Below are 228,682 nucleotides of genomic sequence, written 5' to 3' on the forward strand. Positions count from 1 at the left end.
TAGTGGAAGGGCCCGGCGGCCGGGTCCGGGGAGGATGAGCGCGATGGTGTTCAAGAAACTGATGGCGAGCCTGGGCGCGGGCGGGGCCTCGGTCGAGACGGTGCTGTTCGAGGAGAACGTCGTGCCCGGCGGCGTGGTGCAGGGCGAGGTGCGCATCCAGGGCGGTTCGGTGCCGCAGCGGATCGAGGGGCTGTCCGTGGGGCTCCAGGCGCGGGTCGAGGTCGAGGGGAACGACGGCGAGTACAAGCAGGACGTGGAGTTCACCCGCGTCCAGCTGGGCGGGGCCTTCGAAGTACAGGCGGCCTCGGCGCACGTGGTGCCGTTCGGGCTGGAGATCCCCTGGGAGACGCCGGTCACCATGTTCCTGGGCCGGCACCTCACCGGGATGAACGTGGGGGTGACCACTCACCTCGCCATCGCCCGCGCCGTGGACTCGAGCGACCTCGATCCGGTGAACGTCCACCCGCTCCCCGCCCAGCAGGCGATCCTCGACGCCTTCGGCCGGCTCGGCTTCTCCTTCAAGTCCGCCGATCTCGAGCGCGGCCGCATCAGTGGCACGCGGCAGCGGCTGCCCTTCTACCAGGAGATCGAGTTCCACGCGCCCGCCGAGTACCGGGGGCTGAACGAGGTGGAGCTGTCGTTCGTCGCGGACGACCGCGAGATGGACGTCGTGCTGGAGATGGACAAGAAGCCGGGGCTGTTCAGCTCGGGCAGTGACACCTACCGCTCGTTCACGGTCGACCTGCACGCGTACGAGCGGACCGACTGGGCGGCCTACCTCCACCAGTGGCTCGCCGAGGTGGGCGGCAAGCGGAACTGGCTCTGAGCCGGGGCCGGGCCGGAACCGGATCCGGTTCCGGCCCGGCGCGACGGCCCTCGGTCAGCCCAGCAGGACGACCAGTGGCGAGTCCGTGCCCGCCCAGTGGCCGACGGCGTCGTCGAGCACCGTCTCCGCCGTCCGGGCGTCGCCCGGTGCCGCCTTGCGGAAGGTCTCCCAGTCCTCGGCGAGCAGCAGATAGCCGCGGAACTTGCCGGAGCCCCACCACGACAGGTCCGTGAGGCAGTCGGCGAGGGCGTCCCAGTTGCGGCCGAAGTAGTCGGGGAACTCCAGGTCCGTCGCGCACCGGTCGAGGAAGGCGGCCTTGTCGTGGACTCCGGAGAGCTGGAGTCTGGCGCCCCGCCAGTCGGCCTCGGCGGCGCGGGCCATGACGTCCGTGGGGGCTTCGGTGGGGGGCAGGTGGTAGATGCCCGGGGGGATCGTTCCGTTGAGGATGCCGGGGAGCCCTGGGGCGGGCAGCGGACGGGTCATGGGTGCACCACCGCTTCGAAGGTCTGGTAGTGGTCGCCGGTGTAGTAGCGCTCGGAGTGCTCGCCGGTGATGACGCGTCTGGCGCCGCGGTTGCGGGCGCCGGGGGTGGGGACGGTGTACTCGTGGTAGTAGCCGCGGGTCTGCTTGGGCAGCCGGTTCTCGTAGTTGCCGAAGACGGTGCCGTCCTTGTCGTACGGGAAGGGGCCGCCCTTGGCGATGAGTTCGAGGGTACGGCGTGCCTCGGGCGGCAGCTTGTCCTCGGTGACGGTCTTCATGCCCTTCGCCCAGGCGGGCGCGGAGCCCGGTGGTGGCGTCGTGGCGGCGGGGGTCCGGGGTTTCGCGGCCTTCTGGCTTCCCGACGAGGAGCAGGCGGGAAGCAACAGCAGTGGCAGGGCTGCCAGCAGGAGGGTCAGGGCGCGCATGAGGCGGCTCTGCCGTCGTCCGATGTGTCGAAGTACATGAAGCACACTCCATATGGTCGCAGTGCCGGTGGTGCGGGCGTCGCTAGGCTGGCGTTTTCAGCTGTCCGCGCGTACTGGAGGTGTCCTGGTGTCCGAGCTGAAGCGTCGGCCGCTCCCCCACGATTTTCATCCGCCGGTACCTTCGTTCCCCGTGGTGAGCGATGACGTGACGTCCGGGGCGGGGCTGAAGGACGATCAGGTCCTCGCCGGTGGCAATGTGTCGCCGCACCTGCGCTGGGAGGGCGCCCCCGAGGGAACGAAGAGCTTCGCGGTGACGTGCTACGACCCGGACGCGCCGACCGGCAGCGGTTTCTGGCACTGGGTCGTCTTCGACATCCCGGCCGACGTCACCGAGCTGCCGGCCGGTGCGGGCAGCGGCGGGATGAAGGGGCTGCCCGCGGGCGCCGTGCACGCGCGCAACGACTACGGCACCCGTGACTTCGGCGGCGCGGCGCCGCCGGCCGGGGACGGTCCGCACCGGTACGTCTTCACGGTGTACGCGGTGGACCGGGAGAAGCTGGGCCCGGACGAGGACGCCTCGCCGGCCGTGGTCGGCTTCCACCTGCGCTTCCACGCGCTGGGGCGGGCGCAGCTGATCGGTGAGTACGAGGTTCCGGCCGCCGGCTGACGTTCCCACGCCCCGTCACGCGGGGGCGGCGACCGGAAATTCCGTTGCGCCGGGCGGGCGGGGATCGCAGAGTAGTGGTGCTTGACTGACGGCTTCGCATGCGGCCGTCGGGCAGTGGGTACCGCAGTGGCGGGGGCGGTGGGGCGCTGGTGCGCCGGCCGCCTGCCGGAGTCCGGCTCGTCAGCCGGGCGGCCGCGCCTGCTGCTGTAACGCTCCGGGCCCGGTGTTGTTCACGGGGGAAGGGCCCGGAGCGTTCTCTTTTCTCCGGCTGCCTGGTCTCCGGCTGCCTGGCCGTCCTACCTGAGCAGCATCTGCGCGATCGCGACGGCGCCCACGACGACGATGACGCCTCGCAGGACCGTGGGTGAGAGCCTGCGGCCGACCTTCGCGCCTATCAGGCCGCCGATGGTGGAGCCTGCGGCGATCAGGAGGACGGCCGTCCAGTCGACGTCGGCGACGAAGACGAAGAAGAGCGCGGCGACGCCGTTGACGACGACACCGATGGTGTTCTTGAGGGCGTTGACGCGCTGGAGGTCGTCGTGGAGCAGCAGGCCCATGAGGGAGAGGTACATGACGCCCTGGGCCGCGCCGAAGTAGCCGCCGTAGGCGCTGGCCAGGAGGAGTCCGGCCAGGAGGGCGGGGCCGCCGTCGGTGGGGGCCTCGGTGCCGTTGCGCTCGCGGCGGCGGGCGAGGGCCCGGGCGAGCCGGGGCTGGAGGACGACGAGCACCAGGGCGAGGGCGATGAGCGCGGGGACGATCGCGTCGAAGGCCTTCGACGGGAGGGCGAGCAGCAGGACGGCTCCGGTGAGGCCGCCGATCAGCGCGGTGATGCCGAAGCGGATGACGCGGGCGCGCTGGCCGCGGAGCTCGCGGCGGTAGCCGACGGCGCCGCTGATGTTGCCGGTGACGAGGCCGATGGTGTTCGAGACGTTGGCGGTGACGGGTGGCAGGCCGGTGGCGAGGAGCACCGGAAAGGTGAAGAGGGTGCCGCTGCCGACGATCGCGTTGATGGTGCCCGCGCCGACGCCGGCGGCGAGGACCGCGAGTGCTTCCCAGATGGACAAGGCCATCTCCTTCGCTTCAGTGTGTCGCCTCCCCGCCCTGAGGGGGTCGGGGGGCCGCACTGATCATGCATGAATGGATCATGCATGGGGAGGGAGAGTCCCGGCCGATCGTCGCACTTGAACGATGTCGATCGTTCAGTCGAACCGGATCGTTCAGTCGATCGGGGGCTGCTCGCGGCGCGGGCTCTCCTTGGTGACCTTGGGGGCGCCGCCGCCTCCGCCGCCCGGGGCGCCGAAGCTGCCGACGGCGCCGCTGAGGCCCTTGAGCGCGTCGCCGATCTCGCTGGGGACGATCCAGAGCTTGTTGGCGTCGCCCTCGGCGATCTTCGGGAGCATCTGGAGGTACTGGTAGGCGAGCAGCTTCTCGTCGGCGTCACCGGCGTGGATGGACTCGAAGACCGTGCGGATCGCCTGGGCCTCGCCCTCGGCGCGGAGGGCGGCGGCCCGGGCCTCGCCCTCGGCGCGGAGGATCGCGGACTGCTTCTCGCCCTCCGCCGTGAGGATCTGCGACTGCCGGATGCCCTCGGCGGTGAGGATCGCGGCGCGCTTGTCCCGGTCGGCGCGCATCTGCTTCTCCATCGAGTCCTGGATGGAGGTGGGGGGCTCGATGGCCTTGAGCTCGACGCGGTTGACGCGGATGCCCCACTTGCCGGTGGCCTCGTCGAGGACGCCGCGCAGGGCCGCGTTGATCTCCTCGCGGGAGGTGAGGGTCCGCTCCAGGTCCATGCCGCCGATGATGTTGCGCAGGGTGGTGACGGTGAGCTGTTCGATGGCCTGGATGAAGCTGGAGACCTCGTAGGTCGCGGCGCGGGCGTCGGTCACCTGGTAGTAGATGACCGTGTCGATGTTGACGACCAGGTTGTCCTGGGTGATCACCGGCTGCGGCGGGAACGGGACGACCTGTTCGCGGAGGTCGATGCGGTTGCGGATGGAGTCGATGAACGGGACGACGATGTTCAGGCCCGCGTTGAGGGTCCGGGTGTAGCGGCCGAAGCGCTCCACGATGGCGGCGCTGGCCTGCGGGATGACCTGCACCGTCTTCATGAGGGCGATGAAGACGAGCACCACCAGGATGATCAGGACGATGATGATCGGTTCCATCGTGGCTCAGCTCCCCGTGCCGCTGTCGTGGGTCTCGTGGGTCGTGACCAGTGCGTGGCCGCAATGGTCTTGATCAGTCTTCCAGAACCGGGGGCCCGCGTGCAGGCGTTGGGCCCAGCTCGTCGGATGCGGCCGGTTCCGGCCTACGGTCAGATGACGACGGCCGTGGCGCCGTCGATCTCGACGACGTCGACCTGCTGGCCCACCTCGTAGGAGCGGTCGGCGTGGAGGGAGCGGGCGGACCAGATCTCGCCCGCGAGCTTGATGCGGCCGCCGGCGCCGTCGACCCGTTCGAGGACGACGGCCTGCCGGCCCCTGAGCGCGTCGATGCCCATCGCCGTCTCGCCGCGGCGGGCGCGCTGGCGGTTGGCGATCGGGCGGACGACGGCGATGAGAGCGACGGAGACGACGGCGAAGACCACGAATTGGGCCACCGCGCCCGCGTGGAAGGCGGCCGCGGTGATCGCGGCCGCGACGGCCCCGACCGCGAGCATGCCGAACTCCGGCATGGCGGTCACGACCAGCGGAATTCCCAGTCCGACGGCGGCCACGAGCCACCACACCCATGTGTCCACATGGTCATGGTAGGGGGGTGGCCGCCCGGCGGACAGGGCGTGTGGAAGGAGCTCGAGCTCCCTTAGGCCATCGGGAGGCCCTGGGCCGTCCAGCGGTCGCCGCGCTGCTCGACCACCAGCGGCAGGCCGAAGCAGTGGGAGAGGTTGCGAGAGGTCAGCTCCAGCTCGATGGGGCCGGCGGCCAGCACCTTGCCCTGGCGGATCATCAGGACGTGGGTGAAGCCGGGGGCGATCTCCTCGACGTGGTGGGTGACCATGACCATCGAGGGGGCGAGCGGGTCGCGGGCGAGCCGGCCCAGGCGGCGGACGAGGTCCTCGCGGCCGCCGAGGTCCAGGCCGGCGGCGGGCTCGTCGAGCATCAGCAGCTCGGGGTCGGTCATCATCGCGCGGGCGATGAGGGTGCGCTTGCGCTCGCCCTCGGAGAGGGTGCCGAACTTGCGGTCGAGGAACTCGGTCATGCCGAGGACGTCGAGGAAGGCGCGGGCGCGCTGCTCGTCGACCTCCTCGTAGTTCTCGTGCCAGCCGGCGGTCATGCCGTAGGCGGCGGTGAGGACCGTCTGGAGGACGGTCTGGCTGCGCGGCAGCTTGTCGGCCAGGGCGATGCCGGCCATGCCGATGCGCGGGCGGAGCTCGAAGACGTCGACCGAGCCGAGCTTCTCACCGAGGATCCGGGCGGTGCCCTTGGTGGGGAAGAGATAGCTGGAGGCGACATTGAGAAGGGTGGTCTTGCCGGCGCCGTTGGGGCCGAGGATCACCCAGCGCTCGCCTTCCTTGACCGACCAGGAGACCTGGTCCACCAGAGCCCGGCCCTCGCGGACCACGGATACGTCCACCAGTTCCAGCACATCGCTCATGAGCGCGTTGTCTCCCATTGCAGTCGCTTCGTCGCTTGCGCCTGTCGGCGCAGTCCCCTGGGAAAAACCTACGCCACCGGTTACCGATGGCAGTCCCTAGGCTGGGGGCCATGCTCGATGAGAATCGCTCAGGACGGCTCACGGCGTGGGGAAATGCCCTCCTTGCCGGATTTGCCGCCCCCGATGACGCCGCACACCACATCACCGGAAGTGACGCGGTCCACCGTGTCGTCGGTTTGCCCGGGGAGTCCGGGCCGGTGGGACTCACCCTCGCGCTGGGCCGGCTGAGGGCGCTGGGGGCGACGGGACTGCGGCTGGCGCTGCCGGTGCCGGGGCACCCGCTGGGGCTCAGCGGCCCGCCGGAGTTCAACGCCCGGGCCATGGAGGCCGAGGAGGCGGTCGTCGTCCCGGGGACGGCGCTGGGGCTGGTGCCGGAGGTGTACGAAGCGGGGCCCGAGGGCAATGTCCACGTCGAGGTGGTGTGGCACTGCCTGGCCGTGCGGGACGCGCCGCCCGCCGATGTGCCGTCGCTGTCGGAGGCCGAGCGGGAGCTGGCCGAGGCGCTGCGCGAGGCGACCGAGGTGCTGACCCGGCTGGACGTGGCCGGCTCCGGGCCGGTGGCCCGGGCGGCCCTGGAGGCGTACCGGGCGCGGGCCGAGAGCAGCCGGGAGGTGCTGGCGCCGGGGTATCCGCCGCGGGCGGCGCGGGTGCTGGAGCTGGCGCAGCGGATCGGGGCGCTGATCGGGATCGCCTACGAGCCGGGGGACGCCCAGGGGCGTGAGCACGGTGGCGCGGTGAGCGCGTCGGAGATCGCGGCGCGGGCGGCGGCGCTGCGGCCGGTGGAGCGTACGGCCCGGCGGGCGCGGGTGGCCGCGTACAACGCGATGGTGGAGGAGCGGGACCGCCGGCGGCACTGACCCCTCCCCCGCTGATTCGCCCGGACGACGGCGAGGCCCCGCGGACCGAGGGGTCCGCGGGGCCTCGCCGCACGCTGTGGGTCAGTCGCGGTCGTGGTGGCCGCCGCCGTGGTGGTGGCTGTTGTGCTCGCTGAAGTGGTGTTCTTCGGTCATGTGGTGCTCTTCGCCGACGGGACCGTTGATGCAGGTGTTGCCGAACGTCGGGTTCAGGAGGCCGACGATGTCGATGGTGTTGCCGCAGAGGTTGATCGGGATCTGGATCGGGATCTGGATGACGTTGCCCGAGATGACACCCGGTGACCCCTTGGCGACACCGGAAGCCAGCGCTCCGTCGAATCCGTCGTCGGTGGCGGCGGCGGGGACGACGGAGGCGCCGAGGGCGACGCCGGCCGCGGCAAGAGCGAGGGCGGCCTTCTTGGCACTGTTCATAGGTGCTCTTCCTTCTGATGACTGACCTGGTCGGCCCCTGCCATGGGGCCCTGCACACCTATGAACGCCAATGCACCGCCGACGGCACGGCCATCGACGGTGTTTGCCCTCTTTCGGACGATTGACCACCACCCGGATGTCGGCTCCGCCGGATGCGGAGCCGACCTGCCTACGAGGTGGCGAGGGTGGAGCGACGAGCTGATTACTCGTTGACGCAGAGGTTGCCCGCGGCCGGGTTCAGGACGCCGACGACGTCGATGGTGTTGCCGCAGAAGTTGACCGGGATCTCGACCGGGACCTGGACGACGTTGCCGGAGGCGACGCCGGGCGACTTCTCCGCCACACCGTGCGCGCCGTGGCCCCCGTGGGCGGAGGCGGCACCGGCGCCGGCGAGGGCGAGACCGCCGACGGCGAGCGTGACAGCAGCGGCCTTCTTGATGTTCTTCACTCTTCCTATGACCTTCCTGAGTGTTTTGCCAGAGCGTCGCCACGGCTCCCGCCGCGGTTACGTCATGGAAAACGGGCCAGGGCCATTCGGGTTGCTGGTGCGGATGGGTTATCACACGACCGCATGAATCTCTGATCAGAACGCGACGTTCCGCTACCGCCCGGGGCCGGCGCTCCTCAGGCTCCGATCCCACGTCGGACGGCCCACAGCGCCGCCTGCGTCCGGTCGGCGAGGTCCAGCTTCATCAGGATGTTCGACACGTGGGTCTTGACGGTCTTCTCGGACAGGACGAGCGCCCGGGCGATCTCCCGGTTGGACCGCCCGTCCGCGATCAGGGCCAGCACCTCGCGCTCCCGCTCGGTGAGCCCGTTGCCTCTCCCCTGGCCCCCGCCGCCGCCCTCGTCCTGCGACAGCAGGGCGTCCGCCACCTCCGGCTGGAGCAGGACGTGCCCAGCGTGCACGGACCGGATGGCGCCGGCGAGGGCGTCCGGGTCCACGTCCTTGTAGACGTAGCCGGCCGCGCCCGCCCGCAGGGCGGGGATGACGGTGCGCTGCTCGGTGAAGCTGGTGACGACCAGCACCCGGGCGGGGTTGTCGAGCTCCCGGAGCCTGCGCAGCGCTTCGATACCGTCCATGCCGGGCATCTTCACGTCCATGAGGACGACGTCCGGTCGCAGCTCCTCGGCCCGCTCGACGCCCTCGGCGCCGTCCGCGGCCTCCCCGACGACCTCGATGTCGTCCTGGACCTCCAGAAAGGTGCGCAGTCCCCTGCGGACCACCTGGTGGTCGTCCACCAGCAGCACCCGGATCGCGCGGCTCTCAGCCACCGGGCACCTCCATTTCGATCGTCGTGCCCTTTCCGGGCGCGGAATCCACGGTCAGGCCGCCGCCGACCCCGTTCGCGCGGTCCCGCATGGAGACCAGGCCCAGGTGCCGGCCGGCCCTGCGCACGGCGGAGGGGTCGAAGCCCTGCCCGTCGTCGGTCACGCGCAGGGCGGCGCCGTGGCCCCGGCGCGTGAGGCTGACGTCCACGGTCCGCGCCCCGGAGTGGCGCAGGGCGTTGTGGAGGGCCTCCTGGGCCACCCGCAGCAGCGCCTCCTCCTGGGCGGCCGGCAGGGCCCGTACGCCCTGGGCGGCGAAGGTGACCTTGGCGGCGGCCTGGGCGCGGTCGAGGACCTTGACCTGGGTGCGCAGGGTGGCGACGAGGCCGTCCTCGTCGAGCCCCGCCGGGCGCAGCTCCACGACGGCGGCGCGCAGCTCGTCGGCGGCCTCGGCGGCGAGCCGGGCGACCTGGTGGAGCTCGCCCTTGGCGCGGGCCGGGTCGCGGTCGACGAGGGCGGCCGCGGCCTGGGCGGTCAGCCGCAGGGAGAAGAGCTTCTGGGAGACGGCGTCGTGGAGCTCGTGGGCGAGGCGGGCCCGCTCCCCGGCGATGGTCAGCTCGCGGCTGCGCTCGTAGAGGCGGGCGTTGGTGAGGGCTATGGCGGCGTGCTGGGCGAGGACGCTCAGCAGTTCCTCGTCCTCGGCGGTGAAGCCGCAGCCGCCGGCGGGCTTGGGGCACCTCTTGTTGGCCAGGAAGAGGGCACCCAGGATCTCGTCGCCGTCGGCGACGGGCATCCCGATGAAGTCGCTCATGTCGGGGTGGGCGTCGGGCCAGCCCTCGAAGCGGTGGTCCAGGCGGACGTCGGCGAGGCGCTGGGGGGTGGCGTCCTTGAGCATGGCGGCGAGGATGCCGTGCTGGCGGGGCAGCGGGCCGATGGCCTTCCACTGGTCGTCGCTGACGCCGTCGACGACGAACTGGGCGAAGCCGCCGTGGTCGTCGGGGACGCCGAGGGCGGCGTACTCGGCGTCGAGGAGCTCCCGGGCGGAGACGACGATCGTCTTGAGGACGTCGCGCACCTCCAGATGGCGGCTCATGGCGAGCAGGGCAGTGCTTACGGCGGTGAGGCCGGAGCGGGGGCCATGGGTCATGGGGTCACCGTATACAGGGCGCCCGCCCGGGGGATCGGCCTCGGGGCGGCCGGGTCTCGGTCGTCCGGCTTAGGCCGGTCGGCCCGGGGGCACGCTCCCCTCATGTCTATACCAATACGACAGTGGACCCCCACCCACGGCGAGCCCTACCGGGCCGTGCCGTACCGGCCCGTGCGGATGGGGGCCGAGGAGTCGGTCGGGCGGGCGGCGGAGTTGCGGGAGCGGATGGCGGAGCGACGGACCGTGCGGCGGTTCTCGGCCGATCCCGTCCCGGATCAGGTGGTCAGGGACGCGATCGCGTGCGCGGCCACCGCGCCCTCGGGGGCGCATCAGCAGCCGTGGACGTTCGTCCTGGTGAAGGACCCGGAGGTGCGGCGGCGCATCCGGGAGGCGGCGGAGGAAGAGGAGCGCGTCTCCTACGCGGGGCGGCTGGGCGAGGAGTGGCTGGCGGCGCTGCGTCCGCTGGGGACGGACGAGGTCAAGCCGCATCTGACGGACGCGCCCGCGCTGATCGTGGTCTTCCAGCAGCGCTACTGGCTCGGCGAGGACGGCAGCCGGCGCAAGCACTACTACGTGGACGAGTCGGTCGGCATCGCGGTCGGGATGCTGCTGTCCGCGCTGCATCTGTCGGGGCTGGCGGCGCTGGTGCACACGCCGAGCCCGATGCGGTTCCTGTCGGAGGTGCTGGGGCGGCCGGTGAACGAGAAGGCGTTCGCGGTGATCCCCGTGGGCTACCCGGCGGCGGACTGCGAGGTGCCGGACCTGGTGCGCAAGAGCCTGGACCAGGTGCTCGTGGAGATCTGACCCCAGGCCGGGTCGAGGGCACCCCAAAGCAACGTTTCTGATCGCAAACACTCCGCAGGGAAGCGGCCACACCGGGTGAGGAACGAGCACTCCCGGTGTGAGCCCGCTCATGGGACGCACATCACGTACGAAGCGCCCTAGTGGACGGATAAGACGCCCATAAGGAACGGTTCGAGCAGGTGGCAGGGCCTTTGGCCCCGGCCCCGCGAAGGGCGCCGCAACGAAGCGGCTTAGTACGTCACACCTTTGCCAGGGCATTTTGCTGCCGCTAAGAATTTGCTCCGTCGCACGGCGCCGCGAACCGAGGAACGGCGCTCTCAGCGCGCCAGGACGGGCCGGTGCGACTCACGCGATCGGAAGAGGTTCAGCTCAGCATGCGTTCTCCCATCTCTGGCTATACCCGCCTGACCAAGGTCCACACGTTCTCCGCGGCCGGGATCGCCGCGGCCGGTGTCGCCGCTCTGGCGTTCGCGGTCGTGCCGAACGGTTCCGCCGACGCCGAGCAGTCCCAGGCGGTGAAGCCGGTGGCGTGGAACGCCTCCGCCTTCGGCGAGACCCAGCAGGCCGAGCTGAACAAGCAGGCGGACCGCGCGGCCGAGCAGGCCAAGAAGGACGCCGAGAGCAAGAAGAAGGCCGAGGCGGAGGCCCAGGCCAAGGCGAAGGCCGACAAGGAGCGCGCCGAGAAGGAGGCCGCCAGCCGGTCCGAGGAGCGCAAGCCGGTCGCGGCCGCCGCCGCTCCCGCCGCGCCCGCCCCCAAGGTCTACGCCAACAACCTGGACGGCTGGATCAAGGAATCCCTGGACATCATGAAGGCCAAGGGCATCCCGGGCAGCTACAACGGCATCTACCGCAACATCATGCGGGAGTCCACGGGCAACCCCAACGCCATCAACAACTGGGACTCCAACGCCGCCGCCGGCATCCCCTCCAAGGGCCTGCTCCAGGTGATCGACCCGACCTTCAAGGCGTACCACGTCGAGGGCACCTCCTGGAACATCTACGACCCGGTCGCCAACATCACCGCCGCCTGCAACTACGCGGCCAAGGTGTACGGCTCGATGGACAACGTGAACTCCGCCTACTGACGGCCGGAGGACACCGCTACGCCGAAGGGCGGCACCCCCGTGCGGGGTGCCGCCCTTCGGCGTGTTCACGGGCAGGCCGTCACTTGCGCATGACCTCCGGCTCGTGGCGGCGCAGCAGACGGGCGACCGCGATGCCGCAGACCACGCCGATGGCGATGAGCGCGATCATGTCCAGGCCCCAGATCCCCGCCGAGTGCTCCCACAGCGGGTCGAGGTTCTTGGGGTCGTTCTTGTCCATGGGCGCCATGATGTGCGACAGGTCCAGCGTGGCGCCGGCCGCGCCGATGGCCCAGCGGGAGGGCATCAGCCAGGCGACCTGCTCGATGCCGGGCGAGTCGTAGATCTTGAACATGATGCCCGTGAAGACGACCTGGACGATCGCGAACATCACCAGCAGCGGCATGGTCTTCTCGGAGGTCTTCACCAGCGAGGAGATCACGAGGCCGATCATCATCGAGGTGAAGCCCAGAGCGATGATCACCAGGCAGAGCTCGGCGGCGGGCAGGGCCTTGATGATGACGCCGTGCTCGGGCAGCTTGCGGACCGAGAAGCCGATCGCGCAGATGAGGACGCCCTGCACCGCGGTGATCGCACCGAGGACGACGACCTTGGACATCAGGTACGCCGAGCGGGACAGACCGACGGCCCGCTCCCGTTCGTAGATGACCCGTTCCTTGATCAGCTCGCGGACGGAGTTGGCCGCTCCGGAGAAGCACGCGCCGACCGCGAGGATCAGCATGATCGTGCCGGCGTCCTGGTTGAAGTGGCGCGGCGCGGGGGCGCCCAGTCCGTAGTCGGACGGGATGACGGTGCTCACGCCGCCGAGGACGGCGGGGAGGAGCAGCATCAGGGCCAGGAAACCGCGGTCGGAGGCGATGACCGAGCAGTAGCGGCGCATCAGCGTCCACAGCTGGGAGCCCCAGCTCTGCGGCACCGGCGGGCGGACCACCTGCGGCTGGACGTGGACGGACTGCGGGGCGACGGCGTCAATGTCGGCCGCGTACATCTGGTAGTGCTGCGAGCCCTTCCAGCGGCCCGCCCAGTCGTAGTCGCGGTAGTTCTCGAACGCCGAGAAGACGTCGGCCCAGGTCTCGTAGCCGAAGAAGTTGAGCGCCTCCTCCGGCGGGCCGAAGTAGGCCACCGAACCGCCCGGGGCCATCACCAGCAGCTTGTCGCAGAGCGCCAGCTCGGCCACGGAGTGGGTGACCACCAGGACCGTGCGGCCGTCGTCCGCGAGGCCGCGCAGCAGCTGCATGACGTCGCGGTCCATGCCCGGGTCGAGGCCCGACGTGGGCTCGTCGAGGAAGATCAGCGACGGCTTGGTCAGCAGCTCCAGGGCGACCGAGACACGCTTGCGCTGGCCGCCGGAGAGGGCGGTGACCTTCTTGTCCTTGTGGATGTCGAGCTTGAGCTCGCGCAGCACCTCGTCGATACGGGCCTCGCGCTCGGAGGCCGCGGTGTCGCCGGGGAACCGGAGCTTGGCCGCGTAGCGCAGGGCCTTACGGACCGTGAGCTCCTTGTGGAGGATGTCGTCCTGCGGGACCAGGCCGATGCGCTGCCGGAGCTCGGCGAACTGCTTGTACAGATTCCGGTTGTCGTAGAGGACGTCACCCTGGTTGGCGGGCCGGTAGCCGGTGAGCGCCTTGAGGAGGGTGGACTTTCCGGAGCCGGAGGGGCCGATGACGGCGATCAGCGACTTCTCGGGGACGCCGAAGGAGACGTCCTTGAGGATCTGCTTTCCGCCGTCGACCGTCACCGTCAGATGGCGGGCCGAGAAGGAGACGTCACCGGTGTCGACGAACTCCTCGAGACGGTCGCCGACCAGCCGGAAGGTCGAGTGACCGACACCGACGGTGTCCTGGGGGCCGATCAGCTGCTGCCGGACCGGCTGACCGTTGACGTACGTGCCGTTGTGGGAGCCGAGGTCGACGATCTCAAAGCCGCCGGGGGTGGCCCGGAACTCGGCGTGGTGACGGGAGACCTGGAGGTCGGAGACGACCAGGTCGTTGTCGAGGGCACGACCGATGCGCATCACCCGGCCGACGGCCACCTGGTGGAAGCGGGTCGGGCTCTCGCCGCCGCCGGCGCCGGGCGCCTGGCCCTGCGGCTGGGCGGCCTGCTGCGCGTATGGCTGCTGCCAGCCGCCCTGCTGCGGTACCTGCTGGTGCTGCTGGTACTGCTGCGGAGGCTGGTGCCCCCAGCCCTGGGCGCCCGGCTGCTGGTACTGCTGCGGGGGCTGGCCCGGCTGGACCGCCGGGGCCATCGCCGTCTGCGCGCTGTAGATGTCGGCGGCCGGCGCGGCGGGGGCGGCCGGGGCGGCGGCGGAGAGGTTCAGCCGCGGGCCGTCCGTCGCGTTGCCCAGGTGGACGGCCGCACCGGGGCCGATTTCCATCTGGTGGACGCGCTGGCCCTGCACATAGGTGCCGTTGGTGCTGCCGTGGTCCTCGATGAGCCAGCCGTGGCCGCCCCACCGGACGGTGGCGTGTCGCCAGGAGACGCGGGCGTCCTCCAGGACCATGTCACCCTGCGGGTCGCGCCCGAGGGTGTACGACCGGGACGGGTCCAGCGTCCAGGTCTGTCCGTTCAATTCCAGTACGAGTTCCGGCACTCCATGCCCCACTATTTGTCCCCCGATGAGCCCCCTGCACGGGGGAGTCTAGGGATGGCGAACATCGGGAGGAACTATTTCAGGCGCAGTCCCCCAACCAAAAGTCGGGAGCCTCACGACCGTGTACCGGCCCTGTAACAGGCGCCGTTGACCGATGCGAAACGCGCCCTGACAGTAGTAACCGCCCAGGGATGCGCGGGATCGTCGCGGATCGTCCGCTTCCGGGGCGACTGGTAGGGACCGGGGGGCCGTGATGACGTTGACCAGCGGCAGCCGCGCGGCGCGCGGCGCCGACCTCGTACTCACCGCGATAGCCGCGGTGAGCTGGGCCTTTCTCGCCATGGCGGGAGTCGCGGCGGCGGGGCTGCATCTGCTGGGCGCGGACGCGGCCGGGTCGCTGGGCTCGCTGACGGCGGCGGTGGTCGTCCTCGCGGTCGGCGGCTCCATCACTCCCTCGGGCTCGGTCGAAGCATTCGGGCTCACGGGCGCCGGGGCGCACACCACCATCGACATCGCGCCACTGGGCGTCAGTCTGGTGGGGGCGTTGTTGCTGGGGATGGTGTTCGCCCGGTCGCTGCGGCCGCTGGGGCCCGCGGTGCGGGGGGCCGAGCTCCTCGCGCGGGCGGCCGCGGTGGCCCTGCTGTTCCTCCTGGTCCTGGGCGGGCTCGTGTGGGCGGCCTCCTCCACCGTCACCTTCGACGGCGGCGGTCTGGGCCTCGGCTCCACGGGCGGCGGCACCACGCGGATCCCCGGGCTGGGCGACATCGGGGACATCGGGGGCGGCCTCCCCGGCCGGCTCGGGGATCTGGCGCAGGCCAAGGCGTCGGTGGGCTTCACGGTGCGGCCCGGGGCCTCGCTGCTCGGCGGCCTGGTGTGGGTGCTGGGCGTCCTGCTGGTGACGCTGCTGTCCGCCCGCCGGGCCCCGCTCCCCCGCCGCTGGCAGGCGGCCCACCGCGCGGTCCGCCCGGCGGCCTCGGCGCTGCGCTCGGTGCTGGTGCTGGCGGTCGTCGCGGGCCTGGCGGCCGCCGGGGTCGCGGCGGCGGGCGACGACCACCCCCGGCGGGTGCTGGGCGCGGCCGTGCTCGGGGCGCCGAACGGGGTGTGGCTGGGGGTGCCGCTGGGACTGTTCGTCCCCCTGCGGGGCACGGCGAAGGGGTCGCTGCTCCAGGTGCTGCCGCATCCGCTGGACGAACTGCTGCGCGCCGGCACGGACCAGTCGGTGACGGTGGGCCGGATCGCCGACCTGGAACCGCTGGTGTGGCTGCTGCCGGTGGGCTGTGTGCTGCTGATGCTGACGGCCGGGGTGCTGACCGGGGCCCGTACGCCCCGGGACGGGGCGGGGCCGGGGGCGTACGCGTGGCGGTGCGGGCTGGCGCTGGGGGTGGCCACGGCCGTGGCGCTGCCACTGCTGGTGCTGGCGACGCGGGTCAAGGCGGACGCCAGCCTGTCGGTGCTGGGCGTCGACGCCCTGGGGGCGGGGCTGGAGCTGTCCGGCAGCGTGCCCCTCGCCCTGGCCCTGGGGGCCGTGTGGGGACTGGGCGCGGGGGCGTTCGGCGGGCTCCTGACGTACGCGACGGGGGCGGCGGGACGGCGGGCCTCGGCCCACGCGCGCGCCCGGCGCCCCGAGGAAAGCCACCCGGGCGAGGGACGCAGCTACCCCGACCTGGCGTACGTTCCGGGGCCGTACGCTCCCTCGCCGGGATACCGGCCCTCGCGCCCGGACACCAACCCGTACCTGCGGCCGCCTGGGGATGCCTCCGCGGGCGGGGGCCTCCCGGCGGGGCGCCCGGTGCGCCCGGCCCCTCCGGGGACTCCGGCGGGCAGGACCCCTTCACCGCGCCGACGCAGACCAGCCGTCCACAGGTGCCGCCACCGCCCCGGCGGCGGCCGAGCTCGCCGTACCGGTACGGGTCGTCGCCCGTACCACCGCCGGACGAGCCGCCTCCCGCGCCGTGGCGACGCCCGTAGGAGCCCACCGGGGAGCCGCCGTGGGGGCGGCGGGGGCGGGCTGAGTTGTCAGCCGGGACAGGTGTGCGGATACCGTAGGACCACCATGAGCGCATCGCAGATCCCCGCTGCCGCCGTCGCCACCGGCGATGATGTCCCCACTCTCCTTGTGAAGATCTTCGGAAAGGACCGGCCGGGCATCACGGCCGGCCTCTTCGACACCCTCGCCGCCTTCGCCGTCGACGTCATAGACATCGAGCAGATCGTCACCCGGGGGCGGATCACGCTGTGCGCCCTGGTCACCGCACCCGTCGGCGGCGGAGCCACCGAGGGCGGGCTCCGGGCCACCGTGCACAGCTGGGCGGAGTCGATGCACCTCCAGACGGAGATCATCTCCGGTCTGGGCGACAACAGGCCGCGTGGTGTCGGCCGTTCCCACGTCACCGTGCTGGGGCACCCGCTGACCGCCGAGTCGACCGCCGCCATCGCGGCCCGCATCACCGACACCGGCGGCAACATCGACCGTATCTTCCGGCTCGCCAAGTACCCCGTGACGGCCGTGGAGTTCGCCGTCTCGGGCACGGACACCGAGAAGCTGCGCACCACGCTGGCCACCGAGTCGGCGGCGCTGGGCGTGGATGTGGCCGTGGTGGCCGCCGGGCTTCAGCGCCGGGCGCAGCGGCTGGTCGTGATGGACGTGGACTCCACGCTCATCCAGGACGAGGTCATCGAGCTGTTCGCGGCCCACGCGGGCTGTGAGGCCGAGGTGGCCGAGGTGACCACGCGGGCGATGCGGGGCGAGCTGGACTTCGAGGAGTCCCTCCACGAGCGGGTGGCCCTGCTGGCGGGGCTGGACGCGTCGGTGGTGGAGAAGGTGCGGGCGGAGGTCCGGCTGACGCCGGGCGCCCGCACGCTGATCAGGACGCTGAAGCGGCTGGGCTTCCAGGTGGGTGTGGTCTCGGGCGGGTTCACGCAGGTCACGGACGATCTGCGGGAGCGGCTGGGGCTGGACTTCGCCTCCGCCAACACGCTGGAGATCGTCGACGGCAAGCTGACCGGCCGGGTCACCGGGGAGATCGTGGACCGGGAGGGCAAGGCCCGGCTGCTGCGCCGGTTCGCGGCGGAGGCGGGAGTCCCGCTGGCGCAGACGGTCGCGATCGGCGACGGCGCCAACGACCTGGACATGCTCAACGCGGCCGGGCTCGGGGTGGCGTTCAACGCCAAGCCCCTGGTGCGGGAGGCGGCGCACACGGCCGTGAACGTGCCGTTCCTGGACACGGTGCTGTATCTGCTGGGCGTCACCCGCGAAGAGGTCGAGGCGGCCAACACCCACGAGTGATGGCCGCCGGGCCGGGCACCGGGGGGCCGGGCCGGGGGACGTCAGGCGTTTCGGCGGGCCGCCGTCAGGCGTGGGGCGCCCAGAAGGCGACGAGCCGTCCCACGCCGTGCTCCACGGACTTCCAGGACCCGCTGAAGGTCAGCACCGCGACCGCGGCGGTGGGGAAGCCCGAACGGTTCATCCGGGCGAGGAGATCGCCGTCGGCCTCACCCGCGAGGGCGTCGGCCAGGGCGTGCATCCCGGGGTTGTGCCCGATGAGCACCAGGTCGGCCACCTCGTCGGAGACCTCGTTGAGCAGGGCGATCAGCTCGCCGAGGGACGCCTCGTACAGCCGCTCCTCGTAGACCGTACGGGGGCGCTCGGGCAGCTCGGAGACGGCGAGCTTCCAGGTCTCGCGGGTGCGCGCGGCGGTCGAGCAGAGGGCCAGTTCGGGGGTGACACCGGAGCCGGCGAGCCAGCGGCCGGCGACCGGGGCGTCCTTGCGGCCGCGGTCCGCGAGGGGACGTTCGTGGTCGTCGCCGTCGGACCACTCGGCCTTGGCATGCCGGAGAATGACGATCCTGCGGGTCGGGTCGGAGCTCATGTCGTCCAGCTTCGCATGAAACGCGCGGCGAGGCGCGGGGTGTTGACGGGCTCGCCCCCTCCGGGCGGCGTCCTTCGACGCGCGGGCGCTCACGGCGCCAGATACTCCATGGCGAACCACGCGAAGCGCATCACTTGCGCGACCGCGCCGCCCCCTGACGCGCCGGCGTCGGAGGGGCCGTCCGCCGAGGCGGGCGAGGCGGTCAGCAGGAACGTCAGCAGGAGGAGGAAGACCGCGAACGCGGCGGTGGGCAGGGCCACGGCCCACCAGGTCAGCCTGGTCCGGTTCCGCCGGGACACGGCGGCGGGGAGCTGCGGGCCGGCGGGCATGGGGTCTCCTGGGAGGTCGGGTGCGCCGCGCCGTCGCGGCGTACTACGAACCTACGGAGACCTGCCACCTTCCCCCATCCGGCCTTCCACCCAATCGACCCTGACCTCCACCCCCTAGGGGATGGTGGGGCCAGCCCCACCCCGGCCGGGCGGACGGCGGCGTCGGGCCCATGACGTCAGGGGGAGGCGAGGGTGGCGATCACGCTGATGACGACGGTGATGCCGAGCATCACGCCGAGGATCGTCAGCAGGGCCTTCTGGCCGTTCTTGGGATTGGGGTTCTCTTCGAGGACCGGCATGAGGACAAGTGTCCCACCCGCGCCGAACCCCCGGTCACCCGGGTGCGTGGGTGACCCAGGCCCGGCGGATGCCCAGCCAGCAGCGCTGGGCGAGGACGACATGCCGGGCGGGCCCGACGGTGACGGGGGCCGTGTCCATCCCGGGATCCCACCAGTGGACGCACTCGACGTGCAGCTGGACGCGGTCGGGGGTGGCGTTGCCGTTGAAGCAGTGGGTGACAGCGTGGGAGCCGTGGAGGCGGGTGTGGCACTCGGCCTCGCGGGGCGTCGGCGGCGCGGGGGCGATCGCCGTGGTGCCCAGCAGGGCGAGGGTGGCGAACAGCAGCACCGCCGCACGCCGTATCGGGGGGCTCATGCCGGTCCACCTCCCTCCTCCCCCAGTGTGCGGGCGGGCGTCGCGCCGCACGACCCGGGAGACGCGCGATGCCCGCCCCGGCGGGTGGGCCGGAACGGGCATCGGTGAGGCGTATGGGCGTCAGGCACCCATCATGTGCACGCCACCGTCGACGTGGACGATCTCACCCGTCGTGCGCGGGAAGAAGTCCGACAGCATGCCGACGACGCCGCGGCCGGCCGGCTCCGGGTCGGCCAGGTCCCAGCCGATGGGGGCGCGGTGGTTCCACACGTCCGCGAGCTCCTCGAAGCCCGGGATGGACTTGGCGGCCATCGACTTGATCGGGCCGGCCGAGACCAGGTTGCAGCGGATGCCCTTGGGGCCGAGGTCGCGGGCCAGGTAGCGGTTGGTGCCCTCGAGGGCGGCCTTGGCCACGCCCATCCAGTCGTACTTCGGCCACGCGATCTGCGCGTCGAAGGTCAGGCCCACGACCGAGGAGCCCTCGCGCATCAGCGGCAGCAGGGCCATCGCCAGCGACTTGTAGGAGTACGCCGAGACCTGGACGGCCGTGGAGACGTCCTCCCAGCTCGCCTCCAGGAAGTTGAAGGCGCCCTGCGGGCCGAAGGCGATGGAGTGGACGATGCCGTCGATGCCGTCGACGTGCTCGCGCACCTTGTCGGCCAGGCCGTCGAGGTGCTCCTGGTTGGTGACGTCCAGCTCGATGACCGGCGCGGGCTTCGGCAGGCGCTTGGCGATGCGCTCGACGAGCGAGAGCCGGCCGAAGCCGGTGAGGATGACCTCGGCGCCCTCGTTCTGGGCGACCTTCGCGGCCTGGAAGGCGATCGACGACTCGGTGAGGACACCCGTGACGAGGATGCGCTTGCCTGCGAGGATTCCACTCATGGCGATCAGTGACCCATGCCCAATCCGCCGTCGACAGGAATGACGGCTCCGGTGATGTATGCGGCGTCCTCGGAGGCGAGGAAGCGGACCGAGGCGGCGATCTCCTCGGGCTGCGCGTAGCGGCCCAGCGGGACGTTGCCGACGATGCCCGCGCGCTGCTCGTCGGTGAGCACACGGGTCATGTCGGTGTCCACGAAGCCGGGCGCGACGACGTTGACGGTGATGTTGCGGGAGCCCAGCTCACGGGCGAGCGAGCGGGCGAAGCCGACGAGGCCGGCCTTGGAGGCGGCGTAGTTCGCCTGGCCCGGCGAGCCCATCAGGCCCACGACCGACGAGATCAGGACGACACGGCCCTTACGGGCGCGCAGCATGGCCTTCGAGGCGCGCTTGACGACGCGGAAGGTGCCGGTGAGGTTGGTCTCCACCACCGAGGTGAAGTCCTCCTCCGACATCCGCAGCAGCAGCTGGTCTCGGGTGACGCCGGCGTTGGCCACCAGCACCTCGACCGCGCCCTGCTTCTCCTCGATCTCCTTGTACGCCTGCTCGACCTGCTCGGGGTCGGTGATGTCGCACTTCACGGCCAGGCACCCCAGATTCACGAGGGCGGTGGGCGGCTCGCCCGAGCGGTAGGTGATGGCGACCTTGTCGCCCGCTTCGGCGAAGGCGCGCGCGATGGCGAGGCCGATGCCCCGGTTACCTCCGGTGACGAGAACCGAGCGGCTCAAAGGATCACCCTTCCGATGTCGTATCCATGGATCTGCCGGACTACACCGAACGTAGCGGTAGTGGTCATGGAAGTGAGAAGCGACCTGCGACAGCGGCGGCCGGTGGTCACTGTTGGATCTCTACAGTCCCCGGACGGGCTACACCGACCAGTGGCCCGGTCGGGCGAGCCCGGCGGGCAGCCTGGTGGCCGCGTCGCCGCGGGCGGCGTTGAGCTGCGGCTGGGTGAGGAAGAAGGCGCCGGTGAGGTCGGCGCCGGACAGATCCGCGTCGCGGAGGTCCGCGCCGATCATGTCGGCGTCCCGCAGGTCGGCGCCGGAGAGGTCGGCGGCGATCAGATAGGCCCCGCGCAGATTGGCGCAGCGCAGGTCCGCGCGGCGCAGCCGGCGGCCCATGAGGTCCGCGCCCCGGTGGTTCTTCGCCTTGCGGCCGCCCTTGGCCCGGACGAGTTCGCTGGTGCGCAGCAGCAGCACGTTCACCCTCTGGCGGTGCTCCCCCACGTCGAGGGCGGCCAGCGAGGCGGCGTCGCCCTCGGTGAGGCGCTCGGTCTCCGCCAGCAGGCGCCGCAGGTCGGCGTGGACGGGGCGGGCGTCCTTCAGGGTGAGGGCCTCGGTGAGGTACCACAGCAGCTCGTGGAGGTGCCGCATCGCCGGGAAGACCTCGAACATCGTCCGTGAGGTCTCGGGGGCGGCGCGCCAGTCGCGGCCGCCGAAGGTGACCTGGGAGACCTTCTGGCCCGCGCCGAAGCAGTCGTAGACGGTGCAGCCCTGGTAGCCCTTGTCGCGCAGCCGGGCGTGGATGCCGCAGCTGAAATCCCGCTGGAGGTTGCCGCAGGGCTTGCCGGCGTCCTTGTCGCGGGCGAAGTCCGCCGAGCGCGCGAAGGGCAGGGCCACGCAGCACAGCCCGAAGCAGTTCCCGCAGTCGCCCTTGAGCGCGGCGCGGTCCGCGTTCCGGTCCGCGTCGCGGTCCGTGCCGCCGTCCGCGTCGGGGGCGGCGTCTTCACGTATGGCGGACACTGCGCTTGGGGTTCCTCTCGCATGGCGGGTGCTGCCGGTGGGTAACGAGGTGGCAGGCCACGACACCTTAACGGCATGGTTCACTGCGAGACACACCGAGAAGGAGCGTGGACCGTGCCGCATGAGATCGATCCGTCATTCCTCGCGCTGCCGCTGCGCCCCCTCGCCGACGCGGCCCTCGCGCGGGCGCGGGCCCTGGGAGCCGAGCACGCGGACTTCCGCTTCGAGCGGGTGCGCAGCGCCTCGTGGCGGTTGCGGGACGCCCGGCCCGCGGGTTCTTCGGACGCCACGGATCTAGGGTACGCGGTACGGGTGGTCCACGGCGGGACGTGGGGTTTCGCCTCCGGTGTGGAGCTGACGATGGACGCCGCGGCGCGGGTGGCCTCGCAGGCGGTGGCGATGGCGAAGCTGTCCGCGAAGGTGATCGCGGCGGCGGGGTCGGACGAGAGGGTCGAGCTCGCCGACGAGCCGGTGCACGCGGAGCGGACGTGGGTGTCGTCCTATGAGATCGACCCCTTCGACGTGCCGGACGCCGAGAAGACCGGGCTGCTCGCCGAGTGGAGCGAGCGGCTGCTGGCGGCGGAGGGCGTGGCGCACGCGGACGCGTCGCTGGTGACCGTCCACGAGAACAAGTTCTACGCGGACACCGCCGGCACCACGACCACCCAGCAGCGGGTGCGGCTCCACCCCCAGCTGACGGCCGTGGCCGTGGACCCCGGGACCGGCGGCTTCGACTCCATGCGCACCCTGGCCCCGCCCGCCGGGCGCGGCTGGGAGTACCTGACGGGCGCCGGCGGCTGGGACTGGGACGCCGAGCTCGCCGGGATCCCCGCCCTGCTGGCCGAGAAGATGCGCGCGCCGAGCGTCACCGCGGGGACGTACGACCTGGTGGTCGACCCGAGCAATCTGTGGCTGACCATCCACGAGTCCATCGGCCACGCCACCGAGCTGGACCGCGCGCTGGGCTACGAGGCCGCGTACGCGGGCACGTCCTTCGCCACGCCCGATCTGCTGGGCACCCTGAAGTACGGTTCCGAGATCATGAACGTGACCGGGGACCGGACCGCCGAGCACGGCCTGGCCACCATCGGCTACGACGACGAGGGCGTGGCCGCCCAGTCCTGGGACCTGGTCAAGGACGGCGTCCTGACCGGCTACCAGACCGACCGCCGCATCGCCCGCCTCACCGGCCTCGCCCGCTCCAACGGCTGCGCGTACGCGGACTCGCCCTCGCACGTGCCCGTGCAGCGGATGGCGAACGTCTCCCTGCGCCCGGCGGCGGACGGGCCGTCGACGGAGGAGCTCATCTCCGGGGTGGAGCGCGGCATCTATGTGGTGGGCGACCGGTCGTGGTCCATTGATATGCAGAGGTACAACTTCCAGTTCACGGGTCAGCGCTTCTTCAGGATCGAGAACGGCCGGCTGGCCGGGCAGCTGAAGGACGTCGCCTACCAGGCGACCACCACCGACTTCTGGGGGTCCATGGAGGCGGTCGGCGGCCCGGACACGTATGTCCTGGGCGGGGCGTTCAACTGCGGCAAGGCGCAGCCGGGGCAGGTCGCCGCGGTCTCGCACGGCTGCCCGTCGGCCCTGTTCCGGGGCGTCAACATCCTTAATACGACGCAGGAGGCCGGTCGATGAGCGGTACGCACGGATCCGGCTGGGGGTCCGGGGGTTATCCCCCGGGGAAGAACAGCAATACGACGCAGGAGGCCAGTCGATGAGTCCTCGCCAGCACAAGCCCCACGAGATCGTCGAGCGCGCCCTGGAGCTGTCCCGGGCCGACGGTTGTGTCGTGATCGCGGGCGAGCGCTCCACCGCCAATCTGCGCTGGGCCGGGAACGCCCTGACGACCAACGGGGTCACCCGTGGCCGGGACGTCACGGTCGTCGCGACCATCGACGGCGCCCGGGGCACCGCGTCCGGGGTCGTCTCCCGGTCGGCGGTCACCGCCGCCGACCTGGAGCCGCTGGTGCGGGCGGCGGAGGCGGCGGCGCGGGAGGCCGGGCCCGCCGAGGACGCGCAGCCGCTGGTGGCGGGCGTGCAGGAGGCGCCGGAGTTCACGGGGGCGCCCGCGGAGACCTCGTCCGCCGTCTTCGACGGCTTCGCCCCCGCGCTCGGGGAGGCGTTCGCGCGGGCGCGCGCGGAGGGGCGGGAGCTGTACGGGTTCGCCCACCACGAGGTCGTCTCCAGCTATCTGGGCACCTCCACCGGGCTGCGGCTGCGCCACGACCAGCCCACCGGCACGCTGGAGCTCAACGCCAAGTCCCCGGACCGGACCCGGTCGGCGTGGGCGGGGCGGGCCACGCGTGACTTCACGGACGTCGATCCGCGCGCGCTGGACGCCGAGCTCGCCGAGCGGCTGGCGTGGGCGGGCCGCAGGGTCGAGCTGCCCGCCGGGCGGTACGAGACGCTGCTGCCGCCCTCCGCCGTGGCCGATCTGCTGGTCTACCAGCAGTGGTCGGCGGCGGCCCGGGACGCGGCCGAGGGCCGCACGGTCTTCTCCAAGGCGGGTGGCGGCACCCGGGTCGGCGAGAAGCTGTCGGGGCTGCCGCTGACGCTGCGCAGCGACCCGTACGCGCCGGGGCTGGAGTGCGCCCCGTTCGTGCTGACGGGCAGCTCCGGCGACGACGCGTCGGTCTTCGACAACGGCCTGCCGATCGCCGCGACCGACTGGATCCGCGACGGCGTGCTGGAGCACCTGCTGACCACGCGGCACAGCGCGGAGCTGACGGGCCTGCCCGTCACCCCGTACACCGACAACCTGATCCTGGACGCGGGCGGCACCCGGTCGCTGACGGAGATGGTCGCCGCGAGCGGCCATGACGGTCCCGCCCTGCTGCTGACGTGCCTGTGGTACATCCGCGAGGTGGACCCGGCGTCGCTGCTGCTCACGGGCCTGACCCGGGACGGGGTGTATCTGGTGGAGAAGGGCGAGGTCGTCGGGGAGGTCAACAACTTCCGGTTCAACGAGTCCCCGGTGGGGCTGCTGTCCCGGGCGACCGAGGCGGGGCGCACCGAGCCGACGCTGCCGCGCGAGTGGGGCGACTACTTCACCCGGGCGGCCATGCCGGCGCTGCGGATTCCGGACTTCAACATGAGTTCGGTCAGCCGGGGCGTCTGAGCGGCGGGGAATCGCGTTGGTGGTGATTCGCGCCGAGCAAATAGACTCGTCCTGTCCTTTGTCCGACAACCACTACAGGAACGCCACGATGACACGCCTCGGCGACTCCGTCGCGCGCGCCAGCGCTCTGCTGGCGCAGGACCTCTCCACCGACTCGGCCGTGGAGCAGCTGCTCACGGAGACGAAGGCGCGGCGCTATCTGGACCTGTCGGACCTCGCGCCGAAGGACCAGGCCGAGCTGATCGCCTCGCGTACGGTCGAGGTGCTGCCGGGCGTGGCCAAGCTGGCCGAGCGCATCGAGGCGCGGCAGGCCGAGGGCAAGGGCCTCCACATCAAGCTGGGCATCGACCCGACGGCCACGGACGTCCACCTGGGCCACGCGGTGCCGCTGATCATCCTCAGCCGGTTCCAGCGGCTGGGCCACGACGTCACGCTGATCATCGGTGACTTCACGGCCAAGATCGGCGACCCGACGGGCCGTACGGCCGAGCGCCCGCCGCTGACCGACGAGGACATCGCACACAACCTGGCGAGCTACCGGGAGCAGGTCCGCCCGTTCTTCGACTTCGACCGGGTCAGCTTCCGGCAGAACAGCGAGTGGCTGGCGCCGTACACCTTCCCTGAGCTGCTGGGTCTGCTGGCGCAGGTGCCGGTCTCGCAGCTGCTCCAGCGCGAGGACTTCCGCAACCGGCTCGCGGCGGGCTCCGGCCTGACCATGACGGAGATGCTGTACCCGATCGCGCAGGGCCTGGACTCGGTGGCGCTGAACTGCGACGTCGAGCTCGGCGGCGCCGACCAGCTGCTCAACCTCCAGATGGGCCGGAAGCTCATGGAGGCGCACGGCCAGAAGCCGCAGCTGGTCGTCACCATGCCGCTGATCGAGGGCACGGACGGCACCGGCGCGAAGATGTCCAAGTCCAAGGGCAACTACGTGGGGCTGTCGGCGTCCGCCGACGACGTCTTCGGCAAGATCATGTCGGTGCCGGACCGGCTGATGGAGCCGTACCTCAAGGCGTGGACGGAGTGGACGGACGCGGAGATCGCGCAGGTCCTCTCCCGCGTCGAGGAGAAGTCGCTGCACCCGATGGACCTGAAGAAGATCCTCGCGGGTGAGGTCGTGGCCGCGCTGTACGGCATGGAGGCGGCGATGGCGGCCCGTGCGGGCTTCGTCGCGCAGTTCTCCAAGAAGAACTTCACCGACGTGGAGACGCCGGTGGTGGAGCTGGCCGAGCACGGCGAGGAGCCGGCCACGGCCGTGCTCAGCAAGGTGCTGGGCTTCCAGCCGAGCGCCTCGGCCGCCCGCCGGGTGGCCAAGCAGAACGGTCTGCGGCTGGTCTTCGAGACCGCCGAGGGCCAGGAGGCCGTGGTGCTGCCGGAGGCCGAGGCCATCCGGCCGCTGGGCGAGGTGGCCCGTGAGCTGCTGGCCGGCCGGGAGGCGACCGTCTACCTGAAGGCCGGCCGGAAGATCGCCGAGCTGCGCGGTCTGTAAGCGGCCCTGTCGGTAGGCGGCCCTGAGCGAAACGGGTGGCCGGTGCGCGGTTCCGCGCACCGGCCATCCTCGTTCTGCCGGCCTTCGCGTCCGCTCAGCCGACCCTGCCGCGCCTGTCCCCCCGGACGCCGACCCACAGCCGGTCACCGATCGCTACCAGGATCACCGCTCCCAGCAGCTGGAGCAGGTGCCGGATCCAGTCGATGCCAGAGGTGTGGCGGACGCCCAGCACACTCGCCAGCCAGTTGCCGAGCAGGGCGCCGGCCAGGCCGAGGAGGATCGTGAGCCAGAGGGGGATCTGCTGCTTTCCGGGGATGATCGCCTTGGCGATCAGGCCCAGGACGAGTCCGACGACGATTGCCCACAGCCAGTTCATCTCGCCTCCTCGTGCGGAGCGACATGGGTGCTCCGCCATTCTGGGGCCGTCCCTCCTACGGCGCACGTCGGATCCGCCCGTACGCCGTATGCGCACTTCGGGCGCCCATCGGTGAGCCGCCCCGCGACCGACCCGGTCTCGTCCGCCGGGAGGCCGCGGCGTAACGTTGTGTACGTACGGGACCGAGCGAGTCGGTGCGGCAGTCGGGTGGTGGAACGTGATGCGGAAGCTGGGCAGCGCGGAGGTCTTCCGGATCACCGGGGCCCGCCAGGGCCTCGCGGAGGACGTGCGCGGGCGGCAGCGCCGGTACGTCGTCTCGATGGGCATCCGGACGCTCTCGGTGGTGCTCACCGTGATCCTGTGGAACATCGAGCGTTACGTGGCGATGGGCACGCTGGTCCTGGGCGCGCTGCTGCCCTATGTGGCCGTCGTCATCGCCAACGCGGGCCGGGAGAACGCCCCTTCGCTGCCCGGTACGTTCATACCGGCGCCGACGCGCCCGATGCTGGGCGGGGCTCCGGAGCGGCCCTCGGGCGCGCCCGCGGAACCCGTCGCGGAAGCGGGACGGCCGGGCCGGCCCGATCAGGGGCGCGACAACGGCTGACCCTCCGGTTCCGGGCGACGGCCGGCCGGGCGGTGCGACAAGCTCAAGAAAACCTCAGATCAATCATGTGGATCGGTGCCCCGTTCCGGGCCCCCCGTGACATACTTCGTAGGCGCTCCGCATCCCCCGTCGGAGCGACAGACCGACGCCGGGCGGCTCCCCCCGTGGCTGCCCGGCGTCGCCGTGTCCGGCCACGTAGAGTCGAGGGGTGAACTCCCCGAATTCCTCCCCGAACTCCCCCGAGAGCGCCGTGATCTGCTCCGCCAAGGGCTGTCGGGCCGACGCCGTCTGGGTGCTGGCGTGGAACAACCCCAAGCTCCACACCCCCGAGCGCCGCAAGACCTGGCTGGCCTGTGACGAACACCGTGAGCACCTGTCCAACTTCCTCTCCCTGCGCGGGTTCCTGAAGGACGTGGTGACGCTGGCGGAGTGGGAGGCGTCGGCAGCCGGTCGCTGACCCGGCCGCCGGTCGACGACGTCAGCCGCCGATCGCCGACATCGGGCGCACGGGCTGGAGGAACGACGGGTCGTCGATGCCCGAGCCCGCCTTCTTGCCCCACATGGCCGTCCGCCACAGCCCGGCGATCTCCTCGTCCGTGGCGCCCGAGCGCAGCGCCCCGCGCAGGTCCGACTCCTCGGTGGCGAACAGGCAGGTGCGCACCTGTCCGTCGGCGGTCAGCCGGGTGCGGTCGCAGGCGGCGCAGAAGGGCCGGGTCACCGAGGCGATGACGCCGACACGGGCGGGGCCGCCGTCGACGGTCCAGCGCTCGGCGGGTGCGGAGCCCCGGGCGTCCTCCCCCTCGGGGGTGAGGGTGAAGCGGGTGCGCAGGCTCGCCAGGATCTCCCCGGCCGTGATCATGCCGTCGCGCTTCCAGCCGTGCTGGGCGTCGAGCGGCATCTGCTCGATGAAGCGCAGTTCGTAGCCGTGCTCGATGGCCCAGGCCAGCAGGTCGGGGGCCTCGTCGTCGTTGTGGCCGGGCATCAGCACGGCGTTGACCTTGACGGGGGCGAGGCCGGCGGCGTGGGCGGCGGCCAGGCCGTCGAGGACGTCCTGGTGGCGCTTGCGGCGGGTCAGGGCGATGAAGACCTCGGGGCGCAGGGTGTCGAGGGAGACGTTGACCCGGTCCAGCCCGGCGGCCGCCAGGGCCCGCGCGGTACGGGCCAGGCCGATGCCGTTGGTGGTCAGCGAGAGCCGGGGGCGGGGCGCGAGGGCGGCGCAGCGTTCGACGATGGAGACGAGGCCGGGGCGCAGCAGGGGCTCTCCGCCGGTGAAGCGGACCTCGGTGACGCCGAGGGCGCTGACGGCCACGGAGACCAGGCGGACGATCTCGTCGTCGGTGAGCAGGTCGGGCTTGGCGAGCCACTGCAGGCCCTCTTCGGGCATGCAGTAGACGCAGCGGAGGTTGCACCGGTCGGTCAGGGAGACCCGCAGGTCAGTGGCGGTACGGCCGTATGTGTCAGTGAGCACGGTGCGGCCCCTCCCGCCGGACTTGAACGTTCGTTCGCTCGTCGCAGCGTACGCGATCGCGCGCGGGAGGGGCCGTGGCCTTTCGAAGCCGGGGCCTTTCGAAGGGGCCGGGGCCTTTCGAAGGGGGCGGGGTCAGTGCGCCCCGTAGCCCGTCAGGGAGCGGACCTCGAGTTCGGCGTACTTCTTCTCCTGGTCGGGGGCCGGCTTGGAGAGCAGGGAGCCCAGCCAGCCGAGGGCGAAGCCCAGGGGGATGGAGACCAGACCGGGGTTGCCGAGCGGGAAGTAGTCGAAGCTCATGCCCGGGAAGAGCGCCTTGGGGTTGCCGGAGACGACCGGGGAGAGGATCACCAGGGTGACGGAGGAGATCAGCCCGCCGTAGATCGACCACAGGGCGCCCTGGGTGGTGAAGCGCTTCCAGAACAGGCTGTAGAGGATCGTCGGCAGGTTCGCGGAGGCGGCGACGGCGAAGGCCAGGGCGACCAGGGCGGCCGCGTTGAGCCGGTGGGCGAAGATGCCCAGGGCGATGGCGACGGCGCCGATGACGACCGCGGCGAGCTTGGCGGTGAGGATCTCCTCCTTCTCGCTCGTGCGTCCCCTGCGGATGACGTTGGCCCACAGGTCGTGGGCGAAGGAGGCCGAGGAGGCCAGGGTCAGCCCGGCGACGACGGCGAGGATGGTCGCGAAGGCGACCGCGGAGATCACGGCCAGCAGGATCGCCCCGCCGGTGGAGCCCGCTCCCCCGCCGACCTGCTGGGCGAGCAGCGGCGCCGCGGTGTTGCCCGACTCGTTCGAGGCGATGATCGCCTTGGGGCCGACCAGGGCCGCGGCCCCGAAGCCCAGGGCGATGGTCATCAGGTAGAACGCGCCGATGATGCCGATGGCCCAGTTCACCGACTTACGGGCGGCCCGGGCGGTGGGCACGGTGTAGAAGCGGATGAGGATGTGCGGCAGTCCGGCGGTGCCGAGGACGAGCGCCAGGCCGAGCGAGACGAAGTTGAGCTTGGAGGTGCCGTCCTTGCCGTACTGGAGGCCGGGTTCGAGGAAGGCCCGGCCCTTGCCGCTGGCGTCGGCGGCGCGGCCGAGGAGGGTGGAGAGGTTCCAGTGGAACTTGTTGAGCACCAGGAAGGTGATCAGCAGGGTGCCCGCGATCAGCATGACCGCCTTGACGATCTGCACCCAGGTGGTGCCCTTCATCCCGCCGATGGTCACGTAGAGGACCATCACCAGGCCGACGAGGACGATGATCCAGCGCCGGGCCCCCTCGCCGGTGGCGCCCAGGAGCAGGGCCACCAGCGCGCCCGCGCCGACCATCTGGGCGAGCAGGTAGAAGATCGACACGACGATGGTGGAGGTGCCGGCGGCGGTGCGCACGGGCCGCTGCTTGAGCCGGTGGGCGAGGACGTCGGCCATGGTGAAGCGGCCGGAGTTGCGCAGCGGCTCGGCGACGAGCAGCAGGGCGACCAGCCAGGCGACGAGGAAGCCGATGGAGTAGAGGAACCCGTCGTAGCCGTAGAGGGAGATAGCCCCGGCGATGCCCAGGAAGGAGGCGGCGGACATGTAGTCGCCGGAGATGGCCAGGCCGTTCTGGAAGCCGGTGAAGGAGCGGCCGCCGGCGTAGAAGTCGGTGGCGTCCCTGGTCTGCCGGCCCGCCCAGACGGTGATGCCGAGGGTGGCGGCGACGAAGACCGAGAAGAGCGTGATGATCAGGGTGCGGTGCTCGCTCGCGCCGCCGGCAGCCAGCGGGTGGGCGGCGGCGGTCAGGACGGTGGTGCGTGGCGTCATTCGCCCGCCTCCAGACGGGCCTTGAGGGCCTCGACCTTGGGATCGATATTCGCTTCCGCGTGGCGGGCGTACCACCAGGCGATCAGGAAGGTGGTCAGGAACTGCGCCAGCCCGAACACGAGGGCGATGTTGATGTTGCCGACGACGATGGTGTCCATGAACCCGCCGGCGTAGTTGGACAGCAGGACGTAGAGCAGGTACCAGCTGACGAAGGCGACGGTGAGCGGGAAGGCGAACGAGCGGTGCGCGCTGCGCAGTTCGCCGAACTCGGCGCTCGACTGCACGTCGAGGAAGTTGTCCGGCTGGGCGGGGATGGTGGGGCGAGCCGGCTCGACCGGCCCGTCGGGTGCGGTCGGTGGGATACCCACGGCCTCTTCTGAGTCCACGGCCTCTCCTGAACGAGTGGGTGCGGGGGCGCGAGCCGAGCCTGTGACTGGGATCACGCATCGTAGAGCGACACCGCAGTATGCGACAGTCCTTGCCCTTCATACGGCCGACTGCCATGGAAAGGCGTCGCGTTGACACTCCCGGAGCCCTCGGCTCCACCGGCATTCTTGAGGAATTCATTGCCCGGGCCCGCTGATCGGCGCTAGCTTCACTCGTCACACCCCGCCCCCGCACACCCGTGCGCACGGGCGGATTTCCGGATGATGTGGAGAACTCCATGGCTCATCTGCGACTCAGACGACGCCGCGCCCTGCTGGCGGCCCCGCTCGGTCTGGCGCTCACCGCCTCCCTCGGCTTCCTGCCGGGCGCGGCATCGGCCGCCCCCTCGGCCGGCGTTCCCGCGAAGGCCGCCGTCACCACGGACGGCCCGCTGCTCTCGTACGTCGTCAACATCAAGCCGGGCGCGCCCACGACGGGGCTGGTGAAGCGGTCGATCGAACGAGCCGGGGGCACGATCCTGGTCTCGTACGACAAGATCGGCGTGATCGTCGCCCACTCGAAGAACCCGCACTTCGCGGAGACGCTGCGCTCGGTGCCGGGGGTGGCCTCGGCGGGCGCCACGCGCACCGCGCCGCTGCGGTCGGCCGCCACGACCGACTACGGCAAGCCGGAGAAGCTCAAGCTCACCAAGGAGGGCGCGCTGGCGGCGGCCCGCGACGCGGCGGCCGGCAAGGAGCCGCTGGAGGGCCTCCAGTGGGACCTCGGCGCGATCGGCGCGGACAAGGCCGCGAAGATCAACCCGGGCAGCCGGAAGGTGACCGTCGCGGTCATCGACACCGGCGTGGACGACACCCACCCCGACCTCGCCCCGAACTTCGCCGCCGACAAGTCGGCCAGCTGCGTCACCGGCAAGGCCGACACCAGCCCCGGCGCGTGGCGGCCCCACAACCCGGCCAAGGACTACCACGGCACGCACGTCGCCGGCACGATCGCCGCGGCCCGCAACGGCGTGGGCGTCGCGGGTGTCGCCCCCGGCGCGAAGGTCTCCGCCATCAAGGTGAGCACCCCGGACGACAACGCCTTCTTCTACGCCGAGAGCGTCGTCTGCGCCTTCGTCTTCGCCGCCGACCACGGCGCCGGGGTGACGAACAACAGCTACTACGTGGACCCATGGATGTTCAACTGCCCGGACCACGCGGACCAGAAGGCGATAGCCGACGCGGTCGGCCGGGCCGCGCAGTACGCCCAGGACAAGGGCGTGGTCAACGTCGCCGCGGCGGGCAACTCCAACTTCGACCTGGCGTCCAAGGAGATAGCCGACGCCTCCAGCCCGAACGACTCCAAGCCGCTGCCCCGGAAGATAGACCCCAAGGTCTGCCTCGACGTCCCCTCGCAGCTGCCGGGCGTCATCACCGTCTCCGCGACCGGTGTGCGCGGCGAGAAGTCGTTCTACTCCAGCTACGGGCTGAACTCCGTCGACGTCGCCGCCCCCGGCGGTGACATCCTCCAGGTGCCCGAGCTGCCGGCCAAGGACGGCCGCATCCTCTCCACGATGCCGGGCGGCGACTGGGCGTACCTCCAGGGCACCTCGATGGCCAGCCCCCACGTGGCCGGCGTGGCGGCGCTGCTGAAGAGCGCCCACCCCAAGTCCAGCCCGCAGGAGATCCAGTGGCTGATGAAGGCCCAGGCGAACAACCCGGGCTGCCCCACGGCCGCGTACGACCCCGACGGCACCGGCAAGTGGAAGGCCACCTGCGCCGGTACCGAGCACGTGAACGGCTTCTACGGCTTCGGCATCGTCGACGCCCTGGCAGCGGTCCGGGACTGACCTGACCCGCGCCGGGTGGAGGGGCCGGCCGGCGACCGGCCGGCCTCTTCTTCCGTACACACGTGGTGTCCGCCGTGGCACAGCAGCACCCCCTGGGTCAGCAGCCACTGCGCGGCGATATACGTGAGCATCACCCAGAACTGGGGCGCGGGCGCCTGCGGCCACTCCGCCAGCCCGCTCGCGAGGAGCGTGTCCGACAGCAGGAACAGCGCCCCGCCCGCCCCGGACAGCAGCCGGGCTCGGGTGGCGCCGAGCGCCATCGCCGTCAGCAGCAGGCTGTAGAACGCGACCGGGACCCGCAGCTCCCCGTCCAGACCGGGCCACAGCAGGACGACCACGGTGAGCCACGCGGCGGCGTAGAGGGCCGCCAGCCGGTACGTCCGGGCGCCGCCGGGGCTGCCGTGCCGGGCGAAGAGCAGCAGGTAGCAGACGTGCCCGGCGGCGAAGGACCCCATGCCCAGCAGGAAGACGGTGCCCCCGCCCACCTGCAGCAGGGTGTCGCCCCCGCAGCCGAGGAACAGCGCGCCCGCGAGCAGGGGCGGCCCGCCGCGCAGCAGGACGTGGGCGGCCAGCAGCGGCATCAGCGCGGGCTTGGTGACGTGGGCGAGGAGCGTGGCGCCCGCGAGCAGGGCGCTCAGGTGGACCACCGCGGTGGCGCCGAAGGCGGCCAGCGCCGCCGTGGCGGCGCGGTCCCGGTTCACGCGTTCCCAGTTCACGCGACCCGCTCGGGGACCGCCGCTGGTGTCGTCCGTCCCCCGGCCGGTCGGTCCGGCTGCCAGCCGGGCCCCCGGAAGACGCGCCCGAACCGCTCCCGCCAGCTCCGCGCCGCCTTCACGTCGCGCCCGATGGCCGCGTACTCGTGGGTGGCCACGCGCAGCGGGTTGTACGTGTGGATGTTCTTGGTCAGCCCGTAGACCGGACGCTCGCCCTCCGGCACGAAGGACCCGAACATCCGGTCCCAGACGATGAGGATGCCGCCGAAGTTGCGGTCCAGGTAGCCGCCTTGCGAGGCGTGGTGGACCCGGTGGTGCGAGGGCGTGTTCAGCACGTACTCGAAGGGCCGGGGCAGCCTGCCGACCCGCTCGGTGTGCACCCAGAACTGGTAGACGAGGTTGGCCGACGAGCAGAACGCAACCGCCGCCGGGTGCACCCCGGCGAGCACCATCGGCACGTAGAACGGCCACACCGTCAGGGAGGTCCACGGCTGGCGCAGCGCGGTGGTGAGGTTGAACTTGCGGCTGGAGTGGTGCACCACGTGACAGGCCCACAGGATCCGTACGACGTGGTGGCCCCGGTGGGACCAGTAGTAGAAGAAGTCCTGCGCGAGCAGCGTCAGCGGCAGCGTCCACCACAGCACGGGCACACGCAGGGGGGTGAGTTCGTAGAGGGCCGTGTAGATCGCGACGATCGGGATCTTCCACAGCGCGTCGAAGAGGAGGCTGCCCAGTCCCATGCCGATGCTGGTCGCCGCGTCCTTGGCCTCGTAGCCCTCGGAGCGGTCGTCGGGATGCAGCCGGTAGCTCACCAACTCCAGTGCGGTGAGCAGGACGAAGGCGGGTATGGACCACAGGACCACGTCGGGTAGGTGCGGCATGGCCGCACCATAAGCGCGCCGGAGGGCGTGCCGCTAGGGGTTGTTACCAACGGGTACCGCAGCTGGGAAAAGGGCTGGCTCCCTTGATCGGCCCCCGCCTAGAATCGACGTGCGGGGGCGGCTCCGCGGTGTGCTTCCTTCTCGCTCGTTCTGCAAACGAATTCCGAGCGCGCCCACTCTCCGCCCCCGCTCGCGCTTTTCTCAGGGGGATCCTCTTCGTGTCCACACTCCACGCCGTGCTGCTCCGCCGTGCCCGGACCGTCTACGTCGACCACGAGCCGTCGCCGCCCGCCGCGGTGAGCGACCCCGCCGTCGCGGCCGGGCTGACCGCGCTGGAGGGCGAGTTGCTGGACCGCGGGCACGCGCTGACCGAGCCGCTGCGCACGGCGCTGGCGGGGGCCGGGGCGCGGGCCCTCGCCGACACCGGGCGGAGCCTGCTCCACGCGATCGACGCGCAGCTCGGCGCCGACCGTACCCACATGCCGCTCTTCCGCGGCTTCCCCCGATCGGTACCCAAGGACACGGACGCCCTCTTCGTCGACCGCGTCTTCAGCCTGCTGCTGCAGCGGCCGGAGCAGCCGTGCGTGCTGTGCGGCACGGTCGGGGCCGTGCTGCCCGTCTCGCCGTGCGCGCACCTGGTGTGCCGCTCCTGCTGGGACGGCGCGGACTACACGGGCTGCCCGTTGTGCCACCGGCGCGTGGACCGTACGGATCCCTTCCTGCGGCTCGCCGAGTCCGCCGAAATCGGTGGCGGGCGGTCGTTCCCCGAAGGGCCGCTGCGGCTGCTCGTGCTGGGCACCTCGCGGACGGCGGACGCGGCCGCCGAGCTGGCCGGGCTGCTGGCCCGCGCCACGCCGCTCTCCCCGCGGGAGCGCGACGACGTCAAGGTCCTCCTGGCGCACGCCGAGCCCGGTGGCCTGGGCTGGCTGCCCGACGGCGTTCCCGTGCGCGAGACCAGGGCGCTGGTGTTCGGCACGCTGCTGCGCGACGGCGGCCCCGCGACGGTGACGGCCGTCCGGGAACGGCTTCCGGAGCTGCTGACGACCGCCACGGACGTGCTGCGCCTGCTGTGGGTGTGGTCCGGCGGCGAGGCGGATCTGCTGTCGGCGCCCCGGCTGCGGGGGATGCCGCGCGGGCTGCGGCGCGAACTGCTTGCCGTCCTCGACGGATTCGCGCCGCCCTCGCTCGTCGAGGACCTGCTCCGGCACCCGGAGGCGTGGAAACGCGCGGTGGAGCTCCTCCACCCGTTCGAGGGCCACGCGCGGCACCCGCGAGCGGCACTGGCCTTCGCGGCGCTGCGGGGCACGGACGTCTCGGGCACAGGGGCGCTGAGCGAGGCGCTGCTGCGGACGGCGGCGGAGCACCCGGAGGCGGTGGTGGTTCGGGGTGCCCGGATCGTCGCGCGCACCTGGGCCGGGCGGGTCGAGGAGGCCCTGCGTCACGGGGACGCCGCCGGGGCGGTGGCGCTGCTGGCGCGGCGGCCGGGTGAGCTGGTGCGGCGGCTCGATCAGTTGCTGCGGGTGTACGGGGGCGAGGAGCTCGCGCCGGAGCTGGGCGCGGCGCTGGAGCGCGGGCTGCCTTCGGTGGGTCCCGGTCCGCTGCTCGGGGCGCTGGGCGCGCTGCGGGGGCGGCATCTGCCGTCGTCGCGGCGGGTGTTCTTCCCCCGGGGCCGGGTGGGCCGCGCCCAGGGCGTGGACGACGTCCGGCCGCCGCTGCCCGCGCCGCTGGTGGCCCGGGTCGCCGGGCTGCTGGAGGCCGAGGTGGTGCGGCGGCTCGGTGCCGCGTCCCGCTACGGGCTCGCCGTGCTGGACCCGGGGCTGGCGGCGCTGGCGGCGCCGTTCGCCGAGCGGTCCTCGGCGGCGTCGCTCGTCGCGGTGCCGCGCGGCAGCGAGCTGCGGCTGCCCGGGGGCGGGGTGCTGCGGCTGTTCCTGCACTGGACGGAGCCCGAAGGCACGCGGGTGGACCTCGATCTGTCGGTGGCGTTCTTCGACGAGCAGTGGCGGGCGGTCGGGCTGTGCGACTACACGCGGCTGCGGTACGGGGGCGACGCCGCCGTGCACTCCGGCGACCTGACGTCGGCGCCGCCGCCGGACGGCGCGACCGAGTACGTCGACCTGGACCTGCCGGCGCTCGCCGAGGCCGGGGCGCGCTATGCCGTGCCGGTGGTCTTCAGCTACAACGACGTGCCCTTCGACGAGCTGCCGGACGCCTTCGCGGGATTCATGACCGTCTCCGGCGCCGGGGAGCGGGACGCGACGTACGACCCCCGGGCGGTGCGGCAGCGCTTCGACCTGGCGGGGGAGTCGCGGATCTGCGCGCCGATGATCGTGGACCTGGCGGACGGACGCGCGCTGTGGACCGATGTCCACCTTCCGGGTGACAGCGGTGTCCACGACCTCGGCCGCCACGGGAACGCGATGGGCGCTCTCGCGCGGGACCTGTGGAACCACTTCACGGGCGGGGCCCGGGTGACGTTGTGGGACGTGGGTTGCTGGCACGCGGCGGCACGATGCGACGAGACGATCGTCGTCCGCCGCGTGGACGCCTCCGGCGTGGACGAGCCGGGCGCTGACGGCCGGAACCCGGGACGCGCGAGCGCGGACGAGCCGGGCACGGACCGCCCGGGTGCGGACGGCTCGGGCGACGGCAGCATGGGCACGGACGTCACGTGCCCGCCCGGACCCGCCACCGATGGTGGCGCCCGCGTCGAGCTGTGGCACTACCGACGCCGGGACGGCGAGGACGTCGCCGCCTTCGCCGCGCGGCTGCGAGCGCTGGGCGCGCCGGAGTCGCGGGAGCCGGCCGGCGGGGCGGACGCGGACGGTCGGCGCGTCTTCCTCGCGTTCGTCGAGGGGGACGGGATGTCGCCGGTCGGCGCGACCGGCACGGTCTACCGGCTCTTCCCCGGTGCCGTCGACGCGTGCGCGGGGACGGAGCGGGTGACGGCCGCCGGGCTGCTGGCGGAGCTGGCCTGATCCCGGCGCCGGGACCGGCCGGATCCCGCGTTGTCAGCGGTGGCCCGTAAGCTCTTGGACCATGCTCGAAGACCGCACCGCCGCCGCATCGCCCACCCCGTGGCCTGCCGCGTATCCCGACGGGTACGCGGTCGTCGACGTGGAGACCACCGGGCTCGCCCGGGACGACCGGATAGTGTCGGCCGCGGTCTACCAGCTGGACGCCCGGGGACAGGTGGAGGACCAGTGGTACACGCTGGTCAACCCGCTGCGCGACCCCGGTCCGGTGTGGATCCACGGGCTGACGTCCGAAGTGCTCGCGGACGCGCCGCTGTTCCAGGACATCGCCGGCGAGTTCGCGAAGCGGCTCGACGGCCGGGTCCTCGTCGCGCACAACGCGGCCTTCGACTGGTCGATGATCGCCCGGGAGTACGCCCGGGCCGGCGCCACCGCCCCGGTGCGGCAGCGGCTGTGCACCATCGCGCTGTCGAAGGAGCTGAAGCTCCCCCTGCCGAACCACAAGCTGGAGTCGCTCGCCGCCCACTACGGCGTCGTACAGCAGCGCGCCCACCACGCGCTGGACGACGCCCGGGTGCTGGCCGAGGCGTTCCGGCCGAGCCTCCACCTGGCGGCGGGGGCGGGGCTGCGGCTGCCGCTGCTGGCCTGCCAGCCGCTGACCGAGTGGTCCGACGGCCCGGCGGCCGCGCCCGCGTACTCGGCGAGGGTCGGTTATCAGCCGTCCTACCGGAACGGCGCCGGCACCTGGCGGGCGAGCCGGAAGCGCCCGGCGTGCCCCTATCCCAACCCGGGCCGGTACACGCCGGGCGGGCAGCTCAAGCAGGGGATGCGGGTGGCGTTCTCCGGGGACACCTCCATCGACCGGGAGCTGCTGGAGGACCGGGCCGTCGAGGCGGGTCTCCACGTGGCCACGAGCATCTCGCGGCTCACGAGCGTGCTGGTGACCAACGACCCGGGCTCCCCCACCTCCAAGGTCGTCAAGGCCCGCTCGTTCGGCACGCCCGTGATCGACGAGGCCGCGTTCGTCCAGCTCCTGTCGCACGTCACCCCGGCGGAGGGCGGCGCCTGAGCCGGGGGCCGGGCCCCCGTCGCAAGGGGGGCGAACCCCACCAGGTACCGTCAAACGCGTGTACCGCTTCCTGCTGACCCGGCAGTGGGTGATCCTCACGCTCGTGGGGCTCGCCCTCATTCCGGCGATGATCAAACTGGGCTTCTGGCAGCTCCACCGCCATGAGCAGCGGGTCGCGCGCAACGACCTGGTCGCCCACAGCCTGGCGTACGCCCCCGTGCCCGTCGGCACGCTGAGCGCCCCCGGCCGCGAGGTCCCGCAGGAGAACGTCTGGCGCAGGGTCACCGCGACCGGCACCTTCGACACCAAGGGCGAGGTCGTCGTCCGCTATCGCACGGACGAGTCGGGCAAGTCCGGCTTCATGGTGATCACGCCGCTGGTGCTGGACAACGGCACGGCGCTCCTCGTCAACCGTGGCTGGATTCCCGCCGACAGCGGCCAGCTGGCGTTCCCGGCCGTCCCCGCCGCGCCCTCCGGCAAGGTCACGGTCATGGGCCGGCTGCGCGCCGACGAGACACCGGGCAGCGGCATCAAGGACACCAAGGGCCTGCCGCCCCGCATGATCATGCTCATCAACAGCGAGCGCCAGGCCAAGGAGCTGCACCGCCCGGTCATCGGCGGCTATGTCGAGCTCGTCTCCCCCGCCGGTGACAGCGGGCAGCCCCAGCCCGTGCCCGACCCGGACCACAGCAGCATCGGCAACCACATGGCGTATGCCGTCCAGTGGTGGCTGTTCAGCGCGTTCGTGCCGGTCGGCTGGTTCATCCTGGTCCGGCGCGAGCGCCGCGACCGCGCCGCCGACGCGGCGGCCGCCGCCGCAGCCGCCTCCGCTACCGCGGACGGCGGCGAGGTCGCCCGGACAGCCGCGTCTCCGGACTAGCCCGCGCGGGGCCGGGGAAGGACGCCCCGCGTGTCAGCACTCATCGAGGACTACGCGCTCATCGGCGATCTCCAGACCGCCGCCCTCGTCGGCCGGAACGGCTCCGTCGACTGGCTCTGCCTGCCCCGCTTCGACTCGGCCGCCTGCTTCGCCGCGCTGCTCGGCGGCGAGGACCACGGCCACTGGCGGCTGGCGCCCGTGGGCGCCGGCGAGTGCGCCCACCGCTCCTACGCCGGCGACTCCCTCGTCCTGGAGTCCGTCTGGGAGACCGACGCCGGCACCGTCAAGGTCACCGACTTCATGCCGCAGCGCGACCGCGCCCCCGACCTCGTCCGGATCGTCGAGGGCGTCAGCGGGTCCGTCGAGATGCTGGGCGTGCTGCGGCTGCGGTTCGGCCACGGCGCGGTCGTCCCCTGGATGCGCCGCGACGACGACCACCACGTCGCCGTCGCCGGACCGGACTCCGTCTGGCTGCGCAGCGAGCCCCCCGTGTCCACCTTCGGCCGGGACTTCAGCACCCGCTCCGAGTTCACGGTGGAGGCCGGGCAGAAGGTCGCGTTCGTCCTGACCTGGCACCCCTCCCACGAGCCGCGCCCCGCGCTCGTCGACCCCCACGACGCCCGGGACGCGTGCCTGGCCGACTGGCGCGCGTGGGCCGGCCGCTGCTCGCTGCGGGGCCCGTACCGCGAGGCCGTGCTGCGCTCCCTGCTCACCCTCAAGGCCCTCACCTACGAGCCCACCGGCGGGATCGTCGCCGCCCCCACCACCTCGCTGCCCGAGGAGATCGGCGGCGTGCGCAACTGGGACTACCGCTACTGCTGGCTGCGCGACTCCACCCTCACCCTGGAGACGCTGCTCGCGCTCGGCTACGAGGACGAGGCCGGGGCGTGGCGCGACTGGCTGCTGCGCGCGGTCGCCGGCGACCCCGCCGACCTGCAGACCATGTACGGCCTGGCGGGCGAGCGCCGGCTGCCCGAGTCGGAGCTGGACTGGCTGCCCGGCTACGAGCGGTCCCACCCGGTCCGGGTCGGCAACCTGGCGGCGGGCCAGCTGCAGCTCGACGTCTACGGCGAGGTCATCGACTCCTTCCACGCCGCGCGGCGCGGCGGCCTGGGCGACCGGCCGCACGCGTGGAACATCCAGCGCTGCTTCCTGGAGTTCCTCAGGGACCACTGGCGCGAGCCCGACTCGGGGCTGTGGGAGGTCCGCGGCCCGCGCCGGCACTTCACCCACTCCAAGGTGATGGCCTGGGTCGCCGCCGACCGCGCGGTGCGCACCCTGGAGGAGGACCCGTCGCTCCGCGGCGACCTCGACGGCTGGCGGGTCCTGCGCGAGGAGATCCACCGGGAGGTCTGCGAGCGGGGCTACGACGCCGAGCGCGGCACGTTCACGCAGTACTACGGTTCGCGGGAGCTCGACGCGGCCACGCTCCTCATCCCCCGCGTCGGCTTCCTGCCGCCGGACGACCCGCGCGTCGTCTCGACGGTCGACACGGTCCGGCGCGAGCTGCTGCACCACGGCCTCGTCCGCCGCTACAGCGTCGAGTGCGAGCCCGTGGACGGCCTGCCCGGCGGCGAGGGCGCCTTCCTGGCCTGCTCGTTCTGGCTGGCCGACGCGCTGTTCCTGACCGGCCGGACGAAGGAGGCCCGCGAGCTCTTCGAGCGGCTCCTCGCCGTGCGCAACGACGTCGGCCTGCTCGCCGAGGAGTACGACCCCGAGGCCGGCCGGCAGCTCGGCAACTTCCCCCAGGCCTTCAGTCACATCGGTCTGGTGGGCACGGCCCTTCTGCTGACGGGGCACGGCACGGCAGACTGACGCCATGGATCTTGGACTTGAGGACCGGGTGTACGTACTGACCGGCGCGAGCCGCGGCCTGGGCTTCGCCACCGCCCGCGCGCTGGTCGCCGACGGGGCCCGCGTGGTGATCTCCGGGCGGGACGCGAAGACGGCCGAGGCGGCGGCCGGGGAACTCGGCGCGGGCGCCGTCGGCGTGGCCGCCGACAACGCCGACCCCGCCTCGGCCGAGCGGCTCCTGGACACCGCCCGGGAGCGCTTCGGCCGCCTGGACGGCGTGCTCATCAGCGTCGGCGGCCCACCGCCCGGCTCGGCCGCCGACAACGACGACGCCCAGTGGCGGGCCGCCTTCGAATCCGTCTTCCTCGGCGCGGTCCGGCTGGCCCGCGCGTCGGCCGCCGCGCTCGGCGAGGGCGGCGTGATCGGCTTCGTCCTCTCGGCGTCGGTGCACGAGCCGATCCCCGGCCTGACGATCTCCAACGGCCTCCGCCCGGGCCTCGCGGGCTTCGCCAAGTCCCTCTCGGCCGAGGTCGCCCCGCGCGGCATCCGCGTCGTCGGCCTCCTGCCGGGCCGCATCGCCACGGACCGCATGCGCGAGCTCGACGCCCTGGCCGGCGACCCGGAAACCGCCCGCGCCCGCCGCTCGGCGACGATCCCGCTGGGCCGGTACGGCGAGCCGGACGAGTTCGGCCGCACGGCCGCGTTCCTGCTGTCGCCGGCGGCGTCGTATGTGACGGGCGTGATGCTCCCGGTGGACGGCGGCGCCCGGCACGGGTTCTGAGGAAACGGCGAAGCGCCGGTCCGGCGGTGCCGGACCGGCGCTTCGTGCGCTCGCGCGGTGGTAAGCGGTGCGCGGGGTCGCGTCAGGCGACGATCAGAAAGATCCCGTAGCCCACCGCCGCCGCGCACAGGGCGAAGCACGCGTACGCGCCCGTGCGGGTCAGGGCGGTGGTGCCGCCCTCGGTCGTGGCCGACGTGGTCGCCGGCTTGCGGGACGTGCCGAGGATGCCGAGCGTGAAGACGCCCACGAGGCCGACGGTGACCACGAGGCTGACGCCGAAGACCTGGCCGAGAGCTGCCCAGTCGATGTGCATGGTGGTTCTTCCTCCGTTGCCCGGCGTCAGCCGGTCGTCGCGGCGGCGGGGGTGGCCGGGGCGGCCGGGGTGGTGACCGGGGCCGAGGGGCCGGCCGGCGGCGGGGCGACGGCCTGCAGGGCGGCCGTGACCACGCCGACGGGCTCCTCGGGGAGACCCTGCGGCGTGTTGAGGTCGTTGACGTTGTCGTGGGTGACCGGCTTGCGGCGCGAGGCCGCCCAGATGGCGCCGGAGACCCCGAGGCCGAGGACGGCGACCGCGGCGATGCCCCAGTCGCCCTGGTCGGCCAGGAGCGCGGCGCCGGCGGCGACGAGGCCCGCGGCCGGGAGGGTCAGGCCCCACGCGGCGACCATGCGGCCGGCCGTCGACCAGCGCACCACGCCGCCCTTGCGGCCCAGGCCGGAGCCCATGATCGAGCCGGAGCAGACCTGGGTGGTGGAGAGCGCGAAGCCGATGTGCGAGGAGGCGAGGATGACGGTCGCCGCGCCGGTCTGGGCGGCGAAGCCCTGCGCCGGCTTGATGTCGGCGAGGCCCTTGCCGAGCGTCTGGATGATGCGCCAGCCGCCCAGGTACGTACCGAGCGCGATGGCCAGGCCCGCGGAGACGACGACCCACAGCGGCGGGTCGGAGTGCGGGGCGACGACGCCGCCGGTGACCAGGGCCAGGGTGATGACACCCATGGTCTTCTGGGCGTCGTTGGTGCCGTGGGCGAGGGAGACCAGGGCGGCCGAGGCGATCTGGCCCGCGCGGTAGCCCTTCGCGGTGTCCGCCTCGTCACGGCCCTTGGTCAGCCGGAACGTCAGGCGGGTGGCGGCCCAGGCGGCGATGCCCGCCACGATCGGGGCGGCGACCGCGGGGATGAGGACCTTCATGACGACCTTGTCGGCGTTGACCGCGTCGAAGCCGACGGACGCGACGGTGGCGCCGATCAGACCGCCGAACAGGGCGTGCGAGGAGCTGGAGGGCAGGCCCGCCAGCCACGTCAGAAGGTTCCAGACGATCGCGCCGACCAGTCCGGCGAAAATCACCTCTGGTCTGATGCCGGCGCTCTCGTCGATGATGCCACCGGAGATCGTCTTCGCGACCTCGACGGACAGGAACGCCCCGACCAGGTTGAGGACGGCCGACATGGCCACGGCGGTCTTGGGCTTGAGCGCTCCGGTCGAGATGGTGGTGGCCATGGCGTTGGCCGTGTCGTGGAAGCCGTTCGTAAAGTCGAACACCAAGGCCGTGACGATCACGATCCCGATGAGAAGCGTGATGTTTTCCATTCACCCAGGCAATCAGATTCGAAGGTCAGTACGCGGCGACCGTAGGGACTCCGGGTGAACGGAAGGTGAACTGGCTCGGGCATACCGATGAGACCACCCGGAGGCGAAGATCATGAAGACCGGTGAGCGGACCCCCGCCGCACCCGACGACATCAGCCGGACCTGGGCGGATGTCGTGGCCACGGCCCGCAGGAGCACGGCCGACGGCCTGGTCGTCGGCACCTCCGGCAACGTCTCCGCAAGGGTCGGCGACGTGGTCCTTGTCACGCCCAGCGGGGTCCCCTACGACCGGCTCGGACCCGGCGACGCAGTCGGCGTCGACCTGGACGGCCGCCAGGTGCTCGGCGAGCTCGCCCCCACCAGCGAACTGCCCATGCACCTCGCCGTCTACCGCGCCACCGACGCCGCCGCGATCGTCCACACCCACGCCACGCACGCCACCGCCGTCTCCACGCTCGTCGACGAGGTGCCGCCGATCCACTACATGGCCGCCGCCCTCGGCGGACCCGTCCGCGTCGCCCCCTACGCCCTCTACGGCACCGACGAGCTCGCCGCCCACACGCTCCGGGCCCTCGACGGCCGCACCGGCTGCCTGCTGCGCAACCACGGCACCCTCACCCACGGCGCCACCCTGGAGGCGGCCTACGACCGCACCGCCCAGCTGGAGTGGATGTGCCGCGTCTGGCTCACCGCCTCCGCCGTCCCCGGACGCGCCCCCACCCTCCTCGCGCCCGCGCAACTGGACGAAGTCACCGCCAAGTACCGGGGATACGGACAGCCCGGCTGAGCCGAGTCGCCCGGCGGCCCGCACGGGACCAGACTGGAGGGGATGGGTTTGAAGAGAGCGGCGGCCGTCGCCGCCACCACGCTGATCGGAGCCGGGGCCGCCGCCGTGGCGGCCGGGCGGTACGCCGGCGACGCCGCCCTGCGGACCGTGCCCGGGCACCCGCCGCCGGGCGAGCACCGGCTCACCGTCCACGACGTCACCCCCGGCACCGGCGCCGCCCCCGGCGCGATCACGCTCACCCGCGCCCCGGCCACGCTGCGCCCCGGCACCTACGGCCTGGCCGGCCGGGGGCTGCACGCCGTCGTCGGGGACGTCGTCGCCGACGTCTCGCACCCCCACGACTGCGTGGTCCGGCGCCTGGAACGCGTCACCCACGGCGCCCCCGCCCCCGGCGACCGGGTCTGGCTCACCCCGCAGACCCACCGCGGCAACCCGCGCGACGCCCTCGGCATTGACCACGCCGACGTGGACGTGCCCGGCGAGCTGGGCCCCCTGCCCGCCTGGTTCGTGCCCGGCGCCCGCGACACCTGGGTCCTCGCCGTCCACGGCCTGGGCACCACCCGGGAACACACCCTGACCGTGCTGCCCTTCCTCCACCGGCAGCGCCTCCCCGTCCTCGCCCTCGCCTACCGGGGCGACCCCGGCGCGCCCCGCCCATCGCACGGAATCAGCCACTTCGGCGCCCGGGAGTGGCGGGATCTGGATGCCGCCATCCGCTACGCCCTCCGCAACGGCGCCCGCCGCGTCGTCCTGTACGGCTGGTCCACGGGCGCGACGATGGCGCTGCTCACCGCCCTGCGGGACACGGGCTCCGCGCTGAGCGACCGGGTCGCGGGCGTCGTCCTGGACGCGCCGCTCCTCGACTGGCCCGCCGCGCTGGGCGCCCTGGCCGCCCACCGGCTCCCGGCCGCGCTCATTCCGCTTGCGGTCCGGGCGACCGAGGGACGCACCGGTCTGGCCCCCGAGGGCCTGCTCACCGCCGCCGACCCCACCCTGCTGGACGTCCCCGCCCTCGTCGTCCACGGCACCGACGACCCCGTCGCGCCCCTCCTCCATTCCCGTGAACTCGCCGCCCGGCGGCCGGAACTGATAACGCTGCGCACCGTTCGCGGGGCGGGTCACGCGGCCTCCTGGAACGTCGATCCCACGGGCTACGAGGAGGCCCTGCGGCGCTTCCTGATCCCCCTGATGTAGGGCGTGAACAGGGCGCTCGCCCTGTTCACGCACCCCCCGCATGACGTCCCACCACGGGTCGCCGACGGCTGGATAGTTGATTCCGATTGGGTTTTCGGAGCGTGAACGGCAAGACTGCTCCTGTGACGTCCCGTACTCCGCGCGACTCCCGGCTCAGACTCGTTCCCCGACAGCCGATCACCGCCGCCCGCCGGGCCGTGGCGAACCGGGGCGCCCGTCCGGCGCCCCGCCCGCCCGCCGGCACCCCGGCCCGGCCGGAACTCGCCCGTCAGGCGAGAGCCTGGCTGGCCGGCGCGGTCCGCCTGGCCCGCTGGGCGGCCGACGAGTGCTCCCGGGGCACGACCCTGCGGCCGGGCTCCGGCGGCTGCCTCGCCGACGGCGCGGCCGAGCGCGCCGCGGCCGCCCTGGACCTGCCCCCCGTCTCGGTGCGCACCGAATGGGACCGGGCCCGGCTCGCCGGGCTGCTGGAGCTCCACGGTGGCACCGCCCGTCCCGGCTGGCGGCTGACCGCCTGGGAGCGGGACGACAGCGCCGTGCTGCGCGGCTGGGTCGCGCTCTTCGACGCCTGGTCCCTCGCCCACCCCGAGCCCCCCGGCACCGACTCCACCGTCGCGGCCGAGGTCGTCGAGGCCGCCCCCCAGCTGCTGTCCGTCATGCACCTGTCGGCCGGGCCCGTCTCCGTGGCGATGCTCCTCGACCTCCTCCAGCAGCGGGTGGCCGAGATCCGCGCCGAGCGCTGCGAGATCCCCTACGACGCGCCGGTCCCGGCGGGCGCCTGCCCCGCCGTCCCGCCCGCCCCCACCGCCGGCGACCCCCTGCCGGGGCTGCTGGACTGGGCCCTCGAAGGGCTCGCCTCCGTCGGCGCGCTCGTCATGCGCGGCGACACCGGCCCCCGCGCCGAGGCCCTGCTCACGCCGCTCGGGAACTGGGCGGTGTGGGTCAAGCTCGAGCAGATCTGCGTGGCCGCCCAGAGCCCCGCCGGGAACATCGAGCTGTCCGCCGAGGCCATGCTGCGCGGCTGCGCCGACCTCACCCCCGGCCCCGCCCGCGCCGAGTACCGCGCCTGGCTCGCCGCCCGGCCCGTGCGCAGCGCCGTCACGGAGCTGCTGGACGCCGCCCGGGGCGACGACGCGATGGTGCGCGGCCAGGCCTTCGAGGCCCTGCGCGCGGTGGGCGCCCCCGCCGAGCCGGCGGTCCGCGCGGCGGCCGAGGAGCCGGTGCTGCGCCCGTACGCCCTGCTGTGGCTCGCCGAGCACGAGGGGCACGACCCGGAGGAGGCCGCCGAGGTGCTCAGCCGGGAGGAGGCGACCTGGCTGTGGGTGGACACGGCGGCCGCGGTCGCGGACCACGGGGAGGGGCGGCTGCTGGTGCGGCATCTGGACTCGGCGGTGCAGGGGACCGTGCCGGGGTTGCTGGAGGAGGTGCGGGCCGTGGGGCACCCACGGACGGTTCAGGTGCTCGTCGCGCTTGCGGCGGCGCATCCGGATCCGGCCTTGGCGAAGGCCGTGCGGCGGGCCGCGTTCCAGGTGCACACGGGGGGTGCGTAGGGAGGGCCCCGGTCCCTCCCCCAGCTACCGCTGGGAGGTGCCCCCATTTCACCGTTTCCCGGGGCTCCGCCCCGGACCCCGGTCCTCAAACGCCGGACGGGCTGAATTCAGCCCGTGAGCCCCGTCCCCTTCGGGGCGTACGTGCCGAAGCTCCAGACGTTGCCCTCGGCGTCCCGGGCCATGTAGTCCCGGGAGCCGTACTCCTGGTCCGTCGGGGGCATGACGATCTCCGCGCCGTGCTCGACGGCCCGCCGGTGGTGGGCGTCGGTGTCCTCGACGACGACGTAGACGCCGGAGGGGCCGCCGCCCGCCATGGCCTCGTCGAAGACACCGCCCCGGCCCTTGGAGCCGATCATCACGATGCCGTTGCCGTAGACGAGCTCGGCGTGGAGGACGGTGCCGTCCTCGCTCTCGTAGAGCGCGCTCTCGAGGAAGCCGAAGGCCTCCGTGAGCAGGCGGATCGCCGCCTTCGCGTCGTGGTAGAGCAGCGCCGGGCTGATGGCCGGCGCCGCGATGCGCGGTTGTGCCATGGCGTTCCCTCCTCCAGGGGGGATCAGCGGAAGGTGTCGCAGCGGGCCATGTCGCCCGTGGTGTAGCCGGTGGTGAACCACTGCCGGCGCTGGGCGGCCGAGCCGTGGGTCCAGCTCTCGGGGTGACGCGCCCCTGGAACTTCTCCTGGATGCGGTCGTCCCCCACCGCGGCCGCCGCGGAGAGCCCGTCGTCGATGTCGGCCGTGGTCAGCTGCTTGATCAGCGGGCGGCCGGTGGACTTCTCCGGGGTGCTCGTCGCGTGCTTGGCCCAGACCCCGGCGTAGCAGTCGGCCTGGAGCTCGACCTTGACCGAGTTGCTGCCCGCGCCGGTGAGCCGGTCCTGGGCGCGGGAGAGGGTGCCCTGGAGGTTCTGGATGTGGTGCCCGTACTCGTGGGCGACGACGTACGCCTGGGCGAAGGGGCCGCCGCTCGCGCCGAACTTCGTCTTCAGCTCGTCGAAGAAGCCCAGGTCCAGGTAGACCTTGCGGTCGCCGGGGCAGTAGAACGGGCCGACCGCCGAGGTGGCGGCCCCGCAGGCGGTGTTCACCCGGCCGGTGAAGAGCACCGTGGAGGCGGGCGTGTAGGTCAGGGAGTGGCGGGGGAGCTCCTGGCTCCAGAACGACTGGGCGCTGTTGACGATCGCGACGACGCGGCAGTCCTGGCGGGTGTTGGCGTCCTTGCCGGTGCGGCAGGTCCGGGAGACCTGCTGGTCGGTGCTGGGCGAGGGCGTGGTGCCCGGCCCCTGGGAGCTCAGCCCGAGCTCGTTCGGGCCGATGCCGAAGAAGAGGCCCAGGGCCAGCGCGATCAGCCCCACGATGCCACCGCCGATGGTCAGGCCACCGCCCGGGATTCCGCCGCCCCGCTGGTCCTGCACCTGCGAGGTGTCGAGGTCCGCGTCGTCGTCGAACTGCACGTGCCCACCGCCTCTCGGCTCCACCGCTCACCGGTAAGGGCTGTCCACCCCGAGTATCGGCGAATCGCCCCCACGCCGCGCTCTCCGGCTCGTCCGGCGTGGCGGGCGACCCCGCGAATCGGCTTGCGCGCCCCCGTTAGACTGGTCCGTATGGCATTCCTCCTCGCGCATTAGACGGCGTCATAGCGACCGAGTCCGTCCTTCCGCCGTCCATCACCGCACAGGAGTAGAACCCCCCGTGATCACCGCTTCCGGCATCGAGCTGCGCGCCGGCGCACGCGTCCTCATCGAGTCCGCCTCGTTCCGCATCGCCAAGGGCGACCGTGTCGGCCTGGTCGGCCGCAACGGCGCGGGCAAGACGACCCTCACCAAGTGCCTCGCCGGTGAGGGCATCCCCGCCGCGGGCACCATCGCCCGCTCCGGCGAGGTCGGCTACCTCCCGCAGGACCCCCGCACCGGCGATCTGGACGTGCTCGCCCGCGACCGCATCCTCTCGGCGCGCGGCCTCGACCTCGTCCTGCGCAAGATGCGGGAGAACGAGGACCGGATGGCGAACGGCAAGGGCGCCACCCGCGAGAAGGCCATGAAGAAGTACGAGCGCCTGGAGACGGAGTTCCTGACCAAGGGCGGTTACGCCGCCGAGGCGGAGGCCGCGACGATCGCCGCCAGCCTCGGTCTGCCGGACCGCATCCTCACCCAGCCGCTGCACACCCTCTCCGGTGGTCAGCGCCGCCGCGTGGAGCTGGCCCGGATCCTCTTCTCGGACGCCGACACCCTGCTCCTGGACGAGCCCACCAACCACCTTGACGCCGACTCGATCGCCTGGCTGCGGGACTACCTCAAGTCCTACCGCGGCGGCTTCATCGTGATCTCCCACGACGTCGACCTCGTCGAGACGGTCGTCAACAAGGTCTTCTACCTGGACGCCAACCGCTCGGTCATCGACGTCTACAACATGGGCTGGAAGCTCTACCAGCAGCAGCGCGAGGCCGACGAGAAGCGCCGCAAGCGCGAGCGGCAGAACGCCGAGAAGAAGGCCGCCGCGCTCAATTCGCAGGCCGACAAGATGCGCGCCAAGGCCACCAAGACCGTGGCCGCGCAGAACATGGCCAAGCGCGCCGAGAGGCTCCTGTCGGGCCTGGACGCGGTGCGCGTCTCCGACAAGGTCGCCAAGCTCCGCTTCCCCGAGCCGGCGCCCTGCGGCAAGACCCCGCTCACCGCCGAGGGCCTGTCCAAGTCCTACGGCTCGCTGGAGATCTTCACCGACGTCGACCTGGCCATCGACAAGGGCTCCCGCGTCGTCATCCTCGGCCTCAACGGCGCCGGCAAGACCACCCTGCTGCGGCTGCTCGCGGGCGCCGAGAAGCCCGACACCGGCCAGGTCACCCCCGGTCACGGGCTGAAGCTTGGCTACTACGCCCAGGAGCACGAGACGCTGGACCCGGACCGCTCGGTCCTGGAGAACATGCGCTCCTCCGCGCCCGACCTCGACCTGGTCGAGGTCCGCAAGGTGCTGGGCTCCTTCCTGTTCTCCGGCGACGACGTCGACAAGCCGGCGGGCGTGCTCTCCGGCGGTGAGAAGACGCGGCTGGCGCTGGCCACGCTCGTCGTCTCCTCCGCCAACGTCCTCCTCCTCGACGAGCCCACCAACAACCTCGACCCGGCCAGCCGCGAGGAGATCCTCGGCGCGCTGCGCACCTACAAGGGCGCCGTGGTGCTGGTGACGCACGACGAGGGCGCCGTGGACGCGCTGGAGCCGGAGCGGATCATCCTGCTCCCGGACGGTGTCGAGGACCTGTGGGGCCCGGACTACGCGGACCTGGTGGCGCTCGCCTGACCGGCCCGGGCCGCTCTTGATCAGTGCGGTCCAGATCATTCGGCCGAGGCGTGATCCACCATCTGTGTGAGGGCGGCTCGTACTTCGTCACCGTCCGTCGCACCGGCGCACGCGCTGTGCGGGATGCCGGGCGCCGTTCGCGCCGCGCGTGCCGGGGCCCTGTCTGACCTGCCGATTCGCCCCGCCACCCGTACGGCCGTACGAGCCGGATCATGTGGAATTGCCTGCTCCAGGGCCTGTCGCGGCCGGAAAACACGGACGTCCGTTCCCTTGGACTTCTTATGGACCTTGCCGAATGGGTGGCCAGGAGGCCGCCTAGGGGTGATCATGAGAGACAAGAGGCGCATCTCCCATGAGGAGGCACGGGTGGCCGAGACTCTGAAGAAGGGCAGCCGGGTGACCGGCGCCGCGCGCGAAAAGCTCGCGGCAGACCTGAAGAAGAAGTACGACTCCGGTGCGAGCATCAGGGCGCTGGCCGAAGAGACCGGTCGCTCCTATGGCTTCGTCCACCGGATGCTCAGCGAATCCGGCGTGGTCCTGCGGGGCCGCGGTGGAGCGACGCGCGGCAAGAAGGCCGCCTCGGTCTGACGCCGCGCACCTTGTGAGAACAGCGGTCAGGACAGTCCCACCCGGTCGGCCGACCGGCCGTCCGGGTGGTTACTGTGCAGTCAACCAATGTGACTGCGGGCAATTCGGAGGCCCCCATGACTGCCAGCGACACCTTGTTCGACCAGGACGGCGTACGGCTCAGCGTCGATGACGCGGTGGCCACCGTCACCCTCACCAACCCCGCCAAGCGCAACGCTCAGTCGCCCGCGCTCTGGCGGGCGCTGACCGAGGCGGGACGGCGGCTGCCGGGCACCGTGCGGATCGTGGTGCTCCAGGGCGAGGGCAAGTCCTTCTCCGCCGGCCTCGACCGGCAGGCGTTCACGCCCGAGGGCTTCGACGGCGAGCCGTCCTTCCTGGATCTGGCACGCGGCGGCGACGAGGCGCTGGACGCCGAGATCGCCGCGTACCAGGAGGCGTTCACCTGGTGGCGGCGCGCCGACGTCGTCTCCATAGCCGCCGTCCAGGGCCATGCCATCGGCGCGGGCTTCCAGTTGGCCCTCGCCTGCGACCTGCGCGTCTGTGCCGAGGACGCGCAGTTCGCCATGCGCGAGACCAGCCTGGGCCTGGTGCCCGACCTGACGGGCACTCATCCGCTGGTGTCGCTGGTGGGCTACGCCCGGGCGCTGGAGATCTGCGCCACGGGCCGCTTCGTCCACGCCGCCGAGGCCGAGCGCATCGGCCTGGCCAATGTGGTCGTCCCCCTCGCGGAGCTCCCCGCCGCCACCGCCGACCTCACGGCCGCCCTGCTGGCGGCCCCGCGCGACGCGGTCGTCGAGACCAAGGCCCTGCTGCGCGGCGCGCTCGGCCGTACGTACGAGGAGCAGCGCGTCGCGGAGCGCGCGGCGCAGGCGCGCCGGCTGCGCGACCTCGCGGGCCTCGGGGAGTGACGACGCGCGCCTCGCGCACCCCGTCCCGCTGACCGGCGGCGACCCGGACTCGCCCACCGTCACCCGAGCGGGACGCGGCGACCCCGCCTATGGTGGCTAGTGACGGGAAGAGAGGCGAGCGCCGATGACCGACACATCGAGTCAGCCCCACCAGACCGGTCAGAAGTCCGGACCCGCCCCGAGCCGGCACCTCGGCCCGGGCAGGGAGCTGCCCGCTCCCGCCGAGCGGGGCCGCACCACCATCGCCGACGGCGTCGTGGAGAAGATCGCCGGGCTCGCGGCCCGCGACGTGGTCGGCGTCCACGCCCTGGGCAGCGGACTGTCCCGCACCTTCGGGGCCGTCCGCGACCGGGTGCCCGGCGGACGGTCCGTCGCCCGGGGGGTGAAGGCGGAGGTCGGCGAGGTCCAGACGGCCCTCGATCTGGAGATCGTCGTGGTGTACGGCGTCGCCATCGCGGATGTCGCCCACGCGGTGCGGGAAAACGTCATCTCGGCGGTGGAACGGATGGCGGGCCTGGAGGTCGTCGAGGTCAACATCGCCGTGACCGACGTCAAGCTGCCGGACGAGGAAGAGGAAGAGCCGGAGCCCAGGCTCCAGTGAGGAGCGCGTGATGAGCATGGCCGTGGCCGGCATGATCGCCGGCATGGCTCTCGGATTCGCCGGCTACTTCGGGGGGTTCGGCGCCTTTCTGCTGGTCGCGGCGCTGGGCATCGTGGGCTTCGTGGGCGGGCGGCTCCTGGACGGCGATGTGGAGCCGGGCGAGTTCTCCCGGTTGCTGCGTCCGCGCGACCGCGACCGGCGCGGGAGGTAGGGCGTGGGGGAGGACGCGCGGTGGTGCCCGCCGAGCGCGGGGCCACCCGGATCGCCGACCGTGTCGTCGCGAAGATCGCCTCCAGGGCGGCCCTGGAGGCGCTGGGCGCCACGGCCCCCGCCGAGGACCACGCGCCCCCGCGCGCCAGCGTCGTCGTCCATGACGGCTCCGCCCGGGTGCGGGTCCTCGTGGAGCTGGACTACCCCGCCGACATCGGCGCCCGCTGCCGCGCCGTGCGCGAGCGGATCGCCCAGCGCGTCGGGGAACTGACGGGCATGGAGGTGCCCGAGGTGCTGATCACGGTAGAGCGGCTGCACTCCGCGCACACCGGCCGGCTGTCGGGGGTGCGGGTGCGATGAGCGGTCCCGTGTCACTGGAGAAGACGGCCGGGGCTCCCCCGGTCGTCGCGGGCGGTCGTGTCCCCCGCTTCCGGTCCCCGCGCAGGCTGCCCGCCGCGCTGGTCGCGGCGGTGACCCTGACCGTCGCCGGGTTCTTCCTCTACGACGTCGCCGCCGTCCGCGCCGGCCGCCCCGCCATGGCCTGGCGCCGGCGCCTCGCCCATGAGCTGGCGACCCGTCACCTCGGCGACGGGCTGGTGGTCGCCGGCGCGGTGGTGGTCGTTCTCGCCGGCTGCTGGCTGCTCGTCCTCGCCCTCACCCCGGGCCTGCGCGGAGTGCTGCCGATGCGCCGCGCGGACGGCACAGGCGACGACGGGGTCCGGGCCGGGCTGGAGCGCGGGGCGGCGGCCCTGATGCTGCGCGACCGGGTGATGGAGGTCTCCGGTGTCCAGGCCGTCCGCGTCGACGTGGGCCGGCGTGTGGTCCGCGCCCGGGCCCGCTCCCACTTCCGGGACCTGGACGAGGTGCGGACGGATGTGAACACCGTACTGGCGGAGGGCGTCCGGGAGTTGGGGCTCGCCCGGGAGCCGTCCCTGTCCGTGCACGTACGACGCCCGGCGAAGAGGTGACCGGGGTGGGGTGGTTCGAGCGGTGCCCGGGGCGGTCCTCACGGTGCCCGGGGTCGTTTTCACAGTGCTCGGGGCGGTTCTCGCGATGCTGAGGACCGTCAACCGGCTGCTGACCGGGCTCGCCGGGGCGCTGCTGGTGGCGCTCGGCGCCGCCGTGCTGATCGGCGCGCTGGACCTGCCGCGCCGCTGGGGCTTCGAGCTGCCGTCGGCCTGGCCGTTCGCCGGCCCGGACGACGTGCTGCTGCCCGGCACGGACCTGCGGAGGTGGCGCGCCAGGGGCTGGTGGTGGCCGGTGGTCATCGCCGCCCTGGCCGTCGTCGTCCTGCTGTCCGCGTGGTGGCTCGCGGCCCAGGCTCGCAGGGGCCGGCTGCGCGAGGTGGTGGTCCACAGCGGCGGCGGAGAGGTGGCGTCGGTGCGGGGGCGGGCGCTGGAGGAGGTGATGGAGGCGGAGGCCGAGGAGCTGCCGGGGGTGGAACGGGCGGCCGTCGCGCTGTCGGGACGACGGACGGCGCCCCGGGCACGGATCGTCCTGACACTGGGGGCGCGCGGGGCACCGGGGGTGGCGTTGGCGCGACTGTGCGAGGAAGTCCTGCGCCACGCGCGGATGTCGGCCGGGCTGACGCGCCTCCCGGCGGAGGTGCGGCTGCGGGCCGTGCGGCACCGGGCGGAACGGGTGGGGTGACGGGGCGCCGCCCCTCCCCCGTGGCGACGGCCGGGGCGCAGGTCAGGGCGAGTTGACGCCCCTTCCCGCCGCGTGGTGGACTTCCGGAGCCAAACGGCGACAGCAGAGGAAGCCGGTGCGAATCCGGCGCGGTCCCGCCACTGTCACCGGGGAGTGTCCCCCCATTCGATGGCCACGGCGCGAGCCGGAAGGCCGGGGGCGGCGCGGATCCGGGAGCCAGGAGACTCTGGTCGCCGTCACGTCGAGCCAGGGCGCGGACCCTGAGTGAGGACACCGCTTCGCCATGCCCGGCCGCGATCGCTTCTCCTTCGCGTACGGCGCCGCCCTCGGCTTCGCCTGCGATCTGCTCCTCGGCGACCCCCGCCGCGGCCATCCCGTCGCCGCGTTCGGACGGGCCGCGCAGTCCATCGAGCGCCGGCTGTGGCGCGACCACCGGGGCTACGGCACGCTCCACACCCTGGTCTGCGCCGGAGGCGCGGTCGCCGGGGCCGGGCTGCTGGCCCGCGCCGCGCGACGCCACCGCGCGGCCGAGATCGCGCTGACCGCCGCCGCCACGTGGTCCGTCCTGGGCGGCACGTCCCTGGGCCGGGAGGCCCGGGCCATCGGCGGCGCGCTGGCCGCCGGGGACGTGGAGGTCGCCCGGGAGCGGCTGCCGCACCTGTGCGGCCGCGACCCGCAGGCGCTGGACGCGCAAGCGATCGCCCGGGCCGTGGTGGAGTCCGTCGCCGAGAACACCTCCGACGCCGTCGTGGGCGCCCTCGTCTGGGGCGCCCTGGGGGGCGTGCCCGGACTCGTGGGCTTCCGGGCGGTCAACACCCTGGACGCCATGGTGGGTCACAAGTCGCCCCGGCTCCGGCGGTTCGGCTGGGCGTCGGCCCGGCTCGACGACGTCGTCGGCTGGCCGGGCGCCCGGCTGACCGCCGCGCTCACGGTCCTCGCCGGGCCCGACCCGCGCGGCGCGCTGCGCGTGGCCCGGCGCGACGCCTCCCGCCACCCCAGCCCCAACGCCGGGCCGGTCGAGGCCGCCTTCGCCGGGGCCCTGGGCGTGCGGCTGGGCGGCACCCTCGCCTACGCGGGACGCGTCGAGCACCGCCCGGTGCTGGGCGAGGAGAACCGTCCGGTGCGGACGGCGGACATCGAGCGCGCGGTCCGGCTCTCGCGCCGGGTGTCGCTGCTGGCCCTGGGGGCGGCGGTTTCGGCTCGTACGGTGGGCAGCCTGTTCAGGAACGCGGGGAGGAATCGGTGACAGTCTCGGTGACAGCCGACAGGAGCGGGCGCACGGGCCCGCCGGGCGGGGGCCTGCTGGTGGCCGGGACCACCTCGGACGCGGGCAAGAGCGTGGTCACGGCCGGCATCTGCCGCTGGCTGGTCCGCAAGGGGGTCAAGGTCGCGCCGTTCAAGGCGCAGAACATGTCCCTCAACTCGTTCGTGACGCGCGACGGCGCGGAGATAGGGCGCGCGCAGGCCATGCAGGCCGCCGCCGCCCGCGTCGAGCCGAGCGCGCTCATGAACCCGGTGCTGCTCAAGCCCGGCGGCGACCGCAGCAGCCAGGTCGTCCTCATGGGCAAGCCGGTGGGCGAGCTCAGCGCCCGGGGCTACCACGCGGGGCGCCAGGAGCAGTTGTTCGGCACGGTGACGGAGTGCCTGGCCGAGCTGCGGCGCACCCACGACGCCGTGATCTGCGAGGGCGCCGGCAGCCCCGCCGAGATCAACCTGCGCCGCTCCGACATCGTCAACATGGGCATCGCCCGCGCCGCGCGCCTGCCCGTGGTCGTCGTCGGCGACATCGACCGGGGCGGTGTCTTCGCCTCCTTCTTCGGTACGACAGCGCTGCTCTCCCCCGAGGACCAGGAGCTGATAGCGGGTTACGTGGTCAACAAGTTCCGGGGCGACGTGAGCCTGCTGGAGCCGGGCCTGGAGATGCTGCGCGACCTGACGGGCCGGCGGACGTTCGGCGTGCTGCCGTTCGCCCACGGCCTGGGCATCGACGAGGAGGACGGCCTGCGCGTGTCCCTGCGCGGCGCGGTCCGCGAGTCCGTGGTCGCCCCGCCGCACGGCGCGGACGTCCTGCGGGTCGCCGTGTGCGCGGTGCCGCTGATGTCGAACTTCACGGACGTCGACGCGCTGGCCGCCGAACCGGGCGTCGTCGTGCGGTTCGTGGACCGCCCCGAGGAGCTCGCCGACGCCGACCTGGTCGTCGTACCGGGCACGCGCGGCACGGTACGGGCGCTCGCGTGGCTGCGCGAACGCGGGCTCGCCGACGCGCTCGCGCGGCGGGCGGCGGAGGGCCGCCCGGTGCTGGGCATCTGCGGCGGCTACCAGCTGCTGGGCGAGCGCATCGACGACGACGTCGAGTCGAGGGCCGGCACGGTCGAGGGCCTGGGCCTGCTGCCGGTGCGCGTGCGGTTCGCGGTGGAGAAGACCCTGACCCGCCCGGTCGGCGAGGCCCTGGGCGAGCACGTGGAGGGCTACGAGATCCACCACGGGGTGGCCGAGGTGCTGGGCGGGGACGAGGCGTTCATCTCTGATGACCAAGGACACAGCCTCGACGGCTGCCGGGTGGGCGCGGTGTGGGGCACGCACTGGCACGGCTCGCTGGAGAGCGACGGCTTCCGCCGGGCGTTCCTGCGCCGGGTCGCGGCAGCGGCGGGACGGGCGTTCGTCCCCGCGCCCGACACGTCGTTCGGGGCGCTGCGGGAGGAACAACTCGACCGGCTGGGCGACCTCGTCGAGGAGCACGCGGACACGGACGCGCTGCTGCGCCTGATCGAGGACGGGGTGCCGGGCGGACTGCCGTTCATACCGCCCGGGGCGCCGCCACTGACCCGTTCCCTCCAGGGAGGCAACCGCTGATGTCCTCGTCCACCTATCCGTTCACCGCGATCGTCGGCATGGACGACATGCGGCTGGGCCTCCTGCTCAACGCGATCTCGCCGTCGATCGGCGGTGTCCTCGTGCGCGGCGAGAAGGGCACCGCGAAGACCACCACCGTCCGGGCCCTGGCGGTGCTGCTGCCCGAGGTCGTGACCGTCACGGGCTGCCGGTTCTCCTGCGACCCGGCGGCCCCGGACCCGCACTGCCCGGACGGTCCCCACACGGGCGGCGACTGTGCCGTGCGCCCCGCGCGGATGGTCGAGCTGCCCGTCGGCGCGTCCGAGGACCGCCTCGTCGGCTCGCTCGACATCGAGCGGGCGCTGGGCGAGGGCGTCAAGGCGTTCGAGCCCGGCCTGCTGGCCGCCGCGCACCGGGGCGTGCTCTACGTCGACGAGGTCAACCTGCTGGGCGACCACCTCGTGGACAGCCTGCTGGACGCGGCGGCGACCGGTGTCTCCTCCGTCGAGCGCGAGGGCGTCTCCGTGCGCCACGCCTCCCGCTTCCTCCTCGTGGGCACCATGAACCCCGAGGAGGGCGAGCTGCGGCCGCAGCTCCTCGACCGCTTCGGACTGACCGTCGAGGTCGCGGCCTCGCGCGAGACCGAGGAGCGCGTCGAGGTCGTGCGCCGACGTCTCGCCTTCGACGAGGATCCGGCGGCCTTCGCCGCCAAGTGGGCGCCTGAGGAGGACGCGCTGCGCGAGCGCATCGCGGCCGCGCGGGCGCTGCTGCCGGGCGTACGGCTCGGGGACGGCGCGCTGCGCCGGATCGCGGCGGTGTGCGCGGGGTTCGAGGTGGACGGGATGCGCGCGGACATCGTGACAGCGCGCACCTCCGCCGCACTGGCCGCGTGGGCGGGGCGAACGGATGTCACGACGGCGGACGTACGGCAGGCGGCACTGCTGTCGCTGCCGCACCGGCGCCGCCGGAACCCCTTCGACGCGCCCGGTCTGGACGAGGACAGGCTGGACGAGATCCTCGCCGGGTTCGAGGACGAGGACCCGGAGCCGGAGCCGGACGGTCCTGAGCCGGACGGTGACGGGCCCGAGGGCCCGGAAGGCCCGGATGACGGCCCGGGTGGCGGCCCGGGTGGCGGCCCGGACGGCGGTGGTCAGCCCCCGCAGGACGCGGGCGACGGACCGGCCGCCGCCACCACGGACGACGTACCGCCGCAGCGACAGGAGCCCGGGCACGAGCCCGCCCGGCAGGAGGCATCGGCCGCAGGCGGGCGCGAGGACGGCGGGGAGGCCCCGGCTGTGGCCGCCTCGGAGCCGTTCCGGACGCGACGGTTCACCGTCCCCGGCCTCGGCGAGGGCGCCGACGGGCGCCGCTCGCGCGCGCTCACGGCGCACGGCCGGACGACGGGGGCGCGCCGGCCGCGCGGGGGCACGCTGTCGAAGCTGCACCTCGCCGCGACCGTCCAGGCCGCCGCCCCGCACCAGCGGGCGCGGGGCCGGGGCGGTCCCGGGCTGGTCGTCCGGCGCGACGACCTGCGCGAGGCCGTGCGCGAGGGGCGCGAGGGAAACCTGGTGCTGTTCGTCGTGGACGCCTCCGGCTCCATGGCGGCCCGCAAGCGGATGAGCGCGGTCAAGGGCGCGGTGCTCTCCCTGCTGATGGACGCCTACCAGCGCCGCGACAAGATCGGGATGGTGACGTTCCGGGGCTCCGGCGCGGCGGTGGCGCTGCCGCCGACGTCGTCCGTGGAGGCGGGCGCGGCCCGGCTGGAGAAGCTGCCGACGGGTGGCCGGACGCCGCTGGCGGCGGGCCTGCTCCAGGCCCACGAGGTGCTGCGCGTGGAGCGGATGCGCGATCCGTCGCGCCGTCCGCTGCTGGTCGTCGTGACCGACGGGCGGGCGACGGGCGGCGTGGAGCCGCTGGCGCGCGCCGCGCGCGCGGCCGGGCTGCTCGCGGGCTCGGGCATCGCGTCGGTGGTCGTGGACTGCGAGGCCGGGCCGGTGCGGCTCGGCCTGGCGGGGGAGCTGGGCCGGGCGCTCGGCGGGCCGGTCGTGACCCTCGACGATCTGCGCGCGGAGAATGTCTCCGCGCTGGTACGCACCGTACGGAACACCGACTCACGGAGGGCCGCGTAATGCCCAAGGGACAGCCGACCGTCGTACCCGACGACGGGCTCACCACACGTCAGCGCCGCAACCGGCCGCTGGTCCTCGTCCACACCGGCATCGGCAAGGGCAAGTCGACGGCGGCCTTCGGGCTGGCGCTGCGCGCCTGGAACCAGGGCTGGCCGATCGGGGTGTTCCAGTTCGTGAAGTCCGCGAAGTGGAAGGTCGGCGAGGAGAACGCGCTGCGCGTGCTGGGCGCCTCCGGCGAGGGCGGCACGGTGGACTGGCACAAGATGGGCGAGGGCTGGTCCTGGATCCAGCGCGATTCCGAACTCAGTAATGAGGAGAAGGCGCGCGAGGGCTGGGAACAGGTCAAGCGCGACCTGGCGGCGGAGACGTACCGGCTCTACGTACTGGACGAGTTCGCGTACCCGATGCACTGGGGCTGGATCGACACGGACGAGGTGGTCGAGGTGCTGCGGGACCGCCCCGGCACCCAGCACGTCGTCATCACCGGCCGCAACGCCCCGGAGAAGCTGCTGGAGTTCGCGGATCTGGTGACGGACATGTCCAAGGTCAAGCACCCGATGGACGCCGGCCAGAAGGGCCAGCGGGGCATCGAGTGGTGAGTACGCACGTCCCCCGCCTGGTCATCGCCGCGCCGGCCTCCGGCAGTGGCAAGACCACGGTGGCCACCGGCCTGATGCGGGCCTTCGCGGACGCGGGGCTCGCGGTGTCCCCCCACAAGGTGGGCCCCGACTACATCGACCCGGGCTACCACGCCCTGGCGACCGGCCGCCCGGGCCGCAACCTCGACGCCTACATGTGCGGCCCGGAGCGCGTGGCCCCGCTGTTCCTCCACGGGTCGGCGGGCTGCGACGTGGCGGTCGTCGAGGGCGTCATGGGCCTGTACGACGGCGCGGCCGGGCAGGGAGAACTGGCCTCGACGGCCCATGTGGCGAAGCTCCTGCGGGCGCCGGTGGTACTCGTCGTCGACGCGTCGTCGCAGTCGCGGTCGGTGGCGGCGCTGGTGCACGGCTTCGCCTCCTGGGACCCGGAGGTCCGGGTCGCGGGCGTCATCCTCAACAAGGTCGGCTCGGACCGCCACGAGGCGCTGCTGCGGGAGGCGCTGGAGGAGTCGGGGGTGGCGGTGCTGGGCGCGGTACGACGCGCCGGGCAGGTGCACACGCCGTCCCGCCACCTGGGCCTGATCCCCGTGGCCGAGCGGCGCGCGGACGCGGTGGAGGCGGTGGCGGAATTCGCCGCGCGCGTCCGCGAAGGCTGCGACCTGAAGGCCCTCCTAGCCCTGGCCCACAGCGCCCCACCACTGCCGGAGGAGCCGTGGGACCCCGCAGCCGCGTTGTGGGCAGGCGTTCCGCAGGGCGGAACGGGTGGGCACAACGCGACCACCGGGCCGCACCCGAACGGTGCCCCCGTGATCGCCGTCGCCGGCGGTCCGGCGTTCACGTTCTCGTACGCCGAGCACACGGAGTTGCTCCGAGCCGCGGGCGCGAAGGTCGTCACCTTCGACCCGCTGCGGGACGAATCGCTTCCGGCCGACACGTCGGCCATCGTCATCGGCGGCGGCTTCCCCGAGATGTACGCCGCGGAGCTCTCCGCCAACGAACCCCTGCGCACGGCCGTAGCGGAGCTGGCCCGCTCGGGCGCCCCGATCGCCGCCGAGTGCGCGGGCCTGCTCTACCTGGCCCGCACCCTCGACGGCAAGCCGATGTGCGGCGTCCTCGACGCCGACGCCCGGATGTCGGAGCGGCTCACGCTCGGCTACCGCGACGCCGTCGCGATCGCCGACAACCCGCTGGCCGCCGCGGGCACCCGCGTCCGGGGCCACGAGTTCCACCGCACGGTGATCGAGCCGGCGGCGGGCGCCACCCCCGCGTGGGGGTTCACCCACCCCCGCCGTCAGGTGGAGGGCTTCGTCCAGGGCGGCGTGCACGCCTCCTACCTGCACACCCACTGGGCGGGCGCCCCCGGCACGGCGTCCCGCCTCGTCGCGCGCGCCCGGCGATGAGGGGCGCGCTCCACATCGGCGTCGGCGGCTGCCGGGGCGTGTCCCGCGACGAAGTGGTGTCACTCGTCGAACGGACCATCGAGGAGGCAGGCGCCGGCGGCGCCGCGATCGCCGCCCTCGCGACCATCGACGTCAAGGCGGACGAGCCCGGGCTGCGCGCGGCGGCCCGCCGCCTGGGGGTGCCCCTGACCGCGTACGGCCCCGGCGCCCTCGCCGCCCAGCCCGTGCCCCACCCCTCCGACGCCGCCCGCGCGGCGGTGGGCGTGGCGAGCGTCGCGGAGGCGGCGGCCCTCCTGTCGGCCGGGCCGGGGGCCGTCCTTCTCGTGGGGAAGCGGAAGTCCGCGCGAGCGACGTGCGCGATCGCCTGTACCGTCTGATTTCATGCACATATCGCAATCCGCGCGCGCCGCTCACGCGCCGACCGCCGAGCCCGACCTCCGGCACCACGGGGACGTGGAAGTACGCGGCATGGGCGCCGAGTTGACCGACCTCGCCGTCAATGTGCGGACCGGGACGCCCCCGGAGTGGCTGCGGGAGCGGATCGCGGAGTCCCTGGGCACGCTCGCGGCGTACCCGGACGGGCGGGCCGCCCGGCGGGCCGTCGCCGCGCGGCACGGGCTGCCGGAGGAGCGGGTGCTGCTGACGGCGGGGGCGGCGGAGGCGTTCGTCCTGCTGGCGCGGGCCCTGCCGGTGCGCCGGGCCGTGGTGGTGCACCCGCAGTTCACCGAGCCGGAGGCGGCCCTGCGGGACGCCGGGCACACGGTGGAGCGCGTCGTACTGACCCCGGAGGACGGGTTCCGGCTCGACCCGCGCGCGGTGCCCGGGGACGCGGACCTGGTGGTCGTCGGCAACCCCACCAACCCCACCTCCGTGCTCCACCCGGCCAGTACCCTGGCCCGGCTGGCGCGGCCGGGCCGGATCCTGGTGGTGGACGAGGCGTTCATGGACGCGGTGCCGGTCGAACGGGAGTCGCTGGCCTCCCGCACCGACCTGCCGGGGCTCGTCGTGCTGCGCAGCCTCACCAAGACCTGGGGCCTGGCGGGGCTGCGCGTCGGCTATGTGCTCGCCGCGCCCGACACCGTGGCCATGCTGGAACGGGCCCAGCCGCTGTGGCCGGTCTCGTCACCGGCGCTGGTGGCGGCGGAGGCGTGCAGCGCGCCGCGCGCGATGGCCGAGGCCGCGCTCGCGGCGCATGTGACCGCCGCCGACCGGGCCCATCTGCTGGCCCGGCTCGCGGAGTTCCCGGAGCTGACCGTGCAGGGCCCGGCGGCCGGGCCGTTCGTCCTGGTCCGGCTGCCGGGGGCGGCGGCGGTGCGGTCGCGGCTGCGCGGCCTCGGCTTCGCGGTGCGCCGGGGCGACACGTTCCCGGGGCTGGGCCCGGACTACCTCCGCCTCGCGGTCCGGGACCGCGCGACGTCGGACCGCTTCGTCACGGCCCTGCGGACCGCGCTGGACGACCTGAGCGGCCGGTCCGCCGCGACGGACGGGACGGACGGCCACGGCGCCGACCGCGCCGGATCCGGAGCCGGAACGGCCGGAACGGGCGGTGGCGGGACCGCCGGCAACGGCCTGGCCGAGGCACGGGCGACGCGCTGAGCGCCCCCGGGCGTGCGACCACCCGGCCGTCACCTGATGGTCCGGCTGCCGGTGGTCCGGGCCGCCCGCTCAGCCCTGGCCCTCCTCCCGCCGGCTCTCCTTGCGGCGGCGCGCGGCGATGAGCGCGCCCCCTCCCCCGACGACCAGCAGCCCGGCAGCGGCGGCGAGGTACGGGGTGGCGGAGCCGCCGCCGGTCTCGGCGAGGTCGTGGCCGGCCGGTTCGGTGGTCCGTTCGGCGGACGCCTGCTTCGCCTCCGTGCCGGTGCCGGTCTTCGCGGGCGCGCCCGGGCCGTCGTCCTTGGGCTTCACCGGGTCGGAGGGCCGGTCCGCCGGGGACTCGCAGGAGGCCCGTACCAGCGTCACCTTGCCCACCACCTTGGCCACGCCCAGCGCCAGCGGGTCGACGGACACGTCGAGGTCGAGCGCGGTGGCGGCGGCGGTGCGGGAGGTGGTGACGGTCTTCGACAGGTCCAGCCGCACGTCGCCCACCCCCGGCACGGTCACCTTGGTCGGGCCGTTCGGCGTGAGCGTGACCTTCTTGCCGAGCACGGAGACCGAGCCCAACAGGTTGGCGGTGGCCTTCGGCTTCGCGCCCGCCTCGCAGACGGCCTCGGAGGTGACCTGCTGGATCTCGATGAGCGAGCGCAGGGGCAGGCCGGGCAGATGCACCTTGGCGTGGACGAGATTGGCGTAGCCCTTGGCGGCCCGGCGGTCGGCCGTGGCGCGGGAGGTGGCGGCCTCGGCGCGCAGGATGTCGACGGCCTTGCCGCCCTCGATGCCGTCGAGGGTGACGGTGAGCGCGGTCTTCGAGGCGTCGGCGGGCGCGTGGACGTCGTTGAGGGCGGCCTCGACGGGGACGTGCGCGGCCTTGCCGAGCACGGAGACGTCGAGCCCGGTCCGCAGGACGGTCGCGTCGGCCCGGCCGGTCCCGGAGCCGGATCCGGCGTCGGTGGCGCTCGCGGGCACGGACGCGGCGCCCAGGGTGAGCGCGGTCGCGGTGACCGTCGCGGCCAGGGCGGCGAACCGGTGCGCGGGCATGCCGAAGGAAGAGCTGGTGGTGCTGAACACGTGTGTGGAACCCCCACGGGAGAAAGGAGCCGCCGGCGCGCCAATGGGGGACATCGCGCGCTGACGGCTTGACTCCGCAATGTTCGGGGCCGTGAGGGTGAACGGGCGGCGCTCTACCGCCAGTTCACTCCAAAGGGTGGGTTTCGCGCTCGTATTCGAGCCAACGGCCGCAGGGGTACCGCACGGCACACCAAGCCCAGGCTCGGCCCACCCGATCAGCCCACAGGTCGGCTCACCGGCTCAGGCCACCACGCGCCCCCGCAGCACCACCCTGCTCGGCGCGCCGAGCACCCGTACGTCCGCGCGCGGGTCGGCGTCGTAGACGACGAGGTCCGCCGGGGCGCCCTCCTCCAGGCCCGGCCGTCCCAGCCACGCCCGTGCCCCCCACGTGGCCGCCGACAGCGCGGCCGCCGCCGGGATGCCCGCCTTGACCAGTTCCTCGACCTCCTGCCCGACCAGGCCGTGCGGCAGCGAACCTCCCGCGTCGGTGCCGACGTAGACGGGGATTCCCGCGTCGTAAGCGGCGCCCACGGTCGCGTAGCGGCGCGCGTGCAGCCGGCGCATGTGGTCCGCCCAGCGCGGGAACTTGCCCTCGCCGCCGTCGGCGAGCCGGGGGAAGGTGGCGATGTTGACCAGCGTCGGGACGATGGCCACGCCCCGCTCGGCGAAGAGCGGGATCGTCTCCTCGGTGAGCCCCGTGGCGTGCTCGATACAGTCGATCCCCGCCTCCACGAGCGGGGCGAGGGTCTCCTCGGCGAAGCAGTGGGCCGTGACCCGGGCGCCCAGCCGGTGGGCCTCGGCGATGGCGGCCTCGACCGCGCCGCGCGGCCAGCAGGCGCCCAGGTCGCCCGTCTCCCGGTCGATCCAGTCGCCCACCAGCTTCACCCAGCCGTCCCCGCGCCGCGCCTCGCGCGCCACATAGGCCACCAGGTCCTCGGGCTCGATCTCATGCGCGTAGTTGCGGATGTAACGGCGGGTGCGGGCGATGTGCCGGCCCGCGCGGATGACGCGCGGCAGGTCCTCGCGCTCGTCGATCCAGCGGGTGTCCGACGGCGAGCCGGCGTCGCGCAGCAGCAGCGCGCCCGCGTGGCGCTCGGTCAGGGCCTGCTTCTCGGTCGTCGCCTCGTCGACCGCGCCGTGCGCGTCGAGCCCCACGTGGCAGTGGGCGTCCACCAGACCGGGGAGCACCCACCCCTCGACGGTGGTGACGTCCCGCGCCCCGGCCGGCCGGTCGAAGGTGATCCGCCCGCCCACCACCCACAGCTCGTCGCGCACCCCGTCCAGCGGGTCCGGTCCGACGAGTATCCGTCCCTTGATGTGCAGCACCGCGCCGTCGTCCATGCAGGCACTGTACGAGGTAGGGGCGCACCAAAGCCCCGTCCCCCAAGTGATCTACCCTGTGCGCGTGATGGTGACGGCCGCGCTCCGGCGCCCGATGAGCGCGGCACTGGGCCGACGTGCCCGGTTACGGTGGGTGCATCTGCTGCTCGGCGGCGCCCTGTCGATGCCGTTCTATCTGCTGACGAACACACTCGTGTCGCTGTTCCGGCCGGACGGCAACATCCTCTTCTCCTCCTCCCTCGTCCGGCAGTTCGGCGTGCTCTTCCTCGCGCTCGGCCCGGTGGCCGTCACGGCGCTGCATCCGCTCGTCCGGCCATTCGAGGGCGAGGCGGCCCGGGTTCTGTGCGGGGTGCCCCGGGAGGAGCTGGCCCTGGAGCCGGGCCGGTCGTGGGCCGCCCGGGGCCGGACGGCCGCGTGGTGCGCGCTGCACCTGGCGGCGGGAGCCGTCGTGAGCGGGATGTCGCTGGCCACGCCGCCGGCGGCGCTGTACCTGATCGTCCTGCCCTTCCTGGACGGGCCGGGCAAGCTCGCCGAGGTCGCCTGGCTGCGCGTCTTCACCGGGCCGGGCGTGCTGCTCGCGCCCGTGGCCGGGTGCGCGCTGCTGGCGCTGGTCGCCGGCACGTCCTGGGCGGCGGGCTCGCTGCTGGCGCGCTGGGCGCCCGTCCTGCTGGGCCCCACGCCGGCGGACCGGCTCGCGGCGGCCGAGGAGCACGCCCACCGGCTGGCCCTGCGCAACCGGCTGGCGCGCGAACTCCACGACTCGGTCGGGCACGCGCTGAGCGCGGTGAGCCTCCAGGCGAGCGCCGCGCGCCGGGTCCTGGACCACGACCCCGAGTTCGCCCGGCAGGCCCTGGCCGCGATCGAGGAGGCCGCGCGCGAGGCGGTCGGCGAACTCGACGCGGTGCTGGGACTGCTGCGCGAGGACGGCTCCTCCCCCACCGCCCCGGCGCCCACCCTGGCCGACGTCGGCGGCCTGCTGGAACGTACCCGCGCGGCGGGCGGCACGGTCGAGTGCGCCCTGCCGCCCGGCGGCCTGGAGAAGATCCCCCCGGTGCCCTCCCGCGAGGCCTACCGGATCGTGCAGGAAGGTCTCGGCAACGCCCTGCGGCACGCGGGCGGCGTGCCCGTGCGGCTGCGCGTCGCCGTGCACGACGACACCTTGGAGATCCTTGTGGAGAACCCCGTGAAACCCGGTGTCCGGGCCGGTGTCCCCCGTCCCGGCGGCGGCCGCGGCCTCACCGGCATCGCCGAGCGCGCCCGGCTGCTGCGCGGCACCAGCGAGGCCGGCGAACACGACGGCGTATGGCGCCTTTCGGCCCGGCTGCCGCTGCGGGGTGAGGCGCGATGACGACGACCGAGCCGATACGTGTCGTCCTCGCGGACGACGAACACCTCGTCCGCACCGCCCTGCGGGCCATCCTCGGCGCCGAGCCGGGCGTCGAGGTCGTCGGCGAGGCGACCACGGGCTCCGAAGCGGTGTCGGTGGTGCGCGCGCTGCGGCCCGACGTCGTACTGATGGACGTCCGGATGCCCGAGGTCGACGGCATCCGCGCCACCGAGCGGATCCTGGCCGGGACGGACGACCCGCCGCGCGTCATCGTCGTCACCACCTTCGAGAACGACGCCTACGTCTACGACGCGCTGCGCGCCGGGGCGTCCGGCTTCCTCCTCAAACGCGCGGGCGCCGACGAACTCGTCCAGGCCGTGAAGCTCGTGGCGCGCAGCGACTCGCTGCTCTTCCCCGCCGCCGTACGCGCCCTGGCCGCCGCCCACGCGGCGCCCCGGAGCGACGACAGGGCGGCGGCGCTGCGGGAGCAGCTGTCCGAGCGTGAGGCGGAGGTGCTGCGGCTGCTGGCCACCGGCCTGTCCAACGCGGAGATCGCCGCGCGGATGGTGCTGGGGCCCGCCACGGTCAAGACGCACGTGGCGGGCGTTCTCGCCAAGCTCGGCGTACGGGACCGTACGCAGGCGGTCATCGCCGCCTACGAATGCGGCTTCGTCAGCCCCGGCTGACGGTCCCGCGCCTTCGGCGCGGGATTCGCCCACCCGCCCGCCCGATTGCCCGGAAACGGATCGCTCGGCCAGGGGGCTGGGGTGACGTAAGGGCCCGTCCGCCCCACCCCGCCCCCGACCCACGACACAACGCGTCAGCCGCGGACGACGCAGTCGCGCACCACCTTCGCCAGCACCCCCGCCTCCGGCGCCGCACCCCCCGGGTACGCGAAGCGGCGGCGGTTGTAGCCGAAGGCCAGACCGACGCTCGGGTCGGCAAAGGCCTGCGACCCCGCCGCACCGCCGTGCCCGAAGGAACGCGCCCCCAGGAAGGGATAGTCCACGCTCGTCGCGGCGAAGCCCAGACCGAACGCGTGCGTCATGCCGCCCAGCGCCAGGTCGGGCCCGAAGGAGTGGACCTCCGCGAAACGGGCGGCCGTCTCCGGCGTGAGCAGCGGCGCCTTCCCGTCGACCTCACTGATCGCCGCCGCGTACATCCCGGCCAGCCCCCGCGCGGAGGCCACACCACCGGCGGAGGCCTGCCCCCCGGCCCGCACCTCGCGGAAGTTGGGCATGGACTGGATGCCGTTCGCGAACTGCGGGTCACCGGCGTTGAAGGCTATGCCCTGGAGGCTGTCGGGCCCGACGACGCCCTGCGCCAACTCCCGCTTCTGCTCGGGGGTCGGATCCATCGGCTGGGTGGAGAGCCAGCGGTGCTCCTGCTCCTCGGGCAGGCCGAGGTAGAAGTCCAGGCCGTACGGGGCGCGGATCCGGGCCTCGTACACCTCCTGGAGCGTCTGCCCCGTGGCCCGGCGGACGACCTCGCCGGTCAGGGCGCCGATCACCAGCGCGTGGTAGCCGAAGGCCGTGCCCGGGCGCCAGAACGGGCGCAGGCCCGCCAGCCGCTCGGCGATGAGCCGGTCGTCGGCCAGCTCCTTGAGAGGGAACCCGCCCTCGACGCCCACGACACCCGCGCGGTGGGCCAGCAGGTCGCGCAGGGTGACGTGCTCCTTGCCCGCCGAGCCGAACTCGGGCCAGTAGTGGCGGACTTCCTCGTCCAGGTCCAGCGTGCCGTCCTGGACGAGCAGGGCCACGACGAGGTGCGCCGCGCCCTTGCTGGACGAGAACACGCCGGTGAGCGACTCCCCCGTGATCTCCGGGCCGCCCCACAGGTCCACGACCCGCCGGCCGTCCACATACGCCGCCAGCTGCGCCGAGTGCCCGGCGCGCTCCTGCGCCAGCGTGGCCTCGAACGCCTCGCGCACGGGCTCGAAGCCCTCGGCGACGGTTCCCTGTGCAATGCCATTGCTCGACATGTGCTCCCCCATGATCAAAGTCGATTGACGGGTTGCACAGCCTCCGACCGCGTTCGAATATTCCCGGCCCGATTCGACCCCCGGGTCATGGAACCGCAAAGGGTCATGGCTCGTTACCTCGTACATGACCGCTATGACACCCGGCTCGAACATCCCGCTCTCCGTCACTCGTGTGACGGTGGACGTCACCGCCCCCGTGCGGCTCGACGTTTCGGGCCTGCTGCTCACCGCCGACGGCAAGGTGCGCTCCGACGACGACTTCGTCTTCTACAACCAGCCCAGCGCCCCCGGTGTGACGCACCGCGCCGCCTCCGGCGCCACGCCCGACGCGATCGTCGTCGACACGGCGGCCGTGCCCGCCGGCATCGACAAGATCGTGGTCACCGCGAGCCCGGACGCCCAGGGCGCCACCTTCGCGGGCACCGAGCCGACGGCGACCGTGCGCGGCGCCGACGACAGCGCGGTGATCGCCACGTTCACCCCGCCCCGGCTGAACACGGAGACGGCACTGGTGGTCGTGGAGCTCTACCGGCGCAACGGCGCGTGGAAGCTCCGCGCGGTGGGTCAGGGGTACGCCAACGGTCTGGCGGGCATCGCCACGGACTTCGGCGTGAGCGTGGACGAGCCGTCGGCGCCGGCGCCCGCGCCGACGCCCGTCGCGCCCGCCGTCGCACCCGCCGTGGCGGCCCCCGTCGTGCCGCCGGTCCCGGCCGCCCCGCCCGTCGTCCCCGGGAAGATCAACCTGGACAAGGGCCGGGTGAGCCTCCGGAAGAACGAGACCGTCTCCCTGGTCAAGGGCGGTCAGCCGCTGACCCGTTCGGTCAAGATGGGCCTCGGCTGGGAGCCCGCCTGGAACGGCCGGGCCATCGACCTCGACGCCTCGGTCATCGCCTACGGCCCCGACCGCAACATGATCGACGCCTGCTACTTCGGCCGGCTCCAGATCCTCAACGGCGTCATCCAGCACTCCGGCGACAACCTCACCGGCGAGGGCTCCGGCGACGACGAGACCATCACCGTGCACATGGGCGGCCTGCCGCCCGAGGTGACGGGCCTCGTCTTCACCGTCAGCTCCTTCAACGGCCAGAAGTTCACCGAGGTGGCCAAGGCCTACTGCCGCCTGCTGGACGCCCAGACCGGCGAGGAGCTGGTCCGGTTCGACCTGACCGGCGCCGAGGCCCAGACGGGCGTCCTGATGTGCAAGTTCATCCGCCAGTACTCGGGCGAGTGGGAGATGACGGCCCTGGGCGACTTCGTCAAGGCCAAGACGGTGCGGGATCTGGTGAAGCCGGCGGCGCAGGCGCTGTAGCCCTCGTCGCCGTGGCCAGCCGCCGGTAGGAGTCCAGCAGCGCATCCCGGTCGTACGAACTGGTCGTGACCAGGACCTCGTCGGCGCCGGTGCGGGCCACGAGGGAGTCGAGGGCGGCTGTCACATCGCCCTCGGTGCCGTGGATGTGGCCGCGCAGCGCGGCGTCGTAGAGGCCGCGCTCCCGCTGTGACATCGAGGGGATCAGTTTCCCCTCGATCTCCTCGGCCGGGCGCAGGGGCGGGAACGCCCCGTGCGTCCGTGAGTGGGCCAGGGCCCACGCCTCGGGGACGAGCAGCCGGCGGGCCGCGTCCCTCGTCTCCGCGACGGCCACGTTCCCCGCGACCATCACGTAGGGCTTCTCCCGCCATGCGGAGGGGACGAAGCCCGCCCGGTAGCGCTCGACGGCGGCCGCCATCGCCCCTTCGCCCTTGAGGCCGCCGATGACCAGTGCCGCGCCGGCTCTGGCCGCCACGTCGGCGCCCGCTTCGTTGGCGAGTACGAACAGCGGGGGCCGGAGGCCCTCGGCGGGCAGGGCGTGCACCCCGGGGTACGGGGTAGGTTCTCCCGCGCCCGTGAACCAGCGCGCCAGCTCCGCCAGCCGGTCCTCGAAGTCGCCCATCGCCTCCTTCTCCACACCCAGGGCCCTCCGGATGCCGTCCGTGAAGCCGACCGAGCGGCCGAGGCCCATGTCGATCCGGCCGGGGAAGAGGGAGGCGAGGACGCCGAACTGCTCGGCGACCACGAGGGGGCGGTGGTTGGGCAGCATCACACCGCCGGTGCCGACGCGGATGCGGGAGGTCGCGGCGGCGACGGCGGCTGCGAGGACGGTGGGGGCGGAGCCGGCGACGCCGGGGACGCTGTGGTGTTCCGACACCCAGAAGCGGTGGTAGCCGAGGTCCTCGACCTGCTGGGCGAACGCCACGGTGTCGCGCAGCGCCTTGCTCGGCTCCTCGTGCAGGCGGGTGCGGGAGCGGTCGAGTACGGAGAGCTTGTACGTCACGTACAGGTCAACGCTGGGGGGTGCGCGGGATTCCCGTGGGGCGGTGGTGGGTGGTGGGTGGTGGGTCGGGGGCGGGGTGGGGCGGACGGGCCCTTACGGGGCTGACCTCTTCGCGGCCCCTGCCACTTCGGTGCTGGGTGCCCCGAATTTTGCTCCAGCGGCGAAGAGCTCCTTACGCCCCTACCAGGGCCCGTCCGCCCCACCCCGCCCCCTCACGTCACCCCAGCCAGGCCGGCCCCCTACCCGGGCAATCCGTGCCGGGCAATCGGGCGGGCGGGTGGGCGAAACCCGCGCCGAAGGCGCGGGCACCCCCACGGCGGGCAGCCGGAAAGTCGGCGGACCCCCGCGCGGGAAGCGCCCGGCGCCCCCGGCATGGGAAGGGTCAGCCCCGGGAGCGGGCCTTGAAGGCCGCCTTGCGGGCGGCCTTCGCCGTCGCCTTGTCGGGGTGCAGGCGACCCATCGCCTCAAGAACGTCCGCCGTCGCCGGGTGCTCCACCCGCCAGAGCGCGTCGAAGAAGCCGCTGTGCCCGCTCACCAGGCTCTCGACGAGCTCACGGAGCTCCTCCGGGTCGTCGGCCTCCGTGTCGAGGCGGGCGGCGATCGTGTCGACGGTGAGCCAGAAGATCATGTCCTCGCCGGGCGGCGGGACGTCCGTCGCGCCGTGCTCGGCGAGCCAGACGCGGGCGAGGCCGCCGAGCTGGAGGTCGTCGAGGACCTCGCGGAGCGCGGGCTCGGCGTCGGCGCCGACGAGGGACAGCGTCTGCTGGCACATGAGGCGGCGCGCCGGCGCCTCGTCGTCCGCGCCGCGCGCGGCGGCGAGCAGCTCGCGGGCCGCGTCGAGCGGCGTGCGGCGGGCGAGCCACAGCTCGGCCTCGGCGCGGACGGCGAAGCCGGGGTGGCCGGGGAGCGCCGCGAGGAGATCGTCGGCGGGGGAGTCGGCGAGGTCGCCGACGGCCGGGGCGTCGATGCCGGCGTCGAGCATGCGGGACCGTACGGCGAAGAGGCCGAGGGGGGTGAGGGCCACCATGCCGTAGCGGCTGACGTCCTCCTCCTCGGGCAGGTCGGAGGTCACGCCGTCGACGGACTCCCGGATGTGGCCCTCGCCGTCGACGACCTCGATCAGGGCCTCGTCGACCGGCTGGTAGCGCACCAGGCCGGTCGGCGCGAGGATCCGGAACTGGTCGTCCAGGCGCATCATCGCGTCGGAGACCTCTTCGAGGACGTCGTCCGTGGGCTCGTCCATGTCATCCGGGACGATCATGGAGGCGGCGAGCGCGGGCAGCGGGACGGGGCGGTCGGGCGAGCCCTCGTCGAGCGCGGTCAGCAGGTAGAGGTTGCCGAGGACGCCGTCGAGGAAGTCGGCCTCCTCCTCGGGGTTCCAGTCGATCGCGTCGAGGTCGAGGTCGCCGTCGCCGCCCTCGGAGAGCTGCTCGACGAGGTCGCCCAGGTCGGGCGCGGCGGCGTCGGCCAGGACGGTCTCCAGGCCGCCGAGCCACAGGTCGAGGATGTCCTGGGGGCTGCCGGAGGTGAGCGTGGCCAGCTCCTCGCCGGCGACGGCCGTGCCCTGGGGCTCGTCCGGGGAGGCGTCGGCGGACTCGTCGGGGGACTCGGTGAATTCGACCAGGCCCACATCGAGCGCCAGCTGCCAGGCCTCGGCCGCGTAGGCGGGGCCGTCCTCGTCGTCGTCCAGGCCGAGGAGCCCGGTCGCCGTCTTCAGCTGCCCGGCGAGGAGCTCGCCGCCCGCGCCGACCGGGGTGCCCTCGCCGGCCCAGCGGGCGAGCTTCGCGGCGCGGGCGAACAGCGGCGCGGACAGCGCGTCGCGTGCGAGCTCCGCGTCGGAGGGGAGCCGCACCGGCGGCATGGTCGGGCGGTCTCCTGACATCAGGGGGGCATCTCCTCGTCGTGACGGCCGCGCCGCGGTCCCGGGCGCGCAGTGCCCCACCTTAGACGGGTTTTCCGCGCCGGCTCGCGCGTCGCGGGGGCCGTTACCGGCGGTTCGTCCACGGGTTGCCCCCGAACCCTTGACAACTGGCTGGAAATCAGCGGACATTGACGCGCGTAGATCACTCGTTGCTCGGATGACGGCATGTGATCTCATCCGATCGGCAACCCGGTCGCCCCCTCATCGTTCCCACCGGAGGACTTTGTGCTGTCCCACCGCCGCCGTGCCGCGACCGTCGGCTCCCTCATAGCCGGCGCGCTCGCGGCCGGGCTGATCGCCCCGGCCCAGTCCGCGAGCGCCGCCGACGCCGGTGTCCGCGTCCATGACATCCAGGGCACCACGCGTATCTCGCCGTTCGCCGGCAAGCAGGTCACGGACATGCCGGGTGTCGTCACGGCCGTGAAGAACTTCGGCTCCGCCCGCGGCTTCTGGGTCCAGGACCCGAACCCGGACCGCGACGAGGCCACCAGCGAGGCGATCTTCGTCTTCACCGGGGCGACCGCCCCGGCCGTCGCCGTCGGCGACTCCGTGCTCGTCTCGGGCACCGTCACCGAGTACTACCCCGGCGGCGAGGCGGCGGGCGGCCAGTCGGTCACCCAGCTGACCAAGCCCACCGTGACCGTGAAGTCCTCCGGCAACGCCCTGCCCGCCGCCGTCCGGCTGAACGCGGCCGCCATCCCCGCCCGCTACGCGCCCGACGCGCACGGCGGGTCCATCGAGTCGCTGCCGCTGAAGCCCCGCCGCTACGCGCTGGACCGCCTGGAGTCCCTGGAGGGCATGCGGGTCGAGGTCGTCGACGCCCCCGTCGTCGGCGCCACCAGCGAGTACAAGGACCTGTGGGTCACCGCGGCGCCCCGGCACGACCGCACCGCGCGCGGCGGCACCCTCTACGGCTCCTACGGCGACCCCAACGCCGGCCGGGTGAAGATCGCCTCCCTGCTCCCCTACGCCCAGCACCCCTTCCCGGTCGCGAACGTCGGTGACGAGCTCTCCGGGACCACGGCGGGCCCGCTCGACTACGACAACCACGGCGGCTACACCATCCAGGCCACCGAACTCGGCGCGCTCGCCGACCACAAGCTCCAGCGCGAGACCACGCGCAAGCAGCGGAACGACGAGCTGGCCGTCGCCACGTACAACGTGGAGAACCTCTCCCCCAAGACCCCGCAGGCGAAGTTCGACCGCCTCGCCGGCGCCCTGGTGACCAACCTCGCCTCGCCCGACATCGTCGCCCTGGAGGAGGTCCAGGACAACGACGGCACGACCAACGGCGGCGTCGTGGACGCCACACAGACGCTGACGAAGCTCACCGACGCCATCGCCGCCGCGGGCGGCCCCAAGTACCTGTGGCGGCAGATCGACCCCGTCGACGGCAAGGACGGCGGCCAGCCGGGCGGCAACATCCGCACCGCCTTCCTCTTCAACCCCGCCCGGGTCTCCTTCAAGGACGTCCCCGGCGGTGACTCCACCACGGCCGTGAAGGTCGTCCGCGAGGGCGGCAAGGCCGGCCTCTCCGCCTCCCCCGGCCGCGTCGCGCCGGACGACGCCGCCTGGACCAACAGCCGCAAGCCGCTGGCCGGCCAGTTCTCCTTCCGGGGCAAGGACGTCTTCGTCGTCGCCAACCACTTCAACTCCAAGGGCGGCGACCAGGGCCTCGACAGCCGCTTCCAGCCCCCGGCCCGTTCGTCGGAGGTCCAGCGGCTCCAGCAGGCGAAGCTCGTCAACGGCTTCGTCAAGCAGCTCCTCGCCGCCGACCGGAACGCCAACGTGATCGTCGCGGGCGACCTCAACGACTACCAGTTCTCCCCGGCCCTCAAGGCCCTCACCGCCGGCGGCGCCCTGACCGACCAGGTCACCAGGCTCCCCGCGAAGGAACGGTACGGCTATGTCTTCCAGGGCAACTCCCAGGTGCTGGACCACATCCTCACCAGCCGCCATGTGAGCCGCGTGGACTACGACATCGTCCACATCAACGCCGAGTTCGCCGACCAGGCGAGCGACCACGACCCGCAGGTGCTGCGCTGGAAGCCGTAGCATCGCTTGAGCGATTCGCTCAGAACATTTAAATAGACCTGTACGGTCGAAGGGCCCAGAATCCGGGGAGGCACCTGAAACCCGGAGCGTGACGCCATGTCAACCACCACCGAGCCCTTCGGCCGTACGGTCTGTGCGATGGTGACCCCGTTCACCGCCGACGGCGCACTCGACCTCGACGGCGCGCAGCGGCTCGCCGGCCACCTCGTCACGGAGGGCGGCTGCGACGGCCTCGTCCTCAGCGGCACCACCGGCGAGTCGCCGACCACCACCGACGCGGAGAAGACCGCTCTCGTCACGGCCGTCGCCGAGGCCGTGGGCGACCGCGCCCGGATCACGGCCGGGGTGGGGTCGGCCGACACCCGGCACACCGTCGAACTGGCCCGGGCCGCCGAACGGGCCGGCGCCCACGGCGTCCTGGTGGTCACCCCGTACTACAGCAGGCCGCCGCAGGAGGACATCGCGGAGCACTTCCGCACGGTGGCCGACGCGGTGGGCGTCCCGGTGATGCTCTACGACATCCCGGGCCGCACGGGCACCCGCATCGAGCCCGACACCATGCTGCGACTGGCCGAGCACCCGCGCATCGCCGGGGTCAAGGACTGCGCGTACGACCTGCTCGGCAGCTCGAAGGTGATCGCGGCGACGGGCCTCGCCTACTACTCCGGCTGCGAGGAGCTCAGCCTTCCGCTGCGGGCGGTGGGAGGAACGGGCTATGTCAGCACCGTGGCCAATGTCGCGGGCCCGGCGCTGGCCGCCGTGCTGGACGCGTTCGACCGCGGCGAGAACGCGGAGGCGACCCGGCTCCACCAGCGCGTCCTGCCCTTGGTGGAGCAGATGATGGGCGCGGGACTGCCCGGCACGGTCACGGCGAAGGCCCTGCTGGGAGCGCTGGGCCTCCCGGCCGGGCCGGTGCGGGCGCCGCTGCGCGCGGCGACGCAGGAACGCACCGAGGCGCTGCTGGAGGCGTACGAGGAGGCGACCGGCGCGGACGGGCGGTAACTACGCCCAGCAAGGGGCGGGGTGGTGAACCCCGCCCCCGCTCACGTCAGTCGTTGCTGTGCAGGATCTCGTTGAGCCCGCCCCACGTGCTCTTGTACGGGCGGGCCTCGACGGCGCCCGTGGTGGAGTTGCGGCGGAAGAGGATATTGTCGGCGCCCGACAGCGTCAGGGCCTTGACGATCTCGCCGTCCGGCATCGTGACCCGGGTGCCGGCGGTGACGTAGAGGCCCGCCTCGACGACGCACTCGTCGCCCAGCGCGATGCCGATGCCCGACTCGGCGCCGAGCAGGCAGCGCTCGCCGATGGAGATGATCTGCTTGCCGCCACCGGACAGGGTGCCCATGGTGGAGGCGCCGCCGCCGATGTCGGTGCCGTCGCCGACGACGACGCCCGCGCTGATCCGGCCCTCGACCATGGACGTGCCGAGCGTGCCGGCGTTGAAGTTGACGAAGCCCTCGTGCATGACGGTCGTGCCGGAGCCCAGGTGGGCGCCCAGGCGGACCCGGTCGGCGTCGGCGATGCGGACGCCGGAGGGGACCACGTAGTCGGTCATGCGCGGGAACTTGTCCACGCTCGTCACCTGGAGGTGGAGGCCCTCGGCGCGGGCGTTCAGGCGCGCGGCCTCGACCTGGTCGACGGGGACCGGGCCCAGCGAGGTCCAGGCGACGTTCGCGAGCAGGCCGAAGACGCCGTCGAGGTTCTGGCCGTGCGGCTTGACCAGACGGTGGGAGAGCAGGTGCAGCCGCAGGTAGGCGTCGTGCGCGTCGGCCGGCTTGTCGTCGAGCGAGGCGATGACCGTGCGGACGGCGACGACCTCGACCCCGCGGCGCGGGTCCGGGCCCACCGCCTTGAGGACGCCCTCGCCGAGCAGCTCCGCGGCCCGCTCGGCGGTCAGCCGCTCGGTGCCGGCCGGGCCGGGGGCGTCGGTCAGCTCGGGGGCCGGGAACCAGGTGTCGAGGACGGTACCGTCCGCGGCGACGGTGGCGAGGCCGGCGGCGACGGCGCCGGTGGTACGGGAAACAACAGCATCGGTCATGTCCGGAAACCTAACCGGACGGGCCCGCCCAAGGCGAACCGGCCGCACCGCCCGCACCCCTTACCGGCCCGCCACACACCGGTCACGCGGATGGCGCAGCCCCGCCAGCCGGTCGGCCGCGCTCGCGTCGCCCGCCCGGATGAACCGGCATATCCAGTGGAGTGGGCGATCCCGCCCGCTCCACTGTCCACCGTCCCGTCGTGAACGGATGCCGCATGAGACAGCTCCGGCGCTGCCTGACCACGGCCCTGGTCCTGGCCCTCCCGCTCACCGCCGCCACCCCGCTCGCGGCGGCCGACCACCGCCCCGGCCCCGGGCGCTCGGCGCACCCGGCGCCGCTGCGCAGGACGGCCGGCGAGCCGGTGCCCGGGCACTACATCGTCACCCTGCGCAAGGGCGCCAGCCCGCGCACGCTGACGAGCGTGCTGGGCGTCGTCCCGGACCGCATCTACACCCACACCCTGACCGGCTTCGCCGCCCGGCTCACCCCGCAGCAGCTGGAGGCCGTGCGCAGCTCCCCGGAGGTCGAGGCCGTCGAGGAGGACGCGGTCTACGCGCAGGCGGCCGAGGGCCCCCCGTCCATACGCCCCCGGGCGGCGACGGACTCCTGGGGCCTGGACCGCGTGGACCAGCGCACCCTGCCCCTGGATGGCCGGTTCACCGTCAACGGCACCGGTGAGGGCGTCACGGCCTACATCATGGACACCGGTATCGACTACTCCCACCCCGACTTCGGCGGCCGGGCCCGCAAGGGCGTCGACGAGGTGACCGCGGGCGGCGACGCCCGGGACTGCGCCACCGGCAGCGGCCACGGCACGCACGTGGCGGGGGTGGTGGGCAGCGCGACGTACGGCGTGGCGCGCCGGGCGTCGCTGGTCAGCGTGCGGGTGCTGGACTGCGCCGGGCGGGGCACGACCTCGGCCATCGTGTCCGGCTTCGAGTACGTGTCCACGAGCGCGCCGCCCGCCTCCGTCCTCAACGCCTCGCTCGTCGGCCCGACGTCGCAGGCCATGGACAACGCCGCCAACAGCGTGGCCGCCAAGGGGACGCCGCCGCTGGTCGCGGCCGGCAACTCCAACGACAACGCCTGCAACCACTCCCCTGCCGCCGCCCTCCAGGCCCTGGCCGTGGGCGCGACGAACCGCATGGACCAGATGACGGACTTCACCAGCTACGGGCCGTGCGCGCGGATCCTCGCCCCGGGCGACGAGATCCTCTCGCTGCGGGTGGGCGGCGGCACCACCACCAAGAGCGGCACCTCGCAGGCCACCCCGTTCGTCACGGGCGTCGCAGCGCTGTACAAGGCGCAGAACCCCGCCGCGAGCTCGGCGACGGTCGTCAACTGGCTCATCTCGCAGTCCACGAAGGACGTGGTGACGGACATCAAGCCGGGCACGCCCAACCGGCTGCTGTACACGGGCGGTCTCTGACGGAGAATCGTCAAGGATCCATGCCGCCGACGCCAGGGAAACCCGACGATGCCTCACTTGCCGTCCGAGACGCGGCCGCACGCGGCGACGTTCATGGGCTGGCCCCCGGCCGGCCCCGTCTGGGGCGAGTGGACGGCCGCCGTCCGCGAGGACATCGCCGCGATCGCCCGGACGATCGCCGACCACGAGCCGGTCGTGCTGCTCGCGTCGCCGAAGGACGCGGCGGGCGCCCGGCGGGCGTGCGGCGGCGCGGTGGAGGTCGTGGAGCTGCCCGTGGACGACCTCTGGCTGCGCGACTCCGGGCCGGTGTTCGTCACCGGCGGGGACGGGACGCTCCGGGGCGTCGACTTCGGCTTCAACGGCTGGGGCGGCAAGCAGAAGCACGCGCGGGACGGCCTGGTGGCCCGGCGTCTGCTGGAGCTGCTCGGCGTCCCACGGATCGAGGCCCCTCTCGTCGCCGAGGGCGGCTCCCTGGAGACCGACGGCGACGGCACGCTGCTCGTCACCGAGAGCTCGCTGGTCAACGACAACCGCAACCCGGGCCGGACCCGCGACGCCGTCGAGCGGGATCTCGCCGGACTGCTCGGCGTCCGGAAGGTGATCTGGCTTCCGGGCGTACGCGGCGAGGACATCACCGACTGCCACGTCGACGCCCTCGCCCGCTTCGCCGGGCCCGCCACCGTGCTCCTCAGCCGCCCGCCCGCCGGCGCGGCGCCCGACGTGTGGACGCGGGTGTACGACGAGGCCCGTGCGGCCCTGGAGTCGGCCACCGACGCCCGGGGGCGCGCCCTGGAGATCATCGAGCTCCCGGAGCCCGACCCGGCCGCCCTGGGCCAGCGGGGCGAGGACTTCCTGGGCTCCTACGTGAATTATTACGTGGCGAACGGCGCCGTGATCGTCCCGAGCTTCGGTGACCGCCGCGCCGACGAGGAGGCGGCCGCCATCATCGGCTCCCTCCACCCGGGGCGCGACGTACGCACCGTGGAGATCCCCACCCTCGCCGAGGGCGGGGGCGGCATCCACTGCGCCACACAGCAACAGCCCGCCTCCTGAAGGGTCAGGAAGGCGGGCTGTTGCTGTCTTGAAGCGCGTCGCGCTCTTGAAGCGTGTCGCTCAGACGTCGCTCGGACTCAGACGTTGAAGCCCAGCGCGCGGAGCTGCTCGCGGCCCTCGTCGGTGATCTTGTCCGGGCCCCACGGCGGCATCCAGACCCAGTTGATCCGGAGCTCGTTGACGATGCCGTCGGTCGCGGACTTCGCCTGGTCCTCGATGACGTCGGTCAGCGGGCAGGCCGCGGACGTCAGCGTCATGTCGAGGGTGGCGATGTTGGCGTCGTCGATGTGGATGCCGTAGATCAGGCCGAGGTTGACGACGTCGATGCCCAGCTCGGGGTCGACCACGTCGTAGAGGGCCTCGCGGACCTCCTCCTCGGTGGCCGGCTTGGTGGTCACCTCGCCGGTCGCTTCCTCGGTCGTCGCGTCTGCTTTGTCGCTCATGCGGTCTTCCTCGCCGTGTTCTCGGGTCCTTCGCCCACCGCCTGGGCGGTCGCGTCCTTCCACGCCATCCAGCTCAGCAGGGCGCACTTGACGCGTGCGGGGTACTTGGAGACGCCGGCGAACGCGACCGCGTCCTCCAGCACCTCCTCCATGGCGTCGTCGGGCTCCAGCCGGCCCTTGGACTGCATCAGCTCCAGGAAGGTCTCCTGGATCCGGCGGGCCTCGTCGAGGTCCTTGCCGACCAGCAGCTCGTTGAGCACCGAGGCGCTCGCCTGGCTGATGGAGCAGCCCTGGCCCTCGTAGGAGACGTCCTCGATCGTCTCACCGGACATCCGCACGCGCAGCGTGATCTCGTCGCCGCAGGTGGGGTTGGTGTGGTGGACCTCGGCGTCGCCGTCCCGCAGACCGCGCCCGTGGGGATTCTTGTAGTGGTCCAGGATCACGTCCTGGTACATCGAATCAAGCTTCACAGTCAGCCCTTGTCACCCGAAGAAGTTCCGTACGTGCTCCAGGCCCTCGATCAGCGCGTCGACCTCAGCGGGGGTGGAGTACAGGTAGAACGACGCTCGCGTGGTCGCCGGAATTCCGTAGCGCAGGCAGACGGGGCGGGCGCAGTGGTGGCCGACCCGGACCGCGATGCCCTGCTCGTCGAGGACCTGGCCCACGTCGTGCGGGTGGATGTCGCCGAGCGTGAAGGAGACGGCCGCGCCGCGGTCCTCGGCCGTGGTGGGGCCGATGATGCGGAGGTCGGGGACCTCCTGGAGCCGGCGGATCGCGTATTCCGTGATCACGTGCTCGTGGCGGGCGATGTTCTCCATGCCGATCGAGGTGAGGTAGTCCACCGCGGCGCCGAGGCCGACGGCCTGGGCGATCGGGGGCGTACCGGCCTCGAACTTGTGGGGCGCGGGGGCGTAGGTGGAGGAGTGCATCGAGACGGTCTCGATCATCTCGCCGCCGCCGAGGAACGGCGGGAGGTCCTCCAGCAGCTCCTGGCGGCCCCACAGGACGCCGATGCCGTCCGGGCCGCACATCTTGTGGCCGGTGAAGGCCACGAAGTCGGCCTGGAGCGCCTGGACGTCCAGCGGCATGTGCGGGGCGGCCTGGGAGGCGTCAATGACGACGAGCGCGCCGACCTCCTGGGCGCGGCGGACGATCGCCTCGACCGGGTTGACCGTGCCCAGGATGTTGGAGACCAGGACGAAGGAGACGACCTTGGTCTTCTCGGTGATGACCTGGTCGATGTTCGACAGGTCGAGGCGGCCGTCGTCGGTGAGGCCGAACCACTTCAGCTTCGCGCCCGTGCGCTGCGAGAGCAGCTGCCACGGCACGATGTTGGAGTGGTGCTCCATCTCCGTGATGACGATCTCGGTGTCGTGGTCGACGCGGTAGGGCTCGTCCGCCCAGCCGAGCATGTTCGCCACGAGGTTGAGCGACTCGGAGGCGTTCTTGGTGAAGATCACCTCGTCGCGGCTCGGGGCGTTGATGAAGGCCGCCACCTTGTCGCGGGCGCCTTCGTACAGCGCCGTGGCCTCCTCGGCGAGCACGTGCACGCCGCGGTGGACATTGGCGTTGTGCCGCTCGTAGTGGGCGTTGATCACGTCCAGGACCTGGCGCGGCTTCTGGGAGGTGGCCGCGTTGTCCAGGTAGACCAGCTTCTTCCCCTCGTGGACCACGCGGTCCAGGATCGGGAAGTCCTTGCGGATCGCGTCGGTGTCGAGGAGGCCCGGCAGCAGTATCGTCACGCCGTTACGCCACCCTTCACGTACGCCTCGTAGCCCTCGTTCTCCAGCTTGTCGGCGAGCTCGGCGCCGCCGGACTCGACGACGCGGCCGTTCGCGAAGACGTGGACGAAGTCGGGCTTGATGTAGCGCAGAATGCGCGTGTAGTGGGTGATCAGCAGGGTGCCGACCTCACCGGTCTCGCGGACGCGGTTGACGCCCTCGGAGACGATGCGCAGGGCGTCGACGTCCAGGCCGGAGTCGGTCTCGTCGAGGATCGCGATCTTCGGCTTGAGGAGCTCCAGCTGGAGGATCTCGTGGCGCTTCTTCTCACCGCCGGAGAAGCCCTCGTTGACGTTGCGCTCGGCGAAGGCGGGGTCCATCTGGAGACGCGCCATGGCCTCCTTGACCTCCTTCACCCAGGTGCGCAGCTTGGGGGCCTCGCCGCGGACGGCGGTGGCGGAGGTGCGCAGGAAGTTGGAGACCGAGACGCCGGGGACCTCGACCGGGTACTGCATGGCGAGGAAGACACCGGCGCGGGCGCGCTCGTCGACGGACATCTCCAGGACGTCCTCGCCGTCGAGGGTGACGGTGCCGCCGGTGATCGTGTACTTGGGGTGGCCGGCCAGCGAGTAGGCCAGGGTGGACTTGCCGGAGCCGTTGGGGCCCATGATGGCGTGGGTCTCGCCCTGCTTCACGGTCAGGTCGACGCCCTTGAGGATCTCCCGGGGGCCGTTCTCGGCTTCGACGGAGACGTGGAGGTCGTGGATCTCAAGCGTTGCCATGGGGAACTCAGGACTCCTGGGTGACGGAGACGAGCACGTCGTCCCCTTCGATCTTGACGGGGTAAACGGGGACGGGCTGCGTCGCGGGGAGGCAGTCGGGCTTGCCGGTGCGCAGGTCGAAGCTGGAGCCGTGGAGCCAGCACTCGATGTGGCAGTTCTCCACCTCGCCCTCGGAGAGGGAGACGTTCGCGTGGGAGCAGATGTCGTTGATCGCGAACACCTCGCCCTCGGTGCGGACGAGGGACACCGGGGTGCCGTCGACCTCGACGCGCTTGGGCGTGTCCTCCTCGAGCTCGCCGAGGGAGGCCACCTTCACGAACTCGCTCATGCGACCGCCGCCTCCAGCTCTGCCTCGATCTTGGCGATGAGGCGCTCCTCCAGCTCGGGGATGCCGATCTGCTGGACGAGCTCGGCGAAGAAGCCGCGCACGACCAGGCGGCGGGCCTCGTGCTCCGGGATGCCGCGGGCCATCAGGTAGAAGAGCTGCTCGTCGTCGAAGCGGCCGGTCGCCGAGGCGTGGCCGGCGCCGACGATCTCACCGGTCTCGATCTCCAGGTTGGGCACGGAGTCGACGCGGGCGCCGTCGGTGAGGACGAGGTTGCGGTTGAGCTCGTAGGTGTCGGTGCCCTCGGCCTCCGCGCGGATGAGGACGTCGCCGATCCAGACCGCGTGGGCGTCCTTGCCCTGCAGCGCGCCCTTGTAGACGACGTTGCTGCGGCAGTGCGGGGTGTCGTGGTCGACGAAGAGGCGGTGCTCCTGGTGCTGGCCGTTGTCGGTGAAGTACAGGCCGTAGAGCTCGGCCTCGCCGCCGGGGGCGCCGTAGACGACCCGGGGGTGGAGACGGACCAGGTCGCCGCCGAAGGTGACGATCACGGACTTGAAGGAGGCGTCGCGGCCGACCAGCGCGGTGTGCTGGGCGGCGTGGACGGCGGTGTCGTCCCAGTCCTGGACGGAGACGACGGTGAGCTTGGCGCCGTCGCCGACGAGGTACTCGACGTTGGCGGCGAGGGTGGCGTCACCGGTGTGGTCGATGACGACGACGGCCTCGGCGAAGGCGCCGATCTCGACGACCTGGTGGCCGAAGGCCACCCCGCCCTCGCCGCGCACGGAGATCCGCACGGGCTCGGCGAGCACGGTGTCCTTGGGGATCGAGACGACCGAGGCCTTCTCGAAGGAGCTGTACGCCTGGGCGGCGACCCGGTCGACCGGCTTGCCGGAGCGGCCCAGCCGGGCGTCGTCCCGGCCGACGGTCTCCACGGTCACGCCCTCGGGGGCCTCGACCTCGACCTTGACGCCGGCGCCGTCCGCCACCGCCGTGCCGTCGTGCAGACCGCGCAGGCGGGCCAGCGGGGTGAAGCGCCACTCCTCCTCACGGCCGTGGGGCACGGGGAAGTCCGCGACGTCGAAGGAGGCGGGCGCGCTCACCCGGGCGTCGATGGGCTGCCGGGGGCCGCCCACCTGGATGGCGCCGTCGGTCGTGCTGCCGGCGGGAGTGTTGTCAGCCATGGCTGTCGTCGTGCTCTCTTCCTGTCACAAAGGGTTCGCTGCGGGGGGCGGTGGCGGGGCTAGCCGACCGCGCCTTCCATCTGCAGCTCGATCAGCCGGTTGAGCTCCAGCGCGTACTCCATGGGCAGCTCGCGGGCGATCGGCTCGACGAAGCCGCGCACGATCATGGCCATGGCCTCGTCCTCGGACAGGCCGCGGCTCATCAGGTAGAAGAGCTGGTCGTCGCTGACCTTGGAGACGGTCGCCTCGTGGCCCATGGAGACGTCGTCCTCGCGGACGTCGACGTAGGGGTAGGTGTCCGACCGGGAGATGGTGTCCACCAGCAGGGCGTCGCAGAGCACGTTCGACTTGGAGCCGTGGGCGCCCTCGCCGATCTCGATGAGGCCGCGGTAGGAGGTGCGGCCGCCGCCTCGCGCCACCGACTTGGAGACGATGTTGGAGGAGGTGTTCGGCGCCATGTGGACCATCTTGGCGCCGGCGTCCTGGTGCTGGCCCTCGCCGGAGAAGGCGATGGACAGGGTCTCGCCCTTGGCGTGCTCGCCCATCAGGTAGACGGCCGGGTACTTCATCGTCACCTTGGAGCCGATGTTGCCGTCGACCCACTCCATGGTCGCGCCCTCGTAGGCCACGGCGCGCTTGGTGACCAGGTTGTAGACGTTGTTCGACCAGTTCTGGATGGTCGTGTAGCGGCAGCGGCCGCCCTTCTTGACGATGATCTCCACGACGGCGCTGTGCAGCGAGTCGGAGGAGTAGATCGGGGCGGTGCAGCCCTCGACGTAGTGGACGTAGGCGTCCTCGTCGACGATGATCAGCGTCCGCTCGAACTGGCCCATGTTCTCCGTGTTGATACGGAAGTAGGCCTGCAGCGGGATGTCGACGTGGACACCCTTCGGGACGTAGATGAACGAGCCGCCGGACCACACGGCGGTGTTCAGGGAGGCGAACTTGTTGTCGCCGACCGGGATCACCGTGCCGAAGTACTCCTGGAAGAGCTCGGGGTGCTCCTTCAGGGCGGTGTCGGTGTCCAGGAAGATGACGCCCTGCTCCTCCAGGTCCTCGCGGATCTGGTGGTAGACGACCTCGGACTCGTACTGGGCGGCGACACCGGCGACCAGGCGCTGCTTCTCGGCCTCGGGGATGCCCAGCTTGTCGTAGGTGTTCTTGATGTCCTCCGGCAGGTCCTCCCAGGAAGCGGCCTGCTTCTCGGTGGAGCGCACGAAGTACTTGATGTTGTCGAAGTCGATACCGGAGAGGTCGGAGCCCCAGGTCGGCATGGGCTTCTTGTCGAAGAGCCGCAGGCCCTTCAGGCGGAGCTTGAGCATCCACTCGGGCTCGGACTTCTTGGCCGAGATGTCGCGGACGACCTCCTCGGAGAGGCCGCGCTTGGCCGCGGCGCCGGCCTCGTCGGAGTCGGCCCAGCCGTATTCGTACGTGCCCAGGCCCTCGAGCTCAGGGTGGGCAGTCTCCGTGGGGAGAGTCATGCGGGGTTCCTCCCGGCCGTGCTGGTGGATGCGGTGGTGGTCTTTTTGGGGATGAACGTCGTGCACACCCCGTCGCCGTGGGCGATGGTGGCAAGACGCTGCACATGTGTCCCGAGCAGGCGGGAGAAGACCTCGGTCTCCGCCTCGCACAGCTGCGGGAACTGCTCGGCGACATGGGCGACCGGGCAGTGGTGCTGGCAAAGCTGTTCGCCGACCGGTGCGCTACGCGCCGTAGCAGCGTACCCGTCCGCGGTCAATGCCCGGGCGAGTACCTCCGCGCGGTCCTCGGGGGCGGCGGCCGCCAGGGCCTCGCGGTACCCCTCGGCCTGGGCGGCCATCCGGGCCCGGGCGAACGCGGCGACGGCGGCCTCGCCCATCTCGCCGCCTCCGGCGGACTGGGCGATCCAGCGCAGGGCGTCCTGCGCGAGCTTGTCGTAGGCCTGGTCGAAGGCGTCCCGGCCGCAGTCGGTGAGGGCGAAGACCTTGGCGGGCCGGCCGCGGGTGCGCGCCCCGTAGACGCGCTTCTCACGGGCCTCGACGACACCGTCGGTGACGAGGGTGTCGAGGTGGCGGCGGACGGCGGCGGAGGTCAGCTCCAGCCGCACGGCCAGCTCGGCGGCGGTGGAGGGCCCGTGATCGAGGATGGACCGGGCGACGCGATTGCGGGTGCCGTGCTGCTCGTCGTGAGCGCGCTGCTCGGGAGCCGGCGCCTCCCGCGACGGCGCGGGCAGGGCCGGGCGCGACCCGGCGGCCACCTCGGCCACGGGGCCCTGTGAAGCCTCGCCCGCGTATTTCACAACACCATTGTTGCGTAATTACCCGAAGACCGACAAGCTCCACCGGGTCACGGAACGGTGGCTTTGGTCACTTAGGGTCACCTAACCGCGCCCCCCGCCGGGGTCCGTTCCGCCCGGCCCTCCGTACACTTCCCCGCATGCATGAAGAGCCCGCGGTCGAGGTCCACGGCCTGGTCAAGCGGTACGGGACGAAGACCGCGGTGAACGGCCTCGACCTGACCGTCGCACGCGGCGGCGTGACCGCCGTCCTCGGCCCCAACGGCGCCGGCAAGACCACCACCATCGAGACCTGCGAGGGCTACCGGCGGCCCGACGCCGGCACCGTCCGCGTCCTCGGCCTGGACCCCCTCGCCGACGCCGCCGGCCTGCGCCCCCGCGTCGGCGTGATGCTCCAGAGCGGCGGCGTCTACGCGGGCGCCCGCGCCGAGGAGATGCTGCGCCACACCGCGTCCCTCCACGCCCATCCCCTGGACGTGGGCATGCTGATCGAGCGCCTCGGGCTGGGCGAGTGCGGCCGTACGGCGTACCGCAGGCTCTCCGGCGGCCAGCAGCAGCGCCTCTCGCTCGCCATGGCCGTCGTCGGCCGCCCCGAGCTGGTCTTCCTCGACGAGCCGACGGCCGGCCTGGACCCGCAGGCCCGCCGCGCCACCTGGGACCTGGTGCGCGAGCTGCGCGCCGACGGCGTCACGGTCGTCCTGACCACCCACTACATGGACGAGGCGGAACAGCTCGCCGACGACGTCGCCATCATCGACGGCGGCAAGGTCATCGCCCAGGGCAGCCCGGAGCGGCTCTGCAAGGGCGGCGCCGAGAACACCCTGCGCTTCAGCGGCCGGCCCGGCCTGGACCTCGCCTCGCTCCTCAAGGCGCTGCCCGCCGACTCCGCCGCCGCCGAGCCGGCCCCCGGCTCGTACCGCGTCAACGGCACGGTCGACCCGCAGCTCCTCGCGACGGTGACGACCTGGTGCGCCCAGCACGGGGTCATGCCGGACCGCATAACGGTCGAGCGGCACACGCTCGAGGACGTCTTCTTGGAACTGACTGGTAGGGAGCTGCGCGCATGACCGCCACCGGCACCTTCGCCCCGCGGCCCGGGGCCGCGCCGCTGTCGCGGATGATCCGCGCGCAGGCCGCGCTGGAGACCCGGATGCTGCTGCGCAACGGCGAGCAGCTGCTGCTGACCGTGGTCATCCCCACGCTCCTGCTGGTGCTCTTCAGCGCCGTCGACATCATTGACACGGGTGACGGCAAGGCCGTCGACTTCCTGACACCGGGCGTCCTGGCACTCGCCGTGATGTCCACGGCCTTCACCGGGCAGGCCATCGCGACGGGCTTCGAGCGCCGCTACGGCGTGCTCAAGCGGCTCGGCGCGTCTCCCCTGCCGCGCTGGGGGCTGATGGCCGCGAAGACGGCCGCCGTGCTGGTCACCGAGGTCCTGCAGATCGTGCTGCTGACGGCCGTCGCGTTCTCGCTCGGCTGGTCGCCGCACGGCAACCCGTTCGCCGTCGTCCTGCTGCTTGTCCTGGGGACGGCCGCGTTCTCGGGGCTCGGCCTGCTGATGGCCGGGACGCTCAAGGCCGAGGCGACGCTCGCGGCGGCCAACCTGGTCTTCCTGCTGCTGCTGGTCGGCGGCGGGGTGATCGTCCCGCTGGAGAAGTTCCCGGGCGCCGTCCGCTCGGCACTGGAGGCGCTGCCCATCTCGGCACTCTCCGGCGGCCTGCGCGACGTGCTGCGCGACGGCGCGGGCATGCCCTGGGCCGACCTCGGCATCCTCGGCGTGTGGGCCGTCCTGGGCCTGGGCGCGGCGGCGCGGTTCTTCCGCTGGGAGTAGGACGCGGCCGGGGCACGCGGGACCCTCGTGAATCCGTGCACAAGCACCCCCTTACGATGACTTCGTGCCGAAAACGCTGAACCCCCTCCAGCTCGTCGCCGACCGCTGGCAGCCCTCCGCCCGCTTCGTCGAGCGGGCCGCGCTCGCCTGCGTGGTCATGTCCGTGATCATCGTCGTCACGGGCGGCGCGGTGCGGCTCACCCAGTCCGGGCTGGGCTGCCCGACGTGGCCGACCTGTACCGAGGACAGCCTGACGCCCACGCCCGCGATGGGCATCAACGGCGTCATCGAGTTCACCAACCGCATGCTGACGTACGTGCTGTGCGCGGTGGTCGGTGTGGCGATCGTGGCGGCACGCGCGCGTGCCCCGCGCCGCCGCAGCCTGACGCGGCTGGGCTGGGCGCAGTTCTGGATCGTCGCGAGCAACGGCATCATCGGTGGCATCACCGTGCTGACGGGCCTCAACCCGTACATCGTCGCCGCGCACTTCCTGGCGGCCACCTCGCTGCTGACGGTGGCCACGATCATGTGGCTGCGGACCCGTGAGGGCGACGACGAGCCGCGCGACGTGGTGGCCCGTCCGGTGCGGCAGCTCGGCTGGGTGCTGGTCGTCGCGAGCGCGCTGCTGATCGTGGCGGGCACGGTGGTCACCGGCTCGGGCAGGCACGCGGGCGACGCCTCCAAGGACGTCCACCGCATCCCGCTGGACTGGCACGAGGTCACCCAGCTGCACGTCGACTTCGTCTACATCGTCGTCGGCCTCACCGTGGCGCTGTGGTTCGCGCTGCGGGCCGTGAAGTCCCCCGAGGGGCCGCGCCGCAAGGTCGTCGAGCTGTTCGTCGTGATCATGCTGCAGGGCGCGATCGGCTATGTGCAGTACTTCAACGACTCGCCCGAGGTCGTCGTCGGCGCCCACATGCTCGGCTCGTGCCTGATGTGGATCGCCGTGCTGCGGGTCTTCCTGTCGCTGCGCGAGCGCGGCGAGGCGCCGGTGCTGCCCGCTCCCGCCGGTGAGCACGAGGCGCTTCAGACGGCTGCCGCGTCCAGCCGGTAGACCCTGCGCGCGGTGCCGGCCGCGACGAGGGAGGCGATCCGTGCCGCCTCCGCCGCCCGGCACCAGCCGTCGGCCACCCAGTCGCGCATCAGCTTGTCCATGGCGCGCGTGAACAGCCGGGCGGCCACCACATAGAGCTCCGCCAGGGCCCGCGCCCCGGTCGAGAACAGCAGCTTGCCGAACGGCGCCTCGCGCAGCGTCTCCTCCGGCCGGGCCCCGACGTCCGCGTAGACGTGCGGGAAGGCGGCGGCCAGCTGGGCCGCCTGCCGCCGGTGCCAGGGGTCCGCGAGGAGCACCAGGTCCACGCCCCGGCTCGCGGTGGCCCGCAGGAAGCCGGCCAGCCGCTGGGGCCGTGCGCAGTGCAGTTGGACGGGCAGGCCCGTGGCGACCGCGCTCCACAGCAGATGGCGGATGAGCACGGGGTCGTCCGGCCGGTCGCCCGTGCGGCGGGTGCGCAGCCAGCGTCCGGCGGCCTCGCGCACCTCGGCGGCGTCCGGGGGGCTGTCGTCGCAGAAGGTGATGCCGGTGGCGAAGGCAGTGGCACTGCCGGAGGCCGCGTAGAGCGCTTCGGCCGTATACGCGAGGAAGGCGTCCAAACCAGCGTCCAGACCTCCGGTCGTGTCGGCGATCCGGGCGGCCAGCGGTTCGAGCCGGACGACCTCGTGGGCGCGGCCCTCGGCGGCGTGGGCCAGTTCGTCCGGCGAGGTGAGGGTGCCGGTGGCGCCCGCCTCCAGCAGGAACGTCCCGATGCCCGCGCCGCGCAGCAGGAGACGGCCGGCGCGGTAGGCGCCCAGTTCGCGGCGGCGGGCCAGATAGCTCACGGGCGCGCAGTGCGGCTCCAGCCCCAGCAGGGGCGGGCACCAGCGGCGCACGGCCAGGCCGGCGCGGCTGTCGAAGAAGGTGGTGCCGGGTGGTGCGGGCCCGGTGGACCCGGCGGCCTCGGCCAGGTGGGTCTCGAACTCCCCGAGCCCCAGGTCCGCGTGGACGGCGCCGTGGCTGTACTGGTCGACGAGCGGCGGTATACCGCCGTCCATCCTGCCGTCCATCGCGCCCCCTCCTCGCCGGTCCCCACCGCGCGGCGCCGGGGCGCCGCTCCCGGTGGGTCTAACGGACGAGGGGGCCGTCAGTTATCGCCGGGGTTCCTCGGCCCGCCGATCTGGATGCCGGCCATGCGGGACCACTCGTAGGGGCCCGTGCGGACCTTGGCGGCCAGCTCCCCGTCGAAGTCGTCGTGGAGGGTGATCCCGGCGAGCCTGGCCGCCTCCCGCGCGGTCTCCATGTCGCGGGCGACGAGGTTGCCCCACTCGCCGTTGGCGCCGACGAGGGCGATCCGGGTGCTGCCGCGCGCGATGTGCGCGAGCTGGCCTTCGGCGCCACCGCCGTGGCTCTTGGCGAAGGCCGTGATCTGCTTGGCCAGCTTGGCCGCCCGCTTGTTGTCGGCCCGCGGGGCGTCGGCCGCTGCCTGCTTGGTGTCGTCTGCCATGGCCAGGATGCTACCGACGGGTAGCACAAACGGCGATGGGCGGCGCGGGTGGCTTTGGCCACCACGCGCCGCCCATCGGACGGTCCGCGGTCCTACCGGAGGAACGGGTCGATCGCGACCGCCGTGAACAGCAGCGACACATACGTGATCGACCAGTGGAAGAGCCGCATCTCCTTGAGCTTCGCGCCCGTGATGCCGGCCTTGGCGCGTGCCTGAAGGGCGTGGGCCTCCTTCAGCCAGAAGGCGCCGCACAGCACGGCGACGGCCGTGTAGAACCAGCCGGTGTACCCCAGCGGCTGGAGCAGCAGCGACACGCCGACCATCACCCAGCTGTAGAGGACGATCTGCTTGGCCACGGCCTTGTTGCCCGCGATGACCGGCAGCATCGGCACGCCGACGCGCTCGTAGTCGTCCTTCACCTTCATCGACAGCGGCCAGTAGTGCGGCGGCGTCCAGAAGAAGATGACGAGGAAGAGGATCAGGGAGGCCCAGGAGACCTCGTTCTTCACCGCGGACCAGCCGATGATGACCGGCAGGCAGCCCGCGATGCCGCCCCAGACGATGTTCTGTGCCGTACGCCGCTTGAGGATCATCGTGTAGACGACGACGTAGAACGCGTTGGCACCGAGCGAGAGCATCGCCGACAGAGGGTTGACCAGGAACCAGAACCAGATCGTCGAGCCGACGGTCAGCGCACTGGCGAAGACCAGGCACTCGAGGGGCGACACCATGCCCGTGACCAGCGGACGCTGGGACGTACGGTCCATCAACGCGTCGATGTCGCGGTCGTAGTACATGTTGAACGCACCCGCGCCACCGGCGGACAGGTAGCCGCCGACGCAGGTGGCCAGCACCAGCCACAGGTCCGGGACGCCCTCGGCCGCGAGGAACATCACCGGCACCGTCGTCATCAGCAGCAGCTCGATGACGCGCGGCTTCGTCAGTGCCACGAAACCCTTGACCCGGGCCCCGAACGGCCGGTGACCAGGGCTCTCTGTGAGCACCCCCGCAGGACGGGATTCGACGGCCGTCACGCACACCCCTGAGAGAGATAAGGCCAGCAAGCTCGTCCGGGCGTGAATCCCGGGTAAAGGCTTGCGCGTACTACGCCACTCTAGACGCAGGGGACAGCGGGGCCTCCGCCGGGGTGGGGTCGTGTTGAGGCGCCGGGCCCACCAGGCCGAACGGGGCCGAACCCGGCAGAACGGTCCCCTCCGGGAGGCGGGCGGGCGCCGGGCCCGGCAGGCTGGAGTGGAGGCCCCCGCAGCGGGGCGGGAATGAATCCCGTCCGGGTGAGGTTGCCCGGGTCGGCGATCAGATGATCGAGGATCACTCGACCGGAACTCGACGATCAAATGAGAGCCGCGCAGCACGACTGTGAGTCGAAAAAACGCCCGTCCAGGCGGGGGTAGGCTCGTCAGCGCCGCGTCGTGGCGGAACATACCGCCCCCGGCAGACCGCATATGTGGAGAGGAGCCCTGATCCGAGGGTGAGCACCAAGCCGACCACCACAGACCTCGAATGGACCGAACTGGACCAGAGGGCAGTCGATACCGCCCGCGTCCTGGCCATGGACTCCGTGCAGAAGGTCGGCAACGGCCATCCGGGCACGGCCATGAGCCTGGCTCCCGCCGCCTACCTGCTCTTCCAGAAGCTGATGCGGCACGACCCGAGTGACGCCGGCTGGGTCGGCCGGGACCGGTTCGTCCTCTCCCCGGGCCACACCAGCCTGACCCTGTACACCCAGCTCTTCCTGTCGGGTTACGGGCTGGAGCTCGGGGACCTCAAGGCCTTCCGCACCTGGGACAGCAAGACCCCGGGCCACCCGGAGCACGGCCACACCGTCGGTGTGGAGACCACCACCGGCCCGCTGGGCCAGGGCATCGCCAACGCGGTGGGCATGGCCATGGCCGCCCGCTACGAGCGCGGCCTGTTCGACCCGGAGGCCCCGAAGGGCGAGTCCCCCTTCGACCACACCGTCTGGGCGATCGTCTCCGACGGCGACCTGGAGGAGGGCATCTCCGCCGAGGCGTCCTCGCTGGCCGGTCACCAGAAGCTGGGCAACCTCGTCGCCCTGTACGACGACAACCACATCTCGATCGAGGGCGACACCGAGACCGCCTTCTCCGAGGACGTCCTCAAGCGCTACGAGGCCTACGGCTGGCACGTCCAGCGCATCGAGCAGGGCGCCAACGGCGACTTCGACATCAAGGCGCTGTACGCGGCCTTCCAGGCCGCCAAGGCCGAGACCGAGCGCCCGTCGATCATCGCGGCCCGCACGATCATCGCCTGGCCGGCCCCGAACGCCCAGAACACCGAGGCGTCCCACGGCTCGGCGCTCGGCGAGGCCGAGGTCGCCGCGACCAAGAAGGTCATGGGCTTCGACCCCGAGCAGCACTTCCAGGTCGAGGACGAGGTCCTGGCGCACGCCCGCCAGGTCGTCGACCGCGGCCGCGCGGCCCGGGCCGCCTGGGACAAGCAGGTCCAGGTCTGGCGCGAGGCCAACCCGGAGCGCGCCGCCGACTTCGACCGCATCGTCGCGGGCGAGCTGCCCGACGGCTGGGAGAAGGCCCTGCCGGTCTTCCCGGCCGGCAAGGACGTCGCGACCCGCAAGGCGTCCGGCGAGGTCCTCAAGGCGCTGGGCGGCGTGATCCCCGAGCTGTGGGGCGGCTCCGCCGACCTCGCCGGCTCGAACAACACCACGATCGACGCGACGTCGTCCTTCCTCCCCGAGGGCAACCCCCTCCCGGAGGCGAACCCGTACGGCCGCACGATCCACTTCGGCATCCGCGAGCACGCCATGGGCTCGACCATGAACGGCATCGCGCTGCACGGCAACACCCGCGTGTACGGCGGCACCTTCCTGGTGTTCTCCGACTACATGCGCCCGGCCGTGCGCCTGGCCGCGCTGATGAAGCTGCCGGTCACCTACGTGTGGACGCACGACTCCATCGGTCTCGGCGAGGACGGCCCGACCCACCAGCCGGTCGAGCACATGGCCGCGCTGCGCGCCATCCCGGGCCTGAACATGGTCCGCCCGGCCGACGCCAACGAGACGGCCATCGCCTGGCGCGAGATCGTCAAGCGGCACACCACCAAGCCCGCGCCGCACGGTCTGGCCCTCACCCGCCAGAACGTCCCGACGTACGAGGCCAACGAGGGCACGGCCAAGGGCGGCTACGTCCTGTTCGACGCCGAGGGCGGCCGTCCGCAGGTGATCCTGATCGCCACCGGTTCCGAGGTCCAGCTGGCCGTCGAGGCCCGCGAGGCGCTCCAGGCCGACGGCGTCCCGACCCGCGTGGTCTCGATGCCGTCCGTCGAGTGGTTCGAGGAGCAGGACCAGGCGTACCGCGACGGCGTGCTGCTGCCGGACGTCAAGGCCCGGGTGGCCGTCGAGGCCGGCATCGGCCTGACCTGGTACCGCTACGTCGGCGAGGCCGGCCGGATCGTCTCGCTGGAGCACTTCGGCGCCTCCGCCGACTACAAGGTGCTCTACCGCGAGTTCGGCCTGACCTCGGACGCCGTGGTCGAGGCCGCCCGCGAGTCGATCGCCGACGCCGCCCGTCGCTGACGGCGCCCGTATACAACCTGTAGGAGATGCAGAACCCATGACAGACGCACTCAAGCGCCTCTCCGACGAAGGCGTCGCGATCTGGCTGGACGACCTGTCCCGCAAGCGCATCACGTCCGGCAACCTGGCCGAGCTCATCGACCAGAGCCACGTGGTGGGTGTCACGACCAACCCGTCGATCTTCCAGAAGGCGATCTCCAGCGGTGAGGGCTACGAGCAGCAGCTCGCCGACCTCGCCGCCCGCAAGGTCACCGTCGAAGAGGCCATCCGCATGATCACGACGGCGGACGTCCGTGACGCCGCCGACATCCTGCGCCCGGTCTTCGACGCCACCGGCGGTCAGGACGGCCGGGTCTCCATCGAGGTCGACCCGCGCCTGGCGCACAACACGACCGCCACGGTCGCCGAGGCCAAGCAGCTGGCCTGGCTGGTGGACCGCCCCAACACCCTGATCAAGATCCCGGCCACCAAGGCGGGCCTGCCGGCCATCGCCGAGGTGATCGGCAAGGGCATCAGCGTCAACGTCACGCTGATCTTCTCCCTCGAGCGCTACCGCGCGGTCATGGACGCCTACCTGACCGGTCTGGAGAAGGCCAAGGCCGCGGGCCAGGACCTCTCCCTGATCCACTCGGTCGCGTCCTTCTTCGTGTCCCGCGTGGACACCGAGATCGACAAGCGACTGGACGCGATGGGCACCGCCGAGGCCAAGGAACTGCGCGGCAAGGCCGCCCTGGCCAACGCCCGCCTGGCCTACCAGGCGTACGAGGAGGTCTTCTCCTCGGACCGCTGGCTGGCCCTGGAGAAGGCCGGCGCCAACAAGCAGCGCGCCCTGTGGGCCTCGACCGGCGTCAAGGACCCGGCCTACAAGGACACGCTGTACGTGGACGACCTGGTGGCGCCGAACACGGTGAACACCATGCCGGAGGCCACCCTGGAGGCCACCGCCGACCACGGTCGGATCACCGGTGACACGGTGCGCGGCACGTACGAGCAGGCCAAGGCCGAGCTCGACGCGCTCGCGAAGCTGGGCGTCTCGTACGACGAGGTCGTCCAGCTGCTGGAGGACGAGGGCGTCGAGAAGTTCGAGGCCTCGTGGAACGACCTGCTGAAGTCCACTGAGGCGGAGCTCAAGCGCCTCGCTCCGGAGGCATGAATTGAGCAGCAGCAATCCGCTGCGTGACGCTCTGGACCGACGGCTCCCGCGTATCGCGGGGCCGTCGGGCCTGGTCATCTTTGGCGTCACGGGCGATTTGTCCCGTAAAAAGCTGATGCCCGCGGTCTACGACCTGGCCAACCGCGGCCTCCTGCCGCCGGGCTTCTCCCTGATCGGTTTCGCCCGCCGGCAGTGGGCGGACGAGGACTTCGCCCAGGTGGTGCACGACGCCGTCAAGGAGCACGCGCGCACCCCCTTCCGCGAGGAGGTCTGGCAGCAGCTGGTCCAGGGCTGCCGGTTCGTCTCGGGCGACTTCGACGACGACGACGCCTTCGACACACTGCGCTCCACCATCGAGGAGCTCGACAAGGCGCAGGGCACGGGCGGCAACTTCGCCTTCTACCTGTCCGTCCCGCCGAAGTTCTTCCCCAAGGTCGTCCAGCAGCTGAAGAAGCACGGCCTGGCCGACCAGAAGGCCGGCTCCTGGCGGCGCGCCGTCATCGAGAAGCCCTTCGGTCACGACCTGAAGAGCGCCCAGGAGCTCAACCGGATCGTCCACGAGGTGTTCCCGGCCGAGGCGGTCTTCCGCATCGACCACTACCTCGGCAAGGAGACGGTCCAGAACATCCTGGCGCTGCGGTTCGCCAACACCCTCTTCGAGCCGATCTGGAACCGGTCCTTCGTCGACCACGTGCAGATCACCATGGCCGAGGACATCGGCATCGGCGGCCGCGCCGGCTACTACGACGGCATCGGCGCCGCCCGTGACGTCATCCAGAACCACCTCCTCCAGCTGCTGGCGCTGACCGCGATGGAGGAGCCCGCCTCCTTCGACGCCGACGCGGTGGCCGCGGAGAAGACCAAGGTGCTGGGCGCGGTCTCGCTGCCCAAGGACCTCGGCAAGGAGACGGTGCGCGGCCAGTACACCCACGGCTGGCAGGGTGGCGAGGAGGTCGTCGGCTACCTCGAGGAGGACGGCACCGACCCCAAGTCGAAGACCGACACCTACGCCGCGATCAAGCTGGAGATCGACAACCGCCGCTGGGCGGGCGTCCCCTTCTACCTGCGCACCGGCAAGCGGCTGGGCCGCCGCGTCACCGAGATCGCGGTCGTCTTCCAGCGCGCCCCCTACTCCCCCTTCGACCAGACCGCCACCGAGGAGCTGGGGCAGAACGCCCTGGTCATCCGGGTGCAGCCGGACGAGGGCGTGACCGTGCGCTTCGGCTCGAAGGTGCCGGGCACCTCGATGGAGGTCCGGGACGTCTCGATGGACTTCGCCTACGGCGAGTCCTTCACCGAGTCCAGCCCCGAGGCGTACGAGCGGCTCATCCTCGACGTCCTGCTCGGCGAGTCGAACCTCTTCCCGCGCCTGAAGGAGGTCGAGCTCTCCTGGGAGATCCTCGACCCGATCGAGGAGTACTGGGACAAGAACGGCAAGCCCGCGCAGTACCCGGCCGGCACCTGGGGGCCGGTCGAGGCGGACGAGATGCTCGCACGAGACGGACGGAGCTGGCGTCGGCCATGAAGATCGACCTTACGGACACCACGGCCAGCAAGATCAACAACGCGCTGGTCCAGGGCCGCCGGGCCATCGGCACCCCCGCCATCGGCATGGTGCTGACCCTGGTCATCGTCACCGACGAGGAGCACGCCTACGACGCGCTCAAGGCGGCCAACAACGCCTCCCGCGAGCACCCCTCGCGCAAGCTCGTCGTCATCAAGCGCGTCAGCCGCTCGCCGCGCGAGCGCGCCCAGGCCCGCCTCGACGCCGAGGTACGGGTGGGCGTGGACGCCGGCGCCGGCGAGACGGTGGTGCTGCGGCTGTACGGCGAGGTCATAGACCACGCCCAGTCGGTCGTGCTGCCGCTGCTGCTGCCGGACGCCCCCGTGGTGGTCTGGTGGCCGGTCGGCTCCCCGGCCAACCCGGCCAAGGACCCCCTCGGCGCGCTCGGCCAGCGCCGGGTCACCGACGCCTACACCGCCGAGGACCCCGTCGCCGAGCTGTCGGCCCGCGCCGCGCACTACGCGCCCGGCGACACCGACCTGGCCTGGACCCGGATCACGCCGTGGCGCTCCATGCTCGCGGCCGCCCTGGACCAGCAGCCCGGCATCGAGATCACCTCGGCCGACGTCGAGGGCGAGCCCTACAACCCCAGCGGCGAGCTGCTGGCCATGTGGCTGGCCGACCGCCTCGGGGCGCCGGTGACGCGCTCGGTCTCGAACGGCCCCGGCCTCACGGCCGTCCGTCTGGAGACCAAGACGGGCGTCGTCACCCTGGACCGTCCCGACGGCTCCCTGGCCACGCTCTCCATGCGCGGCCAGCCCGACCGGGCCGTGGCGCTCAAGCGCCGCGACACGGCCGAGCTCCTCGCGGAGGAGCTGCGCCGGCTGGACCCGGACGACATCTACGCGTCCTCGGTCAAGTACGGCGTGGACCGGCTGAACCAGGCGCCGGCGGCGCCGAAGCCGGACGGGCAGGACTCCGCCGCGCCCAAGCCCTCCGCGCCCTCCCAGGGCCAGGCCCAGAACCAGGGTCAGGCCCAGGGGCAGGGCAAGAAGGCGGCGAAGAAGTGAGCACGCCCCAGATCGTCGTGCACCGGGACAAGGAGCTGATGGCCCAGGCCGCGGCGGCCCGGCTGATCACGAAGATCGTGGACGCCCAGGCCGCCCGCGGCTCCGCGTCCGTCGTCCTCACCGGTGGGCGCAACGGCAACGGGCTGCTCGCGGCCCTCGCCGAGGCGCCCGCCCGGGACGCGGTCGACTGGTCCCGGCTGGACCTGTGGTGGGGCGACGAGCGCTTCCTCCCGGAGGGCGACCCCGAGCGCAACGCCACGCAGGCCCGTGAGGCCCTGCTGGACGCGGTGCCGCTGGACCCGAAGCGGGTGCACTTCATGCCCGCGGCGGACGGCACGTACGACGACGCGGACGCGGCGGCGGAGGCCTACGCGGCCGAGCTCGCCGCCGCGGCCCGCCCGGAGGACCATGGCCCCGTGCCGGCCTTCGACGTCCTGCTGCTGGGCGTCGGCCCCGACACCCACGTCGCCTCCCTCTTCCCGGAGCTTCCGGGCGTCCGGGAGACGGAGCGGGCGGTCATCGGCGTCCACGGCGCGCCGAAGCCCCCGCCGACGCGGGTCTCCCTGACCCTCCCGGCGATCCGGGCGGCCCGGGAGGTCTGGCTGCTGGCGGCGGGCGAGGACAAGGCCGGGGCGGTGGCCATGGCCCTGAGCGGTGCGGGCGAGGTGCAGGCGCCGGCCGCCGGCGCGTACGGTTCGCGCCGTACGCTCTGGCTCCTGGACCAGGCCGCGGCGGCCCGCCTCCCCCGCGACCTGTACCCCCCGGCGTCGCCCTGACGGGCACCCACTGGATACGGCGATGGCCCGCTCCCCGGAAGGGGGGCGGGCCATCGCCGTATGTGGTCGCGGCAGCGGTCGGCCGAGGGCGCGTCAGCGCCCGCGAAGCTCCCGGTACCGGGCGACGAGCCCCGCCGTCGACGCGTCGAGTCCGGGCACGTCCGCCCCCTCCGTCAGCGCCGGCTCCACCCGCTTCGCGAGGACCTTGCCGAGCTCGACGCCCCACTGGTCGAAGGAGTCGATGTTCCAGATCGCGCCCTGGACGAAGACCTTGTGCTCGTACAGCGCGATGAGCTGACCGAGCACCGACGGCGTCAGCTCGCTCGCGAGGATCGTCGTCGTCGGGTGGTTGCCCTTGAACGTCTTGTGGGGGACGAGCTCCGCCGGGACGCCCTCCGCCGCGACCTCCTCGGGGGTCTTGCCGAAGGCGAGGGCCTGGCCCTGGGCGAAGAGGTTGGCCATCAGCAGGTCGTGCTGGGCGACCAGACCGGGCTGGAGGTCCTCCACCGGCCGGGCGAAGCCGATCAGGTCCGCCGGGATGAGCTTCGTGCCCTGGTGGATCAACTGGTAATACGCGTGCTGGCCGTTGGTGCCCGGGGTGCCCCAGACGACCGGGCCCGTCTCCCAGCTGACGGGCTGCCCGTCACGGTCCACCGACTTGCCGTTGGACTCCATGTCCAGCTGCTGGAGGTAGGCCGCGAACTTCGACAGGTAGTGACTGTAGGGCAGCACCGCGTGCGACTGCGCGCCGTGGAAGTTGCCGTACCAGACGCCCAGCAGGCCCAGCAGCAGCGGCACGTTCTCCTCCGGTGGCGCGCACCGGAAGTGCTCGTCGACCAGGTGGAAACCGGCGAGCATCTCGCGGAAGCGGTCGCCGCCGATGGCGAGCATCAGGGAGAGGCCGATGGCGGAGTCGTACGAGTAACGACCGCCGACCCAGTCCCAGAACTCGAACATGTTGGCCGTGTCGATGCCGAAGTCGGCGACCTTCTCCGCGTTCGTGGACAGCGCGACGAAGTGCTTGGCGACCGCGTCCTCACCGGCGCGCAGCTCGGTGAGGAGCCAGTTCCGCGCGGAGGTGGCGTTGGTGATGGTCTCGATCGTGGTGAAGGTCTTGGAGGCCACGATGAAGAGCGTCTCGGCGGCGTCGAGGTCGCGGACCGCCTCGTGGAGGTCGGCGCCGTCCACGTTGGAGACGAAACGGAACGTCATGTCGCGGGCGGTGAAGGCGCGCAGCGCCTCGTACGCCATCGCCGGTCCGAGGTCGGATCCGCCGATGCCGATGTTGACGACGTTCTTGATGCGCTTTCCGGTGTGGCCCTTCCACTCACCCGAACGGACCCGGTCGGTGAAGATCTGCATCTTCCGCAGGACCGCGTGCACGGCGGGCACGACGTTCTCGCCGTCGACCTCGATGACGGCCGACTCCGGTGCGCGCAGGGCGGTGTGGAGCACCGCGCGGTCCTCGGTGGTGTTGATCCGCTCGCCGCGGAACATCGCGTCCCGCAGGCCGGCGACGTCGGCCGACGCCGCCAGTTCGCGCAGCAGCCGCAGGGTCTCGTCGGTGACCAGGTGCTTCGAGTAGTCGAGATGGAGGTCGCCGACGGAGACGGTGTACTTGTCGGCCCGGCCCGGGTCGTCGGCGAACAGCTCCCGCAGGTGCACCTCCCCCAGCTCGTCACGGTGCTTGGCGAGCGCGTTCCACTCGGGAGTGCGGTCCAGCCTGGTGCGGCTCTCTGCGTTCATCTCGGGCATCGGTCCACTTCTCCTCGTAATTTCCCCGCTGTCTCCAACCTAATTGATCAGCCGTCGATTCCCGGCGCAAACGACGAGCGGCCCGGCCGGACACCTTCTGGAGGTGTCCGGCCGGGCCGCTTCGTCGCGCTAGATCTCCCCACGGAGCTTGGCGAGCGCCTCGGCGAGGATGGCCTCGCCATCGGCGTCGCTACGCCGCTCGCGCACATAGGCGAGGTGGGTCTTGTACGGCTCCGTGCGCGGCGGGTCCGGTGGGTTGTCCCGGTCCTGGCCGGCCGGGAAGCCACAGCGGGGGCAGTCCCAGGTGTCGGGCACCTGGGCGTCGCTGGCGAAGCTCGGCTGCGTCTCGTGCCCGTTGGAGCACCAGAAGGAGATCCGCAGTCGGGGTGCCGATTCGCCCCGCTCCGCCTCTCCCATGGGCCCCGCCCCGACCCGGCTTCCTCGGATCGCGTTGCCACTTGCCACGGTCGTAACTCCCTGCGTGATGGTGCTGCACTGTGCCGAACAGCGGCTGCGCCGCGGGGTCGACAGTCCGCTCCGCTGCGGGCGCCTCAGTCTACGTAAGGCCCAACGCGCGTCCAGTGGCAGGAGTTACAGCCCGGCCGCGAGGACGCGCCCTCAATCATAGGCCGCGTCCGCGACGGAGCGTCAGCTGCCGACCTTCATCAGCACGCCCAGCGTGACGATGCACGCGAACCAGAGCAGACCGATCACGATAGTGATCCGGTCGAGGTTGCGCTCGGCGACCGAGGAACCGCCGACGGAGGACTGCATGCCACCGCCGAACATGTCGGACAGGCCGCCGCCCTTCCCCTTGTGCATGAGCACCAGCATCATCAGCAGCAAGCTGAAGACGATGAGGGCGATCGAGAACCCGATGACCACGGCTGGACCAACTCTCTCGGACTGACTGGATGGAAAAACGCTACGGGGCCGGGCAGCGGCGTATTCACGCCGGTCCCGGCCCCGACAGGGTACGACGGCGGGGGGCCGCCGTCATAGCCGCTACTGGTCGGCGAAGCGGACGATCTTGACGAACTCGTCCGCGTCCAGCGAGGCCCCGCCGATCAGGGCGCCGTCGACATCGGGCTGCGCCATGATCGCCGCGATGTTGCCGGACTTCACGGAGCCGCCGTACTGGATGCGGACCTTGTCGGCCAGCTCCTGGTCGTACAGCTCGGCCAGACGGCCGCGGATGGCCCCGCAGACCTCCTGGGCGTCCTCGGGCGTGGCGACCTCGCCGGTTCCGATGGCCCAGACGGGCTCGTAGGCGATCACGATCGTCGCGGCCTGCTCGGCCGGGATGTCCGCGAGGCCGCCCTCGACCTGCGCCAGGGTGTAGGCGACCTGGTTGCCCGCCTTGCGGACGTCCAGGCCCTCGCCGACGCAGAGGATCGGGGTGATGCCGTGCTTGAAGGCGGCCTTCACCTTGGCGTTGCAGAGCTCGTCCGACTCGCCGTGGTACTGGCGGCGCTCGGAGTGGCCCACCGCGACGAAGGAGCACTTGAGCTTGGCGAGCATGCCACCGGAGATCTCACCGGTGTACGCGCCGGAGTCGTACGCCGAGATGTCCTGAGCGCCGTACGTGATCTTCAGCTTGTCGCCGTCGACCAGGGTCTGCACCGAGCGGAGGTCGGTGAAGGGCGGCAGGACGGCCACGTCTACGGCGTCGTAGTCCTTGTCCGCGAGGGTGAAGGCGAGCTTCTGGACGTGGGCGATGGCCTCGAGGTGGTTGAGGTTCATCTTCCAGTTGCCCGCCATCAGCGGGGTGCGTGCACTCACGGTGGTTCAGTCCTCCAGTGCGGCGAGGCCGGGGAGCGTCTTGCCCTCGAGGTACTCGAGGCTGGCGCCGCCACCGGTCGAAATGTGGCCGAAAGCGTTCTCGTCGAAGCCCAGGATGCGCACGGCCGCGGCCGAGTCGCCACCACCGACGACGGTGAACCCGTCCGAGTCCAGCAGGGCCTGGGCGACGGCCTTGGTGCCGTTGGCGTAGTCGGGGTGCTCGAAGACGCCCATCGGACCGTTCCAGAAGACGGTGCCCGCGTCGGCCAGCTTGGCCGCGTAGAGCTCACGCGTCTTCGGGCCGATGTCCAGGCCCTCCTTGTCGGCGGGCATGGCGTCCGTGGCGACGACCTCGGGGTTGGCCGGGGCCTTCGTCTTCAGGTCGGGGAAGTCGGCCGAGACCAGCACGTCGACCGGCAGGACGAACTCGACGCCCCGCTTCTCGGCCTCCGCCAGGTACTCCAGGCACTTGCCCTTCTGGTCCTCCTGGAGCAGCGAGATGCCGACCTCGTGGCCCTTGGCGGCCAGGAAGGTGTACGACATGCCGCCGCCGATGAGGATGCGGTCGGCCTTCTTCAGCAGGTTGTCGATGACACCCAGCTTGTCGGAGACCTTGGCGCCGCCCAGCACGACCACGTAGGGGCGCTGGACCTCGGCGGTGAGCTTCTTCAGGACGCCGACCTCGGTGGCGATCAGGTCGCCGGCGGCGTGCGGGAGCCGCTTGGGGAGGTCGAAGACCGAGGCGTGCTTGCGGTGCACGGCACCGAAGCCGTCGCCGACGTAGAGGTCGGCGAGCGACGCGAGCTCGTCGGCGAAGGCGCCGCGCTCGGCGTCGTCCTTGCTGGTCTCGCCCGCGTTGAAACGGAGGTTCTCCAGCAGCGTGACCTCGCCGTTCGCCAGTGCGGCGACGGTGGCCTTCGCGCTGTCACCGACCGTGTCGGTGGCGAACGAGACGTTCTTGCCCAGGATCTCGCCGAGCCGCGTCGCGGCCGGGGCGAGGGAGAACTTGGGGTCCGGGGCGCCCTTGGGACGGCCCAGGTGGGAGGCGACGATCACCTTGGCGCCCGCGGCGGCGAGCTTGGCGATGGTCGGGGCGACGGCGCGGATGCGGCCGTCGTCGGTGATGGTGCTGCCCTCGAGCGGCACGTTCAGGTCGGCGCGGACGAAGACCCGCTTCCCCTCGATGCCGCCGTCGATCAGTTCATCGATCGTCTTCATGCAGTGACTCCGTGACTTCGTTAGTCATAAGACGGGGCCCGTACGACGCGCCGTCGCGTCGTGCGAGCCCCATCCCCACACTCGGTGCCTGGTGACAGTAGTGCGGACTGCCGGTCAGGCGAAGGTCAGAGCTGGCCGCCGACGAAGACCGTCAGGTCCACCAGGCGGTTGGAGTAGCCCCACTCGTTGTCGTACCAGCCGACGACCTTGACCTGCTTGCCCTGGACCATCGTCAGCTGCGAGTCGAAGGTGCAGGAGGCCGGCCAGTTGACGATGTCGGAGGAGACGATCGCGTCCTCGGTGTACTCGAGGATGCCCTTCAGCTCGCCCTCGGCGGCCTTCTGGAAGGCGGCGTTGATCTCGTCCTTGGTGACCTCGCGGTCGAGCTCCAGGACCAGGTCGGTGACCGAGCCGGTCGGGACCGGGACGCGCATGGCGATGCCGTCCAGCTTGCCCTTGAGCTGCGGGAGGACCAGGGCGGTGGCCTTGGCGGCACCCGTCGAGGTCGGGATGATGTTCTCCGCGGCGGCGCGGGCGCGACGCAGGTCGGAGTGCGGGAAGTCCAGGATGCGCTGGTCGTTGGTGTACGCGTGGACCGTCGTCATCATGCCCTTGACGATGCCGAAGGTCTCGTCGAGAACCTTGGCCATCGGCGCCACGCAGTTGGTGGTGCAGGAGGCGTTGGAGATGACGTGGTGGTTGGCCGCGTCGTACTTCTCCTGGTTGACGCCCATCACGATGGTGATGTCCTCGTTCTTGGCCGGAGCCGAGATGAGGACCTTCTTCGCGCCGGCGGCCAGGTGCTTGGCCGCGTCCTCGCGCTTGGTGAAGATGCCGGTGGACTCGATGACGATGTCGGCGCCGAGCTCGCCCCAGGGAAGGGCGGCCGGGTCGCGCTCGGCCATCGTCTTGAAGGTCATGTTGCCGACGGTGATCGTGTCGTCGGTGTGGCTGACCTCCTGCTTCAGACGACCCAGGATCGAGTCGTACTTCAGCAGGTGCACCAGGGTGGCGTTGTCGGTCAGGTCGTTGACACCGACGATCTCGATGTCCGCACCCTGCTCCAGGAGCGCACGGAAGTAGTTACGACCGATACGGCCAAAGCCGTTGATGCCTACGCGGATCGTCACGAACCGATCTCCTCGTTGGTGTGCCGGGACTGCCCGGCGGCTGTATTGGGATGTCCCCGACCATCACCGACCCTACCTCTAACAGGGGAGGTACGTGACATTGGCGGCGGGGGCCGTCGGGCGCGCTCAGGCGTGCTCAATCGCGCTCAGCTGCAGGTCAACCGCCGATGGCGCGCAGTGCGGCGCCGATCAGCCCGGCCCGCTCGCGGGGGTCGGACACGCGTTCAAGACCGAAGCCCAGCAGGACGGTGTCCCGGGTGGTGACGGCCGCGGCACCGCGGTCCGGCGCCCCCGATCCGTCACTCTGCGTCACCGGCGAGCCGTACTCACCGGCCCTGGCACTACGGAACTGCGGGAAGGTGTCGGGCGGCAGCTCGTCGGAGATCGGGCGGTAGGCCCCGGCGAGTGCCGACGGGTTCCCGCCGGTACCGAGGGTGGCCGTGGTGCCCGTGAGCTCACCGGCGCCGGTGAAGCGCGTGGCCTGGGCGAACGAGGTGCGAGCGCCCGCGCCCAGGTAGTACTGGGCGAAGTCGTCGGTGTCGGCGTCGCCGACCCGGGACTCGCCGCCCGCCTGGGTGCCCGCGGCGATCAGTTTGCCGCCCTCGTTGACGAAGTCGCGCACGGCGAGGAGGGTCGCGCCGTCGGGGCGGGCGTCCCCGGAGTTCCACAGGACGGTGTCGTAGTGGCTGAGCACGCCCAGCGCGGGCGGCGCGCCCTGGGTGGCGACGTCCCAGACGGTGGCCTTGCGGCCGTTGTCGGTGAGGGCCTTGACGTGGTCCGGGGCGTGCTTGGAGGCGCCGCCGGCGCCTTCGTCGGCGACGACGAGGGTGTCGGCGCGCGGGGTGTCGGCCACGGTGAAGGTGAACGGCTCGCTGGCGGTCCCGTGCCCGTCGCGCGTCTGTCCGCTGAACCGGACGCGGACGGTGGAGCCGGGGTGGGCGCCCTGGAGCGTGGCGCGGTACTGGTCGAAGCGGAGGTTGTCCTCGCCGCCGTAACGGTCGCCGCCGTCCCAGGCCTTGACGGGCACGGCGGTCTCGGGCTCGCCGTCGACGCTGTAGTGGGCGCGGATGCCGCTGAGGCTCTTGCGGGCGGTGACGGCGACGGTCTGCTCGCCGTCACGGGCGTGGGACGTGGTGAAGGCGTGCGGGGTGAGGTCGGGGGCGTCGAGGCCGACCGAGGAGGAGGGCCGGTCGGCGTGGCGCGCGGACTCGGCGACGGAGAGGGCGAAGGGGATGTTCTTGGTGAACTCCTGCTGGATCAGCTTCTCGTCGTCGGGGAAGTTGAAGGAGGAGCGGCAGTCGGCCGGGTCCCAGCGGTCGTTGGGGTCGATCCGCGAGACGGTCTCACAGGTCGACATCTCCGGGGTGAACATCATGGTGCCGTTGACGTTGGCCGCGTGGCCGTCCGCCTCGCCGTTGGTGGTGTAGAGCTCCGAGGAGACCTGGGGCCGGTAGCCGGGTATCGCGGACTTCTCGGGGGTGCCGGCGAGCGCCTTGTACAGGACGTCGTCGGGGGTGGGGGTGGCCACTTGCCAACCGACGCCGTAGAGCAGGAGTTCGGCGGCGGAGTGGTAGTTGACGGCGTAGGTGAAGCGGTGTTCCTTCTCGAAGGAGTCCAGCGCCTTGGTCTCCGGTTCGGAGGCGGCGGCGGGCCCTCGGTACGTCCCGGAGGAAGGGCGCGGGGAGGAACCCTCGTTGTCGTAGCCCCACTTGTAGGGGAAGTTGCGGTTGAGGTCGACGCCGTCGGCCGAGGTGATCTTTCCGTCGCCGTCGTTGTCCCGGAGGTTCTTGCGCCACAGACGGGTGGCCGGGCTCTGGAAGGTGTAGTCGTAGCCGTCGGGGTTGGCGGAGAGGACGAACCACAGTTCGGTGGAGTCCACGAGCTTCGTGATCCGGTCGTCCTTGCCGTAGCGGTCGAGGTAGTGGTGCATCAGCCGCCGGGTCATCTCCGGGGTGATCCACTCACGGGCGTGCTGGTTGGACATGTAGAGCACGGCGGGCCGGTCGCCGTCGTGGCGTGCGGTGGCGTCCTTGGCGACCTTGAGGGCGAGGATGTCCTGGCCCCGTACGGTCTTGCCGATGCTGACGACCTTGGTGAGGCCGGGGTGGGTGCGGGCGGTGTCGGTGATCTCCTGCTGGAGGCCGTTCTTCCCGCTGTACGGGCGGAAGACCCCGTCGCCCGTGGCGCCCAGCCCTTGACGGCCGCGCACGCGCTTCTCGGTGATGTCGACGCCCTGGCGGCGCAGTTCCTCGGCCTGTGCGGCGGTGAGGACGACCTCGACGGGCGCCTTCTCGCCGTCGGCGACGCGCCGGCCCAGTTCATGGCCGTCGACGCCGGCCCGGAGGAGGAGCGGGACCTGGGCGCCGGTGACCCGGGCGGTCCACGCGGTCAGGGTGTCGGAGCCGGTGGGCGGTGCTGCCGTGGTGGGTGACGCCGCTGTGGCGGGTGGTGCCGCCTGGGCGAAGGGTGCCGCCGCGAGGCCGCCGCCGCATAACAGCGTGGCCGCCGCGAGGGCAGTTCTCGTTCTACGTCTCATGAGCCCCCCTTGCCGTTGTCTGTCACGTCGATGCACGGACGCCAGGCTTGTGAGTCCACATGATCATGTCAACAACGCGTTTTCCGCCCGTCCGGACAGCGCGCCGCCCCCGCCATCCTTGCGGGTGAGCGGGGGCGGCGTCGGGGTGACGGCGGGCCGGTCAGCCGACCATGCCCTCGGCCATCTCCTCCGAGAGGTCCGACAGGTCGGAGAGGTTCGACTCGGTGCCGGGGATGCCCAGGTCCTGGGCGCGCTTGTCGGCCATGGCCAGCAGCCGGCGGATCCGGCCGGCGACGGCGTCCTTGGTCAGCGGCGGGTCGGCGAGCGCGCCGAGCTCCTCCAGGGAGGCCTGCTTGTGCTCCATCCGCAGCCGGCCGGCGGCCGCGAGGTGCTCGGGGACCTCCTCGCCGAGGATCTCCAGCGCCCGCTGCACCCGGGCGCCCGCGGCGACGGCCGCCCGCGCCGAGCGGCGCAGGTTGGCGTCGTCGAAATTGGCCAGCCGGTTGGCGGTGGCCCGCACCTCGCGGCGCATCCGCCGCTCCTCCCAGGCCAGCACGGACTCATGGGCGCCGAGCCGGGTCAGCAGCGCGCCGATCGCGTCGCCGTCGCGGACGACGACCCGGTCCACCCCGCGCACCTCGCGGGCCTTGGCCGCGATCTGGAGCCGGCGGGCCGCGCCGACCAGCGCCAGCGCCGCCTCCGGGCCGGGGCAGGTCACCTCCAGGGAGGAGGACCGGCCGGGCTCGGTGAGGGAGCCGTGGGCCAGGAAGGCGCCGCGCCAGGCGGCCTCGGCGTCACAGGTGGCCCCGGAGACGACCTGCGGGGGCAGCCCGCGGATCGGGCGGCCGCGGCCGTCGACCAGGCCGGTCTGGCGCGCCAGCTGGTCACCGCCCGCCACCACCCGCACCACGTACCGGCTGCCTCTGCGGAGCCCGCCCGGGGCCATGACCACCAGGTCGGAGGCGTGCCCGAAGATCTCCAGGATGTCCTTGCGGAGCCGCCTGGCCGCGATCCCGGTGTCCAGCTCCGCCTCGATCACGATGCGCCCGCTGACGAGGTGCAGCCCGCCGGCGAAGCGCAGGACCGCCGAGACCTCGGCTTTCCGGCAGCAGGTCCGGGTGACGGGGAGCCGGGAGATTTCGTCCTTCACCGCTGCCGTCATCGCCATGGGCCGATCCTTCCATGCATCCGAAAAATACGGTCGTACGCGGCGGCCAACAGCTCCGGGTCGTGTGTCGGGGAGCCGTCGGGCGAGGCGACCGGCGCCAGCTCGACCGTGGCCCCGAGCCGCTTGGCGGCGTCCTCGAGGCTGTCCCGGTCGGGCACGGCGGCCTCGTCGGCCAGCACCACGTCCAGGGCGAGTTTAGGGGCGTGTCGGGCCAAAACCTCCAAATGACGCTGCGGGGAGAAGCCATCGGTTTCCCCGGGTTGCGGGGCGAGGTTCAGTGAGAGCACCCGGCGGGCCTTGGTCTCCTGGAGCGCGTCCAGCAGCTCGGGCACCAGCAGGTGGGGGATGACGGAGGAGAACCAGGAGCCCGGGCCGAGCACCACCCAGTCCGCGTCCAGCACGGCCGCCACGGCCTCGGGCACCGCCGGCGGGTCCTCCGGGACGACGTGCACGGACTGCACCTCGCCCGGGGTGAGCGCCACGGTGGCCTGGCCGCACACGGTGGTGATGTCGTCGGGGGCGGCCGGGTCGTGGCCCCTGACCAGCGCCTGGAGCTCCAGGGGGACCGCCGACATCGGCAGCACCCGGCCTTGGGCGCCCAGCAGCTTGCCGACCAGGTCCAGCGCCTGGACGTGGTCGCCCAGCTGCTCCCACAGGGCGACGATCAGCAGATTGCCCACGGCGTGGCCGTGGAGCTCGCCCCGGCTCTCGAAGCGGTGCTTGACCACCCGGGCCCACGTGCGGCCCCATTCGTCGTCGCCGCAGAGCGCCGCGAGGGCCTTGCGGAGATCGCCGGGGGGCAGCACGCCCAGCTCGTCGCGGAGCCGGCCGCTGGAGCCGCCGTCGTCGGCGACGGTGACGACGGCGGTCAGATCGCCGGTGATCCGGCGCAGCGCGGCGAGGGAGGCCGACAGGCCGTGGCCGCCGCCGAGGGCGACGACCTTGGGCTGGGCGCCCCGGTAGGCACGGCGCTCGGCCCGGCCGCTCGCGCGGCCGGGCACCAGCTTGCGGACGCGACGCATCCGGAAGGTCCGGCCGGTCACTCGCGCCCCATGTCCCGGTGGACGACGACGGTCTCGACGCCCTCCGAGACGAGACGGTGGGCGAGCTTCTCGGACATGGCGACGGAGCGGTGCTTGCCGCCGGTGCAGCCGACCGCGATCGTCACATAGCGCTTGCCCTCGCGGCGGTAGCCGGCGGCGATGAGCTGGAGGAGCTCGGTGTAGCGGTCGAGGAACTCCTTGGCGCCGGGCTGGTTGAAGACGTAGCCGGACACCTCCTCGTTGAGGCCGGTGAAGGGGCGCAGCTCGGGCACCCAGTGGGGGTTGGGCAGGAAGCGGCAGTCGACGACGAGGTCGGCGTCGACGGGCAGGCCGTACTTGTAGCCGAAGGACATGACGGTGGCCCGCAGCTCCGGCTCCTCCTCGCCGGCGAACTGGGCGTCCAGCTTGGCGCGCAGCTCGTGGACGTTGAGGCTGGAGGTGTCGATGACGAGGTCGGCGTCGCCGCGCAGCTCGCGCAGCAGGTCGCGCTCGGCGGCGATGCCGTCGACGATGCGGCCCGAGCCCTGGAGGGGGTGGGGGCGGCGCACGGACTCGAAGCGGCGCACCAGGGCGTCGTCGGACGCCTCCAGGAAGATCACCCGGCGCTTGACCTTCTTGGCCTCCAGGTCGGCGAGCGACTCGCGGAGGTTGTCGAAGAAGCGCCGGCCGCGGACGTCCACGACGACGGCGATGCGGGCCACATTGCCCTGGGAGCGGGCGCCGAGGTCCACCATGGTGGGGATCAGGGCGGGCGGCAGGTTGTCCACGACGAACCAGCCGAGGTCCTCCAGACACTTGGCGGCGGTGCTGCGGCCCGCCCCCGACATGCCGGAAATGATGACCAGCTCGGGGATGCCCGCCGTCTCGCCGGTCGCGTCCACCGTCGTGCCCGTACTCACCTGTGCTCCGTCCCGGTCGGTCACGTTCATTCTGTCTTCCCCCGTTCTGCCGACGGCGCCACCGGCGTCGTCTTCCCTTCCATACTGAGGCCTTCCCGGGCGTGCGGCCCGGACGACGGACCACGCCGGTCCGGGCGCGGTCCGCCGGGTCCGTCCTGTGCGGTCAGGTCCATCATTCCTCCGCGTCGTCCATGATCTCGCCCGTGGCCGTGTTGACGGCCGGGGCGGGTGGTGCCGTCGCGGCCAGCGCCGCGGCGACGGTCTCGGCCGTCTTGCGGCCGATGCCGGGCGCCGCGCAGATCTCGTCGACCGTCGCGGCGCGCAGCCGCTTGACCGAGCCGAAGTGCTTGAGCAGCGCCTGTTTGCGGGTCTCGCCCAGGCCGGGGACCGCGTCGAGCGGTCCGGCCTTCATGCTTCGGGAGCGCTTGCCGCGCTGGTAGGCGATCGCGAAGCGGTGGGCCTCGTCGCGGACGCGCTGCAGGAGGTAGAGGCCCTCGCTGGTGCGGGGCAGGACGACCGGGTCGTCCTCGCCGGGCAGCCAGACCTCCTCCAGCCGCTTGGCGAGGCCGCACACGGCTACGTCGGTGACCCCGAGCTCGTCCAGGGCCCGCTGGGCGGCGGCCACCTGCGGCTGCCCGCCGTCGACCACGACGAGCTGCGGCGGGTAGGCGAAGCGCTTGGGCCGGTCGTCGTTCCCGGCGGGGACCTCGCCGCCGGGCCCGTCGCCCGGGGCCTCCTCGGCCCACTCCCCCGTCTTCAGGCTCTCCCGCAGATAGCGGCGGAAGCGGCGGCCCACGACCTCGTGCATCGATCGGACGTCGTCCTGGCCCTCGAAGCTCTTGATCTGGAAGCGGCGGTACTCGCTCTTGCGGGCCAGGCCGTCCTCGAAGACGACCATGGACGCCACGACGTCCTGTCCCTGGAGGTGGGAGATGTCGAAGCACTCGATGCGCAGCGGCGCCGAATCCAGGCCGAGGGCCTCGGTGATCTCCTCCAGGGCCCGGGAGCGGGTGGTGAGGTCGGAGGCGCGCTTGGTCTTGTGCAGCGCGAGCGCCTGCTGGGCGTTGCGCTGGACGGTGGCCATCAGGTCCTTCTTGTCGCCGCGCTGGGGGATGCGCAGGTCCACGCGGGAGCCGCGGCGGCCGGTGAGCCACTGGGCGACGGGCTCCACCGGATCCGGCAGGGCGGGGACGAGGACCTCCTTGGGGACGGCGTCGCCGCTCTCCTCGCCGTAGAGCTGCTGGAGGGCGTGCTCGACGAGGCCCGCCGTGTCGACGGCCTCGACCTTGTCGGTGACCCAGCCGCGCTGGCCGCGCACCCGGCCGCCGCGCACGTGGAAGATCTGCACGGCCGCTTCGAGCTCGTCCTCGGCGACCGCGATCAGGTCGGCGTCGGTGGCGTCGGCCAGGACGACGGCGTTCTTCTCCATGGCGCGGCGGAGCGCCTCTATGTCGTCCCGCAGCCGGGCCGCCTTCTCGTACTCCATCTCCTCGGCGGCATCATGCATCCGCTGTTCCAAACGGCGGATGTACGCGCCGGTACGCCCGGCCATGAAGTCGCAGAATTCCTCGGCCAGTTCGCGGTGCTCCTCGGGGGTGACGCGGCCGACGCAGGGGGCGGAGCACTTGCCGATGTAGCCGAGGAGGCAGGGGCGGCCGATCTGGTGGGAGCGCTTGAACACCCCGGCGGAGCACGTGCGCACGGGGAAGACGCGCAGCATCAGGTCCACGGTCTCCCGGATGGCCCAGGCGTGGGCGTACGGGCCGAAGTAGCGCACGCCCTTCTTCTTGGGGCCGCGCATGACCTGGACCCGGGGGAACTCCTCGTTGAGCGTGACCGCGAGGGAGGGGTAGCTCTTGTCGTCCCGGTACTTCACATTGAAGCGGGGGTCGTACTCCTTGATCCAGGAGTACTCCAGCTGGAGCGCCTCGACCTCGGTGGAGACCACGGTCCACTCCACGGACGCGGCCGTGGTGACCATGGTGCGGGTGCGCGGATGCAGCCCTGCGAGGTCCTGGAAGTACGACGAGAGCCGCTGGCGGAGGCTCTTCGCCTTCCCGACGTAGATCACCCGGCCGTGCTCGTCGCGGAACTTGTACACCCCCGGCGAGTCGGGGATCTGTCCCGGCTTGGGTCGGTAGCTGCTGGGGTCGGCCATGTCACACACCCTACTTGCGGGCACTGACAACTCCACCGTCCGGCCACCGGTCCGACCCTGCCGTCCGGGCGCCCCGTTCAGGGCCCCTGGCGGCCCTGGGGAGGGCACGACTCCGGCCCCGGCGGTGGTGGCCGCCGGGGCCGGAGCGTGAGCGGGGGACGGACCCCGTGGGGGTGCCGTCAGCGGCGCCGCAGCCTGTGCCTGCGCACCGCCACGACCCCCAGCCCGAGGGCCAGGGCCGCCGCCCCGCCGGCCGTCGCGGCGGGGGCCGCGATCGAGGAGCCGCCGTCACCTTCCGGTGCCGCGGTCACCGACCGGTCCGCATCGGTCCCCGCTGCGACGGACGCCGATTCGCCCTTCGCGTCGTAGCCGCCGGCCACGCCCTTCCTGTCGTAGGCCGAGCCCGGCAGCTTGGCGCCGTAGGCCTTGCGCACCCGGTCCCGGTAGGCGCCGACCGTGGTGCCCTGCTCGCCGACCGCCCGCACGGCGTCCTCGTCGAGGGGCAGGACGCGGTCGCCGCGCTGGACGTACCAGGCGTTGATCTGCGGCTCGCGGAAGACCGTGCCGCCGCTGAGCTTGCGGGCGCCGGCGGCCGCGTAGCGGGTCTCGTCGTCGCCGGTGGCGATGTTGACGACGCTCCAGGTGTTCCCGGTGCGCGCGGTCCACACCGACGCCTTCTGTCCGTCGGCCGAGACGGCGGTGCTGGCGAGGAAGTCCAGCCGGGCGATCGGGGCGCCTTCCTTGCCGGCCACGAACTCGGGGTCGAGCGTGTAGACGGGGACGGTCGCGCCGTCGATCCTCGGGCGCGCGTCGGTCTTCGCGAGCGCGCCGTCGCGGGCCGCGCCGTCCCGGTTCGCGCCGTCACGGGCGAAGAAGCGGGAGAGCGTGGCCAGGGTGCCGGGCGCGGCGGCCGCGTCGTGGGCCTCGGCGACCCCGGCGGCCGGCGGCGGCGCGGGGACGGCCGGGGGCGGCGCGGCGTGGGCGAGCGGGGCGAGCCCCAGCAGCGCGGCGGTCAGGGCGCCGGCGGCGGCCACGCGGGCGGCGTTCCTCGATGTGTACCGGTCGGTCATGGCCCTCACGCCCCGATCCCGTAGAGCGAATGGGTCCAGGAGAACTGGTTGTTGTTCACGTACCAGTCGTGCGACGCCCAGTTGTAGCGGTTGCTGGAGGGCCAGGGGTCGCCCCAGTAGACCATGCTGTTCGCGTCGTCGTACCCGTAGAGGACGTGCATATGGCCGCCGCCGGACTGCCACTGGATGCGGGTCTCGACCGGACGGCCCGCGTCGATCTCGGACTTGACGGTCGAGTAGCGCAGCCAGCCGTTGACATACCGGCCCTCGTTGATGCCGGCCCAGTCGAGGGCGTTCTGCACATTGCCCAGCGTGGCCTGGTTGTTGGGGCACGTGGAGCCCTGGGAGCGGTTGAAGGCGGCGTTGCAGAACTGGTTCTGGCTGTAGTTGCGGCCGAACCAGGTGGCGATGGTGTTGCCGGAGGCGGCCCAGCACCAGTTGGTCTTCTGCTGTGCCTGCATGCCGATGTTCAGTCTGTTCGTCGCCCGCAGCGCGTGCTGTTCGCTGCTCGCCGCGCTCGCCGTGGTGGGGACGGCGAACAGGACGGCGGCGATCAGGGCCGTCAGGGACAGCCGTCTGCCGCGTATGCGGGGCTTTTCTATGGTTGCCGATGCCGAAGCACGGGACATTTCGCGTTCCTCCCGTGGGGTGGGGGGTGCTGATGGAGGAGCGCGTCCGGACGCGTGTGAGGAGCATCGGGTGTTGTCGGGGGCTGGTCAACCGGCTTCAATACGGCCTGAGGCCCGGATGTGAACGAATCCCGCCGGATGTGAACGGCTCGTGGCCGTCCAGTAGGAAAGCCGCACGCCGAGGCATGGCCGAGGCACGTGCCGATCGTGAATATTCACAGGCGCACGGGGGCTTCACAGCGGGAGAGCGCGGACGGAGGAGCGAGCGGAATGACGCGCATCAGCACAGGCGTTGCCGGGTCCGGGCTCGAGGCCGAGCTGGCCCGGGCACTGCGGTCGGGCCCCTTCCACCTGGCGCTGCGCACGGCGCTGTCGGTGCGCGGGCTGGCACTGCACCGGGTGCAGCACCGGCTGGCGCAGCGCGGGGTGAAGGTGGGGGTGACGACCCTGAGCTACTGGCAGCAGGGCGTCCGCAGACCCCGGCGGCCGGAGTCCCTGCGGGCCGTGCGGCTGCTGGAGGACGTGCTCGACCTGCCGGAACGGGCCCTGACCGGGTTACTCGCCGACCCGGCGCCGGCGGGCACGACGCCGGACCGGCCGGCCGCGCGTTCGTACCGCTCGCTGGTGGAGGAGTCCCGGGCCCTGGAGCGGCTGCTGGCGGAGCTGGAGTCGCCGGAGGACGGCGGCCTCCACACCGTCTGCCATCTGGAGCGGGTGTCCATCGGCGCGGGGCGCGAGATGCGCGCCCGCGACTCGCACCACGTGGTGCGGGCGCACCGCGACGGCGTGGACCGCTATGTGGCCATCCACCACGGCGACGAGGGCTGCGACCCCGGCCGGATGACCGTACGGGCCGGTGAGAACTGCCGGCTGGGCCGGGTCCGGTGGCATGCGGCGGCGGGCGTCATCGTCGCCGAGCTGCTCTTCGACGCCCGGCTGCGCGCCGGGGACACCCATGTCTTCGGCTACGGCTTCGACGACGGCACGGGCGGCCCGAGCGGCGAGTACGTGCGGGGGTTCAGCTTCGCGGGCGGGCAGTACGTGCTGCGGGTCCGCTTCGACGAGGCCGCGCTGCCGGTGCGGTGCCGCCGCTTCAGCCAGAGCGCGGCGGGGGCGCCGCGCTCCGGCCAGCAGGAGCTGACCCTGGCGGGACGGCACCGGGAGGTGCACCTGGTGGAGCAGGGGATCCGGCCGGGGATAGTGGGGATCGCCTGGGACTGGTCGTAACAGCCAGGGGGCGGGCCTGGGCGGTCAGGCAGAAGGTCCGGCGATCAGCTTGCCGCCGTCGGCCTTGACGGGGACGGCGGGCAGGGGCGCGCCGGCCGGGCCCTGGAGGACCTTGCCGGTGGCGGCGTCGAACGTGCTGCCGTGGCAGGGGCAGCTGATCTTGCCGTTCTCGACCTTGGTGACGACGCAGCCCGCGTGGGTGCACACCGCGCTGAACGCCTTGTACTCCCCCTCGGCGGACCGCGAGACGACGAGCTTCTGCTCCCGGTAGAGCCGCGCGCCGCCGACGGGGATCTCCCCGGCCGCCCCCAGGTCGACGGGCGCGGTGGGAGTGGCAGGCCCCTTGGCACCCGTACCCCCGGCGCAGGCGGCGGCACCGACCCCGGCGGCCCCCACCAGAGCGGCTCCGCGCAGCACGGTACGACGGGACGCGGAGGAGGCGGAGGGGGATGTCATAGGGAGCTCCAGCGGTGGTACGGGGATGGCATAGCGACGATACCGGCGGCGGTCCGGGGGGCCGGGGGCGGAGCCCCTGGAGGAAACGGTGAAAGGGCGGGACCGGGGCACCCCTCCCCCGCCGCGACGGCGGTCAGCCATCGCGGCGGGGTCCGGCGGTGCCGAACCGCCTCAGGCCTTCTTCCGGGCCGCCGTCTTCTTCGCGGTAGCGGCCGTCGTCCTCGCCGAGACCGTCTTCTTCGCGGCAGCGGACTTCGCCGCCACGGTCTTCTTCGCCGCGGACGCCGCCTTCTTCGCGGGCGCCTTCTTCGCAGGCGCCCGCTTCGCGGGCTTCCGCGCCGGCACCGACGCGTCACTCACGCGATCCCCGAGCATGTCGCGCAGGAACTTGCCCGTGTGGCTGGCCGGTACCGCCGCCACCTCCTCGGGCGTGCCCTCCGCGACGACGAGGCCGCCGCCGGAGCCGCCCTCGGGGCCCATGTCGACGACCCAGTCGGCGGTCTTGATCACGTCGAGGTTGTGCTCGATGACGATGACCGTGTTGCCCTTGTCGACCAGCCCGGACAGCACGCTGATCAGCTTGCTGATGTCCTCGAAGTGCAGACCGGTCGTCGGCTCGTCCAGGACGTACACCGTCCGTCCGGTCGACCGCTTCTGCAGCTCGCTGGCGAGCTTGACGCGCTGGGCCTCGCCGCCGGAGAGGGTCGGCGCCGACTGCCCCAGGCGGACGTAGCCGAGCCCCACCTCGTGGAGCGTGCGCAGGTGGCGAGCGATCGTCGGCACGGCCTCGAAGAACTCGAGGGCCTCCTCGATGGGCATGTCCAGCACCTCGGCGATGGACTTGCCCTTGTAGTGGACCTCCAGGGTCTCCCGGTTGTAGCGCGCGCCGTGGCAGACCTCGCACGGCACGTACACGTCCGGCAGGAAGTTCATCTCGATCTTGATGGTGCCGTCGCCCGCGCAGTTCTCGCAGCGGCCGCCCTTGACGTTGAAGGAGAAGCGGCCCGGCAGGTAGCCGCGGACCTTGGCCTCCATCGTCTCCGCGAAGAGCTTGCGGACGTGGTCGAAGACGCCGGTGTACGTGGCGGGGTTCGAGCGCGGCGTCCGGCCGATGGGCGACTGGTCGACGTGGACGACCTTGTCGACGAGGTCGTCGCCCTCCACGCGCGTGTGCCGGCCCGGAACCGCCCGGGCGGCGTTCAGCTCGCGCGCCAGGTGGGTGTAGAGGATGTCGTTGACCAGCGTGGACTTGCCGGAGCCGGAGACACCGGTGACGGCCGTGAGCACGCCCAAGGGGAACGACACGTCGATGTCGCGCAGGTTGTTCTCCCGGGCGCCGCGCACAGTGAGCTTGCGGCCGGGGTCCACGGGGCGGCGGACGTCGGGAAGGGCGATGGACCTCTTGCCGGACAGGTACTGGCCGGTCATCGACGCCTCGGTGGCCAGCAGTTCCTTGAGGGGTCCGCTGTGGACGACCTTGCCGCCGTGCTCACCGGCGCCGGGGCCGATGTCGACGACCCAGTCGGCGACCTTGATGGTGTCCTCGTCGTGCTCGACGACGATCAGGGTGTTGCCCATGTCGCGCAGGCGGACGAGGGTCTCGATCAGCCGGTGGTTGTCGCGCTGGTGGAGGCCGATGGAGGGCTCGTCCAGGACGTAGAGCACGCCGACGAGGCCGGAGCCGATCTGCGTGGCCAGCCGGATGCGCTGGGCCTCGCCGCCGGAGAGGGTGCCCGCGGCGCGGTTGAGCGAGAGGTAGTCCAGGCCGACATCGACGAGGAACCTCAGGCGCTCGTTGACCTCCTTGAGCACCCGCTCGGCGATCTTCTTCTCACGGCCGGTGAGCTTCATGTCGCGCAGGAAGTCCGCGCACTCGCTGATCGACATCGCGGAGACCTCCGCGATGGACCGGCCCTGCACGGTGACCGCGAGGACGATGGGCTTGAGCCGCGTGCCCTCGCACGTGGGGCAGTGCACCTCGCGCATGTAGCCCTCGAAGCGCTCACGGCTGGTGTCGCTCTCCGCCTCGGAGTGGCGCCGCTTGACGAACGGCACCGCGCCCTCGAAGGCGGTGGTGTAGGCGCGCTCGCGGCCGTAACGGTTGCGGTAGCGCACCTCGATCTGGGTCTTGTGGCCGTGGAGCAGGGCCTTCTTGGCCCGCTGGGGCAGCCCGGCCCAGGGGATGTCGGTGCGGAAGCCCAGCGCGTCGGCGAGCGCGCCGACCAGACGGCCGAAGTATTCCTTGGTGTGGCCGTGCGACCAGGGGCTGATGGCGCCCTCGTCGAGGGACTTGTCCTCGTCGGGGACGATCAGCTCGGGGTCGACCTCCATGCGCGTGCCGATGCCCGTGCACTCGGGGCAGGCGCCGAAGGGCGAGTTGAAGGAGAAGGAGCGCGGCTCCAGCTCCTCGAAGGACAGATCGTCGTACGGGCAGTAGAGGTGCTCGGAGAACATCCGCTCACGCTCGGGGTCGTCCTCGGCGAGGTCGACGAAGTCGAGGACGACCATGCCGCCGGAGAGCCCCAGCGCGGTCTCGACGGAGTCGGTCAGCCGGCGCTTGGCGCTGTCCTTGACGGTGAGGCGGTCGACGACCACCTCGATGGTGTGCTTCTCCTGCTTCTTCAGCTTCGGCGGGTCGGTGAGCTGGATCGTCTGCCCGTCGACCCGGGCCCGGCTGTAGCCCTTGGTCTGCAGGTCGGAGAAGAGATCGACGAACTCGCCCTTGCGCTCGCGCACCAGCGGCGAGAGCACCTGGAAGCGGCTGCCCTCGGGCAGCTCCAGCACCCGGTCCACGATCGCCTGGGGCGACTGCCGGGAGATGGGGCGCGCGCACTCGGGGCAGTGGGGCTTGCCGATCCGGGCGAAGAGCAGCCGGAGGTAGTCGTAGACCTCGGTGATGGTGCCGACCGTCGAGCGCGGGTTGCGCGAGGTCGACTTCTGGTCGATGGAGACCGCCGGGGAGAGGCCCTCGATGAAGTCCACATCGGGCTTGTCCATCTGCCCGAGGAACTGCCGGGCGTAGGAGGAGAGCGACTCCACGTAGCGGCGCTGGCCCTCGGCGAAGATCGTGTCGAACGCGAGGGAGGACTTGCCCGACCCCGAGAGCCCGGTGAAGACGATCAGGGAGTCGCGCGGGAGGTCGAGCGAGACGTTCTTGAGGTTGTGCTCGCGAGCGCCACGGACGATGAGACGGTCTGCCACGCCAGTCGGCACCTTTCTTGAGAGTCGGCTCTGGAGAGCTGAAGGGGGCTGATCCTCGCCCCCGATCCAGAGTACGGGGGAGGTCTGACAACCAGGGGCCGCACGAAAGTCGTCAGCGATGCCACCCACGAGCCTATAGCACGCACATTCGATTTACGGGCCGGATCGACCTCCTTCACCCGAAGGAGTGGCGGGGCTATCGTCGGCGCCATGACTGATCATGTGCACGACCTGAACGCTGTACGTGAGGCGACCGACCGGCTGCTCACCGCCGCCGGCACCCTGGACAACGCCGCCGTGGCCCAGGCGTCACGGCTGCCCGGCTGGACCCGGGGCCACGTCCTGGCCCACCTCGCGCGCAACGCGGACGCCCTGGTGAACGTGCTGGAGGGCCGTCCCATGTACGCGAGCGCCGAGGCCCGCGACGCCGACATCGACAACGGCGCGCCCCGCGAGCTGACCGCCCAGCTCGACGACCTGCGATCGGCGGCCGCCCGCTTCCTGGACACGGCGCACACCCCCGCCGACTGGAACCGCACCGTCACCTTGCGCAACGGCGTGACCGATGCCGCCGCCAACATCCCCTTCCGCCGGCTGATCGAGGTCGAGCTCCACCACGTCGACCTCGGCATCGGCTACGAGCTGGAGGACCTGCCCGCCGGCTTCACCACCCGCGAGATCGCCTTCCTCGCGGACCGCTTCTCCGGCAACGCCGACGTCCCGGCGCTCCGGCTGGTCTCCACCGACGGCGGCACCTGGACCTCCGGCCGCGCGGAGGGCGAGCCCCTCACCGTGACCGGCACGGCCCCCGCGCTGCTGGGCTGGCTGGCGGGCCGCCGGGACGGCGCGCAGCTCGAAACAGGTGGCGCTCCGCTGCCCGTTCTGCCCGCGCTATAGGCTGTCGACCATGATGTACAGCGGAGCGGTAGAGGTCGGCGGACCTGCGGACGTACACGAGTTGGCCGATCTGATGATCTCCAAGGTCGCGGTCGGACCCATGAACAACAACGCTTATCTGCTGCGCTGCCGCGCGACGGACGAGCAGTTGCTGATCGACGCCGCCGCCGAGCCCCACACCCTGCTCACCCTGATCGGCGACAGCGGCATCGCCTCCGTGGTGACCACCCATCAGCACGCCGACCACTGGGGCGCGCTGCGCGAGGTCGTGGACGCCACGGGCGCCCGCACCTACGCCGGCCGCGAGGACGCCGAGGGCATCCCGGTACCGACCGACGTGCTCGTCGACGACGGGGACGTCATCCGCGTAGGACGGGTGGAGCTGACGGCCCGTCACCTGGTCGGCCACACCCCGGGCAGCATCGCGCTCGTCTACGACGACCCGCACGGCCACGCCCATGTGTTCACCGGCGACTGCCTCTTCCCCGGCGGCGTGGGCAACACCCACGACGACCCCAAGGCGTTCGCCAGCCTCATCGACGACGTCGAGACCAAGATCTTCGGCGAGCTCGCCGACGAGACCTGGGTCTACCCGGGCCACGGCAACGACACCACCCTGGGCACCGAGCGCCCGCACCTCGCGGAGTGGCGCGAGCGCGGCTGGTGACGCCCGGCGGCCGGACCCGCCGCCAATGACGGACCGACGGTAGCGCGCCGTCCGCACACCAGGCGGACGGCGCCCTTCCGGCGCGCCCCCGGCAACGCCCCCGCACGCCCCGTTTCCCCCGCCCCGAGGGGAAGTTGGGCAGTACATGAATCGCGACCGTCCTCCGGCCATGCTCCGCCTCGCGGTGGCGTCCATGGTCGGAACCACCATCGAGTTCTACGACTTCTTCGCCTACGGCACCGCGGCCGCCCTCGTCCTGGGCCCGTTGTTCTTCCCCACCGTCTCCCCCCTCGTCGGCACCCTCGCCGCCTTCGGCACCTTCGGCGTCGGCTTCATCGCCCGCCCCCTGGGCTCGGTGCTCTTCGGCCACATCGGCGACCGGCTGGGCCGCCGCCCCGTACTCGTCTTCTCCCTGCTGCTGACAGGCCTCGCGACCGTCGCCGTCGGCTTCGTCCCCACCTACCAGCGGATCGGCATGGCCGCCCCGCTGCTCCTGCTCGTCCTGCGCTTCCTCCAGGGCCTGGGAGTCGGTGGCGAATGGGGCGGCGCCGTACTGCTCACCGCCGAACACGCCCCCGCCCATCGCCGCGCGCTGTGGTCGAGCTTCCCGCAGACCGGCCCGTCCGTGGGATTCCTGCTGGCCAACGGCATCACCCTGACCCTTTCGGCCACCCTCCCCGACGACTCGTTCCTGTCCTGGGGCTGGCGCGTGCCGTTCTGGGCGGCGGGCGTCCTGGCCGCGGCCGGCCTGCTGCTGCGCACCCAACTGGCGGAGACCCCGGACTTCCAGGCGCTCGCCGAGAACGAGAGCCGCGCGTCCCTCCCCTTCGCCGAGGTCGTCCGCGGCCACTGGCGGCTCGTCCTGCTCACCGCCGGCGGCCTGTCCATCGGCTATTCCGTCTTCTACACGGTCACCACCTGGTCCCTGTCCTACGGCACCGAGCGCCTCGGCATCGACCGCACGCTCATGCTCGGCTGCGTCATGGCGTCGGTCGCCGTCTCCGGCGCGGCCACCCCCGTCGTCGCCCTCCTCGGCGACCGCTTCGGCCGCCGCACCCTGTGCCTGACCGGCTGCACCGCCGTGGCCCTGTGGATGTTCCCCCTCATGGCCCTGCTGCGCACCGGCCGCCCCGCGCTGATGCTGCTGGGCTTCGTCGTCGCGATGCTGGCCTTCATCACCGCCTTCGGCGTGGTCGGCGCGTATGTGCCCGAGCTCTACGACGCCAGGGTGCGCTGCACCGGCGCCTCCGTCGGCTACAACCTCGCCGGAGTGCTCGGCGGGGCCGTCACCCCGCTGGTGGCGACGGCGACGGCCGGCTCGGGCGGGCCGCCCTGGGGCGTCGCCGCCTATCTCACCGGCATCGCCCTGCTGAGCCTGGGCTGCTTCGTGCTGCTGCCCGAGACCCGCCCCGCCACGATCGCCTCCCGCCCGGCCACCGACCCCGCCCCGGCCTGAGCCGTCCCAGCCCGAGTCCGTCCCGGCCGTCAGGCGCGGGCGTTCTCCTTGTCCCGCTCCCCCTCCGGGGAGCGGGCCTCCGGTATCTCCGCCGACTCCTTGGCCGAGTTGGCCAAGTTGGCCGACGCACGCAGGCTGGTGATCGTGGTGACGACCAGCACCGCGCAGATGACGCCGAGGGAGACCGGGATGCTGATCTCGGGGACCGCGACGCCGCTCTCGTGCAGGGCGTGCAGCACCAGCTTGACGCCGATGAAGCCGAGGATCACGGACAGGCCGTAGGAGAGGTGGACCAGCTTCCTCAGCAGCCCGCCTATCAGGAAGTACAGCTGCCGCAGGCCCATGAGCGCGAAGGCGTTGGCGGTGAAGACGATGTACGGGTCCTGGGTGAGGCCGAAGATCGCCGGTATGGAGTCGAGGGCGAAGAGCACGTCCGTCGTACCGATCGCCAGCATGACGATCAGCATCGGGGTCATCAGCCGCTTGCCGTTCTCCACGATGAACAGCTTGGTGCCGTGGTAGCGGTCGGTGGAGGGGAAGCGGCGCTCGACCAGCTTCAGGAAGCGGTTCTCCTCGAACTCTTCCTCCTCCTCGCCGCCCCGCGCCTCCTGGATCAGCTTCCAGGCCGTCCAGATCAGGAAGGCGCCGAAGAGATAGAAGATCCAGGAGAAGTTGGCGATGATCGCGGCGCCGGCGCCGATGAAGACGGCCCGCAGCACCAGGGCGATGAGCACGCCGACCATGAGCACTCGCTGCTGATAGATCGACGGCACGGAGAACTTCGCCATGATCAGGACGAAGACGAAGAGATTGTCGACGCTCAGCGACTTCTCAGTGATGAAGCCCGCGAAGAACTCGCCGGCGGGCTGTCCGCCCCCGAAGAGCAGGAGCCCCAGCCCGAAGAGCCCGGCCAGGGCCATCCAGACCGCCGTCCAGACCCCGGCCTCCTTGAGGGAGACCTCATGGGGCTTGCGGCCCCCGATGAAGAAGTCGGCGGCGACGAGGGCGCACAGACCGAGGATGGTCAGCACCCAGAGGGTCAAGGAGACGTCCACTGTTCCTCCGGCACGTCGTACGGGCGTACGGCAGTCCTCAGAACAGTACAGGAAGAACCAAGGAATAGTAAAGAGACACCCAAGTCCGCAGGTCAGGGCCTATGTGGGAGGGGTCCCAGGGGGGAAGGGTTCCGGGCGGGAGGGGTCAGATACCGTACGCGCGCCGCGACCGGCCGACCTGACGAAGCACCTGACCCACGACATCGCTCCCCGCGGGCACCCGCGACGGCTCGTACGTCCAGGCGTGCCCGACCCACGGGTCGGCGAGGTGGTCGTCCGGCACCGGCGTGATCCTCAGCAGCGACCGCCACAGCGGGTCGAGGACGGGCCCGTAGGCCCGCGCGTCGTCCCGGTCGGCCACCATCAGCAGGTGGACGCCCACGGACGGCCCCTCGTCCGCCAGGTAGCGCAGCTGGGTGACGGCACGGTCGTCGAAGCCGTGCGGGAAGTCGTTGACGATCAGGAGCTGCTCGCCCGTGTCGAGGTCCGGGGGCAGCGAGTCCAGGGCGCGGTTGCGCACCGCCATCTGCACCAGGTCGACCCGGCGTGTCAGGCGCGCCAGCACGTCCGACACGCCGCGCGCCCCGGCGGGCGGCGGCTCCTTCAGCGCCCCGCTCTCCAACAGCGGCGCCAGAGCCGGGCCCGCCGCGCCGGCCGGGTCGATGACGTGGAGCGTGTAGTCCCCCACGGGGTGGACGGCCAGCAGCCGCACGGCGTGCGCGACCGCGCAGTCCACGGCGAGCCTGCGCAGTTCGGCCGAGTCGGGCACGCCCGCGGCCGGGCCGCCGGCCCGGCCGGCGTCGATCCACAGGCCGCGCTCCAGCGGCAGCCGCACCAGCATGGGGATGCGCAGGCCCGGGCGCTCCGGCAGGTGCAGATCGCCCAGCCGCAGCGCCATCGGGGCCGACAGCGGAACCTGGTAGCCCTGCCAGACGGGGCTGTCCCAGCGGGCGTAGGCGGGCGGCAGGGCGTGCTCGACGACCTCGGCCTCCGCGACGAGCTGGGCGAGGTCCCGGTCGAGCACGGCCCGCGCCTGGTCGACCAGCTCGGCGTGGCGTGCGCGGGCCTCCTCGCGGGCCGTGTCCGCCGCCGGGCCGACGCGGGTGGCGGGGTCGGAGAGGACCTGGTCCAGCTCCCGCTCCAGGCGGGACTCCGCGAAGTCGACCGCGCTGCGGTAGGCGGCGACCGTCCGGGTCAGGTCCTCGAACATGCCCCAGACCTGGTTGTAGAGCCGCTCGTCCATGGACCAGCCGGTGGCGTCGCCCGCGACGGGCCCGGCCGCCCCCGGCCCGTCGGCCGTGGCGACCCGGTCCGGACCGACCCCGTCCGGAGCGGGAGGTGTCGGCGCCGGTGCCGGTGCCGGGGCCTGTGGCGCCGAGGCCGGCTGTTCCGGGCCCGCCGCCGAGTCCTGCGGGCCACTCTGGCGGCGTGGATGCCGGTAGCTGATGGGCCCGGAGGAGGCCGGGGCCGCCTGCGCCCCCACCGCCGCCCGGTCCTGCGTGACGGCGGGCTCGGGCGCGCCGGCCACGCCGGGCGCGCCGTCGCCGGACGCGGGCTCGACCTGAGCGGGCTCGGCGTGCGCAGGCTCAACCCGAGCGTGCTCAGCGTGCGCGGGCTCCACGTGGGCCGCCTCGGCGCGAGCAGGCCCGCCACGGACGGCCTCCGCCTGAGCGGACTCCGCACGCGCGGACTCCACCCGTACAAGCGGTGCCTGGACCGCGCGGGCCATCCCCCGGGCGACCGCTTCCTCGATGCCGGCGGCCAGCTCCGCCGCCCCCGGCAGGCCCTGGTCGTGGAGCATCGCGGCCAGCCCTCCCGCGTACCCCTGGCCGACCGCGCGCACCTTCCACGCGCCCTGCCGGCGGTAGAGCTCGAGGGCGACGACCGCCGACTCGGCGTCCAGTCCGGTGACCGTGTAGCTGGCGATCTCCGTGCCGTCCGTGCCCGTCACGGCGAGGAAGGGGGCCGCGATCGCGCCGAAGCGCGCCGGGGCCGACGCCACGGACGGGAGAGCGAGCACTACGGCGAGCCGGTGGGCGGACTCCGGGACGGCGTCCAGGTCGACCGCCAGCCGGTGCTCGGCGGCGGCCTGCCCGGACACCTCCAGCCCGGGAAGTCGCGGCGAGGCGGGGTGCGCGACCCACTGGGCGTCGGTCACCCTGCCGTCCGCGTCACCGAGCGTCGCGCCCGCCACCACCGGGTGGCCCGCCGAGACCCGGATCTCCAGTCGCGTACCGGGCAGCGAGTGGTTCTGCCCCCGCACCAGCTCGGCCGTCATCGCCGTTTCCCCCTGTGTCGTGCTCGTCCTATGCCGTGCTCGTCCTGTCGTGCCGCCCGCGTCCGCCGGGGGCGGTCACAGGACGGCCTGGATCTCCGCCAGCAGGTCCTGGAACGTCCGGCCGTTGGCCGGGGTGCCGATGGCCGTCATCTGCCAGCCGTTGCCCACGCGGTGGACCTTGGCCATGATCTGCGCGGTGTACGGGCCGCCGCCGTCCAGGGTGTAGCGGGCGAGCTCCTGGCCGGTGGTCTCGTCGACCAGGCGGCAGAAGGCGTTGCGGACCTCGGCGAAGGTCTGGCCGGTGAACGAGTTCACCGTGAACACGATCTGGTTGACGTGCACCGGGACGCGCTGGAGGTCGACGAGGATCGACTCGTCGTCACCGCCCTGGCCCGCGCCGCCGACAAGGTTGTCGCCGGTGTGGCGCACCGAGCCGTCCTTGCTGACGAGCTGCTGGAAGAAGGCCACGTCGACCGGCTGCTTGTCGGCGAAGAGCACCGCCGAGGCGTCGAGGTCGATCTCCTTCGTCCGCGTCCCGAACAGCCCGCGGCGGGGGGCCGCCTGCCAGCCCAGCCCCATCCGTACCGCGGTCAGGGTGCCCCCGTCGGCCTTCTGAAGGCTGATGCCCTGGCCCTTGGACAAGTTGACCGTCACGCGCAGTCCCTCTCTCGTTGGCTGTGCCCCCGTGGCCGCACGTGTTCCGTACGGCCGTCTTCACATACGACCCTATGCACACGCGACGGCCGCGTACGCGTCCGGGAAGGGTTTGTGGCGGTCTTGCAACATGCTCCGTACCAGGTCGGACCGGCTGGGCTATGCTGTCGCGCCCCTGGTCGAGCCGGCCCGTTCGTCGGGCCGGCCCCCCCTCGTCGGACCGGACCCCTCGTCAGGCCAGCCCCGCCTCGCGCATCTGCCGCAGCTCCTTCTTCAGCTCGCCCACCTCGTCGCGCAGCCGCGCCGCGACCTCGAACTGGAGCTCCGCCGCGGCGGCGCGCATACGGTCGGTCATGTCCTCGATGAGCTGGGCCAGTTCCGTGGCAGGGCGGTCCGTGAGCACCGCCGCCTCGGCCTTGCCCGCCTTGCCCTTGGCCTTGCTCTTCCCCTTGCCAGCCGGGGCCGTCGGGACGGGGGCCTTCGCCTGGTCCTTGCCGGCCTTGCCTGCCTTGCGGTAGCCCGTGCCCAGCAGCTCCTCGGTGTCGAGCTCCTCGCGGGCGAGGGAGGCGACGATGTCACCGATCTTCTTGCGGAGCGGCTGTGGGTCGATGCCCCGCTCCTTGTTGTAGGCGATCTGCTTCTCGCGGCGGCGGTTGGTCTCGTCGATGGCTTTCTCCATCGCGGGAGTGACCTTGTCGGCGTACATATGGACCTGTCCGGAGACATTGCGCGCCGCGCGGCCGATGGTCTGGATCAGGGACGTCCCGGAGCGCAGGAAGCCCTCCTTGTCGGCGTCCAGGATGGCCACCAGCGACACCTCGGGCAGGTCGAGGCCCTCGCGCAGCAGGTTGATGCCGACCAGGACGTCGAACTCGCCGGCGCGCAGCTCGCGCAGCAGCTCGACGCGGCGCAGCGTGTCGACGTCGCTGTGGAGGTAGCGCACCTGGATGCCGAGCTCCAGGAAGTAGTCGGTGAGGTCCTCGGCCATCTTCTTGGTGAGGGTGGTCACGAGGACGCGCTCGTCGCGCTCGGTGCGGGTGCGGATCTCGTGGACCAGGTCGTCGATCTGGCCCTCGGTCGGCTTGACGACGACCTCGGGGTCGACGAGACCGGTGGGACGGATGATCTGCTCGACGAAGCCGTCGCCACGCGAGAGCTCGTACGGGCCGGGCGTCGCGGAGAGGTAGACGGTCTGGCCGATGCGCTCGGTGAACTCCTCCCACTTCAGCGGGCGGTTGTCCATGGCGGACGGCAGGCGGAAGCCGTGCTCGACGAGCGTGCGCTTGCGGGACGCGTCGCCCTCGTACATCGCGCCGATCTGCGGGACGGTGACGTGCGACTCGTCGATGACGAGGAGGAAGTCCTCGGGGAAGTAGTCGAGGAGGGTGTTGGGCGGGGAGCCGGCCTCGCGGTCGTCCATGTGCAGCGAGTAGTTCTCGATGCCCGAGCAGGAGCCGACCTGGCGCATCATCTCGATGTCGTAGGTGGTGCGCATACGCAGCCGCTGGGCCTCCAGGAGCTTGCCCTGCTTCTCCAGCTGGGCGAGGCGCTCCTCCAGCTCGCGCTCGATGCCCGCGATGGCCTTCTCCATCCGCTCCGCGCCGGCGATGTAGTGGCTGGCGGGGAAGACGTAGAGCTCCTCGTCGTCGGAGATGACCTCGCCGGTGAGCGGGTGAAGCGTGGAGAGCGCCTCGATCTCGTCGCCGAACATCTCGATGCGGACGGCCAGTTCCTCGTAGACCGGGAAGATCTCGATGGTGTCGCCGCGCACGCGGAAGGTGCCCCGGGTGAAGGCCAGGTCGTTGCGCGTGTACTGGATCTCGACGAAGCGGCGCAGCAGCGTGTCGCGGTCGATCTCCTGGCCGACCTTCAGCGGCACCATGCGGTCCACATACTCCTGCGGCGTGCCCAGGCCGTAGATGCAGGAGACCGATGCCACGACGATGACGTCACGCCGGGTGAGCAGCGAGTTCGTGGCGGAGTGGCGCAGCCGCTCGACCTCCTCGTTGATCGAGGAGTCCTTCTCGATGTAGGTGTCCGACTGCGGGACGTACGCCTCGGGCTGGTAGTAGTCGTAGTACGAGACGAAGTACTCGACGGCGTTGTTGGGCAGGAGCTCGCGGAACTCGTTGGCGAGCTGGGCCGCGAGGGTCTTGTTGGGCGCCATGACGAGCGTGGGCCGCTGCAGCTTCTCGATCATCCACGCGGTGGTGGCCGACTTGCCGGTGCCGGTCGCGCCGAGGAGGACGACGTCCTTCTCGCCCGCGCGGATGCGCCGCTCCAGCTCCGCGATGGCCGTCGGCTGATCACCGCTGGGCTGGAAGGGGCTGACGACCTCGAAGGGCGCCACCTTGCGTTCGATCTTGGATACGGGCCGCATGAGACCACCGTACGGCCCACCACTGACAACGGCCTCGCCCCCGGCCCGCCACCCCTGTTTTCCCGCCGGTCACGGGGCGAACGCCGGGCGAAATGTGGGCAAAGGCTCTCCGGCTCCGGCTGCCCCGGCGCTCGCGATCACGTACACGTTTGCTGTACCACTTTCCGTGCACCAGGTACGACGTTCCGTACGCGAGGGCCGGTGGCGCGACGGGCGTCCCGGCCCCGGACGCCGCGAGGAGCCCCCATGCGCATCCGCATCGCCTCCGCCGTGACCGGTGTGCTCGCCGGTCTGTCCCTCTCGACGCTCGCCTGCGTGCCCGCCCCCGGGGTCGCCGCGGCGCCCGCGCCCACCGCCGCCGAGGGCCCGGCCGCCCCCGTCGTCATCGGTCACCGCGGGGTGCCCGTCGAGGCGCCGGAGAACACCCTGGCCTCGATCGACAGAGCGGCCCGGCTGGGCACCGTCTGGGTGGAGAACGACGTCCAGCGCACCAAGGACGGCGCCCTGATCGTCATGCACGACACCACCCTGGACCGCACCACGGACGCCAAGCGGCGCTACCCCGGACGCGCCCCCTGGAAGGTCGGGGACTTCACGCTCGACGAGATCGAGAAGCTGGACGCCGGCAGCTGGTACGACAGCCGTTTCACCGGCGAACGGGTGCCCACGCTCGACCGCTATCTGCGCCGGGTCGACGACAACCACCAGAAGCTGCTGCTGGAGGTGAAGGCACCTGAGCTCTACCCGGGGATCGAGCGGCAAATAGTGGCCGAGCTGCGCCGCTCCGGCTGGCTGGACCGGCGGCACATCGACGAGGCGCTGGTCGTCCAGAGCTTCAGCGCGCCGTCCCTGAAGACGCTGCACAAGCTCCGCCCCGATCTCAAGAAGGGCTTCCTGGGCGCCCCGAAGGCCGCCGACCTCCCCTCGTACGCCGCGTTCGCCGACCAGATCAACCCGGACCACACCCGGATCACCGCCGACTGGATCGACGCGGCCCACGCCCTCAAGGGGCCGCACGGGCGGCGTCTCGAGGTCTGCGCGTGGACCGTCGACGACGAGGACAAGGCGGTCGGCCTGGCCCGGATGGGCGTGGACGGCATCATCACCAACGCCCCCCACGTCATCGCCGCCGCCCTGGACGACGACGCGGACGACCCGTCCTTCCTGAACGACGACCGGCCCGGCCCGGACCCGGCCGACGCCCCCGCCGGCGAGGACGCGCCCCTCGACGACGCCGTCTGAGACGACGCCTGCCGGGGTCCGGGGCCCCGGCAGGGGGCGCCCCGCCACGCTCTAGGCTGGAGGGCGTGACGGACTCCGAGCGCCCCCTGCCGCCCGGCCCCCGGGCCTGGGCCTGGTCGACGACCGACTCACCCGTCGGTCCCCTGGGCCTCGCCGCGACCCCGGACGGCCTGCTGACCGTCGTCTTCCACGCCGACGCCGGCACGGCCGAGCGGACCCTGTCCCAGCTGGAACGGCACCTGGGCACCGCCCCCGCGGCGGCGCCCTCCGCCTGCCACGACGTCCTCGCCGAGGCCGCGGACCAGCTCCGGGACTACTTCGCGGGCCGCCTCCGCGCCTTCTCCGTGCCCCTGGACTGGTCCCTCAGCTCCGGCTTCAACCGCCGCACCCTGCGCGAGCTCCTCGCCCACGTCCCCTACGGCACCGTCGTCGCCTACCAGGACCTCGCCACCCGCCTGGGCGACCCCGGCGCGGCCCGCGCGGTGGGCACGGCCATGGGAAGCAATCCGCTGCCCATCGTGGTCCCCTGCCACCGCGTCATCGGGAGCGACGGCGGCCTGGGCGGCTTCGGCCCCGGCCTGGAGGCCAAGCGGGTCCTGCTGTCGCTGGAGGGCGTCCTTCCGGAGCCGCTGTTCTGAGGCCCGCTCCCGAGGGATCCTGGAAGCGGGAGATGGTGCGCCATGCGTACGGGCAACGAACCCATGACGGCGCGCAGCCCGCTGCGGCTGCGGTTCGGGCTGGCGTCCTTCGGGCTGGTGTGGACGGCCGCCGGGACGGCGTTCTTCGCGCTGGCGGGGCGGCCGGGGTGGGCGATCGCGTGCGGGGTGGTGATGCTCGTGACCGTGATCGACCTCGTCGTGATCATCCGGCACATCCGGCAGGGGCCGCACTACCAGCCCGGCCGGGACGTCCCGCCGTATGAGGCCGTCAGGAACACAAACCACCCCGGAGAGGGAAAAGGGGAGCCCTAGCCCCCGGAAAGTCTCAAGAGCCCGGTGGCTCGGCGCGGGCCGCCAGGAAGCGGCGGGCCTCGGCCGTCCCCCGCTCCCGCTCCTCCGGTGAGAGGCGCTCCCAGGCCGCCTGGGCGGTCTCGACGCTCTCGGTGAGCGCTTCCGAGTACGCGCCGACCCGTACCGCCTCGTGGAGGCGCATCCGGCCGGAGAGGACCTCCTGGGCCATCTCCCGCAGGACCTCACCACCGCTGCCGCCGGCGAGGTGCCGGAGCGCCTCGTGAACGACGCGGGCCCGGGCCCGGTCGCGGCCCGGGGTCACGAATTCCTCGAATCCGACGTGCTGTTCCGGCATCGCCCGGCCCCTTCTTCCATTCCGGCTTTCTTCCGTTCCGGCTTTCTTCCGTTCGGCGTCAGACGGCCGGGTGGTCGTAACCCGTACGCGGCAGCGGAAAGGCACCGAGCGAGGCCGCGATCTCGCCACCGGTCCGCCCGATCGCCGCACAGCTGACGTTCATGGCCACCTGCGCCGCGTTGAGGAGATTGGTCATCGCGGCCCATTCCGTGAGGATGGTCTTCGCCTCGGCGGCGCCGAGCGCGTACCCCATCGCGGCGCCCCATCCGGTCCATCCGGAGGCGGCGGAGGCCGCGACGGCGATGGAGACGGTGATGAGCGCGTCCAGGATCGCGCTGATGCACGCGGCCACGGCCTCGCCGGTGTACGCCACCGAGCGGGCGATCTCCCGGTATTCGTCGTCGATCGCGTACAGGGCGTCCCGCGCGTCCTCCAGGTTCTTGCGCAGGGCGTCGAAGTAGCCGTGCGCGGCGTCGGCCGCGTTCCCCTGCCAGGTCGCGCGGACGGCGCCGGTGCCGGAGCCGAGGTTCCGGGCGAGGTCGTCGCAGGAACGGCCCAGATTCCGCCAGACGTCGGCGCAGCGCGCGTACGACTCCCAGTCCCCGGCGAGGGCGTGCTTCGCGTATTCCATCGGGTCGCCCGGCACCATCAGCTCGGCCAGTTTCAGGAACCATCCGGCCGGGCTGAGGAAATCCCCGACGTCGTTGACGGGTTTCAGCGGATGGACGAACTCCGCGGGCTCGCGGGGCGGGGTGAGGTGGCGGGTCGGCTCGGCCATGTCGGCGAAGCCCATGTCGGCGGAGTCCATGTCCGGGTCAGCGCCTCGCCCGGCCGTAGGCCGCGTCCGTCTCGGTGGCGACCGCGAGATCCGTGCGCCGGTAGTACGAGGCGGCGGCGTCCAGTTCCCGCGCCGATTCCCGGAGCACGGCGGTCAGCCGGTCGAGGGTGCGCAGGACGGTGTCCCGTACGTCGGCGTGATGCCCCGCGAGTAATCCCAGCAGCCCGTGTTCCATGAAGTCGAACGAGGTGAATCCTCTGGTGTAGGAGGTCATTTCCGAGGCGTCCTCCGCGCCCCGGCCCACCTGCCGGGAGAATTCCTCCAACCGTTCCGTCTCCACCCGAAGTCGCCCGGACACGGCAGCCCTTTCCCTTTCGAAACGAACTCGGAGGTCGAATTGAACGCGGAGGCCGAATTGAACGCGGAGGCCCGAACGGGCCTCACGGCGATACGCACGCCATCAGGAAGCAGGCCAGCATGCCCACGCCTCCCACCCGGCGCAGCCACCGGACGTGTTCGGCCACCATGGCCCGGCGCAGCATTTCCCGCACCGCCTTGAACTGGCCGGCGGTCCTGGGGTGGAATCCGGCGACGGTGATCAGAACCCCGTGGGCCATGACCGGAAGCGCCATGAAGAGCAGGATCAGCCACCCCCAGAACGCGCGCGGGCTGACCAGCGAGTAGGTGCCCCATTCCCGGTACACCTTCACCCGCTCGCCGGGAACGTACGAGCCGTCGATCTCCGCGTCCGTGCGCACCGCGCCGCCGTCCACGGGGCGGAACACGCCGTCGCAGCTGGTGCCCTCGTGGCCGCTGCCCTTCCGGGTGACCCGGCAGTGGCCGATGGTCATGGTCCCCTGGTGGTCCGCGTAGCCGACGGCCTTCACCGCGGACGTGGCGGTGAACTCCATGAGCAGCAGTCCGGCCGCGACGAGGCAGACCCCGCCGAGGCGGGTCTTGAAGCTCGGCCGGGGAGTGGGCGCGAAGGGGCTCGCGCCGAGCAGTTCTGGCATGGCCATGGTCGTCGTTCCCCCTCGGAGCAGCCGCACGGTGACGCCGTTCGGGGCGACACGCTAGCGACGCGGAGAGGGGTGCCGCCGCCGGTACGCGCGGCCATCGGCCACGGGGCACGAGCCCGGAAGGCCCATAACCAAGGGCTCACCGAGCGCCATCGCCCACCGGCGGGGCGCGCACGGCCTCACCCGATCTGGTGAACGGCTCAGTCGGACAGCGCCGCCGCCCGCTCGCGCAGTTGCTCCCAGACGGCCCTGACCTGGGGCTCCAGCGCCTCCAGCGGGCCGTCGTTGTCGATGACCAGGTCCGCGACGGCCAGTCGCTCCTCGCGGGTGGCCTGGGCCGCCATCCGGGCGCGGGCCTCGTCGGGGGTCATGCCGCGCAGCCGGACGAGCCGGTCCAGCCGGGTCGCGGTGCCGGCGTCGATGACGACCACCAGGTCGTAGAGGGGGGCGAGCCCGTTCTCGGCGAGGAGGGGCACGTCGTGGACGACGACGGCGTCCTGGCCGGCGGCGGATTCCAGCTCGGCCGAGCGGGCGCGCACGAGGGGGTGCACGATGGCGTTGAGGGCGGCGAGCCGGCCCTTGTCGGCGAAGACGATCGCGCCCAGCGCGGGCCGGTCGAGGGCGCCCTCCGCGGTGAGGACGCCGGGCCCGAACTCGGCGACGACCGCCGCCAGTCCGGGCGTGCCCGGCTCCACCACTTCCCGCGCGATGCGGTCCGAGTCGACGACGACCGCTCCGTACGACGCGAGGAGCCGCGACACCTCGCTCTTGCCCGCGCCGATCCCGCCCGTGAGGCCCACCTTCAGCATGGGCCCCACGCTATCGGGCGGGGTGTCAGCGGCCGCCGTCGCCCTCCCTGTCGGCGAGGAATCGCTCGAATTCGGCGCCCAGTTCATCGGCGGAGGGCAGTTCGACCGGCTCGGCGACGAGGTTGCCCCGGGTCTCGGCCCCGGCCACCGCGTCGTACTGGTGCTCAAGGCCCCGGACGAGCGTGATCAGCTCCTCGTCGCCCTCGCCGAGCTGACGCTCGATCTCCTCCTGGGTGCGGTGCGCCGCGGTGCGCAGGGCGTGCGCGGCGTCGGGCAGGACGAGCCCGGTGGCGGCGGTGACCGCCTCCAGGGCCGTCAGCGCCGCGTCGGGGTAGGACGAGCGGGCGACGTAGTGCGGGACGTGGGCGGCGACGCCCAGGACGTCGTGGCCGGCCTCCGCGAGGCGGTACTCGACGAACGACTCGGCGCTGCCGGGCACCTGGGCCTCGTCGAAGTAGCTGCGGTGACCGGGCATCAGGTCGGTGCGGTTGCCGTGGGGGGTGATGCCGACGGGCCGGGTGTGGGGGACACCCATGGGGATGCCGTGGAAGTTGACGGACAGCCGTACGCCGAGCCGCTCCACGAGCAGGCGTACGGCGGCGGCGAAGCGCTCCCACTCCACATCCGGCTCGGGGCCGGTGAGCAGGAGGAACGGGGCGCCCGTGGCGTCCTGCACCAGGTACAGCTCCAGCTTCGGCGTCTCGTAGGCGGTCCAGCGGTCGCGCTGGAACGTCAGCAGGGGGCGCCGCGCGCGGTAGTCGATGAGCCGGTCGTGGTCGAAGCGGGCCACGACCTGGTGCGGCAGGTCGCCCAGCAGCCGCTTGACGATCAGCTCGCCCGTCTCACCGGCGTCGATGTAGCCCTCGAAGTGGTAGAGCATGACCAGTCCGGCCGTGTCCTGGGCAAGAGCCAGGTCGGCGACGGCGAGCCCCTTGGGCTCCCATTCGTACAAACCCTGCGGATCCAACACGGTGACCGTTCCTCCTCATGTTCCTTGAGGGAGAACGTTCTTGGGGACCGCCACCATTCCCGTCCGGGCCGGAGCACGGGGGTGAAAAGGGCGCGGGGTGAAAAGGGGCGGCAGACGCGCGTAAGGCCCGCTCTCCAAGGAGAGCGGGCCTTACATCGGTCAGCTATTCAGCCGAGCGCGGTCGGTCAGAGCCTCAGCTCTGGCCGCCGGCGAGCTTCTCGCGCAGGGCGGCGAGAGCCTCGTCCGACGCCAGGGCGCCGGAGGTGTCGGCCGACTCCGAGGAGTACGAGCCACCGGCCGGAGCGGCCTGCGCGGCGTCCTGGTCGCCGGCGGCGGCAGCCTCGGCGTCCGCCTCGCGGGACTTGATGACCTGCGCCTGGTGCTGCTCGAAGCGCTGCTGCGCCTCGGCGTACTGGCGCTCCCACTCCTCGCGCTGCTTCTCGTAACCCGGCAGCCAGTCGTTGGCCTCGGGGTCGAAGCCCTCGGGGTAGATGTAGTTGCCCTGGTCGTCGTAGGACGCGGCCATGCCGTACAGGGTCGGGTCGAACTCGACCACGGACGGGTCGGCACCGAAGGACTCGTTGGCCTGCTTCAGCGAGAGGCTGATGCGACGACGCTCGAGGTCGATGTCGATGACCTTGACGAAGATCTCGTCGTTGACCTGGACGACCTGCTCCGGGATCTCCACGTGGCGCTCGGCCAGCTCGGAGATGTGGACCAGGCCCTCGATGCCCTCGTCGACGCGCACGAACGCACCGAACGGAACGAGCTTGGTGACCTTACCCGGGACGACCTGACCGATCTGGTGGGTCCGGGCGAACTGCTGCCACGGGTCTTCCTGGGTGGCCTTGAGCGACAGGGAGACGCGCTCGCGGTCCATGTCGACGTCCAGGACCTCGACCGTGACCTCCTGGCCGACCTCGACGACCTCGGACGGGTGGTCGATGTGCTTCCAGGACAGCTCGGAGACGTGGACGAGACCGTCGACGCCGCCCAGGTCCACGAAGGCACCGAAGTTGACGATGGAGGAGACGACGCCGGAGCGCACCTGACCCTTCTGGAGGGTGGTGAGGAAGGTCTGGCGGACCTCGCTCTGGGTCTGCTCCAGCCAGGCGCGGCGGGACAGGACCACGTTGTTGCGGTTCTTGTCCAGCTCGATGATCTTGGCCTCGAGCTCCTTGCCCACGTAGGGCTGGAGGTCGCGGACACGACGCATCTCGACCAGGGAGGCCGGCAGGAAGCCACGGAGGCCGATGTCGAGGATGAGACCACCCTTGACGACCTCGATGACGGTACCGGTGACGATGCCGTCCTCTTCCTTGATCTTCTCGATGGTGCCCCAGGCGCGCTCGTACTGGGCGCGCTTCTTCGAGAGGATCAGGCGGCCTTCCTTGTCCTCCTTCTGGAGAACCAGGGCCTCGATCTCGTCGCCGACCTTGACGACCTCGTTCGGGTCGACGTCGTGCTTGATCGAGAGCTCGCGGGAGGGGATGACACCCTCGGTCTTGTAACCGATGTCGAGCAGGACCTCGTCCCGGTCGACCTTCACGATGACGCCGTCGACGATGTCGCCGTCGTTGAAGTACTTGATCGTCTCGTCGATCGCGGCGAGGAAGGCTTCCTCGTTACCGATGTCGTTGACCGCAACCTGCGGGGTGGTGGCGGTGGTCTCGGTGCTGCTCGTCATGTGGGAAAGGGCTCCGGTACGGACATTGAAGTCGTAGGTACTGCTACGCCGAGAGCCCGTATCACACACTGCCGAAGCCGGACAGCCTTGGAGGCGCACTCTCCGTGAAGAGCTTTTTGCCCGGCGGACCGGGAGCGCCTCGACAACCGAGGGGACATACAACAAGTGCGAGCGCGGCCTGCTCGGTCTGAGGCGCGCAGGCTCGCAGCGCAACTTGTAGCATACGGGGGCAGCCGGACACGGTCAATGCGCGAAGGCGCACACCCGGGATGAATCGCAGCAAATCCGGCACAACTCGGGTTGTGCGAGGCCACGGGGGTCCCGGAGCACCCCGGCGCGCCACCCCCCGGACGGCCCTGCGGACCCCTTGGCGGCACGCTCCGGAGGGGAACCTGCGAAGATCGGGTCCCCGTGACGCGTCGACCCGCCTCCGAGCCCGCCGCGCACCACCGACCGACCACCCCACCGCCGGCCGGCACACGGCCCAGGCGCGACCGCCGGGATGATCAGATGACCCAAGAATACGAGCCCGAGGCCACCCGCCGTGAGACCGGCGAGGCCGAGAGCAGCCGGGCCAGTCGCGGCTGGTGGGACCGGAACGCCGACGAGTACCAGAACGAGCACGGCGGCTTCCTCGGCGACGACCGCTTCGTCTGGGGGCCCGAGGGCCTCGACGAGGCGGAGGCCGCCCTGCTGGGCCCGGCGGAGTCGCTCAAGGGCCGGGACGTCCTGGAGATCGGCGCCGGCGCCGCCCAGTGCTCGCGCTGGCTGGCCGCGCGGGGCGCCCGCCCGGTGGCCCTCGACCTCTCCCACCGGCAGCTCCAGCACGCCCTGCGGATCGGCGTGGACTTCCCCCTCGTGGAGGCCGACGCCTGCGCCCTGCCCTTCGCGGACGGCTCCTTCGACCTGGCCTGCTCCGCGTACGGCGCGGTGCCGTTCGTGGCCGAGCCGGTGCGGCTGATGCGCGAGGTGCGGCGGGTACTGCGACCGGGTGGCCGCTGGGTCTTCTCGGTGACCCACCCCATCCGCTGGGCGTTCCCCGACGAGCCCGGGCCCGAGGGGCTGTCCGTCGCCGCGTCGTACTTCGACCGCACGCCGTACGTGGAACAGGACGAGACCGGCCGGGCGGTGTACGTGGAGCACCACCGGACGGTCGGGGACCGGGTGCGGGATGTCGTGGCCGCGGGCTTCCGGCTGGTCGACCTGGTCGAGCCGGAGTGGCCCGCGTGGAACCAGCAGGAGTGGGGTGGCTGGTCCCCGCTGCGGGGGCATCTGATTCCGGGGACGGCGATCTTCGTCTGCGAGCGGGACTGACCCTGCGGGCGGCTTCCGGGAGACGGCGGTTTGTCGGCTGCCGGCCGTCGGTGGCTGGTCGCGCCCACGCGGCGGTAGCCGCACATCGACGCTGCCCCGCGCCCCTTACGGGGCGTCTCGGTAGGTGGGTGAGACTTGAGGCGTGATCCGTGATGACGCTCTTGCTCAGCTGCCTGTGCGGTCCGTGCTGCCTGCCCTGGGGGAGGCCCTGGACGGGCACGGTGCGGCCGTACTGTGCGCGCCGCCCGGGACCGGGAAGACGACGCTCGTGCCGCTGGCGCTGGCCGGGCTGACCGGCTCCGGGCCGGTGCGCCGCGTCCTGGTCGCCGAGCCCCGCCGGATCGCCGCGCGCGCCGCCGCGCGGCGGATGGCGTGGCTGCTGGGCGAGGAGGTCGGCGGGAAGGTCGGCTTCACCGTGCGCGGCGAGCGCCGGGCCGGGCCCTCGACCGTGGTGGAGGTCGTCACCACCGGTGTCCTGCTCCAGCGCCTCCAGCGCGACCCGGAGCTCGCCGGCGTCGACGTCGTCGTGCTCGACGAGTGCCACGAACGCCATCTGGACGCCGACACCGCCGCCGCCTTCCTCCTGGACGTCCGGGCCGCGCTGCGCCCGGAGCTGCGGCTGGTGGCCGCGTCGGCGACGACGGACGCCGAGGGCTGGGCGCGGCTGCTGGGCGGCGCGCCGGTGGTGGAGGCGGCGGGGGTGTCGCACCCCGTGGAGGTGGTGTGGGCACCGCCGGAGCGCGCGATACGGCCGCCGCACGGCATGCGTGTGGATCCGGCGCTGCTGGAGCACGTGGCCGCCGTGGTGCGGCGGGCGCTGCGCGAGCGGGAGGGCGACGTGCTCTGCTTCCTCCCCGGCGTGGGCGAGATCGGCCGGGTCGCGGGGCTGCTGGGCGGGGCACCCGGCGGGGCCGAGGTGCTCCAGGTGCACGGGCGGGCCCCGGCCGCCGTGCAGGACGCGGTGCTGGCCGGCGGCACCGGGACGCGGCGCGTGGTGCTGGCGACCTCGGTGGCCGAGTCGAGCCTGACCGTGCCGGGCGTACGGGTCGTGGTGGACGCCGGGCTGGCCCGGGAGCCGCGCATGGACCACGCCCGGGGGCTGAGCGCGCTGACGACCGTACGGGCGTCCCGCGCGTCCGGGCGGCAGCGGGCGGGCCGCGCGGGGCGCGAGGCCCCGGGGGCGGTGTACCGCTGCTGGACGGAGGCGGACGAGACGCGGCTGCCCGCGTTCCCGGCGGCGGAGATCACCGTGGCGGACCTGACGGCGTTCGCGCTGCAGGCCGCCTGCTGGGGCGATCCCGACGCGACCGGCCTCGCGCTGCTCGACGCCCCGCCGGCCGGCGCCCTGGCGGCCGCGCGGTCGGTGCTGACGGCCACGGGCGCCGTGGACGCCGACGGGCGGCCCACCGACCGGGGCCGGCGCATGGCGCGCCTGGGGGTGCACCCCCGGCTCGCGCGCGCCCTCCTGGACGGCGCGCGCGAGGTCGGCGCACGCCGGGCGGCGGAGGTCGTGGCGCTGCTGAGCGAGGAACCACCGAGGGAGTACGGGGACGATCTGGCGGCGGCGTGGCGCTCCGCCCGGCGCGGGAACGACGCCTACGGCGCCCGCTGGCGCGCGGAGGCGCGCAGGCTGGAGAGCGCGCTGCGGAGCGTCTCCGAGGAGCCCGCCGCGGCCGCGTCCCGCGCGGACACCAGCGGCACCGGCGACTCCGACGACGCCGTCGCCGGCCTGATTGCCGCGCTCGCGTTCCCCGAGCGCGTGGCGCGGCTGCGCGGCGGGGCCTCGTACCTGATGGTGTCGGGCACGGGCGCCGAGCTGGGTGACGGGTCGCGGCTGCGCACCGCGCCCTGGCTCGCGGTGGCCGTGGCGGACCGGCCCGTCGCCGCCGCGTCGGCGCGGGTGCGGCTGGGCGCGGTGATCGACGAGGAGACGGCACGGGCCGCCGCCGGGTCGCTGCTCGACGAGGGCGAGGAGGTGCGCTGGTCGGAGGAGCGGCGCGACGTCGTGGCCCGGCGCGTGGCCCGGCTGGGCGCGGTGGAGCTGACCGCGAGCGTGCTGAACGCGCCGGATCGGGGGCTGGTGCGGGCGGCGCTGCTGGAGGGGCTGCGCCGCGAGGGCCCGGGGCTGCTGCGGTGGGGCGCGGAGGGGGCGGCGCTGCGGCAGCGGCTGGCGTTCCTCCGCCGTGAGCTGGGCGAGCCGTGGCCGGACGTGTCCGACGAGGCGCTGCTGGCGCGGGCGGACGAATGGCTGGGCGTGGAGCTGGACCGGGCCCGCAGGCGCGCGGATCTGGAGCGGCTGGACGCGGGGGCGGCGCTGGAGCGGCTGCTGCCGTGGGCGAGCGGTGACGCCGTGCGGCTGGCCGAGCTGGCGCCGGAGCGCATCGAGGTGCCGAGCGGCTCACGGATCCGGGTGGACTACGGCGGTGAGCAGCCCGTGCTGGCGGTCAAGCTCCAGGAGCTCTTCGGGTTGCACGAGACGCCCCGGGTCGCGGGAGGGCGGGTGCCCGTCCTCGTCCATCTGCTGTCCCCGGCGGGGCGTCCGGCGGCGGTCACCGCGGATCTGGCGTCGTTCTGGCGGGACGGCTACCGGTCCGTACGGGCCGAGCTGCGCGGCCGGTATCCGCGGCACCCCTGGCCGGAGGACCCGGCCACGGCCACCGCGACGCGCCGCGCCAACGCCAGGCGCTAGGCGCTAGCGCGTCGCCTCGCGGACGACCGGGCGTGACGCGTCCCGTCCGCCGGCCTCGCCGTCAGGGGAGGTACCGCTCCAGCGCGGCGGCTCCCTTTTCCTCTATGTGGCGCCTGGCCGCCTCGACGCGTTCGGGGGTCACGTCGTGGCCGGAGGCCATGACGAGGTCCTCGGGGTCGAAGGGCCGCTCGCCGCCGGTGTAGAGCCGGCTGGGGCGGGACGGGGTGGACGCGTCCTCCGGGGAATCCTTCACGGCGGGCCTCCTCTGCTCAGGCGACCTCTTTCGGGGTCACCCGTTCGGGTTTCCCTCCATCGTGTGCCCGGTCCGCCGCGACCGCACGCCGATCTCGGGCCTCCAGGGCGAGGGAGAGCGCGAGCAGGACGCCGCCGAGGCCGAGGAGGCCCCAGGGGAGGTAGCTGGTGAGCAGGAGTACCAGCTGCCGTTGCGAGGCCACGAGGGCGACGGTCGAGTCGACGTGGTCGGGGCGCATCTTCACATGGCCGGAGAAGGCGGGGATCGGTTCCTTGCCGGGGGCGCCGGTCCAGCGCATCTCCTCGCGGTGGATCTCCTCGCCGTTGACGGGGGCGCCGGTGACGGGGTCGATCCAGAACATGCGCCGGGTGGTGTACCAGCGTTCCAGGCCGAGCTGCCGGACGGTGTCGGGACTGATGCCGAGCGGCAGCTTCCTGGGCAGGGCGACCTTGGTCCAGGGGATCGTCTGCTCGAAGTAGTAGACGTCCAGGCCGTGGAAGGTGCGGGTGCCCTTGTAGTGGATGGGCGCGGAGGTGCGGGTCATCAGGTCGAAGTAGCGGTAGTCGCGTTTCTCGACGAGGAACGGCCATTTGAACTCGATGCCGTCGCGGCGCACCGGGGTGCCGTCGACGTGTTCGCCGCCCGCGTGGACGGGCTCCTGGCTGTGGGCGTCGAAGACGTACCGCTCGGGGATCATGGAGACCATGGCGCCGTCCGGGCCGGCGGCGTAGGAGAGGGTGTCCCAGACGACGACGTCGCGGCCGGTCTCGGCGCCGACCTCCCGGGCCTTCTCGACGTTGCCCTTGAGGGTCTGGACCACGGTGAGGCGGGGGACGGTGCGGGGCTTGAGGGTGTCGTAGTCGATGAGGGTGGCGTTCTCGGCCTCCATGACGACGGTCCGGTACTGGCCGGCGGGGACCTTGGCCAGGCGGGGGAAGGCGTACCAGCGCAGCAGGGGTGACAGCGCGGCGCAGAAGACCGCGAAGGCCAGCAGTACGAGGCTCGCCCGTCGGCGCATGGCGGGGCCGCTCCGCTAGGGCCGGGCGGGGGCGGAGGTGAGCAGGGGCTCGGGGGAGGTCTCGCCCCGGGGCGGGCCGACGGCCGTGACGGCGAGGACGAGGGCGAAGGCGGCGGCCAGTCCGATGGCCGCGGCGGCCAGTGCGCGCATGCGGAGCCTCCCGGCGGATTCCCCTCACCTGACGAGGCGTCAGGTGAGGGGGAACGGTAGCAACGCCCGGCGCGGAAGAGAACAACGCCGTACGGCCCGCCCCGGCGAACGATCGCCGGGAACGGGCCGTAGGACATCGCACGCGCGGGCGTCAGTGCGCGGCGGACTCCCAGTCCCCGCCGACACCCACCGACACGTCCAGCGGGGCGCGCAGCTCGACGGCGCCGGCCATCTCGCGACGGACCAGCTCCTCCACCTTCTCCCGCTCCCCCGGCGCGATCTCCAGCACGATTTCGTCGTGCACCTGGAGCAGCATCCGGGAGGTGAGCTTCTCCGCCGCCAGGGACTCGGCCACCCGCAGCATCGCGATCTTGACGATGTCGGCGGCCGTGCCCTGGATCGGGGCGTTCAGCGCCATCCGCTCGGCCATCTCGCGCCGCTGCCGGTTGTCGCTGTTGAGATCCGGCAGGTAGCGGCGCCGGCCCAGCATCGTCTCGGTGTAGCCCGTGGCACGGGCCTCCTCGACGACGCGCTGCAGGTAATCGCGCACGCCGCCGAACCGCTCGAAGAACGTGTCCATCAGACGACGCGCCTCGTCCGGCATGATGTTCAGCTGCTGCGAGAGCCCGAACGCCGACAGCCCGTACGCCAGGCCGTACGACATCGCCTTGATCTTCCGGCGCATCTCGGGGTCGACCTCGCTCTTGGCGACGCCGAACACCTGGGAGGCGACCGTCGTGTGGAGGTCCTCACCGGAGGTGAACGCCTCGATCAGGCCCTCGTCCTCCGAGAGGTGGGCCATCACCCGCAGCTCGATCTGGCTGTAGTCGGCCGTCATCAGCGACTCGAAGCCCTCGCCGACCACGAAGCCCCGGCGGATGGCACGGCCCTCGTCCGTCCGCACCGGGATGTTCTGGAGGTTGGGGTCGGTGGAGGACAGCCGGCCCGTGGCCGCCACGGTCTGGTTGAACGTGGTGTGGATCCGGCCGTCGGCGGCGATCGCCTTGATCAGGCCCTCGACCGTGGAGCGCAGCTTGGACTGCTCACGGTGCCGCAGCATGATCACCGGCAGCTCGTTGTCCGTCTGCGCGGCGAGCCAGGCCAGCGCGTCCGCGTCCGTGGTGAAGCCCGTCTTGGTCTTCTTCGTCCTCGGCAGGCCCAGCTCGCCGAAGAGGACCTCCTGGAGCTGCTTGGGCGAGCCCAGGTTGAACTCGCGGCCCGCCGCCAGATGCGCCGACTCCACCGCCTGCTGCACGGCCGCGGCGAACTGCTGCTCCATGCGCTCCAGCCAGCCCCGGTCGGCGGCGATGCCCGCCCGCTCGCACGCGGACAGCACGGCACTCGTCGGCAGCTCCACATCGGCCAGCAGCCGCGCGGCGCCCACCTCCTCGACCCGCCCGGCGAACGCGCCGCCCAGATCCAGAACGGTACGGGCCCGGCCCATCAGCGCGTCCGCCTCGGCCTGCTCGTCGGCGCCGAAGGCCAGCTGGCCGTCACCGGCCGCGGCCGTGGCCAGCTCGCGCCCCAGGTACTCCACCGACAGCGCGTCCAGCGCGAACGACCGGCGCCCCGGCTTGACCAGGTACGCGGCCAGCGCCGTGTCCATCGTCACGCCCTCGACCGACCAGCCGTGATCGGCGAAGACCCGCATCGCGGCCTTCGCGTCGTGCATCACCTTCGGACGCGCCGGGTCCGCGCTCCACGCGGCGAACGCCCGCTCGTCGGCCTCGTCCAGCTCCGCCGGGTCGAACCACGCGGCCGGGCCCTCGCCCGTCGCCAGCGCGATCTCCGCGCCCCGGCCACTGCCCTTCGCCCACGAATCCGTGATCGCCACACCCAGCGGGCCCGCACCGTGCTCGGCCAGCCAGGGCGCCAGAGCGCCCGTGCCCAGCACCACGCCGTCGACCTCGGCGCCCGCCTCCGGGGCCGGCTCCTCGGCCGAGTCGGCGCCCGGGTCGGCCGCCAGCAGCCGGTCCCGCAGACCCTGGTTGCGGATCTCCAGGCCCTCCAGGAACGTCACCAGCGCGTTCCGGTCGTAGGCCCGGCGCTCCAGATCGTCCGGATGCGTGGACAGCGCCACGTCCCGCACCATCTCGGTCAGCCGGCGGTTGAGCTTGACCGCCTCCAGGTGGTCGCGCAGATTCTGCCCGGCCTTGCCCTTGACCTCGTCGACCCGCTCGACGAGCTCCGCGAACGAACCGAACTGGTTGATCCACTTCGTGGCCGTCTTCTCACCGACACCCGGGATGCCCGGCAGATTGTCCGACGGGTCGCCGCGCAGCGCCGCGAAGTCCGGATACTGCGACGGGGACAGCCCGTACTTCTCCTGGACCTTCTCCGGAGTGAAGCGCGTCAGCTCCGAGACGCCCTTCGTCGGGTACAGCACCGTGACCGCGTCGGTGATCAGCTGGAAGGAATCACGGTCGCCCGTGACGATCGAGACCTCGAAGCCCTCGGCCTCCGCCTCCGTCGCCAGCGTGGCGATGACGTCGTCGGCCTCGAAGCCGTCCACCGCGAAACGCCGCACGTTCATCGCGTCCAGCAGCTCGCCGATCAGCTTCACCTGACCCTTGAACTCGTCCGGCGTCGCCGAACGCGTCGCCTTGTACTCGGGGTACTCCTCCGAGCGCCACGTCTTCCGCGACACGTCGAACGCCACCGCGAAATGCGTGGGCCGCTCATCACGCAGCGTATTGGCCAGCATCGACGCGAAGCCGTACACCGCGTTCGTCGTCTGACCGGCCGACGTCGTGAAGTTCTCGGCGGGCAGCGCGAAGAACGCCCGGTACGCCATGGAGTGCCCGTCCATCAACAGCAGACGGGGACGGCCTCCCCCGGCGTCGCCGGTCGGGTCGTTCGCTTCGGTCGGGGTATTCGATGCCTTGGATGCCACGCCCCCGATCCTGCCACGGCCCACTGACAGTGGAGTGCCACCGGGCCGCGACCGACCCGTCAGGCTCGACCCAGTCCGGCAGCGCTCCGGGCGCCTCATGGCACGATCAGATCCATACGATGGATCAACCGCTCCCCAGCACAAGGGAGAGCGAGGTGACTCCGTCCACCGCCGACGCGACGGACTTCCAACCCATTGGGTTGCGGTCCAGCCCGAACCGGTCCCTTACGGAACAAGCGGAAGCTACCACAGGAGGAAACCGATGGCAGGCAATCCGCCCACGGATGACCCCATCCAGGACGCGCCCAGCGTCACCGCCCCGCAGCACGCCGCCGCCGGGCTTCCCGCCATCGCCCACTCACTGCGCATGGCCCACGAGCAGATGGGCGTCCGCCGCACCGCCCTGACCCTCCTCAAGGTCAACCAGAAGAACGGCTTCGACTGCCCCGGCTGCGCCTGGCCCGAGCCCGACAAGCGCCACGCCGCCGAATTCTGCGAGAACGGCGCCAAGGCCGTCGCCGAGGAAGCCACCCTCCGCCGCGTCACCCCGGACTTCTTCGCCGCCCACTCCGTCGCCGACCTCGCCGGACGCAGCGGCTACTGGCTCGGCCAGCAGGGCCGCCTCACCCACCCCATGTACCTCGCCGAGGGCGCCACCACCTACGAACCCGTCACCTGGGAACGCGCCTTCGACATCGTCGCCGAGGAACTCCAGGCCCTCGCCACCCCCGACGAAGCCGTCTTCTACACCTCCGGCCGCACCAGCAACGAAGCCGCCTTCCTCTACCAGCTCTTCGCCCGCGAGTTCGGCACCAACAATCTGCCGGACTGCTCCAACATGTGCCACGAGTCCTCCGGCTCCGCGCTCACCGAGACCATCGGCATCGGCAAGGGCAGCGTCCTGCTGGACGACCTCTACAAGGCCGACCTGATCATCGTCGCCGGCCAGAACCCGGGCACCAACCACCCCCGCATGCTCAGCGCCCTGGAGAAGGCCAAGCGCGGCGGCACCCGGATCATCACCGTCAACCCGCTCCCCGAAGCGGGCCTGGAACGCTTCAAGAACCCGCAGAACGCCCGCGGCCTCGCCGCCGGCGGCACCGCCCTCACCGACCTCTTCCTGCAGATCCGCCTCGGCGGCGACCAGGCCCTCTTCCGCCTCCTCAACCGCCTGATCCTCGAAACCGAAGGCGCCGTCGACACCGCCTTCGTCGACGAGCACACCCACGGCTTCGAGGACTTCGCCCACGCCGCCCGCACCGCCGACTGGGACGAGACCCTCCACGCCACCGGACTGCGCCGCGAGGAGATCGAAACCGCCCTGCGCATGGTCCTGGACTCCCGGCGCGTCATCGTCTGCTGGGCCATGGGCCTCACCCAGCACAAGCACGCCGTCCCCACCATCAAGGAAGTCGTCAACTTCCTCCTCCTGCGCGGCAACATCGGCCGCCCCGGCGCCGGCGTCTGCCCCGTCCGCGGCCACAGCAACGTCCAGGGCGACCGCACGATGGGCATCTTCGAACGCCCCGCCCCCGCCTTCCTCGACGCCCTCGAGAAGGAATTCGGCTTCACCCCGCCCCGCGAACACGGCCTCGACGTCGTCCGCGCCATCCGCGCCCTGCGCGACGGACAGGCCAAGGTCTTCTTCGCCATGGGCGGCAACTTCGTCTCCGCCACACCCGACACCGACGTCACCGAAGCCGCCGTCCGACGCGCCCGGCTCACCGTCCACGTCTCCACCAAGCTCAACCGCTCCCACGTGATCACCGGCGCCCGCGCCCTGATCCTCCCCACCCTCGGCCGCACCGAACGCGACCGCCAGCAGGCCGGCGACCAGTTCGTCACCGTCGAGGACTCCATGGGCATGGTCCACGCCTCCCGCGGCCGCCTCGAACCCGCGAGCCCCCAGCTCCTCTCCGAGCCCGCCATCGTCTGCCGCCTGGCCCGCCGCACCCTCGGCGAGGCCAGCCCCACGCCCTGGGAAGACTTCGAACGCGACTACGCGACGATCCGCGACCGCATCGCCCGCGTCATCCCCGGCTTCGAGGACTTCAACGCCCGCGTCGCCCGCCCCGGCGGCTTCACCCTCCCCCACGCCCCCCGCGACGCCCGCCGCTTCCCCACCGCGACCGGCAAGGCCAACTTCAGCGCCACCCCCGTCGAGTACCCGCGGGTGCCCGAAGGGCGGTTGCTGCTGCAGACCCTGCGCTCGCACGACCAGTACAACACCACCATCTACGGCCTCGACGACCGCTACCGCGGCATCAAGAACGGCCGCCGCGTCGTCCTGCTCCACCCCGACGACGCCCGCGAGCGCGGCCTCGCCGACGGGGCGTACGCCGACCTCGTCAGCGAATGGACCGACGGCACCGAACGCCGCGCGCCCGGCTTCCGCGTCGTCCACTACCCCACGACGCGCGGCTGCGCGGCCGCGTACTACCCCGAGACCAACGTGCTCGTACCGCTCGACCACACCGCCGACACCAGCAACACGCCCGCCAGCAAGTCCGTCGTCATCCGGCTCGAGCCGGCAACAGCATCCGCAGCCGCATCCGCAGCCGCGGACAGCGGGCGTTAACGGCAGTTGACGACAGGACGGTCCGGCTGAAAAAACGTTCACAACACAATGACCACGGGCGATCGGAGCCGCAGCGCATGGGCGAGCACAGCAAGACCACGTTCCCGCAGGACATCCTCGACCAGTGGGCCGACAGCGGGCTCGACCTCAACGCCCTGTTCTCCGCCGGCCACCTGGGCGAGCGCATGAGCGTCACCGTCGTCGAGGCCTCCCCCGAACGCGTCGTCGGCACCATGCCCGTCGAGGGCAACACCCAGCCCTACGGCCTGCTGCACGGCGGCGCCTCCGCCGTCCTCGCCGAGACCCTGGGCTCGGTGGGCGCCATGCTCCACGGCGGGCCCACCCGGATCGCCGTCGGCGTCGACCTCAACTGCACCCACCACCGCGGCGTCCGCTCCGGCCTCGTCACCGGCGTCGCCACCCCCGTCCACCGCGGCCGCACCTCCGCCACCTACGAGATCGCCATCACCGACGAGCAGGACCGCCGCGTCTGCTCCGCCCGCCTCACCTGCGTCATCCGCGAGCAGACGGCAGGCTGACGCACAGCCGACGGACCCACCCGCGCCACGACGACGGCCGGCCACGGAACCCCGTGGCCGGCCGTCGCGCGTCCCGGCACCCGGCGACGACCGAAAAGCGGAGTGTGATCTCCGTCATAACAAGAAAGTCACAGCATCGTCGTCACCTCTGCCCGACCCCCGCGCCCACCCCCTACAGTCGCGGCACATCGTGACCGCCGGGCCGTTCGTCCAGCACACCGCAGCCATCCCGCACAGCACCTTCCCACCCCGCGCCCGAAGCCGCCCGGCGAATGACACGGCACCTCTCCAGAGGCCACCGCGCCAGGGAAAGGACCCAGCGTGCGCCACCGCTCCCTCACCATCCTCACCGCCGCGCTCACCACCGGAACCCTCGCCCTCACCGCTTGCGGATCACGCGACGCCGGGGACGGCAAGGACAACGGCGCCGGCGACGGCGGCGCGAAGACCACCGTGACCATCGGCGTCGACGCCCCGCTGACCGGCTCGCTCTCCCCCTTCGGGCAGGGCATCAAGAACTCCGTCGACCTCGCCGTGCGCACCGCCAACAAGAACAACGAGGTCAAGGGCGTCACCTTCCGGACCACCGCCCTCGACGACCAGGCCGTCCCCGGCACCGGACAGCAGAACGCCGCCAAACTCGCCGCCGACAAGAACGTCCTCGGCGTCGTCGGCCCCATGAACTCCGGCGTCGCCCAGTCCATGCAGGGCGTCTTCGAGAAAGCCGGCCTCACCCTGGTCTCCCCCGCCAACACCAACCCCGCCCTCACCCAGGGCGACAACTGGGCCAAGGGCGAGAAGAACCGTCCCTTCAAGACCTATTTCCGCACCGCCACCACCGACATCATCCAGGGCCGCTTCGCCGCCCAGCACCTCTACAAGGAAGCCAAGAAGAAAAAGGCCTTCGTCGTCGACGACAAACAGACCTACGGCGTCGGCCTCGCCACCATCTTCGCCGAGGAATTCAAACGCCTCGGCGGCGAGATCGCCGGCACCGACCACCTCACCGTCAAGGAGACCGACTTCTCCGGCATCGCCAACAAGATCAAGAACTCCGGGGCCGACTCCGTCTACTTCGGCGGCCAGTTCCCCGAAGCCGGCCTCCTCTCCGACCAGGTCAAGAAGGCCGGCGCCCGCATCCCCCTCATGGGCGGCGACGGCATCTACAACCCCGGCTTCATCACCGCCTCCGGCGAACCCAACGACGGCGACCTCGCCACCTCCGTCGGCTACCCCGTCGAAGAACTCGACTCCGCCAAGAAATTCGTCCAGGGCTACAAGGACGCCGGCTACAAGGACGCCTACGCCACCTACGGCGGATACTCCTACGACGCCGCCTGGGCCATCGTCCAGGCCGTCAAGAAGACCGTCGAGGACAACAACGGCAAATTCCCCGCCGACGCCCGCGACAAAGTCCTCGGCGCCATGTCCAAGGTCTCCTTCGACGGCGTCACAGGAAAAGTCTCCTTCGACCAGTACGGCGACACCACCAACAAACAACTCACCGTCTACCAGGTCGTAGGCGGGGCCTGGAAATCCCTCAAGAGCGCCACCTTCCAGGACTGACCGGGCCACCCGCGCGAAGGACCCGCACCCGCGCACCCCTCGCGCGGCACCGCCCACCACACCCCACGGGGAGGCACGCGGTGCACGAACTGCCGCAGACACTGGTCAGCGGACTCGCACTGGGAACGCTCTACGGCCTCATCGCCATCGGCTACACGATGGTCTACGGCATCGTCCAGCTCATCAACTTCGCCCACGGCGAGATCGTCATGATCGGAGGCTTCGGCGCCCTCACCGTCCGGCTCTGGCTCCCCGACACCGTCCCCCTCACCGCCGCCCTCCCCCTCATGCTCCTCGGCGGCGCCGTCACCTCCGTCGCCGTCGCCACCGCCGCCGAACGCTTCGCCTACCGACCCCTCCGCGACGCCCCCCGCCTCGCCCCCCTCATCACCGCGATCGGCCTGTCCATCGCCCTCCAGCAACTCGTCTGGGCCTTCTACCCCGACGCCAAGAAATCCCGCAGCTTCCCGCAGTTCCACGGCGACGCCTTCGAACTCACCGGCAACGTCCACCTCCAGCGCGACGATGTCTTCGTCCTCGTCGCCGCACCCCTGTGCATGCTCGCCCTCGGCCTCTTCGTCGCCCGGAGCCGCACCGGACGCGCCATGCAGGCCACCGCCCAGGACCCCGACACCGCCCGGCTCATGGGCATCGACACCGACCGCATCATCGTCCTCGCCTTCGCCATCGGCGGCGCCTTCGCGGCCGTCGCCGCCGTCGCCCAAGGACTCCGCGCCGGACAGATCAACTTCGAGATGGGCTTCATCCTCGGCCTCAAGGCCTTCACCGCCGCCGTCCTCGGCGGCATCGGCAACATCTACGGCGCCATGCTCGGCGGCGTCGTCCTCGGCATCGCCGAGACCGCCTCCACCACCTACATCCAGCACATCCCCGGAATGCAGCAGCTCGGCGGCGGAGGCTGGAAGGACGTCTGGGCCTTCGTCCTGCTCATCGTCGTCCTCCTCGTGCGGCCACAGGGCCTGCTCGGCGAACGCGTCGCGGATCGGGCGTGAGACCCATGACCCCACAACACCACCGCACCGGCACCGGCACCGGTGCCGGCACCGGCCGCCGCGCCATCGCCCGGCTCGGTCTGCCCCTCATCCCGCTGCCCGCCACCACCGCCAAGATCCTCACGGCCGGCGGAGCACTCCTCACCCTCCTCTCCACCTTCCTCCCCTGGACCTGGACCCGCGCCTTCCCCGGCAACCTCACCGTCACCGGCTACCCCGGCGGCCTCCAGATCCTCACCCTCACCGGCGCGGCCCTCACCCTGGCCCAAGTCCTCGCCACCGCCGGCCCCACCGGCCTTCCCGGCCTCCGCTGGCTCAACCCCTCCGGCCGCCACACCGCCGCCCTCCTCCTGGCCGCCGGCACACTGGCCACCACCTGGTACTCGCTCATCGCCATCGCCGCCCGCCTCGGCGGACTCGTCAACCTCGAACCCGGCGGCTACCTCGCCGGAGCGGCCGCCCTCACCACCCTCACGGGCGCCCTCGCCCTCCCCCACACCCCCGCACGCCCCCTGCCACCGGCCCGCGCCCTGCCCGCATGGGCCGAAATCGCCGTCATCGCCGCCGTGTTCGGACTCGCTCTCCACGTCCTCACCTACGGCATCGGCACCGCCTACGGCGAACTCTTCACCGGCTTCCTCCTGCTCACCGGCTTCACCACCGCCGCCCTCTTCGCCGACGGACTGGGCGCCCGGCTCACCGCCCTCACCCACCGGCACCGCCGCGTCACCCTCACCGCGGCCCTCGTCACCGCCGTCCTCTTCCCTCTCACCCAGGACACCGACGAATACACCCTCATCATCGTCAACATCCTCATCTTCGCCACCGTCGCCCTCGGCCTGAACGTCGTCGTCGGCCTCGCCGGCCTCCTCGACCTCGGCTACGTGGCGTTCCTCGGCGTCGGCGCCTACACCGCCGCCCTCGTCTCCGGCTCCACCGCCTCCACCCTCCACATCCACTTCCCCTTCTGGGCCGCCGTCCTCACCGGCGCCGCCGCCTCTCTCGTCTTCGGCGTCGTCATCGGCGCCCCCACCCTCCGGCTCCGCGGCGACTACCTCGCCATCGTCACCCTCGGCTTCGGCGAGATCTTCCGCATCACCGTCGGCAACCTCAACGGAGAATCCGGCCCCTCACTCACCAACGGCCCCAACGGCATCCCCAACATCCCCGACCTCGTCATCCTCGGCTACGACTTCGGCGCCAAACACTCCCTCGGCAGCCTCACCCTCACCCCGTTCGCCAACTACTACCTCCTGATGCTCTTCTTCACCGCCCTCGTCGTCCTCGTCTTCAGCCGCGCCGGAAACTCCCGCATCGGCCGCGCCTGGGTCGCCATCCGCGAGGACGAGACCGCCGCCACCGCCATGGGCATCAACGGCTTCCGCCTCAAACTCATCGCCTTCGCCCTCGGCGCCACCCTCGCCGGACTAGCCGGCACCGTCCAGGCCCACGTCGCCTACACCGTCGTCCCCGAGCAATACGTCTTCGCCGGACCCGTACCGCCCAACTCCGCGTTCCTGCTGGCCGCCGTCATCCTCGGCGGCATGGGCACCATCACCGGCCCCCTCCTCGGCGCCGCGCTGCTCTACCTCATCCCCGCCAAACTCCAGTTCCTCCAGGACTACCAGCTCCTCGCCTTCGGCCTCGCCCTCATCCTCCTCATGCGCTTCCGGCCCGAAGGGATCATCCCCAACCGCCGCCGGCAGCTGGAGTTCCACGAAGCCTCGACCGACCCGGGCCCGGGCGCCGACGGCAACGGCAACGGCAACGGCAACGGCAACGGGCTCACCAAGGCGGAGGCATAACCACCATGACGACCACAGCCGCCGCAACCACCGCCCCCGTCCTCACCGCCACCGGCGTCACCATGCGCTTCGGCGGACTCACCGCCGTACGAGCCGTCGACCTCACCGTCCACCGGAACCAGATCGTCGGGCTGATCGGCCCCAACGGCGCCGGAAAAACCACCTTCTTCAACTGCCTCACCGGCCTCTACACCCCCACCGAAGGCACCGTCACCTACCGCGACACCGTCCTCCCGCCCAAACCCCACCTCGTCACCCAGGCCGGCATCGCCCGCACCTTCCAGAACATCCGCCTCTTCGCCAATATGACCGTCCTCGAAAACGTCCTCGTCGGCCGCCACACCCGCACCAAAGAAGGCCTCCTCTCCGCCCTCCTCCGCGGCCCCGCCTTCCGCCGCGCCGAAAAGGCATCCGAGGACCGCGCCATGGAACTCCTCGCCTTCACCGGACTCGCCGCCAAGCGCGACCACCTCGCCCGCAACCTCCCCTACGGCGAACAACGCAGACTCGAAATAGCCCGCGCCCTCGCCAGCGACCCCGGCCTGCTCCTCCTCGACGAACCCACCGCCGGAATGAACCCCCAGGAGACCCGCGACACCGAAGGACTCGTCCTCGCCATCCGCGACCAGGGCACCGCCGTCCTCGTCATCGAGCACGACATGCGCTTCATCTTCAACCTCTGCGACCACGTAGCCGTGCTGGTACAAGGCGAGAAGCTGGTGGAGGGCACACCGGAAACCGTCCAACGTGACGAACGCGTCATCGCCGCCTACCTCGGCACTCCCTTCGAAGGCGCACCGGGCGAGGCGGAAGCCGCGGAAGTACAGGCGGCCGAGGCCCACGCCGCAGAGGAGACCGACCGATGACCGCCCTCCTCGAAGTCGAGGACCTCCACGTCGCCTACGGCAAGATCGAAGCCGTCAAAGGCATCTCGTTCACCGTCGACACCGGCCAGATCGTCACCCTCATCGGCACCAACGGAGCCGGCAAGACCACCACCCTCCGCACCCTCTCCGGCCTCCTCACCCCCCGCTCCGGCACCATCCGCTTCGACGGCCGCCCCCTCACCGGCATCCCCGCCCACCGCGTCGTCGCCCTCGGCCTCGCCCACTCCCCCGAAGGCCGCCACATCTTCCCCCGCCTCACCATCGCCGAGAACCTCCAGCTCGGAGCGTTCCTCCGCAAGGACGGCGACGGCATCGCCCACGACATCCGGCGCGTCTACGAGCTCTTCCCGATCCTCGGCGAACGCGCCAGGCAGCCGGCCGGCACCCTCTCCGGCGGCGAACAACAGATGCTGGCGATGGGCCGCGCCCTCATGTCCCGCCCCAAGCTCCTCATGCTCGACGAGCCCTCCATGGGCCTCTCCCCGATCATGATGCGGAAGATCATGGACACCATCGCCGAGCTCAAGGCGAGCGGTACGACGATCCTCCTCGTCGAACAGAACGCCCAGGCCGCGCTGGGTCTCGCCGACCGGGGGCACGTCATGGAGACCGGCCGCATCGTCCTCTCCGGAACGGGGGCCGAGCTGCTCCACGACGAGTCGGTGCGCAAGGCGTACCTGGGCGAGGACTGACCTCGCCCATACGGAAGGGCCCGCGTCCGGTAGACCGGACGCGGGCCCTTCCATATGGCCATCGAGGCCTACTGCTCCTTGGCCGCCTTCTTCTCCCGGGCGTCCTCGATGACCGCCTCGGCCACCTGCTGCATCGACAACCGACGGTCCATCGACGTCTTCTGGATCCACCGGAACGCGGCGGGCTCGGTCAGCCCGTACTGGGTCTGGAGGATGCTCTTCGCCCGGTCCACCAGCTTCCGCGTCTCCAGCCGCTGCGCGAGGTCGGCGACCTCCTGCTCCAGCGCCTTCATCTCGGTGAAGCGGGAGACCGCCATCTCGATGGCGGGCACGACGTCGCTCTTGCTGAACGGCTTCACGAGGTAGGCCATGGCCCCGGCGTCCCGGGCCCGCTCCACGAGGTCGCGCTGCGAGAAGGCGGTGAGCATCAGCACGGGGGCGATCGACTCGGACGCAATCCGCTCGGCGGCGGAGATCCCGTCGAGGACGGGCATCTTCACATCGAGGATCACCAGATCCGGCTTGTGCTCGCGGGCCAGCGCCACGGCGGTCTCACCGTCGCCCGCCTCACCGACGACGGAGTAGCCCTCTTCCTCGAGCATCTCCTTGAGGTCGAGACGGATCAGGGCCTCGTCCTCGGCGATCACGACACGGGTGACGTGCGGAGGGGTGTGCTGCGGCTCGTCGTCGACGGGCGGCGTGGGCTCGGCGGCGGTCACGGGTCTCCTTGGTACGGGCAGGTGCTGCTCGCATGAGCCTACCTACGTCATGTAGTTTTGAGCACCGAGGGGGTATAGACTCTCCTTGGATTACAAGGCCCCGGTAGCCCAACTGGCAGCAGGCGATGGATTCAAAACCCATACAGTGTCGGTTCGAATCCGACCCGGGGCACTTCACCTTCGATTCGAAGGATCACTAGCGTTTCCGACGCTTGGAGATCTTCACCCCTTGCGGTGAACATAGCTTCGAATCCTTTCTTCCGCTGCGGCACTGCGGCCACTCTCGTCGATATGTACGACATCGAGACCCGTCAGCGAGCCCTTGCCCTCGTCGATCAAGGCCGCAGCCTCAGCTCCGTGAGCAAGGAGACCGGGATTTCTCGGTACGCGCTCCGCTCATGGCAGACCCGGATCGAACCCCGCGCACGCCCGGCGTCGGCTTGCTGCCGTTGCGGCCCCGTGCCGCGACCACCCGACGATCCCGCCGCGTACGCGTACCTGCTCGGCCTCTACCTGGGCGACGGCTGCGTCAGCAGACAGCCGAGCGGCACCTACGCCCTCCGCATCGCCTGCGCAAATGCGTGGCCCGGGCTGATCACGGCCTGTCGCAACGCGATGAAGGGCGTGCGGCCGGAGAACAGCGTGTGCGTCGTCCAGAAGGCGGGCTGCGTCTCGGTGGCCGGAACCAGCCGTCACTGGGCGTGCCTCTTCCCTCAGCACGGCCCTGGCAAGAAGCACGAGCGCGAGATCAACCTCGAACCCTGGCAGCAGCAGATCGTGAACACGCACCCTTGGGCGTTCGTACGCGGCCTCGTCCACTCCGACGGATGCCGCATCACCAACTGGGCCACCCGACCAGTGCGGGGCCGGCCCAAGCGCTACGAATACCCGCGCTACTTCTTCACCAACAAGTCCGCGGACATCCGGCGGCTGTACACCGACGCCCTCGACAGACTCGGCGTCAGCTGGAAGCAGGCCAACGCCTGGAACGTCTCCGTCGCCCGCAAAGCCTCCGTCGCCCTCATGGACGCCCACATAGGCCCGAAATACTGACCCCTACTCCTTTACTCCTTCGGCGCGTCGTCCTCCCCGATGTGGTGCACCCGCACCAGGTTCGTGGTCCCCGCCATTGCCGGCGGGGAGCCCGCCGTGATGATGACCATGTCGCCCTGGCGACAGCGCCCGATCCTCAGCAGGTACTCGTCCACCTGGTCGACCATCTCGTCCGTCGTCTCGACCACCGGGCCGAGGAACGTCTCCACGCCCCACGTCAGGTTGAGCATCGCCCGCGTCGCCGGCTCCGGCGTGAACGCCAGGAGCGGGATCGGCGAGCGGTAGCGCGAAAGCCGACGAGCCGTGTCACCGGATTGAGTGAAGGCCACAAGGAACGTCGCGCCGAGGAAGTCGCCCATTTCGGCCGCCGCGCGGGCGACGGCGCCGCCCTGGGTGCGGGGCTTGCTGCGCTCGGTCAGCGGCGGGAGGCCCTTCGCGAGGATGTCCTCCTCCGCCGCGATGACGATGCGTCCCATCGTGCGGACCGTCTCGACGGGGTACTTCCCGACGCTCGTCTCGCCGCTGAGCATCACCGCGTCCGTGCCGTCGATGACGGCGTTGGCGACGTCGGAGGCCTCGGCGCGCGTGGGGCGGGAGGCCTCGATCATCGAGTCGAGCATCTGCGTGGCGACGATGACCGGCTTGGCGTTGCGCTTCGCGAGTTTGATGGCGCGCTTCTGGACGATGGGGACGGATTCCAGGGGCATTTCGACGCCGAGGTCGCCGCGGGCGACCATGATGCCGTCGAACGCGGCCACGATGCCATCGAGGTTCTCGACGGCTTGGGGCTTTTCGATCTTGGCGATGACGGGGAGGTGGCGGCCTTCCTCGGCCATGACGCGGTGGGCGTCCTCGATGTCGCTCGCGCTGCGGACGAAGGAGAGGGCGATGATGTCGGCGCCGGTCCTGATGGCCCAGCGGAGGTCGTCGACGTCCTTTTCGGAGAGGGCGGGGACGGAGACGGCGACGCCGGGGAGGTTGAGCCCCTTGTGGTCGGAGACCATGCCTCCTTCGAGGACGAGGGTCTTGACGCGGGGGCCGGTGACCTGGACGACTTCGAGGGTGACGCGTCCGTCGTCGACGAGGACGCGTTCGCCCTTGGCGACATCGGAGGCGAGGCCGCTGTAGGTGGTGCCGCACTGGTGGCGGTCGCCTTCGACGTCTTCGACGGTGATGGTGAATTCGTCGCCGCGTTCAAGGAGTACGGGTCCTTCGCGGAATCGGCCCAGGCGGATCTTCGGGCCTTGAAGGTCGGCGAGTACGGCGACGTTGCGGCCGGTTTCCTCCGCTGCCTTGCGTACCCGCTGGTAGCGCGCTTCGTGGTCGGCGTACGTGCCGTGGCTGAGGTTGAAGCGGGCTACGTCCATGCCGGCTTCCACGAGTGCCTTGATCTGCTCGTACGAGTCGGTGGCGGGCCCAAGGGTGCAGACGATTTTCGCTCGGCGCATGGCACGACCTTATGACCTACCGGTGGGTAGAGAATTGGCCCTCCGCAACTGGCCAACGACCTTTCGGTAAAAGCTTGTTGACACCTTGTGAAACGTGCATGGGGGCGCTCTGATGAGCACCCCCATGCGTCCCCGGCCCGCTCCCTAGAGCGTCGGGCGGGTCATCGTAAAGCGGGCGTTGACGCTGGCGTAGACGGTCTGGCGCTGGGGTTCGAGGTCGAGCGCGGGCGGCGGCGTGGGCGCTCCGCCGTAGCCGGCCGAGCGCATCATGCCGCCGGGGGCGACGGGCATGGCCGGGACGGTGTTCTCGGCGCCGATGTCGGCGATCTCGACGACGGCGGCGAGTTCGGCGCCGAGGGCGGCGGCGTATTCGCGGGCGCGCTGGACGGCTTCGCGGACGGCTTGCCGACGGGCTTCGCCGTGGGCGGGCGAGTCGGGGCGGAGGCTCCACCAGGGGCCGTCGACGCTGGTGAGCTCGAGTTCGGCGAGGCGGGTGGCGAGTTCGCCGAGGGCGGTGAAGTCGGCGAGGGTGGCGGTGATGTGGACGTGGCCGTGGTAGGCGCGGACGCGTTCGTGGCGGCCCTTGTCGGTGAGCTGGGGGGTGACGCTGAAGGTTCCGGTCTCGGTCTTCTCGACGGCGTCGCCGTAGGACTTGAGGAGGTCGAGGACCTGGTTGTTGCGGCGGGTGAGGTCCTGGAGGGCGTTGCGGCGGTCGGTGCCGCGGGCGCTGACGGTGATGCCGATGCGGGCGATCTCGGGGTCGACTTCGAGGCGGGCTTCGCCGCGGACGGCGACGCGGGGGGCGTCGGGGGTTCCGTAGGGCAGATCGGTCATGGGGTCAGCGTCTCAGGCGGAGGTGGGGGCGGGGAGGGATGGCGCGTGGTGATGGGGATCGCAGGGGGTTGAGGGTGTTGGTGGGTGTGGGGGGTGGGTCAGAATCTACGCGCGTTGGTTCTGGATATGAATGGGGAGAACAGAACATATGCCGCTCAACCGTAGGAATTTCCTGGAGCGTACGGCCGTGACGGGCGCCGGTGTGGCGTTGGCGGGGGCCGTGGGGGCCGCGCCGGCCGAGGCGGAGGGGCTCGCCGGGGGCGGGGGTGCTCGCCGGAAGAAGCGGTACGCGTTGACCGTGATGGGGACGACCGACCTCCACGGCAATGTCTTCAACTGGGATTACTTCACCGATGCCGAGTTCGACGACAAGACGCACAATGACGTCGGTCTTGCCAAGATTTCGACGCTGGTGGGGCAGGTGCGGGCCGAGAAGGGCCGGCGGAACACTCTGCTGATCGACGCGGGTGACACGATTCAGGGCACCCAGCTTTCGTACTACTATGCGAAGGTGGATCCGATCACGGGTGCGGGTGGCCCGGTGCATCCGATGGCGCGGGCGATGAACGCGATCGGGTACGACGCGGCGGCGGTCGGCAACCATGAGTTCAATTACGGCATTCCGACGCTGCGGAAGTTCGAGGAGCAGTGTGATTTTCCGCTGCTGGCGGCGAACGCGCTGGATGCCAAGTCGCTGCGGCCGGCGTTCCGTCCGTATGTGATCAAGCGGGTGTGTACTCCGCACGGTCGTGATGTGCGGGTGGCGATTCTGGGTCTGACCAATCCGGGGATCGCGATCTGGGACAAGGCGAATGTGCAGGGGAAGATGGTGTTCCCGGGGCTGGAGGAGCAGGCGGCGAAGTGGGTGCCGAAGCTGCGGTCCATGGGTGCCGATGTGGTGATCGTGGCGGCGCATTCGGGTTCGAGTGGTACGTCGTCGTACGGCGATCAGTTGCCGTATGTGGAGAACGCCGCTGCGCTGGTGGCGGAGCGGGTGCCGGGTATCGACGCGATTCTGGTGGGGCATGCGCATACGGAGATTCCCGAGTACCGGGTGACGAACAAGGAGTCCGGTAAGCAGGTGGTGCTTTCGGAGCCGCTGAAGTGGGGGCAGCGGTTGACGTTGTTCGACTTCGGTCTGGTGTGGGAGCGGGGCCGCTGGCAGGTGGAGTCCGTCGCGGCGAAGGTGCTGAATTCCAACACCGTGGCGGAGGACCGCCGGATCACCGGGATGCTGGTCAAGGAGCACCGGAAGGTCGTGACGTATGTGAATCAGGTGATCGGTACGTCGTCGGCGGTGATGAGTGCGGCGGAGGCGGCGTACAAGGACACGCCGATCATCGATTTCATCAATCATGTGCAGGCGGAGACGGTGAAGACGGCTCTGGCCGGCACGGCCTATGCCTCGCTCCCCGTTCTGTCGCAGGCGTCGTGTTTCTCGCGGACGGCGTCGGTTCCGGCGGGGAAGGTGACGATTCGCGAGGTGGCGGGGCTGTATCCGTTCGAGAACACGCTGGAGGCGCGGCTGCTGACCGGTGCGCAGCTGCGGGCATATCTGGAATTCTCGGCGCACTATTACGTGCGGACGGCTCCCGGCGCTCCGGTCGACCCGGCGAAGCTGACGAACGCCGAGTCGATTCCGGATTACAACTATGACGTGGTGAGCGGTCTCTCCTATGAGATCGACATCGCGAAGGAGCCGGGTTCGCGGATCGTGAATCTTTCGTTCCGGGGGAAGCCCCTCGACGACGCGGCGGAGTTCGTGCTGGCGGTGAACAATTACCGGGCGAGTGGTGGCGGGAATTTCCCGCATGTCGCGCGGTCGAAGCAGCTGTGGGCGAATTCCGAGGAGATCCGTAACACGATCATCGGCTGGGTGAAGGCCAAGGGTTCCATTGATGTGGGGGCGTTCGCGTCAGTGGACTGGAAGCTGACGCGGGATGGTGTGCCGATTTTCTGAACCGGTACCGCCTGAGCCGGTGCCGCCTGAAGCGGTGCCGCCTGAGCCGGTGCCGCCGACGGCGTGCTGGGGCCGTGGCTGGGTCCGCGGCTCCAGGCCGAAGGTGGTGAAGGCCGTGCGGTGGGGCAGGGGGTATGCCGTGCGGCCGATGAGGGCGTTGAGGATGACGGCGCTGCGCCAGGCGGCGAGTCCGAGGTCGGGGGCGCCGACGCCGTGGGTGTGGGTTTCGGCGTTCTGGACGTGGATGGCGCCCTTGACGGAGGGGTCGAGGACGAGCCGGTGGTGTTCGTCGACGCGGGCGCGGCCGTTGGAGTCGCGGCGGATGTAGGGGTCGAGGGCGGCGAGGAGGGTGTCGACGCGGCGTTCGCGGTAGCCGGTGGCGAGGACGACGGCGTCGGTGGTGAGGCGGGAGCGGCTGCCCTGCTGGGTGTGTTCGAGGTGGAGTTCGACGCGGGTGGTGCCGACGCGGCCGGCGGTGCGGACGAAGACTCCGGGGGTGAGGACGGCGTCGGGCCAGCCGCCGTGGAGGCTGCGGCGGTAGAGCTCGTCCTGGATGTCGGCGATGGTGTGGCGGTCGATGCCCTGGTGGAGCTGCCATTGCTGGGGCAGGACCTGGTCGCGGACGGGTTCGGGCAGGGCGCGGAAGTAGTGGGTGTAGTCGGGGGTGAAGTGCTCCAGGCCGAGCTTGCTGTACTCCATGGGCGCGAAGGCCGGGGTGCGGGCGAGCCAGTGGAGGCGTTCGCGGCCGACGGGGCGGCTGCGGAGGAGGTCGAGGAAGATCTCCGCGCCGGACTGGCCGGAGCCGATCACGGTGATGTGTTCGGCGTCGAGGATCTTGTCGCGGTGGTCGAGGTAGTCGGCGGAGTGGGTGACGGGGACGTTGGGGGCTTCGGCGAGGGGGCGCAGGGGTTCGGGGATGTAGGGGGCGGTGCCGACGCCGAGGACGAGGTTGCGGGTGTAGGCGCGGCCGAGGGCGTCGGCTTCGCCTTCGGGGTCGAGCTGGGTGTAGTCGATCTCGAAGAGGACGCGTTCGGGGTTCCAGCGGACGGCGTCGATGTGGTGGTTGAAGTGGAGGCCGGGGAGGTTCTGGCTGACCCAGCGGCAGTAGGCGTCGTATTCGGCGCGGTGGATGTGCTGGCGCTCGGAGAAGTAGAAGGGGTAGAGGCGCTCTCGGGTCCTGAGGTAGTTCAGGAATGACCAGGGGCTGGTGGGGTCGGCGAGGGTGACGAGGTCCGCGAGGTAGGGGACCTGGAGGGTGGTGCCGTCGATGAGCAGGCCGGGGTGCCAGTGGAAGGCGGGGTTCTGGTCGTAGAAGGCGACGCGGAGGTCGGAAAGGGGCTGGGCGAGGGCGGCGAGGGAGAGGTTGAAGGGGCCGATGCCGATGCCCACGAGGTCCAGGGGTTGGTCCGGGGCGGATGCGGGGGTCTGGGGGGTGGTCATCGGGGCGAGTGGCCTTCCACGAGTTTCAAACGGGCACGGGCAGCACCGACCGGCCAAGCTACCGGCTGTGCACGTGCCGTGACCCGGGGTGCGGGAGGTTTCGCCCGATGGTGGGTATTGGGTGGCCGGGCCTTGTGGCGGGGCCGAGTTGGGGTGTGGGGGGCGGGGCCGGCCGGGGGCCCTCGGGCGGGGTTCGGCGGGGTCGGGGGCGGGACGGGGCGGCGCCGCAAGGTAATGTGCACACCATGGCCATGACTTTCGCTCTCGACGTAGGGCCCCTGAAGCCCGACCTCGCCCCGCTCGTTCTGGGCCTGGTGCTGTTCTTCCTCGTCTTCGCCGTGATGGCGAAGGCGATCCTTCCCCGGATCAACAAGGTCCTCGTCGAGCGCGAGCAGGCCACCGAGGGCCGGATGGACGAGGCGGAGGAGACGCGCGCCGAGGCGGCGCGGGTCCACGCCGAGTACCAGGAGCTGCTGGCGGAGGCCCGCCACGAGGCCGCCCGGCTGCGCCAGGAGTCCCTCGAGCAGGGCAACGCGATCATCGCGGAGCTGCGTGCCGAGGGTCAGCGTCAGCGCGAGGAGATCATCTCCGCGGGTCACGCGGTGATCGACGCCGAGCGCGCGGTGGCCGAGGCCGAGCTGCGCGAGCAGGTGGGCGCGCTGGCCACGGAGCTGGCGGGCCGGATCGTCGGCGAGCCGATGGCGGACTACGCCCGGCAGAGCGGCGTCGTCGACCGTTACCTGGACGAGCTGCGCACGGCGAAGGCGTCGGACGCGGCGGGCGAAGCGCGCGGCTGACGACAGCGGAGCCAGCCATAGGCCTTAAGGCTCCCGTGCCCCTGTAGGGGCGCGGGAGCTTTTTGTCGTTCCCGGGGAGTCTTTTGTCGTCCCCGGGGCCGGGCCCGGCCGGGTCCGGGGGTGGTCAGGCGCGGGCGATGGTCTCGTGGTGGCGGATGACCTCGGCGATGATGAAGTTCAGGAACTTCTCGGCGAAGGCCGGGTCGAGCTTGGCGTTCTCGGCGAGCTCGCGCAGCCGGGCGATCTGGCGGGCCTCGCGGGAGGGGTCGGCGGGCGGCATCTTGTGCTCGGCCTTGAGGTGACCGACCTGCTGGGTGCACTTGAACCGTTCGGCGAGCATGTGGATCACCGCCGCGTCGATGTTGTCGATGCTGTCGCGCAGCCGGCTCAGCTCGGCGCGTACGGACTCGTCGATGACGTTGTTGTTCTTCTCCACGGTGACGACCCTATGCGGACGGGCGTGGTCCGATGACCGGTGGGTGCTCCGGATCGGGGACGGTGCTGCTCCAGCCGCCCGGCATGGCTCGGCCCTGGTGTTCGCGGAAGCGGACGGGTGCGGTGCCCACCCTTCGGGTGAAGAGGCGGCTGAAGTAGGCGGGGTCGGTGTAGCCGACGCGGCGGGCGACGGCGGCGACGGGGAGCTCGGTGGCGGCGAGGAGTTCCTTGGCGCGGCCGAGGCGGATGCCGAGGAGGTAGTCCTTGGGGCTGCATCCGGCGCCGCGGCGGACGGCGGTGCGCAGTTCGGCGGGGGTCATGCCGTGGCGGGCGGCGTGCTGGGCGACGGTCAGGGGGAGGAAGGCGTCGCGGGCGAGGGCGTGGAGGAGGGGGTCGGTGTCGCCGGTGGTGTCGGCGCGGGAGCGGCGCAGGGCGACGAGGAGTTCGTGGACGGCGGCGGAGGTCTCGACTTCGAGGTGGGGGTTGCCGCGGCGGGCGGCGCGGGCGATGCGGGTGATGGCGGCGCGGGCGGCGGTGGTGTCGGTGAGGGGGAGGACGGGCCGGTCGGGGTCGATGTAGCCGAGTTCGGTGTAGGCGGTGACGGCGGTGCCGGTGAAGTCGACGAAGCTTTCGTCCCAGCCGGGTCCGGGGGCGGCGCCGTAGTGGTGGGGGACGCCGGGGAGGAGCTGGATGAGGGCGGGGGCGGTGACGGTGGTCAGGCGGTGGTCGGGGGTGCGGTACCAGCCGGTGCCGGCGCTGATGACGACGGCGACGTGGTGGTCGAGGGTGCGGGGGCCGACGGTGGGGAGGGCGCCGTGCTGGAGGCCGACGCCGAGGCAGACGAGGCCGAGCCGGTGGTGGACGGGGCCGGGCGTGAAGTAGCGCATCCAGGTGTGGTACACGCGTGTCCGCCCTCCGCGGCTGCCGGGTGTCGGTGTCCGGGTGTCGGGTGCCCGGGTCTCCGGATGGCGTGTCCGGGTGTCCGGGTGTCCAATCAGGGCTGATCTTTGTCCATGGCCTTCGCCGCCGCCAGAGGGCGAGGATGGTCGGCGTTCGCGCTGTCCGGGCGGTGGGTGGGGAGGCGGGGCTCGTGCCGCGGTTCGTGGTGGGGGACGAGGATTTCGAGCTCGACGGGCGGCCGGTGCGTCTGCTGTCGGGGGCGCTGCATTACTTCCGGGTGCATGAGGGGCTGTGGGCGCATCGGCTGGGGATGCTGCGGGCGATGGGGCTGACGTGTGTGGAGACGTACGTCCCCTGGAATTGGCATGCTCCGGTCGAGGGCGGCCCGGTGGACATGGGGCCGTTGGGGCGGTTCCTGGACGCGGTGGCGGCGGCGGGGATGTTCGCGATCGTGCGGCCGGGTCCGTACATCTGCGCGGAGTGGGAGAACGGTGGGCTGCCGGCGTGGGTGACCGGGGGGCTGGGGTCACGGGTGCGGACGCGGGACGAGGGGTTCCTGCGGGCGGTGGACGGCTGGCTGGCCCTGGTGGCGGAGCAGGTGGTGGGGCGGCAGGTGGACCGGGGTGGTCCGGTGGTGCTGCTGCAGGTGGAGAACGAGTACGGGTCGTACGGCAGCGACCGGGTTTATCTGCGGTGGCTCGTCCAACGGTGGAAGGCGTTGGGGGTGACGGTTCCGCTGGTGACGTCGGACGGTCCGGAGGAGCACATGCTGTCGGGCGGTTCGGTGCCCGGCGTGCCGGCGACGGTGAATTTCGGCGCGGGGGCGCGTGAGGCGTTCGGGGTGCTGCGGCGGTTCCGGCCGGGTGGTCCGTTGATGTGCATGGAGTTCTGGTGCGGCTGGTTCACGCACTGGGGCGCGGAGGAGGCCGTGCGGGGGGCGGAGGACGCGGCGGGGGCGCTGCGGGAGGTCCTGGAGTGCGGGGCGTCGGTGAACCTCTACATGGCGCACGGGGGGACGAGTTTCGGTGGCTGGGCGGGGGCGAACCGGGCCGGTGAGGATCATCTGGGTGCGTTGCTGCCGACGGTGACGTCGTACGACTACGACGCGCCGGTGGACGAGTACGGCCGGGCGACGGCGAAGTTCTGGGCGTTCCGTGAGGTGCTGGCCGGCTTCCGCGAGGGGACGGCCGGGGCGGCGGGTCCGGTGCCGGATCCGCCGCCCGCGCCGCCGGTGCTGGGGGCTCCGGTGGTGAGGCGGCTGGAGCGGTGGGCGCCGCTGGACGGGGTCGTGGACGCGCTGGGGGGCGCGGAGAGCGAGACGGCCCTGCCGCCGGTGTTCGAGGACCTGGGGGTGGACCGGGGGCTGGTGCGGTACCGCTTCGAGATCCCGGGCCCCCGGAAGGCGTCCCCGTTGTGGGTGCTGGGGCTGCGCGACCTCGCGGTGGTGACCGTGCACGGGGCGCGGGTGGCGGTGGTCGAGGGCACCCCGGATCCGGTGCTGATCGGTGAGGTCGCGGGGCCGGCCGTGGTGGAGCTGTGGGTGGAGTCGCTGGGCCGGGTGAACTACGGGCCGCGGCTCGGGGAGGCCAAGGGCATCACGGGCGGGCTGCTGCACGAGCGGCAGTATGTGCACGGGGTGCGGGCGCGGGGGCTGCGGCTGGCGGCGCTGGAGGAGCCCGGGGCGTCGGCGCGGGTGCCGTGGCGGGCGGGGCCGGGTGGGGGGCCGGGGCTGTACGGGGGGACGTTGTGGGTGGTGGGGGCGGGGGACGCGGTGCTGGAGGTGCCCGGCGGGGTACGGGGGTTCGTGTGGGTCAACGGTTTCTGTCTGGGGCGTTACTGGGACCGGGGTCCGCGTCGTCCGCTGTACGTTCCGGGGCCGGTGTTGCGCGAGGGGGCGAACGAGGTGCTGGTGCTGGAGCTGGAGGGGCCGGGCGAGCCGGAGGTCCGGCTGGGCGGAGTGCCCGGCCACGACGGGGGCTGAGCGTCCGTCCCGCTGGTCACCGGCCGATGACGGTGGCCAACGGGACGGAACCCCGTGGTGGTTTATTGCCCTACCAACTGCACGATGAAGCGGTCCAGGCAGAACTCAGCAGTCCCGTTGTCCCCCACTTTCCGCAGTCCCACCCACGCCTCACCCGTATCCGGTGCCGTGAACTCGTACGAGAAGGTGGCCGGTCGCACGGCGACGGGGAGGGGCGTACGGACCAGTTCGCGCGCTCCCGGTTCGTCGACGGCCGTCACCCATGCGTACTGGCCCGCCCGCTCGTTCTCGTAGCGGAAGGACACCCGGTGGCGGCGCCCCGGCGCGAAGCGCACGGTGTGGGGGACGGTGCGGTAGACCACCCCGGGGTTCTCGCCGCGCGACTTCAGCGACTGGGTGCCGTCTATGACGTCGTCGACGGCCTTGCCGTTCCAGCCGCGCTGGGTGTAAGGCGCGTGCCGCTGGGCGATGTGGGTGCGCGGGTCTGTGGCCCCGCCCGCGTCCCCCTTGACGAAGGGGCCCCAGCCCTGGGGTACGTTCTCGAAGTCCTCGAGGACGAGGGCGCCCTCGGCGTCGGCCCTGCGGCCGGGCACGACGCGGACGGCGTCGAACCGCACCCGCGCCCGCCCGGGGCCGGCGGTCAGGGCGAGGGTCACGGGCCCGCCGCCCTCCGGCACGGTGAACCAGGTGAACATCCGCTGGAAGCGGGTGCCGTGCTTGCGGTCGGCGGCCACGAAGTTGACGGCCGTGGAGGTGTCCGTCCAGTTCGCCGCGGTGATCCCGTCGGCCGTGCGGACGCTCAGCGCGGCCCGGCGCCGCTCCCCCGCGACCGCGCCGACCTCGACCTGCGCGGACGCCGCGTAGGTACCGGGCCGCAGCCGGGCGAGTCGCTGACCGACGGTGGCCGCCTCCCCCGCGCCGATCACCAGTTCCCAGTCGCCGAGGGCGCCGCGCTCGACGCGGGCGGGGCCCCTGACCTGCCAGGCGTCGAGGGTGCCGGAGGTGAAGGACGGGTCGCGCAGCGGGGTGCCCTCGCCCCAGCGGGGGTCGCGGCGGCGCGGGCGTTCGTCCGGGCGGGTCAGGACGTAGGGCCGGCCGGGGGCGGCCCGAAGGGTGACGCGGCCGTCCCTTACGGGCAGCCGGAGGGTGTCGGCGCGGCCCTGGTCGGTGAGGCGGTGGAGGGCGACGGTGCGCAGCCCGGACCAGGCGCGGGGCAGGGTCCAGGTGGTGGTGCCGCCGTGCGGGTTGTAGTGGTAGAGCCTGCCGGGGTCGGTGGCGCGGCGGGGTTCCCAGGGCAGGAGGTAGGTGTCGCCGCGGAGGACGACGCGTCCATCGGTGGTGATCGTCCTGGTGCCGTCGGCGTCCGAGACGGAGGTCCTGGCCGGGCCGGCGAAGGTGATCTCGTGGTCGGTCCAGGTGAGGATCGGGTGTGCCTGGAGGTATTTGGCGGGGAGGTTGTGGGTCCAGATCAGGCGGTGGAAGGCCGTCCAGTCGGCCTTGCCCTGCCAGCCTTCGAAGGTGCCGAGCCGGGCGGTGCCCAGGAGGGGCCATTTGTCGGCGAAGACGTCCTTCTGGTGGTGGCGGATGAAGCGGATGAGCCGGGAGTTGACGCCGCGTGAGGTGTCGGGTCCGTAGTCGGTCTCGGTGGCCCAGTGGGACCAGAGGCTGGAGCGTTCGAGTCCGTGTCCCCATTCGGTGGTGATCCGCCAGCCCTGGGCGCGCAGTTCGCGCTGGAGGCGGTCGGAGGTCCAGCCGGATTCGCGGAAGACGTCGATGTAGAGGGTGTCGAGTGCCGGGTCGGTCTCCTCGCGCAGCCGGCGGAAGCGGCGGACGATGTCGCCGGAGAGCAGGTCGCGGCGGGCGTCGATGCGGTAGGACTGGTCGAGCCAGTCCCATTGGGGGTCGTTCCTGTCGACGAGCGTCTCGGAGAAGGCGTGGGCGACGGGGTAGGACTCGGTGGTGTTGACGTGGACGGCGAAGTCGCTGTTCCAGCGCTTTCCCGCGCGCAGCAGGGTGTTGAGGTCGGTGAGACCGCCGGCTCGGGTGTTGTAGTTGCCACCGTAGTCGGGGTGGGCGGAGTCGTGGCCCTCGGACTGGTAACCCTTCAGGAGGGTGAACTGCCGCAGCCCGTCGGTGGCGAGGTGGATCCGCTTGACGCTGTCGAGGACGGCGAGGAACGGGTTGGTGGCCTGGCTGGCGAAGTTGAAGGGGATGTGGGGGACGACGCGCAGGTGCTGCTCGTCGGCGCCGAGCGGCTCGGTCATGATGTCGCGCGTGGCGATGGCCGCGTCCTGCCAGTCGGCGCGCCCGTCGCCGTTGCGGTCGCGGGTGACGACGACGTGGACGTACGGCAGGGGCTCGGTGTCGTGGCCGGGGGCGCCGGCGGCGCGGTGGGTCCACTGGCCGCAGGTCAGCTGGGCCTTGGTGTAGCCGTCGCGGGCGAGGACCTGTCGGCGGAAGCGGCCGTTCTCCCAGGCGGTGGCGGCGTCGGGCCGGTCGTGGACGGTGTTCGTCTCGATGCCGCCGCCGAGTTCGCCGGTGGCGACGACGGCGTAGGCGCAGCCGGTGGGTGTGGCGTCGGGCGGTGTGGTGGGGGTGGGGCGGATGTGGGTGTCGCCGCTCTTGGCGGCGTCCAGCTGGAGGCGGGCGGCGAGGAGTTCCGCGCCGGGCTGGGTGCTGCGGACGGAGAGGAAGGCGAGGCCGGGGATTCGCAGGGTGCCGACGGGGAGTCCGGGGGCCTCGGCGATCCGGGTGACGCGCCAGTCGACGCGGGAGCCGTGGACGTGGATCTCGACGTCGACGCGGGTGCCGGCGGGAAGGGTGAGGATGTAGGTGGCGCGGTCGGCGGCGAGGGACACGGTGACGTCCGGCCTGTGCTCGGTCTCGTCGACGAGCAGGGAGGCGACGGGGTCCTCCTGGCCGTGGAGGACGGCACCGGTGGCGCGGTCGGTGTAGGAGACGATCCGGGGGAAGGCCGTGTCGACGCGTACGTCCAGGGTCTCGGAGCGCAGGAGGGCTTCACCGGCCTCCCGCGCCGCCGCGCGGGCGGGCCTCAGGCCGATGCCCGCGAGGGCCGCGGTGGCGACGACGGCGCGACGGCTGGGGCCGGTGGCTTCTTCTGTCACGCCGTCACTGTGTGACGGCAGGGGCGAAGGTGACCATGGACAAAGCCTGTTGCCGTCTTGGACTAATTGGACTGTCGAAAAGACGATGCGGAATTCCGCGGGCGGCGCGGCATCATGACGTCATGATCGCGAAACTGCAGTGTGTCGTCGTCGACTGTCCCGATCCGCTCGCCCTGGCGCGCTTCTACTCCGCCGTACTCGGCTGGCGGGTGGACGCCGACGACAGCGACCCCGGCTGGGTGTGGCTGACCGATCCGGCCACGCGGCAGCGGATCGCCTTCCAGCGGGTGGAGGGCGAGTACGTCCCGCCCCGGTGGCCGGACCCCGCGCATCCGCAGCAGATGCACCTGGACTTCGACGTCGACACCCGCGCGGACGTGGAGCGCGCCCAGCGGGAGGTCGTCGCGCTCGGTGCGACGTTCCTGCACGACAGCGGCGGGCGGGAGCGCGGGTTCGTGGTGTTCGCCGACCCGGCCGGGCATCCCTTCTGCCTCTGCTACGGGCAGCAGGGGGTGGTGCCGTCCTGAGACGCCCCGAGGTCGTCCCGGGGTCGTCCCGAGGCCGTCCCGAGGCCGTCCCGAGGCCGTCCCGAAGATAAGGAATGCGCCATATCACTTGTTTCCGCCGTCTAGCCGAGCTTGATCCACTTCTGGGATCATCGTCCCGGCCGTCCGGACCGTGCCAGCTTCTCCCGCACTTCGCCCACTAAGGACCTCGAGATGATGTCTGGCAGACGTCCGCGCGCCGCGTGGCTCACGGCTCTCCTTCCCGCCGCCCTCGCGGCCGGCCTGCTCACCTCCGCGCCGGCGCACGCCGTCGTCGGCGACCCGGTCGCCGACGGCGCCTACGCGTTCACCGCGAAGGTGGACATCGGCGACGGCAAGCGGAGCTGCTCGGGCGCGCTGGTGGACCAGCGCTGGGTGATGACCGCGGCGGGCTGCTTCGCCGACGGCACCACCAAGCCCGCCGCCGGGGCGCCCAAGCTCAAGACCACGGTGACGGTCGGCCGTACCGACCTCGGCACCGACAAGGGCCGCACGGTGGCGGTCACCGAGCTGCTCACCCGGGACGACCGCGACGTCGTCCTGGCCAAGCTGGCCGAGCCCGTCACCGACGTCGCCCCGATCGCCATCGGCGCGACCGCGCCCGCCCAGGGCGAGGCGCTGCGCGTCACCGGTTACGGCCGGACGAAGGACGAGTGGGTGCCCTCCCGGCTCCACTCGGCCGCCTTCACCGTCGCGTCGGTCCAGGGCACCACGATCGGCCTCGCCGCCAAGGCCCCGGCCGACGCGAGCGTCTGCAAGGGCGACAGCGGCGGCCCGGCGTTCCGGGAGAAGGACGGCCGCGCCGAGCTGACGGCCATCAGCACCGCCTCCTGGCAGACCGGCTGCCTCGGCTCCACCGAGACCCGCAAGGGCGTCACCGAGACCCGCGTGGACGACCTCGGCCCGTGGGTCCGGCAGGCCCGGCTGAAGACGGCGTCCCTGATGAACGACTTCAGCAAGCGCTGCCTGGTGGTGTCCTGGCGGACGCCGGACAACGGCGCTCCGGCCACGCAGTACGACTGCAACCCGGCCTACGGCGACCAGGTGTGGGAGCTGGAGTCCGTCGCGACCGGCGGCTACCAGATCCGCAACTCCCTCAGCAAGCGCTGCCTCGTCGTCTACGCCAACGGCCAGGACAACGGCTCGCCGGCCGCCCAGCACGACTGCAACTCCGCCTGGTCCGACCAGGTGTGGGACCTCGTGCCGGTCGCGAGCGGCGGCTACCAGATCCGCAACACCTACAGCAAGCGGTGCCTGGTCGTCTTCTCCCGGGACAGCGAGAACGGCTCGCCGGCCGCTCAGTACGACTGCAACCCGGCCTGGTCCGACCAGGTCTGGAAGATCTGACCCACGAACGGGTGACGAGCGGGGGCGCCGGTGGCGCCCCCGCTTCCTCATGCGGTCAGACTGTCGGCCACGGCCTTCAGGGCCTCCCCCGCCCCGCCCACGATCGGCGTGCCATGGCCGAAACAGGCCGTTTGAACTCCCAGCGCCGACTGACGGTGGAAGGAGGCGATGGCACGGGGCCGGTCGACGTTGAAGACGCCCAGCATCAGCTGGCCGACGTTGGCGATGGTGTCACCCGTGAACAGCACCCCGGAGCGCGTCAGATGCAGGGCCGTGCTGCCTTCCGTGTGACCCGGCACCGGCACGACCCGGACCTCCTCGCCCCAGTCCAGGACGTCCCCCTCCCCCAGCTCCAGGTCCACCCGGCACGGCCGCGGCGCCGGCACGCCCGCGAGGCCCCCCTGCACGGACTCGAACAGCGGGATCTCCCACTCTTCCAGCACCGGCGGCGGCTCCGGCACCTCGCCCCGGATCACGGCCGCGTCCCCCGCGCCCGCCAGCACCCTCGCCCCCGTCGCCTCGGCCAGCTCGGCCGCCGAGCCCATGTGGTCCAGGTGGGAGTGGGTCAGCACGATGTCCCGGACGTCCTCCGGGCGGGCGCCCAGCTTCGCCAGCTCGTCCAGCACGCGCTCCGCGTGCCCCGGCAGCCCCGTGTCCACCAGCGCCCAGCCCTCCGCGCCCGGCAGGCGCACCGCGTAGGCCTGGCCCGCGGTGAACGTCATCATCCAGATATCGGGGGTCACTTGAGAGGTTTCGATCGTCATCGCCGTCATACGGTCACGCTAGGCACGCGCCCCCGGCCGCCCCAAGGCTTTGCGCCGTCGGCGGATTGAGCGCCCGGCGAACACGCCCACGCCACCACCGCACCGACGAGGGACCGTCACACCTGCCCGGCCCGGGCCGCCCGGTCCACCGGGAACAGCGCCGTCACCTGCCAGCCGCCCTCCGGCGCCGGCCCGGCCCGCAGCGAGCCGCCCATCGCCTTGGCGCGCTCGGCCAGCCCGACGAGACCGAAGCCGCCGCCCCGGGCCTTCTCCGGCAGCTGCGCGCCCCGCCCGCCGTCGTCCGCGATGCGCAGCTCGACGCCCGAGGGGACGCCGCGCACCCCGATCCGTACGGCCGTGGCGTCGGCGGCGTGCTTGCGGATGTTGGTGAGGGACTCGCGGACGACGCGGTGGACGCCCGCCGCGACCTCGGCCGGGATCCAGGTCTCCATGCCCCGCTCGATGTACAGGGCGACGGGCGGGCCCGTCCGGGCGAAGTCCTCGGTCAGGGCGCGGACCTCGGGCAGCCCGGCGACGGGCTCGGTCTCGGCCTCCCCCTCGCGCAGCACGCCGACCAGGCGGCGCATGGCGCCCAGCGCCTCGCTCGCCGACGTCTCGATGCGCTGGAAGGCGCCGGCCGCCGCGGGGCCCTCCAGGGCCGTGAAGCGGGCGGCCTGGGCCTGCACCGCGATGCCCGTGACGTGGTGGGCGACGAGGTCGTGGAGTTCACGGGCGAGTTCGAGCCGTTCGGCGGTGCGGACGGCGGCCAGGTCGCGGACGCGCTGGCGGGCGTGGCCGCGCAGCAGCAGGGAGTAGGTGCCGACGACCACCAGCAGCAGGGAGAAGATCGCGGTGAACCACTGGGGGTTGAGGTCGCGCATGGGCGCGGCGACGATCGCGACGGCGAGCAGCGGCCCGAGGACGCCCGCGGCGCGGCCGGTGGCGCGGCTGACGACGACGGTGAGCAGCACGAGCAGGGCGACGTCCTCGCCCATGCCCCACACGATCCGGGGGTGCCGGCCGATCATCAGGACGGCTGAGGCGGTCAGGGAGACGGTGACCGCGACGCTCGCGCGGACGGTCAGCGGGATCCAGCCGTAGGGGACGGCGCAGAGGCAGACGAGGACACCGGAGGCGAGGACGACGGCATGCGGGGTGCTCGGCTGGCTGGCCAGCCTGCTGCCCTCGAAGGCGACGAGGCCGAGCAGGACCGTCCCCAGGGCGGCCTTGGCGACTGTGGCCCGCCGGGGGTACCGGACGGCCCATCCGGCCCATCTGCTCATGTGCCGCCCGTGGCCAGCCCGCTCTCCCAGGCCCAGGCGGCGATCTCGACGCGGTTCCTGGCGTCGAGCTTGAGCTGCACGTTGGCCAGGTGGGTCTTGACCGTGGACAGGGAGACGAACAGTTCGGCGGCGATCTCGGCGTTGGTGGCGCCGCGGGCGAGGCAGCGCACGACGTCGGCCTCGCGGTCGGTGAGGGGTTCGGAGGGCCGCCGGGCGGCGGGGGGCGCGCCCGTGCCGCCGGGGGCCATGTCGCGCAGCAGCCGGACGGTGATCGCCGGGGAGATCAGGGAGTCGCCCACGGCGGCGGCGTGGACGGCCTCGACGAGCATGGCGGGGCTGGCGTCCTTCAGCAGGAAGCCGGAGGCGCCGTTGCGCAGCGCGGTGTGGACGTATTCGTCGAGGTCGAAGGTGGTGACGATGACGATGCGGGGGCGCTGTGCGCGGTCGGGGTGCCCGGCTGTGCGGGCGGACAGCCGGCGGGTGACCTCCAGTCCGTCGATCTTGGGCATGCGGATGTCGAGGAGGAGGACGTCGGGGTCGTGCTCGTCGACGGCGGCCAGGGCGGCCTCGCCGTCGACGACATCGGCGACGACCTCGATGTCGGGCTGGCTCTCCAGGATCATCCGGAACCCGGTGCGGACCATCTCCTGGTCGTCCGCGATGACCACGCTGGTCGACATACTGTGCCCTCGCTCCTCGGAAGCCTCGGCAGGAGCCATGGAAAAGCCATGGCGCGGTCGCCGCGGTGGGGTCGCCGTAGTGGGGTGTCGCTCGGGGAGCCGTGGCCGCGCTGCCGGGTCCCTCCATGTCACCGGGGGTACGGGGGCGCCGCAACCGCAGCGCCCCCGGTCCGCCCGGCCGGTGCCCCTCCCGAAGGGCCGGTCAGTCGGCGCTGCGGCCGTTGCGGCGCAGCGCGACGCGGACGCCGTAGGCGCCGCCGGCGGCCAGCAGGGCGATGCCGCCGACGATCACGGGGGTGCCGACCTCTCCGGCGTCGTGGCTGGCCTTGATGACCTGGCCGGCCTCGACGACGCGCTTGACGGGGTTGCCGGAGGTGTCGTGGGGCGGCTTGGCGTGTCCCCGGTCCTTGACGTGGACGTCGTGGGTGGAGTGGGAGGACTGGGAGCTCTTGGCCCGGGTGTCGCCGGGGTGGGCGGCGTGGGTGGTGTGCCCGGCGGCGGGGGCCTTGCGGTAGTCCTTGATCGTGTCGCCGGTGGCGGCGAGGCGGTCGAGGTCGGTGCCGTCGAGGGTGTGGCGAAGGGAGCCGGAGGCGAAGTCGTAGTAGGTGGGCAGCCGGCTGCCCTCCAGTTGGGCGCGCAGGGTGGGGTGGGTGGTGTCGGCGCCGATGATCCGCAGGTGGATCCGGTCGAGCTCGGCCGAGGGGCGGCTCGCGTCGATGGTGTGGCGCTGTCCGCCGTGGGTGACGGTGACGCTGGCGGGTCCGTCGCCGGAGGTCAGCCGGGCCCGGCTGCCGTCGGGGAGGAGCACCTGGCGGACGGTGGCGCCGGGGCGGCCCGGGCGGGTGTCGTGGTCGGCGCGGCCGGGCGTGCCGGCGGCCGGGGGCGCGGGTACGGGTGCCACGGCGGGGGCGGCGTCGGCGGGCTTGCCCACGACGATGACGTCGCCGTCCCGGTCCGCCGCGACGGCGGTCGCCGCCGGGTACGCCACGGCCGCGACGGCGGCGGCGAGGACGGTGGCGGCGGCGAGGCGGGACTTGACGGACACGGGGTGCCTTTCCATGGCGGGCGGCTCGGCCGGCCGCCGGTCCCGGCGGCCGTGTCCCTACGTTACGGACGTTTATCCGCCCCACACGTCGACTGTCCGACCATTCTCGTCTCGGCCGAAAGGATGACGGGGACCCTCCGGTGTCATCCCGAAGTGCGGCTCGGCGGGCTCGGGGGCGGCTGCCGGAACCCGCGCCGGCGCTGGTCCGTCCGGGTGCGGACGGCCGCGCGTACGGGTGAGGACCACGCGGTTCCGGCCGGGTGGGACGGTCGGGGCGCGGTGCGCGTGGTACGGCCGGGCGCGCGGTGCGGGCCGGGCGGGTCCGGTCACCGGTTCGGGTACCGGCTCAGCCGCCGAGGCTCGCGGCGGCGGAGGCGATGTCCGGGGCGAAGGTGCTCACCTCGGTGTAGACGCCGGGGTAGCCGGGGCGGGCGCAGCCGTTGCCCCAGCTGACGATGCCGACCTGGATCCAGGCGCCGCCGTCGTCCTTGCGGAACATGGGGCCGCCGGAGTCGCCCTGGCAGGTGTCCACGCCACCGGTGTCCATGAAGCCGGCGCAGATCTCCTCGCCGGGGGTGAGGCTGTCGCCGTAGGCGCCCTGGCAGGTGCCGTCGTCGACGTAGGGCACGTCGGCCTTGAGCAGGAAGCGCTGCTGGCTGCCGCCCTCGCGGTCGGCGCCCCAGCCGGCGACGGTGAAGGTGCCCTGGTTGTAGGCGGTGGTGCCGGCGATCTTGAGGGTGGGCAGGTCGAGGGGCCTGGCGAGTTTGATCAGCGCCCAGTCCTTGCCCTTGCCGTTGTAGCCGGGGGCCTGGAGGACCTGGGTGGACTTGACCTTGACGGCCTGGGAGGACTGCAGGTCGACGACGCCCGCGGTGGCGGTGATGGAGGTGTTGGCGCCGCTGCCGCTGACGCAGTGCGCCGCGGTGAGGACGATCTGGCGGGTGTAGAGGGCACCGCCGCAGCCCATGGACAGCCGGACCATCCACGGGAACTCGCCCTGCGCGGCGCGGACGCCGCCGACGACACCGGGGCCGGGGTCCGCCGCCTGGGCGGTGCCGGGCTGGAGGCTGAGCGCGGCGAGGGCGACCGCGCCGGCGGCCGTGCATCTCCTGAGCGCCTTGAGGTGGTTGCGCAACGCTCTTCCTTTCGTGGGAGGTTGTGCGCATCGCGCGGATGAGCGGGCCGGGGGGCGGTGGGGTGCCGGGCCCGTCGGGTCCGGACGGCCCTACCCAGCCTTGTTGGGCTCATGACAATGCGCGTTGCGATTATCGGGCCGGGGGACGGCTGCGACCTAGCCGCCTTTTCGGACAGTCGAGGCCCCGGTTCCGCCCCTACAGTGGAAGGGCAGCGCCAACCTCAGGGGGTGGTCACGCGTGGGCTCGGACGGCATCGCGATCCAGCACGGATTCCCGCACGCCGAGACCGTACGCTCGGCGATCACGGCGCTCTACCGGCGGCTCTCCTACGACGGCGTCCACGCCTTCGCCGCCAGCGTCCTCCCGGTGGACGTGGCCTTCGCCGACGACGAGGACCCGTACCTCGGCGTGCAGCGGGTGGCCCGCGAGATGGTGCGGCACCTGCGGCTGCCGGACGCCCGGATGATCGTCAGCTTCCGCGACATGCGGCACGCCGGGAGCGTCGAGCTGGCGGCCGGGCCCGAGTACTTCATCGAGCTCAACTCCCGCTTCAAGGAGCACCGCAGGGACATCGGCGCCGCCCTCTCCCACGAGGTCACGCACGTCTATCTGCACCGGCTCGGCCTCGAGTTCCCCGGCACCCGGGACAACGAGATCCTCACCGACACCGTCGCCGCGTACCTGGGGGCGGGGTGGCTGCTGCTGGACGCGTACCGCGAGTCCTCGGCCGCCACGCAGAAGCTCGGGTACCTCACGCCGGAGGAGTTCGGGTACGTGCTGGCCAAACGGGCGCTGGTCTTCGGCGAGGACCCGTCGCCGTGGTTCACCAGCCCGCAGGCGTACGAGGCGTACACCCGGGGGCGCGAGCGGGCCCGGCGCGACGAACGGCGGCCGCCGCTGGCGGCGGCGGGGCGGCTGGGACGTCACCGGTACGCGCGGGACCGGCGCGCCCGGGCCGCCTCGGCGGAGGCGGGGTACGCCTTCGAGGGCACGGAGCCCTCGAAGGTCGTCTTCGACTGCCCCACGTGCTGTCAGCGGATCCGGGTGCCGGTGCGGGGGCACGTGCGGGCGCGGTGCGGGTTGTGCCGGACGGAACTCGAGTGCGACACATAGATTTTCCGGGGGCCGCGCCCCCGGACCCCCGCTGTTATCGCTCGCCCCACCACTTCTTCAGGACCTTCTCCGCCGGCTTTCCGTGCGGCGTGTACGCCAGCCGTTTCGCGGTCTCGCCGCTGTCCGGCCAGTCGTCCCACATCCACCAGCACACCCCCGCCCACCAGGGCTTGCCGTCGAAGGCGGCCAACAGGGCCTCGTAGGCGGCCGCCTGCTCGGCCTCGCCGTCGCGCTTGCTGACGGTCCAGGAGTACGGGGCCGTGGTCGTGCCGCGCTGGCTGACGTAGCCCGCCTCGGTGAAGAGGATCTTCCGGTGCTGCCGGTCCGAGAACGCGGCGAGCTCGTCCACGATGGGCCGCCATGCCGACCTCAGCCGGGCCGCGTCGGTGGTGGCCTTGTCGGCCAGCGGCCAGTAGGCGTCGATGCCGATGACGTCGAGGTCCTTCCAGAAAGGGATCTTCTGGTACTCGTCGTAGTTGGCGGCGTACGTCAGCGGGCCCTTGTAGTGCTCGCGGATCGCGGCGATGGTCCGCCCCCAGCGCTCGCCGTCCCGCGAGGTGCCCGCGAGCTCGGTGCCGACCGAGAACTGCTCGACACCGTTGTCGGCGGCCAGTTGGGCGTAGTGGGTGATGAAGCGTCCGTACGCCGTGAACCAGGCGTCCCGGTCCTTGGGCTTGATCTCGGCGCGGTCGCCGCCCTTGGTCAGGTCGACATGAGGCTTGACCATGGTCTTCAGCCCGGCGTCGTGCGCGAGCCGGATGATGTGCCGCAGGCTGTCGTCGCTCGCCGTCTCGCCCGTGGTGCGCATGGCCGAGTCCGTGACGCGGTCCTGGTACCAGGTGGGGGTGAAGGTCACCCACCGGGTGCCGGTGGCGGCGATCTGCCGAAGATACGTTTCCGCCTGGGGGCGGGAGTAGTCGTCGGTGTTCCACGAGGGGAGCGTCATGCCCCGCAACCCGCTCACCTTCCTGTCGTCGGGCCGGCCGTTCCGGTCGCTCGCGGACGGGCCGGGGGTGGGGTCGTCCTCGCCGCCGGACGACGAGCATCCGGCGACGAGGAGGACGGCCACCGTCGCCAGGGTGGCGGCCGTCCTCCTCATCACGTTCACTTAGGAAGTGCTCCTGTTCACTGAGCGCGTGTTCACTGAGCGAGAGCCGTCGGGCCGACGAAGGTGTAGCCCAGGGCCTTGATGCCGTCGATCGTCTGCTTCAGCGGGTCCACGGCGTAGTAGGGGTGGTAGAAGAAGCTGGCCACTCCGTCGCGGACCGCCAGATTGGCCTTGGCGGAGGCGATCAGGTCGGCGGGGAGCCGTGCCGGGTGGTTGTTGTAGGGCACGGGCTCATAGTTCCCGATGTTCTCGGGGAGCACGGTCGTACCGTAGACGTCCTTGACCGAGTACGGGAAGAACTGGCCGATGTATCGGGTGGGGTTCACCGTTCCGCCGCTGAGTGTTCCGGCGAAGTACAGCGAACGCTCCAGCCGTGCCGTGTAGTTCTGTCCGAAGACCTTGTAGTCGGTGGCCGAGGCGGCGTAGTGCGGGGTCGTCCAGAGGGTGGGCTTGGGGAAGCCCGCGGCGGTGAAGGCGGCGAGGGCCGAGGTGACCCGGCTCTGGGCCCAGACGGCGTTGTCCTCGGCGGGCGGCCCGTCGTAGATGACGTTGTCGCTGGCGTCGACATGGGCGCGGAAGAACTCGAAGTCGTCGCCCGTGACGCCGGTGTAGGGGTTGTTGACGTTGCTGTACTGGTGGGTGTAGCCGTGGTTCATCAGGACGGCGCCGTGCTGGAGCATGTACTTCAGCGCGGAGACGACCTGCGGGGCCTGGGCGAGGCTGATCGTCTCGGCCTTGCCGTTGTTGTAGACGCCCTTGGGGTCGGTGTAGACGGGGATGACGTTGATCCCATAGGGGATGTTCTGCGAGGCCAGGTAGTCGGCCATCGCCCGCAGCTCCGTCGGGTCGGACTTGGGGCTGATGTCCTCCAGCCGCACGAACGCGCGGTGGCGCTCGGTGGTGGCCGGGGCGAGGGCGTCGAAGAGGAGGTCCTCGAAGACGATCACACGGTCCGACTCGGAGACGTAGGTGAAGGGGATCTCCCCGACGTAGGTGAGGTTGCCCGTGCGGATCGCCCAGGGGCTGGTGGCCCCGGTGTTGGCGTCCGTGGCCGTGGCGAGGGTGGTGACCTGCGGGTAGGTGCCCCCGGAGATGGCCGGGTGGAGCACACCGCCGTCGTAGCCCGTGGGAATCTTCCGGGTCAGCGTCTGGTTCTTGTACGCGACCTGGGTGATGTTGCCGACGCCGCCGCCGTTGTCGAAGTACGAGTTGGTGGGGTCCCAGCCGTACTTCTGCTTGAAGGTCTCGATGCCCACGGCGTTGGCCATGTTCCAGATGTTGTCGCCGATCCAGTCGATGGGCTTACTGGTCTTCAGCGCGTCCTGGTAGAAGGCGGCCGGGATGGCGTCGGGGATCGTCCCGCCGTAGTACGTCGAGCCGACGTAGACGGTGGCGGAGTACTGCTCCACCATGCCCGCCGTGTACGCGGAGACGGGCTTGGAGGTGACGGTGCCGAAGTGGCCCGAGAGGTTGGCGATCGCCATCGCGTAGAGCTCACCGAGGTAGCCGTAGGGCCCGGTGTTGTCGTAGAGGACGAGGGCCGAGGGGCCGGCCGCGGCGGCGAGGGTCTGGAAGGACGCCGCCTTGACGGTCGTCGTCGCCGGGGCCTTGGCCGGGGTGATGGTGAGCGTGTGGGCGCGGCGCTTGCGGTCGTTCGCGAGCCGGGCGGCGACCCACGCCTTGAGGTCGTTGGTGCTGGACCCGGAGAGCGAGGCTTTGTCGACCCCCTTGAGCCCGTAGGAGGGGCGGGGCTTCCCGCCACCGCCGCCGCCTATCGCGGCCTCGGCCCCCGTCGACAGAGCGAAACCGCCCAGCAGGGCGGCGATGACGGACAGGACGAGCGGGACCCGGGAAAGCCGTGCTCTCCCCCGCTTGTTTTTCATTGTTGTTCCCCCCTGATTGACCAGCCTTTGCCGGCTATTGGCCGGTCCTTCACCCGGGGCGTCGCCGACGATGACGCGTGCGTGCGGATGTGAAGGCCCGACAGTTGGCTGATTCTTGTGCCCTGTTAGAGGAGTGTCAATAGACATCGATGGTCCAGACCGTGCAATTAGTGACAGCCCAATTGGTGCAGACCTTCAATCCCACCAGTCACATGCGCCACGCGATCAGGCATAACTACCGGTTGGTCCACAGAATTCTCTGTTCCGATTCAACATCTCTCACCATGAAGGGTTAATTGCTGCTAGTCATCTGATACCTTCCCTGCGCACGCCTCGGAACGACGAACGAGGCGCAATCCGGGGGGATCTCATGTACGGAAAACCCGCTCTGGGGACAGTCCTGCCCTTGGCCGGACTGACGGCAGCCCCAGAAGTTCTGCCGGGCATACCCTTTGCCAGGGGACTGCAGGAAGCGGCCGGTGCCGGATTCCTGCTCTACTGCGCGATAGCCGCAGCACTTCTTTCGGCAAAATTCTGGTTCGTTCTCCGGAACTCCGGTGAACGTTCATGATCACGGAGGTTCTTCTCTGGTCCAGCATCGCCATCATCGTGATGGCGGGCTGCTACAACTCCACCCTGTTCATCCTGTCCAGACAACGGGTGCGCCGTGACCGCGGCCCCCGGGCCGAACGCCTCTACATCTTTCTCCTCGCCTGTCTGAACGAGGAAAAGGTGCTCGGCGAGAGCCTGGCCCGGATCACCTCGCTGCCGGCCGGGAACTTCATGGCCCTCGTCATCGACGACGCCTCCGACGACCGCACCGCGGACATCGCCCGCTCCGCCGACCCCGACCGGGTCAAACTCCTCCAGCGGCACCTGCCCGACGCCCGCAAGGGCAAGGGCGCCGCCCTCAACGCGGGCATCCGCCACCTGCGGGGATCCGGCATCCTCGCCGACCGCGACCCGGCCGACGTCATCGTCTGCGTCGTGGACGCCGACGGCCGCCTCGACCCCCACATCGTCCAGGCGGTCGACCCCTACTTCGACGACCCGCGCACCGGCGCCACCCAGGTCGGCGTGCGCATGTACAACCGTCACCAGGGCGTCCTCGCACGGCTCCAGGACATGGAATTCGTCATCTACGGCGACATCTTCCAGACCGCCCGGCGCTACTTCGGCAGCGTCGGCATGGGCGGCAACGGCCAGTTCATGCGGCTCGCCGCCCTCGACACCCTGATGAAGGACGGCAACGGTCCCTGGAGCGACTCCCTGACCGAGGACCTCGATCTCGGAGTGCGCCTGATCGCACGCGGCTGGACCAATCACCACTGCACCACCGCCGCGGTCAGCCAGCAGGCCGTGCTCGACGTCCGCCGGCTGGTGCGCCAGCGCTCCCGCTGGTTCCAGGGACATCTGCAGTCCGCCGGCCTGGTGCCGATGATCCTGCGCGAGGTGCCCACCAAGGCCGCCGTCGACCTGCTCTACCACCTGTCCAGCCCGGTGCTGATCCTGCTCACCTCGCTGCTGCCGCTGTCCTTCGTCGTCGCGGTCGGCGGCACCGTCGTCGGCTCGGTCGAGGCCGGACGCCCGCTGGTGTCCCCCATGTGGATCATCGGCCCGTACGTCCTGTCCTTCACCGCCGCGTACGCCTACGGCTGGGTCTACTCACGACGCGAGCGAGGGCTCGGACTCGTCCGCGCCGTCCTCCTCTCCCACCTCTTCGTCATCTACGGCTACATCTGGTTCGCGGCCGGCTGGTGGGGCCTGTGGCGCATGCTCACGGGCAAGCAGACCTGGCTCAAGACCGCGCGCACCTGACGCGCGCCGGCTCCTCCACTCATCTCCACTCATCGGTCAAGCACGCACCTTCCGAGGGAGAACCATGTCCCCGACCGTCATCACCACGCCCGTGCGCGCCATGCTCGTCCTGGGCACGCGGCCTGAAGCCATCAAGCTCGCGCCCGTGGCCCGCGCCATGGCCGCCTCCCCGCTCTTCGAACCTGTCGTCGTCACCACCGGCCAGCACCGCGAGATGCTCCACCAGATGCTGGAGCTCCTCCAGGTCCCCGCGAGCGTCGAACTCGACGTGATGCGCGACCGCCAGGAACTCTCCAAGCTCACCGCCCGGCTGGTGGACGGCCTCGGCGACGTCGTCCGCGCCCACCGGCCCGACCTCGTCGTCGTCCAGGGCGACACCACCTCCGCCCTCACCGGCGCCCTCGCCGCCTTCTACGAGCACATCCCCGTCGCCCACGTGGAGGCCGGGCTGCGCACCGGAGTGCTGGACAACCCCTTCCCCGAGGAGCTCAACCGCCGGCTCATAGGCCGCATGGCGCGCTGGCACTTCGCGCCCACGACCCGGGCGGCCGGCCACCTCACCGCGGAGGGGGTACCGGCCGCCGAGGTGTTCGTCACCGGCAACACCGTCATCGACAACCTGCTGTGGGTGCTGGACCAGGGCAACGGCCGCGACCTCTTCCACAGCGACCTGCGGCACGTCCTGGTCACCCTCCACCGCCGGGAGAACCAGGGCGACAAGATGCGCGCCATGGGCCGGACCCTGCGCCGCCTCGCCGACCGGGGCGACGTGGAGATCGTCCTGCCGCTCCACAAGAGCCCCGCCGTCCGCGAGGCCCTGCTGCCGGAGCTCTCCGACCACCCGGCCGTCCGGATCGTCGAGCCGCTGGGCTACGTGGACTTCTCCGCCACGCTCGCCGGCTGCGACCTCGTCCTGACCGACTCCGGCGGCATCCAGGAGGAGGCCCCCACCCTCGGCAAGCCCACCCTGGTGCTGCGCACGACCACCGAGCGGCCCGAGGCGGTGGAGGCGGGCGCGGCCCGGCTCGTGGGCACCGAACCGCAGGCCATCCTGGAGGCCGCGACGCAGCTGCTGGACGACGAGGAGGCGTACGCGCGGATGGCGAAGGCCGGTAACCCCTTCGGGGACGGGCTCGCCACCGAGCGCATCGTGGCCCAGCTGGCCGAGGACTTCGGCGCGGACGCCGGCGCGGCGCCCACGCCGGAGCCGCTGGTCGTCCCCCAGCCCGGCGGTCCGGGGTCATACTCGACGGCATGACGAGAGTTCACCGGCTCCTCGCCCTCGCCCTGTTCGGCGCCGCCGCGGTGGCGGCGCTCGCCTTCGCGGTGAACGCGATCTGGGGTGGCGAGGACGGCGAGCCGGCCCGGCCGTGGGCCGAGGGATCGGTCCACGGCCCGTGGCGGTCGGTCTTCGACGGTCACGGCGAGAACATCGGCCGCCACGACGGTCTGGCCCTCTCCCCCAAGCCCTCGCGGGAGCCGGGCGAGACCCACGCGGGGCTGATCGTGTCGACCGGGGAGTACGGGGACATGAACCTCCAGGCCCGGATGCGCACGGTCGCCCAGTTGCGCACGCCCAAGCCCAATCCCTGGGAGGTGCCGTGGCTGGTGTGGGCGTACACGGACCCGGAGCACTTCTACTACATCACCCTCAAGCCCAACGGCTGGGAGCTGGGCAAGCGTGATCCGGCGTACCCCGGTGGCCAGCGGTTCCTGGCCACGGGCGCGGAGGGCTTCCCGATCGGCCGGTGGTCGGGGGTGAAGGTGGCCCAGCGCGGCGCGCACATGGAGGTGAGCGTCGACGGGAAGGGCCTGGTCGCCTACGAGGACAAGGAACGCCCATACTTGCGGGGCAGCATCGGGGCGTACACGGAGGACGCCCGGGTGGTGTTCAGCGACATCGCGGCGGAGCCGGCGGAGTAACCGTGGCGGAATGACCGGACGGGCCACGGGCTGTGTCCTCAAACGCCGGACGGGCTACTGCGCTGTGTCCTCAAACGCCGGACGGGCCGACGTCGTCGTCGGCCCGTCCGGTGTGCGGTTCCGTTACGCCGTCAGCGCGCGGTCGGTCGGGAGGACCGGCGCGGGCAGCGTGCTGGAACCCGTCAGGTAGCGGTCGACGCCGCGCGCGGCGGAGCGTCCTTCCGCGATCGCCCAGACGATGAGGGACTGGCCCCGGCCGGCGTCACCGGCGACGAAGACGCCCGGCACGTTGGTGGCGTAGTCCGCGTCGCGTGCGACGTTCCCCCGGTCGTCCAGTTCGAGGCCGAACTGTTCGACGAGACCGTTCTGCCGGTCCGTTCCCGTGAAACCCATCGCGAGGGTGACGAGCTGGGCCGGGATGCGACGTTCGGTGCCGGGCTTCTGCTGGAGCTTGCCGTCGGTGAACTCGACCTCCACGAGGTGGAGCCACTGGACGTTGCCGTCCTCGTCGCCCTCGAAGCGGGTGGTGGAGACGGAGTAGACGCGCTCGCCGCCCTCCTCGTGGGCCGAGGTGACCTTGTAGAGCATGGGGAAGGTCGGCCAGGGCTGGTTGGCGTTCCGCTCCTCGCCCGGCCGGGGCATGATCTCCAGCTGGGTGACGGAGGCCGCGCCCTGCCGGTGGGCGGTGCCGACGCAGTCGGCTCCGGTGTCGCCGCCGCCGATGACGACGACGTGCTTGCCCTCGGCGCTGATCGGGGAGACCGTCAGGTCGCCCTCCTGCACCTTGTTCGCCATGGGCAGGTACTCCATGGCGAAGTGGACGCCCTTGAGGTCGCGGCCGGGCACGGGCAGGTCGCGGGAGGTGGTGGCGCCGGCGGCGATGACGACGGCGTCGTAGCGTCGGCGCAGCTTGGCCGCGTCGATGTCGCGCCCGATCTCCACCTCGGTGCGGAACTTGGTGCCCTCCGCGCGCATCTGCTCGATGCGCCGGTTGATGTGCCGCTTCTCCATCTTGAACTCGGGGATGCCGTAGCGGAGCAGGCCGCCGACGCGGTCGGCGCGCTCGTAGACGGCGACGGTGTGGCCGGCGCGGGTGAGCTGCTGGGCGGCGGCGAGGCCGGCGGGGCCGGAGCCGATGACGGCGACGGTCTTGCCGGAGAGCCGCTCGGGCGGCTGGGGGGTGACGTCGCCGGATTCCCAGGCCTTGTCGATGATGGTGACTTCGACGTTCTTGATGGTGACGGGCGCCTGGTTGATGCCGAGCACGCAGGCGGACTCGCAGGGGGCGGGGCAGAGGCGGCCGGTGAACTCGGGGAAGTTGTTGGTGGCGTGGAGCCGCTCGGAGGCGGCCTGCCAGTCGTCGCGGTAGGCGTAGTCGTTCCACTCGGGGATGAGGTTCCCGAGGGGGCAGCCGTTGTGGCAGAACGGGATGCCGCAGTCCATGCAGCGGCCGGCCTGCTTGCTGATGACGGGCAGGAGGGAGCCGGGGACGTAGACCTCGTTCCAGTCGCGGACCCGTTCCGTGGTGGGGCGGGTGCGGGCGAGGACGCGGTCGGTGGTCAGAAAGCCCTTCGGGTCAGCCATGGGTCGCCGCCTCCATCATCTTCTCGTGGGTCTCGGTCTCGGTCAGACCGGCCAGCTCGGCGGCGTCCTTGGCGGCGAGCACTGCCTTGTAGGTGGTGGGCAGGACCTTGCGGAAGCGGTTCGCCGCCGTGTCCCAGTCGGCGAGGAGGCCGGCCGCGACGGTGGAGGCGGTCTCCTCGTGGTGGCGGCGCACCACGTCGTGCAGCCACCGGCGGTCGGCGTCGTCGAGGGGTTCGACGGCTCCGGCCAGTTCCTTGTTGACGTTGCGGGTGTCGAGGTCGACGACGTAGGCGACGCCGCCGGACATGCCCGCCGCGAAGTTACGGCCGGTGGGGCCGAGGACGACGGCGCGGCCGCCGGTCATGTACTCGCAACCGTGGTCGCCGACGCCCTCGGAGACGACGGTGGCGCCGGAGTTGCGGACGCAGAAGCGCTCGCCGACGCTGCCGCGCAGGAACATCTCGCCGCCGGTGGCTCCGTAGGCGAGGGTGTTGCCGGCGATGGTGGAGTACTCGGCGAGGTGGTCGGCGCCGCGGTCGGGGCGGACGACGACGCGGCCGCCGGAGAGGCCCTTGCCGACGTAGTCGTTGGCGTCGCCCTCCAGGCGCAGGGTGACGCCGCGCGGCAGGAAGGCGCCGAAGGACTGGCCGGCGGAGCCGGTGAAGGTGATGTCGATGGTGTCGTCGGGCAGGCCCGCGCCGCCGTACTTCTTGGTGACCTCGTGCCCGAGCATGGTGCCGACGGTCCGGTTGACGTTGCGGATGGCGACCTGGGCGCGGACGGGCTGGGGGGCCTCGTCGCCGACGGTGTTCAGGGCGTCGGCGGCGAGCTTGATCAGCTGGTTGTCGAGCGCCTTGGCCAGGCCGTGGTCCTGGGCGGTGGTGTGGTGGCGCACGGCGCCGGCGGGCAGGTCGGGGACGTGGAGGAGCGGGGCCAGGTCCAGGCCCTGGGCCTTCCAGTGGCCCACCGCGCGGGCGGTGTCGAGGAGCTCGGCCTGGCCGACGGCCTCCTGGAGGGTGCGGAAGCCCAGCTCGGCGAGGAGCTCGCGGACCTCCTCGGCGATGAACTCGAAGAAGTTGACGACGAATTCGGCCTTGCCGCTGAACCGTTCGCGCAGGACGGGGTTCTGGGTGGCGATGCCGACGGGGCAGGTGTCCAGGTGGCAGACGCGCATCATGACGCAGCCGGAGACGACGAGGGGGCGGTGGCGAAGCCGAACTCCTCGGCGCCGAGGAGGGCGGCGATCATGACGTCGCGGCCGGTCTTGAGCTGGCCGTCGGTCTGGACGACGATGCGGTCGCGCAGGCCGTTGAGGAGGAGGGTCTGCTGTGTCTCGGCGAGGCCGAGCTCCCAGGGGCCGCCCGCGTGCTTGAGGGAGGTCAGCGGGGAGGCGCCGGTGCCGCCGTCGTGGCCGGAGATCAGGACGACGTCGGCGTGGGCCTTCGAGACGCCCGCCGCGACCGTGCCGACGCCGACCTCGGACACCAGCTTCACATGGATGCGGGCGGCGGGGTTGGCGTTCTTGAGGTCGTGGATGAGCTGGGCGAGGTCCTCGATGGAGTAGATGTCGTGGTGCGGGGGCGGCGAGATCAGGCCGACGCCGGGGGTGGAGTGGCGGGTCTTCGCGACCCAGGGGTAGACCTTGTGGCCGGGCAGCTGGCCGCCCTCGCCGGGCTTGGCGCCCTGGGCCATCTTGATCTGGATGTCGTCGGCGTGGACGAGGTATTCGCTGGTGACGCCGAAGCGGCCGGAGGCCACCTGCTTGATGCTGGAGCGGCGCGTGGGGTCGTAGAGGCGGTCGGGGTCCTCGCCGCCCTCACCGGTGTTGGACTTGGCGCCCAGCCGGTTCATGGCGATGGCGAGGGTCTCGTGGGCCTCCTTGGAGATGGAGCCGTAGGACATGGCGCCGGTGGAGAAGCGCTTGACGATCTCGCTGACGGGCTCGACCTCGTCGAGGGGGATCGAGGGGCGGTCGCTCTTGAAGGAGAACAGCCCGCGCAGGGTCATCAGCCGCTCGGCCTGCTCGTCCACGCGCCGCGTGTACTGCTTGAAGATGTCGTAGCGGCGGGCGCGGGTGGAGTGCTGGAGCCGGAAGACGGTCTCCGGGTCGAAGAGGTGCGGCTCGCCCTCGCGGCGCCACTGGTACTCGCCGCCGATCTCCAGGCGGCGGTGGCTGGCGGGGATGCCGGTGGCGGGGTAGGCCTTGGCGTGGCGTGCCGCGACCTCACGGGCGACGACGTCCAGCCCGGCGCCGCCGATCTTGGTGGCGGTGCCGTGGAAGTAGGCGTCGACGAAGGACTCCTCGAGGCCGACGGCCTCGAAGACCTGGGCGCCCCGGTAGGAGGCGACGGTGGAGATGCCCATCTTGGACATGACCTTCAGGACGCCCTTGCCCAGCGCCTTGATGAGGTTGCGGATGGCGTCCTCGGGGGCGATGTCCGGCAGGAACGTACCGGCGCGGACGAGGTCCTCGACGGACTCCATCGCAAGGTACGGGTTGACGGCCGCCGCGCCGTAACCGATGAGCAGCGCGACGTGGTGGACCTCGCGGACGTCACCGGCCTCGACCAGCAGGCCCACCTGGGTGCGCTGCTTGGTGCGGATGAGGTGGTGGTGGATGGCCGAGGTGAGCAGCAGGGACGGGATGGGGGCGTGCTCGGCGTCGGAGTGCCGGTCGGAGAGCACGATGAGCCGGGCGCCGTTCTCGATGGCCGCGTCGGCCTCGGCGCACATGGCCGCGAGGCGGGCGGCGAGCGCCTCGCCGCCCCCGGCGACGCGGTAGAGGCCGGAGAGCGTCGCGGCCTTGAGGCCCGGCAGGTCGCCGTCGGCGTTGATGTGGATGAGCTTGGCGAGCTCGTCGTTGTCGATGACGGGGAAGGGCAGCGTGACGCTGCGACAGGACGCGGCGGTGGGGTCCAGCAGATTGCGCTGCGGCCCGAGGGAGGAGATCAGCGAGGTGACGAGCTCCTCGCGGATGGCGTCCAGCGGGGGGTTGGTGACCTGCGCGAAGAGCTGGGTGAAGTAGTCGAAGAGCAGCCGCGGCCGCTCGGAGAGCGCGGCGATCGGCGAGTCCGTGCCCATGGAACCGATGGGTTCGGCGCCGGACTTGGCCATCGGGGCGAGGATGACGCGCAGCTCCTCCTCGGTGTAGCCGAAGGTCTGCTGGCGGCGGGTGACGGAGGCGTGGGTGTGGACGATGTGCTCGCGCTCGGGGAGGTCGGCGAGGTCGATGAGGCCGGCCTCCAGCCACTCCTGGTAGGGCTGTTCGGCGGCGAGGGCGGCCTTGATCTCGTCGTCCTCGATGATGCGGTGGGCCTCGGTGTCGACGAGGAACATCTTGCCGGGCTGGAGGCGGCCCTTGCGGACGACCTTGGCGGGGTCGATGTCGAGGACGCCGACCTCGGAGGAGAGGACGACGAGGCCGTCGTCGGTGACCCAGTAGCGCCCGGGGCGCAGGCCGTTGCGGTCGAGAACGGCGCCGACGACGGTGCCGTCGGTGAAGGTGACGCAGGCCGGGCCGTCCCAGGGCTCCATGAGGGTGGAGTGGTACTGGTAGAAGGCGCGCCGGGCGGGGTCCATGGAGGCGTGGTTCTCCCAGGCCTCCGGGATCATCATCAGGACGCTGTGCGGCAGCGACCGGCCGCCGAGGTGGAGCAGCTCCAGGACCTCGTCGAAGGAGGCGGAGTCGGAGGCGTCGGGGGTGCAGACGGGGAAGGTCCGCTCCAGCGGCTTGTCTCCGAACAACCCGCTGGCCAGCTGGGATTCGCGGGCCCCCATCCAGTTGCGGTTGCCCTTGACGGTGTTGATCTCACCGTTGTGGGCGACGAAGCGGTAGGGGTGGGCGAGCGGCCAGCTCGGGAAGGTGTTGGTGGAGAACCGCGAGTGGACGAGCGCGATGGCGGTGGCGCAGCGCCGGTCGGAGAGGTCCGGGAAGAACGGCTCGAGCTGCCCGGTGGTGAGCATGCCCTTGTAGACGATGGTGCGGGCGGAGAGCGAGGGGAAGTAGACGCCCGCCTCGCGCTCGGAGCGCTTGCGCAGGGCGAAGGCCTTGCGGTCGAGGGCGAGGTTCTCGTTGACGCCGTCCGTGACGAAGAGCTGCCGGAAGGCGGGCATCGTGGCGCGGGCGTCGGCGCCGAGCAGCTCGGGGGTGACGGGGACGGCGCGCCAGCCGAGGACGGTCAGGCCCTCCTCGGCGGCGATCGTCTCGATGTGCGAGACGGCGGTGGCTGCTTCCTCGTCGTCGGCCGGGAGGAAGGCGATGCCGACGGCGTAGGCGCTGGCGGCGGGGAGCGTGAAGCCCTCGACGCTCTCGACGCTTTCGCGGAGGAAGGCGTCGGGGATCTGCATCAGGATGCCGGCGCCGTCCCCGGTGTCGGGGTCGGAGCCGGTGGCGCCGCGGTGCTCCATGTTGCGCAGGACGGTGAGCGCCTGCTCGACGAGCTCATGGCTCGCCTCGCCGGTGAGAGTCGCGACAAAGCCCACGCCACAGGCGTCGTGCTCGTTCCGCGGGTCGTACATCCCCTGGTGGGCGGGGTGGGATGCGTGGCGCATCGGCGCTCCCGTCGTCGTCTGGCAGTCATGTCGTGACGCATGTGCCGAGGGACGACGTTGGCCCTCGCGAAAGAAGGTTGTTCAGGCTTACATGATGGGTCGCTTCTCGAAGAGCGGAAGGGGTGGTCCATCATGTGGACACCGAAGGGGTTCGGGCGGCGCTCCGGGCTCCCTGGGATCACCAGGCCCGGCCGCGCCCGAGAGCGGTGCGGCACGGGCGGCATTGCCCGCAGCGCTACCGGATTGTGCCCTGCCCCCGGGGAAATGAAACCGGGGAGAAACACGCACGTTATACGGCAGCGCGCATAAGAATTACCCGACGGCGGTCCCGAAGGCAATACCGAGGAGATACGTCACACCGGCCGCGGCGCCGCCGAGCAGCAGCTGCCGGAGCCCGCTGAACCACCACGACCGCGCCGTCACCCGGGCCACGACCGCGCCGCAGGCGAACAGCCCGACCAGCGCGAGCAGCACGGCGGGCCACAGTTCGGTGGCCCCGAGCAGGTACGGCAGCAGCGGCAGCAGGGCACCCAGCGCGAACGAGCCGAACGACGAGACGGCGGCGACGAGCGGCGAGGGGAGGTCGGACGGGTCGATGCCGAGCTCCTCGCGGGCGTGGATCTCCAGCGCCTGCTCCGGGTCCTTCGACAGCTGCCGCGCGACCTCGCGGGCCAGCGCGGGCTCGACGCCGCGCGACTCGTAGAGCGCGGCCAGCTCCTCCAGCTCGTCCGCCGGGTGCTTGCGCAGCTCGCGCCGCTCCACGTCCAGCTCGGCGAGGACCAGCTCGCGCTGCGAGGCGACGGAGGTGTACTCACCGGCGGCCATCGAGAACGCGCCGGCCGCGAGCCCGGCCATGCCGGCGATCACGATGGCGCTGGACGAGGCGGTACCACCGGCCACGCCCGTCATCAGGGCCACGTTGGAGACCAGTCCGTCCATGGCCCCGAACACGGCGGGCCGCAGCCAGCCGCCGTTCACATCACGGTGGGTGTGATTGTCGCGGTGGGCTATGTGCGTTGCCGCGGCCGTATCGAGGACAGCCATGTCTCCAGATGCTCCCTTCCCCAGGGACGCGGACGGGTCGCCGCGTTCCCTCTCGCGTATCGCGTGTCGCGTATCGCGTACGAGTCGAAGGTACGCACGAATGGGCATGATCCGCTAGCAAGGAAGGCCGAACTTACCTCGCTGACCTGCGGCTTTACCAAAAAGCCCCCTGCGGCGAGGGCCGCAGGGGGCTGAGGTGAAGCGTGTGGGTGTCAGCGTTTGTCCGCGCCGGGCGCGGGCTTCGCGTCGGCGGCGGGCTTGGTGAGGTCGGGCTTGGAGGCACCGTCCTCGGAGGCACTGCCCTCGGACGCACCCTCCTTGGACGCACCCTCCGCGGCGGCCTCCTCGGCCGCACCGGGCTCGACGACGAGCTCCCGCCCGGGGACCCGCTTCGAGGAGATCACGAAGTAGGCGACGGCGGCGAGGAAGACCAGGATGGCGGTCCAGCCGTTGAGCCGCAGGCCCAGGAAGTGGTGGGCCGTGTCGACCCGCAGGTACTCGGTCCAGAACCGGCCGACGGTGTACGCGGCGACGTAGACCGCGAACGCCCGCCCGTGCCCCAGCTTGAACTTCCGGTCGGCCCAGATCACGAGGGCCGCGACGCCGAGGCACCACAGGGACTCGTACAGGAACGTCGGGTGGTACGTGCCGCCGATCCTGCCGATCGCCGGGTCCGGGTCGATCTTCAGCGCCCAGGGCAGATCGGTCGGCCGGCCGTAGAGCTCCTGGTTGAACCAGTTGCCCCAGCGGCCGATGGCCTGCGCCACGGCGATGCCGGGCGCGATGGCGTCCGCGTAAGCCGGCAGCGGGATCCCGCGTCGGCGGCAGCCGATCCAGGCGCCGACGGCACCGAGGGCGATGGCGCCCCAGATGCCGAGGCCGCCCTCCCAGATCTTGAACGCGCCGACCCAGTCCCGGCCCGGGCCGAAGTACAGCTCGTAGTCCGTGATCACGTGATACAGCCGCCCGCCGACGAGCCCGAAGGGCACCGCCCACACGGCGATGTCGGCGATCGTCCCGGACCGGCCGCCACGTGCGATCCAGCGCTTGTTGCCGAGCCAGACGGCGACGAAGACGCCGATGATGATGCAGAAGGCATAGCCGCGCAGCGGGATCGGTCCGAGGTGGACGACACCGGTCGAGGGGCTGGGGATGTATGCGAGATTCATGGCACCCCCGACGCTACCTTGCCGGAACGCACAGGTGGCACCCCACCCGGGGCTACGTCTGGGTAACGCGGGGCTGGATTCGCGGGCGGGCTTACGTCCGGGTGACCGTTCCGCACTGGTCGTGACGGGCTCCCAGGTCGCGGCTGCTGTCGTAGGGGTCGACGGCGGGGCCGGACCGCTCCGACTCGTCCCGCCCGTCGCCGTGACGTCCGATCCGGGGGAATTCCGGATGGATGAATCCGTCGTGGACCTCGCAGGTGGTGTTGCCGATGTCCATCACGTGCCGGCGCACGGCCAGCTTGCCGGGCTCCACCCGGAAGCGGGCGGGATCGGGGACCTCGACGTCCAGAACCCGCCGCACGATGGTGCGCGCGACCTGCCGGGACTTCTTGTCCTTCTTCGCCAACGGGTAGACGAAGGTGTAGTCGGCGTGGACGGCGACGACGCCGCCCTCGCGCTCGGCGAAGGTCATCCGGCCCCGCGTCTTGACGGTGCCGCCCACCATGCGGACCTCGTCGGGGTCGAAGCGGCTGAAGAAGCTGAGCGGGTCGTTCTCCTTGCCGGGCTTGGCGAGTCCCTCGTTCACCTTGGTGACCAACTCGTCCTGCCCCGGATCGAGCAGGGCCAGCGCGGCGGCGGGTCGCTCGCCACGCAGGGTCGCGGGGTCGAGGTTGGCGTCGACGAGGAAGTCCTTGGTCAGCTTCAGCGCCGAGGCGACCTGCTCCTTGGACGACTCCCCCACGGCCGTCGCCTCGGGCGGCACGATCCCCGCCGCGCCGTCGGCGTACTCCTCGGCCGGCGACCCGGCGAAGGGGTGGTCGAGCGTAGCGGTGTCCGCCGCCGTCGTCTCCTTCTTCTTGCCCCAGCCACCGGGTATCCGGGACCGGACGCCACCGGGATCGACCACGACCGTGGCGGCAACGGCGACGGCCAGGACGACCCCGACCCCACCGAGCACCCGGCGCCGCCGCGCGGCCCGCCCATCCATCTCCCGCCACGCGGGCCCGGTCCGCCAGCCTTCGGGATACTGCGGAGGGGTGTTCTTCTCGGAAGGCTTCTCGGACGGTCTTCGGATCACCGCAACGCTCTCTTGTCCAACGCTCCATCAGGTCAGAGGAGAACTGTAGAGGCGTGCTGAATCCCTGCGAGAGCCGCCCTCACTACCCCTTCTGCGCCGCCGCCACCAGTTCGCGGAGCTTCTGGGGCGTCAGGGGGTGGGTCGGGTCGTCGTAGAGGCTCTTGCCGTTGAGGATGACCGTGGGGGTGCCGCGGTGGCCGGACTTGCTGAAGGTGTCCTGGGACTTCTGGACCCAGCTGTTGTGGGGGCCGTCCTCGACGCACTTCTGGAAGGACGCGGTGTTGAGGCCCGGGACCTTGTTCGCGATCTCCAGGAGTTTGGCCTTCTTGCCGTAGGCGTCGACCGTCTCCGGTGGCTGGCTCTTGTAGAGCTCGTCGTGGTACGCGAGGAACTTCCCGGCGTCCTGAGCGCAGGCCGCCGCGTTGGCGGCGTACAGGGAGCCGGAGCCGCCGAGGTTCTTGTCGATGAGGGTGACCAGGGTGTACTCGGCCTTCAGCTCGCCCTTGCCCTCCAGCTCGTGGATGGTGTCGCGGAAGCCGTTCTCGAACTGGCCGCAGCCGGGGCAGCGGAAGTCCTCGAAGACGACCAGGTTCGCCTTGGCGGCCTGGTTGCCGACCGGGATGGCGAGGCTGTCCTTGCCGATGGCGCCCTGGGGGGCGAGGAGGGGGCCGGCCGTCTTGCGCTTGTTGTCCTTGCCGCCGCCGGAGCCCGCCACCAGCGCCGCGATGCCCACGCCGGCGCCCAGGACGGCGGCCACCGCGACGACCGCGATCAGGGTCCGCTTGCGCTTGGCGCGGGACTCTTCCTTCCGGCGCTGTTCCTGCAGCCGTTCGCGGGCGCTGCGCTTACCGTCGCTGTTCTTCTGGCTCACATCCCCGTACAACGAACCGGGGGCGCGGTCATACGCGCCCCCGGCCGTCGTTTCCTTCAAAAGGGGGACGTGACCCTCGAGAGGGTTACGCGCGCTTGCGTACGCCCTCCGCCAGTTCGCCCGCCAGGGAACGGACCGCCGCGATGCCCGACTCCAGGTCCGGCGCGTCCAGCAGGCGCTTGACGAACGCCGAGCCGACGATGACGCCGTCGGCGAACTGGGCGACCTCCTCGGCCTGCGTGGCGTTGGAGACGCCGAGGCCGACACAGACCGGCAGTTCGGTGACGGACCGGGTGCGGCGCACCAGGTCCTGGGCCTCGCGGCCCACCGACTCGCGGGTGCCCGTGACGCCCATCAGCGAGGCGGCGTAGACGAAGCCGCTGCCCGCCGCCGTGATCTTGGCGAGGCGGTCGTCGCGGCTGCTCGGGGCGACGACGAACACCGTGGCCAGGCCGTGCTGTTCAGCGGCCTTGCGCCAGGTCTCGGACTCCTCGACCGGCAGGTCGGGGAGGATGCAGCCCGCTCCCCCGGCGGCGGCCAGGTCGGCGGCGAAGCGCTCCACGCCGTAGGCGTCGACCGGGTTCCAGTAGGTCATGACGAGGACGGGGGCGCCCGTGATCTCGTGCGCCTCCTTGACCGTGCGGATGACGTCCTTGATCTTGATGCCGCCGCGCAGGGCGATGTCGTCGGCGGTCTGGATGACCGGGCCGTCCAGGACCGGGTCACTGTGCGGCAGCCCGACCTCGACGATGTCGCAGCCGCCGTCGAGCATCGCCGTGACGGCCCGGACGCCGTCCTCCACGGAGGGGAAACCCGCCGGCAGGTAACCCACCAGCGCGGCGCGGTTCTCGGACTTGGCCGCGGCCAGGACCGAGCCCAGCAGTTCGATGTTGCCCGCCATCACTTGGCCCCCTCGTCGTACAGCCCGAAGTAGCGGGCTGCGGTGTCCATGTCCTTGTCGCCCCGCCCGGAGAGGTTCACCAGGATCAGGCCGTCCTCGCCCAACTCGCGGCCGACCTCCAGCGCGCCCGCGAGCGCGTGGGCGCTCTCGATGGCCGGGATGATGCCCTCGGTGCGCGAGAGGAGCCGCAGGGCCTCCATGGCCTGGGCGTCGGTGACGGCCCGGTACTCGGCGCGGCCGATGTCCTTGAGGTAGGAGTGCTCGGGGCCGATGCCGGGGTAGTCGAGGCCGGCGGAGATCGAGTACGGCTCGGTGATCTGGCCGTCCTCGTCCTGCAGGACGTAGGAGCGCGAGCCGTGAAGGATGCCGGGCGTGCCCTCGGTGAGGGTGGCCGCGTGCTCGCCGGTCTCGACGCCGTGGCCGCCGGGTTCGCAACCGATCAGCCGGACGCCCTCGTCGGGCAGGAAGGCGTGGAAGAGGCCGATGGCGTTGGAGCCGCCGCCCACGCACGCGACGGCGGCGTCGGGGAGCCGGCCGGCGCGCTCGAGGATCTGGCGGCGGGCCTCGACGCCGATGACCCGGTGGAAGTCGCGGACCAGGGCCGGGAAGGGGTGGGGTCCGGCGACGGTGCCGAAGAGGTAGTGGGTGCGGTCGACGTTGGCGACCCAGTCGCGGAAGGCCTCGTTGATGGCGTCCTTCAGCGTGCGGCTGCCGGACTTCACGGAGACGACCTCGGCGCCGAGCATCCGCATCCGGGCGACGTTGAGCGCCTGCCGCTGGGTGTCGACCTCGCCCATGTAGATGGTGCATTCCAGGCCGAAGAGGGCGCAGGCGGTGGCCGTCGCCACGCCGTGCTGGCCCGCGCCGGTCTCGGCGATGACACGACTCTTGCCCATGCGCTTGGTGAGCAGCGCCTGGCCCAGCACATTGTTGATCTTGTGGGAGCCGGTGTGGTTGAGGTCCTCGCGCTTGAGGAAGACACGGGCGCCGCCCGCGTGTTCGGCGAAGCGCGGCACCTCGGTGAGCGGGCTGGGGCGGCCCGCGTAGTTGACCATCAGGTCGTCGAGTTCGGCGGCGAAGGCCGGGTCGGCCTTGGCCTTGTCGTACTCGGCGGCGACCTGGTCGACGGCGGCGACGAGGGCCTCGGGGATGAACTTGCCGCCGAACGCGCCGAAGTAGCCGGACGCGTTCGGCACCTGGCCCTCGGGGTCGGGTACGAAGAAGCCGGAGGACATGTGAGCACTCCTGGGATGTGCGGAAGTTCCGGGCGCGGGCGCGCCTAGGGGCGCGCTGCCCGGTGATGACGGAAGGTTACGGCCGGACGCCGCGACGCCATCGCATCCCGTTGATCTGACCCGGCTCACAGCCGATGTGGTACCGCACCCGGCGGCCGCGCACGCGGCGCGCGGGCGCCCGGCAGCCGCGGGGGCGGCAGCCCCGCGCGAGCCCGGCGCAGTAGTACTGCGGGGAGTCCGGGCCCTGGCCCGGCCGCCCGGATCCGGCCGCGGGCACGCCGGCGGGGGCCGGGCGTCGGCCCGGTCCCGTGCGGCGTGCGCGGCCGGTGGTCATCGTGCTCGTCAGCCCCGTCCGTGGCGCAGGGCAGGGTGGGCGCCGGCGGCGACCAGGTCGGCCACGGCCGTCCGGGGGTCGCGGCCGGTGACCAGGGACTCGCCCACGAGGACGGCGTCGGCGCCGTCGTTGGCGTAGGCGATGAGGTCGTGGGGGCCGCGGACGCCCGACTCGGCGATCTTGATGATGCCGTCGGGGATCTCGGGCGCCACCCGGGCGAAGGTGCCCCGGTCCACCTCGAGGGTCTTGAGGTTGCGGGCGTTGACGCCGATGATGCGGGCCCCGGCGTCGACGGCGCGCTGGACCTCCTCCTCGTCGTGCACCTCGACCAGCGGCGTGAGCCCGATGGACTCGGCCCGCTCGATGAGGGAGACGAGGGCCTCCTGCTCCAGCGCGGCGACGATCAGCAGGGCCAGGTCGGCGCCGTAGGCGCGGGCCTCCCACAGCTGGTAGGCCGTGACGATGAAGTCCTTGCGCAGGATCGGGATGTCGACCCGGGCGCGGACGGCCTCCAGGTCGGCGAGCGAGCCGCCGAAGCGGCGCTGCTCGGTGAGGACGCTGATGACGGACGCGCCGCCCGCCTCGTAGTCCGCGGCGAGGCCGGCCGGGTCGGCGATGGCGGCGAGGGCACCCTTGGAGGGGCTGGACCGCTTGACCTCGCAGATCACGCTGACGTTCTCGTCGCCGAGGGCGGCCGCGCCGTCCTTGGCCTGCGGGGCCTTGGCCGCGCGCTCCTTGAGATCGTCGAGGCTCACGCGCGCCTGCCGCTCCGCGAGGTCCGCGCGGACTCCGTCGATGATCTCGTCGAGCACACTCACGCGAGCGGCCCCCTTCCGGAATCGGCTGGTCAGGTCTGGTGCGGCACGACTTCACCACATCAAGCAATTGCGATGGTACTTGCCGGAGGGCGAAGGTTTCGCATCCGGTTGACGCGCATCCCGCCCATCGGACGACCGGAGGGACGTCCTCCGGTGCGCACGGTGTGTGGTGCGGGGCTCGCGCGCGGTGTTCACGTTACGTACACCGTACGCGAACGATCAGGATCGGTCCGTACCGGACCGTGTCGATCCGTGGCGATCAGAACCGGTCAGGGCCGCCGACGGGGCGGGTCCGTCACCGAACGTACGGCTTACGGGTGGGATCTACGGCACGAGTGCCGAGCCGCACGGCAGATTGCGTACGACCGTGAACAGCAGCACGATCCCGGCCAGCGCCCAGCCGTGTTCCGGCCGGAACACGACGGGCATGCCCCCTCCCGTCCGGGCCGCCCGGACCAGCCACAGCGTCCAGAGCACGGCGAACGCGGCGTACCCGGCGACGGCCAGGACGTTCGCGCCGAGCGCCGTGCCGAGGTCGCCGTGGGCCAGCGCGTGGAGGCCGCGCAGGCCGCCGCAGCCGGGGCAGTACAGCCCCGTCCAGCGCAGTAACGGGCAGGCCGGATAGGAGCCGGGACGGTTGGGGTCCACCACGCCCACCCAGGTGACGGCCGCGCCCAGCCCGGCGGCGACGCCGAGCGGCGCGGCGAGGCGGCGCGGCAGAGGCTCGAGCGGGGCGCGCGTCATACCGCGCAGTCTCCGCCCGATAGCACGAAGGCGCAGCTCAGGGCATCCGTACGGGGTACCCCGTACGGGCCCGGGCCGCGCCTCGGCGTCTCGGCGTCTCGGCGTCGAAGAGACGGGACGGATCAGGCCCCGGTCTCGGCGGCCCGCGTCTGCAGGGCCTTCTTGGGGGACTGGCCCATGCCCATCATCCGCATGACCCCGCCGACGACGCCGCCGAGGACCACGACGACCATGCCGGCCCAGAAACCGACGGGCTTGGCCATGACGACGAACGCGCCCGCGATGCAGAAGCCGATGAAGGCGATGGTGACACCGGTCCAGGCGGCCGGGGTGTGTCCGTGGTCGGTACCCGACATGAGTTGACTCCTCGTTGCTGTGGCGCGCCCGGGGGCGCGGAGATCGCTGGGGCCATTGTCCCCGACGTGCCGGGCGGCCGTGCGCCGGGGTTGGCGTCCGGCCGGGCGTGTCATCGCGCGGGGCCGCCCGTGGGGTCCTCGCCCCGGTCGAGGGCCTTCCACAGCTCCTCGGGCCGGTCCGGGTCGGCGGGGGCCTTGGCGCGGCGCGGAGCGGGCGCGTCGCCGCGCTCGTAGCGGCCGGACATGGCGGGCCACTGCGGCCCGAAGCGCAGGGCGAGCAGCCCGGCCAGGAGGAGCAGGACGCCGCCGGCGACGGCGACCCACGGCCAGGCGGTGTGCCCGACGTCGGCGATGGAGGCCCGGGTCAGGCCCGCGACCTTGGCGGCCTTCTCCTCCAGAGCGGTGGTGTCGCTCAGGCCGGTGACCGACGCGCCCACCACTCCGGCGCCGCTCATCACGAGCAGCCCGGCGACGAGGCGGCGGGCCGCGCCGCGCACGGCGAAGACGGCGACGAGCGCGGCGAGGCCGACGACCGCCAGGGCGCCGGGCAGGGCCGTGACCTCCTGGCCGCTGGCCTGCTGGGCCATGCTGATGCCGCGTTCGGCGGCGGCGGCGCCTTCGGACCAGGTGCGGCCGGTGGCCAGGAGGACCAGGGCTGCGCCCAGGGCGCCCAGGAGGAGGGCGGCGGCGACGCTCTTGCGTCCGTTGGTGCGGGAAGTGGGTACTGCTGTGGTCACGGGTACCACTATCCCTTGTCCGAGGGCGGGGGCGGTGGGCGGGTGCGGGCCGTGGGTGGGTGTGCCCACCCGTTCCGCCCTGCGGAACGCCTGCCCACACCCCGCTACTACAGCCGGTTCGCCGTGTGGACTGCTCTGAGGACCGCGCCGGCCTTGTGGCGGCATTCGGCGTCTTCCGCTGTCGGGTCGGAGTCGGCGACGATGCCGGCGCCGGCCTGGACGTAGGCGGTGCCGTCGCGGAGGAGGGCGGTGCGGATGGCGATGGCGGTGTCGGAGTCCCCGGCGAAGTCGAGGTAGCCGACGCAGCCCCCGTACAGGCCCCGGCGGGCCGGCTCCAGCTCCTCGATGATCTGCATCGCGCGCGGCTTGGGCGCGCCCGACAGGGTGCCGGCGGGGAAGCAGGCCGTGAGGACGTCGAAGGCCGTCCGTCCCGGGGCCAGGCGGCCGGTGACGGTGGAGACGATGTGCATCACATGGCTGTAGCGCTCGATCGACATGAAGTCGACGACCTCGACGCTGCCGGGCTCGCAGACGCGGCCCAGGTCGTTGCGGCCGAGGTCGACGAGCATCAGGTGCTCGGCGCGCTCCTTGGGGTCGGCCAGCAGCTCCTCGGCCAGGGCGGCGTCCTCCTGCGGGGTGGCACCGCGCGGGCGGGTGCCGGCGATGGGGTGCACCAGCGCGCGCCCGTCCTCGACCTTCACCAGCGCCTCGGGGCTGGAGCCGACCACGTCGAACGCGCCCCCGTCGCCGTCCGGGAAGCGGAAGAGGTACATGTACGGGCTGGGGTTGGTGGCCCGCAGCACCCGGTAGACGTCGAGGGCGGAGGCCGTGCAGGGGGTCTCGAACCGCTGCGAGGGCACGACCTGGAAGGCCTCCCCCGCGCGGATGCGCTCCTTGATGTCCTCGACGGCCGCCATGAAGTCCGGGCCGCCCCAGCGGGCGGTGTACTCGGGCAGCTCGGAGGCCGGCAGGGCGGTGGGCCGGGTGTCCACCGAGCGGCGCAGGTCGGCGGCCATGGCGTCGAGGCGGGCGACGGCGTCGGCGTACGCCTCGTCGATGCCGGTCTCGCGGTTGTCGTGGTTGATCGCGTTGGCGATCAGCAGGACCGTGCCGTTCCAGTGGTCGAGGACGGCGAGGTCCGAGGTGAGGAGCATGGTCAGCTCGGGCAGTCCGAGGGTGTCCTCGCCATGCTCGCCGATCTTCTCCAGGCGGCGGACGATGTCGTAGCCCAGATAGCCGACCATGCCGCCGGTGAAGGGCGGCAGCCCCTCGCCCTCGATGAGGTCACGGGGGGTGTGGAGCGTCGCCACGGTGGCCCGCAGGGCGGCCAGCGGGTCCCCGTCGGTCGGCACGCCCACGGGCGGGGTGCCCAGCCAGTGGGCCTCGCCGTCGCGCACGGTCAGGGTGGCCGCGCTGCGGACGCCGATGAAGGAGTAACGGGACCAGGTGCGGCCGTTCTCGGCGGACTCCAGCAGGAACGTGCCGGGCCGTTCGGCGGCGAGCTTGCGGTAGAGGCCCACGGGCGTGTCGCCGTCGGCGAGGAAACGGCGGGTGACGGGGATGACCCGGCGGTCCTTCGCGAGCGTACGGAAGGTCCCCGCGTCGGGGGTGACATCCCCGTCGGCCCCGCCGGGGCCGTGGGAAGCGTGTGCGGACGTGGCAGCCATGGCGCGGAGCCTACTGGCTGCGCCGGTTCAGCGGTTCAGGGGCAGCAGGTCCGCGTCGAAACAGGTCCGGGTGCCGGTGTGGCAGGCCGGGCCGACCTGGTCGACCTTGACCAGGATCGTGTCCGCGTCGCAGTCCAGGGCGACGGACTTGACGTGCTGCAGATGCCCCGAGGTGTCGCCCTTGACCCAGTACTCCTGGCGGCTGCGGCTCCAGTACGTGCAGCGGCCGGTGGTGAGCGTGCGGTGGAGGGCCTCGTCGTCCATCCAGCCGAGCATGAGCACCTCACCGGTGTCGTACTGCTGGGCGATGGCGGGGATCAGGCCGTCGACGCTCCGCTTGAGCCGGGCGGCGATGGCGGGGTCGAGGTTGGACAGGGGGCGGGTGTTGCCGGTCATGGCCCCATTGTCCCCCGCGTCGTAGGCTGACGCCATGTCAACCCATGCGCAGCGCGAACGTCTGCTCCTCGCCGATCTGTTGGAGACGGTTGGCCCCGACGCCCCCACCCTCTGCGAGGGCTGGCGGGCCCGCGATCTCGCCGCCCACACCGTGGTGCGCGAGCGGCGGCCCGACGCCGCCGCCGGCGTCGTGATCAAGCCACTGGCCGGCCGGCTGGAACGGGTGCAGGCGGAATTCGCGGCCAAGCCGTACGAGGAGCTGATCCAGCTCATCCGCACCGGGCCGCCGCGTACCTCGCCGTTCGCCCTCAAGCAGGTCGACGAGGCGGCCAACACCGTGGAGTTCTTCGTCCACACCGAGGACGTGCGCCGGGCCCAGCCGGACTGGACGCCCCGCGAGCCGGACCCCGTCTTCGCGGACGCGCTGTGGAGCCGGCTGGAGCGCACCGCCCGGCTGGTCGGCCGGAAGTCGCCGGTGGGCCTGGTGCTGCGGCGCCCGGACGGCCGGACGGCGGTCGCCCAGAAGGGCGCGCCCGTGGTGACGGTCACCGGGGAGCCCGGCGAGCTGCTGCTGTTCGCCTTCGGCCGGCAGGACGCGGCGCGGGTGGAGCTGGCGGGCGAGGACACGGCGATCGCCAAGCTGAGGGCGGCGTCGCTGGGGCTGTAGGAGGCATCCGAGGCTCGCTTCTCCTGACACCCGGGGTGACACTGGTACCGAGGGTGGAAGAAGGTGCCGATCATGGCTTTTCGGAGCAGAACGACGCACGTCTTCGCCGGGCAGGGGCGTGACCAGCCGTCGTCAGCGCTGGCCGGCTACTCCCTGGGGCTTCTGCTGCTGCGCATGATGCTCGGCATCATCATGGTCACGCACGGTACGCAGAAGCTTTTCGGGTGGTTCGACGGGGCGGGCATCGACGGCACGGCCCAGTACTTCAAGCAGGCCGGTTATCCGGCGCCGAAGGCGATGTCCGTGATCGCCGGGCTCAGTGAGTCGCTCGGCGGGGCCGGGCTGTTCCTGGGGCTGCTGACACCGCTGGCCGCGGCGGCGGTGCTCGGGACGATGGTCAACGCGCTGGGGGTGACCTGGGAGGGCGGATTCCTGCTGCCCAGCGGGGTGGAGTTCACGCTGCTGGTGGCCGTGGCGGCGGCTTCGCTGGCGCTGGCCGGGCCGGGGGCGTATGCGGTGGACCACTACCTGCCGGTTTTGCGGGCGCATCGGGTCGCTTATGGCGTGGCGGCGATCGCGCTGGCGTTGGTGGTGGGGGCGATCTTCTTGCTGATCCGGGACTAGGGCCTTTTTCTGCCCCAGTCCCGCCCCTTCCCGTTTCTTTCGGGGGCTCCGCCCCCGAGCCCCCGGTCCTCAAACTCCCCCAGCTACCGCTGGGAGGTGCCCCCAACGGGCTGAATTCAGTCAGCGCACCGGGTGCCCCGCGCCCTTCAAGGCTTCCTTGACGTCCCCGATGCGCAGGTCGCCGAAGTGGAAGACCGACGCGGCCAGGACCGCGTCCGCGCCCGCCTCGACCGCCGGGGCGAAGTGCTCCAGGCGGCCCGCGCCGCCGCTGGCGATGACGGGGACGGTGACGTGGCGGCGCACGGCGGTGATCATCTCCGTGTCGTAGCCGTCCTTGGTGCCGTCGGCGTCCATGGAGTTCAGCAGGATCTCGCCGGCGCCCAGCTCGGCGGCGCGGTGGGCCCACTCCACGGCGTCCATGCCGGTGCCGCGGCGGCCGCCGTGCGTGGTGACCTCGAAGGAGCCGGCGGCCGTGCGGCGGGCGTCGACGGAGAGGACCAGGACCTGGCGGCCGAAGCGCTCGGCGATCTCGCGGATGAGCTCGGGCCGCTCGATGGCGGCGGTGTTGACGCCGACCTTGTCGGCGCCGGCGCGCAGCAGCTTGTCGACGTCCTCGGCGGTGCGGACGCCGCCGCCGACCGTCAGCGGGATGAAGACCTGCTCGGCGGTGCGGCGCACCACGTCGTAGGTGGTCTCGCGGTTGCCGGAGGAGGCCGTGATGTCGAGGAAGGTCAGCTCGTCGGCGCCTTCCTGCCCGTAGATCCTGGCCATTTCGACGGGGTCGCCCGCGTCGCGCAGGTTCTGGAAATTGACGCCCTTGACGACCCGGCCGTTGTCCACGTCCAGGCAGGGGATGACTCGGACCGCGAGGGTCACGCCGTTGCTCCTCTGAAAGCTTCTACTTCTACTTCGACCAGCACGCGGGAGTCGACGAAGCCGGAGACCACGACCAGGGTCGCGGCGGGCCGGACGGCGTCGAAGAGCTCCTTGTGGGCGCGGCCGACCGCGTCCACGTCCCGCGCGTGGGTGAGATACATCCGGGTGCGGACGACGGACTCCGTGCCGAGGCCGAACTCCTTCAGCGCGGCGAGCGCGTTGCCGAAAGCCGTGCGGGCCTGCACATAGGGGTCGCCCTCGCCGTGGAGGACGCCGTTCACCAGCGGCATCGTCCCCGCGACATGCACCCGGTCCCCGACCGCGACGGCACGTGCGAAGCCGATCTCCGCTTCCCAAGGACTGTTCGTCTGGACGTGCCGCCGGGCCGGGGTTTCGCTCATACGGACACTGCCTCCAGGGCCTCTTCCAAGGTGAACGCCTTGGCGTAGAGGGCCTTTCCGACGATCGCTCCTTCGACGCCCTCAGGTACCAGGGTGGCGATCGCGCGCAGATCGTCAAGAGAGGAGACGCCACCGGAGGCCACGACCGGACGGTCGGTGACGGCGCAGACGTTCTTCAGCAGCTCCAGGTTGGGGCCCTGGAGGGTGCCGTCCTTGGCGATGTCGGTGACGACGTAGCGGGCGCAGCCCTCGGAGTCGAGGCGGGCGAGGGTCTCGTAGAGGTCGCCGCCGTCGCGGGTCCAGCCACGGCCGCGGAGGGTGGTGCCGCGGACGTCCAGGCCGACCGCGATGCGGTCGCCGTGCTCGGCGATGACCTTGGCGACCCACTCGGGGGTCTCCAGGGCGGCGGTGCCGAGGTTGACGCGGGTGCAGCCGGTGGCGAGGGCGGCGGCGAGCGAGGCGTCGTCGCGGATGCCGCCGGACAGCTCGACCTTGATGTCCATCGAGCGGGCGACCTCGGCCACCTGCGCGCGGTTGTCGCCGGTGCCGAAGGCGGCGTCCAGGTCGACGAGGTGGAGCCACTCGGCGCCCGCGCGCTGCCAGGTCTGAGCGGCGGCAAGCGGGTCGCCGTACGACGTCTCGGAGCCGGACTCGCCATGGACGAGACGGACGGCCTGGCCGCCGCGGACGTCGACGGCGGGCAGGAGTTCGAGGCGGTGGGTCATGAAGTGGACCTTACGGATGAGGGAGCCGGCCGGGTGTCACGGCCGTCGGCGCGGCGACGGCGGGGTGCTGCGGTCACAGCGTGTCCAGCCAGTTGCGGAGCAGAACCGCTCCGGCGTCGCCGGACTTCTCGGGGTGGAACTGGGTGGCCCACAGGGGACCGTTCTCCACGGCGGCGACGAACGGCTCGCCATGGGTGGCCCAGGTGACCTTGGGGGCGCGGATGTTGGCGTTGCCGACCTCCAGCTTCCACTCGCGCACGGCGTAGGAGTGCACGAAGTAGTAGCGGGTGTCCGCGTCGAGGCCGGCGAAGAGGGCGGAGCCCTCGGCCGGGGTGACGGTGTTCCAGCCCATGTGGGGGACGACGTCGGCCTTGAGCGGCTCGACCGTGCCGGGCCACTCGTCGAGGCCCTCGGTCTCGACGCCGTGCTCGATGCCGCGCTCGAAGAGGATCTGCATGCCGACGCAGATGCCCATGACGGGGCGGCCGCCGGACAGCCGGCGCCCGACGATCCAGTCGCCGCGCGCGGAGCGCAGCCCCTTCATGCAGGCGTCGAACGCGCCGACGCCGGGGACGAGGAGCCCGTCGGCGTTCATGGCCGTGTCGAAGTCGCGGGTGATCTCCACGTCCGCGCCGACGTGGGCGAGGGCCCGCTCGGCGGAGCGGACGTTGCCGAAGCCGTAGTCGAAGACGACGACCTTCTTCGGGGTGCTCATGACCACAGTCCTTCGATACGCAGCACGCCGGCGGCCAGGCACATGGTCGCGCCTATGCCGAGCAGCACGATCACGCCCTTGGGCATGCCCTGCTTGACGAACGAGTAGATGCCGCCGGCCAGGAACAGGCCGACGAGGATGAGCGCGGTGGACGTGCCGTTCACGGTTAGAGGGCGCCCTTCGTCGACGGGAGGATTCCGGCCGCGCGCGGGTCGCGCTCGCTGGCGTAGCGCAGGGCCCGGGCGAGGGCCTTGAACTGGCACTCCACGATGTGGTGGGCGTTGCGCCCGTACGGGACGTGGACGTGGAGGGCGATCTGCGCCTGGGCGACGAAGGACTCCAGGATGTGCCGGGTCATCGTCGTGTCGTACGAGCCGATCATCGGCGCCATGTTCTCGGGCTCGGTGTGCACGAGGTAGGGGCGGCCGGAGAGGTCGACGGTGACCTGGGCGAGGGACTCGTCCAGGGGCACGGTGCAGTTGCCGAAGCGGTAGATGCCCACCTTGTCGCCGAGGGCCTGCTTGAAGGCGGCGCCCAGCGCGAGGGCGGTGTCCTCGATGGTGTGGTGGGTGTCGATGTGGAGGTCGCCGTCGGTCTTGACGGTGAGGTCGAACAGGCCGTGGCGGCCGAGCTGGTCGAGCATGTGGTCGAAGAAGCCGACCCCGGTCGACACGTCGACCTGCCCGGTGCCGTCGAGGTCGATCTCGACCAGGACGGAGGTCTCCTTGGTGGTGCGCTCGACGCGCCCAACGCGGCTCATCAGTTGTTCTCCTTGCGAATGGCGCGTACGGCGTCCAGGAAGGCGTCGTTCTCCTCGGGCGTGCCCGCGGTCACCCGCAGCCACCCCGGGACGCCGTTGTCCCGTACGAGGACCCCGTGGTCGAGAATGGCCCGCCATGCGGCGTGGCTGTCGTCGAACCGCCCGAACTGGACGAAGTTGGCGTCGGAATCGGTCACCTCGCAGCCCATGGCGCGCAGCTCGGTGACGATGCGGTCGCGTTCGGCCTTGAGCTGTTCGACGTAGCCGAGCAGCGTGTCCGTGTGCTCCAGGGCGGCGAGCGCCGTGGCCTGGGTGACGGCCGAGAGGTGGTACGGCAGCCGGACGAGCTGGACGGCGTCGACCACGGCGGGGTGCGCGGCGAGGTAGCCGAGGCGCAGCCCGGCGGCGCCGAAGGCCTTGGACATGGTGCGGGAGACGACGAGGTTCGGGCGGCCCTCGATCAGCGGCAGCAGCGAGGGGCGGTGGCTGAACTCGCCGTACGCCTCGTCGACGACGACCAGCGAGGGGCGGGCCGCCTGGGCGGCCTCGTACAGCCGCAGGACCGTCTCCTCGTCGACCGCCGTGCCCGTGGGGTTGTTCGGCGAGCAGATGAAGACGACCTCGGGCCGGTGCTCGGCGATGGCGGCCTCGGCGGCGTCCACGTCGATGGTGAAGTCCGCGCGGCGGGGGCCGGAGATCCAGCCGGTGCCGGTGCCCCGGGAGATCAGGGCGTGCATCGAGTACGAGGGCTCGAAGCCCATGGCCGAGCGGCCGGGGCCGCCGAAGGTCTGGAGGAGCTGCTGGAGGACCTCGTTGGAGCCGTTGGCGGCCCAGACGTGTCCCATGGTGACCTCGTGGCCCGTGGTGCGGGTGAGGTACTTGGCGAGCTCGGTGCGGAGCTCGACCGCGTCCCGGTCGGGGTAGCGGTTGAGGTGCCGGGCGGCCTCGGCGACGCGCTCGGCGATCCGGGCCACGAGGGGCTCGGGGAGGGGGTAGGGGTTCTCGTTGGTGTTCAGGCGTACGGGCACGTCGAGCTGGGGGGCGCCGTACGGGGACTTGCCGCGCAGTTCGTCCCGGATGGGGAGATCGTCGATTCCGGTCACTTGCGTCACTTGCCTTCCGGAACCTTCCAGTCGAACCGTGCCTTCACCGCCGCGCCGTGGGCGGGCAGGTCCTCGGCCTCGGCGAGCGTCACCACGTGGCCCGCGACGTCGGCCAGCGCCTCGCGGGAGTAGTCCACGACGTGGATGCCGCGCAGGAAGGACTGGACGGACAGCCCGGAGGAGTGGCAGGCGCAGCCGCCCGTGGGCAGGACGTGGTTGGAGCCGGCGGCGTAGTCGCCCAGGGACACCGGGGAGTACGCGCCGACGAAGATCGCGCCGGCGTTGCGGACGCGGGCGGCCACGGCGGCGGCGTCGGCGGTCTGGATCTCCAGGTGCTCGGCGGCGTAGGCGTCCACGACCTCCAGGCCCTGCTCGATGCCGTCGACCAGCACGATGCCGGACTGGCGGCCGCCGAGCGCGGGGAGGACTCGGTCCTCGACGTGCTTGGTGGCGGCGACCTGGACCGCGAGCTCCTTCTCGACCGCGTCCGCGAGCTCCTCGGAGTCGGTGACGAGGACGGAGGCGGCCAGCGGGTCGTGCTCGGCCTGGCTGATGAGGTCGGCGGCGACGTGCGCCGGGTCGGCGGTGGCGTCGGCGAGGACGGCGATCTCGGTGGGGCCGGCCTCGGCGTCGATGCCGATACGGCCCTTGAGCAGCCGCTTGGCGGCGGCGACCCAGATGTTGCCGGGGCCGGTGACCATGTCGGCCCGGGGGCACTCGTCGGTGCCGTAGGCGAACATGGCGACGGCCTGGGCGCCGCCGGCCGCGTACACCTCGTCGACGCCCAGCAGCGCGCAGGCGGCCAGGATCGTGGGGTGCGGCAGCCCGCCGAAGTCGGCCTGGGGCGGGGAGGCGACGGCCATGGAGCCGACGCCGGCCTCCTGGGCCGGGACGACGTTCATCACGACGGACGAGGGGTAGACGGACCGGCCGCCGGGAACGTAGAGGCCGACGCGCCGGACGGGCACCCAGCGCTCGGTGACCGTGCCGCCGGGCACGACCTGGACGGTGGTGTCGGTGCGGCGCTGCTCGCGGTGGACGAGGCGGGCGCGGCGGATGGACTCCTCCAGCGCGGCGCGCACGGCCGGCTCGAGCTCCGCCAGGGCCTTGCTGATCGCCTCGGCGGGGACCCGCACCCGGTCGATCTTCACTCCGTCGAAGCGCTCCGCGTAGTCGATCAGGGCCGCGGTGCCGCGATGATGCACGTCGTCGCAGATGGGCCGCACCTTTTCCAGGGCGGCCTCGACGTCGAGCTCGGCACGGGGCAGCAGGTCGCGGTCGATGCCATTTACAGGGAAGGCGTCGCCGCGCAGATCGATTCGGGAGATCACGCCGTCAATTGTCTCAGACCCGTCCTGTCGCACCGCTCCCCGTACCACCCAGTGATATGCCGCCAAAGAGTTGATCTTTGGCTGACGGTGGACGGACAATCGCCACTCACCGCCGGTGTTCGAACGGTCACCCGGCGGGAATGGGGCGGGTACGCGGGGCGCTGCAGAACGTACGCGCGCCGCCGTGAAAGACGTTCGGGCCGCGAGAGGGACGTTCGGGCCGTGAGAGGGGGAGACCGTGACCGAGGGAGCCGTGGGCGCACCGCCCGCCGATCTCGAGCTGACCACCGCCGAGCGGGACATGTGGGAGGCCTTCCGCAAGGGCGCCACCCTCGACCTGCGCGGCCCGCGGCCCGAGCTCAACGACCCCAGCGGGCAGCACCCCTGGGGCCCCGAGCGCACCGTCCGCGCCCGGGTCGTGGCCCGGCTGCTGCTCAGCGGGCCGCCGCCGCACCCCGGCCGGGTCGCCGCGCTCAAGCTCAACGGCGTACGGATCACCGGCACCCTGGACCTCTCCGGCGGCACCGTCACGCCCTACGTCGAGCTCCACAACTGCCGGTTCGAACAGCAGCTGCTGCTGCCCGAGAGCACCTTCTCCACCCTGCGCCTGGTCGGCTGCGCCATCCCCCGGGTGGAGGCCGCCCGGATCCGCACCGAGGGCGATCTCCATCTGCCGCGCTGCGTCGTCCAGCACGGCATCCGGCTGACGGACGCCCACATCGGCACGGACCTGCTCCTCAACCAGCTGGTGGTGCGCCGCGACCGGCGCGGGCTGTCCATCGCCGCCGACGGGATGACCGTGGGGCAGGACCTCCAGGCCGAGATGATGCGCTCCCACGGCGAGCTCAGCATGCGCGGTGCGACCATCGGCGCCTCGCTGAGCCTGCGCGGCTCCACCCTCAACAACCCCTTCGGCCGCCGCGCGCTCAACGCCCCGCAGCTGAAGGTCGAGCGCACCCTCTACCTGACCTCGGCGGGCCTCGGCTACGCCCGCTACACCAGCGGCGCCACTCCCCCGTTCGGCATCGCCACCTCCGTCCCCGAGCAGAACGCCCGGCAGCGGCGCTTCGAGTGCCTGGGCGGGGCGCGGCTGGACGACGGGCGGTTCGGCGACGCCGTGGACCTCAGCGAGGCCCGCTTCGTGATGGAGGCCGACCAGGAGCTGTCGCTGCGCCGGGTGCAGACGCCCGAGCTGCGCTTCCTCGGGGAGCGGCAGCAGCGCGGCCGGGTGGTGCTCTCCGGGGCGCGCGTGGTCAACCTGGTCGACCGCTTCGACAGCTGGCCCGGCCCCGGCGGGCTGGCCATGGCCGGCTTCGCCTACGAGAACCTGATCCCGATGGGCTCCTTCCCCCTCGCCCGCCGCCTGGACTGGGTGGCGGCGGCCACCCCCGAGTACGCGCCGGAGCCCTACGAGCGGCTGGCGGGCGCCCTGCGCGCCAGCGGCGAGGACGCCGACGCGCGGGCGGTCCTCCTCGCCAAGCAGCGCCGCAGACGCGAGACGCTGCCCCCGGCGGGCCGGGCCTGGGGCCATCTCCAGGACTGGACGGTGGCGTACGGCTACCGGCCGGGCCGGGCGGCGGTGTGGATGGCCGTGCTGTGGGCGATCGGCGCCTGCTACTTCTCCTACCGGCCGCTGCCGCCGATCAAGGAGGGCGAGGGCCCGGTCTGGAACCCCGAGCTGTACACCCTGGACCTGCTGCTGCCCGTCGTCGACCTCGGCCAGGGCACCGCGTGGCGGCCCGCCGGCGCCGCCCAGTGGGTGGTCGCGGCCCTCACCCTGCTCGGCTGGATCCTCGCCACCACGGTCGCGGCGGGCGCCTCCCGGCTGCTGCGCCGGCAGTGACCCGGCGGGCCCCGCGTCACCGGGGCGCTCCGCCCCCGGTGAAATCCCCGCTCCACCGGGCCGCCCGGCCATTAGGCTTACGGCCCGTGACCACCGAGCGCCTTCCCCTGTTCCCGCTGAACTCGGTGCTGTTCCCGGGCCTCGTGCTCCCGCTGAACGTCTTCGAGCGGCGGTACCGCACGCTGATGCGTGACCTGGCGGAGCTGCCCGAGGACACACCGCGCCGCTTCGGCGTCGTCGCCATCCGCGACGGCCACGAGGTGGCCCCCAGCGCCCCGGGCCTCCCGGAGGAGGCCCGCCCCGAGCCGGGCCCCGCCTCCGGCTTCGGCCCCGACCCGATCGCGTCCTTCTTCCCCATGGGCTGTGTCGCCGACGCGGCCACCATCCGCAAGCGCCCCAACGGCTCGTACGAGGTCCTCGCCACCGGCACGACCCGCTTCCGGCTGCTGTCCGTCGACACCTCGGGCCCGTACCTCACCGCCGAGATCGAGCACGTCGAGGAGCGGCAGGGCGAGGGGGCCGGGGTGCTCGCCTCGGGCGTCGTCCGGGCCTTCCGCGCCTACCAGAAGCGGCTGGCCGGGGCGAACGACGCCTCGCTCGCGGGCCGCGCGGAGCTGCCGGGCGAGCCCCGGGTGCTGTCCTATCTGGTCGCGGCGGCCGCCGTGCTGGACACCCCGGCCAAGCAGCGGCTGCTCCAGGCGCCCGACACCGCCTCGCGGCTCGCGGACGAGCTGCGGCTGCTGCGCGCCGAGACGGCCGTCATGGGCAAACTCCCCTCGCTGCCCGCCGTCGAGCTCACCCGGCGGCCCACCAGCCCCAACTGATCGACCCCAACTGATCGACAGGACGAGGTTTTGGCGAAGAAGAACGGCAAACGGCAGGGCGCGGGCTCGACGCCCGCGATCGTCGCCCTGGAGAAGGCCGGCGCCGCCTTCACCGTCCACGCCTACGAGCACGACCCGGCCACGCCCTCCTACGGCGAGGAGGCCGCGCAGGCGCTGGGGGTGGAGCCCGGGCGGGTCTTCAAGACCCTCGTCGCGGAGGTCGACGGCGCGCTGACCGTGGCCGTCGTACCGGTGTCGGGCTCGCTCGACCTCAAGGCGCTCGCCACGGCCGTCGGCGGCAAGCGCGCCGCGATGGCCGACCCGGCCGCCGCCGAGCGCACGACCGGGTACGTCCGGGGCGGCATCTCCCCGCTCGGGCAGCGCAAGCGCCTCCCGACCGCGCTGGACGCGTCCGCGCGGGCGCACGCCACGATCTGTGTGTCGGCGGGGCGGCGGGGGCTGGAGGTGGAGCTCGCGCCGGAGGATCTGGCGGGGCTGACGGGGGCGGTGGTGGCGGCGATCGCGCGGCCTTGACGGACGGTCCGGGCCTCGCTACGACCAAGGGGCGGCCGCCGCGCGAGCGGCCGACTCAGGGAGGGGACGCCCATGTCGAAGCGCACCCGTAAGCGTCGTTGGCGGCTGAAGAAGGGCCGCGCCAACCACGGCCGTCGGCCGGCGTAGCGCCGAACGCCGGACGGGCTGAATTCAGCCCGTCCGGCGTTTGAGGACGAAACGGTGAAAGGGCGGGGCTGGGGCTACCGCTCCGGCCAGTGGGGAACCACCGGCGGTTCCGGATCCCTGGGCCCGAACAACGCCGTCAGGCCGAGGTGCGTGGCCATCGCCGCCAGCGGCCACGCCAGCAGCATCCCCTTCGCCCCCAGCCGCAGCGGCGCGTCGAAGACGACGCCCTTGCCCACGGCCAGGGCGTGCGCGGCCACGTCGCCGGTGGGGCCGAGCCGGATGCCGAGCCGCCACGCGACCAGCGAGGCCAGCAGCGAGCCGACCGCCAGGCCCACGACGATCGCGATGCCGCCGGCGCGGCGGAAGAGGAACACCAGGGCCGCGCTCAGCACGCCGAAGCCCAGCCCCAGCAGGCCGAACCAGCCGTCAGCGCCGATGGCCTGCTCGCCCTCGGTGTTCTTCAGGTAGACGGCCTTGCCGTCGGAGATCAGCGGCACCCGGGGTGCCAGCCACACCCACAGCAGACCCAGCAGCACACCGGCCAGCGTCACCGCCGCCAGGATCACCGCGCCCTGCCGCAGCTCGGCGCGCGCCTCCGCCCGGGCCTGCTCCCGCGCCTGGTCGGCCTGATCAGCCTGGTCGGCCTGGTCGTCCTGCCGGTCGGGGGCGGGCTCGGGGGTCCGGCCGTCGGAGGAGGGGTCGTCCTGCGGAGTCAGCGGTGCGGTCACCCCGCCATCGTGCCAGGTCGGCGTGGACACCCCGGCGCCAGGAGGGTCGGTGCGGCGCGTCACCGCACCGCCGCCCGGCGGTAGGCCCAGGTGGCCGCGGCCAGCGACACGACGCCGACGGCCGCGCACACCCCGAGGTCGGCCAGCACCAGCAGCCAGTCCGGGTGCGCGTCGAACGACCGGGCGAGCGCCTCCACGCCGTAGGTCGACGGCAGCAGATCCCGCGCGAACGCGATCGGCGCCGGCATGTGCGCGGCCGGCAGCACGCCCAGCAGCAGCGCCGCCGACATGCCCAATTGGCCGCCCAGCGTGGCGAGCTCCTGGCGTGGGGCGAGCAGCCCCAGGGCGGCGCCCAGTCCGGCGAGGGCGGCGCCCGAGACGGGGATCACGGCAGCCAGCACCCACAGGTGCGCCATCGGCAGTTTGAACAGCACACTGCCCACCACCGCCGTGACGAGGGTGCCGGGCGCGGTGAAGGACGCGTACGCCCCGGCCGCCCCCAGCACGACCGCCGCGGGCGGCACCGGCAGCGTCGCGTAGTGGTCGAGGCCGCCGCCGGCGCGCAACTGGCCGAAGTACTGGGCGAGGAGGTTGAGCGCGACGAACGCCACGACCAGGACGCTGGAGCCGGCCACGACGGACCGGGCCTCGTCGCCGCCGTCGACGACGCCACGCATCATGACCATGATGCCGACGGACTGGAACGTCGCCACGAACAGCAGCGGGATCCGCGCCACGCGGGCGCGCGAGAGCTGCGCCCGGTAGACGGCCGCCAGCGCGGGCAGCAGCCGCGCCCCGGGCGCGAGCGGGGCGGCGGCGCCGTCCTCGGCCCCGGCCCCGGGCCGGTCCCCACCCCGGTCCCGGACCGTCCCGGACACCGCCTCTGCGGATACGGCACTCACGCGGCACAGCTCCTGTTCGCTACGGACCTCGTCACGCCTTCACCAGCCCCTGCGCCCGGCCGCCGCCCAGCGCGAGGTAGACGTCCTCCAGGCTCGGCGTGGCGAGCGTGAAGTCGTCCAGCGCGGCGAAGGCGGGGCCGCCGGTCACCGCGGCGACGGCGGCGCGCGCCTCCGCCGGGCCGAGCCGCAGCGACCAGCGGCGGCCGGTCTCCAGCGCGGCGTCGCGCAGCGCGGCGACCTCGGGCACGTCCAGCGGCGGCTCGGTGCGCCAGACCAGGTCGACGCGCACCTCGTCGCCGACGAGCTCCTTGAGCCCCGACGGGGTGTCACAGGCGATGATCCGCCCGCGCTCCAGGACCGCGACCCGGTCCAGCACGGTCTCGGCCTCGATGACGTTGTGGGTGACGAGCAGCACGGTGGTGCCGCGCTCGGCGCGGCGCCGGTCCACGGCGGCCCACACGGCCCGGCGGGCCACGGGGTCCATGCCGGTGGTCGGCTCGTCCAGGACGAGCAGGGGGCGGTCGCCGACCAGCGCGGCGGCGAAGCAGGCGAGGCGGCGCTGGCCGCCGGAGAGCTTCTTCAGCGGGCGGTCGGCGAGGGGGGCGAGGCCCAGCTCGTCGAGGACGGCGTCCCGTTCGGCGCGGGCCGTGCGCAGGTCCAGGCCGCGCAGCCGGCCGGTGGTCTCGGCGGCCAGGGACACGGTCAGCTCGTCCAGGGCGGTCGACTCCTGGCCGAGGTAGCCGACGAGGCGCGCGGCGCGCTCGGGGTGGCGGACGAGGTCGTGGCCGAGGAGGTCGACGCTGCCGGCGTCGGGGCGGAGCAGTCCGGTGAGCTGGCGGACGAGCGTGGTCTTGCCGGCGCCGTTGGGGCCGAGCAGGCCGAAGATCTCACCGCGCCGGATGTCGAGGTCGATGCCGTCGGTGGCCCGGACCGGATCCGGGCCCGGGCGGCCACGACGGCCGCGCGCGGCCGGGTAGGTCTTGACGAGCCCCCGCACGGTGCACACCGTGGCGCCCGCGGCACGCTCCGCCTGTTTCCCGACCGTTCTCACGAGCTATGAGGGTACGCGCCTCGGCGCCTGCGGCTCGCTTTGGGGTGCCGGCGGTGACCGAACCGTCCTCGGCCGACGGGTCAGTCCCCCGCCTGCGCGTGCTCCGCCGCCGTCCGGGCGTCGATCTCGCGCCAGAAGCCCGCCCGGATCGCGTAGCGGTCGTGCTCGTCGATCTGGTCGTCCTTGTGGGCGAGGAGCCCGAAGCGGGCGGCGTAGCGCAGGAGCTCGCCGTCGATGCGGTGGGGGATGCGGGGGTATTCGGTGGACAGGTGCTGAAGGTGGACGGAGTCGGTCAGGCGCTCGGCCCAGCGGCGGGCGAAGACCTGGCCGACCTCGAAGGGGTCGCCGCCGACGGTGGTGATGTCCTCCTCGCGGTCGGCCCAGCGCTGCTCCGCGCTGGTGAGCTGGGCGAGCATGGGCAGGGAGGCCGTCTCGGGGGACTCGCCCAGGCCGTTGCCGGCACCGCCGCGGTCGATCCAGCCCTTGTCGGAGGACCAGCGCAGGGTCGCGTTGGGCGTCGCCCCGGCGCCGGGCTGCCCGTTGGCCGGGGACGGGCCGGCGCCCGGGCCGGGGCCCGCCATGGCGGCGCCGGCCGGCTGCGCCGGGGTGCCCGCCGGGCCGCGCCCCAGGCCGGCGAGGTCCTTCGGGGTGGGCACGCCGCGGGTGGCGGGGGAGTCGTTGCCGCCCGCCGGGGCCGTCGTCGCGGGCCGGGTGCCGTTGCGCTCGGCGGCCGGGCGGCCCTCCCCGCCGTGCCCGGAGGCGGCCGCTGCGGCAGCGGCCGCGGCGGTCTCGGGCAGCGGGGCGGAGAGGATCGCCGCGATCTCGGGCCGGGGCGCGGGCGGCGGGGCGCAGGGGCCGGTGAGCTCCTTGGGCCGTACGGCGCGGGTGATCCAGGTGCGGTCCAGCACGCGGCGCTCGTCGGCCTCGGCGACGAGGTCCTCGGACTGGTTGTAGTCGCCGTCGGCGGCCTGCACGGCCCAGAGGTGGACGGCGACGCCGTGTTCCTTGGCGGACATCAGGCCGGGCAGCAGGTCGCCGTCGCCGGTGACGAGCACGATGTCCGAGCAGGCGCGGTTGCGGGCGAGCTCGGTGAGCTCGGCGTGCATGGCCGCGTCCACGCCCTTCTGGGCCCAGCGGCCGTCGGTGCGGGTCAGGGCGCCCAGCCGGACCGTGACGCGGGACATGACGCGCAGCCGCCGGTGCTCGGGCTGGGGGACCCGGTCGGGGGCGCCGTCGAACCAGTAGATCCGCAGCAGCGGACGCTGGGTGTCGGCTTCGGCGCGTTCGCGCAGCCCCTGGATGAGGGTCGCGTGGTCGACGGTGATGCGCGACCTGGCGGGCTCCCCCGCCAGCAGGCTCGCGGCGGCGCCCAGCAGATAGCCGGCGTCCACCAGGACGACGCAGCGGTCCACGTTCCACCCTCTTTCCGTGAGTTCAGATGTCTGAGTTCGGAAGTGCGGTCGCCCCCCGGCACGGCCGTGCCCCGGTCTCCTCGGTTTGCCAGGAGTCTGCCCGACCGCGCGGGGGTTATCAGTCCGAACTGGATCTTCGGCGTGGCGGATACGGGCGGCGGCGGAGAAGTAACCCTGTCACCGAAGGTAATGACCCGAAATGCGTCCTTCGTGGGGGCGTGCAAGGGTGAGCGGTGGGGGGTCGTCACCCCGATCCGGAGGCACAGCAGCATGGCGAAGAACAAGAAGCAGGACCGGAGCCAGCAGAAGTCCAGCGCCGCGGAGCGCGGCCAGCAGGACGCCCAGAAGTCGTCGATGGAGGCCCAGAGCCAGCAGCGGGCGACGCAGGTCACGCCGGGCGATATGGCCCGGAAGAGTAAGCAGAAGCGGTTCGGTCACAACTGAACCGGCGCTTGGACGCGCTTGAGGGGCGCGCCCGCCGAAGCGGGCGCGCCCCTCATCCGCGCGCGATGGCTCAGCCGGCCAGGCAGGACGGGCCGAGCAGCTGCTTCAGGTCGCCGAAGAGTGCCGGATCGGGTGTCACCCGGTGGCGGTCGAGCCGGAGGACGGTCGTCTTGCGGGCGCCCTGGAGCTTGATCCGCACCTCGGTGGAGCCCCGGTGGTGGCTGAGCACCTGGCCCAGCCGCTCCACCAGCGGCGGGGTGACCTTGACCGTGGGGATGGAGATGATCACCGGGGCGTTGGTGCCGGCGTTGGAGAGGTCGGGGACCATCAGCTCCATGGCCACCAGCCGGGGGATGTCCTCGCGCTTGTCGAGGCGTCCCTTGACGAAGACGACGGCGTCCTCGACGAGCTGGGTGGAGACCAGCTGGTAGGTGGCGGGGAAGAACATGCAGTCGATGGAGCCGGCCAGATCCTCGACGGTGGCGATGGCCCAGGCGTTGCCCTGCTTGGTCATCTTGCGCTGGAGGCCGGAGATGATGCCGCCGATGGTGACGATGGCGCCGTCCGCGTGCTCACCGCCGGTGAGCTGGGAGATCGAGGCGTCGGCCTTGTCGTTGAGGACGTGCTCGATGCCGAAGAGCGGGTGGTCGGAGACGTAGAGGCCGAGCATCTCGCGCTCCTGCGCGAGCAGGTAGGACTTCTCCCACTCGAGGTCGGAGAACTCCACGTCCAGCCCGAAGCCCGGCTCGCCGCTGTCCTCCTCGCCCATGCCGCCGAAGAGGTCGAACTGCCCCTCGGCCTCCTTGCGCTTGACCGCGACCACGTTGTCGATCATCGGTTCGTAGTGCGCGGTGAGGCCCTTGCGGGTGTGCCCCATCTCGTCGAAGGCACCGGCCTTGATCAGAGATTCGACCGTGCGCTTGTTGCAGACGACGGCCTCGACCTTGTCGAGGAAGTCGGGGAAGGAGGTGTACTTCCCCTTGGCCTTGCGGCAGCGGATGATCGAGTCGACGACGTTGGCGCCGACGTTGCGGACGGCGGTGAGGCCGAAGAGGATCACGTCGTCGCCCTGGGCGGCGAAGTTGGACTCCGACTCGTTGACGTTCGGCGGGAGCACCTTGATGCCCATGCGGCGGCACTCGTTGAGGTAGGTCGCGGACTTGTCCTTGTCGTCCTTGACCGAGGTCAGCAGGGCGGCCATGTACTCGGCGGGGTGGTTGGCCTTGAGGTAGGCCGTCCAGTACGAGACCAGGCCGTACGCGGCGGAGTGGGCCTTGTTGAAGGCGTAGCCGGCGAAGGGGACCAGCACGTCCCACAGGGCCTGGATGGCCTCGTCGGAGAAGCCCTTCTTCGTCGCGCCCTCCTTGAAGAACACGAAGTTCTTCGCCAGCTCGTCGGGCTTCTTCTTGCCCATGACGCGGCGGAGGATGTCGGCCTCGCCGAGCGAGTACCCGGCGACGATCTGGGCGGCCTTCTGCACCTGCTCCTGGTAGACGATCAGACCGTAGGTGACGCCGAGGACCTCTTCGAGGGGCTCCTTCAGCTCCGGGTGGATCGGGGTGATCTCCTGCTGGCCGTTCTTGCGCAGCGCGTAGTTCGTGTGCGAGTTCATGCCCATCGGGCCCGGCCGGTACAGGGCGGACACGGCAGAGATGTCTTCGAAGTTGTCGGGCTTCATCAGCCGCAGCAGGGACCGCATGGGCCCGCCGTCGAACTGGAAGACGCCGAGGGTGTCGCCGCGCTGGAGCAGCTCGAAGGTCGTGGGGTCGTCGAGCGGCAGGCTCAGGAGATCGATGTCGATCCCCTTGTTGGCCTTCACCATCTTGACGGCGTCGTCCATGATCGTGAGGTTGCGCAGGCCGAGGAAGTCCATCTTCAGCAGGCCGAGCGACTCACAGCTCGGGTAGTCCCACTGCGTGATGGTCACACCGTCGGAGTGCCGGACCCAGACGGGGACGTGGTCGGTGATCGTCTCGCTGGACATGATCACGCCGGCCGCGTGCACGCCCATCTGCCGGACCAGGCCCTCGACGCCCATCGCGGTGTCGATGACCTTCTTGACGTCCGGCTCGTTCTCGTACATCGCGCGGACCTCGCCGGCCTCGCTGTAGCGCGGATGCTTGGGGTCGGTGATGCCGGAGAGGGGGATGCCCTTGCCGAGGACGTCGGCGGGCATCGCCTTGGTGATGCGGTCGCCCATGGCGTAGGGGTAGCCCAGGACGCGCGCGGAGTCCTTGATGGCGTTCTTGGCCTTGATGGTGCCGTAGGTGCCGATCATGGCGACCTTGTCCGAGCCGTACTTCTCGGTGACGTACCGGATCACCTCGGCGCGCCTGCGCTCGTCGAAGTCGATGTCGACATCGGGCATGGAGATGCGCTCGGGGTTCAGGAACCGCTCGAAGATCAGGCCGTGCGGGATGGGGTCGAGGTCGGTGATGCCGAGGGCGTAGGCGACGATCGAGCCGGCCGCGGAGCCTCGGCCGGGGCCGACCGCGATGCCCTGGTTCTTGGCCCACATGATGAAGTCGGCGACCACGAGGAAGTAGCCCGGGAAGCCCATCGAGATGATCGTGTCCATCTCGTACTCGACCTGCTTCATGCGGTCCTCGGGGATGCCGCCGGGGAAGCGGCGGTGCATGCCCCGCATGGTCTCCTCGCGGAACCAGGTGACCTCGGTGTAGCCCTCGGGGATGTCGAACTTGGGCATCAGGTTCCGGAACTGGAACATGCCCTCGGTGTCGACCTGGTCGGCGATCAGCTTGGTGTTGGCGCACCCCTCCTGCCAGGCGTCCGAGGAGTCGATGGCGTACATCTCGTCCGTGGACTTCAGGTAGTAGCCCGAGCCGTCGAAGCGGAAGCGGTCGGGGTCGGAGAGGTTCTTGCCGGTCTGGATGCACAGCAGGGCGTCGTGGGCGGTCGCCTCGTGCGCGTAGGTGTAGTGCGAGTCGTTGGTGACCAGGGGCGGGATGCCGAGCTTCTTGCCGATCTCCAGCAGGCCGTCGCGGACCCGGCGCTCGATCTCGATGCCGTGGTCCATCAGCTCCAGGAAGTACCGGTCCTTGCCGAAGATGTCCTGGTACTCGGAGGCGGACTTCAGGGCCTCGTCGAACTGGCCGAGGCGCAGCCGGGTCTGCAGCTCGCCGGAGGGGCAGCCGGTGGAGGCGATCAGCCCCTCGGACCACTGGCTGATCGTCTCCTTGTCCATCCGGGGCCACTTGGTCAGCCAGCCCTCGGCGTAGGCGTCCGAGGACAGCCGGAAGAGGTTGTGCAGACCGGTGGCGTTGGCCGCCCAGATCGTCTTGTGGGTGTAACCACCCGAACCGGAGACGTCGTCCCGCTTCTGGTGCGGCTGGCCCCACTGGATCCTGCGCTTATTGCGCCGGGACTCGGGGGCCACGTACGCCTCGATGCCGATGATCGGGGTGATCCCGGCCTTCTGGGCGGAGTGGAAGAAGTCGTAGGCGCCGTGGAGGTTGCCGTGATCGGACATGGCGATGTGTGTCATGCCCATCTCATTGCAGGCATTGAACATGTCCTTGAGCCGCGCGGCACCGTCCAGCAGCGAGTACTGGGTGTGGACGTGCAGGTGCGTGAACGGCGTCTTGGCCACGGTGGACGACCTCCGGGGGGGCGGGGCAGCGGGTCGGCGGGGACAACCTCGAAGGTTACCGGCCCCCACCGACAGCCGGGGGCACGCGCCGGTACCCTCACGCGTTGAGCACCACAGCACTGACGTTCGTTCCATGCCCCACCCCAGGAGGACCCCGCGATGGCGACCGAGCACGAGCGGGCCGCACTGCGCGGCGAGGAGATCCTCGCCGTCTTCGACACCGCCTTCGGTGAGCTGCTGGCGGCCGACCCGGCGGCCTTCCGCGTGAAGTTCCGGAAGATGGCCGCCTCCGCGTTCGCCTTCTACCGGGGCACCGCCTGCCTCTTCTACTCCGACCTGGCCCACGAGCGCGACGCCGGCCCCTACCTGGACGAGCGCACCGGCCGCGTGTGGATCCACGGCGACCTCCACGCCGAGAACTTCGGCACGTACATGGACGCCAACGGCCGCCTCGTCTTCAACGTCAACGACTTCGACGAGGCCTACGTCGGCCCCTTCACCTGGGACCTCAAGCGCTTCGCCGCCTCCGTGGCGCTGCTGGGCCACGCCAAGGCGCTCAGCGACGAGAAGATCTCCGAGCTGGTGCGGATCTACGCGGCCGCCTACCGCGAGCGGATCCACGCCCTGGCCACCGGCGCCAAGGATGACGAGATCCCGCCCTTCACCCTGGACACCGCCGACGGCCCGCTGCTCGGCGCCCTGCGCGAGGCCCGCTCGCTGACCCGCTTCGGGCTGCTGGCCACGATGACGGAGGTCCGGGACTTCGACCGGCGCTTCCTGCCCGGCGGCGGCACCGTCGAGCTGGACGCCGCCACCCGCTACAAGATCCTCGCGGCCTTCGACGGCTACCTGGAGACCCTCCCCGACACCAGCCTGGCCCGCCCGGACTCCTACCGCGTCAAGGACGTCGTGGGCCGCCGGGGCATCGGCATCGGCAGCGCCGGCCTGCCCTCGTACAACATCCTCCTGGAGGGCAACAGCGACGCCCTGGAGAACGACGTCGTCATCTACATGAAGCAGGCGCAGACCCCGGCGGTCTCCCGGCACATCACCGACCCCGCGGTGCGCCAGTACTTCCACCACGAGGGCCACCGCACGGTGATCTCGCAGCGGGCGCTCCAGGCGCACGCCGACCCGTGGCTGGGCTGGACGGAGCTCCAGGAGGGCGGCCGCAGCCACGGGCAGCTCGTCGCCGAGGTCTCGCCCTACGCCGTGGACCTGGACTGGTCGGACATCGACGACCCGGTGGAGATCGCCGCCGTCGTCGCCGACCTGGGCCGGGCCACCGCAGCCATGCACGCGGCCGCCGACGACCAGAGCGGTCACTCGCTGGTGCCGTTCTCCACGGAGCGTGCCATCGACGCCGTGATCGCCGCCGACGAGGAGGGCTTCGCGGAGCTCCTCGTGGACTTCGCCCACACCTATGGCGCCCGGGCCCGCGCGGACCACCAGATCTTCGTGGATCTGTTCCGCAACGGCCGCATTCCGGGGCTTTAGCCGAGGTTTATCGCGCGGCATGACAGACTCGGCCCTCATGGACATATCAGCGGCACGGTGGCGGGCACTGCGCGCGGCGCTCTTCGCGGCGCTGTGCGTACTGCTGTCCGCGGCCTCGCATGTCCTGCTGTCCGGAAAGCCACTGCCGCTCGCGACCGTCGCCGGGGCCGGCGCCGCCGTCTTCGCGCTCGCCTACGCCCTCGCGGGCCGCGAGCGCGGCTACGGGCGCATCGCCGCCCTCCTCGTCCCGCTGGAGCTGGGCGCCGCGGCGCTCTTCACCGCCGGGCAGGACACCTGCTACGGCCGTCCCGGCCACCCCGCCCCCGCCGGGGCGCTGACCTGGCTGTGCAACGGCGGCATGGGCGGGCCGCTGGCCCGCTGGGCCGCCCCCGGCACCGCCCCCTGGCTGCTGCTCGCCGGCCACGTCGTCGTGGGCCTGCTGGCCGCCGCCTGGCTGCGGCGCGGCGAGGCCGCGCTCGCCGGGCTGCTGCGCGCGACGGCGGCCGTCGCCTTCCGCCCGCTGCGGCTCGCCGCCGCGGTGCTGGACGCGCGCGTCGGCTCCGGGCCCGCGCCGGCCGTGCGGTCCGGTCACGAGACCCCCGCCCGGCACACCTCTCCCCTCCTGGTGCACTCCGTCGTACGACGCGGCCCGCCGGCCGCACTGCCCTCGCCCTGCTGACCGCCGGGCCGTCCACCCGGGACGGACCCGCGCGGCCCGGGCGGCACGCGACCGACAGCCACGACACGTACCACGGAGAAGACCACCATGAGCAAGCGCAACAACTGGGAGAACAAGCAGTCCGCCCGCGAGCGGCTGCGCGCCGAGCGCGAGAAGCAGGCGAAGCGCGACAAGACGCGCCGCCAGCTCCTCGTCGGCGGCGCGATCGTCGGCGTCCTGGCGATAGCCGCCGGCGTCGGCGTCGCGGTGACGCAGATGGGCAAGAAGAGCGACTCCGCCTGGACCGCCGCCGCGAAGAAGACCCTCGTCAAGCCCGCCAACACCGGCGGCGACAAGGGCACCGAGATCGTCGTCGGCAAGAAGGACGCCAAGCACACCCTGGAGGTCTACCAGGACATGCGCTGCCCGATCTGCTCCGTCTTCGAGCAGAACGTCGGGGACACCATCGACAAGGACGTCAAGGACGGCAAGTACAAGGTGTCGTACCACATCGGCACCTTCCTCGACCGCAACCCGCAGATCCGCGGCGACGGCTCGAAGAACGCGCTCAGCGCCCTCGGCGCCGCGCTGAACGTGAGCACCGACGCCTTCAGCGCCTACAACAAGGCCCTCTACTCCAAGGCCAACCACCCCGAGGAGACCAAGGACGACTTCGCCAAGGACGACGTCCTGCTGAAGGTCGCCCAGCAGGTCCCCGCGCTCAAGGGCAACGCCGCCTTCGAGAAGGACGTCAAGGAGGGCACCTACGACAAGTGGGCCCTGGAGATGTCCGACTCCTTCGACAGCCACAAGGACGTCACCGGCACGCCCACGATCAAGCTCGACGGCAAGAAGCTGAGCGTGAAGTCCGCCTACGGCGAGGGCGCCCCGAACACGGCCGACAAGTTCAGCGAGCTGGTCGCCGCGCAGCTGAATTGAGTCCTCCCCTCCCTGTAGGGAGGGGATTCCTGGCTCAGGCCGCCTCCTGGAGCAGCGCTCCAGGAGGTCTTCCACCATCAGCACCAGCCGGGTTGAGACCAGCCCGGACGAGCATTACGCGTGCGGAATTCTTGTCCCGTGGTGTCACGGTTCCGCATGTGGTGCAGGTGTAGGTGCGCTCTCCCAGCGGCAGTGCGTGCTTGGCTCTCGCATCGCAGTGCGCGCAGTCCATCGTGGTATGCGCGGGATGTACCAGGCGGATGTCCCGCCCGTGCTTGCGGCCCATCTCGATCAGAGCGGCCTTGGTGGCACCGATGGCGGCGTCGGCGGCCTTGCGGGCCATGGTGCTCCTGGCCAGGAACCTCGGACGGAAGTCCTCGACCGCGATGACGTCGTGGTCGCAGACAACCTTCCTGGCCCACTTACGGCCGGTGTCCTCACGCTGCCTCGCGACCTTCTTGTGCGCCTTCGCCCGCAGTTTCTTCGCCTCGCGGTAGCCCTTCGATCCGAGCCGGCCCTTCTTCGGCTTGCGACGGGCCATCATCCGGTCATACCGGCCCAGCTTCGCCCGGGACTTCCGGCCATGCTCAGCGTGCGGCAGGTCGTACGCGTCGGACGTGGTGGTCGCGGTCTCTTTCACGCCCCAGTCGACGCCGAGTACGCGGCCGGTCTCCGGCAGTGGCTGGATGTGGGCGGGGACGACGAATGAGCAGTACCAGTGCCCGATGCTGTCCTGGTACACGCGCACCGAGGACGGCTCGGCCGACAGTTCCCGCGACCACACCACCGTGACGACAATGCCCCCGGCCAGATGCAGCCTGCCACCCTTCAGCCGGAACCCGCACCGGGTGTAGTTGAGGGTCGGCAGCGCCTCGTGCTTGGTCTTCCACTTCGGCATCCCTGCCCGGCGCGCCACGGGCACGCGCTCCGCGATGTCCTTCTGCGCCTTGGCGCGGGAGCGGCCGAAGTCGCGGATGACCTGCTGCTGGGGAACCGACGAGCCCTCACGTAACCACGGCGTACGGGCACGGGCCTCGGTCAGCATCTTGCAGAGTTGAGCCGGGCCGCACGTGGCCTTCCGACCGGTGGCCTTGTTGTGCAGGTGTACGGCGGCGGACTTGGCGACACATTCATTCCACACCCACCGGCACCGGTCCCACTCCGCCGCCAGGGCGGCGGAGGCGGCGGACGACAAGCGGAGCCGGTAGGTGTAGCGCGCATGCCCGGCCTCTACAGCCGCCTTCACTTGCGCCATCTCGCCCCCACGATCTCCAGCCGAGAGCCATGGCCTCCCAACCCTTCGACGGACCATACTCACGACCGCCGCACACATGTACCCAGATCCCACAGCCGCCACCTCAACAAGCGACCGCCAGTACACGTGTTCGCATCATCCCGATGGCGCCTGACAGCGGGACGGGCACTCCACACCCCCGAGGGGCGGGCCCGGCCCGCCCCTCGGCGATGCCGAATCTTGACCAGACAGGCCGGTGGCGGCCGTGGCACACTCGCCCTCATGGAGGGGACGGGCGTTCGGCTCAGGGCGATGCGCGCCGGGCTGTTCACCGCGCTCTGCCTCACGTTGTCCGCGGCGGCCCATGTGCTGCTCTCGCACGTCCCGTTGCCGCTGTCCACGGTCGCCGTGCTGGCGGCCGTCTTCTTCGCCGTCGCCTACGCGCTGGCCGGCCGCGAGCGCGGCTTCTGGCCGATAGCCGCCCTGCTGGTCCCGCTGGAACTGGCCGCCGACACCGTCTTCACCACCGGCCAGCACGCCTGTTACGGCCAGGCCGGCGGCCCGGTCGCGGGCCCCCTCCACTCGATGGGCGTCGACCTGGTCTGCCGGGGCGGCCAGTTCGGCTCACCGCTGGCCGGTGGACCGGCCGCCACGGATTCCGCGACGCCCTGGCTGCTGCTCGCCGCGCACGTCACGGTCGGGCTGATCGCGGCCGCCTGGCTGCGGCGCGGCGAGGTGGCCGTGGCCCGGCTGCTGCGCGCGCTGGCCACGCTCGCCTTCCACCCGCTCCTGCCGGCCACCGCGCTCCGGTCGTACGGCCCTGCCGGTACGGCGCCCGTCCGGCCCGTCCGCGACACCCTGGCCGCCCGGACGCTCCCCCTGCTCGTCCACTCCGTCGTACGGCGGGGACCGCCGCCGCTCATGGCATCCGCCTGAGCGCAGCACGACAACCGGTCCCGCTTTCTTCCCATACGGAGCTGAGTCATGAGCAACACCCCCCAGAACAAGGCCGCCGCCCGCGAACGTCTGCGCGCCGAGCGCGAGAAGCAGGCGAAGCGCGACAAGACCCGCCGTCAGCTCCTCATCGGCGGCGCCGTCGTCGCCGTCCTCGCGGCGGCGGGCGGCATCGGCGTGGTCGTCACCAAGGCCACCGACGGCGGCAAGAACACCAAGGTCAGCAGCGAGGACTGGGAGACCGCCGCCAAGGACCGGGGGTTCAGGCAGCCCGCCAACACCACCGGCGACAAGGGCACGGTGGTCGTCATCGGCAAGCAGGACGCGAAGAACACCCTTGAGGTCTTCGAGGACATGCGCTGCCCGGTCTGCTCCGGCTTCGAGCAGGCCGTCGGCGAGACCATCCAGAAGGACATCAAGGACGGCAAGTACAAGGCCCAGTTCGAGGTGGGCACCTTCCTCGACCGCAACCCGATGATCAAGGGTTCGGGCTCGAAGAACGCCCTGAGCGCGCTGGGCGCGGCGCTCAATGTGAGCCCGGAGGCGTTCCTGGACTACAAGAAGGCGCTCTACTCGGCCAAGAACCACCCCGACGAGCGGGACGACGCCTTCTCCGACGACGGCAAGCTGATCTCCGTCGCCCAGGAGGTGCCCGCGCTCAAGGGCAACGCCGCCTTCGAGAAGAACGTCAAGGACGGCACCTTCGACAAGTGGGCGCTGGAGGTGTCCGCCGCCTTCGACAAGCAGGTCGGCCCGAACAAGCCCATCCAGGGCACCCCCGGCCTGAAGCTCAACGGCAAGGTGCTGGGCGACCAGCGCGGCCAGGCCCCGCAGGACCCGAAGACGTTCACGTCGCTGGTCGACGCGTCGCTCGCGAAGTAGGGGGGTAGAGGGACAGGGAGCTACCGGCGGTAGGCGACGGGCGGACGAACACTCGGTGATCGTCCGCCGAAGCCCTTGTCACAGGACTTACCGCTGGTTCTACCGGGCAGTAAAGTGACGGCCCGTGACATCCCACCACATATCCCGCCGCACCGCCGTCACGGCCGTCGCCGCCACCACGACCGCCGCCCTGCTCCCGCTGGCCGCGGCCCCGGCGGCCCTCGCCGACTCGGACCCGCCGGGACCGCCCCGCCCGGCCTTCCTCCACGGCGTCGCCTCCGGCGACCCGCTGCCCGACGGCATCCTGCTCTGGACCCGCGTCACGCCGACGCCCGATGCCGTGCCGGGCTCCGGGCGCGGCCCGGCCGTGGACGTCGCCTGGCAGGTCGCCGAGGACGCCGGCTTCACCCGGGTCGTCGCCCGGGGCGCCGTCACCGCGACCGCCGCCCACGACCACACCGTCAAGGCGGACGTCCGCGGACTGCGCCCGGCCACCGGCTACTTCTACCGGTTCACCGCCGGGGACGCCGTCTCCCCCACCGCCCGCACCCGCACCGCCCCCGCCCACGACGCGGCCACGGCCGGGCTGCGCTTCGGCGTGGTGTCCTGCTCCAACTGGGAATCCGGCCACTTCTCCGCGTACCGCCATCTCGCCGGCCGCAAGGACCTGGACGCGGTCTTCCACCTCGGCGACTACATCTACGAGTACGGCACCGGCGAATACCCCACGCCCAAGTACGTGGTCCGCCCCCACGCCCCCACCCACGAGATCATCACCCTGGCCGACTACCGCACCCGCCACGGCCAGTACAAGACCGACCCCGACCTCCAGGCCGTCCACCACGCCCACCCGACGGTGGCCATCTGGGACGACCACGAGTTCGCCAACGACGCCTGGTCCGGCGGCGCCGAGAACCACACGCCGGGCGCGGAGGGCGCCTGGACCGACCGCGTCGCGGCGGCCAAGCAGGCGTACTTCGAGTGGATGCCCGTACGCCCCTCCGTCGAGGGCACCACCTACCGCCGGCTGCGCTTCGGCAAGCTCGCCGACCTCCACCTGCTGGACCTGAGATCCTTCCGCTCCCAGCAGGTCAAGCCCGGCAGCGGCAAGGTCGACGAACCCGGCCGCACCATCACCGGCCGCGCCCAGCTCGACTGGCTCAAGGAGGGCCTGGCGAGCTCCGACACCACATGGCGCCTCGTCGGCAACCCCGTCATGATCTCCCCGGTCGCCTTCGGCGCCCTCCCCTCCCACCTCCTGGAGCCCATCGCCAAACTCCTGGGCCTCCCGGCGGGCGGCATCGCCGTCAACACCGACCAGTGGGACGGCTACACCGGGGACCGCCGCGAACTGATCGACCACCTGGAGCGGCGCTCCATCCGCAACACGGTCTTCCTGACCGGCGACATCCACATGGCCTGGGCCAACGACGTCCCCAAGCAGGCCGCGACTTATCCCCTGTCGTCGTCCGTCGCCACGGAGTTCGTCGTGACGTCGGTGTCCTCCGACAACCTCGACGACCTCCTCCACGTGGCCCCGCACACGCTGTCCGTGCCGGCGGCGGCCGCCATCAAGACGTCCAACCGCCACGTGAAGTGGCTCGACATGGACGGCCACGGCTACGGCGTCCTCGACGTCACGGCCGACCGCGCGCAGATGGACTACTACGTCCTGTCGGACAAGACGGACCCGAAGGCGACGACGTCGTGGGCCCGGTCCTATGCGACGCGCTCGGGATCGCAGCGGATCGAGCGGGTGGACGCGCCGGTGCGGTGAGGTTTTTCGGGGCGCCGCTCCCCCGGGGCAGTCCACGTCCGGGGGCGGCGCCCCGGTCAGGCCACGCCACCGAGCACGGACCTGACCTCCGGCACGTCGCGGAACTCGGCAAGACGGTCCAGCACGACCCGCACCCTCCGCGTCGTCCGGTCGCTGGCGATGCCGGCGGACAGAGAGACCACGCGCTCCGCGACGGCTGCCGCTTCCTCGGGTTCGTTCGCGTCCATCAGGGCGACGGCCAGCCACGACAGATAGAGAGCCAGTTCCCGCGTATGCGTCGCGTCGTACCGGCCGAGCACGTCACGGAGCAGCGGGACGGCCCGGAGAGGGCGGCGCAGTTCCGTGTAGGCACGGGCCTCCATGACCAGGAGCTCGCCAGTGTCCACCCAGTAGAGGTAACCGGGTGATTCGGCTCCGGCAGTGTCCTGGGCCAGTGCCTCGCCGGCCCGACCGAGGGCCCTCATGGCCGCCTGGGCGTGCCCCATCCTGGTCTCCGCCCATGCGACGCGGTCCAGGTACAGGGCCCGTGCCTTCGGCGGAGCGTCGGGCCCTGCCTCGTCCAGGGCGGCGCGGGCCAGGCTCAGTCCTTCGGCCTCCCGCCCGGTATTGCTGAGCTGGTAGGCGAGTGAACCGGCGAGGTTCCCGGTCAGAGTCAAGTCGCCTGCCTGCCGGGCGGCGCTGATACCGAGGCGATAGACCGTCTCCGCTTCGCCGTACTGTCCGGCGTCACTGGCGATCCATCCGGCGATCTGGGCCAACTCGCCGATCTGGGAAAGCAGCTCGGCGCCCACCTCTTCGCTGTGGCTGGTCTCGCGGTACAGCTTGACGGCGGAACGCAGTTCCCGCAGCGCGGGCCGGACGAGATCACCACCCGCGATCACATCGTCGGCCAGCCTCAGCCCGTGCACCCGCTGCCGGAGATCGGCCACAGCGCCGGAACCGATACGGCGCCCGCCGCGTGCGGTCAGGGGTGCCAGTGGATCTCCGGCGGGCAGGTAGTCGGCCAGGGGCGGTGCGGGCAGTTCGAGAGCCGGTGGAGGCCCGGTGACCGCCTCCACCGTGACCTTCAGGGCAGCCGCGAGGAACGGCAGCCACTCACGCGGTGTGCGTTTCCCCGTCTCGTACCGGCTGATCTCCTGACGCCCGATCGGGTCTCCGGCGATCCCGGCGGCACTGCACGTCTCACGGGCCAAGCGCGCCTGACTCCACCCGCGCTGTTCGCGCAGGCGCCGGATGTTGGCCCCGATGTTCCCTCCCACAGCCCCAGTCTGGCCGACAACTGGCCTACACGGGGCCGCTAGTCGGAGATCAAGGGCGGGCGAATGCTGAGGTCCTCAGCAGAAGCGACGGAAGGCGATGCCTTGATGATCCCCCTGCCCATCAGCATGCCGGTCACCTACAGAGCTCCGGTCATCTCCCTGCCGCACACGTCGGCCGTCGGGACCCTCGGTCACGTGACCTGCGAGATCTGCGTGGACCTGATCACGAGCGGGGGGCCGGCGAAGGACGCCGCCCTCGCGGAACACAGCAGGACGCACCACTCGGAGCCGTGCGGACATGAGGTCCGCGCTGACACAACCCTGACAGTCCGGAAGGAGCACGAACGTGGGTAAGCAGGACGACGACTGGGACCCGGACGAGAACCGGGAACAGGTCACCGACCCCGACACGCAGGTCTCGCAGAACGGTAGCGTCTACAGCAGCATGGCCGACGACGAGGAGCGCGAAGGGAAGTAGCGCGATGGTCCACGGCGAGAACCTGGCGAAAGACCTGCGGCGCGACCACGGCTTCGTCCACGTCGGGCGCACCAAGGACGGCAAGGCCGTCGTCATGCGCAAAGGCCGCCGCTGGACCGTCGTCCCCCTGCGATGGCTCACCGAGGA

General features: G+C 72.0%; 205 protein-coding genes, 1 tRNA gene, 4 pseudogenes and 1 riboswitch (1 of these 211 running past the window's edge). Of the genes and pseudogenes, 92 read left to right on the forward strand and 118 right to left on the reverse strand.

Annotation, left to right across the window (positions count from 1 at the left end; genetic code table 11):
• Window positions 1-43: 43 nt before the first annotated feature.
• Window positions 44-826 carry a sporulation protein gene (locus EKH77_RS06985; protein WP_126913545.1) on the forward strand — a complete coding sequence of 261 codons (783 nt, stop codon included), beginning with the start codon at window positions 44-46 and terminating at the stop codon, window positions 824-826.
• A 54-nt stretch (window positions 827-880) separates the two neighbouring features.
• On the opposite strand, the gene EKH77_RS06990 is transcribed toward EKH77_RS06985, so the two are convergent.
• Window positions 881-1,309: a barstar family protein gene (locus EKH77_RS06990; RefSeq protein WP_126913546.1), complete on the reverse strand. Its 429-nt coding sequence runs from the start codon at window positions 1,307-1,309 to the stop codon at window positions 881-883.
• Window positions 1,306-1,731: a ribonuclease domain-containing protein gene (locus EKH77_RS06995; RefSeq protein WP_126913547.1), complete on the reverse strand. Its 426-nt coding sequence runs from the start codon at window positions 1,729-1,731 to the stop codon at window positions 1,306-1,308. Before EKH77_RS06995 ends, EKH77_RS06990 begins: the two co-directional genes overlap by 4 nt.
• A gap of 127 nt (window positions 1,732-1,858) precedes the next feature.
• On the opposite strand from EKH77_RS06995, the gene EKH77_RS07000 reads away from it, so the two are divergent.
• Window positions 1,859-2,398, forward strand: a complete 540-nt coding sequence (locus tag EKH77_RS07000; protein WP_126913548.1) for a YbhB/YbcL family Raf kinase inhibitor-like protein — start codon at window positions 1,859-1,861, stop codon at window positions 2,396-2,398.
• Window positions 2,399-2,694: 296 nt separating this feature from the next.
• Here the strand turns inward: EKH77_RS07000 and EKH77_RS07005 are convergent, their stop codons facing one another.
• From EKH77_RS07005 to EKH77_RS07020, 4 genes are all read right to left on the reverse strand, one after another.
• Window positions 2,695-3,468 (reverse strand): sulfite exporter TauE/SafE family protein, encoded by a 774-nt coding sequence (locus tag EKH77_RS07005; protein WP_206279821.1) that lies wholly within the window; start codon window positions 3,466-3,468, stop codon window positions 2,695-2,697.
• A 147-nt stretch (window positions 3,469-3,615) separates the two neighbouring features.
• A complete protein-coding gene (locus tag EKH77_RS07010) occupies window positions 3,616-4,563 on the reverse strand; it encodes an SPFH domain-containing protein (protein ID WP_126913550.1) in 948 nt (315 codons plus the stop codon).
• Between the two features lie 149 nt (window positions 4,564-4,712).
• Complete coding sequence (locus EKH77_RS07015; RefSeq protein ID WP_240667253.1) at window positions 4,713-5,138, reverse strand: NfeD family protein; 426 nt, start codon at window positions 5,136-5,138, stop codon at window positions 4,713-4,715.
• Between the two features lie 62 nt (window positions 5,139-5,200).
• Window positions 5,201-6,010 carry an ABC transporter ATP-binding protein gene (locus tag EKH77_RS07020; RefSeq protein WP_126913552.1) on the reverse strand — a complete coding sequence of 270 codons (810 nt, stop codon included), beginning with the start codon at window positions 6,008-6,010 and terminating at the stop codon, window positions 5,201-5,203.
• Between the two features lie 92 nt (window positions 6,011-6,102).
• Here EKH77_RS07020 and EKH77_RS07025 point away from each other — a divergent pair, with 92 nt between their 5' ends.
• Window positions 6,103-6,909 (forward strand): hypothetical protein, encoded by an 807-nt coding sequence (locus EKH77_RS07025; protein WP_126913553.1) that lies wholly within the window; start codon window positions 6,103-6,105, stop codon window positions 6,907-6,909.
• An 81-nt stretch (window positions 6,910-6,990) separates the two neighbouring features.
• On the opposite strand, the gene EKH77_RS07030 is transcribed toward EKH77_RS07025, so the two are convergent.
• The 4 genes from EKH77_RS07030 to EKH77_RS07045 form a co-directional block, all read right to left on the reverse strand.
• A complete protein-coding gene (locus tag EKH77_RS07030) occupies window positions 6,991-7,338 on the reverse strand; it encodes a chaplin (protein ID WP_126913554.1) in 348 nt (115 codons plus the stop codon).
• A 202-nt stretch (window positions 7,339-7,540) separates the two neighbouring features.
• Window positions 7,541-7,786, reverse strand: coding sequence for a chaplin (locus EKH77_RS07035; RefSeq protein ID WP_126913555.1), 246 nt, complete (start codon window positions 7,784-7,786; stop codon window positions 7,541-7,543).
• A gap of 176 nt (window positions 7,787-7,962) precedes the next feature.
• Window positions 7,963-8,613 carry a response regulator gene (locus EKH77_RS07040; protein ID WP_126913556.1) on the reverse strand — a complete coding sequence of 217 codons (651 nt, stop codon included), beginning with the start codon at window positions 8,611-8,613 and terminating at the stop codon, window positions 7,963-7,965.
• Window positions 8,606-9,754, reverse strand: coding sequence for a GAF domain-containing sensor histidine kinase (locus EKH77_RS07045; protein WP_126913557.1), 1,149 nt, complete (start codon window positions 9,752-9,754; stop codon window positions 8,606-8,608). The genes EKH77_RS07040 and EKH77_RS07045 overlap by 8 nt, the downstream gene beginning before the upstream one ends.
• Window positions 9,755-9,856: 102 nt before the next feature.
• Here EKH77_RS07045 and EKH77_RS07050 point away from each other — a divergent pair, with 102 nt between their 5' ends.
• Together EKH77_RS07050 and EKH77_RS07055 are read left to right on the forward strand one after the other, a co-directional pair.
• Window positions 9,857-10,558, forward strand: coding sequence for a nitroreductase family protein (locus EKH77_RS07050; protein WP_164737759.1), 702 nt, complete (start codon window positions 9,857-9,859; stop codon window positions 10,556-10,558).
• Window positions 10,559-10,932: 374 nt separating this feature from the next.
• The gene (locus tag EKH77_RS07055) at window positions 10,933-11,643 is read left to right on the forward strand and encodes a transglycosylase SLT domain-containing protein (RefSeq protein WP_126913558.1); all 711 of its coding nucleotides are present in this window, start codon (window positions 10,933-10,935) and stop codon (window positions 11,641-11,643) included.
• A 79-nt stretch (window positions 11,644-11,722) separates the two neighbouring features.
• On the opposite strand, the gene EKH77_RS07060 is transcribed toward EKH77_RS07055, so the two are convergent.
• Window positions 11,723-14,263 (reverse strand): ABC transporter ATP-binding protein/permease, encoded by a 2,541-nt coding sequence (locus EKH77_RS07060; protein WP_126913559.1) that lies wholly within the window; start codon window positions 14,261-14,263, stop codon window positions 11,723-11,725.
• A 328-nt stretch (window positions 14,264-14,591) separates the two neighbouring features.
• Between EKH77_RS07060 and EKH77_RS33695 the strand changes: the two are divergent.
• Together EKH77_RS33695 and serB are read left to right on the forward strand one after the other, a co-directional pair.
• Window positions 14,592-15,761: pseudogene (locus EKH77_RS33695) on the forward strand (streptophobe family protein); the annotation flags it as partial.
• 543 nt (window positions 15,762-16,304) lie between these two features.
• Window positions 16,305-17,537 (forward strand): phosphoserine phosphatase SerB, encoded by a 1,233-nt coding sequence (gene serB, locus EKH77_RS07065; RefSeq protein ID WP_126917926.1) that lies wholly within the window; start codon window positions 16,305-16,307, stop codon window positions 17,535-17,537.
• A 64-nt stretch (window positions 17,538-17,601) separates the two neighbouring features.
• On the opposite strand, the gene EKH77_RS07070 is transcribed toward serB, so the two are convergent.
• The 7 genes from EKH77_RS07070 to EKH77_RS07095 all read right to left on the reverse strand — a co-directional run bounded on the left by EKH77_RS07070 (window position 17,602) and on the right by EKH77_RS07095 (window position 21,610).
• Entirely contained in the window at window positions 17,602-18,120 is a 519-nt protein-coding gene (locus tag EKH77_RS07070) for a SixA phosphatase family protein (RefSeq protein ID WP_126913560.1), read from the reverse strand.
• An 89-nt stretch (window positions 18,121-18,209) separates the two neighbouring features.
• Window positions 18,210-18,449, reverse strand: a complete 240-nt coding sequence (locus tag EKH77_RS07075; protein ID WP_126913561.1) for a hypothetical protein — start codon at window positions 18,447-18,449, stop codon at window positions 18,210-18,212.
• Window positions 18,450-18,625: 176 nt separating this feature from the next.
• Window positions 18,626-18,748, reverse strand: a complete 123-nt coding sequence (locus EKH77_RS34310) for an SGM_5486 family transporter-associated protein (RefSeq protein WP_268248345.1) — start codon at window positions 18,746-18,748, stop codon at window positions 18,626-18,628.
• A gap of 34 nt (window positions 18,749-18,782) precedes the next feature.
• Complete coding sequence (locus tag EKH77_RS07080) at window positions 18,783-19,103, reverse strand: hypothetical protein (protein WP_126913562.1); 321 nt, start codon at window positions 19,101-19,103, stop codon at window positions 18,783-18,785.
• Window positions 19,104-19,223: 120 nt separating this feature from the next.
• Window positions 19,224-19,985 carry an enoyl-ACP reductase FabI gene (fabI, locus tag EKH77_RS07085; RefSeq protein WP_126913563.1) on the reverse strand — a complete coding sequence of 254 codons (762 nt, stop codon included), beginning with the start codon at window positions 19,983-19,985 and terminating at the stop codon, window positions 19,224-19,226.
• Between the two features lie 5 nt (window positions 19,986-19,990).
• A complete protein-coding gene (gene fabG / locus EKH77_RS07090; protein ID WP_126913564.1) occupies window positions 19,991-20,710 on the reverse strand; it encodes a 3-oxoacyl-[acyl-carrier-protein] reductase in 720 nt (239 codons plus the stop codon).
• A 138-nt stretch (window positions 20,711-20,848) separates the two neighbouring features.
• On the reverse strand, window positions 20,849-21,610 hold the full coding sequence (locus tag EKH77_RS07095; RefSeq protein ID WP_240667707.1) for a pentapeptide repeat-containing protein: 762 nt from the start codon (window positions 21,608-21,610) through the stop codon (window positions 20,849-20,851).
• A 228-nt stretch (window positions 21,611-21,838) separates the two neighbouring features.
• Here EKH77_RS07095 and EKH77_RS07100 point away from each other — a divergent pair, with 228 nt between their 5' ends.
• From EKH77_RS07100 to tyrS, 3 genes are all read left to right on the forward strand, one after another.
• Window positions 21,839-23,365, forward strand: a complete 1,527-nt coding sequence (locus EKH77_RS07100; RefSeq protein WP_126913566.1) for a TldD/PmbA family protein — start codon at window positions 21,839-21,841, stop codon at window positions 23,363-23,365.
• 79 nt (window positions 23,366-23,444) lie between these two features.
• Window positions 23,445-24,848, forward strand: a complete 1,404-nt coding sequence (locus tag EKH77_RS07105) for a metallopeptidase TldD-related protein (RefSeq protein WP_126913567.1) — start codon at window positions 23,445-23,447, stop codon at window positions 24,846-24,848.
• 88 nt (window positions 24,849-24,936) lie between these two features.
• Window positions 24,937-26,337: a tyrosine--tRNA ligase gene (gene tyrS, locus EKH77_RS07110; protein WP_126913568.1), complete on the forward strand. Its 1,401-nt coding sequence runs from the start codon at window positions 24,937-24,939 to the stop codon at window positions 26,335-26,337.
• Window positions 26,338-26,431: 94 nt separating this feature from the next.
• On the opposite strand, the gene EKH77_RS07115 is transcribed toward tyrS, so the two are convergent.
• Window positions 26,432-26,713, reverse strand: a complete 282-nt coding sequence (locus EKH77_RS07115; RefSeq protein WP_126913569.1) for a GlsB/YeaQ/YmgE family stress response membrane protein — start codon at window positions 26,711-26,713, stop codon at window positions 26,432-26,434.
• Window positions 26,714-26,933: 220 nt separating this feature from the next.
• Here EKH77_RS07115 and EKH77_RS07120 point away from each other — a divergent pair, with 220 nt between their 5' ends.
• Window positions 26,934-27,317: a DUF3099 domain-containing protein gene (locus tag EKH77_RS07120; protein WP_126917927.1), complete on the forward strand. Its 384-nt coding sequence runs from the start codon at window positions 26,934-26,936 to the stop codon at window positions 27,315-27,317.
• A gap of 208 nt (window positions 27,318-27,525) precedes the next feature.
• Window positions 27,526-27,774, forward strand: a complete 249-nt coding sequence (locus EKH77_RS07125) for a hypothetical protein (protein ID WP_126913570.1) — start codon at window positions 27,526-27,528, stop codon at window positions 27,772-27,774.
• Between the two features lie 21 nt (window positions 27,775-27,795).
• On the opposite strand, the gene moaA is transcribed toward EKH77_RS07125, so the two are convergent.
• From moaA to EKH77_RS07140, 3 genes are all read right to left on the reverse strand, one after another.
• Window positions 27,796-28,785 carry a GTP 3',8-cyclase MoaA gene (gene moaA, locus EKH77_RS07130; protein WP_240667254.1) on the reverse strand — a complete coding sequence of 330 codons (990 nt, stop codon included), beginning with the start codon at window positions 28,783-28,785 and terminating at the stop codon, window positions 27,796-27,798.
• 132 nt (window positions 28,786-28,917) lie between these two features.
• Window positions 28,918-30,567, reverse strand: a complete 1,650-nt coding sequence (locus EKH77_RS07135) for a solute symporter family protein (protein WP_126913572.1) — start codon at window positions 30,565-30,567, stop codon at window positions 28,918-28,920.
• Window positions 30,564-30,881, reverse strand: coding sequence for a DUF485 domain-containing protein (locus tag EKH77_RS07140; RefSeq protein ID WP_240667708.1), 318 nt, complete (start codon window positions 30,879-30,881; stop codon window positions 30,564-30,566). The genes EKH77_RS07135 and EKH77_RS07140 overlap by 4 nt, the downstream gene beginning before the upstream one ends.
• Window positions 30,882-31,231: 350 nt before the next feature.
• Between EKH77_RS07140 and EKH77_RS07145 the strand changes: the two genes are divergently transcribed.
• Window positions 31,232-32,782, forward strand: coding sequence for a S8 family serine peptidase (locus EKH77_RS07145; protein ID WP_126913573.1), 1,551 nt, complete (start codon window positions 31,232-31,234; stop codon window positions 32,780-32,782).
• Here EKH77_RS07145 and EKH77_RS07150 read toward each other — a convergent pair.
• Together EKH77_RS07150 and EKH77_RS07155 are read right to left on the reverse strand one after the other, a co-directional pair.
• A complete protein-coding gene (locus tag EKH77_RS07150; protein WP_240667255.1) occupies window positions 32,737-33,483 on the reverse strand; it encodes a lysoplasmalogenase in 747 nt (248 codons plus the stop codon). The two genes, EKH77_RS07145 and EKH77_RS07150, sit on opposite strands and share 46 nt — an antisense overlap.
• 11 nt (window positions 33,484-33,494) lie before the next feature.
• Complete coding sequence (locus EKH77_RS07155; protein WP_126913574.1) at window positions 33,495-34,376, reverse strand: sterol desaturase family protein; 882 nt, start codon at window positions 34,374-34,376, stop codon at window positions 33,495-33,497.
• Window positions 34,377-34,594: 218 nt separating this feature from the next.
• Between EKH77_RS07155 and EKH77_RS07160 the strand changes: the two genes are divergently transcribed.
• The 5 genes from EKH77_RS07160 (at window position 34,595) to EKH77_RS07180 (ending at window position 41,872) form a co-directional block, all read left to right on the forward strand.
• On the forward strand, window positions 34,595-37,351 hold the full coding sequence (locus EKH77_RS07160) for an MXAN_6230/SCO0854 family RING domain-containing protein (protein ID WP_240667256.1): 2,757 nt from the start codon (window positions 34,595-34,597) through the stop codon (window positions 37,349-37,351).
• A 61-nt stretch (window positions 37,352-37,412) separates the two neighbouring features.
• The gene (locus EKH77_RS07165; RefSeq protein WP_126913575.1) at window positions 37,413-38,417 is read left to right on the forward strand and encodes a DEDDh family exonuclease; all 1,005 of its coding nucleotides are present in this window, start codon (window positions 37,413-37,415) and stop codon (window positions 38,415-38,417) included.
• Window positions 38,418-38,475: 58 nt separating this feature from the next.
• Entirely contained in the window at window positions 38,476-39,297 is an 822-nt protein-coding gene (locus tag EKH77_RS07170; protein ID WP_126913576.1) for an SURF1 family cytochrome oxidase biogenesis protein, read from the forward strand.
• A 30-nt stretch (window positions 39,298-39,327) separates the two neighbouring features.
• On the forward strand, window positions 39,328-41,112 hold the full coding sequence (locus tag EKH77_RS07175) for a glycoside hydrolase family 15 protein (RefSeq protein WP_126913577.1): 1,785 nt from the start codon (window positions 39,328-39,330) through the stop codon (window positions 41,110-41,112).
• A 4-nt stretch (window positions 41,113-41,116) separates the two neighbouring features.
• Window positions 41,117-41,872, forward strand: coding sequence for an SDR family oxidoreductase (locus EKH77_RS07180; RefSeq protein ID WP_126913578.1), 756 nt, complete (start codon window positions 41,117-41,119; stop codon window positions 41,870-41,872).
• 82 nt (window positions 41,873-41,954) lie between these two features.
• Here the strand turns inward: EKH77_RS07180 and EKH77_RS07185 are convergent, their stop codons facing one another.
• Both EKH77_RS07185 and EKH77_RS07190 read right to left on the reverse strand, forming a co-directional pair.
• On the reverse strand, window positions 41,955-42,185 hold the full coding sequence (locus EKH77_RS07185; protein ID WP_126913579.1) for a hypothetical protein: 231 nt from the start codon (window positions 42,183-42,185) through the stop codon (window positions 41,955-41,957).
• A 26-nt stretch (window positions 42,186-42,211) separates the two neighbouring features.
• Entirely contained in the window at window positions 42,212-43,456 is a 1,245-nt protein-coding gene (locus tag EKH77_RS07190) for an inorganic phosphate transporter (protein WP_126913580.1), read from the reverse strand.
• A gap of 112 nt (window positions 43,457-43,568) precedes the next feature.
• On the opposite strand from EKH77_RS07190, the gene EKH77_RS07195 reads away from it, so the two are divergent.
• The 3 genes from EKH77_RS07195 to EKH77_RS07205 all read left to right on the forward strand — a co-directional run bounded on the left by EKH77_RS07195 (window position 43,569) and on the right by EKH77_RS07205 (window position 46,984).
• Entirely contained in the window at window positions 43,569-44,243 is a 675-nt protein-coding gene (locus tag EKH77_RS07195; protein ID WP_126913581.1) for a class II aldolase/adducin family protein, read from the forward strand.
• A gap of 42 nt (window positions 44,244-44,285) precedes the next feature.
• Window positions 44,286-45,437: an alpha/beta hydrolase gene (locus EKH77_RS07200; RefSeq protein WP_126913582.1), complete on the forward strand. Its 1,152-nt coding sequence runs from the start codon at window positions 44,286-44,288 to the stop codon at window positions 45,435-45,437.
• A gap of 122 nt (window positions 45,438-45,559) precedes the next feature.
• A complete protein-coding gene (locus EKH77_RS07205; RefSeq protein WP_206279822.1) occupies window positions 45,560-46,984 on the forward strand; it encodes a hypothetical protein in 1,425 nt (474 codons plus the stop codon).
• A 107-nt stretch (window positions 46,985-47,091) separates the two neighbouring features.
• Here the strand turns inward: EKH77_RS07205 and EKH77_RS07210 are convergent, their stop codons facing one another.
• Window positions 47,092-47,514 carry a VOC family protein gene (locus EKH77_RS07210; protein ID WP_126913583.1) on the reverse strand — a complete coding sequence of 141 codons (423 nt, stop codon included), beginning with the start codon at window positions 47,512-47,514 and terminating at the stop codon, window positions 47,092-47,094.
• Window positions 47,515-47,537: 23 nt separating this feature from the next.
• Window positions 47,538-48,427: pseudogene (gene ypfJ, locus EKH77_RS07215) on the reverse strand (KPN_02809 family neutral zinc metallopeptidase).
• A 238-nt stretch (window positions 48,428-48,665) separates the two neighbouring features.
• On the opposite strand from ypfJ, the gene EKH77_RS07220 reads away from it, so the two are divergent.
• The 15 genes from EKH77_RS07220 (at window position 48,666) to cobC (ending at window position 62,777) form a co-directional block, all read left to right on the forward strand.
• Window positions 48,666-50,264, forward strand: coding sequence for an ABC-F family ATP-binding cassette domain-containing protein (locus EKH77_RS07220; protein ID WP_126913584.1), 1,599 nt, complete (start codon window positions 48,666-48,668; stop codon window positions 50,262-50,264).
• Window positions 50,265-50,630: 366 nt separating this feature from the next.
• On the forward strand, window positions 50,631-50,852 hold the full coding sequence (locus tag EKH77_RS07225; RefSeq protein ID WP_016573902.1) for a helix-turn-helix domain-containing protein: 222 nt from the start codon (window positions 50,631-50,633) through the stop codon (window positions 50,850-50,852).
• A 116-nt stretch (window positions 50,853-50,968) separates the two neighbouring features.
• Window positions 50,969-51,760 carry an enoyl-CoA hydratase/isomerase family protein gene (locus EKH77_RS07230; protein ID WP_126913585.1) on the forward strand — a complete coding sequence of 264 codons (792 nt, stop codon included), beginning with the start codon at window positions 50,969-50,971 and terminating at the stop codon, window positions 51,758-51,760.
• A 124-nt stretch (window positions 51,761-51,884) separates the two neighbouring features.
• The gene (locus EKH77_RS07235) at window positions 51,885-52,361 is read left to right on the forward strand and encodes an Asp23/Gls24 family envelope stress response protein (protein WP_126913586.1); all 477 of its coding nucleotides are present in this window, start codon (window positions 51,885-51,887) and stop codon (window positions 52,359-52,361) included.
• Between the two features lie 10 nt (window positions 52,362-52,371).
• Entirely contained in the window at window positions 52,372-52,572 is a 201-nt protein-coding gene (locus EKH77_RS07240; protein WP_126913587.1) for a hypothetical protein, read from the forward strand.
• Window positions 52,573-52,592: 20 nt separating this feature from the next.
• Entirely contained in the window at window positions 52,593-52,931 is a 339-nt protein-coding gene (locus tag EKH77_RS07245; protein ID WP_126913588.1) for an Asp23/Gls24 family envelope stress response protein, read from the forward strand.
• Window positions 52,928-53,539, forward strand: a complete 612-nt coding sequence (locus EKH77_RS07250; protein ID WP_126913589.1) for a DUF6286 domain-containing protein — start codon at window positions 52,928-52,930, stop codon at window positions 53,537-53,539. The genes EKH77_RS07245 and EKH77_RS07250 overlap by 4 nt, the downstream gene beginning before the upstream one ends.
• An 85-nt stretch (window positions 53,540-53,624) precedes the next feature.
• On the forward strand, window positions 53,625-54,221 hold the full coding sequence (amaP, locus tag EKH77_RS07255) for an alkaline shock response membrane anchor protein AmaP (protein WP_126913590.1): 597 nt from the start codon (window positions 53,625-53,627) through the stop codon (window positions 54,219-54,221).
• A 106-nt stretch (window positions 54,222-54,327) separates the two neighbouring features.
• Window positions 54,328-54,447, forward strand: a riboswitch (cobalamin riboswitch).
• Between the two features lie 57 nt (window positions 54,448-54,504).
• Window positions 54,505-55,467 carry a cobalamin biosynthesis protein gene (locus EKH77_RS07260; RefSeq protein ID WP_126913591.1) on the forward strand — a complete coding sequence of 321 codons (963 nt, stop codon included), beginning with the start codon at window positions 54,505-54,507 and terminating at the stop codon, window positions 55,465-55,467.
• The gene (locus EKH77_RS07265) at window positions 55,464-57,074 is read left to right on the forward strand and encodes a cobyric acid synthase (RefSeq protein ID WP_240667257.1); all 1,611 of its coding nucleotides are present in this window, start codon (window positions 55,464-55,466) and stop codon (window positions 57,072-57,074) included. Before EKH77_RS07260 ends, EKH77_RS07265 begins: the two co-directional genes overlap by 4 nt.
• Window positions 57,074-59,182, forward strand: a complete 2,109-nt coding sequence (locus tag EKH77_RS07270; protein ID WP_126913592.1) for a putative cobaltochelatase — start codon at window positions 57,074-57,076, stop codon at window positions 59,180-59,182. Before EKH77_RS07265 ends, EKH77_RS07270 begins: the two co-directional genes overlap by 1 nt.
• Complete coding sequence (cobO, locus tag EKH77_RS07275; RefSeq protein ID WP_126913593.1) at window positions 59,182-59,781, forward strand: cob(I)yrinic acid a,c-diamide adenosyltransferase; 600 nt, start codon at window positions 59,182-59,184, stop codon at window positions 59,779-59,781. The genes EKH77_RS07270 and cobO overlap by 1 nt, the downstream gene beginning before the upstream one ends.
• A complete protein-coding gene (locus EKH77_RS07280) occupies window positions 59,775-61,181 on the forward strand; it encodes a cobyrinate a,c-diamide synthase (protein WP_430980976.1) in 1,407 nt (468 codons plus the stop codon). Before cobO ends, EKH77_RS07280 begins: the two co-directional genes overlap by 7 nt.
• Window positions 61,178-61,558 carry a cobalamin biosynthesis protein gene (locus EKH77_RS07285; protein WP_126913595.1) on the forward strand — a complete coding sequence of 127 codons (381 nt, stop codon included), beginning with the start codon at window positions 61,178-61,180 and terminating at the stop codon, window positions 61,556-61,558. Before EKH77_RS07280 ends, EKH77_RS07285 begins: the two co-directional genes overlap by 4 nt.
• A 4-nt stretch (window positions 61,559-61,562) precedes the next feature.
• Window positions 61,563-62,777, forward strand: a complete 1,215-nt coding sequence (gene cobC, locus EKH77_RS07290; RefSeq protein WP_126913596.1) for an Rv2231c family pyridoxal phosphate-dependent protein CobC — start codon at window positions 61,563-61,565, stop codon at window positions 62,775-62,777.
• A 69-nt stretch (window positions 62,778-62,846) separates the two neighbouring features.
• Here cobC and EKH77_RS07295 read toward each other — a convergent pair whose 3' ends face one another.
• Together EKH77_RS07295 and EKH77_RS07300 are read right to left on the reverse strand one after the other, a co-directional pair.
• Window positions 62,847-63,845 (reverse strand): SCO1860 family LAETG-anchored protein, encoded by a 999-nt coding sequence (locus EKH77_RS07295; RefSeq protein ID WP_240667258.1) that lies wholly within the window; start codon window positions 63,843-63,845, stop codon window positions 62,847-62,849.
• Between the two features lie 240 nt (window positions 63,846-64,085).
• Window positions 64,086-65,186: an amidohydrolase family protein gene (locus EKH77_RS07300; RefSeq protein WP_206279823.1), complete on the reverse strand. Its 1,101-nt coding sequence runs from the start codon at window positions 65,184-65,186 to the stop codon at window positions 64,086-64,088.
• 67 nt (window positions 65,187-65,253) lie between these two features.
• Here EKH77_RS07300 and EKH77_RS07305 point away from each other — a divergent pair, with 67 nt between their 5' ends.
• Complete coding sequence (locus tag EKH77_RS07305; RefSeq protein WP_126917934.1) at window positions 65,254-66,534, forward strand: sensor histidine kinase; 1,281 nt, start codon at window positions 65,254-65,256, stop codon at window positions 66,532-66,534.
• Entirely contained in the window at window positions 66,531-67,199 is a 669-nt protein-coding gene (locus tag EKH77_RS07310; RefSeq protein WP_126913598.1) for a response regulator transcription factor, read from the forward strand. Before EKH77_RS07305 ends, EKH77_RS07310 begins: the two co-directional genes overlap by 4 nt.
• A gap of 134 nt (window positions 67,200-67,333) precedes the next feature.
• Here EKH77_RS07310 and EKH77_RS07315 read toward each other — a convergent pair whose 3' ends face one another.
• Entirely contained in the window at window positions 67,334-68,494 is a 1,161-nt protein-coding gene (locus tag EKH77_RS07315) for a serine hydrolase domain-containing protein (protein WP_126913599.1), read from the reverse strand.
• A gap of 133 nt (window positions 68,495-68,627) precedes the next feature.
• Here EKH77_RS07315 and EKH77_RS07320 point away from each other — a divergent pair, with 133 nt between their 5' ends.
• Complete coding sequence (locus EKH77_RS07320; protein WP_126917935.1) at window positions 68,628-69,803, forward strand: TerD family protein; 1,176 nt, start codon at window positions 68,628-68,630, stop codon at window positions 69,801-69,803.
• Here the strand turns inward: EKH77_RS07320 and EKH77_RS07325 are convergent.
• Both EKH77_RS07325 and EKH77_RS07330 read right to left on the reverse strand, forming a co-directional pair.
• The gene (locus EKH77_RS07325) at window positions 69,751-70,809 is read right to left on the reverse strand and encodes an MsnO8 family LLM class oxidoreductase (RefSeq protein WP_126913600.1); all 1,059 of its coding nucleotides are present in this window, start codon (window positions 70,807-70,809) and stop codon (window positions 69,751-69,753) included. The two genes, EKH77_RS07320 and EKH77_RS07325, sit on opposite strands and share 53 nt — an antisense overlap.
• Window positions 70,810-71,185: 376 nt before the next feature.
• Complete coding sequence (locus tag EKH77_RS07330; RefSeq protein WP_126913601.1) at window positions 71,186-72,685, reverse strand: hypothetical protein; 1,500 nt, start codon at window positions 72,683-72,685, stop codon at window positions 71,186-71,188.
• Between the two features lie 264 nt (window positions 72,686-72,949).
• Here EKH77_RS07330 and EKH77_RS07335 point away from each other — a divergent pair, with 264 nt between their 5' ends.
• Both EKH77_RS07335 and dapA read left to right on the forward strand, forming a co-directional pair.
• A complete protein-coding gene (locus EKH77_RS07335) occupies window positions 72,950-74,779 on the forward strand; it encodes an endonuclease/exonuclease/phosphatase family protein (protein WP_126913602.1) in 1,830 nt (609 codons plus the stop codon).
• Window positions 74,780-74,875: 96 nt separating this feature from the next.
• Window positions 74,876-75,781, forward strand: coding sequence for a 4-hydroxy-tetrahydrodipicolinate synthase (gene dapA, locus EKH77_RS07340; RefSeq protein WP_126913603.1), 906 nt, complete (start codon window positions 74,876-74,878; stop codon window positions 75,779-75,781).
• Window positions 75,782-75,827: 46 nt separating this feature from the next.
• Here the strand turns inward: dapA and dapD are convergent, their stop codons facing one another.
• On the reverse strand, window positions 75,828-76,817 hold the full coding sequence (dapD, locus tag EKH77_RS07345; protein WP_126913604.1) for a 2,3,4,5-tetrahydropyridine-2,6-dicarboxylate N-succinyltransferase: 990 nt from the start codon (window positions 76,815-76,817) through the stop codon (window positions 75,828-75,830).
• A gap of 215 nt (window positions 76,818-77,032) precedes the next feature.
• Between dapD and EKH77_RS07350 the strand changes: the two genes are divergently transcribed.
• Window positions 77,033-78,247 (forward strand): S8 family peptidase, encoded by a 1,215-nt coding sequence (locus EKH77_RS07350; RefSeq protein WP_126913605.1) that lies wholly within the window; start codon window positions 77,033-77,035, stop codon window positions 78,245-78,247.
• Window positions 78,248-78,304: 57 nt separating this feature from the next.
• A complete protein-coding gene (locus EKH77_RS07355; RefSeq protein WP_430980977.1) occupies window positions 78,305-79,300 on the forward strand; it encodes an agmatine deiminase family protein in 996 nt (331 codons plus the stop codon).
• 77 nt (window positions 79,301-79,377) lie between these two features.
• Here the strand turns inward: EKH77_RS07355 and EKH77_RS07360 are convergent, their stop codons facing one another.
• Genes EKH77_RS07360 through EKH77_RS07395 form a run of 8 tightly spaced genes read right to left on the reverse strand, consistent with a single transcriptional unit; the run spans window position 79,378 to window position 86,030 of the window.
• A complete protein-coding gene (locus EKH77_RS07360) occupies window positions 79,378-79,743 on the reverse strand; it encodes a metal-sulfur cluster assembly factor (RefSeq protein ID WP_126913607.1) in 366 nt (121 codons plus the stop codon).
• Window positions 79,740-80,213, reverse strand: a complete 474-nt coding sequence (sufU, locus tag EKH77_RS07365; protein ID WP_126913608.1) for a Fe-S cluster assembly sulfur transfer protein SufU — start codon at window positions 80,211-80,213, stop codon at window positions 79,740-79,742. The genes EKH77_RS07360 and sufU overlap by 4 nt, the downstream gene beginning before the upstream one ends.
• A 12-nt stretch (window positions 80,214-80,225) precedes the next feature.
• Window positions 80,226-81,479, reverse strand: a complete 1,254-nt coding sequence (locus tag EKH77_RS07370; protein ID WP_126917936.1) for a cysteine desulfurase — start codon at window positions 81,477-81,479, stop codon at window positions 80,226-80,228.
• 2 nt (window positions 81,480-81,481) lie between these two features.
• On the reverse strand, window positions 81,482-82,246 hold the full coding sequence (gene sufC, locus EKH77_RS07375) for a Fe-S cluster assembly ATPase SufC (RefSeq protein ID WP_126913609.1): 765 nt from the start codon (window positions 82,244-82,246) through the stop codon (window positions 81,482-81,484).
• 7 nt (window positions 82,247-82,253) lie between these two features.
• The gene (locus tag EKH77_RS07380; protein ID WP_126913610.1) at window positions 82,254-82,574 is read right to left on the reverse strand and encodes a non-heme iron oxygenase ferredoxin subunit; all 321 of its coding nucleotides are present in this window, start codon (window positions 82,572-82,574) and stop codon (window positions 82,254-82,256) included.
• A complete protein-coding gene (sufD, locus tag EKH77_RS07385; RefSeq protein WP_126913611.1) occupies window positions 82,571-83,752 on the reverse strand; it encodes a Fe-S cluster assembly protein SufD in 1,182 nt (393 codons plus the stop codon). Before sufD ends, EKH77_RS07380 begins: the two co-directional genes overlap by 4 nt.
• Before the next feature lie 59 nt (window positions 83,753-83,811).
• Window positions 83,812-85,233, reverse strand: coding sequence for a Fe-S cluster assembly protein SufB (gene sufB / locus EKH77_RS07390; RefSeq protein ID WP_126913612.1), 1,422 nt, complete (start codon window positions 85,231-85,233; stop codon window positions 83,812-83,814).
• A complete protein-coding gene (locus tag EKH77_RS07395; protein WP_126913613.1) occupies window positions 85,230-86,030 on the reverse strand; it encodes a helix-turn-helix transcriptional regulator in 801 nt (266 codons plus the stop codon). The genes sufB and EKH77_RS07395 overlap by 4 nt, the downstream gene beginning before the upstream one ends.
• Before the next feature lie 137 nt (window positions 86,031-86,167).
• On the opposite strand from EKH77_RS07395, the gene EKH77_RS07400 reads away from it, so the two are divergent.
• The 3 genes from EKH77_RS07400 to EKH77_RS07410 all read left to right on the forward strand — a co-directional run bounded on the left by EKH77_RS07400 (window position 86,168) and on the right by EKH77_RS07410 (window position 88,915).
• Window positions 86,168-87,094: an ABC transporter ATP-binding protein gene (locus EKH77_RS07400; RefSeq protein ID WP_126913614.1), complete on the forward strand. Its 927-nt coding sequence runs from the start codon at window positions 86,168-86,170 to the stop codon at window positions 87,092-87,094.
• Complete coding sequence (locus EKH77_RS07405; RefSeq protein ID WP_126913615.1) at window positions 87,091-87,861, forward strand: ABC transporter permease; 771 nt, start codon at window positions 87,091-87,093, stop codon at window positions 87,859-87,861. Before EKH77_RS07400 ends, EKH77_RS07405 begins: the two co-directional genes overlap by 4 nt.
• 64 nt (window positions 87,862-87,925) lie before the next feature.
• A complete protein-coding gene (locus EKH77_RS07410; RefSeq protein ID WP_126913616.1) occupies window positions 87,926-88,915 on the forward strand; it encodes a COX15/CtaA family protein in 990 nt (329 codons plus the stop codon).
• On the opposite strand, the gene EKH77_RS07415 is transcribed toward EKH77_RS07410, so the two are convergent.
• The 3 genes from EKH77_RS07415 to EKH77_RS07425 form a co-directional block, all read right to left on the reverse strand.
• On the reverse strand, window positions 88,888-89,961 hold the full coding sequence (locus EKH77_RS07415) for an amidohydrolase (protein WP_240667259.1): 1,074 nt from the start codon (window positions 89,959-89,961) through the stop codon (window positions 88,888-88,890). The genes EKH77_RS07410 and EKH77_RS07415 overlap by 28 nt on opposite strands.
• A gap of 77 nt (window positions 89,962-90,038) precedes the next feature.
• Entirely contained in the window at window positions 90,039-90,398 is a 360-nt protein-coding gene (locus EKH77_RS07420; protein WP_126913617.1) for a hypothetical protein, read from the reverse strand.
• A 92-nt stretch (window positions 90,399-90,490) separates the two neighbouring features.
• Window positions 90,491-91,432, reverse strand: a complete 942-nt coding sequence (locus tag EKH77_RS07425; protein ID WP_206279825.1) for a heme o synthase — start codon at window positions 91,430-91,432, stop codon at window positions 90,491-90,493.
• Between the two features lie 455 nt (window positions 91,433-91,887).
• Here EKH77_RS07425 and tkt point away from each other — a divergent pair, with 455 nt between their 5' ends.
• The 5 genes from tkt to pgl are packed head-to-tail and all read left to right on the forward strand — an operon-like array spanning window position 91,888 to window position 98,472.
• Window positions 91,888-93,969: a transketolase gene (gene tkt / locus EKH77_RS07435; protein WP_126913618.1), complete on the forward strand. Its 2,082-nt coding sequence runs from the start codon at window positions 91,888-91,890 to the stop codon at window positions 93,967-93,969.
• Between the two features lie 37 nt (window positions 93,970-94,006).
• Window positions 94,007-95,122 (forward strand): transaldolase, encoded by a 1,116-nt coding sequence (gene tal / locus EKH77_RS07440; RefSeq protein ID WP_126913619.1) that lies wholly within the window; start codon window positions 94,007-94,009, stop codon window positions 95,120-95,122.
• Window position 95,123: 1 nt separating this feature from the next.
• A complete protein-coding gene (gene zwf, locus EKH77_RS07445) occupies window positions 95,124-96,647 on the forward strand; it encodes a glucose-6-phosphate dehydrogenase (protein WP_126913620.1) in 1,524 nt (507 codons plus the stop codon).
• The gene (gene opcA, locus EKH77_RS07450; RefSeq protein ID WP_126913621.1) at window positions 96,644-97,696 is read left to right on the forward strand and encodes a glucose-6-phosphate dehydrogenase assembly protein OpcA; all 1,053 of its coding nucleotides are present in this window, start codon (window positions 96,644-96,646) and stop codon (window positions 97,694-97,696) included. The genes zwf and opcA overlap by 4 nt, the downstream gene beginning before the upstream one ends.
• On the forward strand, window positions 97,693-98,472 hold the full coding sequence (gene pgl, locus EKH77_RS07455; protein WP_126913622.1) for a 6-phosphogluconolactonase: 780 nt from the start codon (window positions 97,693-97,695) through the stop codon (window positions 98,470-98,472). Before opcA ends, pgl begins: the two co-directional genes overlap by 4 nt.
• A gap of 93 nt (window positions 98,473-98,565) precedes the next feature.
• Here the strand turns inward: pgl and pgi are convergent, their stop codons facing one another.
• From pgi to EKH77_RS07520, 13 genes and pseudogenes are all read right to left on the reverse strand, one after another.
• Window positions 98,566-100,218, reverse strand: coding sequence for a glucose-6-phosphate isomerase (gene pgi, locus EKH77_RS07460; protein WP_126917939.1), 1,653 nt, complete (start codon window positions 100,216-100,218; stop codon window positions 98,566-98,568).
• A 138-nt stretch (window positions 100,219-100,356) separates the two neighbouring features.
• Window positions 100,357-100,692 carry an RNA polymerase-binding protein RbpA gene (locus EKH77_RS07465; RefSeq protein WP_003957010.1) on the reverse strand — a complete coding sequence of 112 codons (336 nt, stop codon included), beginning with the start codon at window positions 100,690-100,692 and terminating at the stop codon, window positions 100,357-100,359.
• Window positions 100,693-100,875: 183 nt separating this feature from the next.
• Window positions 100,876-101,112 carry a preprotein translocase subunit SecG gene (secG, locus tag EKH77_RS07470; RefSeq protein ID WP_126913623.1) on the reverse strand — a complete coding sequence of 79 codons (237 nt, stop codon included), beginning with the start codon at window positions 101,110-101,112 and terminating at the stop codon, window positions 100,876-100,878.
• A 120-nt stretch (window positions 101,113-101,232) separates the two neighbouring features.
• Window positions 101,233-102,009 carry a triose-phosphate isomerase gene (gene tpiA, locus EKH77_RS07475; RefSeq protein ID WP_126913624.1) on the reverse strand — a complete coding sequence of 259 codons (777 nt, stop codon included), beginning with the start codon at window positions 102,007-102,009 and terminating at the stop codon, window positions 101,233-101,235.
• A 6-nt stretch (window positions 102,010-102,015) separates the two neighbouring features.
• Window positions 102,016-103,227, reverse strand: a complete 1,212-nt coding sequence (locus EKH77_RS07480; RefSeq protein WP_126913625.1) for a phosphoglycerate kinase — start codon at window positions 103,225-103,227, stop codon at window positions 102,016-102,018.
• Window positions 103,228-103,352: 125 nt separating this feature from the next.
• A complete protein-coding gene (gene gap / locus EKH77_RS07485; protein ID WP_126913626.1) occupies window positions 103,353-104,357 on the reverse strand; it encodes a type I glyceraldehyde-3-phosphate dehydrogenase in 1,005 nt (334 codons plus the stop codon).
• A gap of 250 nt (window positions 104,358-104,607) precedes the next feature.
• Window positions 104,608-106,893: pseudogene (locus EKH77_RS07490) on the reverse strand (M14 family metallopeptidase); the annotation flags it as partial.
• Between the two features lie 160 nt (window positions 106,894-107,053).
• Window positions 107,054-108,061 (reverse strand): DNA-binding protein WhiA, encoded by a 1,008-nt coding sequence (gene whiA / locus EKH77_RS07495; protein WP_126913628.1) that lies wholly within the window; start codon window positions 108,059-108,061, stop codon window positions 107,054-107,056.
• Window positions 108,052-109,104 (reverse strand): gluconeogenesis factor YvcK family protein, encoded by a 1,053-nt coding sequence (locus EKH77_RS07500; protein WP_126913629.1) that lies wholly within the window; start codon window positions 109,102-109,104, stop codon window positions 108,052-108,054. Before EKH77_RS07500 ends, whiA begins: the two co-directional genes overlap by 10 nt.
• Window positions 109,101-110,033, reverse strand: coding sequence for an RNase adapter RapZ (gene rapZ, locus EKH77_RS07505; RefSeq protein WP_189455010.1), 933 nt, complete (start codon window positions 110,031-110,033; stop codon window positions 109,101-109,103). The genes EKH77_RS07500 and rapZ overlap by 4 nt, the downstream gene beginning before the upstream one ends.
• 142 nt (window positions 110,034-110,175) lie before the next feature.
• Window positions 110,176-112,161: an excinuclease ABC subunit UvrC gene (gene uvrC, locus EKH77_RS07510; RefSeq protein ID WP_126913630.1), complete on the reverse strand. Its 1,986-nt coding sequence runs from the start codon at window positions 112,159-112,161 to the stop codon at window positions 110,176-110,178.
• Between the two features lie 179 nt (window positions 112,162-112,340).
• A complete protein-coding gene (locus EKH77_RS07515; protein WP_126913631.1) occupies window positions 112,341-113,231 on the reverse strand; it encodes a hypothetical protein in 891 nt (296 codons plus the stop codon).
• A 5-nt stretch (window positions 113,232-113,236) separates the two neighbouring features.
• Window positions 113,237-113,860: a papain-like cysteine protease family protein gene (locus EKH77_RS07520; protein WP_397612793.1), complete on the reverse strand. Its 624-nt coding sequence runs from the start codon at window positions 113,858-113,860 to the stop codon at window positions 113,237-113,239.
• Between the two features lie 270 nt (window positions 113,861-114,130).
• Here EKH77_RS07520 and EKH77_RS07525 point away from each other — a divergent pair, with 270 nt between their 5' ends.
• Window positions 114,131-115,087 (forward strand): hypothetical protein, encoded by a 957-nt coding sequence (locus EKH77_RS07525; protein ID WP_126913632.1) that lies wholly within the window; start codon window positions 114,131-114,133, stop codon window positions 115,085-115,087.
• Window positions 115,088-115,111: 24 nt separating this feature from the next.
• On the opposite strand, the gene EKH77_RS07530 is transcribed toward EKH77_RS07525, so the two are convergent.
• Together EKH77_RS07530 and uvrA are read right to left on the reverse strand one after the other, a co-directional pair.
• Window positions 115,112-115,543: a Rieske (2Fe-2S) protein gene (locus EKH77_RS07530; protein WP_126913633.1), complete on the reverse strand. Its 432-nt coding sequence runs from the start codon at window positions 115,541-115,543 to the stop codon at window positions 115,112-115,114.
• A 171-nt stretch (window positions 115,544-115,714) separates the two neighbouring features.
• On the reverse strand, window positions 115,715-118,744 hold the full coding sequence (gene uvrA, locus EKH77_RS07535; RefSeq protein ID WP_126913634.1) for an excinuclease ABC subunit UvrA: 3,030 nt from the start codon (window positions 118,742-118,744) through the stop codon (window positions 115,715-115,717).
• Window positions 118,745-118,954: 210 nt separating this feature from the next.
• Between uvrA and EKH77_RS07540 the strand changes: the two genes are divergently transcribed.
• From EKH77_RS07540 to EKH77_RS07550, 3 genes are all read left to right on the forward strand, one after another.
• Window positions 118,955-119,641, forward strand: coding sequence for a maleylpyruvate isomerase family mycothiol-dependent enzyme (locus EKH77_RS07540; protein ID WP_126913635.1), 687 nt, complete (start codon window positions 118,955-118,957; stop codon window positions 119,639-119,641).
• Window positions 119,642-119,651: 10 nt separating this feature from the next.
• Window positions 119,652-120,308 carry an MBL fold metallo-hydrolase gene (locus tag EKH77_RS07545; protein ID WP_126913636.1) on the forward strand — a complete coding sequence of 219 codons (657 nt, stop codon included), beginning with the start codon at window positions 119,652-119,654 and terminating at the stop codon, window positions 120,306-120,308.
• Window positions 120,309-120,477: 169 nt separating this feature from the next.
• Window positions 120,478-121,764 carry an MFS transporter gene (locus EKH77_RS07550; RefSeq protein WP_126917942.1) on the forward strand — a complete coding sequence of 429 codons (1,287 nt, stop codon included), beginning with the start codon at window positions 120,478-120,480 and terminating at the stop codon, window positions 121,762-121,764.
• A gap of 29 nt (window positions 121,765-121,793) precedes the next feature.
• Here the strand turns inward: EKH77_RS07550 and EKH77_RS07555 are convergent, their stop codons facing one another.
• The 4 genes from EKH77_RS07555 to uvrB all read right to left on the reverse strand — a co-directional run bounded on the left by EKH77_RS07555 (window position 121,794) and on the right by uvrB (window position 128,131).
• A complete protein-coding gene (locus tag EKH77_RS07555; RefSeq protein ID WP_126913637.1) occupies window positions 121,794-122,819 on the reverse strand; it encodes a TerC family protein in 1,026 nt (341 codons plus the stop codon).
• A 145-nt stretch (window positions 122,820-122,964) separates the two neighbouring features.
• Complete coding sequence (locus EKH77_RS07560; RefSeq protein WP_126913638.1) at window positions 122,965-125,097, reverse strand: TerD family protein; 2,133 nt, start codon at window positions 125,095-125,097, stop codon at window positions 122,965-122,967.
• A gap of 75 nt (window positions 125,098-125,172) precedes the next feature.
• A complete protein-coding gene (locus EKH77_RS07565; RefSeq protein WP_126913639.1) occupies window positions 125,173-125,751 on the reverse strand; it encodes a TerD family protein in 579 nt (192 codons plus the stop codon).
• 232 nt (window positions 125,752-125,983) lie between these two features.
• Window positions 125,984-128,131 (reverse strand): excinuclease ABC subunit UvrB, encoded by a 2,148-nt coding sequence (gene uvrB, locus EKH77_RS07570; protein WP_126913640.1) that lies wholly within the window; start codon window positions 128,129-128,131, stop codon window positions 125,984-125,986.
• A gap of 246 nt (window positions 128,132-128,377) precedes the next feature.
• On the opposite strand from uvrB, the gene EKH77_RS07575 reads away from it, so the two are divergent.
• The 3 genes from EKH77_RS07575 to EKH77_RS07585 all read left to right on the forward strand — a co-directional run bounded on the left by EKH77_RS07575 (window position 128,378) and on the right by EKH77_RS07585 (window position 130,344).
• On the forward strand, window positions 128,378-129,373 hold the full coding sequence (locus tag EKH77_RS07575) for a glycerophosphodiester phosphodiesterase (RefSeq protein WP_126913641.1): 996 nt from the start codon (window positions 128,378-128,380) through the stop codon (window positions 129,371-129,373).
• A gap of 65 nt (window positions 129,374-129,438) precedes the next feature.
• Entirely contained in the window at window positions 129,439-130,011 is a 573-nt protein-coding gene (locus tag EKH77_RS07580; protein ID WP_411950004.1) for a methylated-DNA--[protein]-cysteine S-methyltransferase, read from the forward strand.
• Window positions 130,012-130,053: 42 nt separating this feature from the next.
• Window positions 130,054-130,344: a DUF6343 family protein gene (locus EKH77_RS07585; protein WP_126913642.1), complete on the forward strand. Its 291-nt coding sequence runs from the start codon at window positions 130,054-130,056 to the stop codon at window positions 130,342-130,344.
• A gap of 13 nt (window positions 130,345-130,357) precedes the next feature.
• Here the strand turns inward: EKH77_RS07585 and EKH77_RS07590 are convergent, their stop codons facing one another.
• The 7 genes from EKH77_RS07590 to rpsA form a co-directional block, all read right to left on the reverse strand.
• Window positions 130,358-130,678 carry a hypothetical protein gene (locus EKH77_RS07590; RefSeq protein WP_126913643.1) on the reverse strand — a complete coding sequence of 107 codons (321 nt, stop codon included), beginning with the start codon at window positions 130,676-130,678 and terminating at the stop codon, window positions 130,358-130,360.
• 58 nt (window positions 130,679-130,736) lie between these two features.
• Entirely contained in the window at window positions 130,737-131,486 is a 750-nt protein-coding gene (locus EKH77_RS07595; RefSeq protein WP_126913644.1) for a WXG100 family type VII secretion target, read from the reverse strand.
• A 7-nt stretch (window positions 131,487-131,493) separates the two neighbouring features.
• Window positions 131,494-131,814 carry a type VII secretion target gene (locus EKH77_RS07600; RefSeq protein WP_126913645.1) on the reverse strand — a complete coding sequence of 107 codons (321 nt, stop codon included), beginning with the start codon at window positions 131,812-131,814 and terminating at the stop codon, window positions 131,494-131,496.
• An 82-nt stretch (window positions 131,815-131,896) separates the two neighbouring features.
• Window positions 131,897-132,475 carry a hypothetical protein gene (locus EKH77_RS07605; RefSeq protein WP_126913646.1) on the reverse strand — a complete coding sequence of 193 codons (579 nt, stop codon included), beginning with the start codon at window positions 132,473-132,475 and terminating at the stop codon, window positions 131,897-131,899.
• Window positions 132,476-132,675: 200 nt separating this feature from the next.
• Entirely contained in the window at window positions 132,676-133,284 is a 609-nt protein-coding gene (gene coaE / locus EKH77_RS07610; protein WP_126913647.1) for a dephospho-CoA kinase, read from the reverse strand.
• 25 nt (window positions 133,285-133,309) lie between these two features.
• Complete coding sequence (locus tag EKH77_RS07615; RefSeq protein WP_126913648.1) at window positions 133,310-134,254, reverse strand: PAC2 family protein; 945 nt, start codon at window positions 134,252-134,254, stop codon at window positions 133,310-133,312.
• Window positions 134,255-134,447: 193 nt separating this feature from the next.
• Window positions 134,448-135,941 (reverse strand): 30S ribosomal protein S1, encoded by a 1,494-nt coding sequence (gene rpsA, locus EKH77_RS07620; protein ID WP_126913649.1) that lies wholly within the window; start codon window positions 135,939-135,941, stop codon window positions 134,448-134,450.
• Between the two features lie 510 nt (window positions 135,942-136,451).
• On the opposite strand from rpsA, the gene EKH77_RS07630 reads away from it, so the two are divergent.
• Together EKH77_RS07630 and hrpB are read left to right on the forward strand one after the other, a co-directional pair.
• Window positions 136,452-137,255 (forward strand): class I SAM-dependent methyltransferase, encoded by an 804-nt coding sequence (locus tag EKH77_RS07630; protein ID WP_126913650.1) that lies wholly within the window; start codon window positions 136,452-136,454, stop codon window positions 137,253-137,255.
• A gap of 142 nt (window positions 137,256-137,397) precedes the next feature.
• The gene (hrpB, locus tag EKH77_RS07635; protein ID WP_126913651.1) at window positions 137,398-139,944 is read left to right on the forward strand and encodes an ATP-dependent helicase HrpB; all 2,547 of its coding nucleotides are present in this window, start codon (window positions 137,398-137,400) and stop codon (window positions 139,942-139,944) included.
• A 61-nt stretch (window positions 139,945-140,005) separates the two neighbouring features.
• Here hrpB and EKH77_RS07640 read toward each other — a convergent pair whose 3' ends face one another.
• The 4 genes from EKH77_RS07640 to polA all read right to left on the reverse strand — a co-directional run bounded on the left by EKH77_RS07640 (window position 140,006) and on the right by polA (window position 144,174).
• On the reverse strand, window positions 140,006-140,197 hold the full coding sequence (locus EKH77_RS07640; protein WP_126913652.1) for a hypothetical protein: 192 nt from the start codon (window positions 140,195-140,197) through the stop codon (window positions 140,006-140,008).
• A gap of 16 nt (window positions 140,198-140,213) precedes the next feature.
• Window positions 140,214-141,215 carry a DUF3068 domain-containing protein gene (locus tag EKH77_RS07645; protein ID WP_126913653.1) on the reverse strand — a complete coding sequence of 334 codons (1,002 nt, stop codon included), beginning with the start codon at window positions 141,213-141,215 and terminating at the stop codon, window positions 140,214-140,216.
• Window positions 141,216-141,230: 15 nt separating this feature from the next.
• Window positions 141,231-141,365, reverse strand: coding sequence for an SPW_0924 family protein (locus tag EKH77_RS07650; RefSeq protein ID WP_126913654.1), 135 nt, complete (start codon window positions 141,363-141,365; stop codon window positions 141,231-141,233).
• A gap of 151 nt (window positions 141,366-141,516) precedes the next feature.
• On the reverse strand, window positions 141,517-144,174 hold the full coding sequence (gene polA / locus EKH77_RS07655; protein WP_126917944.1) for a DNA polymerase I: 2,658 nt from the start codon (window positions 144,172-144,174) through the stop codon (window positions 141,517-141,519).
• A gap of 346 nt (window positions 144,175-144,520) precedes the next feature.
• Between polA and EKH77_RS07660 the strand changes: the two genes are divergently transcribed.
• The 7 genes from EKH77_RS07660 (at window position 144,521) to EKH77_RS07690 (ending at window position 153,338) form a co-directional block, all read left to right on the forward strand.
• Entirely contained in the window at window positions 144,521-146,836 is a 2,316-nt protein-coding gene (locus EKH77_RS07660; RefSeq protein WP_126913655.1) for an FdhF/YdeP family oxidoreductase, read from the forward strand.
• 77 nt (window positions 146,837-146,913) lie between these two features.
• Entirely contained in the window at window positions 146,914-147,375 is a 462-nt protein-coding gene (locus tag EKH77_RS07665) for a PaaI family thioesterase (protein ID WP_126913656.1), read from the forward strand.
• A gap of 321 nt (window positions 147,376-147,696) precedes the next feature.
• Entirely contained in the window at window positions 147,697-148,941 is a 1,245-nt protein-coding gene (locus EKH77_RS07670) for a branched-chain amino acid ABC transporter substrate-binding protein (RefSeq protein WP_126913657.1), read from the forward strand.
• 80 nt (window positions 148,942-149,021) lie between these two features.
• Window positions 149,022-149,954, forward strand: a complete 933-nt coding sequence (locus EKH77_RS07675) for a branched-chain amino acid ABC transporter permease (protein ID WP_126913658.1) — start codon at window positions 149,022-149,024, stop codon at window positions 149,952-149,954.
• A 5-nt stretch (window positions 149,955-149,959) separates the two neighbouring features.
• Entirely contained in the window at window positions 149,960-151,759 is a 1,800-nt protein-coding gene (locus EKH77_RS07680) for a branched-chain amino acid ABC transporter permease (RefSeq protein WP_126913659.1), read from the forward strand.
• Entirely contained in the window at window positions 151,756-152,625 is an 870-nt protein-coding gene (locus EKH77_RS07685) for an ABC transporter ATP-binding protein (protein ID WP_430981026.1), read from the forward strand. Before EKH77_RS07680 ends, EKH77_RS07685 begins: the two co-directional genes overlap by 4 nt.
• On the forward strand, window positions 152,622-153,338 hold the full coding sequence (locus EKH77_RS07690) for an ABC transporter ATP-binding protein (RefSeq protein ID WP_126913661.1): 717 nt from the start codon (window positions 152,622-152,624) through the stop codon (window positions 153,336-153,338). Before EKH77_RS07685 ends, EKH77_RS07690 begins: the two co-directional genes overlap by 4 nt.
• A gap of 68 nt (window positions 153,339-153,406) precedes the next feature.
• Here EKH77_RS07690 and EKH77_RS07695 read toward each other — a convergent pair whose 3' ends face one another.
• Complete coding sequence (locus EKH77_RS07695) at window positions 153,407-154,057, reverse strand: ANTAR domain-containing response regulator (RefSeq protein WP_126913662.1); 651 nt, start codon at window positions 154,055-154,057, stop codon at window positions 153,407-153,409.
• Between the two features lie 97 nt (window positions 154,058-154,154).
• Here EKH77_RS07695 and EKH77_RS07700 point away from each other — a divergent pair.
• Both EKH77_RS07700 and EKH77_RS07705 read left to right on the forward strand, forming a co-directional pair.
• A tRNA-Leu gene (locus EKH77_RS07700) sits at window positions 154,155-154,229 on the forward strand.
• A gap of 119 nt (window positions 154,230-154,348) precedes the next feature.
• Window positions 154,349-155,110 (forward strand): transcriptional regulator, encoded by a 762-nt coding sequence (locus EKH77_RS07705; protein WP_126913663.1) that lies wholly within the window; start codon window positions 154,349-154,351, stop codon window positions 155,108-155,110.
• Between the two features lie 11 nt (window positions 155,111-155,121).
• On the opposite strand, the gene pyk is transcribed toward EKH77_RS07705, so the two are convergent.
• Window positions 155,122-156,558 (reverse strand): pyruvate kinase, encoded by a 1,437-nt coding sequence (gene pyk / locus EKH77_RS07710; RefSeq protein WP_126913664.1) that lies wholly within the window; start codon window positions 156,556-156,558, stop codon window positions 155,122-155,124.
• A gap of 144 nt (window positions 156,559-156,702) precedes the next feature.
• Window positions 156,703-157,392: an SIMPL domain-containing protein gene (locus tag EKH77_RS07715; RefSeq protein WP_126913665.1), complete on the reverse strand. Its 690-nt coding sequence runs from the start codon at window positions 157,390-157,392 to the stop codon at window positions 156,703-156,705.
• A gap of 148 nt (window positions 157,393-157,540) precedes the next feature.
• Between EKH77_RS07715 and EKH77_RS07720 the strand changes: the two genes are divergently transcribed.
• Complete coding sequence (locus tag EKH77_RS07720) at window positions 157,541-159,352, forward strand: bifunctional metallophosphatase/5'-nucleotidase (RefSeq protein ID WP_126913666.1); 1,812 nt, start codon at window positions 157,541-157,543, stop codon at window positions 159,350-159,352.
• On the opposite strand, the gene EKH77_RS07725 is transcribed toward EKH77_RS07720, so the two are convergent.
• Entirely contained in the window at window positions 159,308-160,792 is a 1,485-nt protein-coding gene (locus EKH77_RS07725; protein ID WP_126913667.1) for a lysine N(6)-hydroxylase/L-ornithine N(5)-oxygenase family protein, read from the reverse strand. The genes EKH77_RS07720 and EKH77_RS07725 overlap by 45 nt on opposite strands.
• A gap of 245 nt (window positions 160,793-161,037) precedes the next feature.
• Between EKH77_RS07725 and EKH77_RS07730 the strand changes: the two genes are divergently transcribed.
• Complete coding sequence (locus tag EKH77_RS07730; RefSeq protein WP_126913668.1) at window positions 161,038-161,589, forward strand: F0F1 ATP synthase subunit B; 552 nt, start codon at window positions 161,038-161,040, stop codon at window positions 161,587-161,589.
• Window positions 161,590-161,713: 124 nt separating this feature from the next.
• On the opposite strand, the gene EKH77_RS07735 is transcribed toward EKH77_RS07730, so the two are convergent.
• Window positions 161,714-162,025, reverse strand: coding sequence for a chorismate mutase (locus EKH77_RS07735; RefSeq protein WP_126913669.1), 312 nt, complete (start codon window positions 162,023-162,025; stop codon window positions 161,714-161,716).
• A gap of 10 nt (window positions 162,026-162,035) precedes the next feature.
• Complete coding sequence (locus tag EKH77_RS07740) at window positions 162,036-162,926, reverse strand: helix-turn-helix domain-containing protein (RefSeq protein ID WP_126913670.1); 891 nt, start codon at window positions 162,924-162,926, stop codon at window positions 162,036-162,038.
• Window positions 162,927-163,114: 188 nt separating this feature from the next.
• Between EKH77_RS07740 and EKH77_RS07745 the strand changes: the two genes are divergently transcribed.
• Entirely contained in the window at window positions 163,115-164,905 is a 1,791-nt protein-coding gene (locus EKH77_RS07745; protein ID WP_126913671.1) for a glycoside hydrolase family 35 protein, read from the forward strand.
• A 62-nt stretch (window positions 164,906-164,967) separates the two neighbouring features.
• On the opposite strand, the gene EKH77_RS07750 is transcribed toward EKH77_RS07745, so the two are convergent.
• Window positions 164,968-168,030 (reverse strand): endo-alpha-N-acetylgalactosaminidase family protein, encoded by a 3,063-nt coding sequence (locus EKH77_RS07750; RefSeq protein WP_126913672.1) that lies wholly within the window; start codon window positions 168,028-168,030, stop codon window positions 164,968-164,970.
• 122 nt (window positions 168,031-168,152) lie between these two features.
• Between EKH77_RS07750 and EKH77_RS07755 the strand changes: the two genes are divergently transcribed.
• The gene (locus tag EKH77_RS07755; protein WP_126913673.1) at window positions 168,153-168,557 is read left to right on the forward strand and encodes a VOC family protein; all 405 of its coding nucleotides are present in this window, start codon (window positions 168,153-168,155) and stop codon (window positions 168,555-168,557) included.
• A gap of 192 nt (window positions 168,558-168,749) precedes the next feature.
• Complete coding sequence (locus EKH77_RS07760) at window positions 168,750-169,922, forward strand: RICIN domain-containing protein (protein ID WP_126913674.1); 1,173 nt, start codon at window positions 168,750-168,752, stop codon at window positions 169,920-169,922.
• Window positions 169,923-169,969: 47 nt separating this feature from the next.
• Here the strand turns inward: EKH77_RS07760 and EKH77_RS07765 are convergent, their stop codons facing one another.
• The 5 genes from EKH77_RS07765 to EKH77_RS07780 all read right to left on the reverse strand — a co-directional run bounded on the left by EKH77_RS07765 (window position 169,970) and on the right by EKH77_RS07780 (window position 174,829).
• Window positions 169,970-170,695, reverse strand: coding sequence for an MBL fold metallo-hydrolase (locus EKH77_RS07765; RefSeq protein WP_240667260.1), 726 nt, complete (start codon window positions 170,693-170,695; stop codon window positions 169,970-169,972).
• 107 nt (window positions 170,696-170,802) lie between these two features.
• Window positions 170,803-171,969, reverse strand: a complete 1,167-nt coding sequence (locus tag EKH77_RS07770; protein WP_126913675.1) for a sensor histidine kinase — start codon at window positions 171,967-171,969, stop codon at window positions 170,803-170,805.
• The gene (locus EKH77_RS07775; protein WP_126913676.1) at window positions 171,966-172,649 is read right to left on the reverse strand and encodes a response regulator; all 684 of its coding nucleotides are present in this window, start codon (window positions 172,647-172,649) and stop codon (window positions 171,966-171,968) included. The genes EKH77_RS07770 and EKH77_RS07775 overlap by 4 nt, the downstream gene beginning before the upstream one ends.
• Before the next feature lie 202 nt (window positions 172,650-172,851).
• The gene (locus EKH77_RS32950; protein WP_164737761.1) at window positions 172,852-173,694 is read right to left on the reverse strand and encodes a hypothetical protein; all 843 of its coding nucleotides are present in this window, start codon (window positions 173,692-173,694) and stop codon (window positions 172,852-172,854) included.
• 346 nt (window positions 173,695-174,040) lie between these two features.
• Window positions 174,041-174,829 carry a S1 family peptidase gene (locus EKH77_RS07780; protein ID WP_126913677.1) on the reverse strand — a complete coding sequence of 263 codons (789 nt, stop codon included), beginning with the start codon at window positions 174,827-174,829 and terminating at the stop codon, window positions 174,041-174,043.
• A 238-nt stretch (window positions 174,830-175,067) separates the two neighbouring features.
• Here EKH77_RS07780 and EKH77_RS07785 point away from each other — a divergent pair, with 238 nt between their 5' ends.
• Window positions 175,068-175,943: a hypothetical protein gene (locus EKH77_RS07785; RefSeq protein ID WP_126913678.1), complete on the forward strand. Its 876-nt coding sequence runs from the start codon at window positions 175,068-175,070 to the stop codon at window positions 175,941-175,943.
• Between the two features lie 34 nt (window positions 175,944-175,977).
• Here the strand turns inward: EKH77_RS07785 and EKH77_RS07790 are convergent, their stop codons facing one another.
• Both EKH77_RS07790 and EKH77_RS07795 read right to left on the reverse strand, forming a co-directional pair.
• Entirely contained in the window at window positions 175,978-177,042 is a 1,065-nt protein-coding gene (locus EKH77_RS07790) for a glycoside hydrolase family 113 (RefSeq protein ID WP_240667709.1), read from the reverse strand.
• Between the two features lie 41 nt (window positions 177,043-177,083).
• Window positions 177,084-178,934 (reverse strand): DUF2334 domain-containing protein, encoded by a 1,851-nt coding sequence (locus EKH77_RS07795; RefSeq protein WP_126913680.1) that lies wholly within the window; start codon window positions 178,932-178,934, stop codon window positions 177,084-177,086.
• Between the two features lie 567 nt (window positions 178,935-179,501).
• On the opposite strand from EKH77_RS07795, the gene EKH77_RS07800 reads away from it, so the two are divergent.
• The 3 genes from EKH77_RS07800 to EKH77_RS07810 all read left to right on the forward strand — a co-directional run bounded on the left by EKH77_RS07800 (window position 179,502) and on the right by EKH77_RS07810 (window position 182,675).
• Complete coding sequence (locus EKH77_RS07800; protein ID WP_126913681.1) at window positions 179,502-180,752, forward strand: glycosyltransferase; 1,251 nt, start codon at window positions 179,502-179,504, stop codon at window positions 180,750-180,752.
• Between the two features lie 64 nt (window positions 180,753-180,816).
• The gene (gene wecB, locus EKH77_RS07805) at window positions 180,817-182,010 is read left to right on the forward strand and encodes a non-hydrolyzing UDP-N-acetylglucosamine 2-epimerase (protein WP_240667261.1); all 1,194 of its coding nucleotides are present in this window, start codon (window positions 180,817-180,819) and stop codon (window positions 182,008-182,010) included.
• Complete coding sequence (locus EKH77_RS07810) at window positions 182,007-182,675, forward strand: calcium-binding protein (protein WP_126913682.1); 669 nt, start codon at window positions 182,007-182,009, stop codon at window positions 182,673-182,675. The genes wecB and EKH77_RS07810 overlap by 4 nt, the downstream gene beginning before the upstream one ends.
• A gap of 123 nt (window positions 182,676-182,798) precedes the next feature.
• On the opposite strand, the gene EKH77_RS07815 is transcribed toward EKH77_RS07810, so the two are convergent.
• The 14 genes and pseudogenes from EKH77_RS07815 to hisI form a co-directional block, all read right to left on the reverse strand.
• On the reverse strand, window positions 182,799-184,259 hold the full coding sequence (locus tag EKH77_RS07815; protein WP_126913683.1) for a glutamate synthase subunit beta: 1,461 nt from the start codon (window positions 184,257-184,259) through the stop codon (window positions 182,799-182,801).
• Window positions 184,252-188,810, reverse strand: a pseudogene (gene gltB / locus EKH77_RS07820) (glutamate synthase large subunit). Before gltB ends, EKH77_RS07815 begins: the two are co-directional and overlap by 8 nt.
• A 312-nt stretch (window positions 188,811-189,122) precedes the next feature.
• Window positions 189,123-189,854 carry a VIT1/CCC1 transporter family protein gene (locus tag EKH77_RS07825; RefSeq protein ID WP_126913684.1) on the reverse strand — a complete coding sequence of 244 codons (732 nt, stop codon included), beginning with the start codon at window positions 189,852-189,854 and terminating at the stop codon, window positions 189,123-189,125.
• 212 nt (window positions 189,855-190,066) lie between these two features.
• On the reverse strand, window positions 190,067-191,023 hold the full coding sequence (lgt, locus tag EKH77_RS07830; protein ID WP_126913685.1) for a prolipoprotein diacylglyceryl transferase: 957 nt from the start codon (window positions 191,021-191,023) through the stop codon (window positions 190,067-190,069).
• A 91-nt stretch (window positions 191,024-191,114) separates the two neighbouring features.
• Entirely contained in the window at window positions 191,115-192,101 is a 987-nt protein-coding gene (locus EKH77_RS07835) for a hypothetical protein (RefSeq protein WP_126913686.1), read from the reverse strand.
• A gap of 82 nt (window positions 192,102-192,183) precedes the next feature.
• Window positions 192,184-192,972, reverse strand: a complete 789-nt coding sequence (locus EKH77_RS07840; RefSeq protein ID WP_126913687.1) for a DsbA family protein — start codon at window positions 192,970-192,972, stop codon at window positions 192,184-192,186.
• Between the two features lie 85 nt (window positions 192,973-193,057).
• Window positions 193,058-193,873, reverse strand: a complete 816-nt coding sequence (gene trpA / locus EKH77_RS07845; protein ID WP_126913688.1) for a tryptophan synthase subunit alpha — start codon at window positions 193,871-193,873, stop codon at window positions 193,058-193,060.
• Window positions 193,873-195,108, reverse strand: a complete 1,236-nt coding sequence (gene trpB / locus EKH77_RS07850; protein ID WP_126913689.1) for a tryptophan synthase subunit beta — start codon at window positions 195,106-195,108, stop codon at window positions 193,873-193,875. Before trpB ends, trpA begins: the two co-directional genes overlap by 1 nt.
• A 342-nt stretch (window positions 195,109-195,450) precedes the next feature.
• Window positions 195,451-196,260 carry an indole-3-glycerol phosphate synthase TrpC gene (gene trpC / locus EKH77_RS07860; protein WP_126913691.1) on the reverse strand — a complete coding sequence of 270 codons (810 nt, stop codon included), beginning with the start codon at window positions 196,258-196,260 and terminating at the stop codon, window positions 195,451-195,453.
• 324 nt (window positions 196,261-196,584) lie between these two features.
• Window positions 196,585-197,004: a DUF2752 domain-containing protein gene (locus EKH77_RS07865; RefSeq protein WP_126913692.1), complete on the reverse strand. Its 420-nt coding sequence runs from the start codon at window positions 197,002-197,004 to the stop codon at window positions 196,585-196,587.
• 122 nt (window positions 197,005-197,126) lie between these two features.
• Complete coding sequence (locus EKH77_RS07870; RefSeq protein ID WP_126913693.1) at window positions 197,127-197,360, reverse strand: HGxxPAAW family protein; 234 nt, start codon at window positions 197,358-197,360, stop codon at window positions 197,127-197,129.
• A 110-nt stretch (window positions 197,361-197,470) separates the two neighbouring features.
• Complete coding sequence (locus EKH77_RS07875) at window positions 197,471-198,097, reverse strand: TIGR02234 family membrane protein (RefSeq protein ID WP_240667262.1); 627 nt, start codon at window positions 198,095-198,097, stop codon at window positions 197,471-197,473.
• Between the two features lie 107 nt (window positions 198,098-198,204).
• Window positions 198,205-199,764 carry an anthranilate synthase component I gene (locus EKH77_RS07880; protein WP_126913695.1) on the reverse strand — a complete coding sequence of 520 codons (1,560 nt, stop codon included), beginning with the start codon at window positions 199,762-199,764 and terminating at the stop codon, window positions 198,205-198,207.
• Window positions 199,765-199,791: 27 nt separating this feature from the next.
• Window positions 199,792-200,160, reverse strand: coding sequence for a phosphoribosyl-AMP cyclohydrolase (hisI, locus tag EKH77_RS07885; protein WP_126913696.1), 369 nt, complete (start codon window positions 200,158-200,160; stop codon window positions 199,792-199,794).
• Between the two features lie 34 nt (window positions 200,161-200,194).
• Between hisI and EKH77_RS07890 the strand changes: the two genes are divergently transcribed.
• Together EKH77_RS07890 and EKH77_RS07895 are read left to right on the forward strand one after the other, a co-directional pair.
• Window positions 200,195-200,827: a TIGR03085 family metal-binding protein gene (locus EKH77_RS07890; RefSeq protein ID WP_126913697.1), complete on the forward strand. Its 633-nt coding sequence runs from the start codon at window positions 200,195-200,197 to the stop codon at window positions 200,825-200,827.
• 72 nt (window positions 200,828-200,899) lie between these two features.
• Entirely contained in the window at window positions 200,900-201,451 is a 552-nt protein-coding gene (locus tag EKH77_RS07895; protein WP_126913698.1) for a DoxX family protein, read from the forward strand.
• Between the two features lie 120 nt (window positions 201,452-201,571).
• On the opposite strand, the gene hisF is transcribed toward EKH77_RS07895, so the two are convergent.
• The 8 genes from hisF to hisD form a co-directional block, all read right to left on the reverse strand.
• The gene (hisF, locus tag EKH77_RS07900) at window positions 201,572-202,327 is read right to left on the reverse strand and encodes an imidazole glycerol phosphate synthase subunit HisF (protein ID WP_126913699.1); all 756 of its coding nucleotides are present in this window, start codon (window positions 202,325-202,327) and stop codon (window positions 201,572-201,574) included.
• Window positions 202,324-202,728, reverse strand: coding sequence for a RidA family protein (locus tag EKH77_RS07905; RefSeq protein WP_126913700.1), 405 nt, complete (start codon window positions 202,726-202,728; stop codon window positions 202,324-202,326). Before EKH77_RS07905 ends, hisF begins: the two co-directional genes overlap by 4 nt.
• Window positions 202,725-203,453, reverse strand: coding sequence for a bifunctional 1-(5-phosphoribosyl)-5-((5-phosphoribosylamino)methylideneamino)imidazole-4-carboxamide isomerase/phosphoribosylanthranilate isomerase PriA (gene priA, locus EKH77_RS07910; RefSeq protein WP_126913701.1), 729 nt, complete (start codon window positions 203,451-203,453; stop codon window positions 202,725-202,727). Before priA ends, EKH77_RS07905 begins: the two co-directional genes overlap by 4 nt.
• A 73-nt stretch (window positions 203,454-203,526) precedes the next feature.
• Window positions 203,527-204,168: an imidazole glycerol phosphate synthase subunit HisH gene (gene hisH, locus EKH77_RS07915; RefSeq protein WP_126913702.1), complete on the reverse strand. Its 642-nt coding sequence runs from the start codon at window positions 204,166-204,168 to the stop codon at window positions 203,527-203,529.
• Window positions 204,165-204,332, reverse strand: coding sequence for a hypothetical protein (locus tag EKH77_RS32955; RefSeq protein WP_164737762.1), 168 nt, complete (start codon window positions 204,330-204,332; stop codon window positions 204,165-204,167). Before EKH77_RS32955 ends, hisH begins: the two co-directional genes overlap by 4 nt.
• Window positions 204,333-204,334: 2 nt before the next feature.
• Complete coding sequence (gene hisB, locus EKH77_RS07920; RefSeq protein WP_126913703.1) at window positions 204,335-204,928, reverse strand: imidazoleglycerol-phosphate dehydratase HisB; 594 nt, start codon at window positions 204,926-204,928, stop codon at window positions 204,335-204,337.
• Window positions 204,928-206,031, reverse strand: a complete 1,104-nt coding sequence (locus EKH77_RS07925; RefSeq protein ID WP_126913704.1) for a histidinol-phosphate transaminase — start codon at window positions 206,029-206,031, stop codon at window positions 204,928-204,930. Before EKH77_RS07925 ends, hisB begins: the two co-directional genes overlap by 1 nt.
• 5 nt (window positions 206,032-206,036) lie before the next feature.
• Window positions 206,037-207,362, reverse strand: a complete 1,326-nt coding sequence (gene hisD, locus EKH77_RS07930) for a histidinol dehydrogenase (protein WP_126913705.1) — start codon at window positions 207,360-207,362, stop codon at window positions 206,037-206,039.
• Window positions 207,363-207,600: 238 nt separating this feature from the next.
• Between hisD and EKH77_RS07935 the strand changes: the two genes are divergently transcribed.
• The 3 genes from EKH77_RS07935 (at window position 207,601) to ybaK (ending at window position 210,563) form a co-directional block, all read left to right on the forward strand.
• Window positions 207,601-209,205: an oxidoreductase gene (locus EKH77_RS07935; RefSeq protein ID WP_126913706.1), complete on the forward strand. Its 1,605-nt coding sequence runs from the start codon at window positions 207,601-207,603 to the stop codon at window positions 209,203-209,205.
• A gap of 86 nt (window positions 209,206-209,291) precedes the next feature.
• Window positions 209,292-210,029: an LON peptidase substrate-binding domain-containing protein gene (locus EKH77_RS07940; RefSeq protein WP_126913707.1), complete on the forward strand. Its 738-nt coding sequence runs from the start codon at window positions 209,292-209,294 to the stop codon at window positions 210,027-210,029.
• Between the two features lie 30 nt (window positions 210,030-210,059).
• Entirely contained in the window at window positions 210,060-210,563 is a 504-nt protein-coding gene (gene ybaK, locus EKH77_RS07945) for a Cys-tRNA(Pro) deacylase (RefSeq protein ID WP_126913708.1), read from the forward strand.
• A gap of 221 nt (window positions 210,564-210,784) precedes the next feature.
• Here the strand turns inward: ybaK and EKH77_RS07950 are convergent, their stop codons facing one another.
• From EKH77_RS07950 to EKH77_RS07965, 4 genes are all read right to left on the reverse strand, one after another.
• The gene (locus EKH77_RS07950; protein ID WP_126913709.1) at window positions 210,785-211,438 is read right to left on the reverse strand and encodes an ABC transporter permease; all 654 of its coding nucleotides are present in this window, start codon (window positions 211,436-211,438) and stop codon (window positions 210,785-210,787) included.
• 59 nt (window positions 211,439-211,497) lie between these two features.
• Window positions 211,498-212,340, reverse strand: a complete 843-nt coding sequence (locus EKH77_RS07955; protein ID WP_126913710.1) for an ABC transporter permease — start codon at window positions 212,338-212,340, stop codon at window positions 211,498-211,500.
• Window positions 212,341-212,371: 31 nt separating this feature from the next.
• Window positions 212,372-213,346, reverse strand: coding sequence for an ABC transporter ATP-binding protein (locus tag EKH77_RS07960; protein WP_126917947.1), 975 nt, complete (start codon window positions 213,344-213,346; stop codon window positions 212,372-212,374).
• A 125-nt stretch (window positions 213,347-213,471) separates the two neighbouring features.
• Window positions 213,472-214,803, reverse strand: a complete 1,332-nt coding sequence (locus EKH77_RS07965) for an NYN domain-containing protein (RefSeq protein ID WP_126913711.1) — start codon at window positions 214,801-214,803, stop codon at window positions 213,472-213,474.
• A gap of 270 nt (window positions 214,804-215,073) precedes the next feature.
• On the opposite strand from EKH77_RS07965, the gene EKH77_RS32960 reads away from it, so the two are divergent.
• On the forward strand, window positions 215,074-215,247 hold the full coding sequence (locus EKH77_RS32960) for a hypothetical protein (RefSeq protein ID WP_164737763.1): 174 nt from the start codon (window positions 215,074-215,076) through the stop codon (window positions 215,245-215,247).
• 70 nt (window positions 215,248-215,317) lie between these two features.
• Here the strand turns inward: EKH77_RS32960 and dnaE are convergent, their stop codons facing one another.
• On the reverse strand, window positions 215,318-218,857 hold the full coding sequence (dnaE, locus tag EKH77_RS07970; RefSeq protein WP_126913712.1) for a DNA polymerase III subunit alpha: 3,540 nt from the start codon (window positions 218,855-218,857) through the stop codon (window positions 215,318-215,320).
• A gap of 159 nt (window positions 218,858-219,016) precedes the next feature.
• Here dnaE and EKH77_RS07975 point away from each other — a divergent pair, with 159 nt between their 5' ends.
• The 3 genes from EKH77_RS07975 (at window position 219,017) to EKH77_RS07985 (ending at window position 221,951) form a co-directional block, all read left to right on the forward strand.
• Window positions 219,017-220,354, forward strand: coding sequence for a DUF2252 domain-containing protein (locus EKH77_RS07975; RefSeq protein ID WP_126913713.1), 1,338 nt, complete (start codon window positions 219,017-219,019; stop codon window positions 220,352-220,354).
• A gap of 37 nt (window positions 220,355-220,391) precedes the next feature.
• A complete protein-coding gene (locus tag EKH77_RS07980) occupies window positions 220,392-221,033 on the forward strand; it encodes a hypothetical protein (protein ID WP_126917948.1) in 642 nt (213 codons plus the stop codon).
• 87 nt (window positions 221,034-221,120) lie between these two features.
• Window positions 221,121-221,951, forward strand: a complete 831-nt coding sequence (locus EKH77_RS07985; protein WP_126913714.1) for a thioredoxin domain-containing protein — start codon at window positions 221,121-221,123, stop codon at window positions 221,949-221,951.
• A 34-nt stretch (window positions 221,952-221,985) separates the two neighbouring features.
• Here EKH77_RS07985 and EKH77_RS07990 read toward each other — a convergent pair whose 3' ends face one another.
• Window positions 221,986-223,206, reverse strand: a complete 1,221-nt coding sequence (locus EKH77_RS07990; protein WP_126913715.1) for an RNA-guided endonuclease InsQ/TnpB family protein — start codon at window positions 223,204-223,206, stop codon at window positions 221,986-221,988.
• A 261-nt stretch (window positions 223,207-223,467) separates the two neighbouring features.
• Here EKH77_RS07990 and EKH77_RS07995 point away from each other — a divergent pair, with 261 nt between their 5' ends.
• From EKH77_RS07995 to EKH77_RS08005, 3 genes are all read left to right on the forward strand, one after another.
• A complete protein-coding gene (locus EKH77_RS07995; RefSeq protein WP_126913716.1) occupies window positions 223,468-224,121 on the forward strand; it encodes a hypothetical protein in 654 nt (217 codons plus the stop codon).
• Window positions 224,122-224,169: 48 nt separating this feature from the next.
• Window positions 224,170-225,021 carry a thioredoxin domain-containing protein gene (locus EKH77_RS08000; RefSeq protein WP_126913717.1) on the forward strand — a complete coding sequence of 284 codons (852 nt, stop codon included), beginning with the start codon at window positions 224,170-224,172 and terminating at the stop codon, window positions 225,019-225,021.
• Window positions 225,022-225,145: 124 nt separating this feature from the next.
• Entirely contained in the window at window positions 225,146-226,798 is a 1,653-nt protein-coding gene (locus tag EKH77_RS08005) for an alkaline phosphatase D family protein (RefSeq protein ID WP_126913718.1), read from the forward strand.
• Between the two features lie 56 nt (window positions 226,799-226,854).
• On the opposite strand, the gene EKH77_RS08010 is transcribed toward EKH77_RS08005, so the two are convergent.
• Window positions 226,855-228,057 carry a helix-turn-helix transcriptional regulator gene (locus EKH77_RS08010; RefSeq protein WP_126913719.1) on the reverse strand — a complete coding sequence of 401 codons (1,203 nt, stop codon included), beginning with the start codon at window positions 228,055-228,057 and terminating at the stop codon, window positions 226,855-226,857.
• A gap of 346 nt (window positions 228,058-228,403) precedes the next feature.
• On the opposite strand from EKH77_RS08010, the gene EKH77_RS34315 reads away from it, so the two are divergent.
• Both EKH77_RS34315 and EKH77_RS08015 read left to right on the forward strand, forming a co-directional pair.
• Window positions 228,404-228,535 (forward strand): hypothetical protein, encoded by a 132-nt coding sequence (locus tag EKH77_RS34315; protein ID WP_276319218.1) that lies wholly within the window; start codon window positions 228,404-228,406, stop codon window positions 228,533-228,535.
• Between the two features lie 4 nt (window positions 228,536-228,539).
• Window positions 228,540-228,682, forward strand: the 5' portion of a protein-coding gene (locus EKH77_RS08015) for a hypothetical protein (RefSeq protein ID WP_126913720.1). The gene runs 46 nt beyond the window's last position; 143 of the gene's 189 nt are visible here — the first part of the coding sequence; its start codon is at window positions 228,540-228,542; the stop codon falls past the right edge of the window.

This window comes from Streptomyces luteoverticillatus (assembly GCF_003970715.1).
In the GTDB taxonomy this organism is placed as follows: Bacteria; Actinomycetota; Actinomycetes; order Streptomycetales; family Streptomycetaceae; genus Streptomyces; species Streptomyces abikoensis.

Bases quoted from the DNA above. Each gene is read 5' to 3' on its own strand.
- EKH77_RS07070 (WP_126913560.1), bottom strand. From the start codon at position 18,120: ATGAGCTCCGACCCGACCCGCAGGATCGTCATTCTCCGGCATGCCAAG.
- EKH77_RS07045 (WP_126913557.1), bottom strand. From the start codon at position 9,754: ATGACCCATGGCCCCCGCTCCGGCCTCACCGCCGTAAGCACTGCCCTG.
- EKH77_RS07595 (WP_126913644.1), bottom strand. From the start codon at position 131,486: ATGGACTCCGCCGACATGGGCTTCGCCGACATGGCCGAGCCGACCCGC.
- serB (WP_126917926.1), top strand. From the start codon at position 16,305: ATGAGCGCATCGCAGATCCCCGCTGCCGCCGTCGCCACCGGCGATGAT.
- wecB (WP_240667261.1), top strand. From the start codon at position 180,817: ATGTCCCCGACCGTCATCACCACGCCCGTGCGCGCCATGCTCGTCCTG.
- EKH77_RS07020 (WP_126913552.1), bottom strand. From the start codon at position 6,010: ATGGGAGACAACGCGCTCATGAGCGATGTGCTGGAACTGGTGGACGTA.
- EKH77_RS07560 (WP_126913638.1), bottom strand. From the start codon at position 125,097: ATGACGGCCGAGCTGGTGCGGGGGCAGAACCACTCGCTGCCCGGTACG.
- EKH77_RS07990 (WP_126913715.1), bottom strand. From the start codon at position 223,206: ATGGCGCAAGTGAAGGCGGCTGTAGAGGCCGGGCATGCGCGCTACACC.
- cobO (WP_126913593.1), top strand. From the start codon at position 59,182: ATGCCCAAGGGACAGCCGACCGTCGTACCCGACGACGGGCTCACCACA.
- pgi (WP_126917939.1), bottom strand. From the start codon at position 100,218: ATGAACGCAGAGAGCCGCACCAGGCTGGACCGCACTCCCGAGTGGAAC.
- EKH77_RS07690 (WP_126913661.1), top strand. From the start codon at position 152,622: ATGACCGCCCTCCTCGAAGTCGAGGACCTCCACGTCGCCTACGGCAAG.
- rpsA (WP_126913649.1), bottom strand. From the start codon at position 135,941: ATGACGAGCAGCACCGAGACCACCGCCACCACCCCGCAGGTTGCGGTC.
- EKH77_RS07995 (WP_126913716.1), top strand. From the start codon at position 223,468: ATGGAGGGGACGGGCGTTCGGCTCAGGGCGATGCGCGCCGGGCTGTTC.
- EKH77_RS07405 (WP_126913615.1), top strand. From the start codon at position 87,091: ATGACCGCCACCGGCACCTTCGCCCCGCGGCCCGGGGCCGCGCCGCTG.
- EKH77_RS07650 (WP_126913654.1), bottom strand. From the start codon at position 141,365: ATGCGCGCACTGGCCGCCGCGGCCATCGGACTGGCCGCCGCCTTCGCC.
- EKH77_RS07975 (WP_126913713.1), top strand. From the start codon at position 219,017: ATGGCGACCGAGCACGAGCGGGCCGCACTGCGCGGCGAGGAGATCCTC.
- EKH77_RS07815 (WP_126913683.1), bottom strand. From the start codon at position 184,259: ATGGCTGACCCGAAGGGCTTTCTGACCACCGACCGCGTCCTCGCCCGC.
- EKH77_RS07300 (WP_206279823.1), bottom strand. From the start codon at position 65,186: ATGGACGACGGCGCGGTGCTGCACATCAAGGGACGGATACTCGTCGGA.
- EKH77_RS07765 (WP_240667260.1), bottom strand. From the start codon at position 170,695: ATGACGGCGATGACGATCGAAACCTCTCAAGTGACCCCCGATATCTGG.
- EKH77_RS32960 (WP_164737763.1), top strand. From the start codon at position 215,074: ATGGCGAAGAACAAGAAGCAGGACCGGAGCCAGCAGAAGTCCAGCGCC.
- EKH77_RS07145 (WP_126913573.1), top strand. From the start codon at position 31,232: ATGGCTCATCTGCGACTCAGACGACGCCGCGCCCTGCTGGCGGCCCCG.
- EKH77_RS07880 (WP_126913695.1), bottom strand. From the start codon at position 199,764: ATGGCTGCCACGTCCGCACACGCTTCCCACGGCCCCGGCGGGGCCGAC.
- EKH77_RS07665 (WP_126913656.1), top strand. From the start codon at position 146,914: ATGGGCGAGCACAGCAAGACCACGTTCCCGCAGGACATCCTCGACCAG.
- EKH77_RS07590 (WP_126913643.1), bottom strand. From the start codon at position 130,678: ATGCCGGAACAGCACGTCGGATTCGAGGAATTCGTGACCCCGGGCCGC.
- EKH77_RS07515 (WP_126913631.1), bottom strand. From the start codon at position 113,231: ATGACCGACCGGTACACATCGAGGAACGCCGCCCGCGTGGCCGCCGCC.
- EKH77_RS07795 (WP_126913680.1), bottom strand. From the start codon at position 178,934: ATGAAAAACAAGCGGGGGAGAGCACGGCTTTCCCGGGTCCCGCTCGTC.
- EKH77_RS07730 (WP_126913668.1), top strand. From the start codon at position 161,038: ATGGCCATGACTTTCGCTCTCGACGTAGGGCCCCTGAAGCCCGACCTC.
- EKH77_RS07770 (WP_126913675.1), bottom strand. From the start codon at position 171,969: ATGAGCAGATGGGCCGGATGGGCCGTCCGGTACCCCCGGCGGGCCACA.
- opcA (WP_126913621.1), top strand. From the start codon at position 96,644: ATGAAGATCGACCTTACGGACACCACGGCCAGCAAGATCAACAACGCG.
- rapZ (WP_189455010.1), bottom strand. From the start codon at position 110,033: ATGAACGTGACCGACCGGGACGGAGCACAGGTGAGTACGGGCACGACG.
- lgt (WP_126913685.1), bottom strand. From the start codon at position 191,023: ATGAATCTCGCATACATCCCCAGCCCCTCGACCGGTGTCGTCCACCTC.
- trpB (WP_126913689.1), bottom strand. From the start codon at position 195,108: ATGTCCTCCGGCTTCTTCGTACCCGACCCCGAGGGCCAGGTGCCGAAC.
- EKH77_RS07760 (WP_126913674.1), top strand. From the start codon at position 168,750: ATGATGTCTGGCAGACGTCCGCGCGCCGCGTGGCTCACGGCTCTCCTT.
- EKH77_RS07315 (WP_126913599.1), bottom strand. From the start codon at position 68,494: ATGTCGAGCAATGGCATTGCACAGGGAACCGTCGCCGAGGGCTTCGAG.
- EKH77_RS07195 (WP_126913581.1), top strand. From the start codon at position 43,569: ATGAAGACCGGTGAGCGGACCCCCGCCGCACCCGACGACATCAGCCGG.
- sufB (WP_126913612.1), bottom strand. From the start codon at position 85,233: ATGACTCTCCCCACGGAGACTGCCCACCCTGAGCTCGAGGGCCTGGGC.
- EKH77_RS06990 (WP_126913546.1), bottom strand. From the start codon at position 1,309: ATGACCCGTCCGCTGCCCGCCCCAGGGCTCCCCGGCATCCTCAACGGA.
- EKH77_RS07120 (WP_126917927.1), top strand. From the start codon at position 26,934: ATGCGGAAGCTGGGCAGCGCGGAGGTCTTCCGGATCACCGGGGCCCGC.
- EKH77_RS07680 (WP_126913659.1), top strand. From the start codon at position 149,960: ATGACCCCACAACACCACCGCACCGGCACCGGCACCGGTGCCGGCACC.
- EKH77_RS07050 (WP_164737759.1), top strand. From the start codon at position 9,857: ATGTCTATACCAATACGACAGTGGACCCCCACCCACGGCGAGCCCTAC.
- EKH77_RS07350 (WP_126913605.1), top strand. From the start codon at position 77,033: ATGAGACAGCTCCGGCGCTGCCTGACCACGGCCCTGGTCCTGGCCCTC.
- EKH77_RS07380 (WP_126913610.1), bottom strand. From the start codon at position 82,574: ATGAGCGAGTTCGTGAAGGTGGCCTCCCTCGGCGAGCTCGAGGAGGAC.
- EKH77_RS07235 (WP_126913586.1), top strand. From the start codon at position 51,885: ATGACCGACACATCGAGTCAGCCCCACCAGACCGGTCAGAAGTCCGGA.
- uvrC (WP_126913630.1), bottom strand. From the start codon at position 112,161: ATGGCCGACCCCAGCAGCTACCGACCCAAGCCGGGACAGATCCCCGAC.
- EKH77_RS07905 (WP_126913700.1), bottom strand. From the start codon at position 202,728: ATGAGCGAAACCCCGGCCCGGCGGCACGTCCAGACGAACAGTCCTTGG.
- EKH77_RS07155 (WP_126913574.1), bottom strand. From the start codon at position 34,376: ATGCCGCACCTACCCGACGTGGTCCTGTGGTCCATACCCGCCTTCGTC.
- EKH77_RS34310 (WP_268248345.1), bottom strand. From the start codon at position 18,748: ATGCCGGTCCTCGAAGAGAACCCCAATCCCAAGAACGGCCAGAAGGCC.
- hisB (WP_126913703.1), bottom strand. From the start codon at position 204,928: ATGAGCCGCGTTGGGCGCGTCGAGCGCACCACCAAGGAGACCTCCGTC.
- EKH77_RS07605 (WP_126913646.1), bottom strand. From the start codon at position 132,475: ATGGCCATGCCAGAACTGCTCGGCGCGAGCCCCTTCGCGCCCACTCCC.
- EKH77_RS07870 (WP_126913693.1), bottom strand. From the start codon at position 197,360: ATGTCGGGTACCGACCACGGACACACCCCGGCCGCCTGGACCGGTGTC.
- EKH77_RS07480 (WP_126913625.1), bottom strand. From the start codon at position 103,227: ATGAAGACGATCGATGAACTGATCGACGGCGGCATCGAGGGGAAGCGG.
- EKH77_RS07115 (WP_126913569.1), bottom strand. From the start codon at position 26,713: ATGAACTGGCTGTGGGCAATCGTCGTCGGACTCGTCCTGGGCCTGATC.
- whiA (WP_126913628.1), bottom strand. From the start codon at position 108,061: ATGGCGATGACGGCAGCGGTGAAGGACGAAATCTCCCGGCTCCCCGTC.
- hisH (WP_126913702.1), bottom strand. From the start codon at position 204,168: ATGAGCACCCCGAAGAAGGTCGTCGTCTTCGACTACGGCTTCGGCAAC.
- dapA (WP_126913603.1), top strand. From the start codon at position 74,876: ATGTCAACCACCACCGAGCCCTTCGGCCGTACGGTCTGTGCGATGGTG.
- EKH77_RS07420 (WP_126913617.1), bottom strand. From the start codon at position 90,398: ATGGCAGACGACACCAAGCAGGCAGCGGCCGACGCCCCGCGGGCCGAC.
- EKH77_RS07825 (WP_126913684.1), bottom strand. From the start codon at position 189,854: ATGGCTGTCCTCGATACGGCCGCGGCAACGCACATAGCCCACCGCGAC.
- EKH77_RS08000 (WP_126913717.1), top strand. From the start codon at position 224,170: ATGAGCAACACCCCCCAGAACAAGGCCGCCGCCCGCGAACGTCTGCGC.
- EKH77_RS07135 (WP_126913572.1), bottom strand. From the start codon at position 30,567: ATGACGCCACGCACCACCGTCCTGACCGCCGCCGCCCACCCGCTGGCT.
- EKH77_RS06985 (WP_126913545.1), top strand. From the start codon at position 44: ATGGTGTTCAAGAAACTGATGGCGAGCCTGGGCGCGGGCGGGGCCTCG.
- EKH77_RS07545 (WP_126913636.1), top strand. From the start codon at position 119,652: ATGATGTACAGCGGAGCGGTAGAGGTCGGCGGACCTGCGGACGTACAC.
- EKH77_RS07260 (WP_126913591.1), top strand. From the start codon at position 54,505: ATGCCCGGCCGCGATCGCTTCTCCTTCGCGTACGGCGCCGCCCTCGGC.
- EKH77_RS07520 (WP_397612793.1), bottom strand. From the start codon at position 113,860: ATGTCCCGTGCTTCGGCATCGGCAACCATAGAAAAGCCCCGCATACGC.
- trpA (WP_126913688.1), bottom strand. From the start codon at position 193,873: ATGGCGGGCAACATCGAACTGCTGGGCTCGGTCCTGGCCGCGGCCAAG.
- EKH77_RS07025 (WP_126913553.1), top strand. From the start codon at position 6,103: ATGCTCGATGAGAATCGCTCAGGACGGCTCACGGCGTGGGGAAATGCC.
- polA (WP_126917944.1), bottom strand. From the start codon at position 144,174: ATGGACGGGCACTCCATGGCGTACCGGGCGTTCTTCGCGCTGCCCGCC.
- EKH77_RS07240 (WP_126913587.1), top strand. From the start codon at position 52,372: ATGAGCATGGCCGTGGCCGGCATGATCGCCGGCATGGCTCTCGGATTC.
- uvrB (WP_126913640.1), bottom strand. From the start codon at position 128,131: ATGCGGCCCGTATCCAAGATCGAACGCAAGGTGGCGCCCTTCGAGGTC.
- EKH77_RS07715 (WP_126913665.1), bottom strand. From the start codon at position 157,392: ATGACCGATCTGCCCTACGGAACCCCCGACGCCCCCCGCGTCGCCGTC.
- EKH77_RS07890 (WP_126913697.1), top strand. From the start codon at position 200,195: ATGTCAACCCATGCGCAGCGCGAACGTCTGCTCCTCGCCGATCTGTTG.
- EKH77_RS07810 (WP_126913682.1), top strand. From the start codon at position 182,007: ATGACGAGAGTTCACCGGCTCCTCGCCCTCGCCCTGTTCGGCGCCGCC.
- EKH77_RS07055 (WP_126913558.1), top strand. From the start codon at position 10,933: ATGCGTTCTCCCATCTCTGGCTATACCCGCCTGACCAAGGTCCACACG.
- dapD (WP_126913604.1), bottom strand. From the start codon at position 76,817: ATGACCGATGCTGTTGTTTCCCGTACCACCGGCGCCGTCGCCGCCGGC.
- EKH77_RS07585 (WP_126913642.1), top strand. From the start codon at position 130,054: ATGCGTACGGGCAACGAACCCATGACGGCGCGCAGCCCGCTGCGGCTG.
- EKH77_RS07190 (WP_126913580.1), bottom strand. From the start codon at position 43,456: ATGGAAAACATCACGCTTCTCATCGGGATCGTGATCGTCACGGCCTTG.
- EKH77_RS07790 (WP_240667709.1), bottom strand. From the start codon at position 177,042: ATGAGGAGGACGGCCGCCACCCTGGCGACGGTGGCCGTCCTCCTCGTC.
- EKH77_RS07575 (WP_126913641.1), top strand. From the start codon at position 128,378: ATGCGCATCCGCATCGCCTCCGCCGTGACCGGTGTGCTCGCCGGTCTG.
- sufD (WP_126913611.1), bottom strand. From the start codon at position 83,752: ATGGCTGACAACACTCCCGCCGGCAGCACGACCGACGGCGCCATCCAG.
- fabI (WP_126913563.1), bottom strand. From the start codon at position 19,985: ATGAGTGGAATCCTCGCAGGCAAGCGCATCCTCGTCACGGGTGTCCTC.
- tal (WP_126913619.1), top strand. From the start codon at position 94,007: ATGACAGACGCACTCAAGCGCCTCTCCGACGAAGGCGTCGCGATCTGG.
- EKH77_RS07180 (WP_126913578.1), top strand. From the start codon at position 41,117: ATGGATCTTGGACTTGAGGACCGGGTGTACGTACTGACCGGCGCGAGC.
- EKH77_RS07075 (WP_126913561.1), bottom strand. From the start codon at position 18,449: ATGCCCGCCGGCCCGCAGCTCCCCGCCGCCGTGTCCCGGCGGAACCGG.
- EKH77_RS07330 (WP_126913601.1), bottom strand. From the start codon at position 72,685: ATGTCAGGAGACCGCCCGACCATGCCGCCGGTGCGGCTCCCCTCCGAC.
- EKH77_RS07320 (WP_126917935.1), top strand. From the start codon at position 68,628: ATGACACCCGGCTCGAACATCCCGCTCTCCGTCACTCGTGTGACGGTG.
- EKH77_RS07705 (WP_126913663.1), top strand. From the start codon at position 154,349: ATGTACGACATCGAGACCCGTCAGCGAGCCCTTGCCCTCGTCGATCAA.
- hisI (WP_126913696.1), bottom strand. From the start codon at position 200,160: ATGACCGGCAACACCCGCCCCCTGTCCAACCTCGACCCCGCCATCGCC.
- EKH77_RS07285 (WP_126913595.1), top strand. From the start codon at position 61,178: ATGAGGGGCGCGCTCCACATCGGCGTCGGCGGCTGCCGGGGCGTGTCC.
- EKH77_RS07800 (WP_126913681.1), top strand. From the start codon at position 179,502: ATGATCACGGAGGTTCTTCTCTGGTCCAGCATCGCCATCATCGTGATG.
- EKH77_RS07200 (WP_126913582.1), top strand. From the start codon at position 44,286: ATGGGTTTGAAGAGAGCGGCGGCCGTCGCCGCCACCACGCTGATCGGA.
- EKH77_RS06995 (WP_126913547.1), bottom strand. From the start codon at position 1,731: ATGCGCGCCCTGACCCTCCTGCTGGCAGCCCTGCCACTGCTGTTGCTT.
- EKH77_RS07185 (WP_126913579.1), bottom strand. From the start codon at position 42,185: ATGCACATCGACTGGGCAGCTCTCGGCCAGGTCTTCGGCGTCAGCCTC.
- EKH77_RS07250 (WP_126913589.1), top strand. From the start codon at position 52,928: ATGAGCGGTCCCGTGTCACTGGAGAAGACGGCCGGGGCTCCCCCGGTC.
- coaE (WP_126913647.1), bottom strand. From the start codon at position 133,284: ATGCTGAAGGTGGGCCTCACGGGCGGGATCGGCGCGGGCAAGAGCGAG.
- EKH77_RS07010 (WP_126913550.1), bottom strand. From the start codon at position 4,563: ATGGAACCGATCATCATCGTCCTGATCATCCTGGTGGTGCTCGTCTTC.
- cobC (WP_126913596.1), top strand. From the start codon at position 61,563: ATGCACATATCGCAATCCGCGCGCGCCGCTCACGCGCCGACCGCCGAG.
- EKH77_RS07550 (WP_126917942.1), top strand. From the start codon at position 120,478: ATGCTCCGCCTCGCGGTGGCGTCCATGGTCGGAACCACCATCGAGTTC.
- EKH77_RS07755 (WP_126913673.1), top strand. From the start codon at position 168,153: ATGATCGCGAAACTGCAGTGTGTCGTCGTCGACTGTCCCGATCCGCTC.
- EKH77_RS07210 (WP_126913583.1), bottom strand. From the start codon at position 47,514: ATGGCACAACCGCGCATCGCGGCGCCGGCCATCAGCCCGGCGCTGCTC.
- EKH77_RS07005 (WP_206279821.1), bottom strand. From the start codon at position 3,468: ATGGCCTTGTCCATCTGGGAAGCACTCGCGGTCCTCGCCGCCGGCGTC.
- tyrS (WP_126913568.1), top strand. From the start codon at position 24,937: ATGACACGCCTCGGCGACTCCGTCGCGCGCGCCAGCGCTCTGCTGGCG.
- EKH77_RS07985 (WP_126913714.1), top strand. From the start codon at position 221,121: ATGAGCAAGCGCAACAACTGGGAGAACAAGCAGTCCGCCCGCGAGCGG.
- sufC (WP_126913609.1), bottom strand. From the start codon at position 82,246: ATGGCAACGCTTGAGATCCACGACCTCCACGTCTCCGTCGAAGCCGAG.
- EKH77_RS07030 (WP_126913554.1), bottom strand. From the start codon at position 7,338: ATGAACAGTGCCAAGAAGGCCGCCCTCGCTCTTGCCGCGGCCGGCGTC.
- EKH77_RS07165 (WP_126913575.1), top strand. From the start codon at position 37,413: ATGCTCGAAGACCGCACCGCCGCCGCATCGCCCACCCCGTGGCCTGCC.
- EKH77_RS07305 (WP_126917934.1), top strand. From the start codon at position 65,254: ATGGTGACGGCCGCGCTCCGGCGCCCGATGAGCGCGGCACTGGGCCGA.
- EKH77_RS07720 (WP_126913666.1), top strand. From the start codon at position 157,541: ATGCCGCTCAACCGTAGGAATTTCCTGGAGCGTACGGCCGTGACGGGC.
- EKH77_RS07660 (WP_126913655.1), top strand. From the start codon at position 144,521: ATGGCAGGCAATCCGCCCACGGATGACCCCATCCAGGACGCGCCCAGC.
- EKH77_RS07230 (WP_126913585.1), top strand. From the start codon at position 50,969: ATGACTGCCAGCGACACCTTGTTCGACCAGGACGGCGTACGGCTCAGC.
- EKH77_RS07415 (WP_240667259.1), bottom strand. From the start codon at position 89,961: ATGGACGGCAGGATGGACGGCGGTATACCGCCGCTCGTCGACCAGTAC.
- priA (WP_126913701.1), bottom strand. From the start codon at position 203,453: ATGACCCACCGCCTCGAACTCCTGCCCGCCGTCGACGTCCGCGGCGGC.
- EKH77_RS07725 (WP_126913667.1), bottom strand. From the start codon at position 160,792: ATGACCACCCCCCAGACCCCCGCATCCGCCCCGGACCAACCCCTGGAC.
- EKH77_RS07360 (WP_126913607.1), bottom strand. From the start codon at position 79,743: ATGAGCGACAAAGCAGACGCGACGACCGAGGAAGCGACCGGCGAGGTG.
- EKH77_RS07645 (WP_126913653.1), bottom strand. From the start codon at position 141,215: ATGCGCCGACGGGCGAGCCTCGTACTGCTGGCCTTCGCGGTCTTCTGC.
- EKH77_RS07980 (WP_126917948.1), top strand. From the start codon at position 220,392: ATGGACATATCAGCGGCACGGTGGCGGGCACTGCGCGCGGCGCTCTTC.
- pyk (WP_126913664.1), bottom strand. From the start codon at position 156,558: ATGCGCCGAGCGAAAATCGTCTGCACCCTTGGGCCCGCCACCGACTCG.
- EKH77_RS07400 (WP_126913614.1), top strand. From the start codon at position 86,168: ATGCATGAAGAGCCCGCGGTCGAGGTCCACGGCCTGGTCAAGCGGTAC.
- EKH77_RS07105 (WP_126913567.1), top strand. From the start codon at position 23,445: ATGAGTCCTCGCCAGCACAAGCCCCACGAGATCGTCGAGCGCGCCCTG.
- EKH77_RS07775 (WP_126913676.1), bottom strand. From the start codon at position 172,649: ATGTCGACCAGCGTGGTCATCGCGGACGACCAGGAGATGGTCCGCACC.
- EKH77_RS07895 (WP_126913698.1), top strand. From the start codon at position 200,900: ATGGCTTTTCGGAGCAGAACGACGCACGTCTTCGCCGGGCAGGGGCGT.
- EKH77_RS07080 (WP_126913562.1), bottom strand. From the start codon at position 19,103: ATGAGCCCCCCGATACGGCGTGCGGCGGTGCTGCTGTTCGCCACCCTC.
- EKH77_RS07525 (WP_126913632.1), top strand. From the start codon at position 114,131: ATGACGCGCATCAGCACAGGCGTTGCCGGGTCCGGGCTCGAGGCCGAG.
- EKH77_RS07865 (WP_126913692.1), bottom strand. From the start codon at position 197,004: ATGACGCGCGCCCCGCTCGAGCCTCTGCCGCGCCGCCTCGCCGCGCCG.
- amaP (WP_126913590.1), top strand. From the start codon at position 53,625: ATGCTGAGGACCGTCAACCGGCTGCTGACCGGGCTCGCCGGGGCGCTG.
- EKH77_RS07540 (WP_126913635.1), top strand. From the start codon at position 118,955: ATGACTGATCATGTGCACGACCTGAACGCTGTACGTGAGGCGACCGAC.
- EKH77_RS07270 (WP_126913592.1), top strand. From the start codon at position 57,074: ATGTCCTCGTCCACCTATCCGTTCACCGCGATCGTCGGCATGGACGAC.
- EKH77_RS07530 (WP_126913633.1), bottom strand. From the start codon at position 115,543: ATGACATCCCCCTCCGCCTCCTCCGCGTCCCGTCGTACCGTGCTGCGC.
- EKH77_RS07630 (WP_126913650.1), top strand. From the start codon at position 136,452: ATGACCCAAGAATACGAGCCCGAGGCCACCCGCCGTGAGACCGGCGAG.
- EKH77_RS07310 (WP_126913598.1), top strand. From the start codon at position 66,531: ATGACGACGACCGAGCCGATACGTGTCGTCCTCGCGGACGACGAACAC.